Annotated in this window: 200 protein-coding genes, 4 tRNA genes and 1 pseudogene (1 of these 205 cut by a window edge); 108 read left to right on the forward strand and 97 right to left on the reverse strand. The window is 69.7% G+C overall.

What is annotated here, in order from left to right:
- Nucleotides 1-242 (reverse strand): PAS domain-containing protein (locus tag GGQ91_RS00005; RefSeq protein WP_182591109.1); only part of this gene is annotated, 242 nt, incomplete at its 3' end.
- A 211-nt stretch (nt 243-453) separates the two neighbouring features.
- Here GGQ91_RS00005 and GGQ91_RS00010 point away from each other — a divergent pair.
- Together GGQ91_RS00010 and GGQ91_RS00015 are read left to right on the forward strand one after the other, a co-directional pair.
- A complete protein-coding gene (locus tag GGQ91_RS00010) occupies nt 454-1128 on the forward strand; it encodes a sigma-70 family RNA polymerase sigma factor (RefSeq protein ID WP_111473182.1) in 675 nt (224 codons plus the stop codon).
- A gap of 879 nt (nt 1129-2007) precedes the next feature.
- Complete coding sequence (locus GGQ91_RS00015) at nt 2008-2199, forward strand: hypothetical protein (protein WP_182591110.1); 192 nt, start codon at nt 2008-2010, stop codon at nt 2197-2199.
- A 673-nt stretch (nt 2200-2872) separates the two neighbouring features.
- On the opposite strand, the gene GGQ91_RS00020 is transcribed toward GGQ91_RS00015, so the two are convergent.
- Nucleotides 2873-3217, reverse strand: coding sequence for a hypothetical protein (locus GGQ91_RS00020; protein WP_182591111.1), 345 nt, complete (start codon nt 3215-3217; stop codon nt 2873-2875).
- A 181-nt stretch (nt 3218-3398) separates the two neighbouring features.
- Between GGQ91_RS00020 and GGQ91_RS00025 the strand changes: the two genes are divergently transcribed.
- The 3 genes from GGQ91_RS00025 (at nt 3399) to GGQ91_RS00035 (ending at nt 5651) form a co-directional block, all read left to right on the forward strand.
- A complete protein-coding gene (locus tag GGQ91_RS00025; protein ID WP_053610213.1) occupies nt 3399-4010 on the forward strand; it encodes a PAS domain-containing protein in 612 nt (203 codons plus the stop codon).
- 238 nt (nt 4011-4248) lie between these two features.
- A complete protein-coding gene (locus GGQ91_RS00030; RefSeq protein WP_043350233.1) occupies nt 4249-4560 on the forward strand; it encodes a hypothetical protein in 312 nt (103 codons plus the stop codon).
- Between the two features lie 326 nt (nt 4561-4886).
- On the forward strand, nt 4887-5651 hold the full coding sequence (locus GGQ91_RS00035; protein WP_182591112.1) for a BA14K family protein: 765 nt from the start codon (nt 4887-4889) through the stop codon (nt 5649-5651).
- Nucleotides 5652-5862: 211 nt separating this feature from the next.
- On the opposite strand, the pseudogene GGQ91_RS27980 reads toward GGQ91_RS00035, so the two are convergent.
- Both GGQ91_RS27980 and GGQ91_RS00040 read right to left on the reverse strand, forming a co-directional pair.
- A pseudogene (locus GGQ91_RS27980) lies at nt 5863-6144 on the reverse strand (IS3 family transposase); the annotation flags it as partial.
- Between the two features lie 196 nt (nt 6145-6340).
- Nucleotides 6341-6416, reverse strand: a tRNA-Glu gene (locus GGQ91_RS00040).
- Nucleotides 6417-6519: 103 nt separating this feature from the next.
- On the opposite strand from GGQ91_RS00040, the gene GGQ91_RS00045 reads away from it, so the two are divergent.
- Both GGQ91_RS00045 and rpoH read left to right on the forward strand, forming a co-directional pair.
- Nucleotides 6520-7524, forward strand: a complete 1005-nt coding sequence (locus GGQ91_RS00045) for an RluA family pseudouridine synthase (RefSeq protein ID WP_182591113.1) — start codon at nt 6520-6522, stop codon at nt 7522-7524.
- Nucleotides 7525-7759: 235 nt separating this feature from the next.
- Nucleotides 7760-8653, forward strand: coding sequence for an RNA polymerase sigma factor RpoH (gene rpoH / locus GGQ91_RS00050; RefSeq protein WP_043350239.1), 894 nt, complete (start codon nt 7760-7762; stop codon nt 8651-8653).
- A gap of 45 nt (nt 8654-8698) precedes the next feature.
- Here the strand turns inward: rpoH and GGQ91_RS00055 are convergent, their stop codons facing one another.
- The 9 genes from GGQ91_RS00055 to hemB form a co-directional block, all read right to left on the reverse strand.
- Nucleotides 8699-10147: a histidine kinase gene (locus tag GGQ91_RS00055; RefSeq protein WP_182591114.1), complete on the reverse strand. Its 1449-nt coding sequence runs from the start codon at nt 10145-10147 to the stop codon at nt 8699-8701.
- 279 nt (nt 10148-10426) lie between these two features.
- Complete coding sequence (locus GGQ91_RS00060; protein ID WP_043350287.1) at nt 10427-11719, reverse strand: adenylosuccinate synthase; 1293 nt, start codon at nt 11717-11719, stop codon at nt 10427-10429.
- Between the two features lie 154 nt (nt 11720-11873).
- Entirely contained in the window at nt 11874-12164 is a 291-nt protein-coding gene (locus tag GGQ91_RS00065; protein WP_043350288.1) for a hypothetical protein, read from the reverse strand.
- 121 nt (nt 12165-12285) lie between these two features.
- Nucleotides 12286-13143, reverse strand: a complete 858-nt coding sequence (locus GGQ91_RS00070; protein WP_043381611.1) for a D-amino-acid transaminase — start codon at nt 13141-13143, stop codon at nt 12286-12288.
- A 52-nt stretch (nt 13144-13195) separates the two neighbouring features.
- Complete coding sequence (gene purB, locus GGQ91_RS00075; protein WP_043381613.1) at nt 13196-14503, reverse strand: adenylosuccinate lyase; 1308 nt, start codon at nt 14501-14503, stop codon at nt 13196-13198.
- Nucleotides 14504-14622: 119 nt separating this feature from the next.
- Nucleotides 14623-15369 (reverse strand): arginyltransferase, encoded by a 747-nt coding sequence (locus GGQ91_RS00080; RefSeq protein ID WP_043350247.1) that lies wholly within the window; start codon nt 15367-15369, stop codon nt 14623-14625.
- 124 nt (nt 15370-15493) lie between these two features.
- Nucleotides 15494-15985: an RDD family protein gene (locus tag GGQ91_RS00085; RefSeq protein ID WP_075381449.1), complete on the reverse strand. Its 492-nt coding sequence runs from the start codon at nt 15983-15985 to the stop codon at nt 15494-15496.
- A gap of 110 nt (nt 15986-16095) precedes the next feature.
- Nucleotides 16096-16464 carry a hypothetical protein gene (locus GGQ91_RS00090; RefSeq protein ID WP_075381448.1) on the reverse strand — a complete coding sequence of 123 codons (369 nt, stop codon included), beginning with the start codon at nt 16462-16464 and terminating at the stop codon, nt 16096-16098.
- A complete protein-coding gene (hemB, locus tag GGQ91_RS00095; RefSeq protein ID WP_043350254.1) occupies nt 16461-17519 on the reverse strand; it encodes a porphobilinogen synthase in 1059 nt (352 codons plus the stop codon). The genes GGQ91_RS00090 and hemB overlap by 4 nt, the downstream gene beginning before the upstream one ends.
- Nucleotides 17520-17731: 212 nt before the next feature.
- Here hemB and GGQ91_RS00100 point away from each other — a divergent pair, with 212 nt between their 5' ends.
- Together GGQ91_RS00100 and ldtR are read left to right on the forward strand one after the other, a co-directional pair.
- Nucleotides 17732-18190, forward strand: a complete 459-nt coding sequence (locus GGQ91_RS00100) for a DUF6163 family protein (RefSeq protein WP_182591115.1) — start codon at nt 17732-17734, stop codon at nt 18188-18190.
- A 160-nt stretch (nt 18191-18350) separates the two neighbouring features.
- A complete protein-coding gene (ldtR, locus tag GGQ91_RS00105; RefSeq protein WP_043350258.1) occupies nt 18351-18863 on the forward strand; it encodes a transcriptional regulator LdtR in 513 nt (170 codons plus the stop codon).
- 3 nt (nt 18864-18866) lie between these two features.
- On the opposite strand, the gene GGQ91_RS00110 is transcribed toward ldtR, so the two are convergent.
- Nucleotides 18867-19469: an exopolysaccharide biosynthesis protein gene (locus GGQ91_RS00110; RefSeq protein WP_210274666.1), complete on the reverse strand. Its 603-nt coding sequence runs from the start codon at nt 19467-19469 to the stop codon at nt 18867-18869.
- A 365-nt stretch (nt 19470-19834) separates the two neighbouring features.
- Here GGQ91_RS00110 and bcsS point away from each other — a divergent pair, with 365 nt between their 5' ends.
- Nucleotides 19835-20488 carry a cellulose biosynthesis protein BcsS gene (gene bcsS / locus GGQ91_RS00115; protein ID WP_236961701.1) on the forward strand — a complete coding sequence of 218 codons (654 nt, stop codon included), beginning with the start codon at nt 19835-19837 and terminating at the stop codon, nt 20486-20488.
- Here bcsS and GGQ91_RS00120 read toward each other — a convergent pair.
- Together GGQ91_RS00120 and GGQ91_RS00125 are read right to left on the reverse strand one after the other, a co-directional pair.
- The gene (locus GGQ91_RS00120; RefSeq protein ID WP_182591117.1) at nt 20455-22059 is read right to left on the reverse strand and encodes a cryptochrome/photolyase family protein; all 1605 of its coding nucleotides are present in this window, start codon (nt 22057-22059) and stop codon (nt 20455-20457) included. The two genes, bcsS and GGQ91_RS00120, sit on opposite strands and share 34 nt — an antisense overlap.
- A gap of 4 nt (nt 22060-22063) precedes the next feature.
- Nucleotides 22064-22798, reverse strand: coding sequence for an SDR family oxidoreductase (locus tag GGQ91_RS00125; RefSeq protein WP_182591468.1), 735 nt, complete (start codon nt 22796-22798; stop codon nt 22064-22066).
- 109 nt (nt 22799-22907) lie between these two features.
- Between GGQ91_RS00125 and GGQ91_RS00130 the strand changes: the two genes are divergently transcribed.
- Nucleotides 22908-23771, forward strand: coding sequence for a formyltransferase family protein (locus tag GGQ91_RS00130; protein ID WP_182591118.1), 864 nt, complete (start codon nt 22908-22910; stop codon nt 23769-23771).
- A 70-nt stretch (nt 23772-23841) separates the two neighbouring features.
- Nucleotides 23842-24183 (forward strand): hypothetical protein, encoded by a 342-nt coding sequence (locus GGQ91_RS00135; RefSeq protein ID WP_043350294.1) that lies wholly within the window; start codon nt 23842-23844, stop codon nt 24181-24183.
- Nucleotides 24184-24201: 18 nt separating this feature from the next.
- On the opposite strand, the gene GGQ91_RS00140 is transcribed toward GGQ91_RS00135, so the two are convergent.
- Nucleotides 24202-25230 carry a hypothetical protein gene (locus GGQ91_RS00140; protein ID WP_182591119.1) on the reverse strand — a complete coding sequence of 343 codons (1029 nt, stop codon included), beginning with the start codon at nt 25228-25230 and terminating at the stop codon, nt 24202-24204.
- Between the two features lie 448 nt (nt 25231-25678).
- On the opposite strand from GGQ91_RS00140, the gene GGQ91_RS00145 reads away from it, so the two are divergent.
- A complete protein-coding gene (locus GGQ91_RS00145; RefSeq protein ID WP_053610192.1) occupies nt 25679-25969 on the forward strand; it encodes a PilZ domain-containing protein in 291 nt (96 codons plus the stop codon).
- 18 nt (nt 25970-25987) lie between these two features.
- On the opposite strand, the gene GGQ91_RS00150 is transcribed toward GGQ91_RS00145, so the two are convergent.
- Nucleotides 25988-26167, reverse strand: coding sequence for a hypothetical protein (locus tag GGQ91_RS00150; RefSeq protein ID WP_043350277.1), 180 nt, complete (start codon nt 26165-26167; stop codon nt 25988-25990).
- Nucleotides 26168-26485: 318 nt separating this feature from the next.
- Here GGQ91_RS00150 and GGQ91_RS00155 point away from each other — a divergent pair, with 318 nt between their 5' ends.
- Complete coding sequence (locus GGQ91_RS00155) at nt 26486-27424, forward strand: alginate O-acetyltransferase AlgX-related protein (protein WP_343066730.1); 939 nt, start codon at nt 26486-26488, stop codon at nt 27422-27424.
- Nucleotides 27425-27599: 175 nt separating this feature from the next.
- Here GGQ91_RS00155 and GGQ91_RS00160 read toward each other — a convergent pair whose 3' ends face one another.
- From GGQ91_RS00160 to aroA, 4 genes are all read right to left on the reverse strand, one after another.
- Entirely contained in the window at nt 27600-27881 is a 282-nt protein-coding gene (locus GGQ91_RS00160; RefSeq protein WP_043350305.1) for a hypothetical protein, read from the reverse strand.
- 185 nt (nt 27882-28066) lie between these two features.
- Nucleotides 28067-28142: transfer RNA gene (locus GGQ91_RS00165), tRNA-Lys, on the reverse strand.
- 105 nt (nt 28143-28247) lie between these two features.
- The gene (gene cmk / locus GGQ91_RS00170; protein WP_053608909.1) at nt 28248-28886 is read right to left on the reverse strand and encodes a (d)CMP kinase; all 639 of its coding nucleotides are present in this window, start codon (nt 28884-28886) and stop codon (nt 28248-28250) included.
- A gap of 5 nt (nt 28887-28891) precedes the next feature.
- The gene (aroA, locus tag GGQ91_RS00175) at nt 28892-30241 is read right to left on the reverse strand and encodes a 3-phosphoshikimate 1-carboxyvinyltransferase (RefSeq protein ID WP_182591121.1); all 1350 of its coding nucleotides are present in this window, start codon (nt 30239-30241) and stop codon (nt 28892-28894) included.
- 291 nt (nt 30242-30532) lie between these two features.
- Here aroA and GGQ91_RS00180 point away from each other — a divergent pair, with 291 nt between their 5' ends.
- The 3 genes from GGQ91_RS00180 (at nt 30533) to GGQ91_RS00190 (ending at nt 31278) form a co-directional block, all read left to right on the forward strand.
- Nucleotides 30533-30919: a TIGR02300 family protein gene (locus tag GGQ91_RS00180; RefSeq protein ID WP_075381438.1), complete on the forward strand. Its 387-nt coding sequence runs from the start codon at nt 30533-30535 to the stop codon at nt 30917-30919.
- A gap of 152 nt (nt 30920-31071) precedes the next feature.
- Nucleotides 31072-31147, forward strand: a tRNA-Ala gene (locus tag GGQ91_RS00185).
- Nucleotides 31148-31202: 55 nt separating this feature from the next.
- Nucleotides 31203-31278, forward strand: a tRNA-Ala gene (locus GGQ91_RS00190).
- Nucleotides 31279-31397: 119 nt separating this feature from the next.
- Here the strand turns inward: GGQ91_RS00190 and GGQ91_RS00195 are convergent.
- On the reverse strand, nt 31398-31886 hold the full coding sequence (locus tag GGQ91_RS00195; RefSeq protein WP_043354596.1) for an Lrp/AsnC family transcriptional regulator: 489 nt from the start codon (nt 31884-31886) through the stop codon (nt 31398-31400).
- Nucleotides 31887-32093: 207 nt separating this feature from the next.
- Here GGQ91_RS00195 and mdeB point away from each other — a divergent pair, with 207 nt between their 5' ends.
- The 5 genes from mdeB (at nt 32094) to GGQ91_RS00220 (ending at nt 39493) form a co-directional block, all read left to right on the forward strand.
- On the forward strand, nt 32094-34781 hold the full coding sequence (gene mdeB / locus GGQ91_RS00200; protein ID WP_182591122.1) for an alpha-ketoglutarate dehydrogenase: 2688 nt from the start codon (nt 32094-32096) through the stop codon (nt 34779-34781).
- 241 nt (nt 34782-35022) lie between these two features.
- Nucleotides 35023-36399 (forward strand): 2-oxo acid dehydrogenase subunit E2, encoded by a 1377-nt coding sequence (locus tag GGQ91_RS00205; RefSeq protein ID WP_182591123.1) that lies wholly within the window; start codon nt 35023-35025, stop codon nt 36397-36399.
- 11 nt (nt 36400-36410) lie between these two features.
- Complete coding sequence (lpdA, locus tag GGQ91_RS00210) at nt 36411-38120, forward strand: dihydrolipoyl dehydrogenase (protein WP_182591124.1); 1710 nt, start codon at nt 36411-36413, stop codon at nt 38118-38120.
- 338 nt (nt 38121-38458) lie between these two features.
- On the forward strand, nt 38459-39046 hold the full coding sequence (locus tag GGQ91_RS00215) for a hypothetical protein (RefSeq protein ID WP_043381805.1): 588 nt from the start codon (nt 38459-38461) through the stop codon (nt 39044-39046).
- A gap of 36 nt (nt 39047-39082) precedes the next feature.
- Complete coding sequence (locus GGQ91_RS00220; protein WP_043353773.1) at nt 39083-39493, forward strand: DUF2147 domain-containing protein; 411 nt, start codon at nt 39083-39085, stop codon at nt 39491-39493.
- A 432-nt stretch (nt 39494-39925) separates the two neighbouring features.
- On the opposite strand, the gene alaS is transcribed toward GGQ91_RS00220, so the two are convergent.
- Nucleotides 39926-42607: an alanine--tRNA ligase gene (alaS, locus tag GGQ91_RS00225; protein ID WP_182591126.1), complete on the reverse strand. Its 2682-nt coding sequence runs from the start codon at nt 42605-42607 to the stop codon at nt 39926-39928.
- A gap of 229 nt (nt 42608-42836) precedes the next feature.
- Here alaS and GGQ91_RS00230 point away from each other — a divergent pair, with 229 nt between their 5' ends.
- From GGQ91_RS00230 to GGQ91_RS00250, 5 genes are all read left to right on the forward strand, one after another.
- Complete coding sequence (locus GGQ91_RS00230; RefSeq protein ID WP_182591127.1) at nt 42837-44003, forward strand: transglycosylase SLT domain-containing protein; 1167 nt, start codon at nt 42837-42839, stop codon at nt 44001-44003.
- Nucleotides 44004-44179: 176 nt separating this feature from the next.
- Nucleotides 44180-44719, forward strand: coding sequence for a response regulator (locus GGQ91_RS00235; protein WP_043353767.1), 540 nt, complete (start codon nt 44180-44182; stop codon nt 44717-44719).
- A gap of 225 nt (nt 44720-44944) precedes the next feature.
- On the forward strand, nt 44945-45874 hold the full coding sequence (locus GGQ91_RS00240; protein ID WP_053608907.1) for a transglutaminase family protein: 930 nt from the start codon (nt 44945-44947) through the stop codon (nt 45872-45874).
- Nucleotides 45875-45951: 77 nt separating this feature from the next.
- The gene (locus GGQ91_RS00245) at nt 45952-46770 is read left to right on the forward strand and encodes a transglutaminase-like domain-containing protein (protein ID WP_043760498.1); all 819 of its coding nucleotides are present in this window, start codon (nt 45952-45954) and stop codon (nt 46768-46770) included.
- A 153-nt stretch (nt 46771-46923) separates the two neighbouring features.
- Complete coding sequence (locus tag GGQ91_RS00250) at nt 46924-47571, forward strand: L,D-transpeptidase (RefSeq protein WP_043760497.1); 648 nt, start codon at nt 46924-46926, stop codon at nt 47569-47571.
- Between the two features lie 83 nt (nt 47572-47654).
- On the opposite strand, the gene GGQ91_RS00255 is transcribed toward GGQ91_RS00250, so the two are convergent.
- Entirely contained in the window at nt 47655-47990 is a 336-nt protein-coding gene (locus GGQ91_RS00255; RefSeq protein WP_051044905.1) for a hypothetical protein, read from the reverse strand.
- 131 nt (nt 47991-48121) lie between these two features.
- Complete coding sequence (locus GGQ91_RS00260) at nt 48122-48610, reverse strand: phasin (protein ID WP_043353754.1); 489 nt, start codon at nt 48608-48610, stop codon at nt 48122-48124.
- Nucleotides 48611-48879: 269 nt separating this feature from the next.
- Here GGQ91_RS00260 and GGQ91_RS00265 point away from each other — a divergent pair, with 269 nt between their 5' ends.
- From GGQ91_RS00265 to GGQ91_RS00285, 5 genes are all read left to right on the forward strand, one after another.
- Nucleotides 48880-51378: a PAS domain-containing sensor histidine kinase gene (locus GGQ91_RS00265; protein WP_246410524.1), complete on the forward strand. Its 2499-nt coding sequence runs from the start codon at nt 48880-48882 to the stop codon at nt 51376-51378.
- A gap of 301 nt (nt 51379-51679) precedes the next feature.
- Nucleotides 51680-53626, forward strand: coding sequence for an acetate--CoA ligase (acs, locus tag GGQ91_RS00270; RefSeq protein WP_053608884.1), 1947 nt, complete (start codon nt 51680-51682; stop codon nt 53624-53626).
- Between the two features lie 136 nt (nt 53627-53762).
- Nucleotides 53763-54134, forward strand: coding sequence for a DUF485 domain-containing protein (locus tag GGQ91_RS00275; RefSeq protein WP_043353744.1), 372 nt, complete (start codon nt 53763-53765; stop codon nt 54132-54134).
- Entirely contained in the window at nt 54131-55813 is a 1683-nt protein-coding gene (locus GGQ91_RS00280) for a cation acetate symporter (protein ID WP_043353743.1), read from the forward strand. Before GGQ91_RS00275 ends, GGQ91_RS00280 begins: the two co-directional genes overlap by 4 nt.
- A gap of 292 nt (nt 55814-56105) precedes the next feature.
- The gene (locus GGQ91_RS00285) at nt 56106-57740 is read left to right on the forward strand and encodes an MFS transporter (protein WP_052083781.1); all 1635 of its coding nucleotides are present in this window, start codon (nt 56106-56108) and stop codon (nt 57738-57740) included.
- Between the two features lie 661 nt (nt 57741-58401).
- Here GGQ91_RS00285 and GGQ91_RS27985 read toward each other — a convergent pair.
- The 4 genes from GGQ91_RS27985 to GGQ91_RS00305 form a co-directional block, all read right to left on the reverse strand.
- Nucleotides 58402-58854 carry a hypothetical protein gene (locus GGQ91_RS27985; protein WP_244538873.1) on the reverse strand — a complete coding sequence of 151 codons (453 nt, stop codon included), beginning with the start codon at nt 58852-58854 and terminating at the stop codon, nt 58402-58404.
- Nucleotides 58855-59033: 179 nt separating this feature from the next.
- A complete protein-coding gene (purH, locus tag GGQ91_RS00295) occupies nt 59034-60632 on the reverse strand; it encodes a bifunctional phosphoribosylaminoimidazolecarboxamide formyltransferase/IMP cyclohydrolase (protein WP_179697791.1) in 1599 nt (532 codons plus the stop codon).
- Nucleotides 60633-60704: 72 nt separating this feature from the next.
- Nucleotides 60705-62453, reverse strand: coding sequence for a heparinase II/III domain-containing protein (locus GGQ91_RS00300; protein ID WP_182591129.1), 1749 nt, complete (start codon nt 62451-62453; stop codon nt 60705-60707).
- Nucleotides 62454-62779: 326 nt separating this feature from the next.
- The gene (locus GGQ91_RS00305; RefSeq protein WP_083936105.1) at nt 62780-63718 is read right to left on the reverse strand and encodes a metal ABC transporter solute-binding protein, Zn/Mn family; all 939 of its coding nucleotides are present in this window, start codon (nt 63716-63718) and stop codon (nt 62780-62782) included.
- Between the two features lie 164 nt (nt 63719-63882).
- Between GGQ91_RS00305 and GGQ91_RS00310 the strand changes: the two genes are divergently transcribed.
- The 7 genes from GGQ91_RS00310 to GGQ91_RS00340 all read left to right on the forward strand — a co-directional run bounded on the left by GGQ91_RS00310 (nt 63883) and on the right by GGQ91_RS00340 (nt 73809).
- The gene (locus GGQ91_RS00310; protein ID WP_053608906.1) at nt 63883-64404 is read left to right on the forward strand and encodes a Spy/CpxP family protein refolding chaperone; all 522 of its coding nucleotides are present in this window, start codon (nt 63883-63885) and stop codon (nt 64402-64404) included.
- 93 nt (nt 64405-64497) lie between these two features.
- Nucleotides 64498-66258, forward strand: coding sequence for an ABC transporter ATP-binding protein (locus GGQ91_RS00315; RefSeq protein WP_053608878.1), 1761 nt, complete (start codon nt 64498-64500; stop codon nt 66256-66258).
- A gap of 91 nt (nt 66259-66349) precedes the next feature.
- Nucleotides 66350-67438 (forward strand): branched-chain amino acid aminotransferase, encoded by a 1089-nt coding sequence (locus GGQ91_RS00320; RefSeq protein WP_182591130.1) that lies wholly within the window; start codon nt 66350-66352, stop codon nt 67436-67438.
- Nucleotides 67439-67681: 243 nt separating this feature from the next.
- Nucleotides 67682-69490: a DEAD/DEAH box helicase family protein gene (locus tag GGQ91_RS00325; protein WP_182591131.1), complete on the forward strand. Its 1809-nt coding sequence runs from the start codon at nt 67682-67684 to the stop codon at nt 69488-69490.
- Nucleotides 69491-69624: 134 nt separating this feature from the next.
- Nucleotides 69625-70911, forward strand: a complete 1287-nt coding sequence (gene oxlT, locus GGQ91_RS00330) for an oxalate/formate MFS antiporter (RefSeq protein ID WP_053608875.1) — start codon at nt 69625-69627, stop codon at nt 70909-70911.
- A gap of 146 nt (nt 70912-71057) precedes the next feature.
- Nucleotides 71058-72803 (forward strand): oxalyl-CoA decarboxylase, encoded by a 1746-nt coding sequence (oxc, locus tag GGQ91_RS00335; protein WP_075381427.1) that lies wholly within the window; start codon nt 71058-71060, stop codon nt 72801-72803.
- 310 nt (nt 72804-73113) lie between these two features.
- Nucleotides 73114-73809 (forward strand): alpha/beta hydrolase, encoded by a 696-nt coding sequence (locus GGQ91_RS00340; RefSeq protein ID WP_182591132.1) that lies wholly within the window; start codon nt 73114-73116, stop codon nt 73807-73809.
- A 3-nt stretch (nt 73810-73812) separates the two neighbouring features.
- On the opposite strand, the gene GGQ91_RS00345 is transcribed toward GGQ91_RS00340, so the two are convergent.
- The 3 genes from GGQ91_RS00345 to GGQ91_RS00355 all read right to left on the reverse strand — a co-directional run bounded on the left by GGQ91_RS00345 (nt 73813) and on the right by GGQ91_RS00355 (nt 76857).
- Nucleotides 73813-75000 carry an HPP family protein gene (locus GGQ91_RS00345; RefSeq protein WP_182591133.1) on the reverse strand — a complete coding sequence of 396 codons (1188 nt, stop codon included), beginning with the start codon at nt 74998-75000 and terminating at the stop codon, nt 73813-73815.
- Between the two features lie 83 nt (nt 75001-75083).
- Entirely contained in the window at nt 75084-76334 is a 1251-nt protein-coding gene (frc, locus tag GGQ91_RS00350) for a formyl-CoA transferase (RefSeq protein ID WP_043353710.1), read from the reverse strand.
- Between the two features lie 55 nt (nt 76335-76389).
- Nucleotides 76390-76857: a PAS domain-containing protein gene (locus GGQ91_RS00355; protein ID WP_403090579.1), complete on the reverse strand. Its 468-nt coding sequence runs from the start codon at nt 76855-76857 to the stop codon at nt 76390-76392.
- A gap of 907 nt (nt 76858-77764) precedes the next feature.
- Between GGQ91_RS00355 and GGQ91_RS00360 the strand changes: the two genes are divergently transcribed.
- Entirely contained in the window at nt 77765-79006 is a 1242-nt protein-coding gene (locus GGQ91_RS00360; protein ID WP_182591134.1) for a KpsE/RkpR family capsule polysaccharide export protein, read from the forward strand.
- Nucleotides 79007-79054: 48 nt separating this feature from the next.
- On the opposite strand, the gene GGQ91_RS00365 is transcribed toward GGQ91_RS00360, so the two are convergent.
- Nucleotides 79055-79636 carry a hypothetical protein gene (locus GGQ91_RS00365; protein WP_043381681.1) on the reverse strand — a complete coding sequence of 194 codons (582 nt, stop codon included), beginning with the start codon at nt 79634-79636 and terminating at the stop codon, nt 79055-79057.
- 215 nt (nt 79637-79851) lie between these two features.
- Here GGQ91_RS00365 and flhA point away from each other — a divergent pair, with 215 nt between their 5' ends.
- Nucleotides 79852-81999: a flagellar biosynthesis protein FlhA gene (flhA, locus tag GGQ91_RS00370; RefSeq protein ID WP_043350527.1), complete on the forward strand. Its 2148-nt coding sequence runs from the start codon at nt 79852-79854 to the stop codon at nt 81997-81999.
- A gap of 232 nt (nt 82000-82231) precedes the next feature.
- Here the strand turns inward: flhA and GGQ91_RS00375 are convergent, their stop codons facing one another.
- The 3 genes from GGQ91_RS00375 to fliI all read right to left on the reverse strand — a co-directional run bounded on the left by GGQ91_RS00375 (nt 82232) and on the right by fliI (nt 85359).
- A complete protein-coding gene (locus GGQ91_RS00375; RefSeq protein WP_043350518.1) occupies nt 82232-83305 on the reverse strand; it encodes a lysylphosphatidylglycerol synthase domain-containing protein in 1074 nt (357 codons plus the stop codon).
- A gap of 143 nt (nt 83306-83448) precedes the next feature.
- Nucleotides 83449-83856, reverse strand: a complete 408-nt coding sequence (gene fliJ, locus GGQ91_RS00380) for a flagellar export protein FliJ (protein ID WP_012322462.1) — start codon at nt 83854-83856, stop codon at nt 83449-83451.
- Nucleotides 83857-84006: 150 nt separating this feature from the next.
- On the reverse strand, nt 84007-85359 hold the full coding sequence (gene fliI, locus GGQ91_RS00385) for a flagellar protein export ATPase FliI (RefSeq protein WP_182591135.1): 1353 nt from the start codon (nt 85357-85359) through the stop codon (nt 84007-84009).
- Nucleotides 85360-85778: 419 nt separating this feature from the next.
- Here fliI and ctrA point away from each other — a divergent pair, with 419 nt between their 5' ends.
- Nucleotides 85779-86480: a response regulator transcription factor CtrA gene (ctrA, locus tag GGQ91_RS00390; protein ID WP_010683835.1), complete on the forward strand. Its 702-nt coding sequence runs from the start codon at nt 85779-85781 to the stop codon at nt 86478-86480.
- Nucleotides 86481-86656: 176 nt separating this feature from the next.
- Here the strand turns inward: ctrA and GGQ91_RS00395 are convergent, their stop codons facing one another.
- Nucleotides 86657-87424 (reverse strand): trypsin-like serine protease, encoded by a 768-nt coding sequence (locus GGQ91_RS00395; protein WP_051044778.1) that lies wholly within the window; start codon nt 87422-87424, stop codon nt 86657-86659.
- Nucleotides 87425-87543: 119 nt separating this feature from the next.
- Entirely contained in the window at nt 87544-88941 is a 1398-nt protein-coding gene (gene cysS / locus GGQ91_RS00400; protein ID WP_182591136.1) for a cysteine--tRNA ligase, read from the reverse strand.
- A gap of 310 nt (nt 88942-89251) precedes the next feature.
- On the opposite strand from cysS, the gene GGQ91_RS00405 reads away from it, so the two are divergent.
- On the forward strand, nt 89252-89599 hold the full coding sequence (locus GGQ91_RS00405; protein ID WP_043350520.1) for a hypothetical protein: 348 nt from the start codon (nt 89252-89254) through the stop codon (nt 89597-89599).
- A 52-nt stretch (nt 89600-89651) separates the two neighbouring features.
- On the opposite strand, the gene GGQ91_RS00410 is transcribed toward GGQ91_RS00405, so the two are convergent.
- On the reverse strand, nt 89652-90164 hold the full coding sequence (locus GGQ91_RS00410; protein WP_182591137.1) for a CreA family protein: 513 nt from the start codon (nt 90162-90164) through the stop codon (nt 89652-89654).
- Between the two features lie 159 nt (nt 90165-90323).
- Here GGQ91_RS00410 and GGQ91_RS00415 point away from each other — a divergent pair, with 159 nt between their 5' ends.
- The 4 genes from GGQ91_RS00415 (at nt 90324) to GGQ91_RS00430 (ending at nt 95977) form a co-directional block, all read left to right on the forward strand.
- Nucleotides 90324-91376, forward strand: coding sequence for a DUF2865 domain-containing protein (locus GGQ91_RS00415; RefSeq protein WP_182591138.1), 1053 nt, complete (start codon nt 90324-90326; stop codon nt 91374-91376).
- 78 nt (nt 91377-91454) lie between these two features.
- On the forward strand, nt 91455-93614 hold the full coding sequence (locus GGQ91_RS00420) for an OmpA family protein (protein ID WP_182591139.1): 2160 nt from the start codon (nt 91455-91457) through the stop codon (nt 93612-93614).
- Between the two features lie 211 nt (nt 93615-93825).
- Nucleotides 93826-94602, forward strand: a complete 777-nt coding sequence (locus GGQ91_RS00425; protein WP_182591140.1) for a class I SAM-dependent methyltransferase — start codon at nt 93826-93828, stop codon at nt 94600-94602.
- Between the two features lie 88 nt (nt 94603-94690).
- A complete protein-coding gene (locus GGQ91_RS00430; RefSeq protein ID WP_053608866.1) occupies nt 94691-95977 on the forward strand; it encodes a hemolysin family protein in 1287 nt (428 codons plus the stop codon).
- A 1-nt stretch (nt 95978) separates the two neighbouring features.
- Here the strand turns inward: GGQ91_RS00430 and GGQ91_RS00435 are convergent, their stop codons facing one another.
- On the reverse strand, nt 95979-97319 hold the full coding sequence (locus GGQ91_RS00435) for a glutamate--tRNA ligase (RefSeq protein WP_182591141.1): 1341 nt from the start codon (nt 97317-97319) through the stop codon (nt 95979-95981).
- 148 nt (nt 97320-97467) lie between these two features.
- On the opposite strand from GGQ91_RS00435, the gene GGQ91_RS00440 reads away from it, so the two are divergent.
- Nucleotides 97468-98745: an NAD(P)/FAD-dependent oxidoreductase gene (locus GGQ91_RS00440; RefSeq protein WP_182591142.1), complete on the forward strand. Its 1278-nt coding sequence runs from the start codon at nt 97468-97470 to the stop codon at nt 98743-98745.
- Between the two features lie 14 nt (nt 98746-98759).
- Here the strand turns inward: GGQ91_RS00440 and GGQ91_RS00445 are convergent, their stop codons facing one another.
- Both GGQ91_RS00445 and GGQ91_RS27990 read right to left on the reverse strand, forming a co-directional pair.
- Nucleotides 98760-99230, reverse strand: a complete 471-nt coding sequence (locus GGQ91_RS00445; protein WP_182591143.1) for a hypothetical protein — start codon at nt 99228-99230, stop codon at nt 98760-98762.
- Complete coding sequence (locus GGQ91_RS27990; RefSeq protein WP_244538877.1) at nt 99227-99418, reverse strand: hypothetical protein; 192 nt, start codon at nt 99416-99418, stop codon at nt 99227-99229. Before GGQ91_RS27990 ends, GGQ91_RS00445 begins: the two co-directional genes overlap by 4 nt.
- A gap of 412 nt (nt 99419-99830) precedes the next feature.
- Here GGQ91_RS27990 and GGQ91_RS00455 point away from each other — a divergent pair, with 412 nt between their 5' ends.
- Genes GGQ91_RS00455 through GGQ91_RS00465 form a run of 3 tightly spaced genes read left to right on the forward strand, consistent with a single transcriptional unit; the run spans nt 99831 to nt 102803 of the window.
- The gene (locus GGQ91_RS00455) at nt 99831-100478 is read left to right on the forward strand and encodes a TadE/TadG family type IV pilus assembly protein (RefSeq protein ID WP_078947025.1); all 648 of its coding nucleotides are present in this window, start codon (nt 99831-99833) and stop codon (nt 100476-100478) included.
- Nucleotides 100457-101122, forward strand: coding sequence for a TadE/TadG family type IV pilus assembly protein (locus GGQ91_RS00460; protein WP_043760461.1), 666 nt, complete (start codon nt 100457-100459; stop codon nt 101120-101122). Before GGQ91_RS00455 ends, GGQ91_RS00460 begins: the two co-directional genes overlap by 22 nt.
- Complete coding sequence (locus tag GGQ91_RS00465) at nt 101094-102803, forward strand: TadE/TadG family type IV pilus assembly protein (protein ID WP_182591145.1); 1710 nt, start codon at nt 101094-101096, stop codon at nt 102801-102803. Before GGQ91_RS00460 ends, GGQ91_RS00465 begins: the two co-directional genes overlap by 29 nt.
- A 48-nt stretch (nt 102804-102851) precedes the next feature.
- Here the strand turns inward: GGQ91_RS00465 and dksA are convergent, their stop codons facing one another.
- The 4 genes from dksA to GGQ91_RS00485 all read right to left on the reverse strand — a co-directional run bounded on the left by dksA (nt 102852) and on the right by GGQ91_RS00485 (nt 107322).
- Nucleotides 102852-103271 (reverse strand): RNA polymerase-binding protein DksA, encoded by a 420-nt coding sequence (gene dksA / locus GGQ91_RS00470; protein ID WP_012322444.1) that lies wholly within the window; start codon nt 103269-103271, stop codon nt 102852-102854.
- Between the two features lie 182 nt (nt 103272-103453).
- Nucleotides 103454-104461, reverse strand: a complete 1008-nt coding sequence (locus GGQ91_RS00475) for a hypothetical protein (RefSeq protein WP_182591146.1) — start codon at nt 104459-104461, stop codon at nt 103454-103456.
- A 2-nt stretch (nt 104462-104463) separates the two neighbouring features.
- Nucleotides 104464-105837 carry an MBOAT family O-acyltransferase gene (locus GGQ91_RS00480; protein ID WP_182591147.1) on the reverse strand — a complete coding sequence of 458 codons (1374 nt, stop codon included), beginning with the start codon at nt 105835-105837 and terminating at the stop codon, nt 104464-104466.
- A gap of 237 nt (nt 105838-106074) precedes the next feature.
- Complete coding sequence (locus GGQ91_RS00485) at nt 106075-107322, reverse strand: Hsp70 family protein (protein ID WP_182591148.1); 1248 nt, start codon at nt 107320-107322, stop codon at nt 106075-106077.
- A 155-nt stretch (nt 107323-107477) separates the two neighbouring features.
- Between GGQ91_RS00485 and GGQ91_RS00490 the strand changes: the two genes are divergently transcribed.
- Nucleotides 107478-108974, forward strand: a complete 1497-nt coding sequence (locus GGQ91_RS00490) for a helicase HerA domain-containing protein (protein WP_043381719.1) — start codon at nt 107478-107480, stop codon at nt 108972-108974.
- 117 nt (nt 108975-109091) lie between these two features.
- On the opposite strand, the gene GGQ91_RS00495 is transcribed toward GGQ91_RS00490, so the two are convergent.
- Entirely contained in the window at nt 109092-109520 is a 429-nt protein-coding gene (locus GGQ91_RS00495; protein ID WP_043760456.1) for a flagellar assembly protein FliX, read from the reverse strand.
- Between the two features lie 242 nt (nt 109521-109762).
- Between GGQ91_RS00495 and GGQ91_RS00500 the strand changes: the two genes are divergently transcribed.
- Genes GGQ91_RS00500 through GGQ91_RS00510 form a run of 3 tightly spaced genes read left to right on the forward strand, consistent with a single transcriptional unit; the run spans nt 109763 to nt 111741 of the window.
- Complete coding sequence (locus GGQ91_RS00500) at nt 109763-110899, forward strand: flagellar basal body P-ring protein FlgI (protein WP_043352227.1); 1137 nt, start codon at nt 109763-109765, stop codon at nt 110897-110899.
- A 25-nt stretch (nt 110900-110924) separates the two neighbouring features.
- Nucleotides 110925-111281 (forward strand): rod-binding protein, encoded by a 357-nt coding sequence (locus GGQ91_RS00505; RefSeq protein ID WP_043381723.1) that lies wholly within the window; start codon nt 110925-110927, stop codon nt 111279-111281.
- Nucleotides 111268-111741: a hypothetical protein gene (locus GGQ91_RS00510; protein ID WP_053608860.1), complete on the forward strand. Its 474-nt coding sequence runs from the start codon at nt 111268-111270 to the stop codon at nt 111739-111741. Before GGQ91_RS00505 ends, GGQ91_RS00510 begins: the two co-directional genes overlap by 14 nt.
- Before the next feature lie 8 nt (nt 111742-111749).
- On the opposite strand, the gene GGQ91_RS00515 is transcribed toward GGQ91_RS00510, so the two are convergent.
- From GGQ91_RS00515 to GGQ91_RS00535, 5 genes are all read right to left on the reverse strand, one after another.
- Nucleotides 111750-112070, reverse strand: a complete 321-nt coding sequence (locus GGQ91_RS00515; protein WP_246410525.1) for a porin — start codon at nt 112068-112070, stop codon at nt 111750-111752.
- A gap of 19 nt (nt 112071-112089) precedes the next feature.
- Nucleotides 112090-112350, reverse strand: coding sequence for a hypothetical protein (locus GGQ91_RS00520; RefSeq protein WP_043381729.1), 261 nt, complete (start codon nt 112348-112350; stop codon nt 112090-112092).
- A 150-nt stretch (nt 112351-112500) separates the two neighbouring features.
- Nucleotides 112501-114096, reverse strand: a complete 1596-nt coding sequence (locus tag GGQ91_RS00525) for a flagellin (protein ID WP_043352237.1) — start codon at nt 114094-114096, stop codon at nt 112501-112503.
- 2 nt (nt 114097-114098) lie between these two features.
- Complete coding sequence (gene flgK / locus GGQ91_RS00530) at nt 114099-115955, reverse strand: flagellar hook-associated protein FlgK (RefSeq protein WP_043352238.1); 1857 nt, start codon at nt 115953-115955, stop codon at nt 114099-114101.
- Nucleotides 115956-115989: 34 nt separating this feature from the next.
- The gene (locus tag GGQ91_RS00535) at nt 115990-117252 is read right to left on the reverse strand and encodes a flagellar hook protein FlgE (protein ID WP_182591150.1); all 1263 of its coding nucleotides are present in this window, start codon (nt 117250-117252) and stop codon (nt 115990-115992) included.
- 298 nt (nt 117253-117550) lie between these two features.
- Here GGQ91_RS00535 and GGQ91_RS00540 point away from each other — a divergent pair, with 298 nt between their 5' ends.
- Both GGQ91_RS00540 and GGQ91_RS00545 read left to right on the forward strand, forming a co-directional pair.
- Nucleotides 117551-118018 (forward strand): BLUF domain-containing protein, encoded by a 468-nt coding sequence (locus GGQ91_RS00540; RefSeq protein ID WP_043352241.1) that lies wholly within the window; start codon nt 117551-117553, stop codon nt 118016-118018.
- Nucleotides 118019-118027: 9 nt separating this feature from the next.
- Nucleotides 118028-118486 (forward strand): response regulator, encoded by a 459-nt coding sequence (locus GGQ91_RS00545; protein WP_043352244.1) that lies wholly within the window; start codon nt 118028-118030, stop codon nt 118484-118486.
- A 132-nt stretch (nt 118487-118618) separates the two neighbouring features.
- Here the strand turns inward: GGQ91_RS00545 and GGQ91_RS00550 are convergent, their stop codons facing one another.
- On the reverse strand, nt 118619-120232 hold the full coding sequence (locus tag GGQ91_RS00550; protein WP_043381739.1) for a peptide chain release factor 3: 1614 nt from the start codon (nt 120230-120232) through the stop codon (nt 118619-118621).
- Between the two features lie 185 nt (nt 120233-120417).
- Here GGQ91_RS00550 and GGQ91_RS00555 point away from each other — a divergent pair, with 185 nt between their 5' ends.
- Both GGQ91_RS00555 and GGQ91_RS00560 read left to right on the forward strand, forming a co-directional pair.
- Nucleotides 120418-121947, forward strand: a complete 1530-nt coding sequence (locus GGQ91_RS00555; RefSeq protein WP_182591151.1) for a DUF1800 domain-containing protein — start codon at nt 120418-120420, stop codon at nt 121945-121947.
- Complete coding sequence (locus GGQ91_RS00560) at nt 121944-123131, forward strand: DUF1501 domain-containing protein (RefSeq protein ID WP_182591152.1); 1188 nt, start codon at nt 121944-121946, stop codon at nt 123129-123131. The genes GGQ91_RS00555 and GGQ91_RS00560 overlap by 4 nt, the downstream gene beginning before the upstream one ends.
- A 259-nt stretch (nt 123132-123390) precedes the next feature.
- Here GGQ91_RS00560 and GGQ91_RS00565 read toward each other — a convergent pair whose 3' ends face one another.
- A complete protein-coding gene (locus GGQ91_RS00565; RefSeq protein ID WP_043347325.1) occupies nt 123391-124437 on the reverse strand; it encodes a threonine aldolase family protein in 1047 nt (348 codons plus the stop codon).
- Between the two features lie 222 nt (nt 124438-124659).
- Between GGQ91_RS00565 and rpsU the strand changes: the two genes are divergently transcribed.
- Nucleotides 124660-124995, forward strand: coding sequence for a 30S ribosomal protein S21 (rpsU, locus tag GGQ91_RS00570; protein ID WP_043381746.1), 336 nt, complete (start codon nt 124660-124662; stop codon nt 124993-124995).
- 245 nt (nt 124996-125240) lie between these two features.
- Here rpsU and GGQ91_RS00575 read toward each other — a convergent pair whose 3' ends face one another.
- Complete coding sequence (locus GGQ91_RS00575; RefSeq protein ID WP_043381749.1) at nt 125241-125633, reverse strand: response regulator; 393 nt, start codon at nt 125631-125633, stop codon at nt 125241-125243.
- 321 nt (nt 125634-125954) lie between these two features.
- Between GGQ91_RS00575 and GGQ91_RS00580 the strand changes: the two genes are divergently transcribed.
- Nucleotides 125955-126740 (forward strand): class II glutamine amidotransferase, encoded by a 786-nt coding sequence (locus GGQ91_RS00580; protein ID WP_043353480.1) that lies wholly within the window; start codon nt 125955-125957, stop codon nt 126738-126740.
- Between the two features lie 101 nt (nt 126741-126841).
- Nucleotides 126842-128275: an NAD-dependent succinate-semialdehyde dehydrogenase gene (locus GGQ91_RS00585; RefSeq protein ID WP_043353478.1), complete on the forward strand. Its 1434-nt coding sequence runs from the start codon at nt 126842-126844 to the stop codon at nt 128273-128275.
- A 44-nt stretch (nt 128276-128319) separates the two neighbouring features.
- On the opposite strand, the gene GGQ91_RS00590 is transcribed toward GGQ91_RS00585, so the two are convergent.
- A complete protein-coding gene (locus GGQ91_RS00590; protein ID WP_043353476.1) occupies nt 128320-128526 on the reverse strand; it encodes a SlyX family protein in 207 nt (68 codons plus the stop codon).
- Nucleotides 128527-128906: 380 nt separating this feature from the next.
- Between GGQ91_RS00590 and GGQ91_RS00595 the strand changes: the two genes are divergently transcribed.
- The gene (locus tag GGQ91_RS00595; protein ID WP_182591153.1) at nt 128907-130382 is read left to right on the forward strand and encodes a methyl-accepting chemotaxis protein; all 1476 of its coding nucleotides are present in this window, start codon (nt 128907-128909) and stop codon (nt 130380-130382) included.
- Nucleotides 130383-130398: 16 nt separating this feature from the next.
- Here GGQ91_RS00595 and GGQ91_RS00600 read toward each other — a convergent pair whose 3' ends face one another.
- The 3 genes from GGQ91_RS00600 to GGQ91_RS00610 form a co-directional block, all read right to left on the reverse strand.
- Nucleotides 130399-131553 carry a diguanylate cyclase domain-containing protein gene (locus GGQ91_RS00600; RefSeq protein ID WP_182591154.1) on the reverse strand — a complete coding sequence of 385 codons (1155 nt, stop codon included), beginning with the start codon at nt 131551-131553 and terminating at the stop codon, nt 130399-130401.
- A 184-nt stretch (nt 131554-131737) separates the two neighbouring features.
- A complete protein-coding gene (locus GGQ91_RS00605; RefSeq protein ID WP_182591155.1) occupies nt 131738-135805 on the reverse strand; it encodes a Pls/PosA family non-ribosomal peptide synthetase in 4068 nt (1355 codons plus the stop codon).
- Nucleotides 135806-135916: 111 nt separating this feature from the next.
- The gene (locus tag GGQ91_RS00610) at nt 135917-136504 is read right to left on the reverse strand and encodes a histidine phosphatase family protein (protein ID WP_043353469.1); all 588 of its coding nucleotides are present in this window, start codon (nt 136502-136504) and stop codon (nt 135917-135919) included.
- A 96-nt stretch (nt 136505-136600) separates the two neighbouring features.
- Here GGQ91_RS00610 and GGQ91_RS00615 point away from each other — a divergent pair, with 96 nt between their 5' ends.
- Entirely contained in the window at nt 136601-137593 is a 993-nt protein-coding gene (locus GGQ91_RS00615; protein ID WP_182591156.1) for a polyphosphate kinase 2 family protein, read from the forward strand.
- Between the two features lie 16 nt (nt 137594-137609).
- Entirely contained in the window at nt 137610-138764 is a 1155-nt protein-coding gene (locus tag GGQ91_RS00620; RefSeq protein WP_053608850.1) for an AAA family ATPase, read from the forward strand.
- 69 nt (nt 138765-138833) lie between these two features.
- Here the strand turns inward: GGQ91_RS00620 and fabI are convergent, their stop codons facing one another.
- Nucleotides 138834-139658, reverse strand: coding sequence for an enoyl-ACP reductase FabI (gene fabI, locus GGQ91_RS00625; RefSeq protein WP_043381765.1), 825 nt, complete (start codon nt 139656-139658; stop codon nt 138834-138836).
- A gap of 130 nt (nt 139659-139788) precedes the next feature.
- Entirely contained in the window at nt 139789-140718 is a 930-nt protein-coding gene (locus GGQ91_RS00630) for a DnaJ C-terminal domain-containing protein (RefSeq protein WP_043381768.1), read from the reverse strand.
- 240 nt (nt 140719-140958) lie between these two features.
- Between GGQ91_RS00630 and GGQ91_RS00635 the strand changes: the two genes are divergently transcribed.
- The 4 genes from GGQ91_RS00635 to GGQ91_RS00650 are packed head-to-tail and all read left to right on the forward strand — an operon-like array spanning nt 140959 to nt 144234.
- A complete protein-coding gene (locus GGQ91_RS00635; protein WP_043354164.1) occupies nt 140959-141342 on the forward strand; it encodes a VOC family protein in 384 nt (127 codons plus the stop codon).
- Nucleotides 141342-142406 (forward strand): iron ABC transporter substrate-binding protein, encoded by a 1065-nt coding sequence (locus GGQ91_RS00640; RefSeq protein WP_053608849.1) that lies wholly within the window; start codon nt 141342-141344, stop codon nt 142404-142406. The genes GGQ91_RS00635 and GGQ91_RS00640 overlap by 1 nt, the downstream gene beginning before the upstream one ends.
- Nucleotides 142403-143461, forward strand: a complete 1059-nt coding sequence (locus GGQ91_RS00645; protein ID WP_182591157.1) for a FecCD family ABC transporter permease — start codon at nt 142403-142405, stop codon at nt 143459-143461. Before GGQ91_RS00640 ends, GGQ91_RS00645 begins: the two co-directional genes overlap by 4 nt.
- The gene (locus GGQ91_RS00650; RefSeq protein ID WP_043354159.1) at nt 143461-144234 is read left to right on the forward strand and encodes an ABC transporter ATP-binding protein; all 774 of its coding nucleotides are present in this window, start codon (nt 143461-143463) and stop codon (nt 144232-144234) included. The genes GGQ91_RS00645 and GGQ91_RS00650 overlap by 1 nt, the downstream gene beginning before the upstream one ends.
- A 15-nt stretch (nt 144235-144249) precedes the next feature.
- On the opposite strand, the gene GGQ91_RS00655 is transcribed toward GGQ91_RS00650, so the two are convergent.
- Nucleotides 144250-145032 (reverse strand): Crp/Fnr family transcriptional regulator, encoded by a 783-nt coding sequence (locus tag GGQ91_RS00655; RefSeq protein ID WP_182591158.1) that lies wholly within the window; start codon nt 145030-145032, stop codon nt 144250-144252.
- A 133-nt stretch (nt 145033-145165) separates the two neighbouring features.
- Nucleotides 145166-146050, reverse strand: a complete 885-nt coding sequence (locus tag GGQ91_RS00660; protein WP_051044925.1) for a glycoside hydrolase family 25 protein — start codon at nt 146048-146050, stop codon at nt 145166-145168.
- Between the two features lie 202 nt (nt 146051-146252).
- On the opposite strand from GGQ91_RS00660, the gene GGQ91_RS00665 reads away from it, so the two are divergent.
- Nucleotides 146253-146696 (forward strand): DUF488 domain-containing protein, encoded by a 444-nt coding sequence (locus GGQ91_RS00665; RefSeq protein WP_043354156.1) that lies wholly within the window; start codon nt 146253-146255, stop codon nt 146694-146696.
- A 7-nt stretch (nt 146697-146703) separates the two neighbouring features.
- Here the strand turns inward: GGQ91_RS00665 and GGQ91_RS00670 are convergent, their stop codons facing one another.
- The 4 genes from GGQ91_RS00670 to GGQ91_RS00685 all read right to left on the reverse strand — a co-directional run bounded on the left by GGQ91_RS00670 (nt 146704) and on the right by GGQ91_RS00685 (nt 151749).
- Nucleotides 146704-147078 (reverse strand): DUF6894 family protein, encoded by a 375-nt coding sequence (locus GGQ91_RS00670; protein ID WP_043354155.1) that lies wholly within the window; start codon nt 147076-147078, stop codon nt 146704-146706.
- 48 nt (nt 147079-147126) lie between these two features.
- Complete coding sequence (locus tag GGQ91_RS00675) at nt 147127-147351, reverse strand: hypothetical protein (protein ID WP_075381396.1); 225 nt, start codon at nt 147349-147351, stop codon at nt 147127-147129.
- A gap of 113 nt (nt 147352-147464) precedes the next feature.
- Complete coding sequence (locus GGQ91_RS00680) at nt 147465-148382, reverse strand: response regulator transcription factor (RefSeq protein ID WP_075381395.1); 918 nt, start codon at nt 148380-148382, stop codon at nt 147465-147467.
- Nucleotides 148375-151749, reverse strand: coding sequence for a hybrid sensor histidine kinase/response regulator (locus tag GGQ91_RS00685; protein WP_043354168.1), 3375 nt, complete (start codon nt 151747-151749; stop codon nt 148375-148377). Before GGQ91_RS00685 ends, GGQ91_RS00680 begins: the two co-directional genes overlap by 8 nt.
- A gap of 285 nt (nt 151750-152034) precedes the next feature.
- Between GGQ91_RS00685 and urtA the strand changes: the two genes are divergently transcribed.
- The 10 genes from urtA (at nt 152035) to GGQ91_RS00735 (ending at nt 161924) form a co-directional block, all read left to right on the forward strand.
- Nucleotides 152035-153303 (forward strand): urea ABC transporter substrate-binding protein, encoded by a 1269-nt coding sequence (gene urtA, locus GGQ91_RS00690; RefSeq protein ID WP_043760424.1) that lies wholly within the window; start codon nt 152035-152037, stop codon nt 153301-153303.
- Nucleotides 153304-153537: 234 nt separating this feature from the next.
- Entirely contained in the window at nt 153538-154464 is a 927-nt protein-coding gene (gene urtB, locus GGQ91_RS00695; protein ID WP_043353442.1) for an urea ABC transporter permease subunit UrtB, read from the forward strand.
- Between the two features lie 13 nt (nt 154465-154477).
- Entirely contained in the window at nt 154478-155650 is a 1173-nt protein-coding gene (gene urtC, locus GGQ91_RS00700; RefSeq protein ID WP_043353440.1) for an urea ABC transporter permease subunit UrtC, read from the forward strand.
- Nucleotides 155651-155657: 7 nt separating this feature from the next.
- The gene (gene urtD, locus GGQ91_RS00705; protein WP_043353438.1) at nt 155658-156443 is read left to right on the forward strand and encodes an urea ABC transporter ATP-binding protein UrtD; all 786 of its coding nucleotides are present in this window, start codon (nt 155658-155660) and stop codon (nt 156441-156443) included.
- Between the two features lie 2 nt (nt 156444-156445).
- A complete protein-coding gene (gene urtE, locus GGQ91_RS00710) occupies nt 156446-157210 on the forward strand; it encodes an urea ABC transporter ATP-binding subunit UrtE (RefSeq protein ID WP_246410526.1) in 765 nt (254 codons plus the stop codon).
- 10 nt (nt 157211-157220) lie between these two features.
- Nucleotides 157221-158240 carry an alpha/beta fold hydrolase gene (locus GGQ91_RS00715; protein ID WP_043381787.1) on the forward strand — a complete coding sequence of 340 codons (1020 nt, stop codon included), beginning with the start codon at nt 157221-157223 and terminating at the stop codon, nt 158238-158240.
- Between the two features lie 62 nt (nt 158241-158302).
- Nucleotides 158303-159532 (forward strand): formamidase, encoded by a 1230-nt coding sequence (gene fmdA, locus GGQ91_RS00720; protein WP_043353434.1) that lies wholly within the window; start codon nt 158303-158305, stop codon nt 159530-159532.
- A gap of 200 nt (nt 159533-159732) precedes the next feature.
- Entirely contained in the window at nt 159733-160050 is a 318-nt protein-coding gene (locus GGQ91_RS00725; protein ID WP_043353431.1) for an FmdB family zinc ribbon protein, read from the forward strand.
- 222 nt (nt 160051-160272) lie between these two features.
- Nucleotides 160273-161328, forward strand: a complete 1056-nt coding sequence (locus tag GGQ91_RS00730; RefSeq protein ID WP_182591159.1) for an aliphatic amidase — start codon at nt 160273-160275, stop codon at nt 161326-161328.
- Nucleotides 161329-161354: 26 nt separating this feature from the next.
- Nucleotides 161355-161924 (forward strand): ClpP family protease, encoded by a 570-nt coding sequence (locus GGQ91_RS00735; RefSeq protein ID WP_182591160.1) that lies wholly within the window; start codon nt 161355-161357, stop codon nt 161922-161924.
- Nucleotides 161925-162014: 90 nt separating this feature from the next.
- Here the strand turns inward: GGQ91_RS00735 and GGQ91_RS00740 are convergent, their stop codons facing one another.
- Together GGQ91_RS00740 and GGQ91_RS00745 are read right to left on the reverse strand one after the other, a co-directional pair.
- Nucleotides 162015-163976, reverse strand: a complete 1962-nt coding sequence (locus GGQ91_RS00740; protein WP_182591161.1) for a cytochrome C oxidase Cbb3 — start codon at nt 163974-163976, stop codon at nt 162015-162017.
- A 135-nt stretch (nt 163977-164111) separates the two neighbouring features.
- Nucleotides 164112-164864 carry an SDR family NAD(P)-dependent oxidoreductase gene (locus GGQ91_RS00745; RefSeq protein ID WP_043349326.1) on the reverse strand — a complete coding sequence of 251 codons (753 nt, stop codon included), beginning with the start codon at nt 164862-164864 and terminating at the stop codon, nt 164112-164114.
- A gap of 111 nt (nt 164865-164975) precedes the next feature.
- On the opposite strand from GGQ91_RS00745, the gene GGQ91_RS00750 reads away from it, so the two are divergent.
- Entirely contained in the window at nt 164976-165869 is an 894-nt protein-coding gene (locus GGQ91_RS00750) for a LysR substrate-binding domain-containing protein (protein WP_053610493.1), read from the forward strand.
- Nucleotides 165870-166099: 230 nt separating this feature from the next.
- On the opposite strand, the gene GGQ91_RS00755 is transcribed toward GGQ91_RS00750, so the two are convergent.
- Complete coding sequence (locus GGQ91_RS00755) at nt 166100-167041, reverse strand: 2-hydroxyacid dehydrogenase (protein ID WP_182591162.1); 942 nt, start codon at nt 167039-167041, stop codon at nt 166100-166102.
- A gap of 115 nt (nt 167042-167156) precedes the next feature.
- Entirely contained in the window at nt 167157-167441 is a 285-nt protein-coding gene (locus tag GGQ91_RS00760) for a hypothetical protein (protein WP_236961717.1), read from the reverse strand.
- 159 nt (nt 167442-167600) lie between these two features.
- Between GGQ91_RS00760 and GGQ91_RS00765 the strand changes: the two genes are divergently transcribed.
- Complete coding sequence (locus GGQ91_RS00765; protein ID WP_043349334.1) at nt 167601-169073, forward strand: MFS transporter; 1473 nt, start codon at nt 167601-167603, stop codon at nt 169071-169073.
- Between the two features lie 123 nt (nt 169074-169196).
- On the opposite strand, the gene GGQ91_RS00770 is transcribed toward GGQ91_RS00765, so the two are convergent.
- The 3 genes from GGQ91_RS00770 to otsB form a co-directional block, all read right to left on the reverse strand.
- Nucleotides 169197-170198, reverse strand: coding sequence for a glucokinase (locus GGQ91_RS00770; protein ID WP_182591163.1), 1002 nt, complete (start codon nt 170196-170198; stop codon nt 169197-169199).
- A gap of 118 nt (nt 170199-170316) precedes the next feature.
- Nucleotides 170317-170721 carry a DUF4260 domain-containing protein gene (locus GGQ91_RS00775; RefSeq protein ID WP_043386997.1) on the reverse strand — a complete coding sequence of 135 codons (405 nt, stop codon included), beginning with the start codon at nt 170719-170721 and terminating at the stop codon, nt 170317-170319.
- A 78-nt stretch (nt 170722-170799) separates the two neighbouring features.
- A complete protein-coding gene (gene otsB / locus GGQ91_RS00780) occupies nt 170800-171543 on the reverse strand; it encodes a trehalose-phosphatase (protein WP_043349341.1) in 744 nt (247 codons plus the stop codon).
- 114 nt (nt 171544-171657) lie between these two features.
- Here otsB and GGQ91_RS00785 point away from each other — a divergent pair, with 114 nt between their 5' ends.
- Nucleotides 171658-172167 (forward strand): DUF427 domain-containing protein, encoded by a 510-nt coding sequence (locus GGQ91_RS00785; protein WP_182591164.1) that lies wholly within the window; start codon nt 171658-171660, stop codon nt 172165-172167.
- A 51-nt stretch (nt 172168-172218) separates the two neighbouring features.
- Nucleotides 172219-173442, forward strand: a complete 1224-nt coding sequence (locus GGQ91_RS00790) for a serine hydrolase domain-containing protein (protein WP_182591165.1) — start codon at nt 172219-172221, stop codon at nt 173440-173442.
- 13 nt (nt 173443-173455) lie between these two features.
- On the opposite strand, the gene GGQ91_RS00795 is transcribed toward GGQ91_RS00790, so the two are convergent.
- The 4 genes from GGQ91_RS00795 to GGQ91_RS00810 all read right to left on the reverse strand — a co-directional run bounded on the left by GGQ91_RS00795 (nt 173456) and on the right by GGQ91_RS00810 (nt 177002).
- The gene (locus GGQ91_RS00795; protein WP_053610500.1) at nt 173456-174070 is read right to left on the reverse strand and encodes a DUF2147 domain-containing protein; all 615 of its coding nucleotides are present in this window, start codon (nt 174068-174070) and stop codon (nt 173456-173458) included.
- Between the two features lie 899 nt (nt 174071-174969).
- Nucleotides 174970-175179, reverse strand: coding sequence for a hypothetical protein (locus GGQ91_RS00800; protein WP_043386991.1), 210 nt, complete (start codon nt 175177-175179; stop codon nt 174970-174972).
- A 412-nt stretch (nt 175180-175591) separates the two neighbouring features.
- Nucleotides 175592-175792: a glycine zipper 2TM domain containing protein gene (locus GGQ91_RS00805; RefSeq protein WP_043349362.1), complete on the reverse strand. Its 201-nt coding sequence runs from the start codon at nt 175790-175792 to the stop codon at nt 175592-175594.
- 106 nt (nt 175793-175898) lie between these two features.
- Complete coding sequence (locus tag GGQ91_RS00810; protein ID WP_043349349.1) at nt 175899-177002, reverse strand: helix-turn-helix transcriptional regulator; 1104 nt, start codon at nt 177000-177002, stop codon at nt 175899-175901.
- Nucleotides 177003-177449: 447 nt separating this feature from the next.
- On the opposite strand from GGQ91_RS00810, the gene GGQ91_RS00815 reads away from it, so the two are divergent.
- From GGQ91_RS00815 to GGQ91_RS00835, 5 genes are read left to right on the forward strand one after another with little or no spacing between them, the layout of a single operon-like run.
- The gene (locus GGQ91_RS00815; RefSeq protein ID WP_182591166.1) at nt 177450-178604 is read left to right on the forward strand and encodes a polysaccharide biosynthesis/export family protein; all 1155 of its coding nucleotides are present in this window, start codon (nt 177450-177452) and stop codon (nt 178602-178604) included.
- Nucleotides 178601-180133 (forward strand): GumC family protein, encoded by a 1533-nt coding sequence (locus GGQ91_RS00820; protein WP_043349353.1) that lies wholly within the window; start codon nt 178601-178603, stop codon nt 180131-180133. Before GGQ91_RS00815 ends, GGQ91_RS00820 begins: the two co-directional genes overlap by 4 nt.
- Nucleotides 180130-180771, forward strand: coding sequence for a CpsD/CapB family tyrosine-protein kinase (locus GGQ91_RS00825; RefSeq protein WP_053610503.1), 642 nt, complete (start codon nt 180130-180132; stop codon nt 180769-180771). The genes GGQ91_RS00820 and GGQ91_RS00825 overlap by 4 nt, the downstream gene beginning before the upstream one ends.
- Complete coding sequence (locus GGQ91_RS00830; protein WP_286963292.1) at nt 180768-182408, forward strand: O-antigen ligase family protein; 1641 nt, start codon at nt 180768-180770, stop codon at nt 182406-182408. Before GGQ91_RS00825 ends, GGQ91_RS00830 begins: the two co-directional genes overlap by 4 nt.
- Complete coding sequence (locus tag GGQ91_RS00835; protein ID WP_043354821.1) at nt 182405-183337, forward strand: glycosyltransferase family 2 protein; 933 nt, start codon at nt 182405-182407, stop codon at nt 183335-183337. Before GGQ91_RS00830 ends, GGQ91_RS00835 begins: the two co-directional genes overlap by 4 nt.
- 12 nt (nt 183338-183349) lie before the next feature.
- On the opposite strand, the gene GGQ91_RS00840 is transcribed toward GGQ91_RS00835, so the two are convergent.
- Nucleotides 183350-184087, reverse strand: a complete 738-nt coding sequence (locus tag GGQ91_RS00840; RefSeq protein ID WP_043354823.1) for a class I SAM-dependent methyltransferase — start codon at nt 184085-184087, stop codon at nt 183350-183352.
- A 72-nt stretch (nt 184088-184159) separates the two neighbouring features.
- Between GGQ91_RS00840 and GGQ91_RS00845 the strand changes: the two genes are divergently transcribed.
- The gene (locus tag GGQ91_RS00845) at nt 184160-185302 is read left to right on the forward strand and encodes a DUF1972 domain-containing protein (RefSeq protein WP_182591167.1); all 1143 of its coding nucleotides are present in this window, start codon (nt 184160-184162) and stop codon (nt 185300-185302) included.
- A gap of 28 nt (nt 185303-185330) precedes the next feature.
- Here GGQ91_RS00845 and GGQ91_RS00850 read toward each other — a convergent pair whose 3' ends face one another.
- Complete coding sequence (locus GGQ91_RS00850; RefSeq protein ID WP_043386983.1) at nt 185331-185933, reverse strand: serine acetyltransferase; 603 nt, start codon at nt 185931-185933, stop codon at nt 185331-185333.
- A complete protein-coding gene (locus tag GGQ91_RS00855) occupies nt 185930-186451 on the reverse strand; it encodes a serine O-acetyltransferase (RefSeq protein WP_236961721.1) in 522 nt (173 codons plus the stop codon). The genes GGQ91_RS00850 and GGQ91_RS00855 overlap by 4 nt, the downstream gene beginning before the upstream one ends.
- A 211-nt stretch (nt 186452-186662) precedes the next feature.
- Between GGQ91_RS00855 and GGQ91_RS00860 the strand changes: the two genes are divergently transcribed.
- From GGQ91_RS00860 to GGQ91_RS00875, 4 genes are read left to right on the forward strand one after another with little or no spacing between them, the layout of a single operon-like run.
- Nucleotides 186663-188141, forward strand: coding sequence for a lipopolysaccharide biosynthesis protein (locus GGQ91_RS00860; RefSeq protein WP_182591169.1), 1479 nt, complete (start codon nt 186663-186665; stop codon nt 188139-188141).
- On the forward strand, nt 188138-189079 hold the full coding sequence (locus GGQ91_RS00865; protein WP_182591170.1) for a glycosyltransferase family 2 protein: 942 nt from the start codon (nt 188138-188140) through the stop codon (nt 189077-189079). Before GGQ91_RS00860 ends, GGQ91_RS00865 begins: the two co-directional genes overlap by 4 nt.
- On the forward strand, nt 189076-190458 hold the full coding sequence (locus tag GGQ91_RS00870) for a right-handed parallel beta-helix repeat-containing protein (RefSeq protein WP_043350967.1): 1383 nt from the start codon (nt 189076-189078) through the stop codon (nt 190456-190458). Before GGQ91_RS00865 ends, GGQ91_RS00870 begins: the two co-directional genes overlap by 4 nt.
- 1 nt (nt 190459) lies before the next feature.
- The gene (locus GGQ91_RS00875) at nt 190460-191587 is read left to right on the forward strand and encodes a glycosyltransferase family 4 protein (RefSeq protein ID WP_043760383.1); all 1128 of its coding nucleotides are present in this window, start codon (nt 190460-190462) and stop codon (nt 191585-191587) included.
- A 24-nt stretch (nt 191588-191611) separates the two neighbouring features.
- On the opposite strand, the gene GGQ91_RS00880 is transcribed toward GGQ91_RS00875, so the two are convergent.
- The gene (locus GGQ91_RS00880) at nt 191612-192925 is read right to left on the reverse strand and encodes an MFS transporter (RefSeq protein ID WP_043760381.1); all 1314 of its coding nucleotides are present in this window, start codon (nt 192923-192925) and stop codon (nt 191612-191614) included.
- Between the two features lie 180 nt (nt 192926-193105).
- On the opposite strand from GGQ91_RS00880, the gene GGQ91_RS00885 reads away from it, so the two are divergent.
- Nucleotides 193106-194257, forward strand: coding sequence for a dimethylmenaquinone methyltransferase (locus GGQ91_RS00885; RefSeq protein WP_182591171.1), 1152 nt, complete (start codon nt 193106-193108; stop codon nt 194255-194257).
- 53 nt (nt 194258-194310) lie between these two features.
- Here the strand turns inward: GGQ91_RS00885 and lptB are convergent, their stop codons facing one another.
- From lptB to GGQ91_RS00930, 9 genes are all read right to left on the reverse strand, one after another.
- Complete coding sequence (gene lptB, locus GGQ91_RS00890) at nt 194311-195162, reverse strand: LPS export ABC transporter ATP-binding protein (RefSeq protein WP_403090610.1); 852 nt, start codon at nt 195160-195162, stop codon at nt 194311-194313.
- Between the two features lie 8 nt (nt 195163-195170).
- Complete coding sequence (locus GGQ91_RS00895; protein ID WP_075381379.1) at nt 195171-195830, reverse strand: LptA/OstA family protein; 660 nt, start codon at nt 195828-195830, stop codon at nt 195171-195173.
- Nucleotides 195827-196546: an LPS export ABC transporter periplasmic protein LptC gene (gene lptC / locus GGQ91_RS00900; protein WP_043350977.1), complete on the reverse strand. Its 720-nt coding sequence runs from the start codon at nt 196544-196546 to the stop codon at nt 195827-195829. Before lptC ends, GGQ91_RS00895 begins: the two co-directional genes overlap by 4 nt.
- A 229-nt stretch (nt 196547-196775) precedes the next feature.
- The gene (gene htpG, locus GGQ91_RS00905; RefSeq protein WP_043350981.1) at nt 196776-198608 is read right to left on the reverse strand and encodes a molecular chaperone HtpG; all 1833 of its coding nucleotides are present in this window, start codon (nt 198606-198608) and stop codon (nt 196776-196778) included.
- Between the two features lie 164 nt (nt 198609-198772).
- Nucleotides 198773-200761 (reverse strand): potassium transporter Kup, encoded by a 1989-nt coding sequence (locus GGQ91_RS00910; protein ID WP_182591173.1) that lies wholly within the window; start codon nt 200759-200761, stop codon nt 198773-198775.
- Between the two features lie 173 nt (nt 200762-200934).
- Complete coding sequence (gene nadC, locus GGQ91_RS00915; RefSeq protein ID WP_043387526.1) at nt 200935-201807, reverse strand: carboxylating nicotinate-nucleotide diphosphorylase; 873 nt, start codon at nt 201805-201807, stop codon at nt 200935-200937.
- Nucleotides 201804-203327, reverse strand: coding sequence for an L-aspartate oxidase (locus GGQ91_RS00920; RefSeq protein WP_043387524.1), 1524 nt, complete (start codon nt 203325-203327; stop codon nt 201804-201806). Before GGQ91_RS00920 ends, nadC begins: the two co-directional genes overlap by 4 nt.
- Nucleotides 203324-204340 (reverse strand): quinolinate synthase NadA, encoded by a 1017-nt coding sequence (nadA, locus tag GGQ91_RS00925; protein WP_043387528.1) that lies wholly within the window; start codon nt 204338-204340, stop codon nt 203324-203326. Before nadA ends, GGQ91_RS00920 begins: the two co-directional genes overlap by 4 nt.
- Nucleotides 204341-204477: 137 nt before the next feature.
- The gene (locus GGQ91_RS00930) at nt 204478-205302 is read right to left on the reverse strand and encodes an aldo/keto reductase (RefSeq protein ID WP_182591174.1); all 825 of its coding nucleotides are present in this window, start codon (nt 205300-205302) and stop codon (nt 204478-204480) included.
- A 313-nt stretch (nt 205303-205615) separates the two neighbouring features.
- Between GGQ91_RS00930 and paoA the strand changes: the two genes are divergently transcribed.
- The 4 genes from paoA to GGQ91_RS00950 all read left to right on the forward strand — a co-directional run bounded on the left by paoA (nt 205616) and on the right by GGQ91_RS00950 (nt 211128).
- On the forward strand, nt 205616-206266 hold the full coding sequence (paoA, locus tag GGQ91_RS00935) for an aldehyde dehydrogenase iron-sulfur subunit PaoA (protein ID WP_182591175.1): 651 nt from the start codon (nt 205616-205618) through the stop codon (nt 206264-206266).
- A 10-nt stretch (nt 206267-206276) separates the two neighbouring features.
- Nucleotides 206277-207251 (forward strand): FAD binding domain-containing protein, encoded by a 975-nt coding sequence (locus tag GGQ91_RS00940; protein WP_182591176.1) that lies wholly within the window; start codon nt 206277-206279, stop codon nt 207249-207251.
- A gap of 24 nt (nt 207252-207275) precedes the next feature.
- Nucleotides 207276-209498, forward strand: a complete 2223-nt coding sequence (locus tag GGQ91_RS00945; protein ID WP_182591177.1) for a xanthine dehydrogenase family protein molybdopterin-binding subunit — start codon at nt 207276-207278, stop codon at nt 209496-209498.
- 88 nt (nt 209499-209586) lie between these two features.
- A complete protein-coding gene (locus GGQ91_RS00950; RefSeq protein ID WP_182591178.1) occupies nt 209587-211128 on the forward strand; it encodes an AMP-binding protein in 1542 nt (513 codons plus the stop codon).
- 126 nt (nt 211129-211254) lie between these two features.
- Here GGQ91_RS00950 and mgtE read toward each other — a convergent pair whose 3' ends face one another.
- On the reverse strand, nt 211255-212625 hold the full coding sequence (mgtE, locus tag GGQ91_RS00955; protein ID WP_043387512.1) for a magnesium transporter: 1371 nt from the start codon (nt 212623-212625) through the stop codon (nt 211255-211257).
- Between the two features lie 435 nt (nt 212626-213060).
- On the opposite strand from mgtE, the gene pqqA (GGQ91_RS00960) reads away from it, so the two are divergent.
- The 3 genes from pqqA (GGQ91_RS00960) to GGQ91_RS00970 all read left to right on the forward strand — a co-directional run bounded on the left by pqqA (GGQ91_RS00960) (nt 213061) and on the right by GGQ91_RS00970 (nt 214432).
- Nucleotides 213061-213150 (forward strand): pyrroloquinoline quinone precursor peptide PqqA, encoded by a 90-nt coding sequence (pqqA, locus tag GGQ91_RS00960; protein ID WP_007559223.1) that lies wholly within the window; start codon nt 213061-213063, stop codon nt 213148-213150.
- Nucleotides 213151-213230: 80 nt separating this feature from the next.
- On the forward strand, nt 213231-213320 hold the full coding sequence (gene pqqA / locus GGQ91_RS00965; RefSeq protein WP_007559225.1) for a pyrroloquinoline quinone precursor peptide PqqA: 90 nt from the start codon (nt 213231-213233) through the stop codon (nt 213318-213320).
- 158 nt (nt 213321-213478) lie between these two features.
- Nucleotides 213479-214432 carry a class I SAM-dependent methyltransferase gene (locus GGQ91_RS00970; protein ID WP_182591179.1) on the forward strand — a complete coding sequence of 318 codons (954 nt, stop codon included), beginning with the start codon at nt 213479-213481 and terminating at the stop codon, nt 214430-214432.
- Nucleotides 214433-214436: 4 nt separating this feature from the next.
- On the opposite strand, the gene GGQ91_RS00975 is transcribed toward GGQ91_RS00970, so the two are convergent.
- On the reverse strand, nt 214437-215684 hold the full coding sequence (locus GGQ91_RS00975; RefSeq protein WP_182591180.1) for a NupC/NupG family nucleoside CNT transporter: 1248 nt from the start codon (nt 215682-215684) through the stop codon (nt 214437-214439).
- Nucleotides 215685-215741: 57 nt separating this feature from the next.
- Nucleotides 215742-216404: a TetR/AcrR family transcriptional regulator gene (locus GGQ91_RS00980; protein ID WP_182591181.1), complete on the reverse strand. Its 663-nt coding sequence runs from the start codon at nt 216402-216404 to the stop codon at nt 215742-215744.
- Between the two features lie 99 nt (nt 216405-216503).
- Here GGQ91_RS00980 and GGQ91_RS00985 point away from each other — a divergent pair, with 99 nt between their 5' ends.
- From GGQ91_RS00985 to GGQ91_RS00995, 3 genes are read left to right on the forward strand one after another with little or no spacing between them, the layout of a single operon-like run.
- Entirely contained in the window at nt 216504-217349 is an 846-nt protein-coding gene (locus GGQ91_RS00985; RefSeq protein ID WP_053611149.1) for an SDR family NAD(P)-dependent oxidoreductase, read from the forward strand.
- A gap of 1 nt (nt 217350) precedes the next feature.
- A complete protein-coding gene (locus GGQ91_RS00990) occupies nt 217351-218253 on the forward strand; it encodes an alpha/beta hydrolase (protein WP_043387506.1) in 903 nt (300 codons plus the stop codon).
- A complete protein-coding gene (locus GGQ91_RS00995) occupies nt 218250-219728 on the forward strand; it encodes a flavin-containing monooxygenase (RefSeq protein WP_182591182.1) in 1479 nt (492 codons plus the stop codon). The genes GGQ91_RS00990 and GGQ91_RS00995 overlap by 4 nt, the downstream gene beginning before the upstream one ends.
- A gap of 77 nt (nt 219729-219805) precedes the next feature.
- Here the strand turns inward: GGQ91_RS00995 and GGQ91_RS01000 are convergent, their stop codons facing one another.
- On the reverse strand, nt 219806-220459 hold the full coding sequence (locus GGQ91_RS01000) for a protein-L-isoaspartate O-methyltransferase family protein (protein WP_043349657.1): 654 nt from the start codon (nt 220457-220459) through the stop codon (nt 219806-219808).
- 317 nt (nt 220460-220776) lie between these two features.
- On the opposite strand from GGQ91_RS01000, the gene GGQ91_RS01005 reads away from it, so the two are divergent.
- Both GGQ91_RS01005 and GGQ91_RS01010 read left to right on the forward strand, forming a co-directional pair.
- Nucleotides 220777-222051: a PQQ-dependent sugar dehydrogenase gene (locus GGQ91_RS01005; RefSeq protein WP_179697737.1), complete on the forward strand. Its 1275-nt coding sequence runs from the start codon at nt 220777-220779 to the stop codon at nt 222049-222051.
- Nucleotides 222051-222641: a c-type cytochrome gene (locus tag GGQ91_RS01010; protein ID WP_111473206.1), complete on the forward strand. Its 591-nt coding sequence runs from the start codon at nt 222051-222053 to the stop codon at nt 222639-222641. The genes GGQ91_RS01005 and GGQ91_RS01010 overlap by 1 nt, the downstream gene beginning before the upstream one ends.
- A gap of 171 nt (nt 222642-222812) precedes the next feature.
- On the opposite strand, the gene GGQ91_RS01015 is transcribed toward GGQ91_RS01010, so the two are convergent.
- Nucleotides 222813-223583, reverse strand: coding sequence for an MOSC domain-containing protein (locus GGQ91_RS01015; RefSeq protein ID WP_182591183.1), 771 nt, complete (start codon nt 223581-223583; stop codon nt 222813-222815).
- A 199-nt stretch (nt 223584-223782) separates the two neighbouring features.
- On the opposite strand from GGQ91_RS01015, the gene clpB reads away from it, so the two are divergent.
- Nucleotides 223783-225802 carry the 5' portion of an ATP-dependent chaperone ClpB gene (gene clpB / locus GGQ91_RS01020; protein WP_182591184.1) on the forward strand. It continues 617 nt past the right edge of the window, so the window shows 2020 of its 2637 coding nt (coding positions 1-2020); it begins with the start codon at nt 223783-223785; the stop codon falls past the right edge of the window.

Genomic DNA, 225802 nt, shown 5'->3' on the forward strand with positions numbered 1-225802 from the left:
CCGGCGACGACGCGCTCGATCGGATACTGGTTGGGCGCGACGTTGTTGCGGTAGCGCAGGCAGAACCGGTCCCGGTACGCGTCCACGGTCGGCCCGAGCTCGTCGAGGCTCTCGGCGCCGTGCATCGCCAGGGCGGCGGCGTTGGCGTACGCGATGGTCTGGTCGGGCTCGACCAGGATCACGCCCTCGCTCAGGCCGGCGATGATCTGCCGGAGTTCATGCCTGTCGACGCCCGCCGTCACCGCTCTCGCACCCCATGCCGCGCTCGCCGCCCCTCCGGCAGCCGGGCACAAACGGGTTGCGCACAAGCAGGTTCCACTGCGCCCGCGTTTTACACTGGTATACCTGCATCATTGACGCTGTCGTTATCGACCAGAGATAAGTCCGCGCCCTTCCGCCGGACGTGTCGTCCGCTGCGACAATGTTTCCATCCTATCGACACGAGAGCTTCCCGTGCAGCCCGCCGACGAAAAGCGGGATCTGGCCGACGCGTCCGATCCCGTCATCTCGTATGTCCATGCGCAGCTCGGTCATCGGCTGCGGCAATACTACTCAGAGGTCGTGGCGGTTGATGTCGGCTCGCGGCTCGCCGCCGTGCTGGATCGATTGTCCGCGGCCCTCGATGCAGCCGAAGCCGGCGGGCAGGTTCCCGATGCATTCAAGGACGACCTGATCGCGCTGGTGCCGCGTCTGAGGCGGTACGCCCTGTCGCTGACCTTCGATGGAGCCGAAGCGGATGATCTCGTACAGTTCACGCTGCTCAAGGCCTGGGAGCATCGCGAGCGATACGAGCCCGGCACCCGATTGGTCGCTTGGTTATTCACGATCCTGCGCAACGGCTTCATCAACGGGCGGCGCAAGAGGCGCCTCGAGATCGCGGATCCTGACGGCCTCCACGCTGCCACCGTTTCCGAACCGGCCGCACAGGATCACGCCCTCGGACTGAAGGAGGTTCAGGCCGCCATCGACCGCCTCGAGCCGGCCTATCGCGAAGCGCTCCTCCTCGTCGCCATCGACGGCCTCCCCTACGAGGCCGCCGCCGCGGTGATCGGGTGCCCCGCAGGCACGGTGAAGAGCCGCGTCAGCCGCGCGCGCGACAGACTCCTGCGGGATCTCGGAGAAGCGTGATCGGGGCGCGCTGCCCTTGCCCAGCGACGCGTCGGACCTCGCTTATTCTTCCGAAGCCGGGACCTTGGGCCGCGGGAAAGGTCAACGTTCCAGAACAGCCGTGCCGCATGCAATGCCACATGCAATGACGTCGCTCGACGGTCGTGCGGACGCCTGTTCGCGAGGCGTGGCGATAATTCGAGGAGTGCAACAAGCGACAGGAGGCCGCCCGACGATCCGCCGACAGGGGACCGACTGGCCCGGGCGGCGCGCTGCGCAATGGCCGGCGCGGCGGCATAAGGCTGAGCCTGCGCAGGGAATGCGGGGCCAAACTCCGCCACCGTCGTTCCGGAACGTCCCCGATATTCCCGCCAATCGCAGACGGAAGACCCGGCGGTGATCGCGGATGCTTGCGCCGTGCGCAATCCGACACCGGCCACCGCGGCGTCAATCCATCTTTTGATGAGGACGCGGGGGTTTGGTTTTGCTGGTAAGGCGCCTTTGTCGCTGACCGCATCCACCGGACATTCCGTCTTCCGCCCGAGGAACCTCGATGCATGCGATCGGTACGAGGCCCGAACACGCCATCCCCATGGACCAGATCGCTCCCGTCGCGTCCTCTCGCACCCGCAAGAAGCCTCATCCGGCTCTCGTCGTCGCGTCCATTGCTCTGGCTGTCGGGCTCTGGTTCGTCATCTACGCGGTATCCGGCCGCCTCATCTGGTTCTGGTAACGGAGCCGCCGCGGAGCCCGACGTCCATGGTCGCCCGCCCATTCGGAACAAGGCAGCGATAACCGGATCGCCTTCTCCAGCGCCGCAAATTCCGTGATGCCGTTTGAAGACGCGGCGCGGCTGGCTCGGATCGGCCAGTCAATCGGATACCTCGAACGACGCCTTCCTTGGACGGCGGCCTGGTGAGCCCCTTGCTGGGTCAGCCCGGGTTCCTCGATCCGGATGATCGCGATCATCGCTTTTCCGAGGCGGTTGATCCGTTGCTGATGCGGGCGTCTCTGACTGAGTTCGAGGCCTTCCGACCAAAGCTGGCGCGCGACAGCGGCCGACGGATCGTAGGGCAGCTGGCGTTGGCCTGATGGGGGGCTCGGAGGGAACTCTTGGCTCCTCACGACGCCCAACAACGGACACGCCGAGTCCAACAAAGCTGCCGCCGTCCTCCTGTTACCCGATGAATCGATCCGTCATGCAGGTCATCGGAGTATCCGAAAGGCTGCTGAAGCCTGTGGCGCCTACATGATCGATATGAGCCTAGCGCAAAACTTTGAAAGCCGATCTATAATCCCGAATGACCGGGCGACAGAGGTGCGGCACTGTATTCTCTGAAACAGCGCTGCCATGCATCCGGCACGTCCTGGAATCCTCCAATACGACCGCCAAGACATTATGGTCGCCACGAAACCCATCACCGCAGGCAATCGATATTCATACGACTACAAAGTCATTGATTTTACGCCAAAAAACGGTTTTGCGACCACGGAGATGAGATTAATCGGCTCTATACTGCGGACGCAAATCGCATGACAGTCCGCAATACGTTCTAGCGATGCGTCGAGATAGGTTACGCGGCCTCTCGTCCTCATCCTTCCTGTCGCCTTCCCCACACCGGACACCTAGGGCGACCATTGCGCGAGGCTTGTATCTGAGTGGTCCGGTCTCGAGACCGGGACACGCCTCGCATCTCTCGGCGCGTGCCGTCAGTTCAACCTATTCATGCGCAAAAACCGGCCGCTCGGCCCCGCGCGGGTCTGCTCACGAGGCGGAAGAGCGTCCGATCAGAGCCTCGGTCTCCTCAGCCGCATCCTGGACGAGCAGCAGGAACCGAAGGCGTTCCTCGGGATCTCGGATACGCCTGTAGGCGTGCAGCAGCGCCTCGCACTGCTGATCAAGGTCGACGCCATCCGCAGTGCTGTGAGTTCGCACATTGGCTGCGTCGGGAGCGTAAAGGACGTCCGGTTGAACCTGAAGCGCCCCCGCAATGCGGGTCACGAGACGCCTTGCGTCATCGCCGGCCGAGGCTGCGGAGCGGCTGTCGCTGCGATTTTCCCAGGAACCATCCGACCCGGCCTTCGCTTGAAGCGGCATCTTCTGTCCCATCGCTCGCTCCGCGCTGGCGCGAAAAACGCCACTTCGGCCGCTTCTTACCACAATCCGTGCCGTATCCGGCACCAATTACACGCTCCGGTTGATATTGTTCTCGATATCGCTTGAAGCCGGAGTGAGTGCTTTTATACATTCGCAACTGAAGGTTGGTCCCGCAGCAATCGTGAGCGTCTCGGTGCCGAAGCTCAAGCTCGTTGACATCCAGACTCGCCCCACTGCATTGCAGCAGGCGTTGGACGCCGTCGAGGTGGCCGGCACCTGGGACTGGGACATCGTCTCGGACTCGGTGCGTGCAGACACGTTCGTGGCATTGATGTTCAACGTCGATCCGGACGCCGCAGCCACAGGCGTTCCGCTATCGGCGTTTGTGGACGGCATGCATCCGGATGATCAGGAGCATGTCCACGCCTTGATCCGCCGCAGCATCGACGAAGACACCCCTTTCGTTGCCGAGTACAGGGTGCTTTCGGCTGACGGTGTTACGCGATGGGTTCTCGACCGTGGCTACACCGTTCGCGACGCATCGGGGCGTCCGATCCGGGGACGGGGCATCATCATCGATCTGACGCGGTCGCGCACCGGCACGAGAGCGGCGACAGGCGGTGAGTTGCACCCACTCTGCATGCCACCCTTAGAACGAGCAGCCGAACTCCTTCTGGCCGCGCAGCAGTCTCTCGCGCAGTTGCAGGATCCGAATCTGAAAGCACGCGCCGATGCGCTGCTGTTGGAGGTCGGACGCAAGCTCGCTCAGCAGGAGGTTCAGGCTCGGCGCCGGCACATGAATTAAGTGCGCGTCTGATGGCTTGCTTGGGTCAGGATACTTGAACCCACAAGCGGTGAGCCGACAGCAACGCGGCCCGGGCTGGGATCGCAGGGGGTGGTTACGACGGGGCGCCAGCCTCGGGCGCACGGGCGTCCCGAACCGGCAGCGCAGACGCACACCAGCCTCCGCCGGGTGAGCCTTGAAGCGACCAATGGCCCGCTCGCACGTTGTCTATGACAACTGTTGTTTCCCGGATTGCCCCATGCTCGCCCGATCCGCACTGCTCTTCATCGTCATGACGACGGGCGCGCAAGCCGCCGCCTTCGACGACCTGAAAGGCTACCTGGCATCCTGCCTGCGGTTCGAGATGAGCGGCGCCGGCGCACACCGCGGCGGTCCCCTCGCGTCGAAGGTGAGGGATGCGTTGGATCGATGCTCCGACGATGTCGCGCGCCTCGAACGAGCGGATGGGCGTCGTCTGCGTGGCGATGGTGGGATCAGCCCGTCGACCAAGGAGGTGATCCGGAGCGTCGTGGGTGGCGGTGGGGGCGGTATCCGCACCGTCCGGTACTGAGGGAACGGGTCTTGGGGAGAAGATTGCCGACGCACGTGAGAGGCCCGCGCCTGTAAACCGGGCGGGTCTTTCCAGACCCGAAGCTCAGGTGTCGAGAACGCGCGGATCCGCGATCAGAGCTGTAACGCTTTACCGCAAGAGAATGCCCGGCGCGGCCAAGCCTGCGGGGCTTAGGTGGCGAAGGGTAACCGGGCCGGGACAATCGCACGCCCCCGATCATCGGTCGGATCGACCAGCGATCTGGTCGCAGGACAAAAGGAAGCGGGATTGGCCGCCGCTGGCGCGACGTTGATCCAGATAGACTCAACACAGCGAGCGTGGCGACCATGAACCAGACGGTCACAGCGATTGCATCGGCAATCCTCGCCGGCGCCCTCTTGGCGGCACCCACCGGTGCCCGGGCACAGGCCGGTGGCAGTTTCGCCAACCAAGGCTTCGGCAGCCACAACTTCGGGGCCGCAGCCGCCGGTGGCGGCGGCTTCAGCAATCAGGGCTTCGGCAATCACAACTTCGGAGCTGCAGCGGGTGGCGGCGGCTTCGCCAATCGGGGCTTCGGCAACCACAATTTCGGAGCTGCGGCGGGCGGCGGAGGCTTCGTCAACCAGGGCTTCGGCAATCACAATTTCGGAGCCGCGGCGGCCGGTGGTGGTGGGTTTGCCAACCGGGGCTTCGGCAACCCTCATATCGGCAGGCCAGGCGTCGGCCACGGGTTCCCCAATCGCGGGCTCGCCCATGACCTCGGCGCCCACCGCGGTTACGGCCTGCATCGGCATTACGGCGTGAACCGAGGCTTCTACCGACGTCCCTACGGATACGGCTACGGCTACGGACGACGCGGATATGGGCTCGGCGGGCTCGGCCTTGGAGTGCCCGTGGGAGGCCTCTACGGCGGATACGGTTATCCGGGATACGGCTACGGCTATGACGTCGGATATGGCGGCGGCTACGCGCCGGTCACCTATGGATACGACGACGTCGATTCGGATCGCACCATCGGTGATGACCGCTACTGCGCGCGTCGTTTCCGGTCCTACGATCCGCAGACCGGGACCTATCTCGGCCGGGATGGACGGCGCCATCGCTGCCGCTGATCAGGGGATCACGCGCGAGGAACGGAACCGTCTGTGCCGTGCAGACAGGGCACGGTTCCGTTTTCGAGCTTTCATTCGGGGATGACGGGTCGGACGAGCACGTCCGGATCAAGCTCAAGCTGCGACCGAGCGAAAGCCCGGCACAGCCATTCACCGCGGGGTCCACGGTGGTCTGGCACGGGAGTGTTCACCCGGAAGCATTTGCACCGCCCAGCCGCATGCGCAGCGCCGCCTGTGGACCCGAACGCTTACGCTCGCACTGGGACGAATGGCCGAAGCCGCTGGCTAATGCGGCCACGCGCTTGCTGATGCCGCAGGCCACCGGCAGGGAGCCAGCGATCGCGCGGCGAGCGGCGGGCCTTCACCCCTCCCGCTTGCGCACGTCCTGCAACATGGAGCGATCGCGCGTCAGGTCTGCGACCAGCCGCCTGACCCGCCGGATCTCCGGCACATCCCTGACGACGAACTGCGTCTTTCAGCGGTGAAAGGTCGGCACGGCCGCTAGGCCTTAAACAGGCGACCGCGGCCCCCCTCGCCGAGCGAGGCCACACGCGCGAGGCGCAGCGAGCACGGCTTGCTGACAGCGCTTGGAAAGGCTTCGCCGAAGGACAGCGCGGCCCGCTGGAGTTGCGGGCTCGGGCACCCACCATGGGGTGAAATGCTGCCAACATTTATGAAAAATGCACCGGTGGCGCTCCCAAGGGGAATCGAACCCCTGTTTTCGCCGTGAGAGGGCGACGTCCTAGACCGCTAGACGATGGGAGCTTTCCGGCGGCGCGGGGGTGCTATAGCCACGACCCGGCGGCGGAGCAAGAGCCTTCGTCAGGAAATCCGCCTCGGCGGGTCAGATCGGGCGCGGACAAGGATCGTGGTGGACAACGGAGACGTCGAAAAAGCCGGGATCGTGGCCGAGGGAGGCGTGCGGCTCGATCGAGCGCTGGTCACGCTGTTCCCGGATCTGTCCCGGGCCCGATTGCAGGACCTGATCCGCGCAGGCCATGTGAAGCGGGACGGTCTCCCGGCGCGCGATCCGGCCGCCAAAGTTGCCGCCGGCGCGTCCATCATCCTCACCGTGCCGCCTCCGGCACCGGCCGAGCCGGTGGCCGAAGCCGCAGACCTGCCGATCGTCTACGAGGATGACGATCTGATCGTCATCGACAAGCCGGCTGGCCTGGTGGTCCACCCGGCGCCGGGCCACGAGAGCGGGACGCTGGTCAACGCCCTCATCGCCCATTGCGGGGCCAGCCTGTCCGGGATCGGCGGAGTGCGCCGCCCCGGCATCGTCCATCGCCTCGACAAGGACACGAGCGGCCTGATCGTCGTCGCCAAGAACGACGCGGCGCATCAGGGCCTCACCGCGCAATTCGCCGATCACGGCCGGACAGGGCCGCTGGAACGCGCCTACGCCGCATTGGTCTGGGGCCTGCCCCAGCCGCGGGCGGGGACGATCCGGGCCAACCTTGCCCGGTCCCGGTTCCATCGGGAGAAGATCGCCGTCGTCTCCGACGACAGCGGCCGCCATGCGGTCACGCATTACGCCGTCGCCGAGTCCTATCGCGAGGCTACCCTCGTGCGGTGTCGCCTGGAGACGGGTCGCACGCATCAGATCCGCGTGCATCTCGCCCATCGCGGACATCCCCTGCTCGGGGACACGGTCTACGGAGGTGCCTTCCGCACCAAGGCGGCCCGCCTGAGTCTGGAGGCGCGTGCCGCTCTAACGGCCCTGGGACGGCAGGCGCTCCACGCGGAACTGCTCGGCTTCAGTCACCCGCGCACGGGTGAGACGCTGCGCTTCGAGAGTGCGCTGCCGACCGACATGACGGCCCTGATCCAGGCACTCCGGGCCGACGCAGGCGACCCGGCGCGCCTGTAACTGCCCCTTGCGGCGTGCGAAAGAACACCCCGTACCGCGTCACATCGTGACATGGTACGATCAAAATCGCCGGTGGCGCGTTGTTGGCGACGTGGGTGTCATCGACCGTGACCGGCTCCCCGGCGACCCGCATGAGATGGGTGGCCGGCAGGGTCGGCTCAAGAGCGGCCCGAGTGGACGGCACTGTTGTCCGTCGCGTCCGCCCGGCAGGGGGACACAGGTTCAGGAGAAAGCCATGGCCGGTACGCTTCCCGTGCTCGCCAACGAAGGTGGCCTTTCGCGCTACCTCGACGAGATTCGCAAGTTTCCGATGCTGGAGCCGTCGGAGGAATTCACCCTCGCCAAGGCCTGGCGTGATGCCGGTGACCGCGAAGCGGCGCATCGCCTGGTGACGTCGCACCTGCGCCTCGTCGCCAAGATCGCCATGGGCTATCGCGGCTACGGCCTGCCGATCGGCGAGGTCGTGTCGGAAGGCAATGTCGGCCTGATGCAGGCGGTCAAGCGCTTCGATCCCGACAAGGGGTTCCGTCTCGCCACCTATGCCATGTGGTGGATCAAGGCAGCGATCCAAGAATACATCCTGCGGTCGTGGTCTCTGGTGAAGATGGGCACGACGGCCAACCAGAAGAAGCTGTTCTTCAACCTCCGCAAGGCGAAGGGACGGATCTCCGCCCTCGATGAGGGCGATCTGAAACCCGACCAGGTGTCGCAGATCGCCACGCGCCTCGGCGTGCCCGAGCAGGACGTGATCGACATGAACCGGCGTCTGTCCGGTGACACGTCACTCAACGCGCCCCTGCGCGAGGAGGGCGAAGGCGAGTGGCAGGACTGGCTCGTGGACAACAGCCCGAGCCAGGAGACCGTGCTCGCGCGCGAACAGGAGGGCCAGAACCGCCTTTCCGCGCTGAAGGATGCCCTCGGTGTCCTCAATGCCCGCGAGCGGCGCATCTTCGAGGCGCGACGTCTCGCCGAGGATCCAATCACGCTGGAAGATCTTTCGGGCGAGTTCGGCGTCTCCCGCGAACGCGTTCGTCAGATCGAGGTGCGGGCCTTCGAAAAGGTGCAGGAAGCGGTCAAGCGCAACATTGCCAGTCGCGAGCTGCCGCGGACCGGCATTGAAGCCCGCTGACAGCAGGTCCCCGGCGTAACTGAGCGCCGGGGACGATCCCGTTCATCACTGCCAGGCGTCGAAGGCGCTCTGCATGACCTGGGCGCCGGCGGTCCCTTTCTCGAAGGTCAGCACCGCCCGGCGACCGGAGGTGTAGCGTAGCGCGATGTCGAACCAGTTCCGATGCAGGAGCAGGTCGGTGTTGCGCTCCACGTCGTTCTGCAGCGACGACAGGCCGATCAGGAACAGGTTGTCGCGGACACGGACCGGCAGGCCCGAGACTGGCGAACCGCGGGCGCTCTGCTCATCCTTCGCTTGCAGCAATCCGACATCCTGGACCGTCCGCGCGGTGCCGCTGCTGCCGGTCTGGCTGAACGCAAGGCTCACCGTGTGGGAGGCCGGCAACGTCGTGTCGAGGTTGCGCTGGATGGTCATCACCAGCGTCAGCCCGGCCTCCGGAACGGTCACGGTCGCGACGACCGCGTTCTGAACCGGCTGCCCCTGCTCCCCGTTCACCGTCTCCAGGCGCCACGTCACCCGCCCCTGCGTGACGGTCGGCTGGCTGCTTTCTGCGCCGGCCCCTTCCTCGACGAGTTCAGCCCTCTGGGCGACCGAGACGCCCGCCTCGGCGGGTGGCGCGTTGGTCCGAGACGGAACAGCACCGTCCGCGCGCGCGGGCGTCTTCGACACCGGCGCCGCATCGCCGCCGACCCGATCGCCGAACTTGGACTCGGCCTCGGACTGCTGAGAATCCGCAATCTCCGCACCGCTGGATGGCAGGTTCTGTGGGCGGTCGCGCAGCAGGAAGGCCGCGACGGCGATCAAGCCGATCACGACAGCAAGGACGCTTCCGACAAAGACGTTGCGCAGCACGCGCGAGCGCCCGGCTCGGAGCGGCACCACCTCGATCCGCGGGCGCTGACGGCCCGATCCGACGTCTGCGGTGGCCTCGCCGGCGTCCTGCTCCTCGACCGATGGGCGAACCGAAGCCGCCGCCTCAGGGGGTAGCCCTTCGGGCGCAGCAGCGGCGGAGGCGCCCGGGCGCCTCGAGGTGATCGGGATCGGTGCCTCGCGCGGTCCGGACTCCGATGCGGGATCGCTATCCCGACCCGGAACTGCGAACGGCGCCTTGGCGGCAGGAAGCACCGGATCGGGCTTCGACGCGACGCTCGGCTCAGGGGGAGACGGTTCGGGGATCTCCGGCTCCGGCTGCACCGCCGGCGCGACCGCGATGGGCTCGGAGACGACCGGTGCAGGCGCCTGTCCCGGAGTGGCCTGAACCGCATCGTTGGCCGGCGCCGGCAGACCGCCATGGTCGACCTCGAGCCGTTCGATCGCGGCGTCGAGGGCGCGCCGCTCGAGATCGATGTCCGCCTCGGAGAGCGGCGGGTCGAGGGAGCGCAACTGGCTGATGAGCGCGTTGCGCGCACGGTCGTAGACCGCCTTGCGCAGAGCGGGCGTTCGATCCGGTAGCGCATCGAGCGCGCGCGCCAGAAGCGGATAGTAATCGGCCATAATACCCTGGTCCGCCCCTTCGGCCGCCGTCCGGCAACGCCGGTCGAAGGCCGGGGACCGATGGCCGCTCCCGCCGGACAGGTCCGGTCGCGGCCGTCGGCCGGTTTGTCGTATTCCGCCGCACGGATCGGTGCCCGCACGCCGGTTGCGCCGCATACGGCGGATCATTCGCGAGAATGAAGGCCCGACCGCCAGCCCGTTCTAGATCAAGCCTGCGCGGACTGGATACAGGCAGCGCAGCCGGAATCACGCGTCGTCAACGGGATAGCGCGCGACGCGTCAGTCCTCGAACGGGTTGTGCATGAGGATCGTGTCGTCCCGCTCGGGGGAGGTGGACAGCAGGGCGACCGGCGCCCCGATCAACTCCTCGATCCGGCGAACATACTTGATCGCCTGCGCCGGCAGGTCCGCCCAGGATCGAGCGCCTGCGGTCGTCTCCGACCAGCCCGGGATCACCTCATAGACCGGTTCGACCCGCGCCTGAGCGGCTTGGCTCGCCGGCAGATGGTCGATCGGCTGCCCGTCCAGCATGTAGCCCGTGCAGACGCGGATCTCCTCGAAGCCGTCGAGGATGTCGAGCTTGGTCAGCGCGATCCCGTGAATGCCGGAGGTCCGGACCGTCTGGCGCACCAGCACGGCGTCGAACCAGCCGCAGCGGCGCTTGCGCCCGGTGTTGACGCCGAACTCGCGGCCGCGGCTGCCGATGGTCTCGCCGATCTCGTCGAACAGCTCGGTTGGGAACGGCCCCTCGCCGACCCGGGTCGTGTAGGCCTTGGCGATGCCCAGCACGTAGCCGATCGCACCCGGGCCGAGGCCCGAGCCCGTCGCCGCCTGCGCGGCCACGATGTTGGAGGAGGTGACGAACGGATAGGTGCCGTGATCGACGTCGAGCAGCGCGCCCTGCGCGCCCTCGAACAGGATGCGCTTACCGGCCCGCCGCTCCTCGTCGAGCAGCGCCCAGACGGTGTCGGCGAAAGGCAGGATCTTCGGCGCAATGGCCTTCAGCTCCGACAGCAGCGCCTCGGCATTGACCTCGTCGATCCCGAGGCCGCGCCGCAGGGCGTTGTGATGGGTCAGCACGCGCTCGATCTTGGCCGGCAAGGCGTCGGGATCGGCAAGATCGACGACCCGGATCGCCCGGCGCCCGACCTTGTCCTCGTAGGCCGGCCCGATACCGCGCTTGGTGGTGCCGATCTTCAAGCCGGCATTGGCGGTCTCGCGGAAATGATCCAGCTCCCGGTGGAGCGGCAGGATCAGCGTGGCGTTGTCGGCGATCCGCAGGGACGCGGGGGAGACCTCCACACCCTGGGCCTTGATCCGGTCGATCTCGTCCACGAGATGCCAGGGATCGACCACGACGCCGTTGCCGATGACCGAGAGCTTGCCGCCGCGGACCACGCCCGACGGCAGCAGCGCCAGCTTGTAGGTGACGCCGTCGATGACGAGCGTATGGCCGGCATTATGCCCGCCCTGAAACCGGACGACGATGTCGGCCTGCTCGGAGAGCCAGTCGACGATCTTGCCCTTGCCTTCGTCGCCCCACTGGGCGCCCACAACGACGACGTTGGCCATGCCTGCCTGCTTACCCGCGACGGAAACCGGGACGGCGCCGCCCACGGGTGCAGGCGGCGCACGTCGTGTGCCGTTTCCGCGATCCAGCCAGCGAAATCAAGCAAGACACCGCACGGGCGACCCGTTCTGCGGTTCGGCGATAGGCCCGGCGCGACTACTTGGCCTCGGTTCCGGGCGTCCGGCCCGGGAGTTCGTGCGGCTTGATGACCGGCATGGTCCCGGACTGATCGGGCTTCACTACGGTCCCGGTCGTCCCGGAATCCGGTGGCTTGATGACCCCGTCGTTCTTCTGAAGTTTGTCGCTGAGCGACTGATCCTGCGGCGGCGCATCCGCGTTCGGGCGCACGCGCTCGGGCGGCGTCGGAGACGGGCTGGGTGTCTGAGCATAGGCGGGCACCGCCGCCAGGGTCGCCGCGAAGGCGGCGATCAGGATCTTCTTCGGCATGAGAGCCTCCCCGGTTCGGGATACGAATTCGGGGAGGAACAGTCGGAGACGGAATCCGTTCCTGCGGGCCTGGAAGGCCGGAGGGTCCACCTGTGGACGGTATCCGGGCAACCGATGGGCTTCAGCCCCGACGCGCGGCCTCGATGTACAGGTCCCGCAGGCGCCGGGTCAGCGGCCCCGGACGCCCCTCGCCGATGGCGCGGCCGTCGATCTCGATGACCGGCATCACGAAGGCCGAGGCGCTGGTGTAGAAGGCCTCCTGTGCCGCGTAGGCCTCCTCGACCGGAATCAGCCGCTCCTCGATCCGCAGATCCGCCTCCTGGGCGAGGCGCAGGACCGACGCCCGAGTGATGCCCGGCAGGAGCGCCGTGGAGAGCGGCCGGGTGACGAGCACGCGGTCGCGGCTGACGATGAACGCGGTCGAGGACGAGCCTTCGGTCACCGCGCCATCCTCGACCATCCACGCCTCGGCGACGCCGGCCTCGGCCGCCTGCTGCTTGGCGAGCACCTGCGCCAGCAGGGCCACCGATTTGATGTCCCGCCGCTTCCAGCGCAGATCCTCGACAGTGATCACCCGGGCGCCGCTCTCGACAAGCGGGTTGGCGAGCACGGTCTTGGCCTGCGTGAACATCATCACGGTGGGCTCGGTGCCGGCCTTCGGGAAGGCGAAGTCGCGCTCGGCCACGCCCCGGGTCACCTGCATGTAGACCAGCCCCTCGGTGACGCCGTTGCGGGCGACGAGTTCGGTCTGCAGGCGCTCCCAGCTTGCCGCATCGTGCGGATTGCGGATGCCGATCTCACCGAGGGAACGGTCGAGGCGGGCGAGATGCGCGGCGTTGTCGACGAGCTTGCCGTCGATGATCGCCGAGACCTCGTAGATGCCGTCCGCGAACAGGAAGCCGCGATCCATGATCGGCACGCGCGCCTCCTCGTAGGGGAGGAACTGGCCGTTGAGGTAGACGATGCGGGGAGCGGTCACGGAGAGCTGTCCTGTGTTCGTCGCGGGCCCAAGCAGGAATCGTGCGGGATGCTCAGCGGTCGCCGAACACCCGCCCGAAAATCGTGTCCACGTGCTTGAAGTGGTAGTCGAGATCGAAGCACGCCTCGATCTGTTCGGGCGCGAGCGCTGCGGCGACCTCCGGGTCCGCCTTGAGCAGGGCCAGGAAATCGCCCTCGCCGCGCCAGACCGGCATCGCGTTGCGCTGGACCAGCCGGTAGGAATCCTCGCGGGACACGCCGGCCTGGGTGAGCGCGAGAAGCACGCGCTGCGAGTGGATCAGGCCGCCGAGCCGGTCGAGGTTCTTCTGCATGTTGGCCGGGTAGACCAGCAGCTTCTCCATGACCCCGGTCATGCGGGCCAGAGCGAAGTCGAGGGTCACGGTGGCGTCGGGGCCGATCATCCGCTCGACGGAGGAGTGCGAGATGTCGCGCTCATGCCAGAGGGCGACGTTCTCCAGCGCCGGGGTGACGTAGCCGCGCACCATCCGGGCGAGGCCGGTGATGTTCTCGGTGAGGACCGGGTTGCGCTTGTGCGGCATGGCCGAGGAGCCCTTCTGCCCCTCGGAGAAGAACTCTTCCGCCTCCAGAACCTCGGTGCGCTGCAGGTGCCGGATCTCGATCGCCAGGCGCTCCAGGGACGAGGCGACGACGCCGAGGGTGGCAAAGAACATCGCGTGCCGGTCGCGCGGGATCACCTGGGTGGAGACCGGCTCGGCGGTCAGGCCCATCTTCTCGGCAACGTACTGCTCCACCCGCGGGTCGATGTTGGCGAAGGTGCCGACCGCCCCGGAGATGGCGCAGGTGGCGACCTCCTCGCGGGCCGCGACGAGGCGGCGGCGGTTGCGCTCGAACTCGGCATAGGCCTGGGCCAGCTTCAGCCCGAAGGTGACCGGCTCGGCATGGATGCCGTGCGATCGGCCGATGGTGGGGGTCAGCTTGTGCTCGAAGGCCCGGGTCTTGAGGGCGGCGAGGAGCGAATCGACGTCGGCGATCAGGATGTCGGCGGCGCGCACCAACTGGACGTTGAGGCAGGTGTCGAGCACGTCCGACGAGGTCATGCCCTGGTGGACGAAGCGCGCCTCCGGACCGACGATCTCGGCGAGATGGGTGAGGAAGGCGATGACATCGTGCTTCGTCACCGCCTCGATCGCGTCGATGCGGGCGACGTCGAAGACCGCGTCCTTACCCTTGGCCCAGATCGTCTCGGCCGCCTCCTTCGGGACGACGCCGATCTCGGCGAGCGCCGTGGTGGCGTGGGCCTCGATCTCGAACCAGATCCGGAAGCGGCTCTCGGGCGACCAGATCGCCGTCATCGCGGGGCGGCTGTAGCGGGGGATCATGGGGGCCTCGGCACGGTCCGTATTGCGTGCGAGGCCGGTAGCATGCGCCGGCCCGGCCGCTCAATGCGCATCGGCCATGACGGGGCGGCAACGGATGTGGACCGTCGGCGGCAGCGGGATCAGTCGATCCGCACCCAGCCCTGGCCCATCAGGCGCTCCTGCGGGCGGAAACGGGACTTGTAGTCCATCTTCCGCGACCCCTCGACCCAATAGCCGAGATAGAGATACGGCAGGCCGAGCCGTTGGGCCCGGCGGATATGGTCGAGGATCATGAAGGTCCCGGGGGAGCGCGCGGCTTCGGCGGGATCGTAGAACGAGTACACCATCGACAGCCCGTCGGAGAGGACGTCCGTTAGGCAGAAGGCGAGCGGCGGCCCGGAGCCGCGGCCGGTGACCGCCGTGTCCGGCCCGTGCCGCCGGTACGACACCAGATGCGTGTCGACGTGGCTGTCCTCGACCATCATGGCGTAGTCGAGCACGGTCATGTCGACCATGCCGCCGTCGCCGTGGCGGGCGTCGAGGTAGCGGCGGAACAGGGCGTACTGCTCCGAGGCGGGCCGGTTCGGCTCCGGCGTGCCGATCCAGTCGGCGCTCCGCGCCAGGATGCGTCTCTGGCTGGCGCTCGGGACGAATTCATCGACAACGACACGCACCGAGATGCAGGCGCGGCAGGTCTCGCAGGCGGGACGGTAGGCGATCGTCTGCGAGCGACGGAAGCCGCCCTGAGTCAGGATCTCGTTGAGGTCGCGGGCGCGCCGCCCGACCAAGTGGGTGAAGACCTTCCGCTCCTCCTGTCCCGGCAGGTACGGGCACGGCGAGGGGGCCGTGAGGTAGAATTGCGGTGTGTCGCGCGGATGGCTGGTCACGCTTCTCACAGGCCCTGCGCCGGGTTCGTCCTCTCGGCGCCGGCATGTCAATGTACAGGCGACCGGCCGAGGCTCAATGGCCCGACCGGTCGCACCGTCAGATTTTCATCGCCGGGTTCGACGCTCAGCGGGCGTGGACGACGGCGAGGCCGAGCAGCAGGTCGTGACCGAGACGCCGGTCCGACCGCACCAGGCCGAACGCGATGTCGACGCACCAGAGCAGGAAGGTCGAGATCGCCACGTAAAACAAAAGCGCGTGGACCGCGGCCGTGATCACGTCGACCCGCGCGCCGCTCTCGGGTGCGATGGTGCGCAGGCCCATCAACCGCTGGCCGATCGTGCTCTGCTTCGACCCGCCCACCGTGATCGCGCTATAGATGATGCCGCTCGCCGGCAGCACCGCGAACAGGGTCCAGCCGAGGCCGAACGTGACCACGCCGATCACGGTGATCAGCAAAGTCAGCAGGGCCGTGAAGCCGAAGATGAACAGGATATCGAGGAGATAGGCGACCGTCCGGCCGCCGAGACTCGCCCGCACGAACGGAACCGGCAGCGACGCCGCATAGCCGGGTGCCGTGTCGAAGCGCTGCGCGTATCCGGGTTGGGGGTTCTGCATGATATCGCGTCCTGCCAGCGAGGCTGCGGGCGAGAAGGTGGGTGCGCGCCGCTCAGGCCGCAAGAGGATGCGTTTGCCCGGCCTCGGCTTCGCGCTGCTGCAGGACTGCCTTACCGTCCGGCCGGGTCGCCGGCCGCGGCGTCCGGCGTGTCGAGATAGAATCGCCTCAGCATGTAGAGCGCGGGCCCCGACAGGGTCGTCCCCTCGGTGGCGAGGGCCACGAGGGTCGTCCCGGCATCGAACCGGCAGGTCAGCCAGTGCGGCCGGGTCCCGTCGGAATAATCGACCCGCACCGAATTCGCCGTCGGTCCCGGCGCCGCTCGCAAGAGCCGGATCCCAGGTTGCGGCGCCACGGCCGGCAACGCCCGCCGGCAGGTGGCGACGCGATCCCGGCGCAGGGTGTCCTGACAGGCGGCGAGCCCGCCGAGAAAGCCGGCGACGACCGCGGCCCCGAGGAGCCAGCGGTGCCCGCGTGTCACGGATGGCTGCGCAGGCGCTCCGCGACCCGCGGCGCATGGTAGGTGAGGACGCCGTCGGCTCCGGCCCGCTTGAAGGCGAGGAGCGCCTCGACCATCGCGCGGTCGCCGTCGAGCCAGCCGTTCCGGGCGGCCGCCTCGATCATCGCGTACTCGCCGGACACCTGGTAGGCGAAGGTCGGGACCTGGAACTCGTCGCGGACCCGGCGGATGATGTCGAGATAGGGCAGGCCCGGCTTGACCATCACCGAATCGGCGCCCTCGTCGAGGTCGAGGCGGACCTCGCGCAGGGCCTCGGACGAGTTGCCTGGATCCATCTGGTAGGTGCGCTTGTCGCCTACGAGGGCGGCCTTGGTGCCGATCGCGTCGCGGAACGGCCCGTAGAACGCACTGGCATACTTGGCCGCGTAGGCCATGATCTGCACGTCGAGGAACCCTGCCTTGTCGAGGCCGGCGCGGATCGCGCCCACGCGCCCGTCCATCATGTCGGAGGGGGCGATGATGTCGGTGCCGGCCTCGGCCTGGATCAGGCTCTGTTCGACGAGGACCGCGACGGTCTCGTCGTTGAGGACCGCGCCGTCCTTCATGAGGCCGTCATGGCCGTGGCTGGTGTAGGGATCGAGCGCCACGTCGGTCATGATCCCGACCTCGGGCACGGCCCGCTTCACGGCCCGCACCGCCCGGCAGACGAGATTGTTGGCGTTGAGCGCCTCCGAGCCGGTCGGGTCGCGCAGCGCCACATCCGTGTAGGGGAAGAACGAGATGGCCGGAATGCCGAGGCGCGCCGCGCGCTCCGCGTCGCGGACGACCTCGTCCACCGAGAGCCGCTCGACGCCGGGCATGGAGGCGATCGGCTCGCGCCGGCCCTCGCCCTCGATCACGAACATCGGCCAGATCAGATCGTCGACCGTCAGGGTATGCTCGCGGACCAGCCGGCGCGACCATTCCGATTTTCGGTTGCGGCGCGGGCGCTGGGTGATCTTGAGACCCTCCACGCGGGCGCCCTCGCGGGCGGCCTCCACGGCGAGAGGGCGCGGCTCTGGCAGGGTGTCTGACATGCGGCTTCGCTACCGTTCGCGCGGACCACGCCGCGGATCGCGCGGCGCCCCTGCGCCGGAGGCGTTCGACTACCACACCGGACCTGTGCGGCGAAACCCGACCGTTGACGCAGGACGGCGGAACGGCTTCAACCCGGCGCGTTGCGTTCCCGAAGACCAGGATCCTGTTCCCTGTCCATGAGCCGGCCCATCATCTCCGCGAGTCACCGATAGTGCCCGGCTATTTTCCGATCCGGCGCAGGACGCCCCGGCCCGGGGAGATCCCCAGCGACCGGATCGAGCGCGTCCAGGGGCCGGCACCCGGCACGTGGGATACGGTGCTGATCTGGTTCATGCGGCTCACGGCCCTCGTCTGGCTGCTCAAGAGCGTCTTCGCCTGGGCGACCATCCTCGACGTCGTGCCGGGGGTCCGCCCCTTCGAGGCCGAGCCCTTCGGACGCCAATCCGCCATCGTCTACTTCGCGGTGATCGATGCCGCCGCGGCGATCGGCCTGTGGCTGACGAGCGCCTGGGGCGGCGTCATCTGGCTGCTCGCCGTCACGTCGGCGATGACGCTGGCGGTTCTGACACCGCAACTCTTGCCGTTATCGGTGCCGCTGCTCGTATTCGGGGGCTGCGTCGTGACGTTGTACTTCCTGCTGTCCTGGCTGGCGGCGCAGGAAGCACGGTGAACGAACCGTTCTTATCTTCATTCAGTTTGTCTTTACCGCGAAGAGTAAATCGCGAATTCATCCTGTCGCTTAAATCGCCTTTCATTCCCGAGCCCTAGCTTAGCCATCATCAACGGCGCCGCATCGAACGGGTGCCGGATCATCGGATGGCGAGGCAGAGATGAAGACCCAGAACGCCCGAGTCGCGCAGATCGAAGCTCCCGAGGAAGGCTTGGGCGCGAAGGGCTCCTACCTGGAGGCGCTCCACCTCGTGGAACGGCTGCACCGCCGCCTGCTCGACGTGATCAAGGACGAGTTCGAGCGCCGCGGCCGCGAGGACGTCAACAGCGTCCAGGCGCTGCTGCTGTACAACATCGGCGACAAGGAACTGACCGCGAGCGAGCTGCGGACCAAGGGGTACTATCTCGGCTCCAACGTCTCCTACAACGTGAAGAAGCTGGTCGAGGCGGGCTACCTCCACCATGCCCGCTCGAAGACGGACCGGCGCTCCGTGCGGATCAGCCTGACCGACAAGGGCCGTCAGGTCCACGAGATCATCCAGGGGCTGTACGACAAGCATGCCCGGACGATCACGCCGATCGGTGGGATCTCCGAGGACGATTTCGCCCGCCTGAATCAGGCGCTCGGCCGCCTGGAGCGCTTCTGGACCGACCAGATCCGCTACCGCCTCTGAGGCTCAGAGGTTGAGGAGCCCGGCAACCCCGGCGATCACCGCATAGGCGAAGCCGGCATTGATGGCGACGCCGAACACGCCGATGACGAGGCCGCCCAGCACGACGAGACCGTCGCGCTCGACGAGGCCGAGCCCGACCAGGCAGACGGCGAGACCGAGCGGGATCTGCCCGACGATGGGCGCGGCCACGATCAGCGCCAGCGCCAGGGCCAGCAGGACGATCCCCATGCCGCGCATGCCGAGCGCGGTCTCGAATACGCTGACGCGGGGGCGCGACCAGCGCTCCAGGCGGCGCAGGATCGGCACCGCGCGGGTCACAGCGCGCCGGACATCCGTCAAGGCGATGGAGCGGCCCAGCAGCATCCGCGGCAGCCACGGTGCCGACATGCCGGCGGCGATCTGGATCGCCACGAGCAGCAGGAGCAGGCCGCAGATCAGTGGGATCGGCGGCGGCATCGGCAGGCAGTTCGGCAGCCCCAGCAGGACCACGAGCAGCGCGAAGGCGCGATCCCGTAGGACCGCGACGATGTCGCCCACGGTGAGGCGCTCGCCCTCCTGGCTCGCCAGCACGGTGAGGACGTCCGACGTTCGTGCACCGGAGGTCAAGGATCTGCCAACCTTCGCTAACCCGCGGGGGCTCTAGCCGAGAACATCTGGCACGCCAAGCACGGCGGATTCGCGACAGCGCGATGGCGGCCGGCAGGTGGCCGCGCACCGCGCCGCGCCCGGCAGCCCGGCCAAGCATTCCCAAAGTCACAGCGCACGCCGGCGGACATGCGGCACGCTTTTGCCGGGCTTCCGGATCATGGCGCCAACAAATCCGGGGATGCCATCGCGCCAATCGATGCAACACGGTTAATTTTATCCTAATCTGATCCTTCCAGGCCGGAGGATCGACCGTGCAAAGCTATCGCACAGCCCCGAAGATCCACACGCGAAGGCCAACGGCTCTGATTGTTCTGGCAGGCATCGTGGGTTTTTCTTCAACGGCACACGCCAGCGAGATCGACACGCTGCTGTTCGGCAGCCTCGACGCGGGCGGCGACACGTTCCTGACCCTCGGCGCGAAGGTCGGCCTTACTTCTCTCGCGCAGGAGGGTTTCGTCGCGCTGGCGACCGTCGGCGGCGGACGGCGCACGGAAAGCGGCGCGGACGGTCCCCGCGCACGGTACACCGTCGCCGCCGCCGCACTCGCCGGGCATCAATGGTTTTTCGACTGGGGCGTGGTCGCGGCCTATGCCGGCCTCGAGACCACGAGCGAGATGCTGATCGCAGGGCCGACGCGCGACGCCCTGCCGACCCGCTTCGGCCTGCGCCTGCACGGCGAGGTCTGGGCACGTCCGACCGCTGCGACGCTGCTTCAGGCGACCGCCGTCGCGGGATCGGCCCGGGACAGCCTCTGGGCGCGCCTCGCCTGGGGCTATCGCCTCTGGGAGACCTATCTCGGCCCAGAGGCGGCGCTCTACACCGACGCGACCGGCTACGCGAAGTGGAGCCTCGGCCTGCACGGGACCGACTTCGCCCTCGGCCGGTACAGCCTCCGCGCGTCGGTGGGCCTCCAGACCGAGTCGCGCCGGGCCCGGGCTTGTCCCTACGTGACGCTGTCGGTCTGGTCGCCCCTCTGATCGGCACTCGGCCGGGCCTCGAGGGCATCGAGGAAGGCGGCCGCGTCGCGGCGGATCTCGGCGCGGCGCTCGTCGCCGAATCCGCGCAGGGTCCGGTACGGCATCGCCAAGCGCTGATTGCCGGCCAGCCGCTCCTCGTTCTCGATCAGGAAGTTCCAGTAGAGATAGTTGAACGGACAGGCCTCGGGCCCGGACTTGACCTTCACTTTGTAGGCGCAGGACGCGCAGTAATCGGACATCCGGTCGATATAGGCGCCCGAGGCCGCATAGGGCTTGGAGCCCATCACGCCGCCATCGGCCCACAGAACCATGCCGTGAACGTTGGGCAACTCGACCCATTCGTAGGCGTCGGCGAAGACGATCAGGTACCATTCCTCCACCTGCGCCGGGTCGAGGCCGGCGATGAGGGCGAAGTTGCCGGTCACCATCAGGCGCTGGATGTGGTGGGCGTAGGCGTGGGCGCGCGTCTCGGTGACCACCTGCGCGACGCAGTTCAGCGCCGTTTCCCCCGACCAGTAGAACCACGGCAGGTCGCGGCGCGCGCCGAGGGCATTGGTGTCCCGGTAGGCGGGCATCCGCGCCCAGTAGAGGCCGCGCACGTATTCCCGCCAGCCGAGGATCTGCCGGATGAAGCCCTCGACGCAGTGGAGCGGCGCCGCACCGTCGCGGTAGGCGCGCTCGGCCGCCCAGCAGACCTCCTCGGCGGTGAGCAGGCCGGCGTTGAGGGCGGGCGACAGGAGGGCGTGGTACAGGAACGGCGCGCCGGTCTTCATTGCGTCCTGATAGTCGCCGAAGGTCGGAAGGGCCTCGGCCAGGAAGTGCCGGAGCGCCGCGAGGGCGTCGGCCCGGGTCACCGGCCAGGAGAAGCCGGAGAGATCGCCGAAATGGTCGCCGAATTCCGCCTCGACGAGGGCGATGGCCTCGCGCGTCACGGAATCGGGCTGGAAGCCGATCCGGTCCGGCGGACGATGCCCCTTGGGCAGGCGCTTGCGGTTCTCGGGATCGTAATTCCAGCGGCCGCCGGCGGGCTCGCCGCCATCCATCAGAAGGCCGGTCCGACGCCGCATGCCCCGGTAGAAGGTCTCCATCCGCAGGTGATGCCGGCCGTCTGCCCATTTCGCGAAATCCTCACGCGGACACAGGAAGCGGTTGTCGGCGCGGATCTCGAGCGGCATCGGCAGGCTCTCGCGCCAATCCTGCATCATTTCCCAGACGCGCCACTCGCCCGGTTCGGTGACGACGATCCGCTCCGGCCGGTGCCGCGCGACGGCGCGCTCCAGTTCGCCGGTGAAACTACCGGTATTGCCCGCCTCGGTGAGGCGCACGTAGTCGACGGTGATCCCCTCCGCCTCCAATTCGGCCGCGAAGTGGCGCCTGGCGGCGAACAGGAAGGCGATCTTCTGCTTGTGGTGGCGGACATAGGTCGCCTCGTCCCGGACCTCGACCATCAGCACCACGTCGCATTCGGGGTCGAGGTCGACGAGGCTCGAGACCCGGCGCGTCAGCTGATCGCCGAGGACGAAGCGCAGCGTGCCGCGCGGTGCGGCGGCGCCGCGGCGTTTTCCGGCCATCGTCTCAGCCCTTGGTCCGGAGGGCGGAGCGGCCGCCATCCACGCCGATGACTTGGCCGGTGATCCAGGCCGCCTCCTCGGAGACCAGGAAGGCGGCCAGGGCGCCGACATCCTCCGGACGCCCGAGCCGTTGAAGGGCATGCATGGCCGCAATCCCCTGCGCGAGGGTCTCGTTGCCGGTGATCCCCGCAGCGAGCGGCGTGCGCGTCAGCGAGGGCGCCACGACGTTGATGCGGATCTGGGGCGCGAGTTCGGCCGCCAGGGACAGTGCCATGCCCTCGATGGCGCCTTTCGCCATGGCGACGGAGGCATGCGCGGCAAAACCCTGCGCCACCGCCACCGTCGAGAACAGGACGATCCCGGCCCCCGCCGCGCCGGCACCGGCGTTCAGCGCGCCCGCGGCGGCCTGCACCGCCGAGAAGGCGCCGAGCGCATTGATGGCGAAGTCGCCCTCGACATCCGCCCGCGTCAACCGATTCAGCGGCCGCAGATTGATGGTGCCGACCGCGTAGACCAGCCCCGCGAGGTCCGGGCCCGCCGCCTCGGTCACGGCGGACGCGAAGTCCGGATCGGTGACGTCGCCCGCGGTGGTGCGCGTCTCCCCCAGATCCTCGGCGACCTTAGACAGGCGATCCGCGTCCCGGGCCGCGAGATGCAGGGCGTAGCCTCGGGCGCGGAGGGCACGCGCCGTGGCAAGACCGATGCCTCCGGTTCCGCCGTAGATGATCACCCGACGCACGCCGAACCCCTTGCTACCCGCATTGGCACGATCAAGGTAAGGCGAGGGACGCTCCCGGGCAGACGGCGGATCCGCGCCCTCCACGTGCACAAGGTCGCAGGCGGCAAGGATGAAGTTCGCGTTCGCCGGCATCGACTTCCTCGGCGGAGTCTTCGAGGGACTGCTGGATGCCGGCTGGACGCCGGTGAAGCTGTTCACCCGCCCCTGTGACGGGATCTACGACCACAACGAAGTCATCGTCGCCCGCGCCCGGGCGCTGCGGCTGCCGATCCAGCTGTCGCGGATCCGCGAACGGGATATCGAGGCGCTTCAGGCCGAGCACGGCCGGGATTGGGCGCTCGTGGTCGCGGGATATCCCTGGCTCATCAAGGGCTGGAAGGGCCGCGCCGCCTACGGCCTCAACATCCACCCCTCCCCGCTTCCGACGGGCCGCGGCCCCTACCCGCTGTTCCGCGCCGTCCTCGACCGCTACGAGAGCTGGGGCGTCACCGCCCATGTCCTTGCCGACGGCTTCGACACCGGCGACATCCTCGCGCAGGATATCTTCGGCTTAAGTTCGCACGAGAGCCACGAGACCCTGCTGGCCAAGTGCCAGATGGCGGCCCGCCGTCTCGCCGCGGGCCCGCTCGGCCGCGAATTGCCCGCACGATGGCGGAGATCCGAGCCGCAGGGCGACGGCTCCTACTGGCCCCGTGCCACCGATTTCGACCGGACGCTCGATTTCCGGCAGGACGTCGCGACGGTCCTGCGCCGGGTGCGGGCCTTCGGCACGGTCGAGACGATCGCGCGGCTGGGAGATGCCCGGATGTTCGTGGCGGAGGCCCAGGGCTGGCCGGAACGCCACGCGCACACGCCTGGGACGGTGGTGCACCGCCACCGCCGCCACGTCGTGGTCGCGGCCCTCGACGGCTACGTTCAGCTGACCCGCTGGTCGCCGGTGCCCCTCGCAGAAGCCGGGCAGGTCGGCCGCTGACCGACGCCGACCGGGAACCGAAGCGCGAACCCTGATGTTTCCGGCGGCCCAGGACATTACGGAGTCCGACATGTCAACACGCGCCAGCCTCGCCGCAGCCCTCGGGTTTGCCGCGCTGTTCACCGGCTCCGCCTTCGCGCAGGCGGTGATCGTGACCCCCGACGAGTTCGGCCCCGACGACGATGTGGTGGTGCGCGACTACATCGTGCGCCGACCGGTGGGGCCCGGGCCGATCGTCGGATCGATCCCGCTGCGTCCCGGCAGCATCGTGCCGCCCGACGTGCGTCTGGCCCCGTTCACCGAGGCCCCGAATCCGCGCCTGCGGCGCTTCGGCTACTTCGTGGCGCCGGGCGACAAGATCGTGGTCGTCGACCCCGAGACCCGTGCGGTGGTGCGAATCCTCGATCGCTGACGCCCCGCGGCGCGCGGCTCACCAGTCGCTGAGCGCCGCGCGCTTCCAGCGATCGGGCGCGACGCAGCGGTACTCGTAGGCCTCGTCCCAGGCGTGGTCCCCCGGGATGCAGGGTGCGCGGCTGCTCTCGGGCGGCCGCGGCAGCGTCTCGCGGAAAGAGGCGGCCTCGATCTGCCCGGTGTCGCTCACGCGCAGGACCGGTCCGGCTCCCGTGCCATAGACCAGATCGCGCCCGTCGAAGCCGAGGCTGCGGGAGAAGCCGCCGTCGCGGTTGCCGTCGAGCCCGATCGCCTGTCCGGCCGCGAGCAGCATCGGCACGCCGGTAAACCGCGCCGCGGCAGCGTCGATCCCGATGCCGTAGGTCCCCTCCCCCTGGAACGAGATCGCCCGGTCGGTGATGGATCCGGTGAGATTGCCCATGAGGATGCCGTAGCCGGTATGGGCCCCCGGCACGCCGCCGGTGGAGATCTGCAGCCCGACCCGCTGGCGGTTCCGATCCGTCGTCGGCGATTGCGCCGAGACGTCGATCTCGGCGCCGATGCACGAGGCCACGGGGTCGGCCTCGTCGGTCATGTCGACGCAATTGAAGTTGCCGGCCCAGGACGGCCCCACCGGCCCCACCCCGTTCGGTTCCTTGAAGATCGTGCCATTGACGGCGACGTTCTGTGCCCCGGTGCTGGCGAGGGCGCGATTGTGCAGTTCGCCCGTGATCGTCCATTCGTAGCCGGCATTGTGCGGGCCGGTGGAGCCGAGCGCCCAGATCGCCTTGTAGGTGTGGGTGGCCTCACCCGACCCTTCGGGCACGTGCCGGTCGACCCGAAGGGTCGAGACCGGATCGAAGGCCTGCGGCCGGTTCCAGAGGAAGACGTGGCCGCCGTCCAGCCCCGGCACGCCGGTTCCCTGGACGCTCCGGGAGAAGGTCGGCAGCCAAGACTGATCGGGGACAGGCGCGGCTGACGGCGGCCGTCCGGGTGCCTCGGCGGCGCCGGAAAGTGGCAGACCGGCCGCGATGCTGGCCAGCAGGACCAAGCCAGGGCGGATGCGCATGATCGTCTCCGATATCCGTACGGCACGGCCGCGCCCGGAACCGGACGGGCGGCCGCCCCTCGGTGCGAGATAGGCTCTGCCAAGCGTCGCGGCGACATCCGCCCCGATTCGCCGGGCGGGTTGCGGATTCGGTGCCTGGATCCCGATGTGATCTGATGCAGGCCGGATTTCGCCAACGGTTCGGACCCATGAAAGCCCTTCGTTTCCTGCGAATCTGGCTCCTGATATCGATCCCGCTGGGCCTCCTGGTCGGCAGGTTCATCAAGGTCGGCAAGGGACCGCCATCGCCCGGAAAGGGCCCGCGGTGATAATGCGAACTCCCGCCGATAGACGCGCCACGTCTTGTCCTTCTGCCGGACGATCGGGGACCATCAATCATCTATTAGTAAATACCGCGCATTTTTACTGATATCGCGCCCATCAACGGATCCAGGCAGGAACCTCGGCCGTGTCCCGCACCGCACGCCCTTACAGCGCCCTGGCGGAGCGACGGGCGACCGAGCGGAAGCCCACCGCCCTGCTGGCCTTTGCTCAGCAACGGGACGGCGCGCGTTATCCGTGTCAGGTCAGAAACATCTCCGATCGCGGCGCGATGTTGGAGTTCCTCGGCCAGCAGGCGGCGCTGCTCGAGAACGCGTTCGATCTGGTGTTGACGAGTTCAGAAACGCGGCACGCGGTTCGCCTGATCTGGCGGACGGAGCAGACGGTCGGCGTGGCGTTCAGTCCGGATTCCGATTGAGGCACGCGCCGTCCCGGCTCAGGTCGCCAAGGTCGCCATGAGCATCAGTCCGAATGCCGGGAGCGTCAGCGCCAGGATGGCCAGGGCGTCGAGCGGTGCCGGCCGGCTCGCGGCGAGCCAGCGATGCTCGGCGAACTTCTCGGCTGCGAAACCGAACAGAACCAAGCCGCAACCGATGAACGTGACAAGCGCGGACATGACCCGGCCCCTTTGCGGAACGCCGCACGGAAGCGTGCGCCTGCCCGGCAGTACCCGCCGCGGAGGCGTAAAGTTTCACCGCAGGTCCGCCGATCGCGAAAATCACCACCCGGGCGCCTACGGGTCCCTGCACTCCGGACACGACCGCAGGGCGGCGCCGCGCCGGCATCTCCACCGTAGACCCGTGCCGAGCGCGTGCCCTCAGGGTCAGGGGGTTGCAATCCCGCGCAGATCCGTCGAGGCGGAAGCAAGCGGCATCGTTGAGGATTGTCGCAGGCAGCGGGGGGACTTCGACCTGTGAAGGCGAGCGGCAGCGGCGTGGCTGTGGGACATGAGGGCTGGTTGTACTGGGTCGGGCGCGCCGGCGAGGTGGAGGCCTTCTACGGCGACACCGCGACCTCGCGACGGATCCTCAGACGCTGGACCCGGCTGATCGGGCAACGGGCACGCCGCCTGGACGCCCACGGAATCCGCCACGTGCATACCGTCGTCCCCGACAAGCTGGCGATCTATCCCGACCTGCTCGGCCGCCCCTTTCCGGGGCTCGACGACCCACCGGGCGTCCGCCTCGCCCGATCGGTCGCCGCCGACAGCGGAGCTCCGATGGCGGATCTTCAGACGCCTCTCGTGGCCGCGCGGGACGGCGAGCCGGTCTACCTGCGGACGGACACGCACTGGACCTATCGCGGCTATCTCATCGCCTATCGCGCCCTTTGCGAAGCCCTGAACGCACCGGTGGCGGACCATGTCTTTGCCGGCACCAGCACCCGCGAGACCTTCACCTTCGATCTCGGCGAGAAGCTCGTCCCTCCGGTCGACGAAGCGTATGTGGCTTACGATTTCCCGCGCCGTGCCGAACGGATCGACGCGAACGCGCTGGTCGAGGTTCGCGAGTCCGGACGCGCCGTGCGACCGCGCGGTCTGTTCGTCGGGTCGCGGGTCGTGCTGCAGAACAAAACGGCCCCTGATCAGCGGCGCGTGATCCTGTTCGGCGATTCCTACATCTACAGCCCGGGGGCGCGTCTCACCGCCATGCTGGCCGAGACCTTCCACGAGGTGCACGCGATCTGGTCGGCGAATATCGACTGGCGCTATGTCGAGGCGGTTCGGCCGGATGTCGTGATCTTCGAGATCGCGGAGCGTTTCCTGCGTCAGGTCCCCAACGACAGGATCCACATCGATCGCTTCGCAGAGGCCCGAGCGCGCCGTGCCGTCCGCCCGACCCTCCGCGAACAGATCCGGCGCTGGCTGCGGTGAGACGATCACGCGGACGCCGTCGTCGGTTTCGGCCGCCCCTGACGATGGCGCCAAGCCCCGAAACCTTACATCATCGACTCGGCGAAAAAGGCCGGTCCATCGATGCGGCGGTGAAAAACGGCGAAAGCCCCGTCGCGGGGGCGACGGGGCTCTGCGTCAAAATCCGTGGCTCGGCTCAGTAGCCGGAGCCGTAGTAACCCGGACCCCGGCTCAGGGCGCCCGCCGCAACGGCTCCGGCGGCCGCACCGGCGATGCCGAGACCGACCGCAGCCCCGGTCGAGATCCCGCGATGACGACGGTAGCCGTAATCCCGGCGCGGGCCGTATCCGCGATGATATCCGTGGCCGTATCCGTAGCCGTGATGCCGCCCGTAGCCATAGCCCTGCGCGTCCGCGCTGGTGGCGCCGAGAGCTCCGATGGAGAGGCTCAGGGCGGAGATGAGTGCGAGCTTTCGCATCGATGAATCCTTCACGGTTACGTTGGGGCCCCAACCCAATACGCCGCAAAGAGGTTCCACCGCAGGTTCTGCGAGCGCCGGCGCAATCGGCAACGCACCGCCAATCTGAAAGGGAGTGCCCATCAACGACCGCGGGCGCTTCGCCGTTGCCGGTCAGCCGCGTCCGATGGGGATCACCGAGGGTGTGGTGAGCGCGCTGGGACTCGAACCCAGGACCTACAGATTAAAAGTCCGTTGCTCTACCAGCTGAGCTACGCGCTCGCGTCCCGGGCCGATCGCGGTGGCCCGTCGGGGACGGCGCGTCCGCAATAGGTGAGCGGGCCCGGGGGGTCAACATAAGGGACGTGGACAATCCTCAATCCGCCCTCAATCCGCGTCGCCGCGGCTCTGCTCCACGATGCCCCGGGCCTCGGCGAAGGCCGCGTCGGCATCGAGCTCCGTGGTGTCGAGCCGGATCGCGTCGTCGGCCATGCGCAGGGGTGCGGCGCTGCGGGATGCATCCCGGGCGTCGCGGGCCTCGATGTCGGCGAGGATCGTCGCGAAGGTCGCCGACTCGCCGCGGCCGACCAGTTCCCGATGGCGGCGGCGGGCGCGCTCCTCCGAGGACGCCGTGATGAACAGCTTCACCGAGGCCCCGGGGCAGACCACCGTGCCGATGTCGCGCCCGTCGAGCACCGCCCCCTGCGGATCGGCGGCAAAGCGGCGCTGCCAGGTGAGCAGGCCGGCCCGGACTTCCGGCACGGACGAGACGCGCGAGGCCGCCTCGCCCATGGCCCGGTCGCGCAGCCGCGGGTCGTCGAGCTTGCCGGCATCGAGGGCCTGGGCCGCCTGCGCCGCGGCCGCGGCATCCTCCAGCGACAGGCCTGCATCGAGCAGGGCCATAGCCACGGCCCTGTAGAGGAGCCCGGTGTCGAGATGCGGCAGGCCGTAATGATCGGCCAGACGCTTGGCGAGCGTGCCCTTGCCGGATGCGGCCGGTCCGTCGATCGCGATGACGAGCGGCATGCCGGTCACGCCTCGATCCGGCCGCCGAGGGCCTGCATGGTCGGAAGGAAGCTCGGGAAGCTCGTGGCGATCATCGCGCCGTCATCCACCGTGACCGGGTTCCGTGCGGCGAGCCCCATGACGAGGAACGCCATGGCGATGCGGTGGTCGAGATGCGTCGCGACCGTTCCGCCGCCCGGCGCGGCGGCGCCGTCGCCCTCCACCACGAGGTCGTCGTCCTCCACCGCGTGGCGGACGCCGTTGGCGGCCAGCCCCGCCGCCACGGCGGCGAGGCGGTCCGATTCCTTGACCCGCAGCTCGTGCAGGCCGTTCATCCGGGTCCGGCCCTCGGCGAAGCTCGCCGCCACCGCCAGCACCGGGTACTCGTCGATCATCGCGGGCGCCCGCTCGGCCGGGACGTCGACGCCAGTCAGGCGGCTCGCGCGCACGCGCAGGTCGGCCACGGTCTCGCCGCCCTCCTCCCGCTCCGCCACGCGCTCGATCTGCGCGCCCATCTCCAGGAGCGTCGTGATCAGCCCGATGCGCAGCGGGTTCATCATCACGCCTTCGATGACCACGTCGGAGCCGGGGACGATCAGCGCCGCCACCAGGGGGAAGGCCGCCGAAGACGGGTCGGCCGGCACCACGACATCGGTGCCGCGCAGGGTCGGCTGGCCGGTCAGCGCGACCTTGCGGCCGTGGCCGCCGGGACCATGCGGCTCGACGACGACCGTGGCGCCGAACAGGCGCAGCATCCGCTCGGTGTGGTCGCGGGTCGCGGCCGCCTCGATCACGGTGGTGACGCCGGGGGCGTTAAGCCCGGCGAGCAGCACCGCCGACTTGATCTGCGCCGAGGCCGCCGGGGTCTCGTAGGTGATCGGGATCGCCTCCTTGGGGCCCCGCAGGGTCAGGGGCACGCGGCCGCCCTCGGCTTCGGCCAGGACCTGGGTGCCCATCCGGGTGAGCGGGTCGAGGATGCGGCGCATGGGCCGCGAACGCAGGGAGGCGTCGCCGTCGAAGGTCGCGGTCACCGGCTGCCCACCGACCACGCCCATCATGAGGCGGGAGCCGGTGCCGGCATTGCCGAAATCGAGGACGTCGGCGGGATCGCCGAGGCCCCCGATGCCGACGCCCCGGACCCGCCAGCGTCCGGCCCCGAGGCGCTCGACGCCCGCGCCGAGCGCCTTCGCGGCGGCGGCGGTCCGCAGGACGTCGTCGCCCTCCAGCAGCCCTTCGACCCGCGTCTCGCCCTGGCTGAGCAAGCCGAGGATCATCGCCCGATGCGAGATCGACTTGTCGCCGGGCGGCCGAAGGCGTCCGCGCAGCGGGGTGCCCGGCGCGGCGGTGAGGGGCTGTGGAGTCGAATCGTGCGACACGGGACGTCCGTTCGGGCTCTGACGAGTGGGCCTGGATCCGGCGCGTCGCGCGGCTCGGCCGCGGCGCTGCAATCGGACGGTGAAATCGCCGGGCGGTTAACACGGGTACCGGCCGGCGTCATCAATCCGATGTCTTCGTCGATCCTCCGGCCGATCCTCCTGCCGATCCTCCCGCCGATCCTCCATAGGACGCGGCCCGGAACGCCCTCCACGGGCTCGATTGACAGGGGCCGCTACCGCGACTAACGGGGCCCCTCCCCCGAGACAGAACTGACGACGAGGTGTCCGCCCGTGGCCCGACCGGAACTTGGCTTGAAGCGCCAGTGCATGAGCTGCGGCGCGAAGTTCTACGACCTCGCCCGAGATCCCGCCGTCTGCCCGAAATGCGGCGCGGTCTATCAGGCGGTGGCCACCTCGAGCCGTGCAGCGCCTCCGGCGCTGTCGCGGAGCGCGGCCAGCAACGACGATGAGGACGAGACGGACGAGAAGGGTCCGGAGCTGGTTTCCCTCGACGAGGTCGAAGCCGCCGAGGACGATGCGGATCCGACGCCCGAGGACGATTCGGTCGAGGACGGGGATACCGCCGACGACGACACCTTCCTGGAGGAAGAGGACGCCGGCGACGACGATGTCTCCGACCTGATCGACGGCGATATCGAGAACGACGAAGAGGGCTGAGGCGGTCGTCGCCTCCCCGATCAAAAACCCCCGGCGGCAGCGAAAAAGGGGGTTGAGTCCGCGGTGCGAGCCGCCTATAGAACCGGCCTCGCCGGACGCGATTTAGACCGGCGAGACCCCGCGGGACCCAACCCGCGGCGGATGCTAAAAGTGGGGCCTTAGCTCAGCTGGGAGAGCGCTTCCATGGCATGGAAGAGGTCATCGGTTCGATCCCGTTAGGCTCCACCATCCCACTCTCGTGTGACGCGGTCCACTACGGGACGCGAAACGCAGTAAAAATTATGGGGCCTTAGCTCAGCTGGGAGAGCGCTTCCATGGCATGGAAGAGGTCATCGGTTCGATCCCGTTAGGCTCCACCATTCATCTCGTGCGCGATGCGGCCCACCATGGCCTCCGCACCCGAGAACGAGACTTTCCAGATTTCGCCGTCGCGAGCGGACCCCGCTGCCACTGATGCGCCGTGGGCCGCCGCGTCCGGTCAGCGGGTCAGGTGCCCGAGCGGCAGCGCGGTCGCGTACTTCACCTGCCCCAGGGCGAAGCTCGATCGGATGTTGGCCACCCCGGGGATCCGCGTGAGGTGGTCCAGGACGAGCTTCTGGTACTGGCCGAGATCCTCGACCACGACCCGCAGCATGTAGTCGGCCTCGCCGCTCATCAGATAGCACTCCATCACCTCGGGGCGGTTGCGCACCGCCTCGTCGAAGGCCTGGAGCGCGGCCTGGGTCTGTTTCTCGAGCGATACGTGGACGAACACGTTGACCGCGAGCCCGAGGCTCAGCGGGTCGACCACCGCCACGCAGCCGCGGATCACCCCCGCCTCCTTCAGGTCGTTGACGCGGCGCCAGCACGGCGACGTCGACAGGCCCACCCGCTCGGCGAGATCCGCGATGCTGATCTCGCTGTCCTGCTGCAGACATTCGAGAATGCGCAGGCTCGCGGCGTCGAGGGGGGCCGGTCGTGCGGGCATCGGTTCGGTCTCCAATCTGGCCGCCGCGAAGCGCAGCTTCCGACGACAACGAGCGAGGCGCTCCGGCCTCGCGACAGAGGCATATTTTGCCGCCTATCGCCCAAATCGCGGAATATCAATCCGGACACGGCGCGATGGAAGCAAATCTTCGGCATGTCCCGCCGTCCCGATCCCCGTATGATCGGGGGAATAAGGGAGGCCGCGTCGATGAACGCCATACCGCCGAAAGCCACGATCGCGCGGTCCGCCGAGGTCGATCACGACCCGGCCGAGACCCAGGACTGGCTCGCCGCGCTGGAATCCGTCTTCCGCACCGAGGGCGCGGCCCGGGCGCGGTTCATCCTCGACCGCCTGGAGCGGCGCTCGAAGGAGATCGGCATCCTCGACGAGGCCCTGCCCTACTCGCCCTACCGGAACACGGTTCCGCTGGAGAAGCAGCCGCGCTACCCCGGCGATCTCGACATCGAGGAGCGCCTGACCTCGATCATGCGCTGGAACGCGCTCGCCATGGTAGTGCGCGCCAACATGGCCTACGGCGAGCTCGGCGGCCACGTGGCCAGCTACGCCTCGGCGGCGGAGCTGTTCGAGGTCGGCTTCAACCACTTCTTCAAGGGCGGGACGGACGGCGACCTCGTCTATTTCCAGCCGCACTCGGCCCCCGGCGTCTACGCCCGGGCCTTCCTCGAGGGGCGGCTCTCTGAGGAGCAGCTGAAGCACTACCGCCAGGAGATCGCCGGCGACGGTCTGTGCTCCTATCCGCATCCCTGGCTGATGCCGGATTTCTGGCAGGTTCCCACCGGCTCGATGGGCATCGGGCCGATCCACGCGGTCTATCAGGCGCGGTTCATGCGCTACCTCGCCGACCGGGGCCTGGCCGACACGTCCGGCCGCCACGTCTGGGGCGTGTTTGGCGACGGTGAGATGGACGAGCCGGAGTCGATCGGCGGCCTCGCACTGGCGGCGCGCGAGAACCTCGACAACCTGACCTTCGTCATCAACTGCAACCTGCAGCGGCTCGACGGACCGGTGCGCGGCAACGGCCAGATCATCCAGGAGCTGGAGAGCCTGTTCCGGGGCGCGGGCTGGAACGTCATCAAGGTGCTGTGGGGTTCGGAGTGGGACGGGATCTTCGCCCGCGACACCAACCACGCCCTGCTGCGGCGCTTCGCCGACACGGTGGACGGCAAGTACCAGACGCTGGGCGCCAAGGACGGCGCCTACAACCTCGCCCACTTCTTCGGCGAGGATCCGGAGGTCCGCGAGCTCGTCGCCCACATGTCGGACGCCGATGTCGACCGGCTGAAGCGCGGCGGCCACGACTTCCGCAAGCTCTACGCGGCCTTCGCCGCCGCCAAGGCCACCAAGGGCCGGCCGACGGTGATCCTGGCCAAGACCAAGAAGGGCTACGGCATGGGCGGCGCGGGCGAGTCGCGCATGACCGCCCACCAGGCCAAGAAGCTCGACGTGGACGCGCTGCGCGCCTTCCGCGACCGGTTCGCCCTGCCGCTGTCGGATGCCCAGGTGGAGGGTCTGGCCTTCTACAAGCCGGCCGAGGACGGCGCCGAGATGCGCTACCTGCGCGAGCGCCGCGAGACGCTCGGCGGCGTCCTGCCGGCCCGCCGCCGCACGGCGCCGACCGTCTCGGTGCCGGCCCTCTCGACCTACGCGGGCTTCGCGCTCGAAGCGGGCGGCAAGGAGATGTCGACCACCACGGCGGTGGTGCGCCTATTCGGAAACCTCCTGAAGCACAAGGATCTCGGGCCGCGCATCGTCCCGATCGTCGCCGACGAGGCCCGGACCTTCGGCATGGCCAACCTGTTCCGGCAGGTCGGGATCTACGCGCCGCAGGGCCAGCTCTACGAGCCGGAGGATGCCGGCTCGATGCTCTACTACCGCGAGGCCCGGGACGGTCAGCTCCTGGAGGAAGGCATCACCGAGGCCGGGGCGATCTCGTCCTGGACGGCGGCGGCCACGGCCTACAGCGTCCACGGCCTGTCGATGCTGCCGTTCTACATCTACTACTCGATGTTCGGCTTCCAGCGGGTCGGCGACCTGATCTGGGCGGCGGCCGACCAACGGGCCCGCGGCTTCCTGATCGGCGCCACGGCGGGCCGGACCACGCTGGGCGGCGAGGGCCTTCAGCACCAGGACGGGTCGAGCCACATGCAGGCGGCCGCGATCCCGAACTGTCGGGCCTACGATCCGGCCTTCGCGTACGAGATGGCGGTGATCGTCGACCGGGGCGCCCGGGCGATGATGGAGGAGGGCGAGGACGCCTTCTACTACCTCACCGCGATGAACGAGAACTACGCCCAGCCCTCCATGCCGCAGGGGGCGGAGGCCGGGATCCTGAAGGGCATGTACCGGCTGTCGGGGCCGGAGGCCGGGCAAGGGACGGGCGCTGCCGCCGTGCGGCTTCTCGGCTCCGGGGCGATCCTGCCGGAGGTGATCGCGGCGGCGGAGCTGCTCGCGCAGGATTTCGGCGTCGCCGCCGAGGTGTTCAGCGTGACGAGCTTCAGCGAGCTGGCCCGCGACGCCCGCGAGGCCGAGCGGCAGGCGATGCTCAACCCGGAAGCCGAGGCGCCGGTCAGCCACGTGGCGGCGCTGCTGCCGGGCACGGCGCCCATCGTCGCGGCGAGCGACTACGTCCGGGCCTACCCGCAGCTGATCGCCTCCTATGTCGGCGCGCGCTTCGTCGCCCTCGGCACAGACGGGTTCGGGAGGAGCGACACCCGCAATGCGCTCCGCCGGTTCTTCGAGGTCGACCGGCAGCACGTGGTCATCGCGGCCCTGCACGCCCTGGCGGAAGCCGGGACGGTGCCCCGCGCCACGGTGGCGGACGCGATCCGCCGCTACGGCATCGCGGCGGACGCGCCCGCGCCCTGGACGATCTGAGGCCAACCGGCGAACCCACCCGCGACCTCTTCCTTAAGTGCGCGCGCAGCGCGCCTCGAAGGAGCTCTCCAGCCGGCCGTGCGATCCCTGGAGCCCTCCTTCGAGGCCTCCGCTGCGCTCCGGCGCCTCAGGATGAGGGCGTGGCTGGGAGATCCGGCGCGTCGACGACATTGCGCCTCTCTTCCCCTGCCCGCACGCGGACAGGCCGTCACAGCCTTCCAGCAACCGGAATTCCACCCGCATGAGCGCCGCGCTGCAGATCGCCCTTCCGGATATCGGCGACTACCGGGACGTGCCGGTCATCGAGCTTCTGGTGAAGCCCGGCGACCGCCTCGCGGTGGACGACCTGATCCTCAGCATCGAGTCCGACAAGGCCACCATGGAGGTTCCCTCCCCGGTCGCCGGCATCGTCCGCGAGTTGCTGGTCTCCGTGGGGTCGAAGGTGTCGGAAGGAACCCCGATCCTGACGGTGGAGCCCGCGGAGGGCAGCGGGGCCGCACCGGTGCCGGACGCCCCCCCCGCTGCCGCGGCCGCGTCGTCCCCCGAGCGGAGCGCGGGTCCCCTTTCCCGTTCGGGAGAGGGACAGAGTGAGGCATCAGGGTTGTCCGGAGACGGCGCCCCCCTCACCCCAACTCTCTCCCGGACGGGAGAGGGAGCCGGTCGCGCCTCGCCGGAGCCGATACAGGCCGAACCGATCCAGGCGACCCGCGGCGCGGTGCATGCCAGCCCGTCCGTCCGCCAGCTTGCCCGCGAGCTCGGCGTGGGGCTGGACCGCGTCGCCGCCACCGGGCCGAAGGGGCGGATTCTGCGCGAGGACGTGCACGCCTTCGTCAAGGCGGCGCTCGGCGCGCCGATCCCGGCGCCCACCGCCGCGTCCGGCATCGGCGCCGGCCTGCCGCCCTGGCCGGACGTAGACTTCGCCAAATACGGCCCGGTCCGGCGCGAGCCTCTGTCGCGCATCCAGAGCCTCTCGGGGGCCAATCTCAGCCGCAACTGGCTCACGATCCCGCACGTGACCAACTTCGACCGGGCCGACGTCACCGAGATCGAGTCGTTCCGGGTCGGCCTGAACACGGAGACCCGCACGCCGCCCGCGAAGGTCACCATGGTGGCCTTCCTAATCAAGGCGGCGGCCTCGGCGCTGCGCGCCTACCCGCGCTTCAATTCCTCCCTGGCGGGCGGCGAGCTGGTCCTGAAGGACTACGTCCATGTCGGCTTCGCGGTGGACACGCCGAAGGGCCTGATGGTGCCGGTGGTGCGCGACTGCGACCGCAAGGGCCTGATCGAGATTGCCACCGAGATGGCCGCGATGGCCGAGAAGGCCCGGGCAGGAACCCTCCCGGGCTCGGACATGCAGGGCGGCTGCTTCTCGGTCTCGTCGCTCGGCGGAATCGGCGGCGACGGCTTCACGCCGATCATCAATGCCCCCGAGGTCGCGATCCTGGGCGCGGCGCGCTCGCGCACCGAGGCGGTGTGGGACGGCAAAGCCTTCCAGCCGCGCCTGATCCTCCCCTTGAGCCTCTCCTGGGACCACCGCGTCGTGGACGGCGTCGCCGCCGCCCGCTTCCTCGGCCATGTGGCGTCGGTCCTCTCGGACCTCCGCCGCGCCCTCCTGTGACCGCCACCGCCATGCCCGAGACCCTCGATATCCGCGTCCCCGATCTCGGGGATTACGCCGACGTGCCCGTCATCGAGATCCCGGTGGCGCCCGGCCAGCCGGTCGCCAAGGACCAGACCCTGCTGGTGGTCGAATCCGACAAGGCGACGCTGGACATCCCCTCCCCGGCGGCGGGCCGCCTCGTGGAGATGCTGGTCGGCCTCGGAGACAGGGTCTCGGCTGGCACTCTCGTCGCCCGCCTCACGGTGGAGGCGCCCGAGGTGCGCACCGAGCCGGCACCTGTGCCGGCCCCCGCCGCGCCGCCACCGAAGCGGCAGGCGGAGGCGGGCTGCGACCTCCTGGTGATCGGCGGCGGACCGGGCGGCTACTCGGCCGCCTTCCGGGCCGCCGATCTCGGGCAGCGGGTGATCCTGGTGGAGCGTGACGCGACCCTCGGCGGCGTCTGCCTCAACGTGGGCTGCATTCCCTCGAAGGCGCTGCTCCACGTGGCTGCGGTGACCGAGGAGGCCGTCCGGCTGGCCGCGCACGGGATCAGCTTCGGCGCACCGACGGTCGACCTGGAAAAGCTCCGGAGCTTCAAGGCCGGCACCGTCCGGCGCCTCACCGACGGGCTCGCCCAGATGGCGCGCCAGCGCAAGGTCGAGGTGATCCGCGGGACCGCACGCTTCACGGGCCCGAGCGCGGTCTCGGTGGCGCTGCATGGTGGCGACACGCGCGACGTCACCTTCGCCAGCGCCATCGTGGCCGCGGGCTCGTCGCCGGTGGCCCTGGCGATGCTGCCGGACGATCCCCGCATCGTGGATTCCACGGGGGCGCTGGAGCTGCCCTTTGTGCCGCGCCGGTTGCTGGTGATCGGCGGTGGCATCATCGGCCTGGAGATGGCGACCGTCTACAGCGCACTGGGCGCCCGGGTCGACGTGGTCGAACGCCTGCCGAACCTGCTGGAGGGCGTCGACCGAGATCTCGTGGCGGTCTGGACGAAGCGGAACGCGCACCGCTTCGACCGGATCCGCACGGGTACGGAGGTGATGGCGGCAGAGGCGACACCGGAGGGCATCGCCGTATCTATCGCTGGCGAGGCCGAGCCGCAGACCTACGACCTCGTGCTCCAGGCCGCGGGGCGTCGTCCGAACGGCGCGAACCTGGGCCTCGACGCCGCCGGCGTGGTGCTGGATGGCGGCTTCGTGCCCGTGGACGCGCAGATGCGGACCAACGTGCCGCATATTCTCGCCATCGGTGATCTCGTCGGGCAGCCAATGCTCGCCCACAAGGCCGTCCACCAGGGGCACGTGGCCGCCGAGGTGGCCGCCGGCCACAAGGCCGGCTTCGATGCCGCCGTGATCCCCTCGGTGGCCTACACCGATCCCGAGATCGCCTGGGTGGGCCTGACGGAAACGGCGGCCAAGGCCTCGGGGCGGGCCGTGGAGGTCGCCCGCTTCCCCTGGGCGGCCTCGGGCCGGGCCATCGCCAACGGCGCCGATTACGGTCTGACGAAGCTGCTGTTCGATGCGCAGACCAAGCGCGTTGTCGGCGGCGCCATCGTCGGCCCGAGCGCGGGCGACATGATCGGCGAGGTCGCGCTGGGAATCGAGATGGGCGCCGATGCCACCGACATCGCCCGGACCATCCATCCCCATCCGACCCTCGGCGAGACGATCGGCCTCGCGGCCGAAGCCGGCCTCGGGCTCTGCACCGACCTGCCGCCGGTCGGGCGCCGGTAGGGTCATCTTCGCCAGGGGACGGGTCCGCCAGGCGGCGGGCAGCTCGACGGATGGACGCGTCTTGTATAGATCTTGGCCCGCGTCGCCGACTCGGCCAGGAAATAGCCCGGTCAGCACGTTCTGCCGGGCCTCGACGCCGCGGCGATCGGCGAAGACCTGGTATTTCGACTGGGAGGACATGGCTCGAGATGCTGTGGCACACCGGAAAGTCTTTCCGCCATGCCCTCTGTATTTCGCCATACTTGGCACGGGATCGATCGACGCGCGACGGCCATCGAACCCGGCAGCCCGCATTCCGCCGGTGGGCGCTGCGCGTGGCTCTGGCGGCGCTTGTCCCGATGACCGGGTCGCCAAGTTCTGCGCGCGATGGGGCGTCCGTGTCCGGTCCTGCCGCCGCGCCGGCGCCGGCTGAAAGCCCGCAGGCGCTCATCGCCTCGCTGCGGAGCCGCATTCTCGCGGCTCACAGCGCGACCTTCGCCCTCGAGAGCTGGTGTGCCGACCACAAGCTTGCGGGGGATCCTCACCTCGTCGCCGAGCGGATACCGGTGGCAGACAAGCCTCTGACGGCGGTGCAGCGGGCGCGGCTGGCGATCGGGCCGGACGAGCCCGTGCGCTATCGCCGGGTCCGCCTCGCCTGCGGCGACCGCGTCCTGTCGGAAGCGGACAATTGGTATGTGCCCGCACGCCTCACGCCGGAGATGAACGCGACGCTGGACAGCACGCGGACGCCCTTCGGCCGGGTCGTGCGGCCCCTCGCCCCGGTTCGCGACACCGTCGCGGTTCGCGCGCCGGACCAGCGCACGGATCCGGGCCCCGACGATCCGCTCTTCGAGATCGATGCCGTGCTCTCGACTGCCGCCGGCGAGCCGTTCTGCGAGGTGGTCGAGACTTATCTGGGCAGTGCGCTGCCCCGAGCATCGCGCTAAGTACCCATCCGCATTCTGGACAGGAGAGGACCAGGGATGGGTTCGAGGCTTCGTCGCTCGATTCTGACACTGCTCGCGATGGGCACGGCGTGCGGTCCGGTTCTGGCGGCCGACCCGGCTGGCTTCTGGCTCACGGAGACCGGCAGCTCCCGCGTTCGGATCACGCCCTGCGGGAGCGGCTTCTGCGGGACGATTGTCAGCGCACCGGGGAAGGGACTCGACGCGAAGAACCCGGATCCGGCCTTGCGCGGTCGCAGCGTCGTGGGCGTTCAGATCCTCGACGCGCGTCAACCCCAAGGCGGCGGCTACTCGGGTTCCCTCTACAATCCGAACGACGGCAAGACCTATTCCGGTTCGCTGAAGCTCACGGGCCCGGATACGCTCGAAGTCTCAGGTTGCGTGATGAGCGTATTCTGCAAGCAGCAGACCTGGACGCGCGTCAAATAACCGAGGCCCCCGCAGGCCGGCGCCGGCGCTGCAACGATGCAGGATCGGGTCTGCGCCGCTGAGGTCGCGTGGGTCAGAAACCGAAACGGGGGCTTCGTGACCCAGCCCCTCCTCGCCCGCCTCGTTGGCCTGCCCGCCCTCGCGCCGGACCCAGTCCAGGCACAGTCGCGCCCGCGCCTCGGGCGTTGTGAGTAAGCAGAGCGACGCTACCGGTAACGCCGCGACCGGGACCTACTGCCCGACCAATCGTCTGGGCGACAGGATGGCGACCGATCTGGCCGCAGCGGGCAACGCCAATCCCCCGTCGCGGGCGACACCGCAGGGCGGCGGCGTCGGCGGAAACACGTAAGCCGCCGAGGGCGGGACCCCGACCATCCCGCCGCTCGCCTCCACGGCCGCACCGGAGACGGCGCGGTTCCTTGCGGGCGCGTCTCAGGCCGCTTCGGTGAGAGCCTGCGCGATGGCGTCAAGGGCGGCCTCGGCTCCGGCTCCGTTCGGCCCGCCGGCCTGCGCCATGTCGCGCCGGCCGCCGCCTCCCTTGCCGCCGAGCGCGCCCGCTCCAGCCCGCACGAGCCCGACGGCATCGTAGCGACCGGTCAGGTCGTCGGTGACGCCAACGACCAGACCCGCCTTGCCGTCCGGCGCGACGCCGACCACCGCCACGATGCCGGAGCCCAGACGCTTCTTCTCCTCATCGACGATCGGCTTGAGGTCGCGCATGTCGAGCCCTTCCACCACCGAACGGCGGAAGGCCACGCCGCCGATCTCAGTTTGCTGAGCGCCCGAGCCCGGACCACCCTCGCCGCCCATGGCGAGCTTCCGGCGGGTCTCGGCCAGTTCGCGCTCAAGGCGCCGCCGATCCTCCACCAGTGACGTCAGACGATCGGGCGCCTCGGAGACCGGAGCCTTGAGAATGCCGGCCAGCGCCGCCAGGGTCCGGGCCTCCTCGGCCCGATGATGACGCGCCGCGTCGGCCGTAAGAGCCTCGATCCGGCGCACGCCGGCCCCCACCGCGCTCTCGCCCACGATGGTGATCGCTCCGATGTCGCCGGTGCGCCCGGCGTGGGTGCCGCCGCACAGTTCGACCGAGAAGGTCTTCGGCCGGCCCTGCGCGGCCTCCTCGTCGCCGATGGGCATCCCCATCGAGACCACCCGCACCTCGTCGCCGTACTTCTCGCCGAACAGCGCCCTGGCGCCCGACGCGATGGCGTCGTCCACGGCCATCAGCTTGGTCACGACAGGCGCGTTCTGCAGCAGCACGGCGTTGGCGATGTCCTCCACCCGAACGAGTTCATCCGCCTCGATGGGCTTCGGGTGGCTGATGTCGAAACGCAGACGATCGGGGCTCACGAGCGAGCCCTTCTGCGCGACGTGATCGCCCAGCACCTGCCGCAGAGCCTCATGCAGCAGATGGGTCGCCGAGTGGTTGGCCCGGATCGCCTTGCGGCGGACATGGTCGACCTTGAGCTCCACCGGCTGGTCGAGGCCCAAGCTTCCCTCCTCCACGGTCACGTGGTGGACGAAGAGGTCGCCGAGCTTCTTCTGGGTGTCGGTCACCCGCACCCGCACGCCCGGCGCCAGGATCAGGCCGGTATCGCCGACCTGGCCGCCCGATTCCCCGTAGAACGGCGTCTGGTTGACGAGGACGAGGCCGGTCTGGCCGGCGTCGAGGCTCTGTACCTCGGCGCCGTCGCGCAGCAGCGCCGTGACGATGCCCTCGGCCGTCTCGGTCTCATAGCCCAGGAACTCGGTGGCACCGACGCGCTCGCGCAGGCCGAACCACACCGTCTCGGTGGCCGCCTCGCCCGAGCCCTTCCAGGCCTCGCGGGCCGCCTGCTTCTGACGCTGCATCGCCGCCGAGAAGGCGTCGGTATCGACGCCGATGCCACGGGCCTTCAGGGCGTCCTGCGTCAGGTCGAGGGGGAAGCCGTAGGTATCGTAAAGGGTGAACGCGGTCTCGCCGGAGAGCTTGTCGCCCTGCTTGAGATCGCGGCTCTCGGCGTCGAGGATCGACAGGCCCCGCTCGAGGGTGCGGCGGAAGCGGGTCTCCTCCAGCTTCAGGGTCTCGGCGATCAGGCTCTCGGCCCGCATCAACTCCGGATAGGCTTGGCCCATCTCGCGCACCAGCGTCGGGACGAGGCGGAACATGGTGGGCTCGCGGGCGCCCAGGATCTCGGCGTGGCGCATGGCGCGGCGCATGATCCGGCGCAGCACGTAGCCGCGCCCTTCGTTACCGGGCAGCACGCCGTCGGCCACCAGGAAGGAGGCCGCCCGCAGGTGGTCGGCGATCACCCGGTAGGATGCGAGCGTCGCCGGCTCCGGCGCCCGCGACACGGCGTGGGCCACGGCGTCGATGAGGGCGCGGAACAGGTCGGTGTCGTAGTTCGAGTGGACGCCCTGGAGGATCGCCGCCATGCGCTCCAGGCCCATGCCGGTGTCGATCGACGGCCGCGGCAGCGGGTTGCGGACGCCCGGCTCCAGCTGCTCGTACTGCATGAACACGAGGTTCCAGAACTCCAGGAACCGGTCGCCGTCCTCGTCCGGAGAGCCGGGCGGCCCGCCCTGCAGCGCCGGCCCCTGGTCGATGAAGATCTCCGAGCAGGGACCGCAGGGGCCGGTATCGCCCATCTGCCAGAAATTGTCGGAGGTCCCGATCCGGATGATCTTCTCGTCCGGGAAGCCGGCGATCTTCTTCCACAGGCCGGCGGCCTCGTCGTCGTCGGCGTAGACGGTGACGAGGAGCCTGTCGGACTTGAGGCCGAATTCCTTCGTGATCAGGGTCCAGGCCAGCTCGATCGCCCGGTCCTTGAAGTAGTCGCCAAACGAGAAGTTGCCGAGCATCTCGAAGAAGGTGTGGTGACGGGCCGTGTACCCGACATTGTCGAGGTCGTTGTGCTTGCCGCCGGCCCGCACGCATTTCTGCGCCGTCGTCGCCCGGTCGTAGGCGCGCTTCTCCATCCCCGTGAAGACGTTCTTGAACTGCACCATGCCGGCGTTCGTGAACATGAGCGTCGGATCGTTCTTCGGCACGAGGCTCGAGGAGGGCACGACCTCGTGTCCCGCCTTGGCGAAGTAGTCGAGGAAGGTCGACCGGATCTCGTTGACGCCGCTCATCGGGGCTGACTCTGGCAGGACGGACGGGAAAGGGCGGCCGCGCGTCATCCGCCCGGCGCCCGCATGGCGCCCTCTTAAGGAGGGATGCCGCGCGAGTCACGGGCGGCCTGCCCCGAAATCTCCCCGGGACGCCGCAACTCGGCCACAAGCACGGCCGTGTTGTCGCCACATCTGTCAAGCGATGGTGAGTCCGTAGCGCCACAACGGCGTGTGGAGAGTCGGGATAACGATGCAGGGCCGCACGGTCGGATCGCCGAGGACCATCACCGGCAAGCAGAGCCATTTCGGCTCGAACCGCGCCGACGTGATCGCCGCACAGCCCATGCTGGGCCGTGCCCATGGCAGCCGCCCCGCGCTGTTCCGCTCGCTGCTCACCGTGTCGATGATCGCCGGCGGCCTCAGCGCCGCGCTGATCGGATCGGGCGTGGATCTCGCCAAGGTTGGCCTGTCGCCGGCCGTGTCCACGGCGGAAGCCGCTACCGAACTCCCGATGCCGCGCCCGCGCATCCACACAGTCGCCCTCACTACCGAGCTCGACCAGACGCCGCTCCGCGCCGCCTCCAGTTTCGCCCCCGTGCACGATCTCGACACCGATCTCGGCTCCAACACGGTCGACCGCGTGTCGTACGACTTCCTTCTCTCCGAGAGCGCCGCGGGCGACCCCAACGACATTCTCGAATTCGGCCCGATGAAGATCCGGCGCCACTTGGTGCAGACGATCGTGCGGGCGGCCCAGGCCGTTCAGACCGATCCGGTGCTGCTGATGGCAGTTGCCGACAAGGAGTCGAGCTTCGTCACGGCCGTTCAGGCCAAGACTTCCTCGGCGACGGGCCTCTTCCAGTTCATTGAGCGGACCTGGCTCGGTGTGGTCCGCGACTTCGGGCCCAAATACGGGCTGGAGAAGGAGGCCGCGTCGATCACGTCCGACGCCAACGACCGGCCGGTGATCGCCGATCAGGCGGAACGCGCCCGTGTGCTGGAGCTGCGCCGCGACCCGTACCTGTCGGCCCTGATGGCCGGCGAGATGCTGAAGCGCGACGCCGCCCGCATCGCCCTGCGCATCGGCCGCGAGCTGACCCTCGGCGAGGTCTACCTCGCCCACTTCCTCGGGCCGGACGATGCCGGGGAATTCCTCGCCAACGTCGTGAACAAGCCGGCCGCCGCCGCGGCGGCCCTGCTCCCGGGCCCGGCCCGGGCCAACCGCTCGATCTTCTTCGCCGCCGGGCGCTTCGTCGGGCGCGGACGTCACCGCAAGCCGATGAGCCTGTCGGTGGCACAGGTCCATGAGAAGTTCGAGGCGATGATGAGCACCCGCGGCACGCGCTATCAGAACGTCCGCGAAGTGTCCGGGATCATGGCTTACGCCGACGCCGACCTGGGCCTCGCCACGCCGTAACGGGCGGCGGGTGCGATGCGGGATTCCCAACGTCGCGCGCAACCAGGGGCGGATTGCCGACTTTCCTCCTCAAGCGCCGCCTCCTTGAGCGGCACGACGTTCGACTTCGGGGGAAGTCCTTGAAAAAGCACGGAACGAGCGCGCCCCTGCCGCTCAATGATACGCTGTCGCCAGGTATTCCTCTCGACCAGATCGGTCAGACACTGGCGTCGTTCTACGATGATCTGGTGTCCGAGGGCATGCCGGAGCACCTCGCCGCCCTGGTGCGCCGCGTCCGGCAGACCGAGGACGACAGGGTCGCCGCAGCCGGGCCGGTCGCCGTGGCGGCCGAGACCGATCCGCGGCGCGTCGCCCTCGTCGTCGAGGACGATCCCGCGATTCGGGCCTTGGCCGAGACCCTGCTCGAAGAGACGGAACTCGACGTGGTCGGCTGCGACAGCGCCGAGGCTGCGCTGTCGGTCCTTCAGGCACGCGGCGGCGACGTCGCCCTGGTCTTCGCCGATGTCCGGCTGGCCGGCCATATGGACGGCCTCCAGCTCGCCCGCGCGGTGGCGACCTTGTGGCCGCGGGCCCGGCTGGTGATCACCTCCGGGCATGGCCTGCCGCGGCCGGAGATGCCGCCCGAAGCCGTGTTCATCGCCAAGCCCTGGCGCCCCCTGGACGTGCTGGTCGAAGCCGAGCGCGCCACTTCCGATCCGGCTCCTCCGGTCGTTTGAGAGCCGGCGGCCTCCCCCGAGCCCGTTCATCGTCGCTCTCGAACCATCCGGCAGAGCCCGGACGCGTCATCCGCGCCTGACGGCAGGGCCGGGAATCCGGACGGGTCGTGAGCCCGGATCTGTGCGGGCCGTCGGACCCGTATCGTCGCTGCACGATGCGGACCGGGAAGGCCCGGCCCTTGCATGACCGCCGGTCGTGTCGGCACGAGCCGGGAGACTGTGACGTTGCCGATCCTGTCTGTCCGCCACCGCACGACTTACCGGTATCGACGGCCGGTCGCCTTCGGTGAGCACCGCATCATGTTCCGGCCGCGCGACAGCTACGATCAGCGGTTGATCGCGGCGACCCTCGACATCACGCCCGAACCGGCCTCCCAGCGCTGGCTGTTCGACGTGTTCGGAAATTGTGTGGCCGTCACGACCTTCGACATCCGCGCCGAAGTCCTGACCTTCGATTGCGGCATCACCCTCGACCACACGCCGGAACACGCGCCGGTGTTCCCGCTCGCACCGCACGCGACGCACTATCCGTTCGGCTACGGTGCCGAGGACATGCCGGATCTCGCCCGCTCGATCGAGCGGCAATGGCCCGACCCGCGCCACGAGGTCGATGCCTGGGCGCGAAGCTTCCTGCCGCCTCAGGGACGCATCCCCACGCAGGAATTGCTGGCCGCCATGACGCGCAGCGTACGCGCGAACTTCACCTATCTGGCCCGTGCCGAGAAGGGCGTGCAGGATCCGCTGACGACGCTGCGCACGAAGCTCGGATCGTGCCGGGACTTCGCCGTGCTGATGATGGAGGGCGTGCGCGCGCTGGGCATGGCCGCCCGGTTCGTCTCCGGATATCTCTACAATCCCCGGAACGACCGCGCCCGCCACGTGGGCGGCGGCTCCACCCATGCGTGGCTGCAGGTCTACCTGCCCGGCGCGGGCTGGGTCGAGTTCGACCCGACCAACGGCATCGTCGGCAACCGCGACCTGATCCGCGTGGCGGTGGCCCGCGACCCCGCTCAGGCCGTTCCGCTGCACGGCTCCTTCTTCGGCCTCAGCAGCGACGATCTCGGCATGCGCGTCGATGTCAACGTGGTGGAATTGCCCGCCGACGGGACGACGGCCCACAGCCTGCAAGGGCTGCCGCCGCCCCTCGCGCGTTGAGCACGGGTGAGCATCCGGATCCGGGACAGGCATGCGCGGCGAGTGCGCGCGGAAGGCGACAGAGCAAGGTGGCCGCGATGAAGATCAGGACGGGTTTCGAGATTGCGTTCACGCTGTCGCAGCCAACACCGATGATTTTGATGCTCAGCGTCCATCCTTCACGGATGCCGGACGTGACGACCCCGCATGAAATCGGCTTCGATCCGCCGCTCCAGGCTCGCGAATACCGCGACGCCTTCGACAACATCTGCCACCGGATCGTCGCGCCGCCCGGACAGCTGACGATCTCGACGGACCTCATCGTTGACGATACGGGGCTGCCCGATCCGGTCGTGCCGGAGGCCCGCCAGATCCCGGTCCAAGATCTGCCCGACGATGTCCTGATCTTCCTGCTAGGCTCACGCTACTGCGACACCGACAGGCTCTCGCAGACGGCGTGGTCGCTGTTCGGCACCACGCCGGAGGGCTGGGCGCGCGTCCAGGCCATCGTCGACTACACGCACGAGCGGATCCGCTTCGACTACCAACGCGCCGATGCCACGAGGAGTGCGCATGACGCCTTCATGCAGCGCGAGGGCGTGTGCCGGGACTTCGCGCATCTGGCGATCGCCCTGTGCCGGTGCATGAACATCCCGGCGCGCTATGCCACCGGCTATCTGGGCGACATCGGCGTGCCGAAGGATCCGGCGCCGATGGACTTCTCCGCGTGGTTCGAGGTCTACCTCCACGGGCCCGACGGACCGCGCTGGTACACGTTCGACGCCCGCCACAACCGGCCCCGGATCGGTCGCATCGTCATGGCCCGCGGCCGCGACGCCACCGATTGCGCGATCTCGACCAATTTCGGCTACGCCCACCTCGCACGGTTCGACATCCACACCGACGAGGTGACCTGAGCAAGCCGCGGGCCCTGGCCCGAGCCGCGGCGCACCGTACGGTCGAGCGGCCCTGCGTATTCCGCCCAACAGCAAATTCATGGCGGATGTGTGGAACTGCCTGCCTATGCTCACGCTTGTAAAGGCAAAGGTTATCGCACAGGCAGGCCACTCATGAAGACCTCGGTCACCGCACTCGGCGCGCTCCTCGGCGTGGCTGTTCTTGCCGCAACGCCAGCCCTCGCCGCTTCGTCGTACGATCCCTTCGGTACGGACGGCTCCGACGAGTACTACTCGGATCAGGGACAGTACGGTTACCAGGGCACTTACGCCCCGGGCTATGGTCAGGGCGTGCAGGCGGCGCCGCAGGCGCAGGTCCAGCCGATCCCCCGTGAGGTCGTGGCGTTCAACGCGAACTACGCGCCCGGCACCATCGTGGTCTCCACCGCCGAGCGCCGCCTGTACTTCGTTCTGGGCGATGGTCAGGCGATCCGGTACGGCGTCGGCGTCGGTCGCCCGGGCTTCAGCTGGAGCGGCACCAACAAGATCACCGCCAAGCGCGAGTGGCCGTCGTGGACGCCCCCGAAGGCCATGATCGCCCGCCGTCCCGACCTGCCGCGCTACATGGCCGGCGGCATCGAGAACCCGCTCGGCGCCCGTGCCATGTATATCGGCAGCACCGAGTATCGCATCCACGGCTCCAACGAGCCGGACACGATCGGTCAGGCGGTGTCGTCGGGCTGCATCCGGATGACCAATGACGACGTCACCGACCTCTACGAGCGTGTGAAGGTCGGCGCCAAGGTCGTCGTTCTGAACTGAATTCGATCCGGCGGGACCACCCTCGCGGACCCCGCCCCCACGAGACCGGCCGCGCCACCCATCCGGGTGCGCGGCCCTTTCCGTTACGGGACGACGCGCCCGACAGCGGTCTGCGGCGGGCTGAACGAGGCGATCGGCATGTCGCAGAAGCAGCGCACGCCGAGGGGCCGCGGGCCGGGCAGAGGACACGAGAACGGCTTCGGTCCGGTGATGCCCTGCTGGACCGCATCGCAGTTGTAACCGACGGGGGCGCGCTGCGCCCGGCGGGGGACAGGCCGGTATTCGCCGTCGTAACCCGGATCGTCGTAATATTGGGCCCGCGCCGCGCCGGCCGGCAACGCGGCCGCGAGCGCCAGCGCGGCGATCGCGAGCCGGAACGGACCACGCAGGCCGGATCGGCCCGAAACAGTAAGGCGCATCCCTGATTCCTTCGCTCGGCGCGGACTCAACGCGTCCGCCCGCCGGCTCTCGGCGGCAATACCGGCGAAAACGAGACGACCCGCCCCCGGAGCCCGGGAACGGGTCGCAGCCCCGTTGATCGGTGCAGGCCTCAGTGCGTCGCGCGCTCGGCGGCGTCCTGGGCGTCCTGGGCCGTCTGCTTGGCGGCGTCCTGGCCCTGCTCCATGGCCTTGCGGGCCTCGTCGGCCCCCTGCTGCATCGCCGACTTGGCACGCTCGGCGCCCTGCTGCATCGCGCTCTGCGCGAGACCGCTGAACTCCTTGGCCTGCGCCTGGATGGCGGCGAACTGGCTGCGCACGAACTCAGCCTGGTGCTGCATGGCCTCCTGAACGTCCTTGGCGCGAACCAGCTTCTGGGCAAGATCGAAGGCCGCGTTCACGTTCTGCTCGGCATACTCGAAGCCGCGCGAGGAGACGTCCAGCGCGTTGGATCGGGCCATTTCGGCCGAACCCTGCACGGTATCGGCCGTACGGCGGGCCGCGCCGATGAAGCTGTCGAAGGCCTTGCGGGCCTGCTCGACGCTCTTCTCGGCAAAGTCACGCATCTCGGCCGGGACTTCGTAATTCGGGGGGTTGCTCATTCTACGTCTCCTCTCTTGATTGCTCTGTGGATGGCGCTTTGTGCGGTGCACAATATCTGATTCGCCGCCTTATGCCACCCACGCCCATGGCGTTAAGGTTGCCATGACGTAAACGTGTGACGGTTGCGCCCAGAGTCCAGCGTCGCGGCGCAAGGGAGTTTACAATAGGGCTACGGTCACGGGCGTTTCTCGGGCAAAGCGAGCCCATGGAACGTGACGGATCGCGTTAGGGTTCGAGGTCGCGGGCTTTGGAGACGACAGTGACACCGATGGCCGGTGCAGCCCAGCCCGGGCTGGCGACTGCCTTCGCGGCCTGGGCGCGCGTGCCGGCCCTGGCCGCCACGCTCGGCGCTCGGGACACCGTGCATTTCGTGGTCGACCCGTCGGCGGGGCAGATCCTGTACGCGTCCGATGCGGCGGCGCCCTTGGCCGACACCCTGACCGGCTCCGCGCTCGTCGGTTTGATCCGTCAGATTGTTGCCGCGACCGCAGGGGACGCCGCGCCCCGCCTCGCGCGCCTCCGTTTGGATGTCCGCCGCATCGCCCCACCGGCACTGTGCTGGCTGGCGCGCGGTACTCAGGCGGACGGTCGTCCCGCCATCCTCGTGGTACCGACCACGCCCATGACGACCGCCCGCGCCCGGCCGGTCCGCCCCGTCGCGCCCCCGGCGAGCGCAAGCGCGCCGCCGGCGCATCCGCAGGCGACGCCATCCGCGATGGGGCGGGACAACCGCTTCCTGTGGCGCATCGATGCCTCGGGTGTCCTGACCACCCTCACCGGGCCGGAGGCCCTCGCGGGCCTCGTGGGGCAGCGGTGGCAGGACATGGCGGCGACAGGCCTCCTGTCCGAAGCCGACTCCGTGCTGGCGGCCCTGCGCGACCGGCGAACCTTCCGCGGCGAACCGGCGGTGCTCGATGCCGGCACCGGGCCGTTCCGGGTCGATCTCTCCGGCGCCCCTCTGGGGCGGGGTGATGCGGCGTTCTCCGGCTTCGGCGGGTTCGGCCTGATCCGGAGCGCGCCGAACGCGATCAAGGTCGTCGCCGAGCCCGCGGCGCCGACGCCGGAATCTTCGGTTTCGGCGCCCGCGTCGCCTATCCCCGAGCCCGTCGAAGTCGAAAGGCCGGTCGCGCCTGCGCCGGATCTCATCGCAACACCGCTCTCGACTGATGAGCATGCCGCCTTCCGGGAAATCGCCCGGGCGCTGGGCGCACGCTATGCCGGCGACGAGGTCGATCCTGAATCAGGGGCGCCGAAGGCCGAGAGCGGCGCGGTGATGCCGTTCCCCGCGCCGCAGACCAATCCGGCGGATCTGCCCTTGGCCTCCGAGGAGGCCAGCACGGAAACCGACGGGGCCAGTGTCGAGCCGCCCGTGGACGTGGCCGCTCCTCCGCAGGCCGACCTTCTCACGGGTCTGCCGCTGCCGACGCTGATCCACCACAACGGCACCATCGTCGCCGCCAATCGCGGCTTTCTGGATCTGACAGGCCATCCCGACCTGCCGAGCCTCGCCCGCACCGGGCTCTCCGGACTTCTCCCGGGTCTCCCGCCTTCGGACGCGCTTGGCGACGCGCTTGGCGACGCGGCACGCCGGACCACGGTGAAGACGGTCGAGGGCCATACGCGTCCGGTGGAACTTCTGAGCGGCGCCTTCAGCTGGGCAGGCGCCGCTGCGACGTGCCTGATCGCGCGCCCGGTCGATGAGGCCGATGTCGCGGATGCGCTCACCGCCGAGCGCCTCGCCCGCGCCGCCCAGACGGAACGGACGGCCCGTGCCGAGGCGGCCCTGGACGCACTGGAGATCGGGGTCGTCACCGTCGACGGGGCCGGCCGCATCGTCGCGTTGAACCACGCCGCGGCCGATCTGTTCGGATGCGATCCGCGCGAGGTCGTCGGCGGCAGTTTCGTCAGCCTGTTCGACCGTCAGAGCGTCCTGACGATCGCCGATGCCCTGCGCGGCGCGGCCCCGGAGCGGCGCTCCATTGTCCTGGCCGGCAAGCCGATGTCGCTCGCCGTCGCGGGGCCTCTTGGACGACGGGTGGTCACGCTCGACCATGCCGGTCGCGCGGCGCCCGGAGAGGCGGGCGCAGCCAGTCGCCCGGAAACCGTGCCGGGCGGCGGAGAGGCCTTGAGCCGGCTCGACGGCGCCGTGCGCGGCCCCGTCACCGGGATGATCGATCTGGCAAACGCGATGCTGAAGGAGCCCTTCGGGCCCCTCGGCGACACGCGCTACAGGGACTGCCTGGCGGAGATCAAAGCGTCGGGCGAGACGATCCTGGAACGGGTCGGCAAGCTTCTGGATCTTGCCGCAGTCGAGGCCGGTTCGCTGCGCCTCGAACCCCGCGCTCTCGACCTCAACGACGTCGTGGCGGGTTGCGTCGCCCGCCTTCAGGGCGAGGCAGCGCGGGGCCGGGTCGTCATGCGGACGAGCTTCTCCACCGATCTCGGCGACTTGGAAGCCGACGAGCGCTCGGTCAGCCGCGCGGCCAGCCTCGTGATCGAGAACGCGATCCGACGCTCCGCCGCCGGAAGCCAGATCATCGTTTCCACCGGGTCGGCGGAACGGGCGGCCGTTGCCCTGCGGGTGCGCGGTACCGGCGCCGGGCCTGCTCCGCGGGTGGAAGACCCGAAGGAATCCGTCGAGGACGGGCTGGCACTGCCGCGCGCCCTTGTGGAGGCCAACGGCGGCCGCCTCCAGCTCTCCGCACGCCCGGAAGACGGCACGCTCGTGGAAATCATCATGCCGACGCGACGGGTGGCGAACGGATAGGTCCCTGGCCGATCGCGCGCCGACGCGTCCCCGAAAGCGCGCCCCTGTACCGGCCATCGTCCGGGGGCGGAAACAGAGGACGGCGGGTGATCGTTCGCCGGGCTCCCCGCGCTTGACAGCGCAGCATCGAAGCCTCAATCAGCTCTTACATTGTGCCCAATTTATTTACGGGACTTGATCTGAGCGCGCGCGAAACCGCGATCATATCGTCATCGTAAATTGTAGGCTACATTACTTTGGAAGTCCTGGCTGCGCGGCCGCCACCGCGATACGATCGGGCACCAATCAGGGATGGAACGCCATGCAAGGCAAGGTCATCGAGGTGAAGGACGCGTGGCGTGAGGGCGCTCACGTCGACGATTCCAAGTATCGAGAGATGTATGCGGCGTCCGTCGCCGATCCGAATGCGTTCTGGGCCGAGCACGGCAAGCGCATCGACTGGATGACGCCGTTCTCCACCGTGAAGAACACCAGCTTCGAGCCCGGCAAGGTCTCGATCAAGTGGTTCGAAGACGGCAAGACCAACGTCGCCCATAACTGCATCGACCGTCATCTGGAGACCCGCGGCGACCAGACCGCGATCATCTGGGAAGGCGACAATCCCGACGAGTCGAAGCACATCACTTACCGGGAGCTGCACGCGCAGGTCTGCCGGATGGCCAACGTCCTGCGCAATCGCGGCGTCGGCAAGGGCGATCGGGTCACGCTCTACATGCCGATGATCCCGGAGGCCGCCTACGCGATGCTCGCGTGCGCGCGGCTCGGGGCGATCCACGCCATCGTGTTCGGCGGCTTCTCCCCCGACTCGCTGGCGTCGCGCATCCAGGGGTGCGGCTCCAAGCTGGTGATCACCGCCGACGAGGGCCTGCGCGGCGGCCGCAAGGTGCCGCTGAAGGCCAATGTCGACGAAGCGATCAAGCGGCTCGACGCGGATCTCGTCGACCACGTGATCGTCGTGCGCCGCACAGGCGGCAGCGTCTCCATGGAGGCGGGCCGGGACGTCTATTACGACGAGGCCGCCGAGCAGGTGACCGACGAGTGCCCCGCCGTGGCGGTGGAGGCCGAGCATCCGCTCTTCATCCTGTATACCTCGGGCTCGACCGGTCAGCCGAAGGGCGTGGTGCACACCACGGGCGGCTACCTCGTCTACGCGTCGATGACGCATGAGTACGTCTTCGATTACCGCGAGGGCGACGTGTACTGGTGCACCGCCGATGTCGGCTGGGTCACCGGCCACAGCTACATCGTGTACGGACCGCTCGCCAACGGCGCGACGACGCTGATGTTCGAGGGCATCCCGACCTATCCGTCGACGTCCCGCTTCTGGGAAGTGATCGACAAGCACAAGGTCAACATCTTCTACACGGCGCCCACCGCCATCCGCTCGCTGATGGGCGGCGGCGAGGGGCCGGTGAAGAAGACTTCGCGGGCTTCGCTGCGCGTGCTCGGCTCCGTCGGCGAGCCGATCAACCCGGAAGCCTGGGAATGGTACTACAACGTCGTCGGCGACAAGCGCTGTTCGATTGTCGACACGTGGTGGCAGACCGAGACCGGCGGCATCCTGATCACTCCGCTGCCGGGCGCCACCGCGCTCAAGCCCGGCTCGGCAACCCGGCCGTTCTTCGGCGTGACGCCCGAGATGGTCGATGCCGAGGGCAAGGTTCTGGAAGGGGCCTGCGAGGGCAATCTCTGCATCGCCGATTCCTGGCCGGGCCAGATGCGCACGGTCTACGGCGACCACGAGCGGTTCGAGCAGACCTACTTCTCGACCTATCCGGGCAAGTACTTCACCGGCGACGGCGCCCGGCGCGATGCGGATGGCTATTACTGGATCACCGGACGCGTTGACGACGTCATCAACGTCTCGGGCCATCGCATGGGCACCGCAGAGGTCGAATCCTCGCTGGTCGCCCACCCGAAGGTCGCCGAGGCGGCGGTCGTGGGCTACCCGCACAACGTGAAGGGCCAGGGCATCTACGCCTACGTGACCCTCAACGACGGCGAGGAGGGCGACGACGCCCTGCGCAAGGAGCTGGTGACCTGGGTCCGCAAGGATATCGGGCCGATCGCCTCTCCGGACCTGATCCAGTTCGCGCCGGGTTTGCCGAAGACCCGCTCGGGCAAGATCATGCGCCGGATCCTGCGCAAGATTGCCGAGGACGATTTCAGCTCGCTCGGAGACACCTCAACCCTGGCCGAGCCGGCCGTGGTCGACGACCTGATCGAGAACCGGCAGAACCGGGCCTGATCGCATCCGCGCCGCGGCCATAGCGGCGCGGGTTCGGACCGGGACGGGTGCCGGGGCGGCGCCCGTCTCCAACAAGAACCACGAACTTCAACGCGATGAACCGGGGGGCCAGAGTGCCCTCGCGGGAGGAAAAGCCATGAGCGGCACGACACTCGGCCTTCGAGGGCGCACGGCGCCCCCGGGAACACGCGCACTCGGAACGGAGGTCGATCCGCAGGTCGAGCGGATTGTCCGGACACCCGAATTCCAGCAACTCGTCCATGAGCGCACCCGCTTCGCCTGGACGCTGACCATCCTGATGCTGGTGGTCTATTTCGGCTTCATCGGGCTCATCGCCTTCGACAAGTCGCTGCTCGCCGTGAAGGTTGGCGGCACCGCCTCCCTCGGGCTGTTCGCGGGCGTCTTCGTGATCCTGTTCGCTTTCGCGCTGACCGGCGTCTACGTGGCCCGGGCCAACACGCGCTTCGACGCGCTGAGCGCCGCCCTCAAGCGGAGCGTCGCCCGATGAACCGGCTCCTCCTCGGCCTGACGCTCGGCACGATCGCCGCCAGCGCGGCCTATGCCGCCGGCCCGGATCTCGGGGCCGTGCAGCAATCGGTCACGAACTGGCCGGCCATCCTGATGTTCCTGTTCTTCGTGCTGCTGACGCTCGGCATCACCTACAAGGCCGCGAAGGGCACGAAGTCCGCCGCCGACTTCTACGCGGCGGGCGGCGGCATCTCGGCGGGGACCAACTCCCTGGCGATTGCCGGCGATTACATGTCGGCCGCCTCGTTCCTCGGCATCTCCGGCCTCGTCTACACCTCGGGCTTCGACGGGCTGATCTATTCCACGGGCTTCCTGGTCGGCTGGCCGATCGTGCTGTTCCTGATCGCGGAGCGCCTGCGCAACCTCGGCAAGTTCACCTTCGCGGACGTGGCGAGCTTCCGCCTCGACCAGACGTCGATCCGCATCATCTCGGCGGTGGGCACCCTCGTGGTGGTGGCGTTCTACCTGATCGCCCAGATGGTCGGCGCCGGGAAGCTGATCCAGCTCCTGTTCGGCCTGCCCTATCTCTACGCGGTGATCATCGTCGGCGTCCTGATGATCGTCTACGTCGCCTTCGGCGGCATGAAGGCGACCACCTGGGTGCAGGTGATCAAGGCCTGCCTGCTCCTCGGCGGCGCGACCTTCATGGCGGGCGCAGTGCTGTTAAAATACGGCTTCAACCCCGAGATGCTGTTCGCGAACGCCGTGCAGGTTCACCCGAAGGGCGACGCCATCATGGCGCCGGGCGGACTCGTGTCGAACCCGGTGGAGGCGATCTCCCTCGGCGTCGGCCTGATGTTCGGCACCGCCGGCCTGCCGCACATCCTGATGCGGTTCTTCACGGTCTCGGACGCGCAGGCCGCGCGCAAGTCGGTGTTCTACGCCACCGGCCTGATCGGCTACTTCTACATTCTCACCTTCATCATCGGCTTCGGCGGCATCGCCCTGCTGATGTCCGATCCGGTCTACTTCAAGCTCGGCGCGGCCGGGACCTTCGACAAGCTGAAGGACATGATCGGCGGCACCAACATGGTGGCGGTGAACCTCGCCAACGCCGTGGGCGGCCCGTACTTCCTCGGCTTCATCTCCGCCGTGGCCTTCGCGACCATCCTGGCCGTGGTGGCGGGCCTGACGCTCGCCGGCGCCTCGGCGATCAGCCACGACCTCTACGCCCAGGTGATCGCCCGCGGGCGCACCACCGAGAAGCACGAGGTCAACCTGTCGAAGATCTCCGCGGTGGTGATCGGCATCGTGGCGATCTACCTCGGCTACGTGTTCGAGAACCAGAACGTCGCCTTCATGGTGGGCCTGGCCTTCGCGGTGGCGGCGAGCTGCAACTTCCCGGTGCTGGCCATGTCGATCCTGTGGCGCGGCACCACCACCTGGGGTGCGCTGGCCGGCGGCCTCGTCGGCCTGCTCGCCGCGGTGATCATGGTGGTGCTGTCGAAAGCCGTGTGGGTGACGACGCTGGGCAACCCGGCCCCGCTCTTCCCCTACGACAACCCGGCTTTGTTCTCGATGCCGTTGGCCTTCGCGACGATCTGGGTCGTGTCGCTCATGGACAAGTCCCGCCGGGCCCAGCGCGAGCGGGCCGCCTTCGAGGCGCAGTATGTGCGCTCCGAGACGGGCATCGGGGCGTCCGGCGCCCACGCGCACTGACCTCAACCAGACGCGTCGGACAGGCGGAGGGCGCGGCGCGAGCCGCGCCCTTCGTCGTTCCGGTGACAACTCGGCGCGCACCTGTGTTGATGAGGCTCTTCACAATCGCTTTACCGGTTGACCCGCCACGCCCTTGAGATAACGCATAGGTGATCTGCGCTTTGCGCAGGGCCGCCCGGGAGCGGGCCGGGAAAGGGCGATCCCATCGTCGGGCCGCCCATATGCGTTTGGGAGGACGTGTCTTATGGCTGTGGCAACCGCGATCCCGCGGGCCGGAGACGCCGCGAGGCCGATGACTTCGGCCGAGAAGCGGGTGATCTTCGCGTCCTCGCTCGGTACTGTGTTCGAGTGGTACGATTTCTATCTGTACGGCTCTCTGGCGGCGATCATCGGCGCGCAGTTCTTTTCTGCCTATCCACCCGCCACGCGCGACATCTTCGCGTTGCTCGCCTTCGCGGCCGGCTTCATCGTCCGTCCGTTCGGCGCCCTGGTCTTCGGCCGCATCGGTGATCTCGTCGGACGCAAATACACGTTCCTGATCACGATCCTGATCATGGGCCTGTCGACCTTCATCGTCGGCATCCTGCCCAACGCGGCCACCATCGGCATCGCGGCTCCGATCATCCTGATCGTCCTGCGCCTCGCCCAGGGCCTCGCCCTCGGCGGCGAGTATGGCGGCGCCGCCACCTACGTCGCCGAGCACGCGCCCAACGGCCGGCGCGGGTTCTATACGAGCTGGATCCAGACGACCGCGACCCTGGGCCTGTTCCTGTCGCTCCTCGTGATCCTCGCGACCCGGACCTTCACCGGCGAGGCCGCCTTCGCCGAGTGGGGCTGGCGCATCCCGTTCCTGGTCTCGGTGCTGCTGCTCGGCATCTCGGTCTGGATCCGCCTCCAGCTGTCGGAATCTCCGGCCTTTCAGCGGATGAAGGACGAGGGCAAGACCTCGAAGGCACCGCTCACCGAGGCCTTCGGCCAATGGCGCAATGCGAAGTTCGCGATCATCGCCCTGTTCGGCCTCGTCGCCGGTCAGGGTGTGGTCTGGTACACGGGCCAGTTCTACGCGCTGTTCTTCCTGCAATCGATTCTCAAGGTCGACGGCTATACCGCCAACCTGCTGATCGCGTGGTCGCTGCTCCTCGGCACCGGCTTCTTCGTGGTCTTCGGCTGGCTGTCCGACAAGATCGGCCGCAAGGTCATCATCCTGGCGGGCTGCGCCATCGCGGCGGCGACGTTCTTCCCGATCTTCAAGGGCATCACCTCCACGGCCAACCCGAAGCTCGAGGCGGCGATCGAGAACGTGAAGGTGACGGTGACGGCCGATCCGGCCGCCTGCGGAAACCTGTTCAACCCGGTCGGAACCCGGGTGTTCACCGCGCCCTGTGACCTCGCCCGCGACTTCCTGTCGAAGTCGTCGGTGCGCTACACCACTGCTGCCGGGGCGGCCGGACAGCCCACGACCATCCGGGTCAACGATACGGAGATCCCCTATCCGCAGGGGGGCAACGTCGAGGCCAACAAGGCCACGACCGCGGCACTCCAGGCCGCGGGCTACCCGAAGGCGGGTGACCCTGAGATCGTCAAGATGTCGAATCCGTTCGACATCTTCCGGCCGCAGGTCGCGCAGGTGATCGGCCTGCTGTTCATCCTCGTGCTCTTCGTCACGATGGTCTACGGCCCGATCGCCGCCATGCTGGTGGAGTTGTTCCCGACCCGGATCCGGTACACCTCGATGTCGCTGCCCTACCATATCGGCAACGGCTGGTTCGGCGGCCTGCTGCCGGCGACCGCCTTCGCCATGGTGGCCCAGACCGGCGACATCTATTTCGGCCTCTGGTACCCGATCGTCATCGCGGTCGCGACCGTGATCATCGGCATCCTCTTCGTGCCGGAGACCAAGGATCGCGACATCTTCGCGGATACCTGAGCGGCGCAAACCGGCCAAACGAACCACGCGTCGACGACGCCCAGGCAGTTCCCACTGCCTGGGCGTTTCCATTTCCACAGAGATGTCCGCGCCCCTTCGGGCAGAGGGCCGCCGGTCACGGACCCGTGCCGGGTCGTGGCCGCAAGGCGGGCCGGGCCGTCTCGGCTTGTGTCGGACCCGCAACGCGACGGCGGAATCGCAATCCGTGCGGTCTGTCACGGATTGCGTTGCGGCGGATCCTATACAGAGGTCTCAAGTATCGACGGCAGACGGAACCATCACCGTCGAAACGGCGAGCCGACACGGAATGTCCTGATTTCCGACCACCACGCTGCAAGCAGTCAATGACTGCAACTTTCAGTCCGTTTCTCGGCCAATGCCGGTCGTCCAACAACTCCGCCGGCCGCCGGAAACTGTCCGAAATTTAATCTTTCGCCGATCGCCCCGGCGGAACCTTAGCGGCACAAGGCCGTATAAGGTTCCCCTACGATCCAGGGCCCCTGGGAATTCCATCGTGAACGATGTCGTGCCACATTTGCGCCGTCAGCCTCATCGGAAGCTGCATCTTCTACTTCTAATTATCTGGATGGCCGTGGCTCTGGGCTTGTGGGCGCTGATCAACACCCTCGCCGGGCGGCTGGTTTGGTGGTGGTGACGCTGGTTACAGCCCGCGATTGTTCTCGGGATAGTCGGTGAGATAGGCGCCGAGCAGATATCCCGCCTGATGGGCCGTCAGGTATCCCAGCATGATCAGAACGTGCAGCAGGTCGAGGCCGTAAACGGACATGAAAATGGTCATCGCAGTGAACATGACCACCGATGAGGTCATGGCGATGATCATCACCGAATAGGAGCGGCCGATCAGCGCTCCCACGAGAAACAACAGCGCTGCGACCACCATCTCGTCACCCAACCCGGATTCGTTCCAGGAAGTTCTTCTCACGAGCTTCCGGCGCACATCTGGGCAATGATGGCGTGCAGCCGAGAAAATATCAACCCGCTCCGCAGATGCCACCCATATTCGCAAAGATGGGGGTATTTGTTCGGCAATAATGCTCAAAAAATAGCATTCATCGTTACGGGACATCCATTGCTGAGCTTCGGCACAGGCCACGCTTGTTCACGGCAATGCTGAGAGACATCGCAGCCCGAACAAAAATCGCCGTGCCCGCTCCAATCCGTGCGGATCGTTAACGGAAGCGCGGCGGCGCCGCGCGACGGACAGGCCTCTCGGCGGTGCTGGGGCACGGAGGCACGGGAGCGTCACGTCGTGACCCTCCCGACTCCGCCCGATCAATGCCGGAAGTGACGGTGGCCGGTGAGGACCATGGCCAAGCCGGCCGCATCGGCGGCCGCGATGACGTCCGCATCGCGCATCGAACCGCCGGGCTGGATCACCGCCGTCGCGCCCGCTTCGGCGGCCGCCATCAGCCCGTCCGCGAACGGGAAGAACGCGTCCGACGCCACCACCGAGCCGACCGCCAGGCTCTGGGACAGTCCGAGGCGCTTCGCACCCTCGGCAGCCTTCCAGGCGGCGATGCGCGAGGAATCGACCCGGGACATCTGACCCGCGCCGATTCCCACCGTCGCGCCGGCCTTGGCGTACACGATGGCGTTCGACTTCACGTGCTTGGCCACCCGATAGGCAAACCGGAGATCGGCCAGTTCGGCCTCGCTCGGCGCCCGCTTGGTGACGACCTTGAGCGGCATGTCGTCGACGACCACCGCATCCCGGCTCTGGACCAGCAGACCGCCGGCGAGCGTCCGCACGGTCTCGCCGGGGGCTCGCGGGTCAGGCAGTCCGCCGGCCAGAAGCAGGCGCAGGTTCTTCTTGCCCGCGACGATGGCCGCGGCCTCGGGCGTGGCATCCGGGGCGATGATCACTTCGGTGAAAATCTCGACGATCCTGCTGGCCGCCTCGGCGTCGAGCGTCCGGTTGAGGGCGACTATGCCGCCGAAGGCCGAGGTCGGGTCACAGCTCAGAGCCCGCTCGTAGGCTTCGAGCAGGCTGGTGCCTTCCGCGACGCCGCACGGATTGGCATGCTTGATGATCGCCACGGCGGCGGTCCGGGCCGGATCGAACTCGGCCACGCACTCGTAGGCGGCGTCCGTGTCGTTGAAGTTGTTGTAGGACAGCTCCTTGCCCTGGAGCTGCCGGGCGGTGGCCACACCCGAGCGGACCTTGCCGGGCGCGCGGTAGAAGGCGGCCGCCTGATGAGGGTTCTCGCCGTAGCGCAGCGCCTGACCGAGGGTGCCGCCGAAGGCGCGGAACTGGGCCGGCGCATCCGTGCCGAAGCGGCCGGCCATCCAGTTGGCGATGGCGGCATCATAGGCCGCGGTGCGGGCAAAGGCCTTCTGCGCCAGGCTCCGGCGCATTTCCGCGCCCAGGGCGCCGTCATGCGCCTCCAGTGCGGCCAGCACGCCGGCATAATCCGACACGTCGGTGACCACGGCCACATCCGCGTGGTTCTTGGCCGCCGCACGGATCATGGCCGGGCCGCCGACATCGATGTTCTCGATGCAGTCGGCATCCGATCGGTCGGCCGCGATTGTGGCCTCGAACGGGTACAGGTTGACCACCAGCAGATCGATTGCGCCGATCCCGTGGGCGGCGAGCGCGGCCTGATGCTCCGGGTTGTCGCGGATGGCGAGCAATCCACCGTGAACCGCCGGGTGCAGCGTCTTGACCCGGCCGTCCATCATCTCCGGAAAGCCCGTGAGATCGGCCACCTCGGTGACAGGCAGGCCGGCCTCCTGCAGGGCACGATGCGTGCCCCCGGTTGAGACCAGCGCGATGCCGCGGGCGTGGAGCGCCCGGGCAAAGTCGACGAGGCCGGTCTTGTCCGAGACCGAGAGGAGCGCGCGGGAGACCCGCACCTGATCGTGCGCCATAGCTTCGTGCCGAAAGTTCGAGATTTTCCGGCGCGGTAGCATGGAAACGGTGAGCCCGGCCAGCCGGCTCCCTCAGGGTGCCACCCCGCGCAGCGGTGCGGACGCCTGACGCTCGAAGCTCCAGCGGACCTCCACGTCCTCGGAGACGCGCAGGTGCAGCACTATCTGGTCGGTGCGGCGCGGCCCCGTCAGGCCCGAGAAGTAGACGCTCTCCTCGATGGCGATCTCGGCGTTCTCGGCGCGGAACACCCAGACCTCGCCGAGCGCCGAGGCGAGTTCGAGCCCGTCCGGGATGCCGCGCACCGCGATGCCGGGATGGAGATGGAAGCGGATCGCCACATCCTGCGGGCGCAACCGCCGCCCCCGGCTTTGCGCCTTGCCCTGGCGCAGGAAGGCGTCGCGGCCCTCCAGCCGCACCGACGCGTGGAACAGCTGCCAGCGGCGCTCGTGCACGATACCGAAATCGGGCGCGTAGCCGTTGTGCCGGGCCGCGAGGACGACGCTGTCGGCCTCCTCGGCGCGCTCGGCGGCCACCGCCGAGGGCCCGCTCAGCACCACGGGCCCGCGCCGGCGAATCAGCCAATCGGCCAGGAGCCGTTCGCCCCACCACCCGGTACGGGTGAGGAACCGGCACGACGAGCTGTGGGCGACCGAGGCCGTCGAGTGGGCCGGCGTCGAACGGGCGAGGAGGCGCAGATCCGCCCCGCTGGCCGGCAGGCCGCAATTGACCACGATGCGCTGGGGGCCGCTCGACATCTCGAAGGCGAGGCAGCCGGCCCCGGCATTCACCGAGTAGGGCAGCGGCGGGCACGCACCGACATCGGCCACGATCACGACCCGGCCGCCTTCCAGGCGCTCGTAGCCCGAGTTCGGCGCGTGCATCAGCGGCCGGGCGAGCGCGCCGTCGTAGACCAGCAGGGTCGCGAGGTGGTCCGCATCCGTGGCGCCCATGCCGTTGAAGTGGCTCAGCGAGGCGTCCGGGTGGCGCAGGAGTCGCAGCAGCGGCAACATCCGGTCGACGGCCCGCAGCAGCGCCATCGGCGGCTCGACGCTGCGGCTGAGGTAGCTCTGGCGCAGGGGCAGGAGGTCGAGGAGCAGATCCATGGCGAAGCGCGGGTCGCGGGACCGGTGGCCACCATCGGTCAGGATCTGGCGGTCGAGCTCCCGCGTCAGAATCCGGGTCGCTCGACGCAGGATCGGCTGAATGCCGTCGCAGCACAGGCCGGCGTAACAGAGCGCCACGGCGGCGTTCAGGCGCCATTGCGGTGGCACGCCCCGCCGCAGATCGCGCTCAAGTTGCTGCGCGTTGCGTCCGATCGCCTTGAGGAAGTTTTGGTAAAAGCCGTGATCGGCCCCCTCCAGCACGAGGGGCGACTGGCACAGGAACGAGATCAACCGGCGGGCCGCCACCGGCGTCTGCCGGGCGAGCGCCGCGTCCCCCCGGCCCGCGATGAAATCGGCCACGAAGGCGCGGGCATTGGCCCTGGCGAGGGCGGTGTCGGCGGCGCGCAGGTGGCGCAGCCAGCCGAAGCCGTAGAGTTCGTCAGCCCATTCCGGCGACGGCGCCGCGTAGTCGAAGGGTGAGCCGCCGCTCGCCGCGAGCGACCGGCCCGCGAAGACGAACAGCCCGGCATAGATGTCGTCCGCAAAGGTCGCGTCCGAGGTCCGCAGGTCCTGCGGGGCGATCACCAGTCCGGTCACCCGCATCCGGGCGAGGATGTCGGGCGGTGCGGTGACCCTGGCTCCGGCCGCGCGGCCCGCGCGTGCAGCTTCGCGCGCGACGAGCCGATAGAAGCGCCAGCGGTCAGGCCCCCAAGCCACGCGATCTCCGAGCTGCGCGTTTTCACAAGGCCCCAAGGCCTTGAGCCCTCGCGTACGAGGATCGGCTGGCACCCGTTTCGTAAGGCTAGTGGGGGCCTCTTAACCGGCGGTTTACGCTATGTCATGCCCGACGCCGTGAAGGCGACTGAGGACGGCACCGTCAGTCGTGGCGGCTCGTGACCTGGGCCGGATCGGCACAGCCGCGGAGCACGTCGTCAGGATGGAAGCTCGATCCTGTCCTGTCGGAGCCGGCATCCGGCCATGACACGGGCCAGCCCTCGGCGGAGCGGCTGCAGCGCAATCGATCCCGCGCCGGTCGGATCGGGTCACTTCGGCATGAGCGCGGCGTCGAACGCCGCCAGGTTCGACCGCATCAGGTCGAGATAGGTCGCTGCCGGACCGTCCGCCCCGGAGAGCGCGTCGGAATAGACCTTCCCGCCGATGCGGGCGCCGCTCTCGCGGGCGATCTGCTCCATCTGGCGCGGGTCGCTGATGTTCTCCAGAAACACCGCGGGTACGCGCTCGCGGCGAATCTGGCGGATGATCGACGCCACGTCCCGCGGGCTCGCCTCGCTGTCGGTGGAGACGCCCTGCGGCGCGATGAAGCGTAGGCCGTAGGCCGCCGCAAAATAGCCGAAGGCATCGTGGGTCGTGATGATCTGCCGCCGCTCCGGCGGGATTTGGAGGATCGCTGCCCGGACGTCCCGCTCCAGGGCATCGAGCTTGGCGAGGTAGCCGGCCGCGGCCTCCTGATAGGCGGCGGCATGGGCCGGATCGACCTTCACGAGGCCGTTCCGGATGTTCGCCACGTAGATCCGAACGTTGGCGATGCTCTGCCAGGCATGCGGATCGAAGGCGTGCTCACCGTGTCCGTGACCGCCCTCCCCGTGGACATGCTCGTCCTGCGCCGGGATCGGCGACACGCCCGTCGAGACGGTCACCACTGGGGCGCGCGTGCCGGAGGCGCGGATCAGCCGGTCGAGCCAGCCCTCCAGCCCGAGGCCGTTGACGAATACGATATCGGCCTCGGCGAGCTTGCGCGCGTCGGCTGGCGACGGGCTGAAGCCGTGAACGTCGGAATCGGGTCCGACCAGGGTGGTCACCGTCACGGACGCACCGCCGATCTGCCGGACGAGATCGCCCAGGATCGAGAAGCTCGCAACCGCCCGGATCGGGACGGTCTGCGTGGTGGCCACCGCCGGCACCCCAAGTCCGAGCCAGACGGACAGGACCGCGAGCGCCGCGATCCGGAATGTTGTTGCCACGCCCCGCACCGTTCCACCTTCCCGCGCCTTCGGTCGCACCTGCCACTAATGTAACATTGTTACATACACAAGCGGGATACATGCCCGGTCCCCAATGCGCGGCGTCGGACGCGTCGCGCCCCGTGGGTTCCGACGCTGTCCGGAGCGTCAAGATGGAGGATTCCATGTCCCGCCGTTTGAGAGCGAGCATCCTGGTAACAGGGGCCCTCGGCCTGGGTGTCGCCAGCGCGGCCGTTGCGCACGACCATGGACCCGACGGCTTCCGCGGTCACGGGCGCTGGAGTGCGCTCACGCCCGAGGATCGGGCGGCCTTCACGGATGCCCGCATCGCCGCCCTGCATGCCGGCCTGAAGCTCAACCCCGACCAGGAGAAGCTGTGGCCGCCCGTGGAAGCTGCAATCCGCGACATGGCCAAGATGCGCCAGCAGCGCCGCGAGGCGATGCGCGACCGCCCCAAGTTCAGCGACGATGCCCCAGCGGCCCTTCGGGCGATGGCAGATGCCGCGACGGCACGCGGAGAGGCCCTGCGCAAGCTGGCCGACGCGTCCCAGCCGCTCTACGCCAGCCTCGATCAGGACCAGAAGCGGCGCGCAACGATCCTCGCCCGGCCTATGGGCGGGCATGATCACGGCGGCTGGCATCGCGGCCGGGAGGGCGGCCGCGGTCCGGACGGCGACGACCGTTGAGCCAAAGGCCTTGATCCGCGGCGATGGCGGCGGCACACCGCTGCCGCCGCGCATCCTGCCCGAGGCCGGCGCTGATCCGACCTGGTAGGTTTCATGGCGCGCCTCCGCGGCGACACGGCTCCCCTCCTCGCGCGCCTCTGGCGCACCTGGCTGTACCCGCACCGGGCCACCCTTGCCGTGGTGCTGGTGCTGATCGCGCTGGTGGGCGCCTCGACCGGCCTCTACCCGGCGCTGATCAAGGCCGCCTTCGACGCCTTCGACCGGAAGGATGCGGCGGCCATCGCCTATGGGCCGCTGGTGGTGATCGTCGTCACCGCCACGCGCGGCTTCGCGCTCTATGGCCAGACCGTTCTGACGAACAGGGTGGTCACCCGGGTCGAGGCCGACATGCAGGCGGCGCTCTACGGGCACCTGATCGAGTCCGATCTCGCCCAGCTCGGCCGCGAGAGCCCGGCGGCGCTGACCCAGCGCTTCACCACCGATTTCGCCTTCATCAAGGAAGCGCTGACCCGCATCTCGACGGTGCTCCTGCGCGACATCGCCATGCTGATCGGCCTCGTGGCGGCGCTGATCTGGATGGATCCGGTGCTGACTCTGGTGGCCGGCGTCACGGTGCCGTTCGTGGCCGGACCGATCGGGCGGATCGGGAAGAAGCTCAGGCGGGTCTCGACCTCGACGCAGGAGCAGATGGGCGCCACCGCCAGCCTCATTTCCGAAAGCCTCCAGGGGGCACGGGTCGCCAAGACCTACGCCATGGAGGCCTACCTCAAGGGCCGCGCCGCGCAGGCCCTCGACGAGGTGCGCCGCCTCAAGATGAAAGCCGCCAATGCCCGCGGGCGTCTCGACCCGCTGCTGGAGATCGGGGGCGGCATCGCGGTGGCGGGGGTGCTCGTACTGGTCGGGCAACGGGTGCTGGCGGGGGAGAAGACGGTGGGCGACTTCACCGGCTACGTGGCGGCGCTGCTGCTCGCCGCGCAGCCGGCCCGGGCGCTGGGGAACCTCAACGCCATCCTGCAGGAGGCGGCCGCCGCCCTCAGGCGCTACTTCGACGTCATGGACGAGGCGCCGGAGATACGCGAGGCGCCCGACGCGCGGCCGCTCACCGTGTCCGCCGGGACGATCCGCTTCGACGGCGTGCGGTTCCGCTACCGGCCGGATGCGCCGGCCCTGGAGGGGATCGATCTGACGGTCCCGGCGGGCTCGGTCACGGCCCTGGTCGGACGCTCAGGCTCCGGGAAATCCTCGCTGCTCAACCTCGTCCCGCGGCTCTACGACGTGACCGAAGGCCGCGTGACCATCGACGGACAGGACGTCCGCGCGGTGACCCTCGCGTCCCTGCGCGCGGCGGTGGCGGTGGTGTCGCAGGAGGTGGTCCTGTTCGACGACACGATCGCGCGGAATATCGGCTTCGGCCGGCCCGGGGCGTCGCCTGCGGAGATCGAGGCGGCCGCCCGCGCCGCCGCGGCCCACGACTTCGTCGCGGCCCTCCCGGAGGGCTACGACTTCCGTGTCGGGCCCGGCGGCGGCCGACTGTCCGGCGGCGAGCGGCAGCGGGTGGCGCTGGCGCGCGCCTTCCTGAAGGACGCGCCGATCCTGCTCCTCGACGAGGCGACCTCGGCCCTCGATTCCGAATCGGAGCGTCTGGTCCAGGAGGCGCTGACCCGGCTGATGCGGGGCCGCACCACCCTGGTGATCGCCCATCGCCTCTCGACGGTGCGCGACGCCGATCAGATCGCCGTGATGGAATCGGGCCGCGTGATCGAGACCGGACGGCACGACGCCCTGCTCGCGGCCAGCGGCGCCTATGCACGCTTGCACCGGCTCCAGCTGTCGGAGCCCGCGACCGCCGAATAACGCGCGTGTGCGGTGACACCGTCATGCGCCGGCTCCGTAGATTCGCGCGCCGGAGCGCGCCATAAGGGCCTCAGTCGATAAGGACCAGACCGTGAGCGACCTGACGTTCGAGATCCAAAGTCATCCCGCCCCGCGGACCGCCGAGGAGCGGGCCGCGCTGATGGCGAATCCTGGCTTCGGCAAGGTGTTCACCGACCACATGGTGGTGGCGCGCTACACGGCCGGTCGCGGCTGGCACGATGCGCGGATCCAGGCCCGCGAGGCGATTCCCCTCGATCCCGCCTCCGCGGTGCTGCACTACGCGCAGGAGATCTTCGAGGGCCTCAAGGCCTACCGCACTGCCGATGGCGGCGCCGCCCTGTTCCGGCCCGACGCCAATGCGCGTCGCTTCCGGCACTCGGCCGAGCGCCTGGCGATCCCACCGTTTCCGGAGGATGCCTTCGTCGACGCGGTGCGCAAGCTCGTCGAGATCGACCGCGCCTGGATCCCCGACACGCCCGACGGTAGCCTCTATCTCCGGCCATTCATGATCGCCACCGAGGCGTTCCTGGGCGTCCGGCCGGCCTCCGAATACCTGTTCATCACCATCGCGTCGGCGGTGGGCTCGTACTTCAAGGACCCGAACAGCACCGTCACGGTCTGGGTTTCGGAGCATTACACGCGGGCCGCCCCGGGCGGCACCGGCGCGGCCAAGTGCGGGGGCAACTACGCGGCGAGCCTCGCCCCGCAATCCGAGGCCGCGGCCCAGGGGTGCGAGCAGGTCGTCTTCCTCGACGCGGTTGAGCGCCGCTACATCGAGGAACTCGGCGGCATGAACGTGTTCTTCGTCTTCGAGGACGGCACGCTGGTGACGCCGCCGCTCTCGGACAGCATCCTGCACGGCATCACCCGCGACTCGGTCATAACCCTGGCGCGGGAAGCCGGCCTGACCGTGAAGGAGGAGCCCTACACGATCGACGCGTGGCGCACCGACGTGCGAGAGGACCGCCTGACGGAGGCCTTCGCCTGCGGGACCGCCGCGGTGATCACGCCGATCGGCACCGTGAAGGGCCGCGAGGAGAGCTTCACAATCGGGAACGGCAAGGCCGGGCCCGTGGCCCAGCGGCTGCGGAGCCTTCTGGTGGACATCCAGCGGGGCAACACCAATGACGCCCATGGCTGGTTCCAGAAGATCTTTTAAGGCGTCTCGCCAGTTCGAACTCATGGCACGGGGGTCGAGCAGGCTTGGCTCGCACCCTCGGCGCGGCACCCGCACGTGCAACCCATCCCCGCATCGTGAGATGGCGCAGCGCAACGGAGGCCTCGCAGGAGGCCTCCGGACGGCCGCGCGATCCCTGGACCGCGCCTGCGAGGCTGCTGCCCAGCACCTCAGGATAAGAGGGATCGATCGGACAGGCCGCGTCACGCCACGGCGGTTGCGCCCGTGACCGTCGCGGCGGGGCAGGCTTCCGATGCGGCCATCATCGGCCCGTGGAACCCTGGCGTCCGATCCGATCTGCCGTCCGCCTTCCTGCCGCTGGTGACCGTCTACCGGTCCGAGCACGTCGAGACGCCGCTGCGCGACGCCCTGGATCTGAGCGACCTCTGCGGGCTGCCGGCCCGCCAGCTCAGCCGGTTCCGGGCCCGCCGCCTCGTCGTCCACGAGGTGCTGATCCGCGTGATGTCGGACCTGTCCGTGCCGGTCGGTGCGGTCTATGCCGATCTCGGCGTGAACTTCCGGGCCATCGTGTCCACGATCCTGCGCGAGGGCATCGAGCCCCGCCTCAGTGAGATCGAAGCAGCCCTCGCCCAAATCCGCGCCGAGGCCGACGCGCTACTCGATCGTGAAGTCGCCGCCATCCTCGACGAGACGCCGGCCCCGCAGCCGCCCGAGCCGCGCTGGCTCGATAGGCTCCTCGGACGCCGCCCCCCGGCGGTCGTGGCCCCGCGCGAGGATCTCGCGACCCGGTCCCTGCGTCATCTCGAGACTTGGCAGCGGCGCGCCGTCGAATCCGGCGACGGCCTGGAGATCGCCGCCTGCGAGGCCCTGCGCAGCGTGGTGTCCGGCCTCATCGCGCGGCAGAACACCTTGATCCGCGACGGATCCCTCATGCGGACCATCGCCGGTACGCTGGTCTCGAACGGCTACGGCAGCCGCCGCATCGGCGAGCTGATCGAGCCCTGGATCGCCGCAGTGGTGGAGGCGCATGGCTATCGCCGGCTGGCGCCGCAGGACTACCCGGTGGTGATGAACGTGAAAGGGGCCTCGGCCTCCGGCAAGAGCACGATCCGTCCCTACCAGCTCGGCCTCGCCAGACGTCTCGGCATGGCGTGGTCGGACTTCGCGGTGATCACACCCGACGTCTGGCGCAAGTACCTCCTCGACTACGACAGCCTGGGCGAGGCCTCCCGCTATGCCGGGACGCTGACGGGCTACGAGGTCGAGATCATCGACATGAAGCTCGACCGCTACGTCACCCGCAAGGCGGCCGAGCGGCGGATCTCGAACCTGCTCATCGACCGGTTTCGGTTCGACAGCTTCCAGGCCGAGGCCGGCTCTGACGGCGGCGGCCAATTGCTCACCCGGTTCGGCGACCGGGTCTACATGCAGTTCATGGTCACGCCCCCGGCCGACACCGTCGAGCGGGCATGGAAGCGGGGTGAGATGTTCGGCCGCTACAAGGCGGTGGAGGACCTGCTGGCGCACAACGTCGAGGCCTATACCGGCATGCCGCGCCTGTTCTTCAACTGGGCGCTCTCGCGCGACAAGCAGGTGGTCTGCGAGTTCCTCGACAACAGCGTGCCGCTGGGCGAGCGGCCGCGCACCATCGCGTTCTGGGCCGACGGGATCCTCAACATCCTCGACGTGAAAGGGCTGATCGACATCGACCGGTTTCGGAAGGTCGACATCTTCGCCCGCAGTCCCGAGGCGGTGTTCAAGGGCGCCGACCTTTCGGCATCCGCCAACACCACCTTCCTGCGCGAATGCCTGCGCCGGATGGCGATCGTCCGCTTCGTTCAGGCCGAGACCGGCCGTGCCATCCTGCGCCTCGATCGCGGACGGATCACCGCGCTGCATCCGGCCACCCTGGCGGCGGTGAAGGCGGGTCCGGACTGGGAGGCGGCCTGCGCGGTCATCGGATTCCCGGCCGATCCGACCGCGATTCCCACGCTCGATGAAACGCTGCACCTGACCGACGCGCCGACGCTCGGTGCCTGGGGCCCGATTCCTACGCCGGGGGAAACGGAATAATATCGCCGCCCTGACAGTTCATCCCGTCCGTCTCAGGCTGGTATATTGCATACCTAGAACGGATGTGCATGATCGTCGGTGCACGAGAGACGCCGCCACAGCAAGGCCGCGCCGCCCAAGAGAGAGGCTCAGGGATGGAACGCCAGGATTCGCCGTCGGCGAAATGGTGGCAGCTCGCCTTCGGCGTGATCTGCATGGCCATGATCGCCAACCTCCAATACGGTTGGACGTTGTTCGTGGACCCGATCGACCAGCGCTACCACTGGGGACGCGCGGCGATCCAGCTCGCCTTCACGCTGTTCGTCGCCACCGAGACCTGGCTGGTCCCGGTCGAGGCGTGGTTCGTCGACCGCTACGGCCCGAAGATCGTGGTCGCGTTCGGCGGCGTGATGATCGCCCTCGCCTGGACGATCAACGCCTACGCCGACAGCCTGGCGATGCTCTATCTCGGCGCCGTCATCGCCGGCATCGGTGCGGGCTCGGTCTACGGCACCTGCGTGGGCAACGCGCTCAAGTGGTTCCCGCATCGCCGCGGCCTCGCCGCCGGTGCCACCGCGGCCGGCTTCGGCGCGGGTGCCGCCATCACGGTGGTGCCGATCGCCCGCATGATCGCGTCGAGCGGTTACCAGGACGCCTTCCTGTATTTCGGCATCGGTCAGGGCGCCGTGGTCCTCGCGCTCGCCTTCCTGCTGCGCAAGCCGTCGACCAACTCGCCGGTCCAGCGCAAGAGCACCCGCCTGCCGCAGACCAAGGTCGACCGCAGCCCCCGCGAGGCGGTGCGCACCCCGGTCTTCTGGGTGATGTACGCCATGTTCGTGATGGTCGCCTCCGGCGGCCTGATGGCGGCGGCGCAGATCGCCCCGATCGCCCACGACTTCCAGGTGGCGGGCGTGCCGGTGAGCCTGTTCGGCCTCCAGATGGCGGCGCTGACGCTTGCGATCTCGCTCGACCGGATCTTCGACGGGTTCGGGCGGCCGTTCTTCGGCTACGTCTCCGACAACATCGGCCGCGAGAACACGATGTTCATCGCCTTCTCGACGGCGGCGCTGGCGGTGATCGTGCTGCTGACCTACGGTCACATCCCGATGGTCTTCGTGCTGGCCACCGCGGTGTATTTCGGGGTGTTCGGCGAGATCTACTCGCTGTTCCCGGCAACCTGCGGCGACACGTTCGGCTCCAAGTACGCCGCCAGCAATGCCGGCCTGCTCTACACCGCCAAGGGCACCGCGGCGTTCCTCGTGCCCTTCGCCAGCCTCCTGTCGGCGGCCTACGGCTGGTCGGCGGTGTTCACGCTGATCATCGTGCTCAACTTGACGGCGGCAGCGATGGCGATGTTCGTCCTGCGCCCGATGCGGGCCCGCTACCTCGCCGCGGAGGAGCATCCCGCGGCGCTCGGCGCCCACCCGATCCGGGCGGCCTGAGCGGCCCCCGCCCCACGACGTCGCCCGAGCGACGCCCAGCCTTCACGGATCTCCCGCCCTCCCCTCCTCGGGGAGCGTGGGGGATCCCCCGCCAGCCGGCGCCCAGAGCCGCCCGTACCGATACCGATCCTCCGGGAGAAACCGTGATGACCGCACTCGCCAAGATCGTCCACACCGCCCCCGAGGTCGAGGCAGAGCCCGAGCTGACCGACGGCTTCCACCTCGTCATCGACGCGCTCAAGCTCAACGGCATCGAGACGATCTACGGTGTCCCGGGCATCCCGATCACCGATCTCGGCCGCATGGCCCAGGCCGAGGGGATGCGGGTGATCTCGTTCCGCCACGAGCAGCACGCCGGCAACGCCGCGGCGATCGCGGGCTTCCTTACCCAGAAGCCGGGCATCTGCCTCACGGTCTCGGCCCCGGGCTTCCTGAACGGCCTGACCGCCCTCGCCAACGCCACCACCAACTGCTTTCCGATGATCCTGATCTCGGGTTCCTCCGAGCGCGAGATCGTCGACCTGCAGCAGGGCGACTATGAGGAGATGGACCAGCTCGCCATCGCCAAGCCCCTGTGCAAGGCGGCCTTCCGGGTGCTGCATGCGGCCGATATCGGCATCGGCGTCGCCCGCGCCATCCGCGCCGCCTGCTCGGGCCGGCCGGGCGGCGTCTACCTGGACCTGCCCGCCAAGCTGTTCTCCCAGGTGATGGACGCCGAGGCCGGCCAGAAGTCGCTGGTTAAGGTGATCGATCCGGCCCCGGCCCAGCACCCCGCCCCCGAGGCGATCGCCCGGGCGCTCGACGTCCTGAAATCCGCCAAGCGGCCGCTGATCGTGCTCGGCAAGGGCGCCGCCTACGCCCAGGCCGACGCGGCGATCCGCAGCCTCGTCGAGACCAGCGGCATCCCCTACGTGCCGATGAGCATGGCCAAGGGCCTCCTGCCCGACACCCACCCGCTCTCGGCCGGCGCGGCGCGCTCGACGGCGCTGAAGGACTCGGACGTGGTGCTGCTGATCGGCGCCCGGCTGAACTGGCTGCTGTCGCACGGCAAGGGCAAGAGCTGGGGCGAGCCCGGTTCGACCAAGTTCATCCAGATCGACATCGAACCCCGCGAGATGGATTCGAACGTCGAGATCGTCGCGCCGGTGGTCGGCGACATCGCGTCCTGCGTGCAGGCGCTGCTCGACGGCATGGGCCAGGGCTGGCAGCAGCCTCCCTCCGACTGGATCGAGACGCTCAGGACCAAGCGCGAGGCCAACGTCGCCAAGATGGCGCCGAAGCTCATGAGCAACGCCTCGCCGATGAACTTCCACGCGGCACTCGGTGCGCTTCGCACAATCGTCAAGGAGCGGCCGGACGCGATCCTGGTCAACGAGGGCGCCAACACCCTCGACCTCGCCCGGGGCATCATCGACATGTACCAGCCGCGCAAGCGCCTGGATGTCGGCACCTGGGGCATCATGGGCATCGGCATGGGCTTCGCGGTCGCGGCGGCCGTCGAGACCGGCAAGCCGGTCCTGTGCGTCGAAGGCGACAGCGCCTTCGGCTTCTCCGGCATGGAGGTCGAGACCATCTGCCGGTACGGGCTGCCGGTCTGCATCGTCGTGTTCAACAACAACGGCATCTACCGCGGCACCGACACGGATCCGACCGGCCGCGATCCCGCCACGACGGTGTTCGTGCCGGATTCCCGCTACGACAAGATGATGGAAGCCTTCGGTGGCGTCGGCTACCACGTCACCACGCCGGACGAGCTGACCCGCGCGGTCAACGAGGCGATGAACTCGGGCCGCCCGGCCCTGGTCAACGCCGTCATCGACCCGGCGGCCGGCAGCGAGAGCGGCAACATCGGCAGCCTCAACCCGCAGAGCGGCATCAAGAAGAAGAAGTGAGGGCGGCGGGCCCCTGAAGCCCGCAACCGGGATGTCTGCACGCCGGCCGGATCGCTCAGCGGTCCGGCCGTTCATGACTGCGCGGCACGCTTCGAGGCCGAGCCGCGGGTCCCCTCTCCCGTGCGGGAGAGGGACAGGGTGAGGGAACAGGTCCGTCCGGAAAGGGCGCGACCGGGACGCGCCTCAATGACGTGCTCGTCCTGAGAGTTCTCGCCCCTCACCCCGGCCCACTCCCGCACGGGAGAGGGAGTCTGGCGCCGCTGGCAAGCCACACAACGCGAATCCAACACCGATCCGACGAGTTCCTGCGATGATCGATCCCGACCTCGCCGGCCGCCTGCACTTTCGCCACCGACTGCCCGGCCGCGAACCCCTTCCGCCGGGCAGGCATGACCTCGGCCTCTTCGCCGAGCGCGACGCGGTGCTGGTGGTTCCCGAGGGTCTCGATCCGCGCCGGCCCTGCCCGCTCGTGGTTCTGTTCCACGGCGGCGGCGGCAGTGCCGAGCGCATCCTGCCGATGCTGGAGGCGCATGCCCGCGCCGCGCGCTTCCTGCTCCTCGTGCCGCAATCCCTGTTCCCGACCTGGGACATCGTCATCGCCGGCCACGGGCCGGACCGCGAGAGGGTCGCGGCGGCACTGGCGCACGTGGCGGACCGGTTCCTCCTCGATCCGGGGCGGCTCTGCTTCGCCGGCCATTCCGACGGTGGAAGCTACACCCTCTCGCTGGGGCTCGCGAACGGCGATGTGGCGAGCCACCTGATCGTCTCGTCGGCCGGGTTCCTGTCGGTCCATCTGCAGGTCGGCGCACCGCGCATCTTCCTGTCGCACGGGACGCAGGATGAGCAGATCCCGATCGACCGGAGCGCCCGGATCCACGTGCCGACGCTGCGCGAGGCCGGCTATCCGGTCACCTATGTCGAGTATGACGGGCCGCACGCCCATCAGCCGGCCGTGGTGGCCCAGGCAGTGGACTTCTTCTTGAGCGATCCGCCCGACGGCGTGTGAGCGTCAGGCCAGAGCGGTACGGGCCGAGGCGCGGGCGCGGACCTGTGCCTCGGGCGCCTCGGGCGCGTCGGCTTCGGACAACAGCGCCGGGATGAGGTCCGTCTGCGAGACGATCCCGACCAGACGGCCGTCGGCGTCGACCACCGGCAGGTGGTGCAGCCCCGCCTCCGACATCCGCGGCACCAGCACGGCGATGGGTGTGTCGGGGCCGACGGGCTCGACCGCGCTCATGATGTCGGCGGCGCAGCCATGGGGTGCGCGGCCCCGCTCGGCCGTGAGCCGCAGGCGGCGGCCGAGGCCGAGGCGCGGCCCGGACCGGTCCCAGGCGGCCTTGTCGAGAAGATCCGTCTGCGTGACGATGCCGAGGACGCGTGCCCCCTCGTCGGTCACCGGAAGCGCCTTGATCCGGTGCCTGCGCAGCAGCCGCAACGCCTCAGCCAGCGGCGCGTCCGGCGCCACCGCGATCACGTCGCGCGACATGATCGCCGCGCAGGTGATCGGACTCGAGAGGCGGCCGTAGACCCGCATCTGCACGCGCCGCAGGATCTGCTCCAGGTCGCTGCGGTCGACGTCGAGGAGCTGGTCGAAATCCTCCAGCGCGGCGTCGAGGTCCGAGGCCCGGAAGCCCACCCGGGCGCCGGAGGGCGGATCGGCCGTTCTGGGACCCGCCGGGCGCAGATGCGGGTAGGTGCGCCCCGTCAGGTTGTTGAACAGCAGGGCGGTCGTCAGCAGCAGCAGCGAATTGGCCGCGACCGGCCAGAGCACGAAGCCGTAGCCCAGCTCGCGGATCGCCGGGCCGCCGAGAACGGCCGTCAGCGCCACGGCTCCGCTCGGCGGGTGCAGGCAGCGCAGGGCCATCATCAGGGCGATCGCAACCCCGATGGCGCAGGATGCCGCCACGAACGGATCGGCGATCCACGCCCCCGCCGTGACGCCCACGAATGCCGCCACGATGTTGCCGCCGAGGATCGACCAGGGCTGCGCCAGAGGGCTCGCGGGCACGGCGAAGAGCAGCACCGCCGAGGCGCCCATCGGGGCGATCAGGACAGGCAGCGCCTCGGAGCCCAGGGCGGCGCGGCAGACGAGGCCGGTCGCCAGGATGCCCGCCAGGGCACCGGCAGCGGAGCGCAGGCGCTCACGCTTGCTGATCGGGGTCAGCTCCGGCAGGAAACGGCTCAGGAATGCGCGCATCGGATCCGGGGCTCGCACATGAAAAGGACGGCGCTGGGGGAGCGCCGTCCTGTCTCAGGAACGCTGAGGTCGGGCGCTGTCTATCAGACCGCGCGAGCCTCGTGCATCGCCCGGATCTGCTCCGGCGAGTAACCGAGGTCTGCGAGCACCTCATCGGTGTGCTCGCCGAGCAGCGGCGACGCCTTCACCTCGACCTTCATGTCGGAGAACTTGATCGGGCTCCCGACGGTCAGGTACTTGCCGAGCTTCGGGTGCGCCACCTCGACGACGGTGCCGCTCTCGCGCAGGGACTTGTCCTCGGCGATCTCCTTCATCGACAGCACCGGCGCGCAGGGGATGTCGTAGGTGCGCAGGATGTCCACCGCCTCGAACTTGGTCTTGTCGGCGAGCCACTCCTCGATCGTCTTGAAGATGTCGAAGATCTTGTCCTGGCGCGCCCGGGCGGTGTTGTAGCCCGGATCGGTGATCCACTCCTCCTTGCCGAGCGCCTTGCAGATCGGCGCCCAGGCATGACCTTGGATCGTGAAGTAGATGTAGGCGTTCGGGTCGGTCTCCCAGCCCTTGCACTTCAGCACCCAGCCCGGCTGGCCGCCGCCGCCGGCGTTGCCGCCCCGCGGCACCACGTCGGAGAACTCGCCGTGGGGGTACTGCGGGTACTCCTCGAGGTAGCCGAGGGCGTCGAGGCGCTGCTGGTCGCGCAGCTTCACGCGGCAGAGGTTGATCACCGAGTCCTGCATCGACACGGCGACCTTCTGGCCCTTGCCGGTCTTGTTCTTCTGGTGAAGCGCCGTGAGGATGCCGATGGCGAGGTGCATGCCGGTGTTGGAGTCACCCAGTGCGGCTGCGCTGACGGTGGGCGGCCCGTCCCAGAAGCCCGTGGTCGAGGCGGCACCGCCCGCGCACTGGGCGACGTTCTCGTAGACCTTCAGGTCCTCATAGTGGTGGCCGTCCGAGAAGCCCTTCACCGAGGCGAGGATCATGCCCGGGTTCAGCTCCTGGATGCGGGCCCAGGAGAAGCCCATCCGGTCGAGGGCACCGGGGCCGAAATTCTCGACCATGACGTCGGAGTCTTGAATGAGCTTCTCGAGGACTTCCTTGCCGGCCTGGGTCTTGGTGTCGAGGGTGAGCGAGCGCTTGTTGGAGTTCAGCATCGTGAAGTAGAGCGCGTCTGCGTCCTCGACGTGGCGCAGCTGGGTCCGGGTCACGTCGCCGGCGCCGGGACGCTCGACCTTGATCACGTCGGCGCCGAACCAGGCGAGCAGCTGCGTGCAGGCCGGGCCGGCCTGGACGTGCGTGAAGTCGATGATCTTGATGCCTTCCAGCGGCTTGCTCATGGGGCGTTCTCCCTGTGCGGTTTGGTGATCGGGACCTTCGGATCGTCCGGCGGGCTCATGGCGCCCGGCGGGCCGGATCCGAGGAAGCTTCGAGTTCGGCCACGCGTTGGCGCAGGCGCTTCTCTTCGGCCCAGCGCTCGGTCTCGTCGCGGATCACGGCGACGATCCCGGTCACCCGGTCGGAGGCGTCCCGCACCATCCCCACCGTGAAGGCGATGGAGAGCTGGCGGCCGTCCTTGTGGAGCGCCGGCACCCTCAGGGTCTCCGCCCCGTAGCGGGTGACGCCGGTGCGCATGGTCTTGGCATAGCCGTCCCAGTGGCGGCGCCGGTGCCGCTCGGGGGTGATCAGATCGAGACTCCGCCCCAGCGCCTCGGCGGCGCTGAAGCCGAAGATGCGCTCGGCGGCGGCGTTCCAGACAGTGATGGCGCCGTCCGGATCGGACACCACCACGGCGTCTCCGATAGCCCTGACGAAGTCGGCGAGATCGGAACCGTTACGCTCCGCCTGCGCCAAGCCCGTCACCGGCGACATCCGGCCAACGGGCCAGGGATGAGGCGGATTGCAGAAGTCCGAAGCTGCGTCATCCGCGGCCACCCTCCCTGAACGTCGCCCGAAAGAGCGGCGTTAAAATTCCAGTCCGGTCTTGCTAAGGAACCGTGACCAGCCCTTTCGTTGGTATTTGGTATGCCAAATGGGGAATTCCGTCAACGCCTGCGGTGACAGGTGGAACTTTTCTTCAACTCGATGCCGCGAGACGCGGCCCCTGACGGAATGCCGGCGGGCGGTCTCGACACGGGCCGAGCAGCCCGGCATTTCGCCCTGGGCCTTCCGAACGCGATCGCTTTCGACACGCCGATGATCGCCGCTCAGGATTTCGGGCTCCGGGCTCGACGATCAGATATGTCTACGGGCATCGACAGTATTTCCTGAATGAGTGCGCCGCGTCTCACTCTGGTCGCCTCGATTACGATTTTAATCTCGGACCGCAACGATTGATGGATCGTCACGCCGAATGATTTCCGTATCGGCTTTTATCGGAAGCTGATCATAAGTGACGGGATCACCGCCGACGCGTCATAGATCCGGCGCCTTAGCGCAGGTTTTCCGTAGCGAGATCGGCTTGAGCGCGGCTTCGTGTGTCTCCGACAGAACGCGGGCACCACCATGGCCACGCATTCCGCGAGGACGACCGGGCGGCTGGATCCGGCAGACTGCCTCCGGCCCAACAGCGATGTGGTCATCGATGGCACGCACGGATTCCATCGGAGCAGGCCGCGCCGCGACACGCGCGGAGGCGACGCCGAGGCATCCATAACGACATGCTTTTGCCGTCTCCCCGTGCGAGAGGCGATCGGCGTGCGGATTGCGGCGCGGTCATGATCCCGGTGACGGGTCGACCTTCTAGGCCGGGAGGGCCGGGAATCAGACCATGAATATGGAGATCCGGAAGGCAGAGGGACAGCCGGTTACGTCTGCCGACCGTCAACAGGCGGTCACTGAGTCGCTTCGGCAGATCGCGCGCATGTCGCGCTTCGCCGATCGCAAGAAGGGGATCCGATCCTATCAGGTCCAGACCAAGAACGACCCCTGGATCCCGGTCCTGTTCGTGCTCTGTTTCATCCTACCGGCCTTGGCCGGTGCCGTCTATTACGGCTTGATCGCGTCGAATCGCTACGTCACCGAAGCACGCTTCGCGATCCGACCGGCTCTCGGCTCGTCCGACAAGACATCCTCCGAAACCGGGGGAACCGCTTCCGGCACGTCGAACCAGATGGTGGCGCAGGATACACAGATCACGCGCGAGTTCATCCTCAGCCGGCCGATGCTGGAGATCCTCGAGGGGCAGCTGCCGCTGCGCCAGTGGTTCAGCAGCGATTCGATCGATTACTTTTCACGGTTCGATCCTGAAAAGCCGATCGAGAAGTTCGTCCGCTATTGGAAGCGGCGCGTCGGCGTCGAGGTCGAAGGCGGCTCCGGGATCATGTCCGTCACGGTCGAGGCCTTCGATCCGGACGAATCGCTTGCCATTGCCAAGGCCGTCATGAAGGAGGCCGAGCGCAAGGTGAACGACCTCAGCGTCAAGTCGCGCGAGGACGCCGTGGCGGAGAGCGCGCGCGAACTCCGTCTTGCCGAAGAGCGCATGACCAAGATCCGCCTCGCCATGCGCGACCTGCGCAACCGCGAAGGTGTGCTGGACGCCCAAAAGACGAATGACATCAATATCAAGATGATCGCGGAGCTGCGGTCATCCCGCATCAACCTCGCGGTCCAGCTCGCGATCGGCCAGCGCGACCTCGGTCCCGATTCGCGCCGGATCATGGATCTCAAGCAGCAGATCAAGGATATCGACGACAACATCGCCCGGATCGAGCGGCAATCCGCCAGCCAGGATCCCGATCAGAAGCGGCTGCTGTCCGACGCGTTGACGCGGTTCGAGATCCTGGAGAACGACCGGAAGAACGCCGAGAAATACTACCAGCAAGTGCTGACCGCCTACGAGCGCGCCCGCATCATCTCGGCCCGGCAGATCGAGTTCTTCAGCCCGATCGTCGAGCCCGTGAAAGCGGAATCGTCGACCGAACCGCGGCGGCTCCTGATGATCGGCCTGATCATGGCGGGCGCCGGAATCCTGTTCGGAGCCTCGATGTTCGCTCGTAAGATGATGACCTGACCCACGCCCGCCCCGCGGATTTGCCCGGGGCGGATACGTATCCTCGCCTCAGCGGGTGGACCGGGCGGCCGGGCCGATCGTACCGCCGGTCCAGCCCTGTGCCCGCCAATCCTCGGCGCGCTCGTCGATGTCGATCGAACCGGCTTGATCCAGAATGGCGAGGACGCGCTCGCCCCGCGACTCGTCGGCCCGAACGGTGACCAGAGTGCCGCCCCGTCGCACGCCTTCCGCATAGGTCTCGGCTTCGTCGGCGCTGAGACCCGCCGCCGTCAGGCCGCCGATCAGGCCTCCGGCCGCGGCGCCGACCCCGGCGCCCGTGACGGCGGCCACGAGCCAGCCCGCCGCGACCACCGGTCCGAGCCCGGGGATGGCCAGCAGCCCGAGGCCGGCGAGCAGCCCCGCGCCACCGCCCAACACCGTCCCGACCGTCGCCCCGGTGCCCGCCGACTCCGCCGCGTCCGACGGGTGGGGCACGGCGGAACCGGGCGCGTGCGGTTCAGCGGGTGAGTCGGGGCGGTTCGCGACAATGCTGATCTCGGCATGGGGGATGCCGGCAGCTTCCAGCCGGTCCACCGCGTCTGCAGCGGCCTCGTATCGGTCGAACAGGGCGGTCAAGATGCGGACGGCCATCGGATCCTCCCGGACATACCCGGGTCGGAGCCCGGAGACGTGGCGACATCGCGGAAAGCCCGCAAAGGGCTCGGACGGGTCCTCATCAAGCGCTTGCGGCAGCCCCGGTTCCCGGCACTGCCCGCCACATCTTAACGCCGCGCTAACCATCCACCCGGCAGATCTTGCCGAGTGCTCCCCGGCCCGTCCGAGGGGAACGGCGACGGATGGAATCGATGGCAGAAGCGGCGAGCGCGCCGGCACAGGCGGGCGTCACGACGGTCCTCGGCCAGCTCACATTGCCGACGCGCGGCGACCTCCACGCGCTGTCCAAGCGGTCGGACCTGCTGTTCGCCACAGGCGTGCTGGGGATCCTGGCGGTCCTCATCTTCCCGCTGCCGGCAGTCCTGCTCGACCTGCTCCTGGCGGTCTCGATCATCATGTCGGTGCTGATCATGATGACCGGCCTGTCCATCGACAACCCGCTGGAATTTACCGTTTTCCCGACGTTGCTGCTCATCGCCACGATGCTGCGGCTCGCCCTGAATCTCGCCTCGACCCGCCTGATCCTCGGGCACGGACACGAGGGCACCGCCGCCGCGGGTCACGTCATCGAGGCGTTCGGCCATTTCGTCATGGGCGGCAACTTCGTGATCGGGATCATCGTGTTCGCGATCCTGATCATCGTGAACTTCGTGGTGATCACGAAGGGCTCGGGCCGCATCGCCGAGGTCGCGGCCCGCTTCACCCTCGACGCGATGCCCGGAAAGCAGATGGCCATCGACGCCGATCTCTCGGCCGGCCTCATCGACGAGAAGGCCGCGAAGGCCCGGCGGGCGGCGCTGGAAGAGGAATCGTCGTTCTTCGGCGCCATGGACGGTGCCTCGAAATTCGTCCGCGGCGACGCCGTGGCGGCCCTGCTGATCACCTTCATCAATGTCGTCGGCGGCATCATCATCGGGGTGGCGCAGCAGGGCATGAGCTTCGGCGACGCCGCCAAGAGCTACACGCTGCTGACCATCGGCGACGGTCTCGCGAGTCAGGTCCCGGCCCTGATCGTCTCGACGGCGGCGGGCCTGCTGGTCTCCAAGGCCGGTGTGCGGGGCGCGGCCGACAAGGCCCTCGGCAAGCAGCTCGCCCATTACCCCAAGGCGCTGGGCATGTCGGCGGCCGTGATGCTGCTGATCGCGCTCCTGCCCGGCATGCCGATGCTGCCCTTCGTGCTGCTCGGCGGCGGCGCCGGCTACGCCGCGTGGCGCATCAACAAGACCGCCAAGCTGGCCCCGCCCCTCGACGCCCAGGGCGTACCGATGGATGCGGCCGCGGTGGCGGCCGCGGCCGCCCCCAAGGAGGAGACGGTCACCGACCTCCTGAAGCTCGACGACCTCAAGCTGGAGATGGGCTACGCGCTCCTGGCGCTCGTCAACGGCGAAGGTCAGGACCGGCTCACCGACCAGATCAAGGCCCTGCGCCGCCAGCTCGCGGCGGAACTGGGCTTCGTGATGCCGTCGGTGCGCATCCTCGACAACGTCCAGCTCGACGCCAACGCCTACGTGGTGCGGGTGAAGGAGATCGAGGCCGGCACCGGCCGGATCTTCCCCGGTCAGTTCATGGCGATGGATCCGATGGGCGGCCAGGTCCAGCTGCCGGGCCAACACATGCTGGAGCCGACCTTCGGCCTGCCGGCCACCTGGATCGACGCGGCCCTGCGCGACCAAGCCCAATTGAAGGGCTACACCGTGGTGGATGCCGCAACCGTGGTGTCGACCCATCTCACCGAGGTCATCAAGGCCCACGTCTCCGAGCTCCTCAACCACGTCGAGGTCTCGAAGCTGCTGCGCGAGCTGTCCAAGGAGCACGCCGACCTGCTGAAGGAGATCGTCCCCTCGCAGATCTCGACCACCGGCATCCAGCGCGTGCTGCAGTTCCTGCTCGCCGAACGGGTCTCGATCCGCGATCTCGGCGCGATCGTGGAGGCGATCGCCGAAGTGGCGGGCGGGGTGAAGAACCCCCGGGACGTGGTCGAGCACGTCCGCGCCAGACTCGGCCGGCAGATCTGCGCGCAGTACCAGGACCAGAACGGGATGCTGCCGATCATCACCCTCTCGCCGGCCTGGGAGCAGGCGTTCATGGAATCGATCGTGGGCGAGCGCGACGAGCGCTACCTCGCGATGCAGCCCTCGAAGCTCAGCGAGTTCGTCAATGCGGTGCGCGACCGCTTCGAGATGGCGGCGCGCCAGGGCGAGATGCCGGTCCTCGTGACCTCGGCGCAGACGCGGCCGTTCGTCCGCTCGATCATCGAGCGCTTCCGCCGGGAGACACCGGTGATGAGCCAGGCCGAGATCCATCCGCGGGCGCGTCTGCGGACGGTGAATTCGATCTGAGCGCAGACGCTCCCTCGCGACCGGACGGATCGCGGCCCCTGGATGTCGGCGTCGGGCTTCGGAACGCCCGGCGGCTCATCGCCTCAGGCCGAACGCGGGAGCCCGCTGCACCCCGCGCGGAGACCGGCCTCAGAAGGGTGAGGCCCGCACGACAGTGCTTCGTGCGCCGACTTCCCAGACCGGACGCGAGCCGCGACGGCGGACGTCCGCAGAAGTTATCCCACAGGAGGAGTCAGATCGCCTTCTGCTTGAGCTCCCGCTCCATCTCATGGGCGTCGAGGCCAGGGGCAGTGACCGGCGGTTCCGGCACGACGGTCGCTTTCGGTCCGTTCGCTGGGGTGCCGATCGCCGCGGCCAGACGCGAGCGTTCGAATGCGATCACCACGATCACCGAGATCAGCGCCGGAAGCCAGAAATAGAAGACGCGGAACACCAGCAGCGCGGCGACGACGGCGTTCTTACGCGCCTCGTCGGTCTCCGCGATGTTCATGGCGGTGAGGAAGACGATCTCGAACACGCCGAGGCCACCGGGCGCGTGCGAGGCGAGCGCTACTGAAAAGGAGGCCAGGAAGATCGCCAGGACGGGGATGAAGCCCGGATTGACCGCGTCCGGCAGGGCAAAATAGATGATCCCGGCCGCCCCAAGAAGCTCCAGCGGTGCCGCCGCGAGCTGGCGCAGCATGATCCCCGGGCGCGGGTATTCGAGCTTGAATTTCCGCAGGCTGATCGGCGGCAGCCGCAGAAGCGAACCGGCGACGTAGAGGGCGACGAAAGCCAGCATCCCGATGCCGACGGCGACGGCCGTACTCGGATTGGTCAGGATCGCCGGGAGCTTGTCCTGCAGGCGGGCCAGCAGATGCGGATCGTAAACCAGCGTGAAGCCGCCGAGCAGCACCGTCCCGAGGAAGAACGTGAAGGAGCACAGCGCCACCAGAACGGCGACCTGCGCCGCCGACAGGCCCTTGGCCGTGTAGGCGCGATAGCGGACCAGGGCGCCGGAGAAGACCGAGGCGCCGATATTGTGCGAGAGGGCATAGGTCGTGAAGGAGCAGAGCGAGACGAAAAGCCACGAGATGTGGCGCACGCCCAGATGCAGGAGCGCGATCCGGTCGTACCAGGCGAGCGCCGCATAGGCGACCAGGGTCGAGAAGGCCGCCAGCAGGATCCGGTGCGGCGGGATCGCGAGCACCGCGGCCCAGATCGCCGAGAGCGAGGTGGTCTTCAATTCCTGATAGAGGAAGTAGCCCGATACCACGACGGCCGCGAGGCCAATCATGGGCCAGATAAACTCGCTGATCTTCTTCATGAACACCGACGCCCTGGGGAGAGCCCCTGATGCGCCGGCACGCGACGCGCTGCAAGCGGCATGTCACCGCCGCGATCCCCCTTGTCAGGTGATCGTGACGGTTTCGTGCCGCGGGAGCCTGCCGATCGGTCCGTCGGCCGGGCTCAGCCCCGGGCGCGGTTCAGGCCGATCCCGTCCATGGCGGCTTGGTCACGAGCCGATTCGGCCGCGCGCTCGGCGGTCCGCTCGCGGTCGTTCAGGATCTCGACCTTCTTCAGTTCCTCGAAAGCCTCGCCCAGCTCGGCCTTCGCCTCGGCGAGCTGACCCTCAAGTGCCTGGGCGGATTGAATCATGTTGTCCCGGCGCGTCGCCGCCGCGCGGGCATAGGTCGGGTAGGCGAAGTGACCGACATCGGTGATTCCGGCCCGGGCCTCCTCGACGGCGACCTCGCGATCGAGCTCCACCGCCATGCGCTGGAAGTCGGCCATCATCATCTCGATCTGGGTCACGCGCCGGCGCTTCTCATCGACCTGGAAGCGGCGCAGGCGGATCAGCGTGTCACGCGATTTCATTAGGACGCTCACTCCACGCAACGCTTGAGGCCGCGCCCGGGATCACGCCCGGACCGTGCCCATGTGCGAGCCTGCCCACGGCAGCCTCGCCCGGATCCCCCACCTGCACCATGTGGTTCGCCGAAGCGTCGCCGCCCCGAGGCATGGTGCCTAGGCCCCGCCGATGATCTCGGTGAGCCGTGCGTAACCATCGCCGATGGACGTTGCTTCTTCCTTACCCTGCCCCAGAAAAGCCTCAAGATACGGCATGAGCGCCACGGCCTCGTCGACCTCCTGGGAGGAGCCGGCCCGGTAGGCGCCGAGGCGGATCAACTCCTCCATATCGGCATAGGTGGACAGCACCCGCCGCGCCCGCCGGACCACCGGCAGATAGGCCGGATCGCACGAGCGCGGCATGGTCCGCGAGACCGAGCGCAACACGTTGATCGCCGGGTAGCGCCCGCGCTCCGCGATGGCGCGCTCCATGACGATGTGACCGTCGAGGATGCCGCGCACCGCGTCGGCCACGGGCTCGTTGTGGTCGTCGCCCTCGACCAGGACGGTGAACAGGGCCGAGATCGTCCCCTGCCCCACGCCGGGACCGGCCCGCTCGAGCAGGCGCGGCAGCTCCGAGAAGACGGTCGGCGTATAGCCCTTGGCGGTCGGCGGCTCGCCGGCGGCAAGGCCGATGTCGCGCTGAGCCATGGCGAATCGTGTGATCGAGTCGATCATGCACAGGACCTTGGCGCCCCGGTCGCGAAAATACTCGGCCACCGATAGGGTTATGTAGGCCGCGTTCCGGCGCATCAGCGCCGGCTCGTCGGACGTCGCCACCACCACGATCGAGCGGGCGAGGCCGGCGGCTCCGAGGTCGTCCTGAAGAAATTCCTGGACCTCGCGGCCGCGCTCGCCCACGAGGCCGATCACCGCCACGTCGGCGGCGGTGTAGCGGGCCAGCATCGACAGCAGCACCGACTTGCCGACGCCCGACCCGGCGAAGATGCCCATCCGCTGGCCGGCGCACATCGTCAGGAAGGTGTTGATGCACCGGACGCCGAGATCCAGCGGCCCGCCCACCCGCGTGCGGGCGTGGGCGGGCGGCGGGTCCGCGCGCAGGGGATAGACGTCGGGCCCGTGCGCCAGGGGGCCGAGCCCGTCGACCGGCCGCCCGAGGGCGTCGATCACCCGGCCGAGCCATGCGTCGGACGGCCGGATCGCGCCGGCCGATTCGTCGCGGACGTAGGCGGGGCAGCCGCGCCGCACGCCCTCGAGCGAGCCGAACGGCATGGCGAGCGCCCGGTCGCCCTGGAAGCCGATGACTTCGCAGGGCACCAGCCCGTGGCCGTTGGCGCCCTCGACATCGACCCGTCCCCCGAGCCGCATCGCCGCCACCGGCCCGGCGACCTCGACCAGCAGGCCGCGGATCGCCACGACACGGCCGAACGTCTCCAGCACCTCGATCCGCTCCAGGGCGGCCTGCGTCGACGCGAGGGAAGCTACGGATCTTGCCGGATCCTGTGTCATCGGCCTGGCTCTCAACGCTTCGTTTACCGGCCTCCTTAACACTGCGGGTCACGGGCTCGTAGCGGCTCGATCCGGGTGGCGGCTTCGGCCGCGCCCGACGAAGTCGTACCGGTGTGTCCCACGGACAACATCGGGGATCGGATCGTTGCGGAGGAAGTACTTACGCCGAAGGGGGCGAGCGGCCTGGACGCGGGCGGATCGGAATCGGGGTCGGGGCGAGACCGGGGAAACGCTGTTTCTCCTGTCAAGCTCGCGGAACTTCGAACGAGACGCTTGCGGGCAGGAATCAGGTTTTGTTAACGATTAATCCATAGCGTTCCACGTCAAGAGCGACGGAGCGCCCGTCCACAGGCCGGTGGCGGGCGAACGATAGGGACGTGTCTGCGCGCTGATGCGGCCGGCGGGGCTGGGGACCGACGATGCGGGTACTTTTGATCGAGGACGACAGCGCGACCGCGCAGAGCATCGAGCTGATGCTCAAGTCCGAGAATTTCAACACCTACACCACCGACCTCGGGGAAGAAGGTGTCGATCTCGGTAAGCTCTACGACTACGACATCATCCTCCTCGATCTGAACCTGCCCGACATGTCGGGTTACGAGGTGCTGCGCTCGCTGCGCGTGGCGAAGGTGAAGACGCCGATCCTGATCCTCTCCGGCATGGCCGGCATCGAGGACAAGGTGAAGGGTCTGGGCTTCGGCGCCGACGACTACCTCACCAAGCCGTTCCACAAGGACGAGCTGGTGGCGCGCATCCACGCCATCGTGCGCCGCTCGAAGGGCCACGCCCAGTCGGTCATCACCACCGGCGACCTGATCGTGAACCTCGATCAGAAGACCGTCGAGGTCGGCGGCGCCCGGGTGCATCTGACCGGCAAGGAGTACCAGATGCTGGAACTCCTCTCGCTGCGGAAGGGCACGACGCTCACCAAGGAGATGTTCCTCAACCATCTCTACGGCGGCATGGACGAGCCCGAGCTCAAGATCATCGACGTGTTCATCTGCAAGCTGCGCAAGAAGCTCGCCAATGCCAGCCAGGGCAAGAACTACATCGAGACCGTCTGGGGCCGCGGCTACGTGCTGCGCGAGCCGATGGACGGCGAGGAGCGCATGGCGGTCTGATCCGCCCGGCGCCTCGTCTTCCGAAAAACCCCGTGCGGCCAGGCCGCGCGGGGTTTTCGCGTTTCGAAGGGGCCCCTCCGCGACGGCATCGCCGACGCAGCGCAGGGACATCGGGCAGCGCGACCGTGGCGGGCGTGGCGCAGACCGGAGCTTCCGGATCGCGATGGACGCTACGCTCACCGCATCCCGGTCGCGGAGAAGACCTGTGCGGCCGGCGCGATCACAACGTAGCCGCCGCAGGGCGCGGCCCGGCTGATCACCGCACTGGCCACGCCCCAGATGTAGGTGCCGCGACGATCCTGCGCGACGACCGGGCCACCGGAATCACCGAAGCAGACCCGGGCGCCGTTGGCCCGGGCGATGGTGAGCCCGGTATTGCTGGCCGCGATCGGCGTCAGCGTGGCGGTGCGCAGGCGTCCGACGGTGCGGCCGGACAGGCCGGCGCCCGCGATCCGCAGGCTCTTCGGGACCCGCCCGGGATCCGCCGCCAGCGGCACGGGCCGCCGGTCGCGCACCGGCTCGGTCAGGCGGAGCACCGCGAGATCGAGGGAGAGGTCGGAGAGGCTGACGCCCGACGCCTCGTTCGGCAGCATCTCCCCCGGATCGGGACTGTAGCGGGCGGCGACCCGCGCCCCGTAGACCGGCCGCGCCGGCTCGCTGCCGCGGAAGAAGACCACCAGCGCGCCGAGCGGATCGCCGTTCACGCAATGGGCCGCCGTCAGCACGAGATCCGGAGCGATGAGCACACCGCTACAGCGGGTCAGGCGCAGAGCCTCCTCGGGCTGGGTGATCGTGCCGATCGCGACGGTGGCCTGCGCCAGGGCATCCCGCCCCGCGGCCGCCCCGCCGTCGATGGCGAAAGCCGGCCCCGACAGCCCCAATCCGAATGCCAGGGCCGATGCGGCGGCGGCGCAGCGCGCCCCGATGGTCGCGAAGATGGTCACGTGCTGCTCTTCCCCGGCGCGAGCCCCCGGACCACAGATGCCGCGCACGCCGCATCGCGCAAGCGGGCGCGAGGACGCGGCCGCCGTGACATCCGTGTCGTCGCCGGCCGGCTCAGCAATCAGCGCGCCACCGTCCAGGTGGTGGTGCCGTCCTTGTTGTCCTTGACGGCGACGCCCATCGCGGCGAGGGCATCGCGCGCCCGGTCGGAGGCGGCCCAGTCCTTCGCGGCCCGCGCGGCGCGGCGCTCGGCGATCAGCGCCTCGACCGCCGCGACGTCCACGCCGGACGCCGCAACCTGCGCCTGCTCGCGGTCGCTGCGGGTGCTGGCGAGGAAACCGAGGAGGTTCGCACCGGCGCGCAACGCGCCGGGCTGCGTCTCCGCGCTGCTCGCGAGCCGGTGCAGCTCATTGATCGCCGCCGGCGTGTTTAGGTCGTCGCAGAGGGCCTCGACCACCCCGGCGGGGACGTCGGACGCGGCGGGCGCATCGCCGACGGCGTTGTACCAGCGGTCGAGCACGCGGCTCGATTCCTCCAGGCCGCGCAAGGTCCAGTCGATCGGCTGCCGGTACTGGGTCTTGAGCATGGTGAGGCGCACGACCTCGCCCGGCCAGTCGTTCAGCACGTCGCGGATGGTGATGAAGTTGCCGAGCGACTTCGACATCTTCTCCCCCTCCACCTGGAGGAAGCCGTTGTGCAGCCAGACGTTGGCCATGACCGGCGTGCCGAAGCAGCAGCGCGACTGCGCCACCTCGTTCTCGTGATGGGGGAAAATCAGGTCGATGCCGCCCGCGTGGATGTCGAAGGTCCGGCCGAGATGCTTGGCCGACATGGCCGAGCACTCGATGTGCCAGCCCGGCCGCCCCGCCGCCGCGATCCCCGCGGGCGACGGCCAGGACGGCTCGCCGGGCTTGGCGGGCTTCCACAGGACGAAATCGAGGGGCGAGCGCTTGTAGGGGGCGACCTCGACCCGGGCGCCCGCCTCCATCTCGTCGAGGGGCCGCTTCGACAGGCCGCCGTAATCCGGCATCGACGGGACGTCGAACAGCACGTGGTCCTCCGCCACGTAGGCGTGGCCGGCCTGGACCAGCGCCTCGATCATCGTCACCATCTCGGCGATGTGATCGGTGGCGCGGGGCTCGACGAAGCGGGGCCGCTCGCCCGGCACGTTGACGTCCTCCGGCATGAGCACGCCGAGATCGCGCACGTCGCGGTGGAACTGCGCCAGCGTCCCGTCGGTGAGTTCGCGGATGGTGATGCCGCGCTCGGCCGCCCGGGCGTTGATCTTGTCGTCCACGTCGGTGACGTTGCGCGCGTAGGTGACGTGCCCCGGCCCGTAGAGGTGGCGCAGCAGCCGGAACAGCAGGTCGAAGACGATGATCGGCCGGGCATTGCCGATATGGGCGGCGTCGTAGACGGTCGGGCCGCAGGCGTAGAGGCGGACATGCTGCGGATCGATCGCCGCAAAGGCTTCCTTGGCGCCGGTCAGCGTGTTGTAGAGCCGCAACATCGGCGCCATGAAACCCATCCCCATTCCGGCGCCGCGGCCTGATCCCGACGCCGCGCCGGCGCCGGAAAACCGGCCCTGCCGTCAACGACCTGCGGGCCCCGCGCGGCGAAGAACGGCCGAAACGTGGCGGATCCGGAAGGCCCGCCACGGCACCCTGTTGCATCGCGGCGACGGCGCGGCCCGCGCGATGGGGCTAACCCAAAAGCGTGAGGAATTCGAGATGGCCTGCGCGCCCTGCACGTAAGGCTTCCTTAACCGCGCCGTCGGACCGTCCGGGGCACGATCCTCACGCCACAGATCCTGTGCCCAAGGACAATTCATGCGACGCTCGGCCGCCGGTTCCCTCGCCCTCGTCACCGTTCTTGCCTGCGCAGGCCTGACGCATGTCGCGCTGGCCGGCACCGACGGCGAGACGCCTGCGAAGGCGCCCGCCCGTGTCGAGAAGACCTTCCTGATCCCGTCGAGCGACGGCTACGGCGTCGGCGAATGCCTGACCACGCCGGGCAGCGCCTGCGGCCAAGTCGTCGCCAACGCGTGGTGCGAGGCGCAGGGCTACGCGGCCGCCAATTCCTACGGCGTGGCCGCCGCCGACGAATATACCGGCGCGATCAGCCAGCCGGTCCCGACGCCGTCCGAGCGCCCGATCCGGATCACCTGCCAGGACTGAGCCGGCCAGGACTGAGCCGGCCAGGGCCGGCCCAGTCGGCAGGTCGCTCCGCTCACTTCATGAAGTCGGCGCATTTCTGCGCCGGTTCGGTGCCCCAGGGCGCCAGCGGCACGGCCGAGGTCGAGTTCTTCGGCGAGCCCTGGATGACCTTGTCCGAATAGACCATGTAGATCAGCGTATTGCGCTTCGCGTCGCAGCCGCGGACGATCTGCATCGACTTGAAGATCAGCGACCGACGCTCGCTGAACACGACTTCACCCTGGCTGAGCTTGCCCTTAAAGGCGATCGGCCCGGTCTGGCGGCAGGCCAGCGAGATGTCCGAGACGTCCTCGGCGAGGCCCAGCGTGCCCTTGATCCCGCCCTTCTCGGGCTGGGTGTACCAGCAGGCTACCCCCGAGACCGCCGGATCGTCCACGCCGTAGACCACGAGCTTGTCGTTGGGGGTCAGCGGCCGCCAGACCGTCGACTTGTCGAAAATGCGATCCGGCTCCTGCGCCGAGGCCGGACCGGCTGCGGCCAAGCCCACGGCCAACAGCCCGGCATAGGTGAGACTCCGAAACAACATCACTGGCCAATTCCCCCTCACGCTTGCCGGCCGGATGTAGGAGGGGTGTCGCGGTCTTGCGAGGGGGCGTAGAATGGCTCCGCTTCGGTTCCGAAGCGCGGATGCGCGCGGGCCTGGATTCTCCGGATCGCCGCGCACCCGATCAACGCGATGCAGCCTATGCCTCACCGCCCGATCGTCCGTACGTTCGGCCGCCTCGTCCTGAGCGCGGCCATAGCCCTCGGACTGTCCTATCCCCTCGCCACCGCCGCGCGCGCGCAGGACGCGGCTCCCAGCCCGCCGCCGACCGAGGCACGGCCGGCGCCGCAACTGCCGTCGCCCCAGTGCCGGCGGTACCGGGCGGAGCTGGCCTCGCTCCAGACCGGCGCCAGCACGACGCGCGCCCTGAACGACGAGATCGGGCGGCTCGAGGCCTATTTCCGCGGCCTCAACTGCGAGGGCGGCAAGTTCCTGTTCTTCGACACGCGACCGCCGCAATGCGGGGCGGTGGAGCAGCGGATCCGCGCCCTCAAGGCCACCTATGGCGGCGCCGTGATCGACGACAGCGGCGCCCGGAAGCGTGAGCTCCAAGGGCTCGTGGCCTCCACCTGCCCGCCGCGCGAGACCTATGCCGGCTCCGGCGAGGCCTATGCCCGGGGCGGCCCGCAGACGGTCTGCGTGCGGACCTGCGACGGCGGTTTCTTCCCCCTGAAGAACCTGCCCGAGGGACGCGGCGGTGCCGACGAGATGTGCCAGGCCCTGTGCCCGGGGACCGAGGCGCAGGCCTATTCGATGCCGTATGGCGACGATGCCCTGAAGCACGCCGCCACGGTGAAAGGCAGCCGCGCCTATGCGAGCCTCGCCAACGCCTTCAAGTTTCGCAAGGAATTCGTTCCGAACTGCTCGTGCAAGCCGGAGGGCAAGAGCTGGGCCCAGTCCCTGGTGAAGGCCGAGAGCATGCTGGTCCGGCACAAGGGCGACATCTTCGTCACGCCGATGCAGGCCGAGGCGCTGTCCCGGCCGAAGGTGCGCCTCACCTTGGTGGGACGGGCCGACCGGACCGCGGCCGAACTCGCCGCCGATGCGGCCGGTCGCGCCGGGGTCGACACGAAGGCTGGCCTGACACCGGAGGAACCCGGAAAGGCCGAGCCGGCGGCGGCGAAACCCGATCACGTTGCCGTGCGCATCATCGCGCCGGACGTCGTCGCTGTCCCCAAGCGCCTCACGCCCTGAGACCTCCCCCGCCCGCGCGCGGGGGAACCAAATGCCGCGTTCCGGGTTCGGGTCGGCCTGAACCGACATGGGACCGCGATGCGTCTGCTCCGCCTGATCCTCCTCACCGGCACGGTGCTGCCGGCCCTCACGCTCATGCAGCCCGCCGGAGCCGAGCCGGGCCGGTTCCACCTCGCACAAGGTGGACCGGAGGAGCGCGGCCCCCGCGGCGGCGAGCCGCCACATGGCGGACCGCGCCCGGAGCGGCCGCCGCAGGAGCGGCCCGGCCCGCAGCCGGGTCCGCCGGCTGGACGTGAGCGCCCCGAGCCCCGACCGGAGCCCCGACCGGAGCGCGCCGCGCCGCCGCCGCGCGAGCGGCCGGAACCGCCGGCCCAGCGTGCACCGCAGGCTGAGCAGCCTCAGCGGGAGCGCGGGCCCGAGCGCCGTCCCGAGCCGCCGGCATCGCGCCCTCCGGCACAGGAGCGGCAGCAGGAGCGCCAGGATCGGCAGCAGGAGCGCCAAGAACGGCAGCAGGAGCGCCAAGAGCGGCAGCAGGAGCAGCGCCAGCCGGATCAGCGCCAGCAGGAGCGCCGGGAGCAGCAGCCGGATCGTCCGGATCGCGGGCCTCAGGACCGCGCAGCGCCCGGGCGGCCCGGCCCAGAGCGGCAACAGGGGCCGGATCGGGACCAGGGTCCTGCTCCTCAGCCGAAGCCGGAGCGGCCGCCGGCACCGCCGCAGCAGCGTCAGGCACCGGACCGGGATCGCGCGGCCCCGGAGACGCCCCCGAACCGTCCCGCACAGCGCGACGCCACACCCGACCGTGGGCCTCCCGGCCAGCGACCGGCCGGTCAAGGCGGCCCCGATGCGCGCCCGCAGGCGCCCAATGCGACGCCGGACGGGCCCGGCAGACCGTCCCAGCGTCTGGATGCCCAGCCCGAGAACCGTCCGCAGCCGAATGCCGGCCCCGGCGCAGAGCCCGGCCGGCCGGGCTCGCCCAACACGGCTCCGGGGGTCCCGGGGCGGCCGTTCCAGCCTCAGGGAGGCCAACCCGAAGGGCGCGGGCAGCCCCAGCCGAACGGCGCGCCCGGCGCCGAGCCGGGACGACCGCTCCCGCCCAACATGGCCCCGGGCGTCCCGGGCCGCCCGTTCGTGCCGCCGGGACAGGGCGCGGCGCCAGGACAGGCTCCGCCCCCCGGAGGCGTGCCGCCGGGACAGCCGCCGGTGGGTGGCCCCGGCCGGCCGGTAGATCCCGGCCCCGGTGCCTTCAACCGGCCGGGCCAGCCGGGCTACGTCCCCGGCGGCTTCCGGCAGAACGACACGGTGCGCGATTTCGAGCAGGTCCGCAGCGACCGCCGCGAATTCGTCGAGGATGGCCGGACCTACTACCGGGAGCCGGGCCGCATCATCGTGCGGGATCGCGACAGCTACCTGATCCGCCACGACGAGAACGAGCGCTTCCGCGACCTCGACCCGCGCGGCTACCGGTTCGAGCGTCGGGGCGCCGAATTCTACAGCTACGTCGCGTGGTCCGGCGGCGGGCAGATCGTCACCGTCACCGACGATGACGGCCGGCTGCTGCGCCGCTACAGCCGCTACCCCGACGGCCGGGAGGTCGTCCTGATCGACAACAGCTATTCCGGCCCGCTGCGCCCGATCTACGAGGACGTGGTGGCGCTGCCGCCGCCCGACATCCGAATCCCGCGGGACCGCTACATCGTGGACTACGCCCAGGCCGACGAGGCGGAGGTCTACGAGGCGCTGACGGCACCGCCGGTTGTCCCTGTCGAACGCCGCTACACCCTCGATCAGATCCGCTACAGCCCGGACCTCCGCGCCCGTCTGCGCTCGGTCGACATCAACACGATCACCTTCGATACCGGCTCGTTCACCGTGACGCCGGATCAGGCGGCCAAGCTGTCGGTGATCGCCGCGGCCATGAACCGCGCGATCCAGGCCAATCCCCGGGAGGTCTTCCTGATCGAGGGCTTCACCGACGCGGTCGGCTCCGACATCGACAATCTCTCGCTGTCGGATCGGCGTGCCCAATCGGTGGCGACCGTGCTCACGGAGCAATTCCGGGTGCCGCCAGGCAATCTCACCACCCAGGGCTACGGCGAGCAGTATCTCAAGGTGAACACGCAGGGCCCATCGCGGGAGAACCGCCGGGTCGTGGTCCAGCGGATCACGCCGCTGCTGCAGCAGGGTCCGGATCAGGGACAGGCAGAGCCTCCGCCTCCGCCGGCGCAGCCGCCGCGCTGAATCGGTCGCCGCGCAGATTTGCCCTGCGCGGCGCTCCACGGTCCGGGGCGCTGCCCTGCCTCGGGTCAGGTGGCAGAGGTGGACGGGAGGCGACCCGGTCGGATGGAACGGCGTGGTGCTGATCCTGGGCAGCCTGTACGGTCGCCACTGATCGTCGCCCTGCGGCTGTGCCACCGCCCGCCGCGCGCGATCCGAACCAGGAGATCCGCCCATGAGCGCGCGCAGCCACGCCCGACATGTCGTCGACCAGTTCGGCGCGCAGGCCTCCGCCTACGTGACCAGCGCTGTGCACGCGGCGGGCGCCGACCTCGACCGGATCGGCGTTCTGCTGCGCGCGCGGCCGGGTGCCCAGGTCCTCGACCTCGGCTGCGGCGGCGGCCATGTCGCCTTCACGGCCGCCGCCGCCGGCGCCGCCGTCACGGCCTACGATCTGTCGGCCGAGATGCTGGCAGCAGTCTCCGCCGAGGCGTCCCGGCGGGGTCTCGACCGGATCGAAACCCGGCAGGGCGGCGCCGAGACCCTGCCCTTCCCGGACGCGATCTTCGACGCGGTGCTGACCCGCTACAGCGCCCACCACTGGCGCGACGTCCCGGCGGCGCTGGCCGAGGCGCGGCGGGTGCTGCGGGCAGACGGCCTGCTCGTCGTCAGCGATATCGTCGCTCCGGAAGATCCGCTGCTCGACACGCACCTGCAGGCCGTGGAGCTGCTGCGCGACCCCTCGCACGTGCGCGACTACCGGGTTTCGGAATGGCGCGCCCTTTTGGAAGCGGCCGGGTTCGAGCCCGGCGCCGTGATGGCGAGCCGGCCGCGCATGGACTTCGCCAGCTGGATCGCCCGGATGCGCACGCCGGAGATCCATGTCGCGGCGATCCGCGCCCTCCAGGCTGCGGCGCCAGCCGAAGTCACCGCCCATTTCGGCATCGAGGCCGATGGCAGCTTCCTGCTCGACGCCGCACTGATCGAGGCGACCCCGAGGCTTGGCCGTTGAACGGTCGCGGACACATCCCCATGTTGCAGGACCGCGCCACCAGAGGAAGCCGTCCCCGCCCAGCGGGGTCCCGGCTCAATGATCCGGTCTGATCGAGCTCCTCGTCGTCGTCCTGCTGATCGCGCTCAACGGCGTCTTCTCGCTGTCGGAGCTGGCCCTGGTCTCGGCTCGCAAGAGCCGGCTGCGCGCCTTGGCCGAGGAGCGCCGTGCCGGCGCGAAGGCCGCCCTCGCGCTGGCCGAGGAGCCGGGGCGGTTCCTGTCCACCGTTCAGATCGGCATCACGCTGATCGGCATCCTCTCCGGCGTGGTCTCGGGCGCGGCTCTGGGCGACCGCCTCGCCCTGATTCTGATCGATCTGGGCTTGGGCAAGGGCTGGGCCGACACATTGGGCTACACCCTGGTGATCGGCGTGATCACCTACCTGTCGGTGATCATCGGCGAACTGGTCCCCAAGCACCTCGCCTTGCGCAACCCCGAACGGATCGCCTGCATGGTGGCGCCCGGCATGCGGGTGGTCTCGCGCGCGGCTCTGCCGGCCGTGTGGCTCCTCGACGCCTCGACGCGGGCGGTGTTCCGGCTGATCGGCCAGGAGACAGAAAGCGCCAGCGCGGTGACCGAGGAGGAGATCCGTAGTCTCGTGGCCGAGGCCGAGACCGCGGGCGTCATCGAGGGCGACGAGCGGGCGATGATCTCCGGGGTCCTGCGCCTCGGCGACCGTCTGGTGCGCGGCGTCATGACTCCGCGCACCGACGTGACCTGGATCGATCTCACCGATGATCCGGAGACCGTCCGGGCACGCATTTTCGCCAGCCCCTATGCCCGTCTGCCCGTCGCCGATGGCGGCCCCGACGCGATGATCGGCGTGCTTCAGCTGCGCGACCTGATCGGCCCCTTGTCGCGGGGGGAGCCCCTCGACCTGCGCGCGCAGGTCCGCGCGGCGCCGGTGCTTCCGGACACGCTCGATGCCCTCGACGCCCTGGATACGCTGCGCCGGGCCTCGGTGCCCATGGCGCTGGTGCACGACGAGTATGGACATTTCGACGGGCTCGTGACCCCGGCCGACATCCTCGATGCCATCGCCGGGGCGTTCCTGTCGGAGGATACGGAGCCGGACGCGGTACCCCGCCCGGACGGGTCCTGGCTGATCGCGGGTTCGATGCCGGTCGATGAACTGACCGACCGGCTGGGCCTGCGTCTCCCGCCCTCGCGCGACTATGCGACGGTCGCCGGCCTGGTCATCGCGGTGCTCCAGCACCTACCGGAGACGGGCGAGACCTGCGACATCGCCGGCTGGCGGTTCGAGGTCGTGGATCTCGACGGACGGCGCGTCGACAAGTTGCTGGCGAGCCGTCTCGCGGAAACCGAGGCGTCGTAGCTCAAGCGGTCTCGCCGGACAGGCGCCGCGCCGCGCGCGCCCGTCCGATCAGCGGCAGCAGACCCGCGAGGTCCGGGCCGTGCTCCAGCCCGGTCAGCGCGAGGCGGAGCGGCATGAACAGGCCCCTCCCCTTCGCGCCGGTCCGGCTGCGGATCTCCGTCGTCCACGCTTTCCAGGTGTCCGGGCCGTATGGCTCCGGGGGCAGGGTCTCGCGAGCGGCCGAGATCACGGCCGGTTCGGTGAGGACAGGCTCGACCGGGCCGACGACGACGCGCCACCAATCGGCCGCTTCGGGGACACGGCCGAGATTGGCCCGGACCGCCAGCCAGAAGGCTTCGGCCCGATCCGCCGGAATCCCGAGATCGGCGAGGCGCGCGGCCGCCTCCGCGTACGGCATGGCGTGGATCAGTCGGGCGTTGAGGCCGTCGAGTTCCGCCGGATCGAACCGGGCGGGCGCCCGCGAGATCTCGCCGAGGTCGACGAGGCGCGCGAGGGTGTCGAGATCTGGGACGGCCCGCACGGATTCGGCCGAACCGGTGAGCACGGCCAGCGAGCGGACCGCCGCGGGCTCGTAGCCGGCCTCGCGCAGGCCCCGCAGCGACAGGTGGCCGAGGCGCTTCGACAGCCCCTCCCCGTCGGCGGTCGTCAGCAGGTTGTGGTGGCCGAAGACCGGGACGGTAGCGCCCAGGGCCTCGAAGATCTGCACCTGCACGCCGGTGTTGGTGACGTGGTCCTCGCCGCGGATGACGTGGGTGACGCCGAGATCGGCGTCGTCCACCACTGACGGCAGCGTGTAGAGATAGCTGCCATCGGCGCGGATCAGGACCGGGTCCGACAGGGACGCACAGTCGACATGGGCCGGACCGCGGACGAGATCGTCCCAAGTGACGGTCCGCGCCTCCAGGAGGAAGCGCCAATGCGGGCGGCGGCCCTCGGCCTCGAACGCCGCGCGCTCCTCGGCGGTGAGCCGCAGAGCCGCCCGGTCGTAGATCGGCGGCTGGCCGCGTCCGAGCTGGCGTTTGCGGCGGCGCTCCAGCTCCTCCGGCGTCTCGTAGCAGGGATAGAGCCGGCCCGCTGCGCGGAGGCGGTCGGCGGCGGCGTCATGCTGCGCCTTGCGGGCGCTCTGCTTCGCGAACAGATCGGGCACGATGCCGAGCCACGCGAGATCCTCGGCGATCGCCGCGGCGAAGGCTTCCGTGGAGCGCTCCGCGTCGGTGTCGTCGAGCCGCAGCAGGAAGCGCCCCCCGGTCCGGCGGGCGTACAGGGCGTTGAGCAGGGCCGGCCGGGCGTTGCCGATATGGAGGTAGCCGGTCGGCGACGGTGCGAAGCGGACGAGAGTCATGGACCGCTCTGTAGCCGATCTCTGCGGGAATGTGCGCGGGACTTCATGACGGCACCGGACCGATGCACCGCCCTGCGGAGTCCCGCTACCCAGGAGGTGGAAAACCCGTCAGAAGGGCGCGCGTGGTGCGGTGCGGGATATGAGCGGCATGGCGACGGACGGGACGGCCGACATCGTGGTGGTCGGCGGCGGGATGGTCGGCCTCGCCAGCGCCATCGCGCTGAAGGATCGCGGCCTCGACGTGGTCCTGTGCGATCCCGGCGAGGCCCGATCCCGGACCTCCTACGGCAATGCCGGCGTGGTCAGCCGCGGCTCGATCCTGCCGATGTCGAGCCCCGCCCTTTGGGGCAAGCTCCCGGCCTACCTGCGCAACGCCGATTGCGGCCTGCGCCTGCACTACGCGCATCTCCCGCGGATCATCCCCTACACGGCGCATTTCCTGGCGGCCGCCCGCGCCTCCCGGTGGCGCCGCGCGGCAGCGGCGCTGCTCCCCCTGACGACCGCCGCCTATCCGGCCCATGAGCGGCTGGCCGCCCGGGCGGGGACCGGCGACCGGCTCCAGCGGACCGGCTGGATCAAGGCCTATCGCACGGAAACGGCCTTCGCGGCCGCGGCCCTGGAGCGGGAGATCCTGGCGAGCCACGGCGTCGCCTTCGAGATCCTCGACACGGCGGCCCTGCGCGCCCTCGAGCCGGCCCTGGTGCGGCCCTACGCGCGGGGGATGCTGCTGACCGAGACCGGCTCGGTGCGCGAGCCCGGCCGTCTCATCGAGGCCTGCGAAGCCCTGTTCGACGCTCTCGGCGGTCGCCGCCTGCGCAGCCACGTCGCCCGCTTGGCGCCCGAGGCGGGCGGGTGGCGCATCGATCACGACAGCGGCACGGTGCAGGCCCGCCAGGTCGTCCTGGCGGCCGGCGCCGCCTCGGGAGCGATCGCCCGATCCCTCGGCTATCGCTTCGCGGTGGCGGCCGAGCGCGGCTACCATCGCCACTACGCCCTGCATCCGGACAGCCCGCCGCTGACCCGGCCAGTCCTCGACACGGGGGCCGGCTCCATCCTGTCGCCGATGGGCGACCACCGGGTGCGGGTCCTGTCCGGCGTGGAACTCAACGCCCGCCGCGCCGCACCCGATCACACCCAGATCGAGGCGGCATCCCGGGAAGCGGCCGGAACGCTCCGGCTCGGCGGGCCCCTGGACAACGCGCCGTGGCTCGGCTCCCGCCCATCGACGCCCGACGGGATGCCGGTCATCGGCCGGGCACCGCGTCACACCGGCCTGCTGTTCGCCTTCGGCCACGGCCATATCGGGCTGTCCACCGGGCCGATCACCGGCGAGATCGTCGCCGATCTCGCCACCGGCCGCACGCCCGCGGTGCCGGTGGCCGCCTTCGCGCCGGAGCGGCTTCTGCGCTGGCCGCGCCTGCTCTGACGGCGCTCCCGCCCTCAGCGCCAGTCGTAGGGGTTGTAGGGCTCGAGCGCAGCCTGGACCTTCCGCAGGACGTCCGGCTGCCGCTGGAGATCGGCCTCCCGGGCCAAAGCCCGGAGGAACGCCTGCGGGCCATGCTCCAGATCCCGCGCCAAGCCGTTGTAGCGGTCGGCGGGCTCGACATGGGGGGGATTCACCGCGACGCGGTACGCGAGGCCGCAATTCGGCAGGTCGATCCCGAGCCGATAGCAGATCCGCACCCGGGCGAAGGGCACGTCAGGGCGATAATCGACCCGGTACCCGCCGAACCGGAAGGCACCTCCGGTCACGCGCTCGGCATAGGCCAGCGTCCGCGCCACCGTGGTGAAGCCGGCGGTGCGCCGGTCACGCACGAGGTCGATCGCCGCGCGCTCCGTCGGGACGAAGGGCTGTGCACAGGCGGTACCGGACACCAGCGCGGCCAGGAGAGCAGGAACGACGAATCTCATGGCTTCTTCATGCAGACCGCGACGGGCTCGGCATCCTTGGCCGCCTTGGCGGTCATGTCGAGGCAGCCGACGGTGGATATACCGTCCGTCTGTGTCACGGACGGCAAAACCGCCATGCCCCGGCAATAGGCACCGATCAATTCCTCGTCACGACGACAGGCCACATCCAGGCGCACTTGGCTGTTCATCGACGGCCCCGGCGGACCGGGCGGCCCGGCCGGACCCGTCTCGCCCGTGGGACCGCGTGCCCCGGTCGCTCCGTTCAGGCCCGCAGGCCCCGGAGGCCCCCGGTCACCCGTCGCACCGGGAGGTCCTGCCGGCCCCGGCTTCGGCGCGTCACAGGCGCCGAGCGCGAGCGCCATCGCGCCGAGCAGGAGCGCGATCGGTGGGCCTCTCATGCGGGTCTCCGGTGGGGCTTGCGCAGAGGGAACTTGGTGCGCAACCCAATCGGGTCAACGGCGCCTCATCGATCGCCCGCATCGATACAACCAAAAGTAGTAGTCCCTGGATAAACCAGCTCTCGCCGATCGAATTAAGAGTTTTGCAAAATCTTGGCCTCACATCGACTTGTATGGCCATGTCTGACTGATCTGCTTGCTCATGAACGCCCGAAGACACTTCAGCGCGCGGAGCAAAGCGACGTCAGGTTGTCTGCTGAAGAGCCTGGGGCGTGACGCCAGCGGCGCGGCCGCGGTGGAATTCGCCCTCGTGGCGCTGCCCTTTCTCGCGCTGTGCGGCGCGGTCATCCAGATCGCCTTCCAGATCTGGGCGACGCAGAACTTCGATCGCGCCCTGCAGAACGCGGTCCGGACGATCTTCACCGGCCAGTTCCAGCTCGACACGGCGGGTCAGACCGATCCGGCGATCCTGCTCGCGGCCCTGAAGACCCGGATGTGCGGTCCGGCCAGCACGCCCGTCGCCACGGTCTTCAATTGCCAGAACGTCAAGATCGACGTCGCGACGGCGAGCAGCTTCGCGAATGCCACCGCCGCCAAGCCGATCGATACCGCGACGGGTACGTGGAACACCAGCTTCGGCAGCAACTACAAATGCGCTTCGCCGGGGACGATCGTGATCGTCACCGCGGCGGTGCCGTTCCCGACCTTCTTCAACCTGATGGGTCTGAACACGCGGCAATTCACCAGCGGCTCCGCAGCGGGATCGAGCCTTCTGACCTCCACCGCGGTGTTCCGGACCGAGCCCTACCAGATCGTCGGAGGGAGCCCATGCCCGTCGTCTCCGTCCTAGCCCGCCAGGCAGCGCGGCTGCGGCGCGACGGGCGTGGCGGCGCGATGGTCGAATTCGCCGTCATCCTGCCGCTCCTGCTCGCGATCTGGGCCGGCATGACCGAGGTGGCGCACGCCATCGACGAGTGGCGCAAGCTCACGCAGCTCGCCCGCACCGTGGCGGATCTGACGGCGCAGGGCGACACGCAGAACCCGATCAGCCCCACCTTGATGAACGACATCATCGCCTCCGCCACGGCGGTGATGCGCCCGTTCGATACGTCGAAGGTCACGATCGTGGTCAGCGCCATGGGCGTCGACCTGAAGAACCCGAGCCCGGTTCCGCTGGTCTGCTCCAGCGTCGCCAACGCCAACGCCACCGCGCGCAGCCCCGGATCCGCGGCCGACCTCACCGTCCCGGACGGCTACCTGACGCCGGGGATGCGCTACGTTCAGGCGGAAGTCACCATCAGCTACGCGCCGATGATCGGCAGCACCCTGGTCAAGCTCGCCAAGGGCGTCAGCGGCACGATCACATTCAAGAGCAGTGCGCCTTGGCCGACCCGCGGCGGAAAGGCCTACGGCGCCAACACGTACACCGAGGTCGTCCTTCCGGACACCAAACACGCGAATTGCGATGGCACAGTGGTCAATCGTGCGTCCTGACAGCGCCCCCAAGCCGCGGCGACCCCGGTTCTTCCACGATCGCGGCGGCAACGTCGCGCTGCTGTTCGCGTTCCTCAGCGTGCCGATGCTGATGCTCGGCGGCGCGGCGATCGATTACGGGTTCGCCACACGGCTGGAGACGAAGCTGCAGGCCGCGACCGATGCCACCGCCCTGCTCCTCTGCCAGACGCCGCTCGCCACGCCGCAGGCCGACCTCAACACCCTCGCCGTGACGACCATGACCGGCGCCATGGGGACCGCGAACCTCGTGGTCGATCCTCTGGCCATCACTAACAACCCCCGCAAGATCACCCTGACCACGCACAAGCTGTCGACAACCTTCTTCGGCGCGCTCACCGGCACCAAGCGGATCAATCCGGGCGCCGTGGCGCAATGCGCCACCCCGCTTCCGAAGACCTTCGAGATCGCGCTGGTGCTGGACAATACCGGTTCGATGGCGGAATCGAGCGGCGGCCAGTCGAAGCTCAAGGCCGTGCAGTCGGCTGCGGCGAACTTCGTGGACTACGTCTACACCAGCGCGGCCTTCTCCAGCGCGACCAAGATCGCGATCGTGCCCTTCGCCGGCGCCGTGGCGGTCGATCCGACGGCCTACCGCTACGCCTCCTGGATCGATCTGAACGGCATATCGAGCTACCACTGGACCAATATTGTCCAGTCGCCCCCCGCGCCGTTCAAGAGCCGCTTCGACGTCTTCGCCAAACTGCAGGCCGTCAACCGCGCCTGGGGCTGGGCCGGGTGCCTCGAAACGCTGTCGTACCCGCTCAACGTGCAGGACGGCGCGCCAACCGCCTCGAACAAGGATTCCTACTACGTGCCCCTCCTGGCACCGGACGAGCCGGGGGATGCCAGTGCGCAGGTCGCTCCCTTCCCCGTCGGGAGCCAGAATCCGACGGCCTACAGCTACAACAGCTACCTCGACGACCGCACCGGCGGCAGCTGCCAGAACAGCAATTCCTACACGACGGCGCTCGGACAGGCGTGCAAGTACGTCAACCCGACGGACGCCGTGTCCGCCTCTCCCCTCGGCATCCCGAACGGTCCGAATTTCGGCTGCACGACTCAACCGCTTCAACGGCTGACCAACAACACATCGACCCTGAAGACCCTCATCAGCAACATGGCGCCGCTGGGATCGACCAATATCCATGAAGGGTTCATGTGGGGCTGGCGCACGCTCTCGCCCAACAGCGTCTTCGCCGACGGCCAGCCCTACGCGTCGAGCGCGAACAGCTCGAACGCGTCGACGATCAACAAGGTCATCATCCTGATGACGGACGGCACCAACAGCTGGAGCGCCAATCCGTACGCGCCCACCGGATCGCTCTATTTTGCGGCCGCCTACTTCAAGAACGCCAACGGCACGACACCCAATCCGCGCATGCCGCCGAAATACCAGAACATCGCGGATGCGAACACGGCCCGCTCCGCCCTCGACGCCCTGACGGCGGAGGCGTGCAGCAACGCCAAGGCGGTGAACATCTCGATCTACACGATCGGATTCAGCATTCCGTCCGACCCGATCGACGCGGCGGGTCAGACCCTGCTGAAGAACTGCGCCTCGTCGGCCGACCAATACTTCCTCGCCAACACGTCGGACGACCTGATCAAGGCCTTCCAGACGATCCAGGCGAGCATCGGCGCGCTGCGCCTGACGCAGTAGACCACGCGATCGGAAAAAGCGGCGCCCCGGCGTTGAGCCGGACCGCGCTCAGTCGTCGCGGTAGACCCGCTCGCGGCGCTCGTGACGCTCCTGGGCCTCGAGCGACAGGGTGGCGATCGGCCGCGCGTCGAGCCGGCGCAGGGAGATCGGCTCGCCGGTCTCCTCGCAGAAGCCGTAGGACCCGTCCTCGATCCGGGCGAGAGCCGCGTCGATCTTGCCGGTGAGCTTCCGCTGCCGATCCCGCGCCCGGAGCTCGATCGCCCGGTCCGTCTCGGACGAGGCGCGATCGGCGAGGTCGGGATGGTTCTCGTTCTCGCTCTGGAGCGCCACCAGCGTATCCTGCGCCTCGCGCAGGATGTCGTTCTTCCAGCTCAGCAGCTTGCGCCGAAAGTATTCGCGCTGCCGGTCATTCATGAAGGGCTCGTCGTCGGACGGGACGTAGCCGTCCTCCAGCTGCACCTTCGCCATGCGTCACCCTCGCTGGATGGTAAACCGCCCACCAGGGGATGGCCGGTGTGCGGCGATAACGTGAGGTGCCGTATAGTCGAGGTGCCTCAGCGCTACAACGCACACAGATGCAGGGGTTGTAACCGGCTGTCACTGCATCGCCGCGTGCGGCAAACAGGCCACGGTACAGATCTTTTACGCTGTCATCGGGTCCGCAGCCGTACGATCGCGGCGGCGATTTCAGCGGTGAGGCTTCGGGCGAGCGGCAGCCTGTAATGGGTCTGATCGAAGAACTGGTCCGGATCCGCCGCCGCGGACCGGCCGTCGCGCCAGTCGACCACGGTGCTCAGGGCGTGCTGCGCGAGCACCGCGCGCACTTCGGCCCGGCAGGCGGCCTCGGCCCGCGCCCGAGGGCTGCCGGGCGGCGGCTCGGCCCGCGCGTAGACCGGGGGAAAGACCACCACGACCGGCGTCGCCGCCGGGATACGGGCCAGCTCGGCGCGCAGCCGCGCTGCGATCGGGAACGGGCCGCCATGATGCGGTTCCGGCTCGGGTCCGACCGGCTTTTCCAGGGCCGCCTTCTTGGCCGGATCGATGCCGAAGCCCTGGCTCAGGTAGTTGCGCTCGTAATCCCACCAGCCGTCGGCCGCGGCGGTCTTGTGGCGCGGATTTAGGAGCCAGCCGAGGCGGTTGACCGTCTCCTGCGCGGCCGAGAAGCGGATGAGCCCCCTCAGATAGGCGGGCCAGTCGCCCACGAGCCAGTAGGGGAATCCATGCTCGCTCGGAAAGGCGGGGTCGTCCGCGCACCAGAATGCGTCGGCCGAGAGCACGATCGCGTCGGGCCTCGCATGGTGCTTCAGATACCAGCCGAGCAGGGCGAACTGCTCGGACGGACCGGTGGCCGGCACCGAGAGCTGCAGGAACGGAATGCCGGTGAGCTGCGTCAGGGCTGCCGGCTCGATCAGCTGGATATGCGAATTGCCGATCACCACGCCTGAATAGGCCGGATCGCGCCCGCGCATGGCCGAGGCGGTGCGGGGTCCCTGCGGCCGCACGGCGCCCCGGGACAGCAGCGTCGAGCGTCCGGTATCGTAGGGATCGACCACGACCGCGAGGGCCAGATAGCCCGCGAACAGGCCGACCATCGACAGGGCCAGGATGCGGACGAAGGCACGCCAGTCCCGATCGGTGGTGGGGGGAGCGGGCGCCATCCTCAGAACTGGAAGTAGATGAACTCGTAGTTCGCATCGTCGCCGATCTTCAGCAGGACGAGCACGAACAGCAGCGCGAAGCCGCAGGCGAGGAGCCGCCGCGGCGGCAGGCGGTGCACCGCAGTCCAGGCGGTGGGCCCGACCGTGGCGACCAGGGCGGCGATGGCGATGGTGCGCCACTTGAAGCCCGAGCCTCTGGGCGCCAGCCCGAACAGGCCCTTGAAGATCACGAGGGCCGCCTCGAAGCTCGTCGCCCGGAACAGCACCCAGGTGAGCACCACGAATAGGCTGGTGAGCGCCCAGCCGAGGGGCGCGGGGATCGCGATCCGGGCGCGGCGCGCCAGCACCCCGGCCCCGAGGCCGATCCCGTGGAGCGCCCCCCAGGCGAGGAAGGTCAGGCCCGCCCCGTGCCAGAGGCCGCCCAGCGTCATGGTTACGGCGAGCGCCCCGACCTGCCGCGGCAGCCCGCGGCGGTTCCCGCCCATCGGCACGTAGAGGTAGTCGCGCAGGAAGCGCGACAGGGTCATGTGCCACCGCCGCCAGAAGTCGCGCAGGGAGGTGGCGCGGTAGGGCACGTCGAAATTCTGGGGCAGGACGAGGCCGAACAGCAGCGCGATGCCCAGCGCCATGTCGGTGTAGCCGGAGAAGTCGAAATAGATCTGGAAGGTGAAGCCCAGCGTCGCCTGCCACGCCTCCACCACCGTGACGGCCTTGCCGGCGGCGGCGGCCTGAAAGACCGGATTCACGTATTCCGCGAGCGGATCGCCGAGGAACACCTTCTTGGCCAGCCCCACCGTGAGCAGCATCAGCCCGCGGGCGAAGCGCTCGGCGGCGTCGGGCCGCGCGTAGGGCTGCTCGTCGAACTGGTGCATGATCTCGCTCCAGCGCACGAGCGGGCCGGCGAGAACCTGCGGGAAGAAGGCGATGTAGAGGGCGTATTTCACGAGCCCGAAGCTCGGCGCCCGGCCGGCCCGCAGGTCGGCGAGATACATGATGTGGTGGAAGGTGAAGAACGAGATGCCGAGCGGCAGGGCGAGGCCGAGCCGCTGCGTCTCCAGGCCGGGGATCAGGTTGGCGAGATCGGCCGCGAAATCGAGGTACTTGAACACCCCCAGGAGGGCGAGGTTGGCGGCGATGGCGACCGGGATCAGCCATCGGCCGGGCCTGTGCCGATAGAGACGGGCCACGCACCAGTTCGCCAGGATCGAGCCGGCGAGCAGCGGCACGAAGCGGACATCCCACCAGCCGTAGAACACGAAGGACAGGCCGACGAGGAGCGGCAGCCGCCACGCGGGCGCGGCGCGCGCCACCAGCCCGTGCAGGATCAGCGCGGTCGGCAGGAAGGCGAGGAGGAAGACGAAGGAGTTGAACAGCATCGGGCGAGGCGGCGCGGAGGAGCCCGGATGGGCCGCCGTTGTCTCCGAGCGGAAGGGATCGCCTTGTCGGGGATCGGGGCCGGCCCGTCAATCGCAGCCGCGCGATCGCGGCCATTCGGCAGCGCGGCGCTGCAGCGACCCCGTCTCAGGTACAAGCGTCCCGGGTGATGCAGCCCTCTAGGTCATCCGGGCGACGCCGAGTGCCCGAGGGCCGGGCGACGTCACCCGGGTGCGGCTTCACGCTCCGCGACGGGCCGCCTCGATGGTCAGGCCCAGCCCCACCGAACCGAACGTGTCCCCCTCCACCACCCGGGCGGCGGGCAGCGCGGCCGTGAGCGCGGCGCGCAGATGCGGCAGGCCGGTGGACCCGCCGGTCAGGAACAGGGCGTCGACCCGGTCGGCCGGCAATTCCGCCTGCGCGAGGCAGCGCGCGATCCGGGCCGCCACGGCCCGCGCGAGGTCACCGGTCTGGGCCGACAGGGTCGCGCTATCCACCGGCACGGAGAGGCCGCGCTCCAGAAGGCCGAGATCGAGCACCGTCGCATCCTGCTCGGAGGCCGCGATCTTGGCGCCTTCCACCGCCCCGGCCAGGGCGTGTCCGCGCTCCCCCTCCACCGCCTCGCGCAGCCGCGCGAGCAGGTCGGGCCGGGCGCCGTCGCGGATCACCTCGTCGATCTCCCGCAGGGTCTTCTGATTGTAGAGACGGTTGATCGCCGACCACGTGGCGAGGTCGTGGTAATAGGCGTTCGGCACCGCGAGGTCGCCCCGGCGCATCGGGCTTCCGAGGCCGAGGAGCGGCATCACCGTGCCGAGGCTGAGCTGACGGTCGAAATCGGTGCCGCCGATCCGCACGCCGTCATTGGCCAGGATGTCGCCGGCCCGGTCCGGCCGGCCCCGGCGCTCCGGCGCGAGGCGCACGATGGAGAAATCCGAGGTGCCGCCGCCGATATCGGCGACCAGCGCGATCTCCTCGGACCGGACCTGCCGCTCGTAGTCGAGGGCGGCCGCGATCGGCTCGTACTGGAACGAGACCTCCCGGAAGCCGACGTCGCGGGCGATGTCCCGCAGCGTGTCTTCGGCCCGGCGGTCCGCCTCCGGATCGCCATCGACGAAGTGGACCGGGCGGCCATGGACCACGCTGTCGAGGCTCTGGCCGCAGGCGGCCTCGGCGCGCTCCTTCACGGCCGTGAGATAGCGGGCGATGACGTCGCGCAGGCGCAGCCGCTGGCGGCCGACCGGTGTGGCCTCATCCATGAGCGGGGTGCCGAGGACGGATTTCAGGCCGCGCATCATCCGGCCGGACCGGCCCTCGACATAGGCCGCCGTCGCGGCCCGGCCGATGATGGGCTCCCGGCCGAGTTCGAAGAAGATCGCGCTGGGGATCGTCCGGTGCGCGCCTTCCAGGGGCAGCAGCGTCGGTCCGTCCGGGCCGTTATGCCCGAGGGTGGTGTTCGACGTGCCGAAGTCGAGGCCGCAGGCCGCCATCGTGTCGTAGATCCGGGTTCGTTCTGGGAGGCCGGTGGCCGTACAGGGCCGCGGCGTCCGGGTCCAGGCCGGGCGCGGCACGGCTGGTATGGCGGGAAGCGTGGACAGCGCGACGGCGGCGCACCCGGATCCGTCGGGCCGTGCTATGAGGCCTTATGCGTTCCGACATCGATCTCGGCCTGACCGGCGAGCGCCCCGCGCTCCTCGACCTCACCGAACTGCTCGCCACGCGGCTTCTGGTCCAGGGCAATTCGGGTTCCGGCAAATCGCATTTGCTGCGGCGGCTGCTGGAGCAGAGCGCCGGCCTCGTGCAGCAGGCGATCATCGACCCCGAAGGCGATTTCGCCAGCCTCGCCGACCGCTACGGTCACGTGGTGGTCGAGGCGGACGGCGACGACGTCGCCCTTCAGCGCATCGCTGCCCGGGTGCGGACGCACCGGGTCTCGGTGGTGCTGTCGTTGGAAAATCTCGACGCCGACGGGCAGATGCGGGCCGCTGCGGCCTTCCTGGGCGGCCTGTTCGATGCCGACCGCGACCATTGGTACCCGATGCTGGTGGCCGTGGACGAGGCGCAGCTCTTCGCCCCAGCGGCGGCCGGCGAGGTCTCGGACGAGGCCCGGCGCCTCTCGCTCGGCGCGATGACCAACCTCATGTGCCGCGGCCGCAAGCGCGGCCTCGCCGGCATCATCGCGACGCAGCGCCTCGCCAAGCTCGCCAAGAACGTCGCGGCCGAGGCCTCGAACTTCCTGATGGGCCGGACCTTCCTCGACATCGACATGGCCCGCGCCGCCGACCTGCTCGGCCTGGAGCGCCGGCAGGCCGAGACGTTCCGCGATCTACCGCGCGGCCATTTCGTGGCCCTTGGCCCGGCCCTGTCGCGGCGCCCGCTGACCATCGCGGTCGGACCGACCCAGACCGTGAGCCGGAGCTCCTCGCCGGTCCTCGTCCCCCTGCCCGACGCCCTGGAAGACGCCCGCGCGCTGATCCTCACGGCAAGCCCGGAGGAGATCGTGGCGCCGTTGGCCCCGCGCCCGAAGCCGCGCCCCACCCCGGCGCCGGACGTGCTCGTCCAGCTCGCCAATTACCGGCCGCCGGTGCCCGCCGAGGAGCCGGAAGAGGAGCCCATGGACCCGGAGGCTCGCGAGGCGGCCCTCGCCGAGGTTCTGGCCTCCGTGCTGGCAGATGCCGACGCCGCCGCCTGCACGCCCGCGACGCTCTATCAGGACTTCACCGTCCGCTGCCGCATCCGCCGACTGCGGGGCGACACGATGGGCCTGCCCGAGTTCAAGCGGCGACTCGCCGTGGCGCGGGCCGAGGCCGGGGGCGCGGTGGCGGACAATTCCGGCTGGGAGCAGGCCCAGGCGATCGCGGCGAGCCTGCCGGACGATCTCGCCGGCCTGTTCCTGGTGGTCGCCCGGGCCGCCATCGAGGGTGCCCCCTGCCCGACCGACACCATGCTGGCCGAGGCCTACGGCACCAGTTCGGGCGGCCGGGCGCGGCGGATGCTGGCCTATCTCGAGGAGCGCGGCGCCATCGTCACCCGCAAGGACCTGCGCGGCGCGCCGATCATCGCGGTGCCGGATCTCGGCGTCGAGACCGGACCGGGCGAGCCGCAGATGCTGCCGGCGGGACCGAAGCGGCGGGTGGTTTAGCCGGGCCGGGCTCGCGTCCGACGCAAAAGCTATCGCGCACGCCGCGACGGGGCGAAACGGCGCGCGGTGCCGCCGGACGGTGTGCCTCTGCTCGCGCCGACCGTCGCGGACGCCCGGTCAGACGCCCCGGGCCATCTCCAGCTTGGCGAGTTCCACCGCGGCCCGCAGCTCGATCTCGGCCATCAGGCCGTCCAGCCGCGGATCTCCCGACAGGCCCGCACGCTCGTTCAGCCGGCCGGCGATGGCGCGCAGCTCCTGCGGTGCGACGCGGCCACCGAGAAGCGCCGCCTTCAGTCGGTCGAGACCATCGAGAAGGTCGTGGCCGCGCTGGGCCGAGCGCCGCCGCCGCTCCTGGGGTGTATCGGCCTCGGACTGGAGAAGCAGGACCGCGTCCAGCCCGGCCAAAGTCGCGGCGGCTGCCGGCGCACCGGCCCCCGTCCCGGGAGCCGGGGCCGCACCGAGGCTGAAGCCGGCGCCCCCCTCGGGCTTCCGGGGAGCCGCGACGCCGCCGGCACTCTGGATCGGCTGGCGAGTCTCGACACGCATGATCCGGTTCGCGTTGCTCCAAGCGCCCCCGCGCAGGACCCGAAACTCGGCCCCTAGGGTTAAGCGCGGGTAAACGAGGCGGCAGAAGCTGCCGGGTCGGCAGGTTCGGTCCCGGTGCGCCGGAACGCGCCGCCGGGGACCCGGAGCGAAAAATACCATTCCTTCAAAGCCTTGCCGCACCGGCTCGACTGGCACGGCCCTGGCAGGATGGCGGCAGGTCCGTTCTTGGTCGAAAATCCGACATGCGCCCGCGTCACGCGTTCTGTCCCCTCCGGTTTCTGCTCGGTGTCGTCGCGGGCGCCCTGCTGCTCGCCGCCCTGCCCGGGCCGGCGCTGGCCCTGTCGCGCGTCAAGGACCTCGCCTCCATCGAGGGCGTCCGCCAGAACCAGCTCGTCGGCTACGGAATCGTGGTCGGCCTCAACGGCACCGGCGACACGCTCAACAATATCCCGTTCACCAAGCAGTCGCTGCAGGCGATGCTGGAGCGCCTCGGCGTCAACACCCGCGGCGCCACGATGCGGACGCAGAACCTCGCCGCCGTGATGGTGACGGCGAGCCTGCCGCCCTTCGCCGCGCAGGGCACGCGGATCGACGTGACGGTCTCGTCTCTGGGCGACGCCAAGTCCCTCCAGGGCGGCACCCTGCTGGTTACGCCGCTCCTCGGCGCCGACGGCGAGGTCTACGCCCTGGCGCAGGGATCGGTGGCGATCGCGGGATTCTCGGCCGAGGGCGATGCCGCCAAGATCACCCGGGGCGTGCCGACGAATGGCAGGATCTCCAACGGCGCCAATATCGAGCGCGAGATCGCCTTCAAGCTGAACGACGCACGCGCGCTGCGGCTCTCCCTGCGCAATCCCGACTTCACGACCTCGAAGCGGATCGCCGCCGCGATCAACGACTTCATGGGCGCCGACACCGCCGAGCCCACCGATCCGGCAACCGTCACGATCCAGATCCCGACCCGCTACAACGGCAACATGATCCGGCTGATCACCGAGGTGGAGCAGTTGAAGGTCGAACCGGACCAGACCGCCCGGGTCGTCGTCGACGAGCGCTCCGGCATCATCGTCATGGGCCGGGACGTGCGCGTCTCCACGGTGGCGATCGCGCAGGGCAATCTCACCGTGACCATCACGGAACAGCCGCAGGTGAGCCAGCCGGCGCCGCTGTCCAATGGCCGCACCGTGGTGGTGCCGCGCACCGGCGTGAAGGTCGATACCGGCGACGGCAACAAGCTCGCCCTGGTCAAGGAGGGTGTCAGCCTGCGCGAGCTGGTCGATGGCCTCAACGCGCTGGGTGTCGGCCCGCGGGATCTGATCTCGATCCTGCAGGCGATCAAGGCCGCCGGCGCACTTCAGGCCGACATCGAGCTGATGTGATCAACCGGACCTGGAGGGTCGAACCATGCTGCAACTCGCCAGTCTCGCGGCCAATGCCGCCGGCATCGGGACCTCGGTCGCCGGGAGCGCCGTCGACGGGGTCATCAAGTCGGCCAGCAAGGCCAAGGCTTGGAAGACCGCCACCGAGTTCGAATCGATGTTCTTGGAGAACAGCCTGGATCGGCTGACCCAATCGGACGGCACCGAGGGACCGTTGGGCGAGAACGGCACCGGCGGCGGTGTCTACCGCTCGATGCTGACCAAGGAATACGCGACCCAGATCGTGAAGAGCGGCGGCGTCGGCATCGCCGATTCGATTTTCCGTGAGATCATGAAGATGCAGGGTGCGGCGAGCGATGGAGCGACCAATGCAAAGGGCTGAACCGCTGCGCGTCGCGGACCGGGTCACCGCCGAGGCCCTGGTGGCCGGCGTGCTCGGCAACATGGCCGCCCTGGAGGCCGTGCTCGCCGAGGAGGCTGCCTTCGTCCGGGAGGGCCGCCTGCAGGAGGGCGTCGCCGCGGCCGAGCCGAAGGCCGCGCTGGCCGCCGCCTATATGCAGGGCCTCGAGGTCGCGAAGGCGAACGCCGTCGCGCTGAAGCGCTTCCATCCCGACGGGGTCGAGGCCCTGCGCACGGCCCATCGCCGTTTCACCGCGGCCGTGGAGGCCAACCAGACGGTGCTCGCCAGCGCCAAGACCGTATCGGAAGGGCTGATCAAGACCCTGGCGGAGGAGATCGGCCGGGCTCAGCTGCCGTCCGGCTACGGCCGGCAGGTTCCGGCCCCCTCCCCGTACGGCCGTGGCGTGCGCAGCGGACCGCTGGTCCTCTCGCGCAACCTCTGAGCCGCGCCTCAACGGCGGCCGGTGCCGATCCGAAGGTAGGTCCGCACCTCGCCGAGATCCGTGTCCGCGCGGTTGTCGATCGCGAGGCGGCCGGCGACGGCCGGCGCCGCCGCCGCCACGCCATGCCCCGCGCCCAGATCCGCTCCCGCCGTGACGCGGCCCGAGATGCGGATGCAGCCGCCGCTCCCCGGCAGGCGCACGAAGCCGGGCCCCTTGGAGGGGCACGGCACAGGTCCGGGCGTCTTGGGCAGGTCCCGGAGATCGAGGGCGGCGGCCGTCCCGGCGCCGGACAGGCCCGCCGCGATGAGAGCCGCCATAACCGCCAGCATGCGGAGCCGCCCGCGCATCTCAGGCGGCCTGGCGCGCGAGATTCCGGTGAAGCTGGTCGATGTACTGCTCGACCTCGCCGATGAACGGATCGAGATCCGGCTCGTGGATGCGCAGACGGGCGAGGTCGCGCAACAGGATGTCGAGGGCGATGGCGCGCTCGCCGGGATGGGCATAGCCCGCAAGATACGCCTCGACGGCCTGTTCCACCATCCCGATCGCGCCGATCCGCGGCGCGATCCCGAGGCGAAGGACGAGTTCGATGGGTCCGGGCAGCGACATGCCGACCTCTCCTCGATCGAATCACGGCGCGTGGGCGCGTCCGCACGCCGCGGTTCAATCCCGGAAAACGGCAGGACTATGGTCGCTCGGGCCGAGACGGATCTTTCGGATACCGGCCGCGCTCGGTCGGGGACCAATCCCCGTGAACGATCAGCTGATGTAGTTCACCAGTGACAGCTTGGAGAGCGTCGAGGTGACCTGATAGCTGGCCTGGAGCCGGTTCTGCACGTCGAGCAGCTTGGTGATCACCTCTTCGGGGGAGGCCTGCTCGATTCCGTCCAGGGTGTTCTGGACGGTGTTCTGGGTGGCCTTGTTGGTCGTACTGGCGTTCGAGAGGCGCGCCGACGCGATGGTCAGTTGCGTGACCGTGTCCTGGACGCTGGGGGTCTGGCTGGCGGAAGCCAGCAGCCCGCCGGCCTTGGTCGCGACGGCCTGATAGGTGTTGTAGGTGCTGGCATCGTTCGTGGTCGGCAGGGCGTAGGCCATGGTCGCCAAGCCCGCCAGCACGTTCTGGATCTCGGGCGTGTTGGCCCGCGCTCCCGTGCCGACGGTGCCGGTCGCGCTGACCTGGACCGACTGGGTATCGATCGCAGAGGTCGGCTCCGGCGGCGTCTTGGACGTGTCGTAGGTGTTCTCGCCCTGGTACCAGAGCACCGTCGTGTTCGGGTCGGGGCTTGCATATCCGACCGGGTTGGTTCCGGAATAGACGACCCGCTGGGGGATCACGCCGTTTCCGCCCGGCCCCCCGTTCACGGACCCGCTGAAGAACTGCGTCGCCGCGTCGGCTGTAGCCTTCACCGCCAGCGTGCTGCTCGCCGCGCCCGTCAGCGCCTTCGTGAGGGTATCGGAGAGGTTCTTCATCGTTTCGGCGGAGTTGGCGCCGATCGCGAAGGTGGAGTTCGAGCCCGCAACCACGCTGGTCGCTGCGGTCAGCGTGATGGTCGTGGACGTCCCCTCGGGTGTCACCAGCGAGAAGCTGATGCTGTCGCCGGGGGCCGGCTGAGCGCTCGCGCTCGTCAGATTGACGGTCAGGGTCGCCGGGACCGTGCTCGAGACGGAGGCGGTCAGAGCCCCCGTGGCCGTCGCGGTGCTGCCGAGGGTGAAGCCGAAATTGCCGCGCGTCCCGGGGTTCGATTCCTCCGTGACCTGGATTGGGATCGCCGTCGACGCGCTCTGCGTCAGCCGGCCGTTCCCCTGGGTGCCCAGCTGTGCGCTGACCCGCTCGTTGATGACATCCGTGAGGCCGTCGAGCGTTTGGCCGGTCGAGTCGGTCGATCCGTTGAGGATCGTGTTCGCATCGAGCACCGGCTGGGTCTCGGTGTTGGTCCCACCGAACAGGTAATTGCCCGCCGCCGACTGATTGAGCGTGTCGAGCACCGTCTGGAGGTTGGCCAGCGCCGTCGCGCGGCCGGACACGGAGTTCGCCGCCACGCTCTGCAGGCCGTTCTGCAAGGTCGACGCGGTGCTCGTCCCGATACTCGCCACCTGTGACAGGCTCGTCACCGCCAGGTTGGTCCGGGTCTGGGCCGCGGTGATGCCGCTGGCATAGCCGTTGAGGGCGCTCAAGGTGGCCTGAGCCGCCAGCGCTGTGGAGCGACCGGAGCCGAGCCCGCCATAGGTCTGCGAGACCTGACCGCTGGAGAGCTGGTTCGACAGGTCGTTGAGCTGGTTCTTCAGCGTCAGGAGCTGCGAGGCGTTGCGATTCGTGATGTACGAGCCGGCCGCGAAGGGGGTGATCGTCGTCATGATCAGATCTGCAGCAGCTGGTTGAGCATGTCGCGGGCCGCCGTCAGCACCCGGGCGTTGGCGCCGTAGGCGGTCTGCAAAGCGATCAGATTCGACATCTCCTGGTCGATATTGACGCCCGCCCCGGCGGAGAACCGGCTTTGGGCGGTGGAGAGCGCCGTCTGCTGGGTGTCGTCGATCGCCGACGCGTTCGCGGAGGCCGCCCCCTGGGTCGAGACGATGTCCTGCGCGAAGCCGATCACGGTGGCATTGTAGGGCGCCGAGACACCGCCGATGCCACTGGACGACGAGAAGGTCTGCTGGGTGGAGGTCAGCGCCGAGAACAGCTTCTGGGCGCGTGACCCGGAGGCGCTGGGATCGGTGGCGCTCGTCTGGGTGAGCGCCGCCGTGTTTCCGGACAGGGCGGCATTGACCGTGATGCGCTGGGCGAATCCGGTGAGCTGCGAGCCATTGTCGAGCGAGCCGGTGTAGAGCTTGTTGGGCGTACCGTCGACGAACAGGGCGAGCGACGGGTTGCCCGAGGTCAGGTCACTGACCGACGACATCGGGGTGATGTTGGCCGTCGCCGACGTCACCGTGTCGGAACTCCCGGCCGCCGGCCCGATCACCAGAGCGGCGCCGGTCCCCGAAGCCGCAACTTTGGCGGAGAGACCGAGATTCCCGAGGGCCGTGTTGATCGCGCCGGCGTAGTCCGATCCGCTGCTCGGAATCTTGAACGTCTGGACGAGGGCCGTGGAATCCTTGGTCTGGCTCGCGGGGACTGACGTGGCGTCATCGTTGGACGCGACCAGGATGACGTTGCGCACCGTGCCGTTCACCGTCACCGGGAAGGTCAGGGTGTTGCCCGGCTGGATGCCGGTCAGGTCGATGGACGTCTGCGTGCCGTTGGACGTGCCGGTGACGGTCTTGTCGCTGAGCGCGCTGGCCAGGCCGGCCGCGAGGTCGTCCAGCTGACGTTGCGCCTGCGGCAGGGTCTGGTCGCGCAGTTCGATCCCGGCGGCCAAGCTCCCGGAGCGCAGCACGCCGGGGGCGCCGAGATCGATCTTGCCGCCGCCCGGCAGCGTGGCCGTGATGGTGCCGACCGTGCGCTGCGTCGGATCGGTGGAATAGGCGGAATTGGCGTCGAGGATCCCGCGTCCGTCGAAGCTGAGCGTCGCCGCGTTTCCGTGATCCACCAGTGTGACCCCCGACCGGGTCATCACCGAGACCGTTCCGTCCCTCTGATCGGACGTCTGGACATCCATGTAACTGGACAGGCTGTTGATCGCCTGGTCGCGCTGGTCCTGAAGGGCGGTCAGCGTGGTGCTGTCGGTGTTGTTCTGAATCTTGCCGTTCAGGGTCGCGATGTTGGCCAGCAGCGTGCTGGCGGCGCTCGTATCGCTGCCCAGTTGCGATTCGATGCCGGTACGCAGGTTCTGAACCGTGCCGGCGGAGCTGTTGATCAGGCTCGCGAGCGCGGAGGCGTTGCCCAGCACCGTCGTGCGGGCGGCCGCCGAGGTCGGATTCGCCGCGAGTTCCTGAAGCGACTGCGTGAAGGTGTTCAGCGTGCCGTCGAGGGAGGTCGAACTGCCCGGCGTCCCGTAGAGGGCATCGAGCTGGGTGGCGATGCCGGCCTTGGTGCTGGTGTAGGCAGCCCCCGATGTCTCCAGCCGCAGCTGGTTCAGGGCCGCAGCGTCGAAGCTGCGGGTGATCGTCCCGACGGCGACACCCGAATTGTTGGTGCCGGTGGCGACCGTCGAGACCGTGCGCTTGACGTAGCCCGCAGTCCCCGCATTGGCGACGTTCTGCGAGACGATGTTGATGGCCGCCTGCGTGGCGGCCAAACCCGCGGTCGCGGTCGAAATCGCGTTCAGCGACATATCACGGCCTCCGCGTCGCGAGCCCCGGCCTCAATCAGCGAATCACGTTCAGCAGGTCAGACATCATCGTCTGCGCCGTCGACATGACCCGCGTGTTCGCAGAGTACGCCTGCTGGGTTACGATCATCTTAGAAAATTCGCTGGCAATGTCGGTATTGGATTGCTCGATGCTGGCACCATTGATCGTGCTGCCGTTGAGACCGGTGAGCGGCGGCCCGGAATCGGCCGTCTGCAGATAATTCCCCTTCCCGTCGGCCTTCAGCCCGTCGGGATCGGCGAATTGCGAGATGCCCACGGTCGCGACGGGAATCACCGAACCGTTCGAGAATGTGCCGTTGATCTTGCCGTCCTCACCCACGGCGACGCTCATCAGGGTGCCGGCACTGTTGCCGCTCTGGCTCAGCGTCTTGGTGGTCACGGCACCGCTGGCATCCGCGTATTGGGTCAGGCCGCCGCTGATATCCAGGCTGAGCGACGAGAAGGTATAGTCGCCGATCTGCACGCCGGTCAGCGGTACCGGCGTGGTAGAAGCCGGGCTCGTGAGCTTACCGGTTGAGTCGAACGTGAAGGCCGGCCCGGTCTGCGTCCAAGACGGCGTGTCGGTGGTGCTGCTGTTGTAGTACAAGTCCCACGACGAGGGCGAGGTGCCGGCCGTCGTCGTCTGAACCCAGCGCATGCTGATCGTCACCGGTGCCCCGGTCGTGGTGTAGCCCGTGATCGAGGGACCGGCGATGCTGTTGGGTGGCTGAGCCGAGGCGCTCACCGTGGGCGTGGCCGGCAGGTTGGCCGAATACGTGATCGTCTTCGTCTCTTGCGCCGGAAGAGTCAGGTTGCCGATGTTGACGGGGCCCGTGCTGGTGACCTGACCGGTCGTGGGATCGAGGTTGGTCCCGGTCAGGTACCCACCCGCGCCGTTGACCAGATAACCGTCCTTGTCCTGCGAGAAGTCGCCGCGACGCGTGTAGACATTCGCGCCGCTGAAGGTTGGCGAATTGTTCGCGTCACCGGTCTTCTGCACCACGGTGAAGAAACCGGTGCCGCTGATCGACATGTTGGTCGGTACGCTGGACGAGACCACGTTGCCGGCAATCGTGTTCGTCAGCTGCGACTGGGCCAGGACGGATCCGGCGACCTCGCGTTTCGGCGTCGTCTCGGCCATCAGATCGACGAAGCTGGTGTCGATGCGCTTGTAGCCGGTCGTCTGCGAGTTCGCGATGTTCCCGGAGATGTTGCTGATGGCATAGGACTGCGCCTGGAGACCGGAGACCGAGGTCTGCAGGGCGGAAAAAAGATCCATGGCGAACGATCCCAATACGCGCCGCTCTGGCCCGCAGGCTCGATGCGCCGCAACCGGCATGCCAGGGCTAAGTCTTTGAAATTTCAGAGTCGCGGCGTTCCGGACCCGGCAGGGTTCGCCGGGCGCGGCGGCGGTCCCGGCAGATCCTGCCGGGTGGGATCCACGCCCGGTCAGACGCGATCCGGCCGCGTTTACGCGGTGTTATTCCACACGCGCGAAGATACGGCCGGGCCAGGGCCACGCGCGGTGCGTCCTGACCGGAAGCGTCGAACGGATACGGATTTCGGATCTCGGGATCATGCGGGCGAAACGGACGAGCCTCGTCCACATCATCTACTTCTCACGCCTGAACCTGTCGTCCGAACCGGCGAAGAGGTCCGAGCAGATCAATGAAATCGGCCGGACCGCCCAGAAGAAGAACGAGTTTGCGGTGATCACAAGCTTCCTGGTCATCGAGGGAAATTTCGCCTGCCAGGTGATCGAAGGCGAGCGCTCGTCGGTGCACGAGACCTTCGACCGGGTGAGCGCGGACAGCCGCCACCGGGATGTCCAGATCAGCGAGTGGCGCGAAATCGCCAAGCGCGAGTTCGTCCACTCGTTCAAGAGCGCGCAGCGTACCGCCGGCAACGACACGCTGTTTGCGAAGGCCAACCTTCTGCCGATGCTCCAGCGCGGCACGCCGAAGGCATCCGCGATCCACGGGCTTTGCCTGTCGCTCCAATCCGACGCGATGTCCCGGCAGGGCATCGACCATCTTTTCATCTGAGCCGCGCCGATGTCCGAGAGCGATACGCCCCCGATCCTCATCGTCGACGATCAGGAGAAGCTTCTCCGGCTGATCGTGATGCTGATGACACGCATCGGCTTCCCGGATGTCGAGGGCGTCACCAGCGCGACGGAGGCCCTGGAGCGGATGCGGCAGCGCCGCTACGCTCTGGTGATCTCCGACCTCGACATGGAGCCGATGGACGGGCTCAGCCTGCTGCGCGAGATCCGGGCCGACGACGCGCTGATGAACACGCCCTTCATGCTCACCGAATCGTCCTTCGACTTCGAGGACATCAACCTCGCCCACCAGGCGGGCGCGGACGCCTTCATCCTCAAGCCGTTCGACATGGCGGTGTTGAAGTCGAAGCTGAAGCAGGTGCTCAACCGCAAGCCGCGCAAACGTGAAATGCCGATCGCCTCGGAGTCGAGTCTGAGCGTCGAATTCCCGATGCTCGGCAAGTTCTGACGCGGCCCTGGCGTCGCGGGGGCGGCACTGCGGTCCGGGCAGCGCCGCCGCGATGAGCGTGGCGCCGCCGAATTGTCACGCCGCGCGCGCCGACGCGCGGCGCCCGCTGTCGGAGCGGGGCTCCGGACCGGCTCACACCGCCCGCTTCTGATAGTCCTTCACATCGGTGAAGCGCACCGCCGGGTAGCGCTCCTCTTCGTAGCGGAGCGAGAACGCCGTGGTCGCCATGAAGACCGGGGCCCCGTCGAGGTCCTTGGCCATGGCCGAGCCGTGCGAATCGACGAACTTGTCGAGTTCCGCCTCCGAGTCGGACGACACCCAGCGGCAGACCGAGAACCGCGAGGTCTCGTAATCCACCGGCAGGCCGTACTCGGCCTGGAGCCGTTCCTTGAGCACGTCGAGCTGGAGCGCGCCGACCACGCCGACGATCGCCTGGCTGCCGTCCTGCGGCACGAAGACCTGAACGACGCCTTCCTCGCCCATCTGCTGCAGCGCCTCGCGGAGCTTCTTGGCCTTCATGGCGTCGGTGAGCTTGATCCGGCGCAGGATCTCGGGCGCGAAGCTCGGCACGCCGCGGAACACGAGGTCCTCGCCCTCGGTGAGCGTGTCGCCGATCCGCAGCGTGCCGTGGTTCGGGATGCCGACCACGTCGCCGGCATAGGCCTCGTCGGCGATGGCCCGGTCCTGGGCGAAGAAGAATTGCGGCGCCGAGAGCGAGATCGGCTTGCCGGTGCGCACCAGCCGGGCCTTCATGCCCCGGTTGAGCTTGCCCGAGCAGACCCGCATGAAGGCGATCCGGTCCCGGTGGTTCGGGTCCATGTTCGCCTGGATCTTGAACACGAAGCCGGTCATCCGCGGCTCGGTCGGCTCGACGAGGCGCTTGTCGGCATCCTGGCCGCGGGGCGGCGGGGCCACCTTGGCGAGACCGTCGATGAGGTCGCGCACGCCGAAATTGCGCAGCGCCGAGCCGAAGAACACCGGCGTCAGGTGTCCCTCGCGGAACGCGTCGAGGTCGAAGGGCTTCAGGCCGCCCTCGGCCAGCTCCACCTCCTCGCGCCACGCGTCCGCCGCGCCGTCCTCGGTGAGCAGCTCGTCGAACAGCGGGTCGTCCGGGCCGGACACCGCCACCATCCCGGCATCCTCGGCGGCGTCGAGCCGGCGCACGCGGTTGCCGCCGAGTTCGTAAGTTCCCGAGAAGTTGCGGCCGGTGCCGATCGGCCACGTCACCGGGGCGACGTCCAGCGCCAGCGTCTTCTCGATCTCGTCGAGCAGCTCGAACGGGTCGCGGGCCTCGCGGTCGAGCTTGTTGATGAAGGTGACGATCGGGATGTCGCGGAGGCGGCAGACCTCGAACAGCTTGCGGGTGCGCGCCTCGATGCCCTTCGCCGCATCGATCACCATGACGGCCGAATCGACCGCCGTCAGCGTCCGGTAGGTGTCCTCCGAGAAGTCCTCGTGGCCGGGCGTATCGAGGAGGTTGAAGACGCAATCGCCGTACTCGAAGGTCATCACCGAGGTGACCACCGAGATGCCGCGCTCCTTCTCGATCCCCATCCAGTCGGACCGGGTCGAGACGCGGTTGCGCTTCGCCTTCACCTCGCCGGCGAGCTGGATCGCACCCCCGAACAGGAGCAGCTTCTCGGTGAGCGTGGTCTTGCCCGCGTCCGGGTGGGAGATGATCGCGAAGGTGCGCCGCCGCGACACCGGATCGGCCGGCCTCGCCTCGGTCTTGGTCTGCATCAGCATGGAGCGAACGCTCTGGATCGGCGGAACGTGGTGGTGCGCGGCGCGGCATTCGCGCGGTCTCGGGATCGTGTAGCGGCAAGCCCCGATATTGGCAAAGACGCCGGCATGATGGGGCCGCCTTTCAGGCACGGTACAGGGACACGACACCACGCTGCCCCGACCGATCCACGCACCGCGAGGCTGCGATGTCGCGCGCCGCAACACGCTGTTGTCTGGTTGCTGGTCTGTTGGTGGCCTGGGCGGGCCCGGGGCCCCGTGCGGCCGACGCGCCGCCGCAGGCCGCCGCGGCCGATGCCGCCTTCCTCGATGCCCTGACCTGGGGCGCCACCCCGTCTGCCTTCGCGCAGCTCACCGCGGAGGGGCGGGCACGGTGGCTGCAGGCCCAGCTCCATCCGCCGGCCGAATCGCGCCTGCCGCCCGCCGCCCAGGCGCAGGTCGACGCGCTGACCCCGCCGGGCAGCCTGTTCGAACGGGCCCAGGCGCTGGATGCGCAGGCCAAGGCGTTCAAGGACATCCAGGACCCCGACGCCAAGAAGGCCGCCCAGCAGGCCTTCCAGGCCGCGCTGAACATGGCCGCGCGGAACGCCGCCTCCGTCTGGGTGCTGCGGGCGCTCTACAGCCCCGATCAGCTGCGCGAGCGGCTGACGTGGTTCTGGTTCAACCGGTTCAACGTGCATCAGGGCAAGTCCACCCTGCGCGCCGCGGTGGGCGACTACCTCGACACCGCGATCCGCCCGCACGTGCTCGGGCGCTTCCGCGACCTGCTGATGGCGAGCCTGCGCCACCCGGCGATGCTGCGCTACCTCGACAACGACGCCAACGCGGCCGGCCGGCCGAACGAGAACTACGCCCGCGAGATCATGGAGCTGCACACGATGGGTGTCGGCTCCGGCTACACGCAGGGCGATGTCGAGGCGCTGGCCCGGATCCTGAGCGGGGTCGGCATCAACATGAAGCCCGAGACCCCGAAGCTTCGCCCCGAGCATGCCGCCGATTTCCGCCGGGACGGCCTGTTCGCGTTCAACCCCAACCGGCACGATTACGGCGACAAGGTCTTCCTCGGGACCCGCATCCAGGGACGCGGCTGGCCGGAGATCGAGGAGGCGGTGGATCTGATCGCCCGCCATCCCGCCACCGCCACCAACGTCTCCCGGGCGCTCGCCACCTACTTCCTCGGGCAGCCGCCCGACGACGCCCTGGTGGCGCGGCTCGCCGCCGTCTTCACTCGCAGCGACGGCGACATCGCCGCGGTGATGGAGGCGCTGGTGCGCGAGCCGGCCTTCACGGCCGAGCGCGGCGGCGCCTTCAAGGACCCGGTGCGCTACGTCTTCTCCGCCCTGCGCATGGCCTACGACACAAGGGTGATCCGCAACGCCGGCCCGGTGCTCGGCTGGCTGAACCGCCTCGGCGAGGGCCTGTTCAACCGGTCGACGCCGGACGGCTACCCCCTCGACGCCGCCGCCTGGAGCGGCCCCGGGCAGCTCGCGACGCGGTTCGAGATCGCCCGGCAGATCGGGTCGGGCTCGGCCGGCCTGTTCAAGCCGACGCTGCCCGATCAGGTTGAGGAGCCGGCCTTCCCGGTGCTCGCCAACGGGCTCTACTTCTCGACGCTGTCCGGCACCCTGTCGGCGGCGACGCGGGCGGCGCTCGCCCAGGCGGTGTCGCCCCAGGACTGGAACACCCTCTACCTCGCCTCGCCGGAGTTCATGCGATGAACCGTCGCGACCTGATCCGCGCCGCCGCGGCTTTCGGCCTGTCCACGGTGGCCGGCCGCGTCTGGGCGGCCCCCAAGACCGATGCGCGCCTCCTCGTGGTGTTCCTGCGCGGCGCCTACGATGCCGCCAACGTGGTGATCCCCACCGGCAGCGACTTCTACTACCGGTCGCGGCCGAACCTCGCGATCGGCAAGCCGGACGCCGCCGACCCGAAGGCCGCCCTGGCGCTCGACGCCGACTGGAGCCTGCACCCGGCGTTGCGCGAGACGCTCCTGCCGCTCTACGCCAAGGGTCAGGCCGCCTTCGTGCCCTTCGCCGGCACCGACGACATGACCCGGAGCCATTTCGAGACCCAGGACACGATCGAGATGGGCCAGACGGTCGGGTCCGGCCGCGACTACAATTCCGGCTTCATGGCCCGGCTGGCCGCGGAGCTGACCCGGGTCCGGCCGATCGCCTTCACGGATCAGATGCCGCTGATCTTCCGGGGCGGCGAGACGGTGCCCAACATCGCCATCAACGGCGTCGGCAAGCCCGGCATCGACGACCGGCAGGCGCGCCTCATCGCCGCCATGTACAGCGACACCAAGCTGGCCGCCGCCGTGACCGAGGGGTTCCGGGTGCGCGACGCGGTCTACCAGACGATTTCCGACCATGCCGGTCAGGCCGACCGCGGAGCGGTCTCGCCCAAGGGCTTCGAGCTGTCGGCGCGGCGGATCGGCCGCCTGATGCGCGAGAACTTCAATCTCGGCTTCGTGGATGTCGGCGGCTGGGACACGCACGTGAACCAGGGTGCCGGCACCGGCTACCTCGCCGACCGGCTCGGCGAGCTGGGGCGGGGCCTGTCCGGCTTCGTCGAGGAGATCGGGCCCGGCTGGTCCGACACGGTGGTGGTCGTGCTGTCGGAGTTCGGGCGCACCTTCCGGGAGAACGGCAGCCGCGGCACCGACCATGGCCATGGCAGCGTCTACTGGATCCTGGGCGGCGGCGTCCGGGGTGGGCGGATCGCCGGACCGCAGGTGCGCGCCGACGAGGCGCACCTGTTCCAGAACCGGGACTATCCGGTGCTCACCGATTACCGGGGGCTGCTCGGCGGGCTGTTCCGGCGCCTCTACGGGCTCGATCAGGCGAGTCTGCGCCGGATCTTCCCGAGCGCGGAGCCGGCGGATCTCGCGCTGCTGTAGGGGGCAAGCAGAAGACTGAGGCGTCGCACCCGGCCCACTGGAGTCTGGGTATTCGGGGCCGCCGTCATCGCGAGCGCAGCGAAGCGACCCAGGGCTGCACGACATCGGCAGGCGTCGCGCGAGACGGGGTTGCTTCGCTGCGCTCGCGAGGACGACCGTGCGCGGGCCGCGCCAGCGTCTTGACGCTCCTCAGGAAAACCAGACACCAGCGCGCGAAACACCTTCGGTGGGGCGGCTCTGCACCCCCATGTCCACCCCGTCAGGCCGCCGCAGCCGCCAGCGTGCGCAGGTCCCGGACCAGCTCGTCCACCCGCTCGGGGCGGGCATCCCAGGCGAACATGAAGCGCGCCCCGCCGCCGATGAAGGTGTAGAACCGCCAGCCCCGGGCGCGCAGGCCCTCCATCGTGGCGGCCGGCATCGTCAGGAAGACGGCGTTCGCCTCCACGGGAAACAGCGCCCGCACCCCCGGCAGCCCGGCGACGGAGTCGGCGAAGTGCCGGGCGCAGGCATTGCCGTGGGCCGCATTCCTCAGCCACGCGCCGCTCTCCAGCATGCCGACCCAGGGGGCGGCGAGGAAGCGCATCTTCGACGCGAGTTGGCCGGCCTGCTTACACCGGTAGCCGAAATCCTCGGCGAGCTTGCGGTCGAAGAACACCACCGCCTCGCCGGCATGCATGCCGTTCTTGGTCCCGCCGAAGCACAGGACATCGACACCCGACCGCCACGTCATGTCGGCGGGGCTGCAGCCCAGACTCGCGCAGGCATTGGCGAAGCGAGACCCATCCATGTGCAGGGCGAGCCCCAGCTCGCGGCAGGTCGCCGACAGCGCCCGCAGCTCGGCGAGGCTGTAGACCTGTCCCGTCTCGGTGGGCTGCGTGATCGTCACCACCCGAGGCCGCGGAAAGTGGATGTCGCTGCGGTTCTGGGCGAGCCCGCGGATCGCCTCCGGCGTGAGCTTGCCGCCCTCGGTCCGGACGGTGAGCAGCTTGGAGCCGTTGGAGAAGAATTCCGGCGCGCCGCACTCGTCGGTCTCCACATGGGCCGAATCGGCGCAGATCACGCTGTGGTAGGATTGGCATAGCGCGGCCAGGGCCAAGGCGTTGGCGGCGGTGCCGTTGAAGGCGAAGAACACCTCGCATTCGGTCTCGAACAGGTCCCGGAACGCGTCCGCCGCCTTGGCCGTCCAGGCATCCTCGCCATAGGCCGGGGCGTGGCCGCGATTGGCCGCCTCCATGGCTCCCCAGGCTTCCGGGCAGATGCCGGAATAGTTGTCGCTGGCGAATTGCTGCGAGTCGTCGTGTCTCATCCGCGCAACCTAGCACGACGCAGACGCAGATGGATCGCGCGGGCAGGTTGGAACTGGTGCGCGCTTGGTGTAATAGCCCCGTCAAGGCGTGAGCTCCACGCCGATTCGGAAACCGACGTTCCCGTCCCCCTCGGGTTCATCCCGGGCGAGGGACGTTGCCGGTTTCCAGATCGGCGGCGGGCCGCGTGAACCCAGAACTTCAGGTCCAGAGGATCAAGTCCGTTGCAGGTACTCGTTCGCGACAACAACGTCGATCAAGCGCTCCGCGTCCTCAAGAAGAAGATGCAGCGCGAGGGCATCTTCCGCGAGATGAAGCAGCGCAAGGCTTATGAGAAGCCGTCCGTGCGCAAGGCCCGCGAGAAGGCGGAGGCCGTGCGCCGCGCCCGCAAGCAGGCTCGCAAGACCGCTATCCGCGAGGGCCTGATCGCCGCGCCGAAGCCGAAGCCCCGTTTCCCCGCCGGCAGCCGTCGTCCCGGCTTCCCGTCGCCGTCCGCTGCGCCGGCTCAGGGCGGCAACGCCTCGGGTCAGACCCCGGTCAGCCCGGCTCCCGCCGCCTGAGCGACGTCACATCGGTTGTGAAAGAGCCCGGCCCGCGCGAGCGGCCGGGCTTTTTCTTTGCGGCGCGCAGCAGCCGGGCGAGACAGCAGTTCAACGAAAACGTCGGACGGGCACGTTCCGGCGATGCCGCCGTCCTTGCGTGCGCCACGAGAACCGGGGCTGCGCCACGTCAGGAGACGTCACGCAGCCCTGGTCGCGTCGCTGAACGCGCGAAGACGTGAAGGGATCGCGTCGGCGCGCCGGGCTCAGGCAGCCTTGGCGGCCATGGTCGCGTGCTCGGCCTGGACCAGCACGTCGAGGGCCCGCCACGGCTTCTGCATGTAGACCGCCTGGTCGGGGAGCCGCGCATCCCGGCCCGCGCCGGAGGTCACGACCACGCGCACGTCCGGCCAGCGCCGCTTGACGGCCTGGGCCAGGGTCACCCCGTCCATCGCACCGGGCAACCGCACGTCGGCGAAGAGCAACGCCACCGTCACGTCGGAGCGCTCCAGCACGGACAGGGCCGCCTCCGCGCTTTCGCAGGCGATGACTCCGAGGTCGGTTTCTTCAAGCACCGCGGTGGCGAGATCGCGCACGGCCGCATCGTCCTCCACGACGAGAGCCACGGGGGCGGATCCGTCGGGCACTGCGCAATCCATAAAAGTCTCCTGCTGTTGGTGCCTTGCCCCGCTTCGGGCGACCGCCTCCTGGGCGGCGTTCTGATTCCCCGATTTGGCCATGCTGACCCTTCATGAGACGGCTCACAAGAGTCGCGTCGCCGCGCCGGCGAATGCCTGCCCTGCGATCAAGCGGCACCGATTTCATGCGGAACGCACGAAAATGGCGCAGTTTCCGACCGGTTAAGAAACTGTTCACCGGAGTGGACCGACTGTTAACGTCCTGCGGCGGAACGTCTCCACCCTCCGAGGGGCGTTGCGCGGGATCGTACGTGGACCTGAGCTGAAGGATCATCGTCCGTCATGTGCCGTTTCCTCGCCTATAGCGGTGAGCCGGTTTTCCTCTCCGACCTCGTCTGCGCGCCGACCCACTCGCTGGTGCATCAGTCCCTGCACGCCGACGAGGGGAAGACCGAAACCAACGGCGACGGCTTCGGCATCGGCTGGTACGCCGAGCGGCCCGAGCCGGGGGTCTATCGCGACATTTCCCCGGCCTGGTCGGACGAAAATCTGGTGAACCTGTGTGGACAGGTGCGGGCACGCACGTTCTTCGCGCATGTGCGTGCGTCGACCGGGACCGCCACGGCCCGGGCGAATTGCCACCCGTTCGTCTACGGCCGGCATCTGTTCATGCATAACGGTCAGATCGGCGGCTACCACCGGATCAAGCGGCGGCTCGAAGCGCTGATCCCGGATACCTATTACGACCACCGTCGGGGCAGCACGGATTCGGAGGCGATTTTCCTGCTGGCACTCGCCAACGGCCTCGAGGAGGATCCCGTCGGCGCGATGGCGCGGACGCTCAAGACCGTGCGCGAGCTGATGGAAGCCGCCAGCGTCAGCGAGCCGCTGCGCTTCACCGCGCTGCTTACGGATGGCGAGACGCTCACCGCCTACCGCTGGGCCTGCGATGGCCGGCCGCCGAGCCTGTATTTCCGCGAGGGGCCGGGGGGCATCGTGGTGGTGTCGGAGCCGATCGATGGCTGTCGCGAGGGATGGCAGGTGGTCCCGAAAGGCGCGACCCTCCGCGCCCGCCACGGGACCGCGACCCTTGTCCAGGCACCGGAGCCCGCCCGCGCCGCCGCCTGAATACAGACGGTTCCAGCTATGCCGCCGCGGGGATTGCCCGGGCGCGCCACATCGGCACAGTCCGCCTGCGGCCGATGGTGCGGCCGAGCGGGAATCGACCGATGTATCCGGATACCGAGCTTCACATCGCCGGGCGCTGGCGCGCGGGTGCCGACCGGGAGACCCTGGGAGTCCTGAACCCGGCTTCGGGTGAGACGATCGGCCGGTGCGCCGTCGCCACCACGGCGGATCTCGACGAGGCCCTGGCGGCCGCGTCCCGCGCTTTCCCGGCCTGGCGCAGCGTCGCGCCCTTCGAGCGCGCCAAGGTGATGCGGAAAGCCGCCGACCTCCTGCGCGCGCGGGTCGACGAGATCGCCCGGACCATGACCCTGGAGCAGGGCAAGCCGCTCGCCGAGTCGCGGGTCGAGACCCTGGCGGCGGCCGACATCATCGATTGGTTCGCCGAGGAGGGTAAGCGCGCCTACGGCCGCGTCATCCCGGCCCGCGCCGACGGCGTGCTGCAGGTGGCGGTGCGCGAGCCGGTCGGCCCGGTGGCCTGCTTCACCCCCTGGAACTTCCCGATCAACCAGGCGGTCCGCAAGATCTCGGCGGCGCTCTGCACCGGCTGCACGGTGATCCTCAAAGGTCCCGAGGACACGCCGGCGAGCTGCGCCGCCCTGGTTCGCGCCTTCCTGGATGCCGGCATCCCGGGGGACGCGCTCTCGCTGGTCTACGGCGACCCGGAGACCATTTCGGCCTACCTGATCCCGCATCCCGTGATCCGGAAGATCTCGTTCACCGGCTCGACCGTGGTCGGCAAGAAGCTCGCGGCACTCGCCGGCGCGCACATGAAGCGGGCCACGATGGAGCTCGGCGGCCACGCCCCCGCGATCGTGTTCGGCGACGCCGACGTGGAGAAGGCGGTCGCCGTCCTGGCCCCCTCGAAGTTCCGCAACGCCGGCCAGGTGTGCGTCTCGCCGACCCGCTTCCTCGTGCACGATTCGGTCTTCGACCGCTTCGTCGAGGGCTTCACCAATTTCGCCAAGGCCGTGAAGGTCGGCGACGGGCTCGATCCCGAGACCAAGATGGGACCGCTGGTCCACGGGCGGCGCCTCGACGCCGTCACGGCGCTGGCGGCGGACGCCGAGTCGAGCGGCGCGACGCTGCGCGCCGGCGGCAAGCGCATCGGCAACCAGGGTAACTTCTTCGAGCCGACGGTCTTTACCGAGGTGCCGCTGACCGCCCGGATCATGAACGAGGAGCCCTTCGGGCCCCTGGCGATGATCAACCGGTTCTCCGACGACGGCGAGGCGCTCGCCGAGGCCAACCGTCTGCCCTACGGGCTCGCGGCCTACGCCTATACCCGCTCCGCCGAGCGGGCGGCGCGGGTGTCGAACGCGGTCGAGAGCGGCATGATCTCCATCAACCACCACGGCCTCGCCCTGCCGGAGACGCCGTTCGGCGGCGTCAAGGATTCGGGCTACGGCAGCGAGGGCGGCCCGGAGGCGCTCGACGCCTACCTGGTCACCAAGTTCGTCACGCAGGCGAACTTCTGACGCGCGGGTCGGCGCGTCGTACCCCGGCGCGCCGGCTCCCTCCGTCAGTAATGAGGCGGCGGCGGCTCCAGCCCCCGCGGCGCCGCCCGGGCGGCCGCCTCCTCGACCTGCTCCCGCAGCATGTCCAGCTGCCGCACCAACCGGTCGATGACGCGCCATTGCTCGGTCACGGTGCGGTTCAGGTCCTCGATCGTCGCGTCCTGCTCGGTCAAACGGATCTCCAGGCGATCGATCCGGGTGTCCTCGTCCATGTCCGACCTCCAGTCAGTGCCGTGCCGACAGTCGCCTCGACCGACTTGGATCGGCCCGTCGACGTTCGCCCCGTCCTAGCGCAGACCGCGAGCCGCGCCATCCGGCTGAGTACCTCAGCGCACGATGGCCCGAAATCCGATCGAATGAGCCATTTGCGGCATTTCTCGATCCGAATACACATGAATAACGACCGAAACAAATAAAATTACCAAATGATCCGCCATCTTTAAGGCGCCGACAAGCCGATTGACCAATGCGAAACAGATTTGCAATACTCTAAGCTAGGCTTTAAAACAGATGAAACGGCGCGCCTGCGATCAAATGTATCGCTGTGAGATCAATATAATTCATAAATAAAAACAGACAGGGACGTTTTCAAATGGCGATATTTGGTTCTCGCGACAACGCCCTGCTCGCGGCCATCGATCGGACGATGGCCCGCGTGGAATTCGATCTCGACGGCATGGTCACCGATGCCAACGCGATCTTCCTCGCGCTCGTCGATTACACCCTCGAAGAGGTTCGGGGCCGGCATCACAGCCTGTTCGTGCCGGAATCCGAGCGGTCGGGTTCGGACTATGCCGCCTTCTGGGACGGGCTGCGCGCCGGCCGGCACGAGACCCGCGCCTTCCCCCGCCTGACCAAGTCCGGCCGGATTGTCTGGATCCAGGGGTCTTACAATCCGATCCTCGATCGACGCGGCAAACCGATCAAGGTGGTCAAGCTCGCCACCGACATCACCGCGGAGCGCGCACGCAACGCGCTCTACGCCGGCCAGATCGCGGCCCTCGACCGCTCGCAGGCGACGATCAGCTTTGCCCTCGACGGCACGATCGTGGACGCCAACGCGAACTTCCTGGCCACCCTGGGCTACACCCTGGAGGAAATCCGCGGGCGGCATCACCGGATGTTCCTGCCGCCGGCCGAGGCGGCGAGCGCGGATTATGCCGCGTTCTGGACCGCCCTCGGCAACGGCGAGTATCAGGCCGGGGAGTTTCGGCGGATCGGAAAGGGCGGCCGCACGGTCTGGATCTTCGGTGCCTACAACCCGATCCTCGACACCGACGGCAAGCCCTGCGCGGTGGTCAAGTTCGCCACCGACGTGACCCGGCAGGTCGAGGATCGGCAGCGCCGGGCCGAGAGCCAGCGCGCCATCGATGCCGATATCGCGGCGATCCGCGAGTCCATGAGCCGGGTCGTCCGGCAGGCCGACGACACAGCGGAAGCGTCGAGCCAGACCACCCAGAATGTCGAAGCGGTCGCGGCCGGTTCGGAGGAATTCGCCGCTTCCATCGAGGAATTGAGCCGTCACGCGCTGCAGGCGAAATCGTCCGTCGACCTGGTCGTCTCCCGCGCCGAGGAGGCGGCCGCGATCGTCGTGGGCCTCACCGGCGCCGCCGACCGGATCGGAGCGGCGGTGAGCCTGATCCGTTCCATCGCCGACCAGACGAATCTGCTGGCGCTGAATGCCACCATCGAGGCGGCCCGGGCCGGGGCGGCCGGCAGGGGCTTCGCCGTGGTGGCCGCCGAGGTGAAGGCCCTCGCCGGGCAGACCGCAAAGGCGACCGGAGAGATCGGCACCCAGATCGCCGCCGTGCAGGCCGAGACCGCGCGGGCGGTCGCGGCGATCGACGGGATCGGCGGGACGATCGGACAGCTGAGTGCGCTCTCGCTGAGCGTGTCGTCAGCCGTGACCGAACAGGCGACGGTGACCCGCGACATGACCGAGAACATGCAGGCCGCCGCGCAGAGCGTCGCGGCCGTGCACGCCGCCATGGCGGAGATCGCGGCCTCGGCGGCCGTCGTCGACACGTCGGTGCGGAAGGTCTCCGAGGCGGCCCGCGCCCTGGCGTGAGCGACCCGGCCGCGCGTCAGGCGGCGCGGACCGCGACCGATTCCGCCACGGCGACCCGGTCGCGCCCCCCCTCCTTGGCGGCGTAGAGCGCCGCATCGGCCCGCTGCATCAGCGCATCGAACGCGACCCCGGGCCGGGCCTGCGCGATCCCGATGCTGACGCTGACGCTGAGGCCCGGCAATTCGGGGACGTGAAGCTGCGCGAAGGTCCGGCGCAGTTCCTCGGCCCGACCCAGGGCCTCGGCGGGCGAGACGTCCGGCAGCAGGCAGGCGAATTCCTCGCCGCCCAGGCGGCCCAGCAGCGCCTCCTTGGGCAAGAGCGACGTCGCCATGGCGCAGAAGCCCATCAGGACCGCATCGCCGACCCCATGACCGTAACGGTCGTTCACCGCCTTGAACCGGTCGAGATCGAACAGCAGCAGGGCGACGTCGGGATACTCGGCCATCGCCCGCTCGGCGGCCCTGGTGAAGGACCGGCGATTACGCACCCCGGTGAGGGCGTCCGTGGAGGCGGCGATTCGCTGCTCGCGCTCGGCCCGCTCCTTGACCAGCGCCATGAAGGTGAAGGCCGAGGCGATGGAGAACATCAGAGTGACGAAGCACAGGATCGCTACCCAGGGAGAGGCGAGCGGGCTCAGGCCCGGCTGCGGCGGCGCCATGACGGTCGCGGGGATCCGCACGACGTAGAAGGCGCTGTGCAGGCCGAGAATGGTCGCGGCCGCGATCCGGGAGGCGAGTTGCTCGGCGCGACCGCGCCAGATCTCCGCGGTCGCAGCGCCGCAATAGAGGGCCGCCACGGCCGAGGCGTAGAGGATGCGGGCCTCGATCGCGGCATAGAAGGCCGGGATCAGACACAGGACGCACCATCCGAGGGCACCCGCCATCGCGACGCCCGTCCGTGGCTCGCGATGCTCGAAGGTACGGACTCCGCTCCAGATGAGGCCGTAGGCAGCCAGCACCACCGCGTTGGCCAAGCCCACCGAGATCAGATCGGGGATCTGATTGCGCAACGCGAGGCCGGCCGACCCGGCCGCCCCGACGAGGTGCGCCGTGCCCCAGAGGGCGAGCGTCCGGGATCCGGGAGCCTGCCGCCATGAGGCCATGAACAACACGCCGACCAGAAAGGTCGTCGCCGCGCTGACGACCAGCAGAGTCGCGGGATCGAGTTGCACGGACGACTGTCGATCCTCGGCTCGAACGATGGCGCCGTCCCATCCCGGAATTGCTGGGGGAACGGCTCGGCATCTCAATCTATACTAATATCGCAGGCTAGACATTACAATAAGTTAGCTTGGCGGCATCACTGGCTCGTAGACGAGCTAGTACACCGCCAAGATCCGTTGACCGGGGCCACCGTCAGGCGCGGTGGATCACCGGCACCGCGGGCGCCCCCTCCCACTCGGTGTTGGCGGGGATCGACTCGCCCTTCATGACGATGGTGAGCGGACGCAGGCGGGCGAAATCGCCGACCTTCGTATCGTACAGCACGGTCGAGAACGCGCCCACCGAGACGCCCCGGCCGACGACGACGCGGCCGATCTTCATGATCCGGTCCTCGTACAGGTGCGTCTGCAGCGCCGAGACCCGGTTGATGGTGGCGTAGTCGCCGATGGTGACGCAGTCGAACTCGGTGATGTCGGTGGTGAGCATGCACACCCCCTTGCCGACCTTCACCCCGAACAGCCGCAGCACCCAGGGCAGGAAGGGCGTGCCCTGGAGATGCTCGAGCAGCACCTTGCCGGCGAGTCCCCAATAGGCCACGGCGATCGCCTCGGTGCGCATCGCCCACCACGACCACATCGGCTGCATGCCGGGCTTGTAGACGCCCATCAGCAGCCATTTCATCGCGATGACGGCGGACGACTGGATCAGCGCGATGGCGACGCTCGCCGCGACGAAGCTGAAGGCCAGTCCCCACCAGTCCTGCTCCAGGATGGCCGGGTAGAAGTACCAGTCGATCACCGTGATCGCGAGGGTGATATAGAGCATCGGCGAGAACGAAGTCGCGAAGGCCTCGAACACGCCGCGCCGGATCTTCGGCCAGGCGCCGGGCTCGTAGGTCTGGGCGGTCGAGCCGAGATCGACCTTCTGGCGGGCCGGCAGCCGGATCGGCGGGGAGCCGAACCACGTCTCGCCGGGGCTCATGGCGGCATTCTCGGGCGGCTTCGACTTGATGCCGATGAGCACGTCGTCGGGGATGACGGCGCCCGGCGGCACCACGGCATCGTTGCCGACGAAGACCCGCGCCCCGGTGCGGGTCGGCTCCAGGTGCATCCAGCCGCGCCGGATCTCCTCCTCGCCGTACACCACCTCGTCGGCGACGAAGTTCTTCGCGCCGACCTCGGCGAGATCGTAGCGGCCCGCGAGGTTGGTCGAGATCTCGGCGCCGTGGCCCATATTGGCGCCCATCAGCCGGTACCAGGCCCGCATGTAGACGGTCGCGAACAGCGACGAGAGCGTCTCCAGGGTCACCTCGACGGCGAGCGCCAGCGACCATTTCCGCAGGTAGAACAGGGAATGGACCGAGTAGGTGCCCGAGCGCGTCCGCGGCAGCACGATCCAGCGGATGCCGGCGATCAGCAGCACCGTGCCGGCGGTCATCAGCATGGCCGTGGGCCAGGTGAGGATCGGCAGGTACCAGTGGTAGTCGACGTCGGTGATGTCGGAGAACGAATCCGAGATCTGGTCGAAGATGAAGAAGGCCGGGAAGATCGGCAGCAGGCCGACCGCGGGGATCGCGCCGAGCAGGACGACATAGGCCGCCATGAAGGCGCTGCGGCGCGCGAAGGAGGCCTCGGCGGGCGCGGGCAGGTCCGAGGGGTCCGCCATCCCGACCTTGCGGCCGGGTGAACCGTCCCAGCGCTCGGCCGCCCCGACCCGCGAGCCCACGGGGATCGTGGTCAGGTCGGCGATCTCCGCCTGCGGCCCGATCACCGTGTCGTGGCTGATGACGCAGGAGGTTCCCACCGCCGCATCCGCGCCGATCTCGACCCGGCCGATGACAAGCTCGTTGCCGACGATCTCGGCGTTGGCGATGACGAGGCGACCGCCGAGCGACGCGCCGTCTCCGATGGTCAGGAGGTCGGGCGCGCCGATCTCGATGTCCGAGATCAGGGTGTCACGCCCGATCCGGGCGCCCATCAGCCGCAGGTAGATGGCGATGGCCGGCGAACCCTGGAGCCACTTCACGTGGACCAGCGGGGCCAGCCGCTGCGCGAGCCACCAGCGGTAATAGTAGGCGCCCCAGAGCGGATAGCGGCCCTGCTTGGTCCGGCCGAGGATGAGCCACTTGCCGGCCACCGCGGCCACTGCGGTCACGCCGTTGATCGCCACATAGACGAGGAGCAGCACCCCGAGTTCGGCGAAGAAGCTGAGACCGCCGCCGGTGAGCAGCAGGTAGGTCACGAACATGCCGAGCCATTGCGCAGTGGCCAGGGCGATGACGAAGGGCAGCGCGACGAGTTGCGCGAGGCCGCACAGCGCCCGGCGCAGCAGCGGCGGCGGTTCGAAGCTCAGGTCACGGGTCGCGGCCCCGGCGCCCATCCCGCCCGTGCGGGCGATCAGCGCGTCCGCCATGGCCCGCATCGTGCGCAGGGCATAGACGTCCGGCAGGGTGATGCCGGCGAGCGGCGGGTTCTCGCGCACCGCCGAGACGAAGCGGGCGGCGAGCAGGGAATGCCCGCCGAGATCGGCGAAGAAATCGCCCTCGAGGGCGATCGGCTGGTTGCCGAAGACCTGCTTGGCAGCCGCGACGAGGGCCGCCTCGGTCTCGTTGGCGGGGGGCTCCTGCTCGCCGTCGGCGGCCACCACCGTCAGCGGGGCGATCTTCAGCGCCTTGCGGTCGACCTTGCCGGAGGTCAGGCGCGGGAGCGACTCGGCCACCTCGAAATGGCCGGGCACCATGTAGGGCGGCATCTGCCCGGCAAGCGTCCGGCGCAGGGCCGCGGCGTCGATGGCGCGGCCGCGCTCCGGGATCAGGAAGGCGACGAGGCGGTCGACGCCGTCGTCCTGCCGGAGCACGACGGCGGCCTGGTTGATGTCGGGCACCGCCCGGATCCGGGACTCGATCTCGCCCAGCTCCACGCGGAAGCCGCGGATCTTCACCTGGTCGTCGATCCGGCCGTGGAACACGATCCGGCCCTCGGCATCGAGGGAGACCGCGTCGCCCGAGCGGTAGAGCACCGGATCGGTCCCGTCCGACGCGAAGGGGTTGGCGATGAACTTCTCCGCCGTCAGCTCCGGACGGGCGAGGTAGCCCCGCGCCACGCCGGGGCCGCCGATCAGCAGCTCGCCCTGCTGGTCGCGGCCGAGCAGGGCGAGGTCCTCGCCGGCGACATAGACGGAATAGTTCGGGATCGGGCCGCCGATGGTCACCGGCTCGCCGGGCCGCATCTCGGCGGCGGTCGCCACCACGGTGGCCTCCGTGGGCCCGTAGGTGTTGAACAGCTGGCGCCCGCCCGTCGCCCAGCGGGCGATCAGCGGCTCGGGCAGCGCCTCGCCGCCGAGCAGGACGAGGCGGACCCGCGGCAGGTCGCCGGAGATCATCGCCAGCAGCGTCGGCACGGTGTCGAGCACCGTGATCCCCTCCGCCTCCAGGATGCCCGGCAGCGATTCCAGGTCGCCCATCATGGCCGGGCTCGCCACGAACAGGGTCGCGCCCACGAGGTAGGGGACCCAGATCTCCTCCATCGAGAGATCGAAGGCCACCGAGGCCCCCTGGAACACCACGTCGTCGGCGCGCATCCCGTAGAGGGCGTTCCCCGACCGGAGGAAGTGGCAGATGTTGGCGTGGCTGATGACGATGCCCTTGGGCACGCCGGTCGAGCCCGAGGTGTAGATCAGGTAGGCGGGATGCTCGGGCGTCAGTCCGGCGGCGCGCGGGTCCGGCTCGGGCGCATCGGCGGGCGTCCCCGCGTCGAGATCGGCGGGCGTCAGGGCGGGCGTCCCGTCGGGCGCCGCGGCCGCCAGCGCCGGCGAGACCAGCAGCGCCTTCGCGCTCGCATCGGTGAGGCACACGCCGACCCGATCGGCCGGCGCCTCGGCGTCGAAGGGCAGCCACGCCGCCCCCGACATCGTGATGCCGATCTGCGCCACGAGGAGGTCCGGGCCGCGGGCCATCCACAGGCCGACGACGTCGCCGGGGCCGATGCCGCGATGGGCGAGGCCGGCGGCGATCCGGCCGGCCCGGGCGGCGACCTCCGCGTAGGTCAGGTGCGGGTGGACGCCGCCGGCCGCCACGCGGGCGCCGTCGACGAGGCAGGGATGGTCGGGCCGGGTCTCGGCGGCGTGCAGGAAGATCTCGGCCAGGACCTCGTCGCGGATCAGGTCGGGCCGGTGGTCGCCGCGCAGGATCGCCGCGTCCCCGGGACGGTCGCGCTCCCCGGCCACCGGGCCGGGCCGGGTCTTTTCGGCGACGTCGCTCATCCGCTGCTCCGCTGGCCGGCCGCTCGAGCCGGCGCCTGTCCTGGCCGCCGCCCTATAGCCTGCCGATCATGCCGTTATCGAGGCGGCCTTGCACTGCGCAGGCGCACGGGATCAAGCCCAGCGCCAGCCACCGGGCTCGAGGATCAGGACCTCGCCCTGCCGGATTCCGAGGCGGGGCGCGGCGTAGATGTCGAGATGACCGAGGGCGACGAGGGCCGCCCGTGCCACGCCGCCATGGGCGACGACCACCGTATCCCGCTCCAGGGCCGCGATCATCGGGCCGACGCGCTCGACCAGGGCGGCGTAGCTCTCGGCGCCGAGGCCGGGCGGACGGTAATGCCAGCGGTCCCGGTCGCGGCCGGCCGCCCCCGCCGGGTCGCGGCGGCGGATCTCCGCCCAGGTGGAGCCCTCCCAGCTGCCGAAACCGATCTCGCGCAGGCGCGGATCGGTCCGGTACGCCGCCGGCGGCAGGCCGAGGGCCGTCCGGAGGATCTCCATGGTGCGCCGGGTGCGCTTGAGCGGGCTCGCGACGAAATCGGCCTCCGCCAGCGTCGCCCCCGCCGCCGCGGCGAGGCGTTCCGCGACGGCCGCCGCCTGCGCCTCGCCCTGGGCGTTGAGGTCCGTGTCGCGCCCGCCCTGGAGGCGTCCCTCGGCGTTCCAGGCGGTCTGGCCGTGCCGGATGAAGTAGATCGTACCCAACCGTCTCAACCCCGTCCTGCGCAGGAATCCGGAACGGCCTGGATCGCCGGCCGTTCTCGCCGTCGGTCGGCAATATCCGGATACAGGTCCTGCCCCATGTCCAAGAAGCACGGCAAGCATCATCGCGGCCACAAACGTCCCGATGACATGACAGGTGAGGCAGACCTGCATGGATCGCCCCGGCCGCCCCGCCCGTCGACGGCCCGCTGGGCGGGTTCCGCGGACACGATCGCCGGGACAATCCCGGTCGCCCTGGACGGCCACCGCCAGATCCCCATCCTGGCCGCCCCGGGCATCGTCACGGTGGAGCCGGGCGCGGCCTTCGACCTCTCCGCGGTGGAGGCCGACGCCGATGGCGGCCTGGATAAGGCCTGGGCGAAGGAGGCCCTGGCCGGGGAGCGGGCGCGCATCGTCGCCCTCCAGGAGCGCCTCTATGCCGAACGCGCCCGCAGCCTGCTGCTGGTGTTCCAGGCGATCGATACCGGCGGCAAGGACGGGACGATCCGCTCGGTCCTGCAGGGCGTGAACCCCCAGGGCTGCACCGTGGCCTCGTTCAAGGTGCCCTCAAGCGAGGAACTCGATCACGACTTCTTGTGGCGCTACCACGCCCGCGTGCCGGGACGCGGCATGATCGGGGTGTTCAACCGCAGCCACTACGAGGACGTGCTGGTGGTGCGGGTGAAGGGCCTCGTGCCGGATGCGGTCTGGCAGAGCCGCTACGGCCGCATCAACGACTTCGAGCGCCTGCTCACCGAGTCCGGCACAACCGTGATCAAGTTCTTCCTGCACATCTCCCGGGCCGAGCAGAAGAAGCGCCTGGAGGCCCGGATCGCCGATCCGGAGAAGCGCTGGAAATTCGATCCCGCCGATCTGGTCGAGCGGAAGTCCTGGGACGCCTACCAGCAGGCCTTCGCGGACGCCCTCGGCCGCTGCTCGACGCCCCATGCGCCCTGGCTGGTGGTGCCGGCCAACCACAAGTGGTTCCGCAACTACGTGATTGCCCGGACCGTGGCCGATACACTGGAGGCCATGGATCCGCGATTCCCGGAGGCCTCGAAGGGCATCGCGGATCTCACGGTGCCCGACTGACGGGGGGAGGCCCGACATGCTGGTGGTTCGGGAAATCGCGGTCTCGGGCTACCGCTCGCTGCGGCGGATCAGCTTCCCGGTCGATCAGCTGTCGGTCTTCGTCGGGGGCAACGGCACGGGCAAGACCAACCTGTACCGCTCGCTCGAGCTCCTGCAGGCGGCGGCCCGGGGTACGCTCACCCGCGATCTCGCCGCGGAGGGCGGGATGGACTCGGCCCTGTGGGCGGGTCGCCGTCGGCAGGGCGAGGCCGCGCGGATCTGCCTGTCGGCCACCCTGCGCCACGACGGCACCGGCCAGGACTTCCACTACGCCGTGGAGGTCGGGCTGGTGCAGCAGGCCGGCGACTCGATTTTCGGCGCGGCCTTTCGGAAGGAACCGCAGGTGAAGGCCGAGCGCCTGACGGTCCGCACCCGCGGTCGCACGGCCGTACTCCTCGATCGCGACGGGCGCAGCGGCTTCGTCCGCGACGAGGCGGGCGCCAAACGCTCCCTTGGCGGGGATCTGCTGGCGACCGAGACCGCGCTGGGCAGCCTCCTCGACGCCACAGGGCTTCCCGAGATCGCCCTGGTCCGCCTCGCCTTGGCGGGATGGCGCTTCCACCACGATTTCCGGACGGATGCCGATTCGCCCCTACGCCGGCCCTGCCTCGCGGTGACCACGCCGACGCTGGCCTCGGACGGCTCGGACCTCGCCGCCGTCTTCGCCACCCTGGCGCATATCCGGCAGGACACCGCCGAGATCGACGAGGCCGTCGACGCCGCCTTCCCGGGTGCGGGACTCGTCATCCCCGAGCCGGGCCGTCACGCCAGCTTCGGCCTGCGCTTTCCCGACTTCCCCGTCCGGATCTTCGATCCGCCGGAACTGTCGGACGGCACCCTGCGCTACCTCGCCCTCGCGGGCGCCCTGCTCGGATACCGCTTGCCGCCGTTCATCGCCCTGAACGAGCCCGAGACCAGCCTGCATCCCGATCTCATGGATCCGCTGGCGCGGCTGATCGCGCGGGCCGCAGAACGCACCCAGGTCTGGCTCGTGACCCATTCGGAGCGGCTGGCGGCAGGGATCGCGGAGCACGGGCGCGTCCGGCCGCGCACCGTCATCAAGCGTGACGGCGAGACCTGGATCGACGGGCTCAAGCTCTCGGGGGACTTCGCCGACGCGGATGAGGATTGACCCCGATCCGATCGGATCGTGCGAAAAGCCGTCTGGCCGCGCGCGGCGCGTGCGGTGACGGAGCGCGCCTCAATCCTTGTCGAGGGTGAGGTCCGGGGCCTCGGGATTCTTCATGCCGACGACGTGGTAGCCGGCATCCACGTGGAGGATCTCGCCGGTCATGCCCGCCGCCATGTCGGAGACGAGGTAGGACGCGGTCTCGCCGACCTCCCCGATCGTCACGGTCCGGCGCAGGGGCGCGTTGTACTCGTTCCACTTCAGGATGTAGCGGAAATCGCCGATCCCGGAGGCAGCGAGAGTCTTGATCGGGCCCGCCGAGATCGCGTTGACCCGGATGTTCTTCGGGCCGAGATCGGCCGCGAGGTAGCGCACCGACGCCTCCAGGGCCGCCTTGGCCACGCCCATCACGTTGTAATGCGGCATCCACTTCTCGGCGCCGTAATAGGTCAGCGTCACGAGGGAGCCGCCCGGGCGCATGATCTTCTCGGCACGCTGGGCCACGGCGGTGAACGAGTAGCACGAGACCAGGAGCGACTTGGTGAAGTTGTCCTCGGAGGTCTCGATATAGCGGCCGGTCAGCTCGTCCTTGTCGGAGAAAGCGACGCAGTGGACGACGAAATCGATGCCGTCGGGGAAGACCTTCGCGGCTTCCGCGAAGACCGCGTCGATCGTGGCCGCCTCGGTGACGTCGCAATGCCCGATGACGTGGGCGTCGAGCTCCTTGGCGAGGGGCTCGACCCGCTTGCGCAGGGCATCGCCCTGATAGGTGAAGGCGAGTTCGGCGCCGTGGGCGCGGGCGCTGCGGGCGATGCCCCAGGCGATCGAGCGGTTGTTGGCGACCCCGAGGACGATGCCCCGCTTGCCCGCCAGAAGGCCCTGCCCGTGTTCCGCCATGATCGATCCCGAAGCCGCGCGACCCCTTTCGGGGCCGGGGGGCCTCCTTAGCGGAGGCGGCCCGGCGACGGAAGTCCGGGGCGACACCGAGCGCCGTCAAGCCGGCCTCGGTGTCCGGTTCGCGAGGCCGTCAGGCCGCCTTGGCGGCGCGCCGGCTGCGGGCGAAGTCCGCCAGGGCCGCATCCTCGCCCTCCGGCAGGACGATCGCCGTGGTGGCGAACAGGTCCCCAGGGGTGCCGTCCTTCTTCGGCAGGCCCTTGCCGCGCAGGCGGAAGGTGCGGCCGGAACTCGTCATCGCCGGGATCTTCATCTCGACGACGCCGGTGAGCGTCGGCACGCGGATCGTGCCGCCGAGCACGGCATCCTCCAGGGGAACGTCGACGGTGGTGCGCAGGTCGGCCCCCTCGACGGTGAAGCGCGGATGCGGGCGGATCCGGATCGTCAGCAGGGCGTCGCCCGGCTCACCCCGGAGGCCGCCGCTCTGGCCGAGACCGCGCAGCCGGATGGTCTGGCCGTCGATCACGCCACGGGGGATCATCACGTCGACCTCCCGGCCGGTGGGCAAGGCGAGGCGCAGCTTCTCCTCGCTGGCGACCTGCTCCAGGGTCACCGACAGCTCCGCGGCGACGTCTTCGCCCTTGGCGGGCTGGCGCTGACCGCCCGGTCCGGCCCCGCCGGCGCGGAAGGCCTCGCCGAAAATGTGCGAGAAGATGTCCTCGCCCATCCCGCCGCCGCCCATGCCGCCGCCGCGCTGGGCGCGGGCCATGTGCTCGAAGTCGAAATTGCCCCCGCGGCCGCCGCCGAAGCCGCCGAACCCCTCGAAGCCGGTCGCGCGCGGCTTGCCCTCGGCATCGATCTCGCCGCGGTCGAACTGCTTGCGCTTCTCGGCGTCGCCCAGGATCTCGTAGGCCGAGTTCGCCTCGGCGAAACGGTCCTTGGCCTTCACGTCGTTCTTGTTGCGGTCGGGGTGGAAGTCCTTGGCGAGCTTGCGATAGGCCTTCTTGATCTCGGCCTCGCTCGCCCCCTTGGCCACGCCCAGCACGTCGTAGGGATTGCGCATGGATCTCTTGGCTGTGCGGTTGGCTGTGCGATATCGCTTCGCCAGCCGGATGTGGGATGGATGTTGCATCCCTGCAACGGTCCTGTCGGCGAAAGTCTGCGGGTTCGTGCCGAACGTCAAGCGGCCGATCTCGCCGCGGCTGCGGGCCGGCCCTATCGTCGGAGGCAGCGCCGACCGGCGCCTCCGGCGGGATCGGGCCGGAGGCCGCTCGCGCCGGAATCACCCGAGGCCGGAGAGCCGATGCACTACGCCTGCGACCACCTCCACCTGCGCAGCCGCGACGCCGTCGCGGCCGCATCCTTCTACATCGCGACGTTCGGAGCCCGCGAGGTCAAGCGCGTCGGCACGGATCCGGTGCAGCGTGTCGTGCTCGACCTCGGCGGCCTCGCCGTCTTCATCGAGCAGGCCCCGGCCGAGATCGCGCCCGCGGCGACCACGCCCTGCCTCGGGATCGAGCATGTCGGATTGCGCGTCGCCGACATCGAGGCGGCGATGGCCGATCTCACCGCCCGGGGCGTGACGGTGCGGACCGGCATCACCGAGCGCGGGCCCGGCCTGCGGATCGCCTTCGTGGAGGGACCGGACGGCGCGCTGATCGAGATCCTCGAGCGGACATCCGTCTGATGCCATCGAGCCCCGGTCGCCGGGCATCCCTGGCCGCGGCGCTGATCCTGCTGCTGGTGGCATCCGGGGCGGCCGCGGCGCGTCCGTTCACGGATGCGGCCGGCCGCACGGTCGAACTTCCCGAAAGGATCGGGCGGGTGCTCGCCGCGGGGCCGCCGGCCGTCGTGCTGCTCTACACCCTGGCGCCGGACCTGATGGCCGGCTGGGTGACCGCACCGCATCCCGAGGCGCTGCCCTTCCTCGAGCCCCGGACCCGAACGCTGCCCGCCTATGGCCGCCTGACCGGTCGGGGCGGCACGGCCAATGTCGAGGCGGTCCTGGCCGCCAAGCCCGACCTGATCGTCGATTCGGGGAGCCTCGGGCCGACCTACGCGTCCCTCGCCGACCGGATCCAGGCGCAGACCGGGATTCCCTACATCCTGCTCGACGGCAGCTTCGCGAAGAGTCCGGAAGCCTACCGGCAGCTCGGCGCCGCGCTGGGCCGGCAATCCGCGGCGGATGCCCTGGCGGCCGAGGCCAAGGCTCTCGCCGACAGGGTGGACCGCGCCGTGGCGACGCTCCCCGAGGACCGGCGGCCCCGGGTCTATTACGCGCGCGGCCCGCGTGGCCTGGAGACGGGCTTCGCCGGATCGATCAACACCGAGCTGGTGGAGGCCGCGGGCGGCCGCAACGTCGCGCAGGACGGCGGCGGTCGCCTCGGCAACGTCTCGCCCGAGCAGGTCCTCGCCTGGAACCCGGACGTGATCGTCACCCTCGACCCGGCCTTCGCGGCCGGGCTGCGCACCGACCCGCTGTGGCGGACCATCCGGGCTGTCCAGACGGGGCGGATCTACGTGGCGCCGCTTCAGCCGTTCCCGTGGTTCGACGCGCCTCCGGGGGTCAACCGCCTGATCGGCCTGCGCTGGCTGGCGGCCCGGCTCCACCCGGACCTGTTCCCGGAACCGATGCCCGACGTGGTGCGCGCCTTCTACCGGGATTTCTACCACGTCGATCTCGACGGCGATCAGGTCGCCGCCCTCCTCGGACCGAGGCCCCCGGGCGCGGAACCGGACGCGCCGAAATGAGCGACATCCCGGCTGCGGCCGAGGCGATCGAGCTTCGCACCCGCAGACGCCTGCGGATTTCCGCGGCGCTTTTCTCCGGATTGGCTCTGCTGGCGCTGGCCGTGCTCGCCTTGGCGGTCGGCCAGTATCCGGTCGCGCCCGCGGACCTTGCCGCAATCCTCGGGCACCATCTGCTCGGCCTGCCCTCGCGCGCGCCGGCGGCGGCGGAGACCGTGGTGATGCAGGTGCGGCTGCCCCGGGTGATCGCCGCTCTGGTGGTCGGGGCAGCATTGTCGGCGGCCGGGGCGACCTACCAGGGCCTGTTCCGCAACCCGCTGGTCTCCCCCGACATCCTCGGCGTGTCGGCCGGCGCAGGGCTCGGCGCCGTGCTCGGGATCTATCTCGGCCTGCCCGTGGCGCCGATCCAGCTCCTGGCCTTCCTGGGCGGGCTCGGCGCCGTCGCCGCGGTCTACGGCGTCGGCCTCGCCGTGCGGCGGCACGATCCGGTCCTGACCCTGGTCCTGGCGGGGGTGGCGGTGGGCGCGGTGCTCGGGGCGGGCATCTCGCTCCTGAAGGTGCTGGCCGACCCCTACAACCAGCTGCCGGCGATCACCTTCTGGCTGCTGGGGAGCCTGTCCTCGGTCACCCTGGGCGACGTCGCCGCCACCCTGCCGATGATGCTGATCGGCCTCGTGCCCCTCGTCCTGCTGCGCTGGCGCATGAACCTGATGAGCCTCGGCGACGCGGAGGCGCGGACCCTCGGCGTGGAGACGCGGGTGCTGCGCCCGGTCCTGATCGCCGGCGCGACCCTGATCACGGCGGCGGCCGTCGCGATGACCGGGGTCATCGGCTGGATCGGGCTGATCGTGCCGCACATCGCCCGGCTGCTGGTCGGGCCGGATTACCGCCGGCTGCTGCCGGCCTCGCTGGCGCTCGGAGCGGGCTACCTCGTGCTGGTCGACCTGATCGCGCGGAATATGGGAACCGTCGAGGTGCCGCTGGGCATCCTGACGGCCCTGGTCGGGGCCCCGTTCTTCCTCTGGCTGCTGGCGTCCGGGCGCCGGGGCTTCGCGTGATGCTGCTCCACGTGCGGGACCTCGCCTTCGGCTACGGCGGCCGCAGCGTCGGAAGCGGCGTGTCGTTCGACCTCGCCGCGGGCGAGGTGCTGTGTCTCATCGGGCCGAACGGCGGCGGCAAGACCACCCTGTTCAAGACGCTGCTCGGGCTGCTGCCCGCCCGGGGCGGTCGCGTCGTCCTCGGCGGCACCGACCTGTCCCGGCTGTCGCGCAGCGCCATCGCCCGCATGGTCGCCGCCGTCCCCCAGGCGCATGCGGCCTTCTTCCCGTTCACCGTCCGGGAGGTCGTCGTGATGGGCCGGGCGAGCCGGATCGGCCCGTTCGCCGCGCCCGGCCCGTCCGACGCGGCGGCGGCCGAAAAGGCCCTCGACGCCCTGGGGATCGGGCACTTGGCCGACACGGTCTACACCGAGATCAGCGGCGGCGAGCGGCAGCTCGCCCTGATCGCCCGGGCGCTGAGCGGGGAGCCGCGGCTGCTGATCATGGACGAGCCGACCGCGAGCCTCGATTTCGGCAATCAGGCCCGCGTCCTCGGGCAGATCCGCCGCCTCGCCCAGGCCGGCATCGCCGTACTGTTCTCGACGCACGATCCCGGCCACGCCCTGCTCTGCGCCGACCGCCTCGTCGCCCTGCACGGGGGCCGCCTCGTCGCCGACGGGCCGTCCGCCGCCACGGTCACCCCGGCGCTCCTGCGTCTGATCTACGGGATCGACGTGGTGGTGGCGCCGGTCCCGGGCCTCGCAGCGCCGGTCTGCGTGCCCGTCGTCGACTGACCGCGCTCCGGCCCCTCAGGCCGTTCGCGACACCGGCCCGGCATCCGCGTCCGGTGCGGCCCGGCGCGGACCATCGGGCCCGTAAACGGCGCCGAGCACCGCCTCGCAATGGAGCCGGACGCGGGCGTGGCAGGCGCAGGCCGCGGCCGAGACCGCCCGGCGATCGACGATCGTGATGCGGCCGCGCTCCGCCCGGAGAAGGCCCTGCTCCTGCAGCACACGCAGGATCCGGGTGAGGTAGGTCCGCTGGACGCCGAGCATCGCGGCCATCAGCTCGTGGGTGACCGGAAGGGTGTCGCCGCCGGTCCGGTCCTGCAACGTCAGCAGCCAGCGGAGGCAGCGCTGCTCGATCGGGTGCACGGCGTTGCAGGCCCCGATCAGGAGCAGCTGAGCCAGGAAACAATCGGCATAGCGGGCGAACAGATCGCGGAACGTGGCGGATCGGCGCTCGGCCTCCCGCAGGCGGTCCGCGTCGAGGCGCAGAACCCGCCCGCCCACCTGCACCAGCCCGCTGACGGCGTTCGGCAGCCGGCCCTGGCCGATGATCCCGCCGACCGCCCCGTCGTGACCCACGCTCGCGGTCTCCGCCATCCGGCCGTCGTGGGTGGCGACGACCAGAGCGACAACGGCCTGGTCACAGGGGAAGATCACAGGGCTCGCGCCGGACTCAGCCGTAAGGATCGTGTCCCCCCTGGCGACGGTCACCGGTTCCAGATCGCGTTCGATCAGCGCGCGGTCCGAACCCGAAAGCGCGTCGAGGAGCAGGTTGCCGGTGGAGGCGGCAGGTTCGATCGGCATGGGGCGGCGAGATGCGGCAGAGAGGGGCCCGTCGGGACCCTCACGGATTTGCGCCCGTCAGCGTGCGGACTCGCCAGCCATAGCCCGCAGGCTGCGCCCTCGAACTAACTTAGGTTTCGTTGCAGCCGTCCATCTACTTGTCCGTGCATAGACCCTGCTCCGAGAGTCTCCTGTGCTCGCGCGGATCGCAGTCGGTGGCCAGGAACGAGGCCCAGTCGGACGGGGTCCCGTAGAAGGCATTGCGATCGACGTCACCCCGCACGCCCGGGACCCGACCCGTCGAGGTGAACTGCCACAGCATCCACTTACGGTTGACGAACCGCTGCTCCGGCTCGGCCGCGGTGGAGCGCAGCCAGTGCGGATAGTCCGGGAGTTCGCCCTCCAGCACGTCCTTGTGGAAGGTGATGTCGGTGTAGATGATCGGGCGCTTGCCGGTGTAGCGCTCCATCTCCTCCAGCATCTCGGTGACCATCGCCAGGGCCTGGGCCTTGGGCAGCTTCTTCGGGCAGGTCTGCGAGTGGCCGTTCCACTCGACGTCGAGGACCGGCGGCAGAGCGGTGGGGTCGTTCGGAACGTTCCGCTTGAACCAGTCCATCTGCTCCCTGGCGGAGCGGCACCAGAACACGAAGTGGTACGCGCCCCGCGGCACGCCGGCCCGCGCCGCGCCGTCCCAGTTGGTCCGGAAGCGCTCGTCGACGTGGTCGCCGCCCTCGGTGGCCTTGATGAAGGCGAACTGCGTGCCGGCGGCCCGGACCGAGGCCCAGTCGACGTTGCCCTGCCACTTCGAGATGTCGATGCCCTGGATCGGGTGGAGCTTGGCCTTGGCCACGCCCGGATGGGGCTTGGCGTCACCCTTCGTCGGGTAGAAGTCGTTGTTGGAGGCACAGGCCGCGAGGCCGGCCAGGATGGCGGCGGCGGCGAAGCGCCCGGCGAGGCGCCGGGCCGGCTTCAGACGGTCGGTCAGACTCCGAGCGACTTCCCCGAACGGCGACCGCGAAAGTTTTGAAATCCGCGACATCAGTGTTTAGCCCGCCACCGAAGAAGCGCCACAGACAGGCGTATTCGATGGCCCCGGCGCGGTTAACGGAGCTTTGCGATCATTGCGGCGGAATTCCGGGACGCGTTGCCTGCCCGCGACATACGGCGCCCATCCCCGGTTGGTTCACAGGGCGCGATCCGGCTAAGTCGCGGTCCCGCAACGCGAGTCCGGACACGGCGCCGTGAGTAAGCAACTCTTTACCATAGGCTACGAAGGCCTCGATTCGGAGCGCCTCGTTGGGGTCCTGCGCTCGGCGGGGGTCGCAACGCTGGCGGATGTCCGGGCGGTGGCGAACTCACGCAAGCGCGGCTTCTCGAAGGGTGCGCTGGGCACATCCCTGCGCGAGGCCGGCCTGGGCTACGCGCATCTGCGCAGCCTCGGGACACCGAAATCCGGCCGGCAGGCGGCCCGGGCCGGGGACGCGGCGCTGATGCGCCGGATCTACTGCGAGGAGGTGCTGGACACGGCCGCAGGCCTCGCGGCCCTCGACGAGCTCGCCGCGCTGGCCGAGGGGGCCCCGATCTGCCTGCTGTGCTTCGAGCGCGATCCGGCCGGCTGCCATCGGCGCGTGCTGGCCGAGCGCCTCGCACCGCGCGGCTTCGTGGTCAGCGACCTCTTCGGCTGAGCCGGTCTCAGCGGCCCGACAGGGAAGGCGCGCGCATGCCCAGCGCGCCCGCAAGACGCCGGACGGGGCCGAGGGCGGCCGTCAGACCCAGCGGCGCGGCCCTGCGCGGCGCACGCGGCCGGCGACGGTCGGCATCCGCGACCGGCTCGACCGGCAGGTACAGCGCGTCGAAGAAGGACATCTCCAGGAGCGTGGCGCCGTCGTCGTCGGTGATCACCATCGCCGCCTCCATCAGCCGCGGGTCGCCGCCGTGCTGGCGCATCAGCCCCTGCACGATCGTGCGCGCGGTGGACCGGGCGGCCTCGACATCCTCGACCCACTGGGCCGCCGAGGCCGGGAGCGAAGCGTTGCCGAGGCGGATGGTGAAGTGGGCGCGGACCATGAAGCGCTCCTGGGAGGGGACCGGCGGGGACACCGCCGGCAACGGGTGTCAGGCGGCCTGGGCGTCGTCGACGGCTTCGGCGACGGGTTCGGACTTCTCAGCCGCGGATTTCGGATCGAAGGCGTCCGCGAGCAGGACGAGGCGCCGCGCCATGTCCCGCACCTCGTTGAGCGCGATCGACTTCTGGCCTTCCTTCACCGCGCGGGTGATGTCGCTGACCTGCGTGGTGGCGATCCGCTTCAGTTCGTCGGCGAGCTGCTGGCTGGTCATCATCGCATCCGGACTCGGCTTGTCAGGCTGAGCCGGGACCGTGAGGGAACGGGGCTTACCAAGGCGTTTCGCCGGGCCGCGCAGCCTGTGGACAAGAGCGGGATGCGCCCTTCGGCTCACCCCTCCAGATGGCGTGCGGCGATGATCGAGGCCGCCGTGCGGTTCTCCACGCCGAGCTTGGCGTAGATGCCCTCGAGGTGCTTGGTCACGGTCCGGTGGCTGAGCCCGAGGATCTCGCCGATGTCGCGGCTCGACTTGCCGCGGGACAGCCAGAGCAGAACCTCCGCCTCGCGGCCGGTGACCGGGAGGCGCGCCCGGAGCCGCTCGACCCCCGCCGAGAGCGCGTCCCGCGACAGGCGGAGCAGGATCTCGTCCGGCGTGCGGCCGATGAAGCTCAGGGCGTAGGCGAGACCGTCGCGATCGGTCAGCGTCAGGGGCTGCGCGGCGCCGGCGAGGCATCCGCGCAGCCAGTCGCGCGCCTTGGCGGGCAGTTCGACGGCGTCGGAGCGATCGGCGCCGAGGCCGGCCAGCAGCCGGCCGGCCTGAGGCGTCGACCACAGCACATGCCCGTCCTCCGAGACGGCGAACAGGGTCCGCCCGGCCGTGTCGAGGGCAGCCCGGGCGCTCTGCGCGGCGCGGGCGCTGGCGAGGTGCACGCGGATCCGGGCCAGGATCTCGTCCGGCGCGATGGGCTTCGTGACGTAGTCGATGCCGCCGGCGGAGAGGCCCTTCACGATGTGCTCGGTCTCGCTCAAGCCGGTCATGAAGATCACCGGCACGCCGGCGAGATGCGGCTTGGCCTTGAGCCGCCGGCAGGTCTCGAAGCCGTCGAGCCCCGGCATCACCGCGTCGAGCAGGATCACGTCGGGCGTGATCTCGTCCACGAGGGCCAGGGCGAGGTCGCCGCCGACCGCGACCAGCACGGTGGCCCCGGAGCGCTCGATCGCCTCGGTGAGGAAGCTCAGCGTGTCGGGCGAATCATCGATCACCAGGACGATGTCCCGGTTCGGCTGGAGCTTCGGCGCCTCAGCCATGACGGGCGAGCTCCTGCAGGACCGAGAGATAGCGGCGCAGGTCGTACCCTTCGACCAGCCCGCGCATCCGGGCGACGAAAGCGGGCGGCACGGTCGCGTCCTCCTCCATCTGGATCAGCTTGGCCTCGATGGCCCGGATATGCCCGATCCGGCCGAGGCGCAGGAGCTCGCCGATATGCTCGGGCCCGGGCCCCGGCCCGTCCGCGAAGGCCGGAACAGGCTCGGGCTGCGTCGGCGCGGGGCTCTCGGTCCATTCGAGGTGCAGGAGCTTGCCGATCCGCTCCATCACGTCGCGCAGGTCGAAGGGCTTGGCGAAGATGGCGTCGTGGGGCGCGTCGTCGCCGCGAACCGGGCTGATCTCGTGGACATTGGCGGACATCATGGCGATGGGGCCGGTATGTCCGGCCTGCCGCAGGGCCGCGGCCGCCGCCCAGCCGGTCATCCCGGGCATCGCGATGTCGAGCAGGATCAGGTCGACCCCGCCCCGCGCGACGATGGCCAGGCACTCCGGCCCCGAGCCGGCCTCCAGGACGGAGATGCCCTGCGGCTCCAGGATCGCCCGCATCAGCGCGCGGTGGGCGCTGTCGTCGTCGGCGACCAGGACGGTGCGTCGCGCGCCCGCATAGACCCTCTCCGGGGCCGCCGCCGGCGCGGGCGGGACAATCGGTGCCGGCTGGGCCACGGAGGCCAGCATCAGCCGCAGACGCGCCTGCGTGCCGCCGCCCGGCGCCGCCGTCACGGTAATCTCGCCGCCCAGCAATTGGGCCAGCAGGTTGGCGATGGTGAGCCCGAGCCCGGTCCCCGGCGTGCTGCGGGCGGCCGGCGTCGAGCCGCGCTCGAACGGCTCGAAGATCCGCGCGAGATCCGCCTCCGGGATGCCGGGACCGGTGTCGCGGATCGTGAAGATCGCGATCTGGCTCCGGTAGCTCAGGTCCAGCGAGACGGTGCCGGTTTCCGTGAACTTGATGGCGTTCGACAAAAGGTTGAGCAGCACTTGGCGCAGCCGCTTCTCGTCGGTGGCGACCACGGCCGGCAGGATCTCCGGCCGCGAAAAGCGGAACTCCAGCCCCGCCTCGCGCGCCTGGAGCCGGACCATGTCGACCAGCTGGTCGAGAAAATCGGCGAGGCGCACCTCGTCGCGGTGAATCTGAAGGCGTCCGGCCTCCATGCGCGAGATGTCGAGGAGGCCGTCGATCAGCCCGGACAGGTGCTGGGCGCTGCGGCGGATCACCCGGAGACCGTTGAGGCGGTGCGCCGGGATCGCCGGATCCGATTCCAGGAGCTGCGCGTAGCCGAGCACCGTGGAGAGCGGCGTGCGCAGCTCGTGGCTGATCCCGACCACGTAGCGGCTCTTGGCCTGGTTGGCGGCCTCGGCCCGCTCCTTGGCCTCCTGCAGCTTGGCGTCGGTGATCTTATGGGCGGCGATCTCCGCCTGGTAGAGCGCGGTCTGGCGCATCGTCTCGGCCTGGGCGACGCGCCGGCTCTCCTGGGCGAGCACGAACAGCCACGCCACCACGCCGAGGATCACCACCAGGGTGAAGAACACGCTGGTCAGCGCCGTGCGCAGGAACTCGCGATTCTCCGGGTGGGCAATCGTCGCGCCCGCATGCACGATGCCGAGGATCAGGCCGATCACCGCGCAGAGCGTCAGCATCACCGCGAGGTAGCGGCCGAGCGGCGCGCCGATCCAGGCTGCGGTCCGGCCCGGCAGGATCCGGGCGGCCACGGCTTGCGCCTGCACTTCCAGCCTTCCGTGCGGCTTGCACAGGTCGCCGCAGCGGGCGTCGAGCGAGCAGCAGAGCGAGCAGATCGGCGCGTCGTAGGCCGGGCAATGGGCCATGTCCTCGCCCTCGAAGGGCAACTCGCAGACCCGGCAGGTGACCTCGGCGGTGCCCCAATCCTGCTTGGGCGTCCGGGCGAGATACCAGCGCCCCCCCGTCGCCCAGGCGATCGCCGGCGCGGCGCCGAAGGCGACGGCGAGGGTGAGCAGCGGCGCGAAGGGCTGCAGGATCGGGCCGAGCCAGCCGAGATAGGCCGCGCCGCCGGCCGTCAGCGCCAGCGCCATGGCGCCGGTCCCCACCGGGTTCACGGCGTAGAGATGGGCGCGCTTGAACTCGATCCCCGGAGGCGAGAGGCCCAGCGGCTTGTTCACCGCGAGGTCCGCGGCGAGCGCCCCGACCCAGGCCGAGACCACGGCTCCGTAGAGCGGCAGCGTGCTCTCGATGGTCTTGTCGATGCCGAGCTCCATCAGGAGCACCGCGATGGCGACGTTGAACACGAGCCAGACCACCCGTCCCGGATGGCTGTGGGTCAGCCGGGAGAAGAAGTTCGACCACGCGATCGAGCCGGCATAGGCGTTGGTGAGGTTGATCTTGAGCTGCGACACGATGACGAACAGCCCGGTGAGCAGCAGTGCTGCCCGGCTGCCCTCCCCCGTCAGGTAGCCGAAGGCCACCGCGTACATGCGGGTCGGCTCGGCGGCGTGCTCGGGCGGGACGCCGTGCCCCAGGGCCAGGACCGCGAGGGCGGCGCCGAGCAGGATCTTCAGCATGCCGGGCAGGATCCAGCCCGCGCCGCCCGCCAGGACCGCCAGCCACCAGCGGCGGTCGCGCGGACCTGCCGGCTCCGGCACGAAGCGCAGGAAGTCGACCTGCTCGCCGACCTGCGCCAGCAGCGCCAGCAGGACGCCCGTGGCGAGCCCGAATCGGGCGAGATCGAAGCCGGCGCCGCCGCCGTCGAGGCCCGGGAAGACGGTGAGCGCGCGCAGCGGCCCCGCGCCCTGTGCCGCCACGAAGATCAGCGGGAGCAGGCTCAGCCCGATCCAGATCGGCTGCGTCCAGATCTGGAACCGGCTGATCAGACGGATCCCGTAGACGACGAGCGGGATCACCGCCCCGGCGCAGAGCAGGTAGCCGACGCCCAGCGGCAGCCCGAAGCAGAGCTGCAGCGCCAGCGCCATGATCGCCGCCTCGATGGCGAAGAACAGGAACGTGAAGCTCGCGTAGATCAGCGACGTGACGGTCGAGCCGAGATAGCCGAACCCGGCGCCGCGGGTGAGGAGATCCATGTCGACGCCGTGACGGGCGGCGTACACCGTGATCGGTGCCGCCGTGGCGAAGATGATCAGGCCGACGACCAGGACGGCCGCCACCGTGTTGGGGAGCCCGGCCGTCAGCGCCAGCGTCCCGCCGATCGCCTCGAGCGCCAGGAACGAGATCGACCCGAGCGCGGTCTGCGCCACTTCGAGACTGGACCAGCGCCGCGCCTTCTTGGCGGTGAAGCGGAGGGCGTAATCCTCCAGGGTCTCATCGGCGACGAAGCGGTTGTAGTCCCGGCGGATCGGGATGATGCGCTGCGGCCCGCTCATGGCGCCGGAGACCGGACGACCCGGCCGCCGCCCATGGCCGGCGCGGCGCATGCGGCGCCGACGGGCGCGGGCGCGCGCGAAACATCGAGCACCCGAACGGTGCTCACGCTCTTCGCGCTCCCCGTCACCCCAACCTCAAAGTATTCCGCGGCGATGGTGCACCGCATGCAAGAGTACGGCCATACGCAAAATCGCGTATAGGCCGCACCGCAACCCAGGACCTAGCCTGCGCTCGTCGATCCGCGGCCGCCTCTCAAGGCCCCGGACGCGAACAGGGTCAGGCACATGGCAGACGACACCGAGACCGGCGCCGATCACGGCTTGCGCTCCCCGCTGCGGCGCAGGCTGCTCATGGGACTGGCCGGCGCCCCGGCGCTGGCGCTGATGCCGCGGAAGGCCTGGGCGGCGCCGCCGACCGCGGCGGTGAACACCACCGGCCTCGCGGTGACCGACACCGAGGTGACGGTCGGCATCCTGCACTCGATCACCGGCACGATGGCGATCTCCGAGACCGGCGCCCAGGAAGCGGAAAAACTCGCGATCCAGCAGATCAACGATGCCGGCGGCGTGCTCGGCCGCAAGATCAAGATCATCCAGGAGGACGGTGCCTCCGACTGGCCGACCTTCGCCGAGAAGGCCAAGAAGCTCCTCGTCAACGACCATTGCGCCGCCGTGATGGGCTGCTGGACCTCGGCCTCGCGCAAGGCGGTGCTGCCGGTCTTCGAGCAGTATAACGGCCTTCTCTACTACCCGACCTTCTACGAGGGCCTGGAGCAGTCGAAGAACGTCTTCTACACCGGCCAGGAGGCCACGCAGCAGATCCTCGCCGGCCTCGACTGGGTGCACAAGGAGAAGGGCGGCGACAGCTTCTACTTCATCGGCTCCGATTACATCTGGCCGCGCACCTCCAACAAGATCGCCCGCAAGCACGTCGAGAACGTGCTCAAGGGCAAGGTCGTCGGCGAGGAGTACTTCCCCCTCGGCCACACGCAGTTCAATTCGGTCATCAACAAGATCAAGCTCACCAAGCCGAAGGTGATCTTCGCCGACGTGGTCGGCGGCTCGAACGTGGCGTTCTACAAGCAGCTCAAGGCGGCGGGCATCGACCTGTCGAAGCAGGTGCTGATGACGATCTCGGTCACCGAGGACGAGATCGACGGCATCGGCGGCGAGAACATCGCCGGGGCCTATGCCTGCATGAAGTACTTCCAGTCGATCGACAACGAGAACAACAAGGCGTTCGTCGCCGCCTTCAAGAAGATGTGGGGCGAGAAGACCGTCATCGGCGACGTGACGCAGGCGGCCTATCTCGGACCGTTCCTGTGGAAGATGGCCTGCGAGAAGGCCGGCTCCTTCGACGTCGACAAGGTGGTGGCGGCCTCGCCGGGCATCGAGTTCAAGGGCGCGCCGGAAGGCTACGTCAAGATCGACGAGAACCATCACCTCTGGTCGAAGACGCGGGTCGGCAAGGCCAAGACCGATGGCCAGTTCGAGATCGTCTACACCAGCCCCGAGCTGATCAAGCCCGATCCGTTCCCGAAGGGCTACCAATAGCCCCAGGCCCGCACACAGTCCGCGCCGCCGCTCACCGGATGGAACGCGGGTCCCCTCTCCCGTGTGGGAGAGGGACAGGGTGAGGGACGAGGTCCTTCCGGAGAAGGCACATCCCTCACCCCAATTCTCTCCCGAACGGGAGAGGGAGTCCGTCTCGGACTTCAGAACCGGCACCGAACAATCCGCTCGGAGGACGCTCGCCCTCCGCCCCGATCTGCAGCGGAAGACCAAGACATGCTCGGCGACTATTCCCTCGGCGACCTCGGCGCGATCTTCGCCATGCAGGGCTTCGCCGGCCTGATCCTGTTCTCCGTCTACCTCCTGATGGCGCTGGGGCTCGCGATCATTTTCGGCCAGATGGGCGTGATCAACATGGCCCACGGGGAGTTCATGATCCTCGGCGCCTACGTCACCTACCTCTGCTCGACCTTCTGCCAGACCTATCTGCCGGCGCTGTTCCCGATCTACTTCTTCATCGCCATGGGCCTGGCGTTCCTCGCCTCCGGGGCTTTGGGCATGCTGGTGGAATGGGGCCTGATCCGGTTCCTCTACAAGCGTCCCCTCGACACGCTCCTCGCCACATGGGGCCTCTCGCTGATCCTCCAGCAGGCCTACCGGTCGATCTTCGGTGCCCGCGAGGTCGGCGTCGAGCTGCCGTCCTGGCTGATCGGCTCGGTGCAGGTCACCGACACGATCGAGATCCCGATCAATGGCCTGTTCGTCATGGCCGTGACCATCCTGATCACCGTCTGCGTCGCGCTGCTGATCTTCCGCTCGCGCTTCGGCCAGCAGGTCCGCGCCGTGATGTCGAACCGCGCCATGGCGGGGGCGGTCGGCATCGATACCGAGAAGGTCGACCGCTACACGTTCGGCCTCGGCTGCGGCATCGCGGGCATCGCCGGCTCGGCCTTCACGATGATCGGCTCCACCGGGCCGACCTCGGGCCAGCTCTACATCGTCGACACCTTCCTGATCGTCGTGTTCGGCGGCGCCGCGAGCCTGCTCGGCACCATCGCGTCGGCCTTCTCGATCTCCCAGACGCAGTCGACCCTGGAGTTCTTCCTCTCCGGCTCGATGGCCAAGGTGATCACCCTGCTCGCGGTGGTCGGCATCCTGATGCTGAGGCCCCAGGGCCTCTTCACCCTCAAGGTCCGGCGCTGAGGATGTTTTCCCGATGACGAACCCGGTCCAGACCCTCACCAAATCCGTCACCGTCAACGACAACCCGTTCATGAAGCCGGTGGAGTGGCTGAGCCTCTTCCTCCTGGCCGGGGTGATCCTGGTCGTCCTGCCGCTGATGCTCGACGGCTTCCGCCTCAACCTCGTCGGCAAGTACCTCACCTACGCGTTCGTGGCCCTCGGGCTGGTGATCTGCTGGGGCTATGCGGGGATCCTGTCGCTCGGCCAGGGCGTGTTCTTCGGCCTCGGCGGCTACGGCATGGCGATGTACTTGAAGCTCGAGGCTTCGAGCATCGAGAACACCAAGATCCAGTCCACGCCAGGCATTCCGGACTTCATGGACTGGAACCAGATCACGGCGCTCCCCTGGTTCTGGCAGCCGTTCAAGAGCCTGCCGCTCACCATCGTGCTGGCGGTCGCCGTGCCGGTCCTGTTCGCGATGCTGATCTCCTTCGCGATGTTCAAGCGCCGGGTCGGCGGCACCTATTTCGCCATCATCACCCAGGCCATCGCGGCGATCCTGACGATCCTGATCGTCGGCCAGCAGGGCTATACCGGCGGCATCAACGGCATCACCGATCTGCGCACCCTCCACGGCTGGGACATCCGCACCGACTCGGCGAAATTCATCCTGTACTTCGTCAATGGCGGCCTGCTGATCGCCTGCATCCTGGCGGCGCAATACGTGAAGAAGTCGAAGCTCGGCCGCATCCTCGTCGCCATGCGCGACAAGGAGGACCGGGTCCGCTTCTCCGGCTACTCGGTGGCGGGGTTCAAGGTCTTCGCCTTCTGCTTCGCCGCCGGACTGGCGGCGATCGGCGGCGCGATGTTCACCCTGCAGGTCGGGTTCATGTCGCCCTCCTTCGTGGGCATCGTCCCCTCCATCGAGATGGTGATCTACGCCGCGGTCGGCGGGCGCCTGTCCCTGTTCGGCGCCGTCTGGGGCACGCTGCTGGTCAACTGGGCCAAGACCAGCTTCTCCGAGAGCTTCCCGGACCTCTGGCTGTTCGGCCTCGGCGCCCTGTTCATCGCGGTGGTGCTGGCCTTCCCGAACGGCCTCGCGGGGATCTGGCGCGAGCATATCGAGCCGCGCCTGACCCGCCGCGCCAAGAGCCTGCAGGCTCCCGAACCCGCCATCGTCCCGCCCCACGGCGCCCCGGCCGAGTGAGCACGCCATGAACGCCGCGATCCTCCCCTCCCCCGTGGTCGGCGCCGAGGCGGCCCCGCCCGACTACCTCCTCGCCGTCGAGGCGCTCACCGTCTCGTTCGACGGGTTCAAGGCGGTGAACGACGTGTCGTTCTACGTCGATCCCGACGAGATCCGGGTGATCATCGGCCCGAACGGGGCCGGCAAGACCACGGTGCTCGACCTGATCTGCGGGCGCACCAAGGCCAGCGCCGGCTCGATCAAGTACAAGGGCCAGGAACTCACCAAGCTCTCCGAGAGCGCGATCGTGCAGGCCGGCGTCGGCCGCAAGTTCCAGACGCCGTCGATCTACGACGACCTGACGGTGTTCGAGAACCTCGAGATCTCGTTCCCCCGCGGCCGCTCGGTCTTCGGCGCCCTGACCTTCAAGCGCGACGCCGAGGTCCGCGACCGCATCCACGCCATCGCCGAGACGATCTTCCTGAAGGACCAGCTCAAGGAGCGGGCCGAGTTCCTGAGCCACGGCCAGAAGCAGTGGCTGGAGATCGGCATGCTGCTGATCCAGGACCCGGAGCTGCTGATGCTCGATGAGCCGGTGGCCGGGATGAGCGTCGGCGAGCGGATCAAGACCGCGGAGCTGCTCAACCAGATCATCAAGGGCCGCTCGGTGCTGGTGATCGAGCACGACATGAAGTTCGTCGAGGACATCGCCCACCGGGTGACCGTCCTGCACCAGGGCAAGGTGCTTTCCGAAGGGTCGATGGACCGGGTCAAGAACGACCCGAAGGTCATCGAAGTGTATTTGGGACATTGACGATGGCGTCGCTCCAGACCGCGCACTCGGCCCCCGTCCAGGCGCCCCCGCTCGCCACGATCCCATCCGCCACGCCGGCGCTCGCCGTCCAGGACCTGCACGCCGCCTACGGCCAGAGCGAGGTCCTGCACGGGCTCACCTTCTCGGTGGCCCCCGGTGAGATCGTCGCCGTGATGGGCCGCAACGGCATGGGCAAGACCACCCTGATGAAGACCCTGATGGGGCTCGTTCCCGTCAAGGCCGGGTCGATCCGGGTCGAGGGGGCGGATGTTGGTGCCCTTAAGAGCCATGCCCGGGTCGCCAAGGGCCTCGCCTACGTGCCGCAGGGCCGGATGATCTTCTCGACCATGACGGTCCAGGAGAACATCGAGACCGGGCTCACGGTCACCGGCACCCGCAAGGTGCCGCAGGACCTCTACGACATGTTCCCGGTGCTCCTGGAGATGAAGGGAAGGCGCGGCGGCAACCTGTCGGGCGGGCAGCAGCAGCAGCTCGCCATCGCCCGGGCGCTCGCGAGCCGCCCGAAGGTCCTGCTTCTGGACGAGCCCACCGAGGGCATCCAGCCCTCGATCATCCGGGAGATGGGCCGGACCCTGAAGAAGATCCGCGACGCGCGCGGCCTGTCCATCGTCGTGTCCGAGCAGGTCCTGAGCTTCGCCCTGGACGTGGCCGACCGGGTGATCGTGCTGGAGAACGGCGCCATCGTCCACGAGGCCCCGCGCGACGGCATCGACGAGGCCGCCGTCGCCCGGTTCCTGTCGGTCTGAGGAGCGCGGAATGGCCGATTACGAGATCTTTGAACTCGGCGACTTCGTCCTTCAGTGCGGCAAGACGCTGCGCGCGGCCAAGCTCGCCTACAAGACCTTCGGGACCCTGAGCCCCGCCAAGGACAACGCCATCGTCTACCCGACCTGGTACTCGGGCCAGCACACCGAGAACGAATGGCTGATCGGCCCCGGCAAGGCGCTCGACCCGGACAAGTACTTCATCATCATCCCGAACATGTTCGGCAACGGGCTCTCGTCCTCGCCGAGCAACACGCCCGCGCCCTGGAACGGGCCGCGCTTCCCCAACGTCACCGCCTACGACAACGTCCGCGCCCAGCACCGCCTCGTCACCGAGCATTTCGGCATCGAGAAGTTGGTTCTGGTCACCGGCTGGTCGATGGGGGCGCTCCAGACCTACCACTGGGCGTCGATGTACCCCGACATGGTGCCGAAGATCCTGCCGTTTCAGGGCTCGGCCAAGTGCTCGCGGCACAACTACGTCTTCCTGGAGGGCGCCAAGGCGGCGCTCCAGGCCGACGCCGCCTGGGCGGAGGGCTGGTACACGAGCCCGCCGACGCGGGGGCTGCGCGCCTTCGGCCGGGTCTATGCCGGCTGGGGCCTGTCGCAGACCTTCTACCGGCTCGAGGCCGACATCACCCACATGGGCTACGCCTCGCTGGAGGACTTCCTGATCGGGTTCTGGGAAGGCCTGTTCTACGAACGCGACGCCAACAACCTGCTCGCCATGCTGTGGACGTGGCAGCACGGCGACATCAGCGCCAACGACACCTTCAAGGGCGACTTCAAGGCCGCGCTCGGCGCCATCCGCGCCAAGGCGATCCTGATGCCCGCCTCCACGGATCTGTATTTCCCGCCCGAGGACAACGCCATCGAGGCGGCTGCCATGCCGAACGCGGAGCTGCGCGTGATCGACACGTGGTGGGGCCATTTCGCGGGCGGGCCCGGCACCAGCCCGGACGACATCAAGGTCCTCGACGACGCGCTGAACGAGCTGCTCGCGAGCGGGTGAGATTCGCGCACCGGCGCGCGGATGGGGTCCGCCCCAAGGTTCTAGGGAGCTGGAGACAGAACATGCCCGAGACGCTGATCAAGGTCGATCTCACGCAATCGGCCTACGACAACGACATGGTGCACAACCGCTGGCACCCGGACATCCCGATGGTCGCCTATGTGAAGCCGGGCGCCGACTTCATCGTCGAGACCTACGACTGGACCGGCGGCTTCATCAAGAACAACGATTCCGCCGACGACGTGCGCGACATCGACCTGTCGATCGTCCACTTCCTCTCGGGTCCGATCGGCGTCGAGGGCGCCGAGCCCGGCGACCTCCTGGTGGTCGATCTCCTCGACATCGGCGCAAAGCCCGAGAGCCAGTGGGGCTTCAACGGCTTCTTCTCGAAGAAGAACGGCGGCGGCTTCCTCACCGAGCACTTCCCGCAGGCCCAGAAGTCGATCTGGGACTTCGAGGGCATGTTCACCAAGTCCCGCCACGTGCCGGGCGTGCGCTTCCCGGGCCTGATCCATCCCGGCCTGATCGGCTGCCTGCCCGATCCGAAGATGCTGGAGACCTGGAACACCCGCGAGAAGGCGCTCTACGACACCGATCCGGAGCGCGTGCCGGCGCTGGCCACCCTCCCCTTCGGGCCGACCGCCCATATGGGCCGCCTGAAGGGCGACGCGAAGGACAAGGCTGCCGCCACGGGCGCCCGCACGGTCCCGCCCCGCGAGCACGGCGGCAATTGCGACATCAAGGACCTGTCGCGCGGCTCGAAGATCTACTTCCCGGTCTACGTTCCCGGCGCCGGCCTCTCGATGGGCGACCTCCATTTCAGCCAGGGCGACGGCGAGATCACCTTCTGCGGCGCCATCGAGATGGCCGGCTGGGTCCATCTCAAGGTCGAGCTGATCAAGGACGGCATGGCGAAGTACGGGATCAAGAACCCGATCTTCAAGCCGTCGCCGATCACGCCGAAATACGACGATCACCTGATCTTCGAGGGCATCTCGGTCGACGAGAGCGGCGGCCAGCATTACCTCGACGTCCACATCGCCTACCGGCAGGCCTGCCTGAACGCGATCGAGTACCTCAAGAAGTTCGGCTATTCGGGCGCCCAGGCCTACTCGATCCTCGGCACGGCGCCGGTCCAGGGGCACATCTCGGGCGTGGTCGACATCCCGAACGCGTGCGCGACGCTCTGGATACCGACCAAGATCTTCGAGTTCGACATCAACCCGGGCGCCGACGGACCGACCCAGTTCCTCGACGGCTCGATCCAGATGCCGCTCTCGCCGGATCTGTGATCAGGCCGTCTGCTGCGTGTCGCGCCCGCTTTCATCGGACGCGACCTGCCCCCTCCCCCGTGCGGGAGAGGGTTGGGGTGAGGGACCCGGTCTTTCCGGAGAGGTCGCATCCCTCACCCTGTCCCTCTCCCGCACGGGAGAGGGAACCCGCGTTTCGCCCGACAGCGGTCTGATCCGGCAGCCTTTCTGAAAGCGTCGCCATGCCCGTCTATGATTACGCCTGCGAGGCCTGCGGGCCCTTCACGGTGATGCGGCCGATGGCCGAGTTCCGCGATCCGCATGCCTGCCCGGACTGCGGCAGCTCGAGCCAGCGCGCCTTCCTCACCGCGCCGCGCATCGCCGGCATGGATGCGGGGCTGCGGGCCGCCCACGCCACCAACGAGCGCAGCCGCCACGCGCCCCGTCGCTCGGGGAGCCACGGGGCCGGCTGCGGCTGCTGCACCCCCAAGAAGGCGACCGCGGCCCCGGCCGCCGCCAAGAGCTTCCCGAAGGCGCGGCCCTGGATGATCAGCCACTAAGTCGGACGCGCATAGCCCTCCCCCCTCTGCGGGGAAGGGTGGCCCTCGCGTCAGCGAGGGTCGGGAGAGAGGAGCGCCGCATCCGGATCTGTCGCGACGGACGCGCGATCCTGCCGCGTCGCGCTGCCCCTCTCCCCTCTGCTGCGCAGGGTGCCCTCCCCCGCAGAGGGGGGAGGGTCACGGCGCGCCTCGGCGCAACAATCCTCAGGAGGACATCACGCCATGATGCACGGAGACATCTCGTCCAGCCAGGACAGCGTCGGCGTCGCCGTCGTGAACTACAAGATGCCGCGCCTGCACACCCGCGCGGAGGTGCTGGAGAACGCCAAGGCGATCGGCAAGATGATCGTCGGCATGAAGAGCGGCCTGCCCGGCCTCGACCTCGTGATCTTCCCCGAATACTCGACCCACGGCATCATGTACGACGCCGCCGAGATGTACGAGACCGCCTCCACGGTCCCGGGCGCCGAGACCGAGGTGTTCGCCGCCGCCTGCCGGGAGGCCAAGGTCTGGGGCGTGTTCTCGCTCACCGGCGAGCGCCACGAGGAGCACCCCAACAAGGCGCCCTACAACACCCTGATCCTGATGAACGACCAGGGCGAGATCGTCCAGAAATACCGCAAGATCATGCCCTGGACCCCGATCGAGGGCTGGTATCCGGGCGACCGCACCTACGTGTCGGACGGTCCGAAGGGACTGAAGATCAGCCTGATCATCTGCGACGACGGCAACTACCCGGAGATCTGGCGCGACTGCGCCATGCGGGGCGCCGAGCTGATCATCCGCTGCCAGGGCTACATGTACCCGGCGAAAGAGCAGCAGGTCGTCATCTCGAAGGCGATGGCCTTCGCCAACAACGTCTACGTTGCGGTCTCGAACGCCGCCGGCTTCGACGGCGTCTACACCTATTTCGGCCACTCGGCGATCATCGGCTTCGACGGTCGGACGCTCGGCGAGTGCGGCGAGGAGGAGATGGGCATCCAGTACGCGGCCCTGTCGAAGTTCCTGATCCGGGATTTCCGCGCCCACGGCCAGTCGGAGAACCACCTCTTCAAGCTCCTGCACCGCGGCTACACGGGCATGATCAACTCGAAGGAGAACCGGCACGGGATGTCGGAATGCCCCTACGACTTCTACCGGCGCTGGATCGAGGATCCCGACGGAACCCGCGACGCGGTGCGGGCCATTACCCGTCAGAGCGTCGGCACGGAGGAATGCCCGATCGCGGGCATCCCCTTCGTGGGCAAGGGCGAGGGTCCCCCCGACCCGGCACGCTGAACGCCGGTCATTCGATCAGGAGAACCATGGACACGACGCCCCTCGGCCCCACCGCGTTCCGGGCCCCCGCCGTCCTGCTGTCGGGCGCGGTGGACTACGACATGTACCGCGACTTCCACCGCCAGCTCGGGGCGGCGGCCGACCGCGAGATCGTCGTCGTCGAGCTGACGACGCTCGGCGGCGATCCGGAGGTGGCCCGGATGATGGGCGAGGACATCCGCTTCAACAGCGCCATGGACCCGGATCGGCGGTTCGTCTTCCTCGGCAAGGCGGCGATCTACTCGGCCGGCACCACCTTCATGAGCTTCTTCGCCCGGCCGAACCGATACCTGACCTGCGGCACGCGGCTGATGATCCACGAGCGCAAGATGAACAAGCAGTTCCAGATCGAGGGGCCGCTCACCACCTGCATCGCCTCCGTGACGGCGACGCTCAATGAGATCCAGTGCTCGATCGCGATCCAGAACGAGGGGTTTTCGAACCTGATCCAGGGCTCGGACGTGACCCTCGACGAAGTGCTCGAGAAGGCGCCGTCGAACTGGTACCTCGAGGCCGAGGAGGCCAAGCGGCGGGGCCTGATCGAGGCGGTCATCTGAACCGCGCGGGATGCGCTGCGCCCGGCCATGCAGTGGGGCGGCGAGGGCTCCCCGATGCAGTGACCCGGACCACCGGTGGCACCGCCCGGATCAGGGCGTCGCGGCCGGCTCGGTCAGACGATCGACCGACAGCAGATAGGCGATCAGCGCCCGCTGCTCCTCGGGCGAGACGCCCGAACCGGCATCCGCCCAGAAGGCGTGCCCCTTGCCGGTGACGCGGGCGATCCGCGCCGTATCCGAGGCCGCGTTGGCGGCGATCACCTTGGCCCGGAGATCCCGGTCCACCAGGGCGCGCAGGCTGTTGGCGGGATCGGGGGCGACGCCCCTGTAGAGCGTGCCCGGGACGCCCAGCTGGCCCTCGGCATCGGGCCCGACCGCCACGCCGGAATCGTGCAGGTACGGCGCCGTCCAGGCGAGGCCCACGAGGTTCGGCACCTTGTAGCCCCCCTCCGTGCCCCCCTGCCCCCAGGCGAGTTGCACCTGCGCCAGCGCGTCGCCCGCGAGCGGCACCGGGACGATCACCGGATCGGCCGGGACCGGGAACGGCGTGTCGGTGGCGAACATCGTCGGCGGCGACAGGCGCGCCTCCATCTTGGCGCCCGCCCGGGCCCGGGTCGGCTCGGTGCCGATCTCGGCCTCCGGGACGATCCGGTGGTTGGTGAGCGCCGGCCCGGCATGGCAGGTCCCGCAGCCGGCCTTCTCGAACACCGCGCGGCCGGCGCGCACCGTTTCGGGATCCTGTCCGGCGGCGGGCGGGTGCAGCAGGTTCTGGAACGCCGACATGGCGTTGTTGGCGTGGTTGACCGGCTCCCCGGGCACCGAGGTGAACAGGCCGTTGTCGGTGACGTAGTTGGTCGCCGGATAGGTCGGCAGGACCGCGTAGCTGTTCAGGCCCGGCGAGGCCGGGGTCGGATCGACGCTGCGCAGCACCTCGGACGGGCTCCGGCCAACCTCCGGCTTGAAGCGGAACGCCTCCGTGGCCGCGCCGCGCAGCACGATGCCGAGATACGTCTCGGGATCCATGCCGAACAGCCAGGGCGCGGCGGCGGCGAGCTGGGTCGTGTCGGAATTGGCCGCGTGGACGTTGTTGTTCAGCGAGGACAGGCCCGCGAAGGGCCCGATCGCCTCGCGGCCGCTCCAGCTGTAGGGCTCGCCGTGGGCGGAGAAGCTCGACGGGATCGAGGTCGGGTTGGTGACCCGGTCGGCGGAGGAGTCGAAGCTGCCCGGCGGCCAGCTCGCCACCTGCACCTTCGTGGCCGCCTCGACGGAAGCGGCGTCCGGCAGCGCCGGCCCCGTCCCGGTCGCGCCGGTATGCTGCGGGTCGGCGGAAGGCCGGGCATCGGCCTCCGGCACGCTGGCGTGCATGAAGTAGGCCGACGAGTTCTTCGCGAGCGCCATCAGCAGCCCGGCATTGAGGTCGGTATTGGGCGCGCCCTCCACGACCTTGCCGGTGCCGGGATCGACCGCCGCGTGGCACAGGGCGCAGGTGATGCCCATGCGCAGGTGGCCGCGGTCGGAGAAGGTCTTGATCCCGATGATGAAGGCCCCGCCCTTCGGCACGTCGAGCCCGGTCGGGACCAGCTCGCCGGCCCGGTAGACGCGGTCGCCGATGCGCACGTCCTTGGCCATGGCGACCTGGAGGTTTGTGGTTCCCTGACCGCCGAGCTTCGCCACCGCCAGGGCGACCGCGGTTGGTGTGAGCCCGCCGTCGAGCATGCCCATGACGTCGGTGAGGAAGACCTCGTTGCCGAACGTCTCCTGGTAGAAGGCCTGCCGCCCGCGCTCGACCATGGCAGGATCGATGGCGACCGCGCCGTTCCCCGGCGCGAGGTCCTTCCGTCCGGCCTCGGTCCCGTTGAGCCGGTCCGCCTCCGCGCGCGAGATGCGCCGTCCCAGCACGTCGAAGGCGGTCTGGATCGGGTAGCGGTCCGGGTTGAGCAGGTCCGCCCGGTCGGGCATCGGCGCGTAGCTGAAGCGGCCCACGCTCAGCGTGACACCCGCCGCGACGGTCACGAGTCCGGCGGTGATCAAGATGCGGCGCGGCCAACCCATGAAATCCGAGCGTCCTTCCAGGCCCCCGCCCGCGGAGATGCGGATCCGGACGGCCGGGCCATCAACCCCCGGATAAAGCCAGGGTTCATCCCGACGGCCGGGACGGGGTGTCGCGTCCCGGCCGGCGCCGCATCCTCAGATCTGGACCTGCCCGCCATCGGCGAACAGCTCGACACCGTTGACGAAGCTCGCCGCGTCGGAGGCGAGGAACAGCACCGCCTGGGCGATCTCCTCGGGCCGGCCGACGCGCCCGGCCGGGATCTGGCCGGCGAGGTAATCCTTGGTGGCCGCCGCCTGATCGCCGCCGCCGAACAGCGCATCGAGACCCGCAGTCTCGGTGACGCCGGGGCTGATCGTATTGACCCGGATGCGCCGGTCCTTCAGGTCGAGGATCCAGTTCCGCGCGAAGTTGCGCACCGCCGCCTTGGTGGCCGAGTAGACGCTGAAGGCCGGCGTGCCCGCGCTGCCCGTTGTCGATCCGGTGAGCACGATCGCCGCCCCGTCCCGCAGCAGCGGCAGCGCCTTCTGGACGGTGAAGAGCACGCCCTTCACGTTGGTGTCGAAGATGCTCTGGTAGTGCTCCTCGGTGATCGCCCCCAGCGGGGCGAAGGTGCCGCCGCCGGCATTGGCGAAGACCACGTCGATCTGCGCGTGCTTCTGCTGGACGGCATCATAGAGGCGGTCGATGTCGGCGAGGTTCGCCATGTCGCCGCGTACGCCGGTGATCCGGCCGCCGATCTGCTTCACCGCGGCGTCGAGGGCCTCCTGGCGGCGGCCGGTGATGAACACCGCGGCCCCCTCGTCCACGAAGGCCTGGGCGGCGGCGAGCCCGATGCCGCTGGTCCCGCCCGTTACAACCACAACCTTGTCCTGAAACCTGCCGGCCATCGTCGTTCTCCATCGTTCGGCTTCGTGTGCGCCGCTGGTTGGAGAGATGCCGACGGAACGATGATGCCGGTAGTCGCCAGATATGGCACTCAGCGTTCCCCTGGAGGAACGATGAGCCGCGCCGACCTGAACGACTACGTCTACTTCGCCGAGGTGGTGGCGCATGGCGGCTTCGCCGCGGCGGGCCGGGCGCTGCACCAGCCGAAATCGAAGCTCAGCCGCCGGGTCGCGGCTCTGGAGACGCGCCTGGGCGTCCGCCTGATCGAGCGGTCGAGCCGACGCTTCCGCGTGACCGAGGTCGGCCAGGGCTTCTACGAGCGCTGCAGGGCGATGATGCTGGAGGCCGAACGGGCCGAGGCTCTGGTCGCAGAGGCGCAGACCGAGCCGCACGGGCGGATCCGCATGAGCTGCCCGACGGGCCTCATCGATATCGTCGGCGCGATCGTGCGCGTGTTCCTCTCCCGGCATCCGAAGGTCAGGCTGCAGCTGGTGGCGACCGACCGGCCCGTCGACCTGATCGAGGAGCGGATCGATGTGGCCCTGCGGGTCCGGCGGGATCTGACCAGCGACGCGTCGCTGACCATGCGCTCGCTCGGGCTCTCGCGCTGGATCCTGGTGGCCGCACCGGAAGTCGCGCGCGGCCTGGGCCCCGATATCGCCAGCCTCGGCGCGGCCCCGACCCTCGGGACCCGCGACGATCCGGGCGAGGCGGATTGGCGGCTGGAGCGGGCGGATGGCCGGGTTTTCACCCTGCGTCACGAGCCGCGCCTGACCTGCGGCGACTTCGCCGCGCTCTGCGACGCGGCGGCCGCCGGCCTCGGGGTCGCGTTCCTGCCCGACCATGCCTGCACCGACGCCATCGCGGCGGGCCGGCTTGTTCCCGTCTATCCGGAGTGGCAGGGGCAGCCTGGGATCGTGCACCTCGTCTTCACGACCCGGCGCGGGCTGCCGCCGGCCGTGCGGGTGCTGATCGACCACCTCGCGGCGACATTCCCGACGCTGTGAGGCCACGCGTCGTCCCCGCGAATCCGAAGGGCAAAGGTCACGCGGCGCGCCCGTCCACCTGCGCCGTCATTCCGGGCACCGCAGGGCGGGCTCGGACCGGGAGAGGCACGCCGGAGTCGGGCGATCCGGAGCCGCCGCCGGAGCAGGATCCTGGCGCGTCGGCGTGTCAGGATCCCGGGCACCGCTGCGCGGTCCCGGGACGACGGGGCGAAGCGGCCGCGACGCGCGGCCTAATAACCCCGAGCCGCGTCGACCCCGTCCGGCACCTGACCGGTCCGGCGATAGGCCCGCAGGTTCTCCGCCACCGTGGCGGCGGCCGAGTCCATGTCGGTGGGCCCCGAGATGTGCGGCAGCACCGTCACCCCGGGATGTGACCACAGCGGGGAGTCCGCCGGCAGGGGTTCGACCCCGAAGACGTCGAGCACCGCATGCGCGAGGTGGCCGGAATCCAGGGCGGCGATCAGATCCTCGGTGACGACGATCGGCCCGCGGGCGAAATTGATCAGCGCGGCGCCCGGCTTCAGGGCCGCGAGGCGTCGAGCATCCACCAGGCCCCGCGTCTCGGGCGTCAGCGGCACGAGGCAGACGAGGATGTCGCACCGGCCGAGCATCGCCGGGAGGCTGTCGGTGCCGTGAAACGTCTCGAGGCCCGGCACGGCCTTCGGGCCGCGGCTCCAGCCGACGACACGGAAGCCCGCGCCGGTGAGCCGCTCCGCCGCCGCGGTGCCGAGCGCCCCGAGGCCGAGCAGTCCCACCGTGGTGTCGGACGGCTTGCGGTAGGCGTGCGGGCGCCAGACCCGATCCCGCTGCTGGCGGGCGTAGGCCGGCATGTCGCGCTGGAGATAATAGGTCCAGGCCAGCACGGCCTCGGCCATGGTGCGGGCCATTTCCCGGTCGACCAGGCGGACGATCGGCAGCGGCCGGTCGAAGGCGCCGACGAGCTTCTCGACCCCGGCCCAGAGGCTCTGCACCCAGACGAGTCCCGGCAGCGCCGCCACCTCGGCCGGATCGGGATTGGCCACGACGGCGACCCGCGCCGCCGCCCGAGCCGCATCATCCATCGTCCGGAACGGGATCAGCCGCTCCTCCGGCATGGCCGCCGACAGGATCCGCAGATACTCCGCCTCCTGGCCCGGCCCCTTGCACCCGACCAGGGCGATTGCCTCCGCCATCCGCGCCTCCGCACCGTCCCGACGAACCCGTCCACATGCGGACGAAGCAGGCGCTGTGCCTGACGGGATCCGGATCGTCGAGATGGAGTGGGCGAGAGATCGATTGCAGGCGCGGTCAGCGCGCCTCGACCAGCGCCGGGTAGACGAGGCGGACGTTCCGGCGATCTTCGGGGATCGCGGTCTCGGGCCGCCTGCGGACGCTGCCGGTCACCGTCACCACGGGCTCCGTCGGCCGCAGCCGCCAGCGCTCGGCCGCCTGCAGGGCGACGCGCGGCTTGGGCCGTTCGAGATGCCGGTCCGCCCCCTCGGTGGGGACGGTGGCGAGCCCCGCGAGGGTCAGGACGGTCAGCAGGACGAGCCGAGCCCGGGGGCGGCGGGAAAGGGCAGGACGGGAGGACATGGGAAGGGCACCGCGTGGACCTCCCTGTTCTGCGCCGCGCATGTGAAGACGAAATCGAACCGAATCGATTTCCAACCCGTTCCCAACACCTGCCTACAGTCGCGGTAAATGCGCACTGTCCAGGCACAGTAAACGCTTGAGACGGGAGGACACGCGGACATGGCGAGCAAGGTCGAGGGGGGATCCGGGACGCCGGAGCGCGCGGAGATCGGCCGCGTGATCGATACCGACATCTCGGCGCGTCTGGACCGGCTGCCCTGGGGCCGCTTCCACGTGCTCGTCATCGTGGCCCTGGGCATCACCTGGGTGCTGGACGGGCTCGAGGTCACCCTCGCCGGCTCCCTGGTGGGCGCCCTGCGCCAGCCGCCGATGTCCTTCTCCGAGTTCGACGTCGGGCTGGCTGCCTCCTGCTACCTCGTGGGCGCCGTGACCGGTGCCATCGGCTTCGGCTGGCTCACGGACCGGATCGGCCGCAAGAAGCTGTTCTTCATCACGCTGGCCCTCTACCTCGTCGCCACGGCGGCCACCGGCCTGTCGTGGAACATCTGGAGCTTCTGCTTCTTCCGCTTCCTCACGGGGGCCGGGATCGGCGGCGAGTACACGGCGATCAACTCGACCATCCAGGAGCTTGTCCCGGCCCGGGTCCGCGGCTGGACCAACCTCGTCATCAACGGCTCGTTCTGGATCGGCGCGGCGCTGGGCTCGTTCATGTCGATCGTGCTCCTGAAGCCCGAGGTGATCGACCCGGCCTGGGGCTGGCGCGTCGCCTTCTTCACCGGCGGCGCCATCGGCCTCGTGATCCTGCTCCTGCGCACCTGGATCCCCGAGAGCCCGCGCTGGCTCGCGACCCACGGCTACGCGGCGGAAGCCGACCGGGTGGTCACCGGCATCGAGAAGCGCTTCACCGACGAGGGCGTGACCCTGCCGCCGGTGGACGAGAGCAAGCGCATGAAGGTCCGCACCCGCGACCACACCCCCCTTTCGGAGGTGTTCAAGGCTTTGTTCGTGACGAGCCGCAAGGAGACCATGGTCGGCCTCGCGCTGATGATTGCCCAGGCCTTCTTCTACAACGCCCTGTTCTTCACCTACGCGCTGGTGCTGGAACGCTTCTATCAGGTGCCCGGCAACCATGTCGGCTGGTACCTGCTGCCCTTCGCGCTCGGCTCCTTCCTGGGCCCGCTGCTGCTCGGGCGGCTGTTCGACACGATCGGACGGCGCAAGATGATCGCCTTCACCTACGGCATCTCGGCCCTGCTGCTGGCCGGCGTCGGCCTGCTGTTCCGCCTCGACGTGCTCGGGCCGGTCGGCCAGACCGGGGCCTGGATGGTGGTGTTCTTCTTCGCCTCGGCGGCGGCGAGCTCGGCCTATCTCACGGTCTCCGAGACCTTCCCGCTGGAGATCCGGGCGCTCGCCATCGCGGCCTTCTACGCGGTCGGCACCGGTATCGGCGGCGTGTCGGGGCCGCTCCTGTTCGGCAGCCTGGTGGAGACCGGCTCGCGGGACTGGGTCCTGTTCGGCTACGGCCTCGGCGCGGTGCTGATGCTCATCGCGGCAATCGTCGGCGGGATCTGGGGCACGGCCGCGGAGGGCAAGTCCCTGGAGGAGGTCTCGAAGCCGCTGGCGGCGGCCTGAGCGCCGGCCTTCACGGGCCGTCGCCGCCGCGACCGGGGCGCTGCCGTCCGGGCGGCGCCCCGTCCATTGACGGGGCGCCGTCGCCGGTCGCCTCGCCCCGTTGGCGGCGACGGCGCCCGTCCGTCACGCCTCCTTGCGCCACACCTGCCCGTGGTAGACGAACTTGGCGCCCTCGTTCGCCAGCGCCGCCAGGCCCCGGAAGGCCGGATCGTGGACGGTGATCACGCTGGTCGGGATCTGGCGCATCATGGCGGCGAAGGGTGCCTTCTTCTCGAAGGCGGCGCGGAAGCCGCTTTCCGCGAGCACCTTGAGGATCCGGGGCGCGATGCCGCCGCCGATATAGATGCCGCTGGTCGCCAGGAAGGTCAGCGCGAGATCCCCGCAGACTCGGCCGAGCACCCGGCCGAAAAGCTCGAGCGTCTCGGCTGCATGCGGATCGGTGGCGTTGAGCCCCGCCTCGGTGACGGCGGCCGGCTCGATCTTCCCGTGCGGCTGCCCGGTCCGGACATGGGCGATCGCCGCGTGCAGCCGCGACAGCCCCGGACCCGACAGCACCGTCTCCACGGTGACGCGGTCCTCGACCCGCTCCAAGACGCGCCAGACCTTCTCCTCGAACGCGTCGACCGGGCCGAGATCGGTGTGGCCGGCCTCGGTGGACACGATGGCGAGATGCGCCGCGTAGGGCACCAGCGCCGCCGCGCCGAAGCCCGTTCCGGGGCCCAGCACAACCCGCGCGCCGCCGGGCACGGGCGGACAGGGCCCCACGGGGGTGAGGTCGTGGGGCTCGATATCGGCGGCGCCGGCCGCCACCGGGACATAGTCGTTGACCACCACCGCGGCGGAGAGATCGAAATCCGCCGCGATGCGCTGGCCGGCGATCTTCCAATGCGCGTTCGTCAGCTGGATCTCCGGCCCGTCGACCCGGCCGGCGATCGCCAGGATGGCCGAGCGCGGCGAAGGCCCGCCCCCCTTCGCCAGCGACGCCCTGATGGCGCTCGACGGATCGGGATGGTCGGCGGTGGCCTCGTGGGAAAGCAGGCGGGGCTGTTGGCCGGCCGTCTCGATCAGGCCGAACCGCGCGTTCGTGCCGCCGATGTCGCCGACCAGAACCGGAAACTCGAACATCGCAACAAGCCCCTGCTACCTGTCCCGCCGCCGACGGGATCCGCACCCGACGCGGCTTCGGCGCTACATCGGCCCCGCGCCCCGGCGCGGGCAAGTCCCATTCGGCACCGGCCGCCTCTCAATGCGGCGCGATCGTGGTGTCACGCGGCCGGCCGATGACGCCAAGATGCGTATCGCCAAATCCGCTCGCGTATTTGAGACCATAGCCCAGCGCACGATCGAGGCCGATATGGGCGAGCCAGATCAGGGCTAATCCCACGAGATCGGGGTGGCCGAGGCCAGCCGCCAGACACAGGCCGACCAGCGGCAGGGCCAGGAAGTGAGCAAGGTTGTAGAGCACGGCACCGGCCACCGGGCCGGCCGCGTAGCCCAGCATGCTCACGTCGGGGACGAACAGCAGCGCGGCGAAGATCCACCACGATTGCCCGAGCCAGCCATAGGCCGACACGGCGCCGGCCAGGATGCAGGCGCCCTCGAGCCGCAGCAGCATCCGCGGCCAGCCGTCGACGGAACGGTTCGACATCGCGGCTCCCCATGATCGGCGCGCAGGACGACGGCCCGGGCCGCGGGCCGCGGGCCGCGGGCCGTCTGGCGAGACGGCTCAAGCCCGCGGAAGCGCGTCGGGATCGATCGCCCCCCCGGCGGCCCAGTCGCGCAGCAGCGCGCGGACGGCGGCGGGGTCGGGCAGGCGGCGGCGGGCGACGGTCTCGCCCTCGCCCACGCGTACCGCGATGCCGCCATCCTCGTTGATCGACGCGAAGGCAATCTCGTCGGTGCGGTCGTCCCCGAAGAAGACGGGTGTCCGGCCGGCATAGGGCGCCTCCGCCATGAAGGCGCGGATCGCGTGCGCCTTCGTCGCCTGCGCCGGGACGATCTCGCCGACCGCCTTGCCGAGTTGCAGGCGGTACGCGAGGCCGAGCGCGTCCGCCGCGTCCTTCACGAGCGTTTCGGCCCGAGCGGCATCGTCGGGATCCGCGAGGCGCCAATGCACCGCCACCGACGCGCCCTTGTCTTCGATCAGGACCCGCGCCAGCGCCGCGGTCTCGGCCTGGAGACGCGCGACCTGCCGGCGCAGATCCGGGTGATCCTCCATCTGGCCCCCCGTGATCGCACCGCCGACCCGGCGCTCGACGCCGTGAAGGCCGGCCGCGTCCAGGCGGGACGGCGTCAGAAAGCCGTCGATCACCGTCACCGGCCGGCCGGTCACGATCGCCAGCGCCCCGTCGAGGCGCGCCCGGAGCCGCTCCAGATCCTCCACCAGCCCCGGCTCGACCTGCACGGCGTCCGGCCGCGGCGCGATCTCGGTGAGCGTGCCGTCGAAGTCGAGGAAGAGGGCGATGTCCATCGCGGGCGATCCCGGGCTCGAGTGTCGGCGACGGGCTAGCACGGGCGAGGCCGACGACAAACGCCGGCCGCGCCGCCCTATCTGTATCCCCACAGGCACGTCACGAGGTTTCCCATGAGAGGATCGCCCTTCCGGCCCGTTCCGGATCCGGTCAGGCCCGGCGAGGAGAGCGTCTGGGACTATCCGCGGCCGCCGCGGCTGGAGCCCGTCCGGGAGCGACTGCGCGTGGTGCTGGGCGGCGATACGATCGCCGAGACCGTCTCCGGCTTCCGGGTGCTCGAGACCTCGCACCCGCCGACCTACTACCTGCCGCCCGCCGACATCGCGGAGGGAACGCTCGTGAATCCGCGGCGCGGCGGGATCTGCGAGTGGAAGGGCCAGGCGGTACTGTTCGACGTGCGGGGCGGCGACCGTCTCGTCCCCGGGGCCGCCTGGGCCTACCCTGACCCGACCCCGGATTTCCGCGCGATCGCCGGCTATGTCGCGTTCTACGCCGGCCCGATGGATGCCTGCTTCGTCGGCGCGGCCCAGGCGACGTCGCAGCCCGGAACCTTCTACGGCGGGTGGATCACGCCCGGCATCGTCGGACCGTTCAAGGGCGGTCCCGGAACGATGGGCTGGTGATTTTCCAGCCCTCCCCTTCTACCTTCCGGACCGCCACGACGAGGAGACCGCATGAGCGCGCTGACCGAGACCGATCCGACCGGCGCCGGGTTCAGCCCGGAAGGTCTCGCCCGGATCGCGCCATGGATGGACCGCCTCGTCGACGAGGGCCGGCTCGCCGGCCTGTCGGTCACCTTGGCGCGGCGCGGCCGTGTCGCCTTCGCGCGCGCCTGCGGGCAGGCCGACCTCGCCCGGGCGACGCCCTTCACCCTCGATACGGTGACGCGGATCTACTCGATGACCAAGCCGCTCACCTCGGTGGCGGTGATGCAGCTCTACGAGCAGGGCTTGTTCCAGCTCGACGATCCGATCTCCCGGGTCCTGCCCGAATTCGCCGAGATGCGGGTCGCCGTGGGCGGCAACCGGGTGAAGCTGGAGACCGAGCCGGCCCGCCGGGCGATCACCGTGCGGGACCTGCTGACTCACACGGCCGGGCTGACCTACGGCTTCATGGAGGCGACCCTCGTCGATGCGCAGTATCGCGAGCACGGCGTCGACTACCTGGCGCGCGAGGGCACGCTCGCCGAGATGACAGCCCGGGTGGCGAAGCTGCCGCTCCTCGCCCAGCCGGGCAGCGCCTGGAACTACAGCGTCGCCACCGACGTGCTCGGCCAGTTCGTGGCCGCCCTGAGCGGTCGTCCGTTCGCCGACTATCTCCGTGAGGCGGTGATCGGGCCGCTGGGCATGATCGATACCGACTTCTTCGTCCGGCCGGAGCTGATGCCGCGCTTCTGCGCCACCTACGCGTATGACCGCGCAAGGCAGCTGCGCCTGTTCGACGATTCCGTGGAGACGGCCTTCGCGAAGCCGCCCGCCATCGCGTCGGGTGGCGGCGGCCTTGTCTCCACGGCCGCCGATTACCAGCGCTTCTGCCGGATGATCCTCAACCGCGGCACCCTCGACGGCACGCGCCTCCTGGGCCGCAAGACCGTGGAGTTGATGCTGTCGAACCACCTGCCGGGCGATCTGGCCGCGATGGGCACGCCGCGCTTCGCCGAGACTTCATACACCGGCATCGGCTTCGGTCTGGGCTTCTCGGTGATGCTCGATCCGGCCCGCGCCCAGATCCTCGGCACGCCCGGCGAGGTCGCCTGGGGCGGCCTCGCCTCGACGGCGTTCTGGATCGATCCCGCCGAGGATCTCTCGGTGGTGCTCATGACGCAGCTCGTGCCGTCTTCGGCTCTGCCGATCCGGCGCGAACTGCGCGTCCTGACCTACGCGGCCCTGGCCGATTGAAGGCCGGTGCCCCTCACTCCGCGGGGGGCGCCTCGGTGGCGGGGGGCTTCTGGGCCGGTTTGGCACCGGCCTTGGCGGTCGGCTTGGGGGCGGCGCTGGCGTACTCCGGATCGGTGCGCGGACCGTTCGGACCATTGGTCGGGCCCGGGAGCTGACCGGGCGCGAGATCGGTTACCTTGGTCCAGGTCTGCGACTTGCACAGGAACGCGATCAGGCAGCCGCGCACCGTCAACTCGCCGGGCGTGTCGGTCCAGATGGTGACGTCGTAGGATTTGCCGTCCTCGGAATTGTAGATCTTGCCCTCGAAATGGGCGTCCGCGTTCGGCTTCAGGCCCAGGATCAGCTGGTGACCGAGCGACGGCCGCGCCTGCTTCTTGGGATCGGGGTTCTTGAAGTCGATCCGCGGCTCGCCCTTGTCGTTGAGCGGAACCTTCAGCCAAACCACGTAGCCACAGAGCCGGTCGCCCGCGGTCCCGCACTTCTCGAGACGCACGCGCGCCCGGCCGTCCTCGGTGAGGTAGGTGCCGCTGGGATCAGTGGGCGTCTTGGCCTGGGCCGTGCTCGCCAATGCCGAGAGCGCCAGGATTGCGAGCGGCGCAACCCGGCGACCGATCGATGTAAACCGCATACCTGAACTCCCATCCCTCGCGAGTCGTGATGGAGCCTTGACCGCCCGCCCTCGCGTAAACCGCTTTCGCGCGCGGAAAGACCGCTCTCTCCGCGCCATCGCGCCCGCGCCGAGCCGAGAACCGGACGACGTGCGCATCATGCCCGCCCTGTCCCGCGCGAAGTTGTCCGCATCATGACAACCCAACCGCAGTGTTGGGGCGTAATCGGCCCTGCGAAACGGGGGCTCGCGGTCCGATCCGCGTCGGCGGCAGGCTTCGGTCGGGTCAGAGCGCGCCCTGCATGAGCATCACGGCGCGCGAGCGCCCAGGCTTGCGGCCGCCACGCCAGCAAGGATGCGACAGGCGTGAAGCCGAGGCTTTCATGCAATGCAATCGAGGCGGGAGAGCCGCTGTCGGCGATGATGGCGACCAGAGTTCGACGGTCGATCTGCTCGCTACCCGCGACCGGGGTCGCAAGCGGGCAACGCCCGCCGCGGCCCGACCGGGCCCCGTGGATCAAATCCTCGCGGGTCGAGCGGCAGGCGGCGCGCTGGCGCTAGGGACCGGCATCGGCATAGCCCGCAACCGTGTCGGCTCAATCGGCCACGACACGGGATAGCCGCCTCCGCGCAGGACTTCGTAGCCGCGCCTCATTTCCGAGAGCGTCGGCGGCTCCCTCTCGACGCTGGCCGTGCTCGCAGTGACGGCGTCACCGTAGATCGCCGCGATGGCAGAACGATCGGCCCCGGTGGTCGAACGTATCACGTCTGTCACGGCGGCCCGTTAAGCGAAGTCGCCAACCACCGGCAATGGCACGGAGCTATCTCGGGCGGGCACGGCCACCGCAGGCGGGCAACCGTGACGCTGCGGCGGGATGGTCGCTTGGCGACTGATCCCGCAGGCTCGGAGAGCCGGTGGATTACTCGGCGGCGGACATCTCGGCAGTGAAGTGGCCGCACCAGTCTTTGGAGGCGACGACCGGCCAGAGGCCCTTCGACTCCGGGGCGGGCTGGCTGACCGGCGGATTGAAGCGGCAGAGGCCTTCGTCACCCTTTGCCTGGGCGCCGTTGAGCTTGTGATCGTCGAAGAAGCGGCAGCTCTCGCAAGCGGCGTTCGCGGTACCGGCCATCGGGTCTCTCCATCGGCTGACTGGGGGGTGGTGGAACCGTTTCGGGATCGTTCCCCCGACAGTTCTTAATTAGAATAGCTCGAAAGAACGGTCAACGGGCAGGCTTGCGCGGAGCTTGCGTCGGGCCACGCAAGCTGGTGGTGGCCGAAGGCGAACGGGGCAGACGCTGCGACGACGGCTGAGCGGCGGTGTTTCGAGATTCCGGCTGTACCCGCGGAGGTTGCAGCCAGGATTTGGGCTGGCCCCGAGGACGCCCGCGCAACCGGCATCGACTCAGTGCGACCGGGTGAGGTTCGAGAATGCAAAGAGGCCGGATTCTCAGGGAGAATCCGGCCTCGGCAATAGACACTTGTCGAACTAGCGTCGTCGCTACGCGATCCCGTCGCCTACGACGGCGTCGCGTGCAGACAGGCTAGCCCTGCTTGGCCTTCTTGTTGGCGTTGTGGTGACCGATGGCGCAGCCAGCGGCAGCGCCCATCTTGCCGTGGCCCGCCATATGTCCGGCAACGCCGCCGACCACGGCACCCTTGAGGCAGCCCTTTGCCTCGGCCGGCGCGCCGGTGAGCAGGGCCGCGATGGCCAGGGCAGAAGCGAAGGCGATCCGGTTCGTCATCGACATGTCTCCTTGCAGTCGACCGGAAACGGCTGCGCGGTCCGACCCGTTCCATTGGGGGCCGGGACCGGGACGCACCTGTTCCGGTTCACCGCGATGGGCGCGGTCAGCGCGCGAGACTCGCCACCAGTCGCACGAGGTCGGACTGGCGTGTCGCGCCGGTCTTGGCGAAAATCGCCTTCAGCTGCGAGCGGGCGGTTGCCGCAGTGATCGCAAACCGCGCTGCGCTCTCCGCGAGCGAGGTGCCAGTCGACAAGGCCAGGGCGAGACGTGCCTCCGCGGGAGTCAGCCGATAGACCGCCTGGAGAATGGTGGAGGTCGGCACCGTCATGGTCCCGGGAACGCTGCAGAGGAGGAGCGTGCTCGCTCCCCCGAACAGGCCGCGGGTCGGTCCGACCAACGGCACGACGTGGATCACGATGGGCGGCGCGTCCTGTCGCGGGACCACCACGGAGGAGATGGGCGGGCGGCCGAAGGGCCGCGCCAGGGCTTCCAGCTGCCGGGTTGCCTCCGGATTGTCCGCAGTGAGGCGACCGCCCGTGAGCTTCAGGTCGCGACCGAGGAGCGCGCCGAAGGCGTCGTTCCAGCGGAGCGCGCGCCCCTCGAAATCGAGGATCAGGGCGGGCCGGTCGATCAGCTCGAAGGCCTGCGTCAGCCCCGCCAGGCGGGCCTGCTCCACCATCGACGTCAGCAGAGCCGCGCGCTGCAGAAGCGGCGACAGGGTGGCGAGGCGCCGTTGCTCGTGTGCCTCGTACGGCCCCTGCTCCACCGTCCGCTGCAGGGACAGGCACCAGAGACGGCCCTTTACTGCGAAGCCGATGCCGGCGAACCAGCGCAGGCCGCGGGAGGCGAGCAGATCCTGGTAGAAGGGCAGGCGTGCGACTTCCTCAGGGGTGGTGAAGTCCTGATCGACCGCGATCCCGCGCGTCCGCATGAACGGGATTCCGCGCAGGCGGTGGTCGTCGCGGTGCCAGCCTTCGTCGAAGTAGCGGCGCGATGCGTCGGCAAGCGAGGCGGTGCAGAGCGATTCAAGGCTTCTTCGATCGGACCGGAGGAGCAGGGCTCCCTCGCTGCCGGACGCCCGTACGGTGCGCTCGGCCAGATCAGGCCAGCGCGCAGGATCGACGACCGCCTCCTCGAGATCTTCCCGGAACCCTGTCTCGAGGTCGTCGCGCAGGCGAGCGAAGAGATCCGGCCTCACGCCCGCCATGCGGCACGCCCTCCTCGCAACGAACAATGCCGTCCGGCACCGCGCCGCAGAGTTTCGACCCGCAGCTCGGACCGGCTTTCACCAGCGAACTATAAATCACGTCGTTAAATCCGAGCAAGCGTCCGGATGTATACAGCTTTCGATCGAGAGTACCGAAGTCTGAGGTGTCGGGATCTCGACGGGACCGCCTCGTCCAGCGGCTCGAACGTCAGGCCTTTTCATTTCGCGCTATCTCGAAGGTCGCGCCCGCAGGCGAGCCCGACTTCCCACACGGGCGGGAGTCCGCCTCCGCAGTTTGCCACGGCTTGCGATTTACAACCTCTGATAGAATTGGGAAAAGCCGGGTTCAAGCCTCGTTAACCAAGCTTTGCGATTGTATCGCGGTGCGCGGCTCGATCATGGGTTGTCTTCGAGCGAGCGCAGTCGAGCAGGATGCGGCTGAGGTCGATGGCGTTTTCCCTGTCTGGATTCCGCGGCGCGCCGTCCCGGCACGCCCGTCGCCCGGCCGGCGTCCTGGGGGTCGCCGTTGCGCTGCTCGGCTGCGCCCCGCTGCTCGCGGGCTGCATGTCGAGCCGTCCGCAGAGCGCGACGCGCGCGGGAACCGACGTGACCCAAACCGGCACCATCTCGGAGGGCCTGCCGCCCGCGTTGGTCGCCGCGGCGCAGGAGGAGGTCGGACGCACCATGCGCCTCGGGCTGGCGAACTACCGGCTCAATGTCGGCGACAATGTCGAAGTCTCGTTCCTGATCGATTCCAGCGTCGTCCAGCCGACCTACCGGCTGAATCCGAACGACGAGTTCGACGTCGATTTCCGCACCCATCCGGAGTACAATCGGACCGTGATCGTCCGGCCGGACGGCCGGATCTCGCTGCCCGGCAAGAACGGCATCAAGGTCGCGGGGCTGTCGCCGGAAGCCGCGGCCGGGCTGATCAAAAGCACCTACGACGACGTGCTGATCGACCCCGTCGTCACGGTGATGCTGCGCCGGTTCCGCACCGTGACGGACGATTTCCGCGACCTCACCCAGCGGGCCGATATGGGCCGCGTGAAGGTCCTGGCGATCGAGCCGGACGGCAAGATCAACCTGCCGATGGTGCCAGCCGTCCAGGCGGCGGGCCGGACCGTGCACGAGGTCGCCGGCAGCCTGAACGCCGCCTACAAGCACCAGCTCGCCTCGGTCACGACCAGCGTGCGGCTCGCGAGCCTCGTCCCGGCCAACACCATGGTGTTCGGCGAGGTGCGCGCCCCGGGCCCGGTCAGCCTTCAGGGGCCGCGGACCCTGGCTCAGGTCCTGGGCTCGGCCGGCGGCGTCCTGCCGACGGCAGCCGGCGAGGCCGTGCGCATCATCCGCTTCGACGCGGAGGCGGCCGGCAGCGTCCGCATCGTCGATATCAGCCAGCCGGGGCTCGCGGACTCGATCGTCGTGCCGCCCAACGCCACCGTCTACGTGCCGCCGTCGCTGCTCGCGAAGACCGCCCGCGCGGTGGATCTCGTGGTGCGCCAGATCCTGCTCTTCAACGGGACCGGCTTCGGCGTGAACTACATCACCGGGCCGTCCGCCAGCACCTCCAACACCGCCACCGTGAGGTCCGGCACGTGAGCCAGACCGACCTGACCGCCGCCGACGCGGGCGAAGGCCCGGCCTTCGACCTCCGCGACGCCCTCGCGGCCCTGTTCCGGCACATCCGGCCGGCCCTGCTGATCCTGGTCGCGGCCATCGTCGGCGCCGGGATCTACCTTCTGCTGACCCCGGCCGAATACACGGCGGACGCCAAGCTGATCATCCGTCTCGGACGCGAGAAGGCGGGCGCCCCGCTCCAGGGCGGCGCCAACCAGAACTACATGTTCTCCGAGCGCGCGCAGAACGTGAACAACGAGATCGAGATCCTGCGCGACCCCAGCATCGTGCGCGACGAGTTCGCGGCGCTGAAGCAGATGACGCCCACCGGCGATCCCGGCCCGCCCCCCGCGGACTGGATCGACTGGTTCATCTACCAGGGGCGCCAGGTCCTGCGCAGCGCCAAGGCGGTCAAGACCTGGATCGTCGAGACGGTGCGGGTGCCCTTCGAGGCGGTGGGCCTGCTGCGACACCTCACGCCGGACGAGAAGCTCTACGAGGCCTATCTCGCGGCCTTCAAGGTGGCGTTCGTCAAGGAGACGGACGTGATCGTGACCGGCTTCACCTGGACGGATCCGCACTTCGCCGCGCAGGCGCTCAACCGGCTGCTCGACGCCTACAAGCGCCGGCACGTGGAGGTCTACGCCGACGAGACGCCGGCCTCGTTCTACCAGAGCAAGCTGGAGCGCGCCCGGGCCGACCTCGCCGCCATCGACGCGCAGCTCGCGACCTACCTCAAGGGCAACAACACCGCGAGCTTCGAGATCGAGCAGCAGAACGACCTCGGCACGCTGGCCGATCTCGCCAAGCAGAAATCGGCGGCGCAGATCGAGCGCGAGGTGGTCGAGACCCGTCTCAAGCGCACCCGCGAGGCCGGACCCGACCGCTGGCAGCCGACGCCCTCCGACGCCGACCCGACGGTCACCGCTTTCGACCAGCGCTGGGCGGACCTGAAGACGAAGCGTGCCGAACTCGCGGTCCGGTTCCGGCCGACCGCGCCCGAATACGTGAGCCTCGACCGCGATCTCGCCGCCCTGGCGCGGCAGAAGTATCAGTCGCTCCTCGCCGCCGACACGGCGAAGCTCGCCGTGCTGGCCGAGAAGATCCAGAGCATCACGGCGATTGAGCAGACGCGCCGCAAGGCCGCCATCGGCCAGAGCGACGCGGCGCTGGCCTATGGCCGGCTGACCCAGCAGAAGGGCCTGCTCACCGACGAGATCACCGAGACGCAGAAGCGGATCGACGCGCTGAAGACCGGCACCGGCCTCGACGCGCAGGCCGTCACCTCCTCGGCCCTGGTGGCGCGCGCCGTGCCGCCGCGGCTGCCCTCCGGCCCGAACCGGCCGCTGATCCTCGGCCTCGCGGCCGGTCTCGGTCTGCTCGCCGCGCTGGCCTACGTCGCTCTCGCGGAGATCCTGGCCCAGACCTACCGCAGCGCGTCGGAGGTCGCCCGCTCGCTGCGGGTGCCCGTTCTGGCCGCGGTGCCGCTGCAGACAGGAACCGCCGGATGATCGCCGCCGCAGCCGCCCCCCGCATCGATCCGGCGATCCTCGAACCGGCGCTCGTCCAGCTCACCCGGAATGAGGCGCGCGTGCGCCGGGTCGGCATCACCGCGGTCCAGACCGGCGAGGGCGTGAGCACGCTCGCCCGCGAACTCGCCGGCGCCTACGCCCGGCGCGGCCGCAGCGCCGTGCTGATCGAAGCCAACTGGTCCCGCCCGTCCCTCGCCGAGGCCTACGGACTGATCGGACGGCCGGGCTTCGCCGACATCGTCGCCGGGGCGGTAGCGCCGAGCCGCGGCGTCCACGCGGTCGCCGACGGCCTCAGCGTCGTGCCCGCGGGAACCCCGGCGGCGATCCGGAAGGCGACCTTGGACGACGGGCGCGTCGAGGATTTCCTGGCGCTGGTCGACGAGCGCTTCGATCTCGCCCTCGTGGATTGCGAGCCGATCACCGAGATCGGCGACGCCGCGGCGCTCTCACCCTTCGTGGACGGATTCATCGTGGTGATCGGCGCCGAGCGCACCCGCCGAGCCGTGGCGCAGCAGGCCCTGGCCGACCTGAGGGCCGCCGGGGGTGCCCCGCTGGGCGTGGTTCTCAATCGCACCCGCAGACCGATCCCGAAATGGCTCTACCGGTGGCTCGGGTGAGCGCGGCGCACACTCGCACGCTGCGGGCCCTGCCCATCGCGGGAATCGGGTTCGCGGCGGCGGCTGGCGCGGTCGCACTGAGCGCGGCGCCCCTGAAGTTCGCCGTCGTCGGGTTGGCGGCGGCATTCGGCGGCGTCGGCGCCCTGATCGTCGGGCGGCTCTATCGCCTGACGCCGGTCCTCCTCGTGGCCCTCGCGGTCGGGCTGACGGTCAAGCTCGACGTGAGCTTCTTCCAGCATTTCGAGGCCGTCGGGCAGTACCTGCCGAGCATCGGCGGCGGGGCCGGCCTGACGGTGAGCGTCGCCCTTCTCGTGGCCGTGGCGCTGATCACCGCCAAGCTCACGGGCCTCTGGGAGAATGCGCCCGGCCTGCGGCTCGACCGCCCCCTCGTCCTGACGCAGGTCGGCTTCCTGATCGCGGGCCTGCTGTCGCTCACCAACGCCACCGACCCGGCCTATCTCTGGTTCGACACGTGGCGCTTCGTCGGCCTGCTCCTGGTCTCGGTCGCGGTCTCGAACCTGTCGGAATCCGACATCCGGACCCTGGCGCTGGCGATCTGCGCCCTCTGCCTCGTCCAGACCGCGGTGGCGGGGCTGCAATACGTCTCGGGCTCGGAACTCGGCCTCTCGGTGCTGGGCGAGGAACAGATCGTCGAGGAGAACATCAACTTCTCGGCGCAACGCCGCGCCGGTGGCCTGAAGGTCCACCCGAACATCCTGGGCTATTATTACGAGTTCGTCTGGCCCCTCGCCCTGGCGCTGGCCCTCTCCCGCGGCCCGCTGATCCTCCGCCTCGTCGGGGCAGCGGGCGCCGCGTCGGCACTGGTCGGGGTGGTACTGACCCTGTCGCGCGCATCCTGGCTCACCTTCCCGGTCTCCGCCGCGCTCCTGATCCTGCTGGTTTATCGGGACCGTCTGTTCTCCCGGGCGAGTCTGATCGTCTTCGGTCTTCTGGCAATCGTCGGCAGCGTCGCGGCCCTCTATGCCGGTCCGCTGATCTGGGAGCGGCTCACCGCCGACGATGGCGGCTCGGCCGCCCAGCGCGGCCCGCTGAACGCGGCGGCCCTCGCCCTCTTCGAGCAGTTTCCGGTCTTCGGCGTCGGCCTGAACAACTTCGGCAATCAGTTCGCGGTCCTCGACAAGACCGGCCTGTCCCGGCTCGCCGGGCTCTTCGACCGGTCGAACCACGTGGTGCACAACCTGCACATCCTGATCCTCACCGAGGTCGGGATCGTCGGCTACGCGGCCTTCGCGCTGGTCTTCGGGATCGGGATCTTCCGGGGGTTCCGCGCGGCCCGCCGCGCGCCGGTGGGCGATCCCCTCGCGGCGATCGCGGCGGCCTGCGCGGTCGGGCTGATCGCGCATCTGCTGCACGGCCTGGTCGATCCGGGCTTCCGCCTGAATCTCGGCATCGCCGAGCTGCTCTACACCGGCCTCGGACTGATCGCCGGGGTGCGTGCCGCCCAGCGGCAAAGGGCCGTTCAGGCGCGCCGGCCGGTCGGGCCGATGGAACCGAGAGGCGCGACACGCGCCCTCCCCGCCCAACGGAAAGGAACCGCGTCCCCCCTCGCCAGCGCCCCGGGAGCGCCCGCGTCCAGGACCGGCCATACCCCCTTCACACGTGGAGACCGATCATGAGCGCCGTCAGCCTCAGCGTCCTGATCGTCACCTACAACGCCGGTCGGGACATCGCGACCTGCCTGGAACTGCTGGCCTCGAGCCGGATCGACCGCCCCTACGAGGTGATCCTCGTCGACAACGCCTCGACCGACGGCACGCCGGAGCGCGTCGCGAAGGCTTTCCCCTGGGTGCGGGTGATCGCCGAGCGCACCAACCACGGCTTCGCGGGCGGCAACGCCGTCGCCCTGGAGCACGCGCGCGGCGAGGCGATCCTGCTCCTCAACCCCGACGCGTTCCTGCGCGACCCGGAGGCCCTGACCGGTCTCCTGGCCCATCTCGACGCGCATCCGGACGTCGGCGCCGTCGGCCCGCGGCTGACCTTTCCGGACGGGACGCATCAGGTCGGCGATGCCGGCTACGAGCCGCGCCCGCTCTCGATCCTGGTGCACGCCGCCGGCCTGTCGGGCCGCCTCGGCCGGCGTGGCCTCTATCTCGCCAGCCGGCAGGCCCGCGGCACCGGAGCCCTCGACGTGGACTGGATCTGCGGCGCCTGCCTGCTCCTGCGCCGGTCGGCGATCGCCGCCATCGGCGGTCTGCACAGCCCGATGTTCCTCTACGGCGAGGACGTGGATTGGGGATGCCGCCTGCGCGATGCCGGCTGGCGCGTCGCCTACCTTCCGGGGATTGCCGTTCTCCATCTCCAAGGGGGCTCGGGAGGTACCCGCTCGCCCCGCTGGCTCGACGGGCTGGCGACCATCTACAGCCTGCGCAACGCCGGCCGGCGCCTCTCGTCGCCGGCCTTCTTCTCGGCCCCGCTGCGGCTCGGCTTCACCCTGCGCGCCCTGGCCTACGGATTCGCGGCCCGGCTGCGCGGGCAGCCGGACCTCGCCCGCAAGGCCGAGGACATGCGCAGATTTGCCAGCCATCTGCGCAGTCTTCGCCTCTGACCGGACCGTCCCTCACGGTCGTTTACGAATGAACACCATGTGGTAGCCCTTGAACGGGCCCGGCGTGAGCCGGAACAGCAGCTCCCAGAACTTGCCCAGGACGATGTTCTCGCCATGATAGAACGGCTGCCCGTCGAAACTGTAGGTGAAGTGCTCGAACCGATCAGTTGGGAAAAGCCGCTTCCGCGCCGCCTCCGTGTTCATCGTGTAGAGCGGCACGAACGAGTCGATCTCGACCCGCCGGGGCTCGACGAGGCGCAGCACCCGGGCGTGCAGCCGCTTCGGGATGAGCCGTGCCCCGATCCCGACATAGCCCCAGCGGTTGGGCGTCCAGGCGCAGAGCCAGCCGCCCGGGGCGAGAACCCGGCCGAGTTCCGCCGCGGTGGGCTCGGGATGCTCGATGTGTTCGAGGACCGAGAAGGCCGAGATCAGGTCGAAGCTCCCGTCCGGGAATGGCAGCATCCCGTCGTGCCCGATCAGCCGGACCTCGTCGGCCGACTTGTTGCCGAGAACCGCCTCGTCGACGTCGCAGGCGACCACGTGGGCGCAGCGCCCGCGGAAGTCGCCGAGGTGTCGGCGCAATGGGACCGGATCATCGCTCCACTTGCCGCGTCCCGCGCCGAACTCCATCACCCGCATGTCCGGGCGGAGCAGCGCGTTGACGCGCACGATGTACTCCATCCGGTGGTCGTGCCGGGAGTAGCCTCCGGCTCCCATCTCCCGGAACAGACGCTGTTCGACCGTGACCATGCCTCAGACTCCTCTGAACGTGTCGCGCCCACGGCGCATGTGAAGGCGGGGGAGCCGGGCGGGCGCCCGGCGGTGGCGATCCTCGGCACACGCGGGGTGCCGGCGGCGCATGGGGGGTTCGAGACCCTGGCGGAGCGGCTCGCGCTCGAACTCGTGGCCCGGGGCTGGCGGGTCGAGGTCTACTGCCAGGTGCGCGAGCCGGCCCCGCCAACGGTGTGGCGTGGGATCCTGCTGATCCCGGTCGCGGTCCGGGGCGACGGTGCCGTCTCGACGATCGTGTTCGACCTGAAATGCACCCTGCGGGCGGCCTTCCGGCCCGCCCTGCCCCTCGTGCTCGGCTACAACACCGCGGCGTTCTCGCTGCTCTACCGGCTGACGGCCAAGCGCAGCGTCATGAACATGGACGGCATCGAGTGGAAGCGCGACCGCTGGTCGAAGCCCGCCAAGGCCTGGTTCTGGCTGAACGAGCGCCTCGGCAGCCTGTTCTCGACGCACCTCGTGGCGGACCACCCGGAGATCGCCACGCACCTCGCCCGCGGGACCTCGGCCGCCCGGATCACCACCATCGCGTATGGCGCCGACCCGGTTCTGGAAGCCTCGACCGAGCCGCTGGCGAAGTTCGGCCTGCGCCCCCGCGATTACGGACTGCTGATCGCCCGGGTGGTGCCGGAGAACCTCGTGCTCCAGGTCGTCCGGGCCTGGAGCGAGGTGCGCCCGGGCCTGCCGCTGCTCGTGCTGGGCAAGCTCGCGGAGTCCGACCCGTATCACCGCGCCGTCCGGGCGGCGGGCGGACCGGACGTGATCTTCGCCGGCGCGATCTACGAGGCCGAGCGCGTGGCCGCGCTCCGCTTTCACGCCCGCTTCCACATCCACGGCCACACGGTGGGCGGGACGAACCCCTCGCTGGTCGAGGCCCTGGGGGCGGGCTCGCCGATCCTCGCCCACGACAACCCATTCAACCGGTGGGTGGCGGGGCCGCAGGCGCTCTATTTCGGCGACGAGACCGAGTTGCGGCGGGGCATCCTGAGCCTGGTGCAGGCCGGGCCGGGCCGCCTCGACGTCATGGGCGCCGCCTCCCGTCGCCGGCACGCCGAGGCCTTCACGTGGCGCGTCATCTTCGACGCCTACGAGCGCGTCCTGCGCCGCCAGATCGCGCCCGCACGAGCCGGCCGCGGCGCGCTGCGGGCGGTCCGCGGGGAGCACGGGCGCGCGTGACAGGCGCCGCGGCCCTGCGCGGCCGGGTCTAGCGCCCATGAATCGTCCCCTGGGGGCGCCGCGGACTGCGAACCTGCCGCTGGGCGATCATCGTCACGGTGCCCGCCGGCACATCCCGAAGACTGCAGACCGCGATGCCGACCGTCGCGCCCGCGCCGATGGCGACCGATCCCTGGATGGCGGCGTGCGCGCCGACGATCGCGCCGTCCCCGAGATCAGGACCGTCGGCGGGAAACGGCTGGTCCGGAAGGACCCAGTCCCGCGGTCCGACCAATGTCCCGGGCAGCAGCGTCAGGTCGGCCCCGGCCGTCGCGCAGAAGGCGACCCGCGCCGGATGCGGCACGAACAGGCCCGGCCCCACGCGCGAGCCCGGATGCAGGCTGGCCCCCGTGAGACGCAGCGACAGGTCCGCCACGAGGGCGGCCGAGCGGCGCCAGCCCCTGCCGTGCAGCAGATGCGCGGTTCGATGCAGGATCGCCACCTGCATGGCCGGAAGCAGGAGGTGCATCAGGCGTCGGAGCCGGGCGGTCGGCTTCCCCCCCGTGGTCTGATGCAGGATGCGGGCGAAGTCGGCCGCCAGGAGGCGCCGCATCCCCGACAGGGTGCCATGGTCCGACATCGCGTTCCTCATGGCGCGACGTTCCGGCCGGGGAGCGGGCGCCAGGGTTGCGGCATGATCTCCTCGTCGGCCTCGACGGACTTCAGGGTGATGGTCCGCGGCCCGATCCGGGCGCGGTCCCCGACATGCACGGCGCCGAGGACGATGGCGCCCGCCTCCAGCATCACGTCGTCGCCCAGCACCGGAAGGCCCGGGCCGCCGCCGATATCCTGGTCCGGCTCCTTCAGCAGGCCGCCGATGGAGGCCTGGATGCCGAAGGCGGCGTCGCGGCCCACGGCGCCGGCGATCACGGTCCCATAGGGCTGCGGCAGGAACAGGCCGCCGGCGATCCGGCTGGAGGGCGGGATGTCGGCGCCGGTCCACCAGCCGTTCACGAGCCACAGCAGCCACGCCGCCATCCGCCAGCCGCGCTCATGGGCATAGCGGGACAGGCGGTAGAGCCAGATCGCGTGGTAGCCCCGGCGAAAGGCCGCCGGCCCGCAACCGCGGCGGCGCCAATGATCCCGATCGGCGGCCAGGGCGGCCCGCACCTCCCCCCATCGGAGGCGCCGTCCCGGCTCCGCTTCTGATCGGCGCGCGAGACACAGGTCCGACCCAGCGGCTGTCTCGGACATACGCAGTCCTCCGGTTTTGCCAACGCGATAACTCTGCAACCATAAATTGAGACACCGGTTGCAAGCCATACGCAGCATGCCACGATGCAATCGTAGGTCGCAGTTTTCAGTCAGACGTCACCGAGAGATGATCCGCTTGGTAAACCGATTGTCGGGGCGCGGACGGGCCGGCGGGCTCCGTTATGGTGCGAATCTGCTCGGGCAGGCTGCCGGCCGCGGCGTCTACCTTGCGGCAGGCCTCGCAGCCTTCGTGATGGTCGGGCACATGGCCGGGCCGGCGGCCCTCGGTCGCTACGGCCTCGCCCTGGCGATCCTGGCGGTGGCGCTGATCGCGGCGGATTTCGGCACGACCCTGACCTTCGGGGCGCGCCTCGGTGCGATCGAACCCGAGATGCGGGCGGCCGAGTTCGGCCGAATGCTGTCGGCGCGGCTCGTCCTCGGCCTCGGGACCGGCGCGGCGCTGCTCTGCATTCTGCCGATGCTGCCGGACGCCATCCAGCCCGCGCTGGCGCTGGCCGCCCTGCTGATGCCCCTCGCGGCCGCCCGCTTCCTCGACGCCCTGTTCCAGGTCTGCGGGCGGCCCGGCTGGTCCGTCTGGCCGGCGCTCGCCAACGCCGTCATTCTGATCGGCGGGACCGCTCTCGCGCTCCGGTTGCAGCTTCCGGAGGCGGCCCTGAGCCTTGTGGCGGTCGGCGCCGGCATCGCCTACGGCGCCGTGGGACTGGCGCTCGCGCTGCGCCTCGTGCCCGCCCGCCTCGCTCCCCTGCCGCAGGCCCTGGCGACCATCCGGGCCGCGGCGGGCGTGGGCGTCGCGAATGCCCTCGGTTCGCTCAACGGCCGGATCAGCCTCATGATGCTGGCTGCCTTCGCGGGCGCGGCCGAGCTCGGCCAGTTCACGGCCGGCTTCCGGTTCTTCGAGCTCGGGGCCGCGGTGGCGATCACCCTGTGTGCGCCGCTCGTGCCGGTCTTCGGACGGGCCGTCGGCCCCCTGGTGGACGGACGGCCGCGGACCGGGACGGCAGCGCTGCGGACCCGGGTTCGCACCGCGCTGGTCCCGATCCTGGCCGCCTCCTGCGCGGGAGCGGTGGCGGCCTGCGCCCTCGCGGAGCCGCTCGTGCGCCTCGCCTTCGGGCCGGACTTCCCCGGCGCCGTCCCGGTGCTGCGCATCGCTACCGGGATGAGCGTCCTGCTGATCGCGGCCACGATCCTGTTCGCGGGCCTCGTGCCGCTGGGGCGGACCGGCTTCGCGGTGCGCGGGAGCGCGGCGGCCTGCGCCACCAACCTCATCGCCTGCACGCTGCTGATCCCCTGGAACTCCCTGCTCGGCGCGGCGCTCGCGGCGCTGCTCGCGGAGGCCGCGATGCTCCTCGTGCTGGCCCATGCCTTCTGGCGGCAGGCTGGACCGCCCCTGGCGCTGGCGGACATCCCGATCCTGGCTGCGCCGGGCCTCCTCACCGCCCTCGCCTGGGCGGCCGGCCCCGCCGCGCTGGCGCCCGGGACGGTCCCCGCCGTCGCGGCCGTCTCGGCCGCCCTGGTCGGGTGGCTGTGCCTGCGCCGCCCCCCGACCGATCCCCTCCCCCTCCCGCTTCCGGAAGCCTCGTCATGAGCGATGATCCCGTGCTCTCGGTCATCATCCCGACCTACAACCGCGCCGACACGCTGCGCCTGTGCCTCTGGGCCTTCGATCGGCAAGAGACGGACGCGCCCTTTGAGATCGTGGTCTGCGACGACGGCTCGACGGACGGCACCGGAGCGGTCATCGACCGCGCCGTCGCCGCGGCCCGGATCCCGGTGGTCCATCTGCGCCAGGAGAATGCCGGCGCCAACGCCGCCCGCAACCGCGCCATTGCGGCGGCCCGGGGCGAGCGCCTCCTGATCGTCAACGACGACACCATCCCGGTGCCGGGCCTCGTCGAGGCGCACCGGCGCGCCCATGCGCGGCGGGGGGGACGGAGGACCGCGATCCTCGGGCGCATGACCATCGACCCGGCCCTGCCGTTCTCGCCGTTCTCGGCGCTTCACCACGACGCCTCCTACGATGCGCTCGCGGGCCGCGACGAGGTCGGCTGGGACGCGTTCCTGACCTGCAACGTCAGCGTCGACCGGGGCTTCCTGGAGGAGGCCGGGGGCTTCGACCCGAAGCTGTTCTGGCACGAGGATATCGAGCTCGGCGAGCGGCTGGTACGGCGCGGCATGCGCCTGTTCTACGCCCCCGAGGCGCTCGGCTATCACCATCACCTCCTGGACGAGGCGGCCTATCTGCGCATCGCAGAGCGCGAGGGCGCAGCCCTGGTGCTGTGGTACCGCAAGCGCCCGGACCTCGTCGCGGATCTCGGCCGGCTCGGCCTGGTCGGGCCGCCGCCGCTCGGCGCGGCGGCACGCCACCGGGTTGCCGACCTCGCGATGCCGCAGGCCCTGCTGCCCGGCTGGCAGATGGCGGCCCGCGCGCTGACGCGGATCAGCCCGAAGGCCGGCCGCAGCGTGTGGCGCCGGCTGTTCCAGCGGCGCAAGCGGCTCGCCATCGCCCGGGCGCTCGCGGCATGAGACAGCCCCGCACGATCCTCGGCAGCGCCCTCGCGGCGCTGGTCCTGCCGGTCCTGGCCGCCTGCGGCCCGGCCGGTGCGCAGGTGCAGCAGAACATCCTGGTCGATCCCGCCGGCGGCACGAAGCCCGGCTACACCACGGTGGCGCGCCTCGCCGACGTGTCCTTCGCCACCCTCGGCCCCGGCTCGACCGTGCTGGTCCGCGGCGGCAGCTATGGCGACGTCGTCTTCATCGGATCCCGCGGGACCGAGGCCGCGCCGGTCACGGTGGCGGCCGAAACCGGCACGCAACCGCGCCTGTCCAACTCGGTGGTGTTCGAGAACGCCGCCTACGTGACGGTCACCGGCCTGACCGTGCAGGGCGCGGTGAATTCCGGCTTCATCATCCGCCGGGGGTCGAGCCACGTGACGGTCGCGGGCTCGACCGTGTCCCGGTCCGGCCTCGGCATCTGGATCGGCGACGGCGCGGGCGCCGGGCACCGGATCACCGGCAACACCCTCTCCGGCAACCAGACCCACGGCGTCGCCGTCGACGTCATCAACGCGCCCCCCGAGGACCCGAGCTACATCCTCGACAACACCGTGACCGGCAACGGCATCCACGGGATGGAGATCAACGGCTCCGGCTACGTGGTGGAGGGCAACCGGGTCTCGGGCAACGGCGTCGGGATGTCGGGCACCTCCGGCATCCACGTCTACGCCAAGGACGCCGCCCAGGACGCGGGCGACCGCAACACCATCCGGTACAACATCGTCACCGGCCAGAAGGAGACCACCGGCCAGGACGGCAACGGCATCCAGATCGACCAGTGGTGTGACGACAACATCGTCGCGTTCAACGTCGCGGCCGACAATGACGGCGCCGGGATCAACCTGTTCGACGCCGGCTCCAACACGGTGGTGAACAATACGACCACCGGCAACATGCGCGATTCCGGCGGCAAGCACGTCTATCGCGGCGAGATCGTGCTCGCCTCCGACTACACCAAGCAGGTCGACCGCACGTCGAACAACCGGGTGATCAACAACATCGCCTACGCGACCCGGCCGAACGTGGCCGCGATCGTGGTCGAGGCGACCACCACCGACAACAACAACGCGATCGGCCCGAACTTCCTCGGCAGCGCCGTCGGCGCCCCGCTCTACCGCTGGGGCAATCAGGCCACCGGCGACGGGACGAGCCTGCCGCTCAACGGCCAGGGTCCCGACCTCACCGGCACGCCCGCCTTCCGCGATCCTGCAAGCCCGATGACCGGCGGCCTCGCCCTGACCGCCGCCCCCGCCCGCGCCGGCATCCCGCTCGGCGCCACCCGCGACATCGCCGGCCGGGCCTACGCCCCCGGGGAGGCCCCGACCTTCGGCGCCTACAGGAGCCCTTGATATGCTTCGCATCGGCGTCGACGCGCACGTGCTCACCGGCAAGCCGCAGGGCAGCCGGACCTGGCTCGTGAACATCATCGGCCGGGCCGCCGCCCAGCACCCCGACGCCACCTACGTGGTCTATTCGGGCGATCCGGAGGCCTGCGCCCGCATCGTCTCGGGGGACAACATCGAGCACCGGCGGCTGCCGCGGGTCCCCGCGACCGTGCGGCTGACCCTGGTCTGGCCGTGGCTGTTCCTGCGGGATCGCCTGGACACGCTGCTCACCACCTACATCGCCCCGCCGCTGGTGCCGGGCGACCGGCAGGTGGTGGTGGTCCACGACATCCTGTTCGAGACCCATCCCGAATTCTTTCCCTGGTCGATGCGCTGGCGGAACAAGATCCTGACTCGGCTCTCGGCCCGGCGCGCCAAGCTGGTTCTGACCATCTCCGACTACAGCCGCGACTCCATCGCCAAGGTCTACGGCATCGAACGCCACCGCATCGCCGAGGTGCGCTGCGGCTCGACCCCGCCGCAGGCGGTCTCGGAGCGGACCCCGCTTGCGGACGGGCGGCCGTACCTGCTCATGGTCGGCCGGCTGGAGCCGAGGAAGAATCTCGGTCTCGTCCTCGATGCCTTCGCGCGGCTGCCGGAGGGCGCGGCGCGGCTCATCGTGGTGGGCAAGGGTGACGGCGAGCGGCCCGAGACCCTGGACCGCCTCGCCCGGACGCCGGACGCGGTGCACATCGCCGGCATCGACGACCGGGGGCTCTCCGACCTCTACGCCCGGGCCGCCGCCCTGGTCTTCCCGAGCCGCGGCGAGGGCTGGGGCATCCCGGTCCTCGACAGCCTCGCCCGGGGGACGCCGGTCATCGCCTCGAGCCTGACGGCCATCCCGGAGGCCGGCGGCAGCGCGGCGAGCTACTTCGACCCCGACGCCCCCGACCGGGTGGATCGGCTCGCCGAGCTGATGGGCGCGGCGATCGAGGGGCGGCTGCCCTTCGACGCGACCGCCGCCCGGGCCCATGCCGCGCGCCACGACTGGGACGGACCGGCCGCCACCTTCGTGGACCTGATGCGCGGCAGCTTCACGGCCCGCACGCATCTCCGGGACCTGATCCTGGCTGCCCCGAACCTGCGGGGGTGACGCCAGCGGAGACCGTCCGCCTGCTCATCGCGCGGCCCTCAATTGACCGACCACCGGACCCTCCGGCGCCTCGTCGGCGATGGGATCCCTGATCAGCGTCCAGTAGCCGAGCGCCGCCACCAGGGCGATCACCGCCCCGGTGATGAAGGCCATCGAGAAATGGCCCGTGCCGCCGACGATGAAGCCCGTCACGGTCGGCGCCAGGGCGCCGCCGATATAGCCGCCGAAATTCTGCATCGCGCCGAGCGACGCCGTGCAGCTGGCCGGCGCCGCCACGGAGGCCATCGCCCAGGCCGACGACGAGCTCACGTAGACGAGGAAGAGCGAGGCCGAGATGCAGGCGATGGCGAGGGTGTCGCTCGGCGTCAGGGCCGCCACGACCGTGCAGGCGGCGGTCGCCACCAGGGATCCGACCATCGGGATCTTGCGGCTGCGGATCGGGTCGACGCCCCGGCGGACCAGCATGTCGACCACGCGGCCGCCCAGGATCCCGCCCAGCACGCCGAAGGCGAAGGGGATCGAGCCGACGAGGCCGGTCTTCTGCAGGGTGAAGTGCCGCTCGATCTCAAGGTAGCTCGGCAGCCACGCGGTGTAGAGCCACGTCATGTAGATGCAGCCGAAATAGCCGACGATCATCCCCCAGCTGGTTCGGAACCCGAAGAGCCGGCGCCACGCGCTCCAGGTGACCGGGCGGCTGGCATTCGGGGCATCGCCCTCTTCCAGGAAGGCGCGCTCCCCCGGCGTCAGGTCGGTCTCGCGCGGGTTGCGGAAGACCCCGTAGACGATCGCGGCGAGCACGAGGCCGACCGCCCCCATGATCACGAACATCGCCCGCCAGCCGAAGCTCACCATGAGGAAGGTCAGCAGCGGCAGGGCCAGGAAGGTCCCGAGCGAGGAGGCGCAGTTCCAGATCCCCGTGGCGGTGCCGCGCTGGCGGATGTTGAACCAGTCGCGGGAGACCCGGGCGCAGGTCGGGAAATGCGGCGCCTCGCCGATCCCGAGCACGATCCGCGCGCTCACGAACTGCCAGAACGACGTCACCGCGCCGCCGAGCATCTGGCCGAACGACCAGCAGGTCAGGCCGAGCGTCAGCGTCAGGCGCGGTCCGAACCGGTCGGCGAGCACACCGGCCGGCAGCTGTGCGAAGGCGTAGGCCCAGAGGAAGGCCGAGAGCAGCAAGCCCATCTCGGGGATCGAGAGGCCGAGATCCTCCCGGATCAGCGGGTTGGCCACCGCCAGGGTGGCCCGGTCGACGTAGTTGACGACGCCCGCCGTCACGAGAAGGGCAAGCGAGATCGTCTGGATGCGGCGCACGCGCGGCGTTGCGGCCAAGGCCATCGTATCCTCCCGGAATGGCGGGCCCCTTGAGGGTCTCCGTGGCCGGCCGGTCCTGTGCGACTCGTGGCGGCCCGGCACCATTCTGCACCGAACGCGGCCGGACGGAAGGTCCGCTACCCCTCGCCTCGCGGCGCCGGGCGTCGTAGACCGGCCGCTCCGTCATCCTTCGAGTCCGGACCGTTGCGCCTGATCCAGATCACCCACCACGACCTCGACGGCTACGGCGCCTCCACGGTCGCCGCCGCCTGCGCCACGGTCGAGCGCGTCGTCCACGTGCCCCGCTACAGCGATGTCGGCCCGGTCTTCGAGGACGAGATCAAGCGTCTCGGCCGCGCGGCGGAGCGCGAGATCCTGCTGATGACGGATCTCGGCCTGGAGGAGCAGACCATCGCGGGCCTGAGGAAGTTCGCCGCGATGAACCGGCGCCGGGAGGACGGGCAGAAGCACCGCCTCGTGGTCCTCGACCACCACGCCTCGTCCCTCGACCAGATGCGCCGGCTGGGCCTGGAGGCGACCGCCGATGCAGCGCGCCCGACGCTCCACCGGATCGATCTGGGCGATCCCGAGATCGCCGTGCTGATCGAGGACGACATCTGCGCTACGCGGATGACCTTCGAACACCGGGCCCTGTTCGCCACGCACGAACCCGCGACCGACCTGTCGAGCCTGCTCTCCGCGGTCGATGCCGTCGACCTCTGGCGCAAGGAGAGCCCGGCCTTCCGCGGCGGGCTCGCCCTGGACGAGTTGTTCTGGGAAGTCGTGTCGAGCTACGTGCCGGTCGGTCATCCCTGGCACGACCGGTTCGTGTCCGACATCCTGCTCGCGGCCGCCGCCTCCCTGCGGGACGGCGCCAACCCGGCCGAACTCGAGCGGCGCGCCTCGGAGATCCGCACCGGCGTGGTCGACGCCCTGCTGCGCGAGGCGCCCGACGACGATCCGACGCTGACCACGCGCATGCGCCTCGCCCGGGCCCTCGCCCGCTCGGACGCCCTGTTCCGCCCGCTGAAGGACGGCACCCTCCTGTCCTTCGCCCTCGACTCGGGCACCTTCCAGCGGGTCTCCGACCTGATCATGGATGCGGGCCGCGCCAAGCGCGTGGTCAACGTCCAGCGGATGGGCACGCTGTCGTTCCGCTCCAACGACGGCACGGCGCTCGACGGCGCCCGCCTGTTCCGCGGCGGCGGCCACCGCGACGCGGCGGGCGGCCGGCTCCAGAGCGGCTCGGCCTTCTCGATGGCGGACGCGATCGCGCAGGTGGAGCCGGTGCTGAACCCGGAGAAGCCCGCGGGTTCCGACAGCCCGTTCGCGGCGCTCAAGAACTGGAAGGGGTGAGGCGCGGCCGCCTCCGCCCCGTCTTCGCTCCCCTCGTAATGGCGAAGTCCGGCCTAAAGCCTAAAATCCTCGCCGAGATACAGGCGCCGCGCATCCGGGTTCGCCACGATCTCCTCCGGCGTGCCCTCGGTGAGGATGCGGCCGGAATGGGCGATGTAGGCCCGGTCAATCAGGCCCAGCGTCTCGCGGACGTTGTGGTCGGTGATCAGCACGCCGATGCCGCGCTGCTTCAGGTGCTTCACCAGATCCTGGATGTCGCCCACCGCGATCGGGTCGATGCCCGCGAAGGGCTCGTCCAGCAGCATGAAGGTCGGCGAGGAGGCGAGCGCCCGGGCGATCTCGCAGCGTCGCCGCTCGCCGCCCGAGAGCGCGATCGAGGGCGACTTGCGCAGGCGCGCGATGTCGAACTCCTCCAATAGGGAATCGAGCTTGCGGGCGCGCGCCTTGCGGTCGGGCTCGGCCACCTCCAGCACCGCGCGGATGTTGTCCTCGACGGTGAGCCCGCGGAAGATCGAGGCCTCCTGCGGCAGATAGCCGATCCCGAGCCGCGCCCGCTGGTACATGGGCAGGTGCGTGATCGGCAGGCCGTCCAGGGTGATGTGGCCGCGATCGGCCGCCACCAGCCCTGTGATCATGTAGAAGATCGTGGTCTTGCCGGCGCCGTTCGGGCCCAGCAGTCCCACGGCCTCGCCGGTGCGGACGGTGAGCCCGGCCTCGTGGACCACCGTGCGGGCGCCGTAGCTCTTACGCAGGCCGCTCACGCTGAGGATGCCGAGCCCGCCCGCCTCGGCCGCGGACCAGCCCTCGGCCTCGGACGCGTCCGGCTGCCGCGCGCGCCGGCCGAACAGGCGGCCGAGCCAGCTCGTTCGGCCCGCCGGGTCCTGCGGGCCAGCCTGGAACGCCACGGCGCCGCTCAATCGACCTGCGCCTTCGGCCTGGGCGGCGGCTGCGTGCAGCCCTTCGCCTTGCCGTCCTTGGCGTCGGACTTCTCGCCGGGCACGAACAGGGCCGAGACGCGGCCGCCCGCCACCGGGTCCATGTTCGCGCGCCCGGTGTTCATGTCGTAGACGAGCCGCTGGCCGCGGGTGACGTTCTGGCACTGGCTCAGGACGACATTGCCGGTCAGCACGATCCGCTTGGCGTCCTGATCGAACACCGCATGGTCGCCGGTGGCGACCTGATCCTTCTGCACCACCGTCACCGGACCGGCGCAATCGACCTTCTGGATCCCGTTCTCGGCGGGATTCCGGGGTGCCGCTTCGGCCCCCTCCTCCTTCGCCTCGCCCTTGGCAGCCTTGCCGGGCGCGTCCTTGCCGCGCTTGTAGGTGACCGTCATGGTCGAGCACCGGATGGTGCTGTCGCCCTGCACGGCCACGACGTTGCCGGCGAAGATCGCCTTGTTCTCCCGGTCGAACACGTCGAGCCGGTCGGCGTCGATCTTGATCGGGTCCTTGCCTCCGCCCCCGATATTCCCGAAGGGCGAATCTTTCCGCGCGGACTTCTCGGCGAAAGCCGGGCCGGCGAGAACCAGCCCCGCCGCCAGGGCGGCCCAGACGAGGCGGGCGGCGCTCATCGCGCACCGTCCGCGGCTTGGGCGTCCGACGTCAGGATGCGGGCCTGCGGCTTCTCGGCCTGATCCTCGTTGAGGATCACCACCTGGACCTTGCCCACGAAGGAGATCCGCTTACCGTTCTCGACGACGTCGAGGGTGTCGGCCTTCACGGTGGCCCGCGGGCTCGAAACGGTGACAGGCTCCTGCGAGCTGATGGCGCCGGTCTTGAACGCCACGGCGGCCGAGCGCAGGCGCACCTCCTCGCCCTTGTCGGTCCAGATCCGGATGTCGTCCTTCAGGTCGAGCGCCTCGCGGGCCGTGTCGAACAGGCCCGACACCGCCGAGAGCCGGGCGATGCCGCCCTGATCGTCGGTGGCGATGTGGCCGCGCATCTGCTGCAGCTCGATCTGGCTCGGCTTGCGGACGTCCTGCAGGGCGGCGTCCGCCGTCACCTCGTAGCCGCGCGTTCCCTGGCGGAAGCCCGAGAGCCGCGGATTCTCCATGCGGACCTTCGAGCCCGCCAGCGTCACCGGACCGACCGAGACGCCCGGCAGCTGGGCCGCGAAAGGATTGAACAGGTACCCCAGCAGCAGCGCCACCGAGCCCCCGGCGACCACCGGAATCATGCGGCGCATGGTGCGCACGCGTCCGCTGTGGCGATACGCCCGGGCATGGGCCCGGGTCCGCGCCGCCGCGACCGCCTGTCCGTTGCCGGCTTCAGCCTCGACCGGGTTCATGCAGCGTCCGTGAGGCGCGCCTGACGCGCGCGAGAGGGTTCGGCTCAGACGCCTGCGGCCCCCACCGCGCCCGCGCCATCGGCCGGGCAATGATCCCGACCGGTGGCGAAGTTATGGCTCGACCGTTTCCGAATGATCAACCGAACCGACAATCGTCCGGCGCGGATGTGTGTGGAGACACACGCCGCGCGCGGCTTTCCGCCTGCGCCCGGCGCGTGTCTCCGTAGTCCTACGCGCTGCGCGCCGCCGCCAGGGCCGCCGCCACAGTCCGGGCGAAGGCCGCCGGGTCGCGGGGGCTGTCGCCATCCTGGATGCGGGCGAGGTCGAGGAGCGTGCCGGCCGCCTGCGGCACCTCCGACTCGGGTGCCGCGGCCAGCGCCCGAATCAGCGGATGGCGCGGGTTGATCTCCAGGACCGGCTGCCCGGCCCCGGCCCGCCCTGCCCGCCGCATGAGCCGCTGCATCTGCAGGTCTGGGCCTCCGGTCCCGGCGGACAGGACCACCGCCGAGTCGACCAGCCGGTCGGTGGTGCGCACGTCCGAGACCTCGCTGCCCAGCGCGGTCTTCACGGCGGCCACGAACGCATCGATGCCCTCGGGCGCCTCCGGCTGCTCGCCCTCGAGGGCGAACTTCGACAGGTCGAGCCCACCCTTGGTGATCGAGCGGAGCGGCTTCTCCTCGAAGCTGCCGAGCTGGTCGGGCCAGAAGGCGTCGACGTGATCGGAGAGCAGCAGCACCTCGAGGCCGCGCGCCTTGAAGCCCTCGAGCTGGGGCGACGACTTCAGCGCCTCGGCATCGTCGGCGACGAGGTAGTAGATCGCCTCCTGGCCATCCTTCATGCGGGATACGTAATCCGGCAGGGAGGTCCAGCCCTCCACCGCCGAGGAGCGGAAGCGCAGGAGCGGGGCGATCTCACCCCGGCGCTCGAAATCCTCGTAGATGCCCTCCTTAAGGACGGGGCCGAAATTCTCCCAGAAGGCTTGGTAGCCCTCGGCGTCCTTGGCGCGGGTTGCGAGTTCGGACACGACGCGGCCGGTCACGGCGCGGCGGATCCGCGCCAGGGCCGGGGTCGATTGCAGCATCTCGCGGGACACGTTGAGGGGCAGGTCTTCGGTATCGACCACGCCCTGGACGAAGCGCAGCCAGGGCGGCAGCAGTTCGGCCTCGTCGGTGATGAACATCCGCCGCACGTGGAGCCGGACCTTGCTCTGCCGCTCGTTCTCGAGCGCCTGGAAGGGCTTCGAACCGGGGATGAACAGCAGCGCGGCGAATTCGAGTTGCCCCTCGGCGCGCCAGTGGAGCGTCGCCCAGGGCTTGTCGAAGTTCATGCCGATGGAGTGGTAGAACGCCTCGTACTGCTCCTCGGTGACCTCGGACTTCGCCTTGCGCCAGAGCGCGGTGCCCTGATTGGCCGATTCGTCCTTGCCGTCGCGCACGACCGCGATCGGCACGGTGATGAAGTCGGCCCATTTCCGCACGAGATGGTCGAGCCGGTAAGGCTCCAGGTACTCGTCGGCGTCGCCCTTGAGATGGAGCACGATGTCGGTGCCGGGTTCCGCCCGGGTGGCAGGCTCCAGGGTGTAGTTGCCCTGGCCTTCGGAGGCCCAGGTCCAGGCCTCGTCGCTGCCGGCGCGGCGCGACGTGACCGTCACCCGGTCGGCGACCATGAAGGCCGAGTAGAAGCCGACGCCGAACTGGCCGATCAGGCTCGGCCGGTCCTCGGCCTTGGCGGATTCCAGCGTCTGCGAGAACGCCCGCGTGCCGGAGCGCGCGATGGTGCCGAGGTTGGTGGCGAGATCCTCCTTGGTCATGCCGATGCCGGCATCCGACACGGTCAGGGTCCGCGCCTCCTTGTCGGGGGCGATGCGGACCTTGGCGTCCGCCGGCAGGGCGCTCGCCGCCGAGGTCAGGGCCTCGAACCGCCGCCGGTCCATGGCGTCGGCGGCGTTGGCCACGAGTTCGCGCAGGAAGATCTCGCGGTCGGAATAGAGCGCGTGCACGACGAGGTCGAGGAGCCGGCCTACCTCCGCCCCGAACTCGTGCCGCTCAATCGTCTCGCTCACGGGTCATGCCTCCGCTGTGGGAAAATCGCGGTGGCGATATGCTGGCGAACGCGGCCGTTTTCAATGCGCCGCGCGGGCTCGGCATCGCCGTCATGGCGGTCCGCCGCCTGTGGAGGCCCTGCCCTTCGGGCGTGCCGCGGCGCGGCCCTGTTCAGGGCCCCGGTTCAAATCTCGATCTCGGTTCCCACCTCGACGATCTGACGGGTCGGCAGGCCGAAATGGGCGCCGGTGCGCTCGGCATTGCGCTTCATGAAGCTGAACATCGCCTCCCGCCAGGGCGCCATGCCGGGATGGGTGGGCGACGGGATGACCACCTCGTGGCCCACGAAGTAGGTGATGTCCTCGAGGTATTCCGGAGGCAGGAGGCCGCTCGCCACGGCGCATCGCAGCCCCTCGGGGATCGAGGCGGTCTGCATGAAGCCGTACCGCAGGACGACCCGTTCCATGCCGGGCGTATACTTCGAGATCGCCTTGCGGATGCCCTGCGCAACCAGCGTCACCTGCGCCCGCTCGGCGGCGCAAATGACCGGCTCCTCCTCGTAGACGACGGTGATCAGGAGGATCCGCTCGTGGAGGCACCGGCTGCGCTCCAGCAGACGGCCGAGGGCCATCGGGATGCCATCGGTGGCGGCGGTCAGGAAGGCCGCGGTGCCCGGGAGCGTCACCGGCGGGTGCGAGGTCAGGCGGGCGAGGAAGGTCGCCTCGGACATCCGCATGGTCTGGCGGACGGATTCGAGAACGCGGTTGCCCGTCATCCATGTCAGCATCAGGAAGGCGACCGCGGCGGCCAGCAGCAGCGGAAACCAGCCGCCCTCGAAGAGCTTCACGCTGTTGGCGGCGAAGAACACGGCGTCGAGGGTGAGGAAGGCGCCGTTGACCGCGAAGACCAAGATCGGATTGTAGCCCCAGCGCAGCGCGATGAGCGCGGCGAGCAGCGTGGTGATGCCCATCAGGGCCGAGACCGCGATGCCGTAGGCGCCGGCGAGGGCGTCGGAGGAGCCGAACACGACCACCGCCGTGAGGGTCGCTGCGGCCAGGAGCCAGTTCACCGCCGGCACATAGATCTGGCCGCGCTCGTCCCGGTCTGTGTGGACGACCCGCATCATCGGCATGAAGCCGAGCTGGATCGATTGCTGGGTCAACGAATAGACGCCCGAGATCACCGCCTGCGAGGCGATGACGGTCGCCATCGTGGCCAGGGCGACCAGGGGATAATGGGCCCAGTCGGGGGCGAGCCGATAGAACGGATTCTCGACCGCACCGGGATCGGCGATGATCAGGGCGCCCTGCCCGCAATAGTGGATCAATAGCGCCGGCAGCACGAGACCGAACCACGCGAAGCGGATCGCGGGGGCGCCGAAATGGCCGAGATCGGCATACATCGCCTCGCCGCCGGTCACCGCCAGGAAGGCCGCGCCCAGCATCAGGAAGCTGACATGCCAGCCGGCATGGACGAGGAAGTCCACCGCCCGCAACGGGTTGGCCGCCGCCAGGATTTCCGGCGTGCGCAGGATGCTGGGGATCGCGAGCAGGACGAGGACGACGAACCAGACGAGCATCACGGGCCCGAACACGCGGCCGATGGCGGCCACGCCCTTGTGCTGGACCAGGAACAGCCCGACGAGGATGACGAGCGTGATCGGCACCACGTACGGGCCGAGCGCCGGCGCATCGACCTTCACGCCCTCGATCGCCGACAGGACCGAGATCGCCGGGGTGATCGCGCCGTCGCCGTAGAGCAGCGCCGCCCCCACCAGACCGACCACCAGAAGCAGCGCCTTCCCCGTGCCCGGCCGGGCCTGCCGGGCGCCGAGCAGCGCCAGCATGGCGACGATGCCGCCCTCGCCGCGGTTGTCGGCGCGCAGGATCAGCACCGCGTATTTCAGCGACACGATCAGGATCAGCGACCACAGGATCAGCGACACCGCCCCCGTGGCCGCCGCCGGCACCGACGCCCCGCCGGCGGTCGCCGCCTTCACGGCCTCCTTGAACGCGTAGAGCGGGCTCGTGCCGATGTCGCCGTACACGACGCCCAGCGCGCCCAGCATCAGCGCGGCGCCGGGCCCATGTCGGACGGCACCGGGTTTGCGCGCCACCGGCGCCGCCGGAAGATCGACCGCCGGGGCAGCCGCGGAGGGCAGGGCTTGGCTCACGGTCACGTCCGGTCGATGGCGTCGCGGTTGGGCGAAACCTTAGCGAGTCGGTCGCGCGGCGATAGACTTCGGGTGTCTCAGCCGCGCTGATGACGAAGACTTGTCACCCGAACGTGATGATCTTCGAGCCCTGCCCGACGGCGGATCTCCGTTGCGCCCCGGAGGTCGCCCATTCAGGCCGCGTCGAGGCCCAGGTCGATGATCGCCGCCGAGTGGGTGATCCAGCCGCAGGAGATCAGGTCGACGCCCGAGGCCGCGACCGCCCCCACCGTCTCGCGGGTGATCCGGCCCGACGCCTCGGAGAGCGCGCGTCCGTCGATCATCGCCACCGCGCGGGTGAGCTGGTCGGGCCCCATATTGTCGAGGAGCACCGCGTCGACCCCGACCGAAAGGGCCTCCTCCAGTTGCTCCAGGCTGTCGACCTCGCACTCGATCTTCACGAGATGGCCGGCCCGGGCGCGGGCGCGCTCGATGGCCGGCACGATGCCGCCCGCCACCGCCACGTGGTTGTCCTTGATCAGCACGGCATCGTCGAGGCCGAAGCGGTGGTTCGACCCCCCACCCGCGCGCACGGCGTGCTTCTCCAGGGCGCGCAGGCCCGGCGTGGTCTTGCGGGTGCAGACGATCGAGGCCTTGCCGTGCGGGCGGGCCGCCTCGACGAGGCCGTGGGTGGCCGTGGCGACGCCCGACATCCGGCAGAGCAGGTTCAGGGCGACGCGCTCGGCGGTGAGGATGGCGCGGGCCGGCCCCTCGAGGTGCAGCACCACGTCGCCCGGTGCGACGCGGGCCCCGTCGCCGCGCTCGACCGTGACGGTGACGGCCGGATCGACCAGCGCGAACGCGATGGCGGCGGCATCGGTGCCGGAGATCACGCCGTCCTGGCGGGAGGCGATCACGCCGCGCATCCGCTCGCCGGGGGGCACGATGGCGTCGGTTGTGATGTCGCCGGCCCGGCCGAGATCCTCCAGCAGGGCGGCGCGCACCACCGGCTCCACCAGGAGCCGCGGCAGGGGCAGGATCGCGTCGGAGAAGACCGATCGGGTCATGGCGTCAGGGCCTCCTCGGCGACCGTCCGGCCGCTCTGCGCCGCCCGGAGATCGGCCAGCGTGGTCTCGGTATGGGTCGCGGCTGCGAGATGCGGATGATCGCTGCGCCAATGGGCGCCGCGGCTCTCCTGGCGGTCCAACGCGCCGCGGGCGATCAGCAGCGCCACCAGCGCGGCGTCGCAGGATTCCGCCTCCGGCGTCAGGGCGGCGACCGCCCCCCCGAGGCCGGCGGCGTCGCGCACGACCCCGACCTGGCGCTCCATCAGGCCACGGATCGCCGTCAGGTCACCGGAGGTGCGGGCGGTCACGGCCTGGGGCACGATGGCCGCCGGCGGCGGCGCGTCGAGCCCGTCGGCGATGAAGCGGGCATAGGCCAGCCCTTCCAGCAGGGAGTTGCTGGCGAGGCGGTTGGCGCCGTGCAGGCCCGTGGAGGAGACCTCGCCGCAGGCATAGAGGCCCGGCACCGATGTGGCGCCGTGCGCGTCCACCTTCACGCCGCCCATATGGTAGTGCGCCGCCGGGCGGACCGGGATCGGCTGCACGGCCGGGTCGATGCCGGCGGCGGCGCAGAGTCCCGCCACGGTCGGGAAGCGCGTCGGCATCGCGGCGCCTAGCGCACCGCGGGCGTCGAGATAGACCGTGCGGCCGCGCTGCAGCGCCTGGAAGATGCCGCGGGCGACGACGTCGCGGGGGGCGAGATCGCCGCCGGCGATACCGGCCATGACGGGTGCGCCGGTCTCGTCGATGAGTCGGGCGCCCTCCCCGCGCAGGGCCTCGGTGGCGAGCGGCATCGGGTCGGCGCCGGCCGCGATGGCGGTCGGGTGGAACTGCACGAACTCCATATCGCGCATGACGGCACCGGCCCGGGCGGCGAGCGCCAGACCGCGGCCGACGGCGCCGGGCGGGTTCGTGGTGGCCGCGTAGAGGGCGCCGACGCCGCCGGTGGCCAGCACCACGGCGCGGGCCGGGATGCGGAACAGGGCGCCGTCGCGCTCGGCGACGATGCCGGCCACGGCCCCGCCCGCGTCCCGGAGCAGGTCGCAGGCCCGCGCCGTGACGATCTCGACGGACGGCGCAGCGAGAACGGCCCGCACCAGCCCTTCGAGCACGCGCGCCCCGGTCGCGTCGCCGCCGGAGCGGACGATGCGGCGGCGGCCATGCGCGGCCTCAAGCCCGAGCGCGAGCGCGGCATCGTCGGTCCGGTCGAACGGGACGCCGATCCGCACCAGCCAATCGATCAGGCCCGGCCCTTCCTGAGCCACGCGGAGCGCGACGTCGGACTCGGTCAGCCCGGCGCCGGCCGCTTCCGTATCGGCGGCGTGCAGTTCCGCCGCGTCATCGGCGCCGACCGCGGCGGCGATGCCGCCCTGCGCCCAGCCGGTGGCGGTGCCGAGGCCCAGGGCCGACGCGGTGACCAGCGTCACCGGCCGGGGCGCGAGACGCAGCGCGACGCTGAGCCCCGCGACGCCGCCGCCGACCACGACGACGCGGTCGGCGGTGCTGGGCGAGACGGCGTTCATCGCGTGCGCACCTGGAGCATGCGCTCCACGGCCGCCCGGGCCCGGTCGGCCAAAGCCGGATCGACCGTGACCTCGTGGGTCATCGTCTCCAGCGCGCGGCGGATGTTCGCCAAGCTCATCCGCTTCATGTGCGGGCACATGTTGCAGGGCTTGATGAACTCGATATCCGGGTTCTGCGCCGCGATGTTGTCGGCCATCGAGCACTCGGTGACGAGCACCACCTGCTTCGGCCGCTTCTCCACGACGAAGTCCATCATCATCGCGGTGGAGCCGGAGAAGTCGGACTCGGCCACCACGTCGGGCGGGCATTCCGGATGCGCGATCACCGTCACGCCGGGATAGCTGTCGCGGACCTCGCGGATGTCGGCCGGGGTGAAGCGCTCGTGCACCTCGCAGTGGCCGGCCCAGGTCAGGATCTCGACCTCGGGAATCTCGGCCTGGACGTTCTGCGCCAGGAACTCGTCCGGGATCATCAGCACGCGGGGCGCGTTCAGCGACTTCACCACCGCGACGGCGTTGCCGGAGGTGCAGCACAAATCCGACTCGGCCTTCACGGCCGCCGAGGTGTTCACGTAGGTCACGATCGGCACGCCCGGATACTTCGCCCGCAGGCCGCGCACGTCCGCGGCCGTGATCGAATCGGCCAGCGAGCAGCCCGCGCCCATGTCGGGGATCAGCACGGTCTTGGCCGGGTTCAGGAGCTTGGCGGTCTCGGCCATGAAGTGGACGCCCGCCAGCACGATCACGTCCGCGTCGACATTCACCGCCTCGCGGGCGAGCGCGAGGCTGTCGCCGACGATGTCGGCCACCGTGTGGAAGATCTCGGGCGCCTGATAATTGTGCGCCAGGATCACGGCGTTGCGCTCCCGCTTCAGGCGCAGGATCGCCTCGATGTCGGGGGCGAGCGCCGGCCACTCGATCGCCGGAACGTGCCGGCTGACGCGGGCGTAGAGATCCGGAAGCGGCAGGCCCGGGATGGGCGTGCGGGAGACGGGTGCAACGGTCGCCGCCATGGCGTCCTCCATTATGCTCAGTTTGAGCATTGTGCCGTCTAACTTATGGGCGCCGGACGCGCCTGTCCAGATATGCTAGCTGTGAGCATAAATCTTTTGCGGCGCGATGTTACGCTGCGCCGCCGAAGGGATGCCGGTCAGCAGAAGGACGCCGGGTCGGGGCCGATGCGGCCATCGGGGCGGTCGAGGGCCGCGATCTCCTCCATCTCGCCGGCACCGAGTTCGAAATCGAACAGCGCGATGTTCTCGAGGATGCGCTCGGGCCGGGCGGTCTTCGGGATCGCCACGCAGCCGATCTGCACCTGCCAGCGCAGCACCACCTGGGCGGGCGTCTTCCCATGGGCCTTCGCAATCGCGAGGATGACCGGGTCGTTCAGCTCCCTGCCTTGGCCGAGGGGGCTCCAGGACTCGGTCACGATGCTGTGACGCGCGTCGTCCGCGCGCGGCGCCTTGCGCTGGAAATGCGGGTGCAGCTCGATCTGGTTCACGGCAGGCGCCACGCCGGTCTCGCCGATCAACGTGGCGATGTGCTCGGCTGTGAAGTTCGAGACGCCGATCGACTTTGCCCGCCCCTCTTCGCGGAGCTGGATCAGCGTTTTCCAGGTCTCGACGAACAGGCGCCGCTGCGGACACGGCCAATGGATCAGGTAGAGATCGACATACGGAAGGCCGAGCCGCTCCAGGCTCTCGTCGAAGGCACGCCGCGCCTCGTCGCGTCCCTGGCGGTCGTTCCAGAGCTTGGTGGTGAGGAAGACCTCCGCGCGCGGCACCTGCGCATCGCGGATGCCACGTCCGACGCCCGCCTCGTTGCCGTAGGCGGCGGCGGTGTCGATCAGGCGGTAGCCGGCCCGAAGCGCCCGGCCGACGAGGTCCGGCGCCTGAGCGTCGGAGAGTTGCCAGCAGCCGTAGCCGATCTGCGGGATGCGACGCCCGTCGTTCAGGGCCAAAGTCGGGACGGCCATGGGGTGAGCCTCTGGAAACGCTTTCCGATCTACCCAAACGCCGGCGGTGCGACGCGTTCCGATGATCGCGTCCTTTGCAAGCGGAGCGCGGCGGCCCGGAGGCGCCACGCCCGGCCCTGCCGCGCGGCTGCGGGCCGATTCTCTGCGCCCGTATCGGGGATCGGATAGGGCGGCCGATGGACCAGCGGACCACCTCGGCCCGCGGTGAACGGGCGCAGTCTGGACTGGATCTAATCGGCACGACCGCACGTTGGCGCACCGGATTCCAGGTTGCGCCGCGCCGTCGAGCGCGGCGCACGGACGGGATGGCAGCATGACAGACGCGACTCCGAAGAAGCCGTTCGCCCTGACGCGGCGGGCCGTGGTGGAAGGCTGCGCGGCGGCCGGGGCGCTCGGCGCCCTCGGCTTCCGACCGGCCCCCGCAGCGGCGGCGCCGGGAGATCCCGCCCCGCAGACGATGCCGGTACGGCTCACCATCAATGGGCAGCCGCACGATCTCGTCCTCGACACGCGCACCACGCTCCTCGATGCGCTGCGCGAGCATCTGGCTCTCACCGGCACCAAGAAGGGCTGCGACCACGGCCAGTGCGGCGCCTGTACGGTGCTGGTGGACGGGCGTCGGATCAATGCGTGCCTGACGCTCGCGGCGATGCACGAGGGCGATCAGGTCACCACGATCGAGGGCCTCGCGGACGGCGAGAAGCTTCACCCGATGCAGGCCGCCTTCCTGGAACATGACGGCTTCCAATGCGGCTACTGCACGCCGGGCCAGATCTGCTCCTCGGTCGGCATGCTGAACGAGGCCAAGGCCGGTTGGCCGAGCCACGTCACCGAGGATCTCGCCTCGACCCCGGCGCTCAGTGACGCCGAGATTCGCGAGCGGATGAGCGGCAACATCTGCCGCTGCAGCGCCTACCCGAACATCGTCGCGGCGATCCGCGACACCGCCGCCAGCAACCTCTGAGGGGGCGGACATGAAGGCTTTCACCTACGAGCGTCCCGCCACGGTTCAGGACGCGGCCAAGCTCGCGGCCGAGCGGCCGAACGCCAAGTTCATCGCGGGCGGCACCAACCTGCTCGACCTCATGAAGCTGCAGATCGAGACGCCGGCCACGCTGATCGACGTGAACCGGCTGCCACTCGACAAGGTTGAGGCCACGCAGGAGGGCGGCCTGCGTATCGGTGCGCTGGTGCGCAACTCCGACCTTGCCGCGGAGCCGCGGGTCCGGAAGGACTACGCCGTCCTGGCGAAGGCTCTGCTGGCTGGCGCCTCGGGGCAGCTGCGCAACAAGGCGACCACCGCCGGCAACCTGCTTCAGCGGACCCGCTGCTACTATTTCTACGACACGGCCATGCCCTGCAATAAGCGCGAGCCGGGTTCGGGCTGCGCGGCGATCGGCGGGTTCAACCGGATCATGGCGGTGGTGGGCGCCAGCGAATCCTGCATCGCCACCAACCCGTCCGACATGGCGGTCGCCATGCGCGCCCTCGACGCCACCGTCGAGACGATGGATCCGGCAGGTCAGACCCGACGGATCCCGATCGCCGATTTCCACCGGCTCCCCGGAGACACCCCGCAGATCGAGACCGACCTGCGCCAGGGCGAGATCATCACGGCCGTGACCCTGCCGAAGCCGGTGGCCGGCATGCACATCTACCGCAAGGTCCGCGACCGGGCGTCCTACGCTTTCGCGACCGTCTCGGTGGCGGCGGTGATCGCGGGCGTCGAGGGCGGCAAGCCGAGCGCGGCGCGGCTTGCCTTCGGCGGCCTGGCGCACAAGCCCTGGCGGGTGGCCGAAGCCGAAGAAGCCCTGGTCCGGACCGGCTCAGCGGATGAGGCCGCCGACGCGGTGCTGAAGGGTGCCCGCGGCTACGGCAGCAACGACTTCAAGATTCCGCTGACCCGGCGGACCCTGCGCGCCGTGGTGGCGCAGGCGACCCGCGCTTAAGCCCCCCGATCAAGGACCGTCCCCATGGAGATGAACCAGCCGATCGGCCGGACGCCCCTCGACGACCGCGCCGACGGGCTCGTCGGGAAGCCGCTCGACCGCGTCGAAGGCAAGCTCAAGGTCACGGGCCACGCCCCCTACGCGTACGAGACCCGGGCGCTGAAGAACCCCGCCTACGGCTTCATCGTGCCGGCGACGATCGCGGCCGGAACCATCACGTCGATCGACGCCGAGACCGCCCGCCGGGCGCCCGGCACGATCCTGGTCATGACCCACGAGAACGTCCCCGAGCAGGGCGAGAAGAAGGAGCAGGTCTGGCCGCAACTCCAGGGGACGAAGGTCACGTTCTATGGGCAACCCGTCGCCTTCGTGGTTGCCGAGACCTTCGAGCAGGCCCGCGCCGCCGCGATGCTGGTGAAGGTCCGCTACGACGCGGCCAAGCCCAAGGGGCTGCTTAAGGACAACCTGGCGGCGGCCTACGAGCCGAAGCCCGTCAATTCGCCGCCGGATTCGAAGCTCGGCGACTTCGACGCCGCCTTCGCGGCCGCGCCGGTGAAGCTCGACGTGGAATACGTCACGCCCAACCAGATCCACGCGCAGATGGAGCCGCACGCCACGATCGCGTCGTGGGAGGGCGACGGCGTTGTGCTCTACACCGCCAACCAGATGCTGAACCGCGGTCAGAAGGCGCTCGGCTCGGTGCTCAAGCTGCCGCCCGAAAAGGTGCGGATCGTGAGCCCCTATATCGGCGGCGGCTTCGGCTCGAAGCTCCAGGCTCAGCCGGAGGCGACGCTCGCCGTGTTGGCCTCGAAGCTGATCCAGCGCCCCGTGAAGGTCGCGCTCACGCGGCAGCAGGAGTTCCACGTCGGGACCCACCGGACCGACACGATCCAGCGGATCAGGCTCGGTGCCGATCAGGACGGGCGGCTCTCGGCGATCAGCCATGAATCCTGGTCCGACACGGCCGAGGGCGACGGGTTCTTCGAGACGTCGGCCAATGTCACCCGGTCGCTCTACGCGGCACAGAACCGGATCACGCGCCATCGGCTCGTGAACCTCAACATGCCCATCGCCTCGTCGATGCGCGCCCCTGGCGAGGCCGTGGGCCAGCTCGCCTTCGAGTGCGCCATGGATGAGCTGGCCGAGCATCTGAAGGTCGATCCGATCGAGCTGCGGGTGCGCAACGAGCCGGCCGAGGATCCCGAGAAGAAAGTCCCGTTCTCCACCCGCCAGCTCGTGCCCTGCATGCGCGAGGGGGCGCGCCTGTTCGGCTGGGACAAGCGGCAGGCGGCGGGCAGCCGCCGCGACGGCAACTGGCTCGTGGGTATGGGCATGTCGGCCGCCGCCCGCCTCAACCCGCTGATGCCCTCCGCCGCCAAGGTCCGTCTCGGGCCGGACGGCGTGCTGGTGGTGCGCATGGCCATGACCGATCCCGGGACCGGCACCTATACGATCCTCACCCAGATCGCCGGCGAGATGCTGGGCCTGCCGCCCGAGCGGGTCCGCGTCGAGATGGGCGACACCGACTTTCCCTTCGCCTCGGGTTCCGGCGGCTCGTTCGGCGCTGCGTCGGCGGGCTCTGCCCTCTACGTCGCCTGCGACAACCTCCGGCAGGCCCTGCTCAAGGCCGGCGACCTTAACCCGGACGGGGCGGTGTTCCGCGACGGCGCGGTGACCTCGGGCAACCGGACGGAGTCGCTGACCGATCTCGCCCGGTCGGGCATGGAGGCCGCCGGTGAGATCAAGCCCGGCGAGATGAAGCAGAAGTTCTCGCAATACTCCTACGGTGCGCACTTCGCCGAGGTCGGGGTCGATGTCGATACCGGTGAGATCCGGTTGCGGCGGATGCTCGGCGTCTTCACCGGGGGGCGCATCCTCAACGCCAAGACGGCGCGCAGTCAGGCGATCGGCGGCATGACCTTCGGGGTCGGGGCGGCTCTGATGGAAGATGCGGTGGTCGATCCGCGCTACAGCTACTTCGTCAACCACGACATGGCCGAGTACCATGTGCCGGTCCACGCCGACCTCCCGGCGATCGACGCGGTGTTCCTGCCCGAACTCGACGACAAGGCGAACCCGCTGAAGAGCAAGGGGCTCGGCGAGCTCGGCATCTGCGGTGCCGGCGCCTCGCTCGCCAACGCGATCTACAACGCCACCGGGATCCGCGTGCGGGACTATCCGCTCACCCTCGACAAGATGCTCAAGGGCTTCGAAGAGCAGGAGGGCCAGGCGCAGCGGCGGACCTGACCGGAGGCAAAGGCCTGGGCGGCCGCGGTTGACGGCCGCCCGCGCAGGCGGGACACCCGGCCGAAAGCCCGAATACGGGGAGCGCCCGGTGCCCGACAGCCTTGCCAACGACCGTCATCCGCCCGCGCGGTTCAACGCCGCGCGGTACTGCCTGGCCGAGAATGCGCGCCTGCGCCCCGACAAGACGGCGCTCGTGATGGTCGGGGACGGCACCGCGGAGCGGCTGAGTTTCGGCGACGTCGAGCGGGCGGTGCGCGGCATCGCGGCGGGCCTGCTGGATCTCGGCCTGGAACCCGGCGACCGGGTGATGATCCGCATGGGCAACGAGGCCGACTACGTCCTCGTCTATTTCGGGGCCCTGGCGGCGGGCCTCGTCGCCCTGCCCTCCTCGCCGCAGCTCACCGCGGGCGAGGCGGCGTTCCTCATGGAGAATTCCGTTGCCGCCGCGGTGGTGATCGGAGGCGGCTGCACGGTTGCGCCCGAGGCCCTGGGCGGACGCCTCCTGCTCGACGCCGCCGCCATCGCGCGGATGAAGGCGGGGCCGCCCCTGCCGGCCTACGCCGACACCGCCGCGGACGACCCGGCGATGCTGATCTACACCTCCGGCACGACGAGCCGGCCAAAGGGCGTGCTCCACGCCCACCGCGCCACCTACGGCCGCCGGCCGATGCGCGACCACTGGCTCGGCCTCGCCGAATCCGACGTGATGCTGCATGCCGGCACCATGAACTGGACCTACACGCTGGGCGTCGGCTTGAGCGATCCCTGGTCGGTGGGCGCGACGGCGGTGCTCTACAACGGTCCACGCGACCCCGCCGTCTGGCCGCGCCTGATCGCCCGGTACGGCGCGACCCTGTTCGCCGCCGTCCCGACGCTCTACCGCCAGATCCTCAAATACGGCGACCTCGGCGCCCAGGACCTGTCGAGCCTGCGCCACGGCTGCACGGCGGGCGAGCCCCTCTCGGTGGAGTTGCTCGATGCCTGGCGGCAGGCCACCGGCAAGCCCCTCTACGAGGCGCTCGGGATGAGCGAGATCTCGACCTACATCTCCAGCGGCCCGACGATTCCCGTGCGTCCCGGCTCGCCGGGCAAGCCGCAGCCCGGTCGGCGGGTGGCGATCCTGCCCGTCGAGGGCGAGCCGGTCCCGCTGCCGGCCGGCGAGAGCGGGCTCCTCGCCGTCCATCGGACCGAGCCGGCGCTGATGCTCGGCTACTGGAACCGCCCCGAGGAAGAGGCCGAGGTGATGCGGGGCGACTGGTTCGTCGGCGGCGATCTCGCCCGGTTCGATGCGGACGGCTACCTCTGGTTCGAAGGCCGCAACAACGACCTGATGAAGGCGATGGGCTACCGGGTCTCGCCCAACGAGGTCGAGGCGGTGCTGTCCGACCACCCGTCCGTGGCGGAGGTCGGCGTGGCCGAACTGCCTGTGCGGGCAGACGTCTCGGTCATCTGCGGTTTCGTGGTGCTCCAGCCGGACGCCGAGCCCGACGCGGAGGGCCTGCTGGCCTGGTGCGCCGAGCGGCTCGCCGCCTACAAGCGGCCGCGGGAAATCCGCTTCCTCGACGCCCTGCCGCGCACGCCCAATGGCAAGGTCCAGCGCAAGCGACTCGCCGCGGCTGCGGCCGGTTGACCGGCGCCGCCGCCCGCTGGTTCGCCCCGGCGTTTCGAGGGCGCCGCAACAGGCCCCCTCTCCCGTCCGGGAGAGGGTCGGGGGGAGGGATCGGGTGTTGCCGAGGCTTGCCGGACCGGACGCCCCCTATAGCAGCGTCCCGCGCAGGATCAGCAGGGCCACTGAGAAATAGATGACGAGCCCGGTGACATCGACCAGCGTCGCCACGAACGGCGCCGAGGCGGTGGCCGGATCGAAGCCGATCCGCTGCAGCAGGAAGGGCAGCATCGAGCCGGCGAGCGATCCGAAGGTCACGATCCCGACGAGCGCCGCGCCCACCGTTGCGGCCACCAGCGGCCAGTGCTCGCCGTAATCGTAGAGGCCGAACTTCTGCCACGCGACGATGCGGATGACCGCGATCACCCCGAGGATCGCCCCGAGCACGATCCCGGTGGGCAGCTCCCGCAGGGCCACCCGCCACCAGTCCCGCAGCCGGATCTGGTGCAGGGCCAGCGCCCGGATCAGCAGCGAGGTCGCCTGAGATCCGGAATTGCCCCCCGAACTCATGATCAGCGGGATGAACAGCGTCAGGACGATCGCCTTCTCCAGTTCCCCCTCGAAGCCCTGCATGGCCGAGGCGGTGAGCATCTCCGACAGGAACAGCGCGCACAGCCAGCCGGCGCGCTTCCGGATCATCGTGAAGAAGCCGATGTCCATGTAGGGCTCGGGCAGCGCCTCCATGCCGCCGAAGCGCTGCACGTCCTGCGTCTGCTTCTCGATCATCGCGTCGATCATGTCGTCGACCGTGACGATGCCGATCACGTGCCCGACCGCGTCGACCACCGGCAGCGCGAGAAGATCGTATTTCGAGATCAGTCGGGCCGCCTCCTCGCGGCTGGCCGTCGGCGAGACGGCGAGGGGCCGGCGTCCCGGCGCGACGCTGAGGACATTGTCGCTCGGATCGCCCGAGATCAGCCGCCGCAGGGGCACCGCCTTGGTCAACGCGCGGGTGCGCGGGTCGAGCACGAAGATCGCGTAGATCGTCTCGCGGGTCTTCTCCACGTGGCGGATGTGCTCCAGGGTCTGGCCCACCGTCCAGGTGCCCGGCACGGTGACGAACTCCGTGGTCATCAGAGAGCCCACGGTCTCCTCGCCGTAGGCCGAGAGCCGGTCCACGGCGCCGCGTGTCTCGGCGTCGAGGCGCGCGCGCAGGTCGGAGCGGCCGGGCTCCTCGATCTCGCGGAACACGTCCGTGACCCGGTCGGCCGACATGCCCGACAGGTAGCCGGCCACCCGGTCCCGGGGCAGCATCTCGATGATGTCGGCGGCGCAGTCGAGTTCCGGCTGGTCCAGCACCTCGATCGCCCGCTCGGTCGGCAGACCGAGCAGGATGGCGGCGGCAACCTCCGGAGCCTCGTCGTTCAGCGCTTCGACGATGTCGGGCGCCCGTTCGTCCGAAAGACGTGCGGCCAAGACGGAGGGATCGACTCGCGTGTCGAAGGGCGCGATCTCGTTCATGGCCTCGCCTCGTGGGTTACGAGGCGACGCGTCGCCGGTCATCCTAGATCAGGGCCGTGGCCGGCCGCCGCGTCGATCGCCCCGCGGCCAGGCCTCTCAGCGGCTCAGGCGGGATGACGACACGGGGCCGGGCACGGCAGGCACGATCGGTCGGGCACGTCGCTTCGCTGGTCGCTGCTGGAAAGGGAACGCGGCACCGTCGAAGACGCCGTCGCGCGGGTGCGTCGTGCGCCCGAGCAAGAGGCCCGTCAAGCCGAAACAGCGCCCATCCGCAGCCGATGCCGAACGACGCTCCGTCGGGTGGCCGCGCGGCCACGGAAGGGTGGGCCCCGCCGGCCAGCAACCCAGCCTATGAGAAATATAAGTGTTGTGCTCACTTGTATTGCGTCCAAGATATTGCCTATATGGATCTCACCAACAGCGAGGAGAAACGCCATGGCCTGGTCCGCCCCGATCGTGTCCGAGATCTGCGTCGGCATGGAAGTCACCAGCTACGAGTCGGCTGAGATCGATACGTTCAACTAAGTCGCTCACGGTTCGGAGCGCCCGACGCTCCGGCCTTTGCGGCTTCTTCATCCATCGCATCAATTCACTTGGAGGAAATCATGGCTTGGTCCGCCCCCGTCGTGTCTGAGATCTGCGTCGGCATGGAAGTCACCAGCTACGAGTCGGCTGAGATCGACACGTTCAACTGAGACGTCGACATCACGTTCTGGGGCGCCGCTTCATCCGAAGCGGCGCTTTTCTTTTGTGCGCGCATGACATGCTGCGCCTCGGCTTGACCTGCCACACCAAACTGTGCCGCTGAACCGCCACCGGGCCATGTGAGCCTGCAGAGCGAGCGAGGACGGGTTTGGCGGACACTGCGTATTCGGCCGATCAAGCGATCCCACCCTGCCCGATCACCGGTGCCCCCGCCCTGCGCTGCGTCGAGCGCCTGGACGCCGCCTTCCTGACGCTGCTCTGGCACTATTCCGGCCGCGTCGATGTCGGGCCGCTGCTGCGCCCCGCCGGGACGTTCCGGCTCTGGGAATCACCGACCGGGCTGATCTTCTTCGATCCGCCGGTGGCAGGCGATGCGGCCTTCTACCGGGCGTTCTACGGCCGGATCGCCGCGCACGATAAGCTCGCCGGGCCGGAGACGGAGCGCCTGGAGTTCCGCCAGGCCGCCACGCATGTGCCGTCGGGTGCCCGGGTGCTCGACGTGGGCTGCGGCCACGGCGGTTTCCGCGCCTATGTGCCGGAGGCCACCTATACCGGCCTCGACCCGAATTTTTCCGCCGAGGACCCGACCGGGACGATCCTCGCCGAGACCGTGGAGGCGCACGCGGCGCGCCTCGGTCCGGTCTACGACGTGGCCTGCGCCTTCCAGGTCATCGAGCATGTGGCGGACCCGCTGGGATTCGCCCGGGCGCTGGCGGCCTGCGTCAAGCCGGGCGGCCTGATTCTGATCGGGACGCCGCTCTGGCCCTCGCCCAACACCACGATCCCGAACTTCGTCATCAACGCGCCGCCCCACCATCTGACGTGGTGGACGCCCGCCGCTCTCGAGGCACTGGCCGGAACCTTGGGCTGCACCGCCGAGGCGGTCCATGCCATCGGCATGGACCGGCACGATTCGCTGATTCACTGGATGGCCAAGGTCAGCCCCGTCCGCTGCCGCGACCGCTTCTTCCGGCGGACGTGGTCCTGGGCGCTGGCGCTCGCCTTCGCCTACGGCGTCGGGTCGGTCCTCGACCGCTGCCTGCCGGTGCCGAAACGGACGCGCCCGAACGCGCTGCTGCTCGTGGCGCGGACGGGCACCTGATCCCTCACGCCACGAACAGCCCCGCGATCGCCGCGCTCGTGAGATTCGACAGCGTCCCCGCCAGGATCGCCCGCAGGCCGTACCGGGCGACCTCGGCGCGGCGCTCCGGGACGAGGCTGGAGAAGCTCGCGAGCTGGATCGCGATCGAGGCGAAGTTGGCGAAGCCGCACAGGGCGAAGCAGACGATCGCCTGCGCGCGCGGGTCGAGGGTGCCGGCCTTCAGGACCGGCGACAGGTTGGCGTAGGCCAGGAACTCGTTGAAGGCGAGCTTCTGGCCGATCGCCCCGCCCACCAGGGTCGCCTGCTCCCAGGGCACGCCGAGGAGCCAGGCCAGCGGGGCGAGGGCCCAGCCGAGCACGCCCTCGAACGAGGCGGCGGGATACCCGACCCATCCGCCCAGCATGCCGAAGAGGCCGTCCGCCAGGGCGATCAGCCCGACGAAGGCGATCAGCATGGCCCCTACCGAGACCGCCACCGCGAGCCCCTTCTGGGTCCCGTCGGCCGCCGCCTCGATGATGTTGGCCGCCCGCGTCTCGCCGAACTCGACCCGGGTGGTGGTGATCCGGGTCGGCTCCGTCGATGGCATCAGGATCTTGGCGTAGACGAGGCCCCCCGGGATCGCCATCACCGAGGCGGCGAGCAGGTAGGTCATGGGCACGCCGAGGGCCGCGTAGCCCGCCAGGATCGATCCTGCCGTGGACGCGGCGCCGCTCGACATGACGGCGAACAACTCGGCCCCGGTGAGCAGGGCGAGGAACGGGCGCAGCGCGACGGCAATCTCGCTCTGGCCGATGGCGATGGTGATCACCGCCGAGAACGACTCGATGGGGGACGTGCCCAGAATGCGCCGGAGCGCCGCGCCGAGCAGGCGAGCCAGCGCCTGCATCACGCCGAGATGGTAGAGCACGCCGATGAGCGCGGAGACATAGAGGATCTGCGGCAGGACCCGCAGCGCCAGGATGAAGCCCGAGCCGCCGAACAGCTCGAACATCCTCGGCTCGACGAGACCGCCGAACAGGAAGGCGGTGCCGCGATCGCCGTAGGACAGCACGGTCACGACCGCGTCGGCGACAGCCCGCAGCGCGGCCTGCCCGGCGGGAAGAAACAGGACCAGAGCACCGAGCCCCACCTGCAGGGCCAGCCCGGCGAGCACCACGCGGAGACGGATCGCCCGCCGATTGGTCGAGAACAGGATGGCGACGGCGAGCAGCACCAGAAGGCTGAGGCCGGCATGGATCAGGCGGTCGAGCATCGTGTCCTTCGGCTCCGAGCTTGGCCGGAGCGTATGGAAGGTTCAGGCCAGACGCCGTCAATCCGGGCTGTCCGGTGCGAGATAGGGGGCGAACAGGTCGCGGAGCTGCGCGAAGCCCCAGTCCAGATCGGCCTCCGTCAGGGTGGTGCCCCCCTGGAGGCGATGGTTCATCCAGTGGCTGGACACGATCCAGGCATTGTCGATGAGCCGCCCGAGGGCCTCCGGTGCGATCCGCAGCCGTCCCGCCCGCACGGCCGCCTCGAAGACACCGCGGGCCAGCGCCTGGGTCTCGGCCCGCAGGGCATGGATCCGCGGGCGCAGTGCCGGGGCGATGTCCACCATGGCGATCCCGTCGCGGTAGATGCAGCGGTAGCGCCAGATCAGGTCGAACCACGCCCGCTGGTAGCAGAGCAGCGCTTCCGGAGCGGCAGGGTCGGCGGGCATGCGGCCGGCCACCGCCAGGGCCTCCGCCTCGAAGGCGGCGAACACGGCTTCGATCAAACCGCTCTTGCGCGGAAAGTGATACTGCAGATTGCCCTCGCGGATCCCCGCCGCGGCCGCGATCTCCGCCGTCGTGACACGGCCGAGCCCGCGGGCGTTGAACAGCGCGAGGCTGACTGCGAGGATTCGCGTGCGCGTATCCGGGATCGGCACGGCAGGACCGGCCTCCGGGCTGGCCTCCACATCGAAGTCGAACCTGCGGCCCTCGCCCCGCGGCATGATCCCATCCTCGTCTAGGGTGTTCACCCTAGACAATCAGGTCGGCCGGGCCTATCCCCCTGAAGACCGATCCAGGTCGACGGTACGGGGAGGCGCGGTTTGGCACAGCGGTTCCAACTCGCGGGCGCGGTGGCCCTGATCACCGGCGCGGCGAGCGGCATCGGTGCGGCCCTGGCCGAAGGCCTCGCCGCGAAGGGCTGCAATCTTCTCCTCGTGGACCGGGACGCGACCGGGCTGGCGGCCACCGCCGGCAAGATCCGCGGCGTCTCGGTCGAGACCCGCGTCCTCGATCTCACGGATGCCGAAGGGATCCGCGCGCTGCCGGACTGGGTCGCAGAACGGTCCGGGCATCTCGACATTCTGATCAACAATGCCGGTGTCGCCCTCGGCGGCCGGTTCGACGAGACGCATCTCGACGATTTCGAGTGGCTGCTCGACATCAACCTGCGCGCCGTCGTGCGGATGTGCCACGCCTTCCTGCCGATGCTGCGTGCCCGGCCGGCGGCGCAGATCGTCAACCTGTCGAGCCTGTTCGGGCTGATCGCGCCGCCGGGTCAGGTCGCCTACAGCACCAGCAAGTTCGGGGTGCGCGGCTTCTCGGAGGCCCTGCGGCACGAATATGCCGGCACCGGACTCGGGGTGACGGTGGTCCATCCGGGCGGCGTCGCCACCGCCATCTCGCGCAACGCCCGCGGCCGGCGACCGCCGACCGATCCGGAGGCGGCGAAGCGCGCGTCCGTGGAGGACGAGAAGGCGCGAGAGGCGTTCGGCAAGCTTCTGACCCTGGCGCCCGCCGACGCGGCCGCCGCGATCATCCGCGGCATCGAGGCCCGGGCGCCCCGGATCGTCGTCGGCAAGGACGCCAAGAATGCCGCGCTGATCCAGCGGCTGATGCCTGTGGGCTACTGGAAGACGATCGTGCGTCTGTCCGGAGGGGCGCTCTGAGATGGCGAGCCTGCGTGCGTATCTCGGGGCCTACATGGTCCGAAGCCGGGTCCGGGGGCCTCTGGCACGGGCGCGGGACGTGGCCGCGTTCCGCCGCATCTTCGAGGCGCCGGCCTTCCCCGACCCCAAGGGCGTGACCTACGAGCCGGGCATCGTCGGCGGCGTCAAAGGCGAGTGGATCCGGCCGAAGGCGGGTCCCGGCCGGCGGATGCTCTACATCCATGGCGGCGGCTTCATCGCCTGCTCGCCCCGGACGCACCGTCCCGTCACGGGCGCCCTCGCGAACCGGGGCTTCACGATCTTCGCCCCCGATTACCGCCTCGCCCCCGAGCATCCGTTCCCCGCGGCGGTCGACGACGTGACGGCGGTCTGGGCGGCGTTCAGCGCCGAGGGCGCCGCCTGCGTGGCGGGGGAATCGGCCGGCGGAAACCTCGCCCTCGTGCTGATGGGCGAAGCCCGCGCCAGGGGTCTGCCGATGCCCTGGGCGGCGGCGCTCTTCTCCCCGGCCACGGATTTCGTCTCCGAGGACGGGTCACGGGTTTCCAATGCATGGCGCGATGCCATGTTCGACCCGCAGGCCCTCGCGGCGATCCGGCCGATGTATCTGGGCGGCGCCGATCCGGCCGATCCGCGAATCTCGCCGATCTACGGCGACCCGACCGGCTTCCCGCCGCTGCTGTTCCATGTCGGCGCGCGCGAGGTCCTGCGCGACGATTCCGTCCGCATGGCCGAGCGGGCCCGCGCGGCCGGCGTCGAGACCGAACTCAAGCTCTTCCCGGTCGTGTCCCACGCCTGGCAATTCGCCGCCGGCATGCTGCCGGAGGCGCGGGCCTCCCTCGACGAGGCCGCGGCCTTCCTGAAGGCGCACGCGCCCCACGCCCCCTCCGGGAGCCCTCTGCCATGACAGAGACCGCGTCCGAGACCGCGTCCGAGACCCTGGCCGTCCTGATCGTCGGCGCGGGCTTCTCGGGGCTCGCGATGGCGATCCGGTGCCGGCAGGCGGGCATCGGCCCGCTGCGGGTGATCGAGAAGGCCGACGGCATCGGCGGCACGTGGCACGACAACACCTATCCGGGGGCGGCCTGCGATATCCCCTCGCACCTCTACTCCCTGTCCTTCGCCCCGAAGGCCGACTGGAGCCGGATGTATGCGCCGCAGCCGGAGATCCTGGCCTACCTGACGGACACCGCCGAGCGGAACGGGCTGATGCCCCTGATCCAGCTGGGCACGACCTTCACCGGGGCCACGTGGGACGCGGCGCGCGCCCTGTGGCACGTGGAGACCGACCGGGGGCCGATCATGGCGCGCGCGATCGTCTCCGGGATGGGCGGCCTGCATCATCCCGCCTATCCCGACATCCCGGGTCGCGAGGCGTTCGCCGGGCCTGCCTTCCACACGGCGGCCTGGGACCATGCCGTGGCGCTCAAGGGCAAGCGCGTCGGGGTGATCGGCACGGGCGCCAGCGCGATCCAGGTGGTGCCGGAGCTCGCCGCCATCGCGTCCCACCTGACTCTGTTCCAGCGCACGCCGCCCTGGATCATGCCGAAGAACGACCACGCCATCGCGGAGGGCACCAAGAGCCGCTACCGGCGCGTGCCGTTCAGCCGGCGGCTCGAACGGGCGCGGCTCTTCTGGCTGCACGAGGTGCGTGCGCTCCTCGGCTTCACCAAGGTCTCGAAGCTCACCGGTCAGGCCGAGGCTCTGGCCCGGCGCCATCTCGCCAAGGCGGTCCCCGACAAGACCCTGAGGGCGAAGCTGACGCCGAGCTACCGGCTCGGCTGCAAGCGGGTGCTGATCTCCGACGACTATTACCCCGCGCTCCAGCGCCCGAACGTCACCCTGGAGACGGACGGCATCGCCCGGCTCACCGAGACCGGCGTGACCACCGAGGCCGGACGGCACCACGACCTCGACGTGATCGTCTACGCCACGGGCTTCGACGTGACCGCGACCTTCGCGCGGATGAAGCTCGTCGGCCGCGGCGGCCGGACTCTGACCGAGGCCTGGGCCGACGGCATGGGCGCCTACCAGGGCATCACGGTCGCGGGGTTTCCCAACTACTTTATGCTGCTCGGGCCCAACACCGGGCTCGGCCACAACTCGGTCGTCTCGATGATCGAGATCCAGGTGCAGCACGTCCTCGACTGTCTCAAAGCCCTGCGTCGCGGGACGAAGACCATCGAGGTCCGGCCGGAGGCCCAGGCCCGGTTCGTCGACCGGATCCACAGCCGCATGGCCGACAGCATCTGGCAGGCCGGGGGCTGCCGGAGCTGGTACCTCGACGCGAGTGGGCGCAACAACACCCTCTGGCCCGACTCGGTCATGGCGTATCGCCGGAGCGCCCGCCGGGCCCGGCTGGGGGATTACAGGCTCGGCTGATCGCGGCCTGCGCGCGCCGTCCCGGATCCACCCGTTCCGCCCGCAAGGACGGAGCGGGGGTGATCCGGCGCGCGGTGTCAGAATGCGAAGCCGGCTTCCGCCGCGAAGGCCTCGAGACCGGGCAGCGACGCGTCGAACAGCGGACGGGCCCCGAACGCGTCGCCGGCACGCACGAAGAGCGTGACCTTGGCGTTGCGGTGCGGGCCGAACACGCAGACCAGGCGGCCGTCATCCTTGAGCTGGTTCAGCAGCGCCTGCGGCCGGACCTCGACGCGGCCGTTGATCAGGATGACGTCGAAGGGCCCCTGCTTGGGCGCGCCGGCGGCAATCGGGCCTTCGATAACCTGTGCGGAGGCGCCGAGCCGGGTGCGCGCCGCCTCGGCGAGGTCGGGCACCGATTCCAGCGCCGTGACCTGCGCGCCGAGCTGCGCCATGACCGCCGCCGCGTAGCCGGTGCCGGTGGCGACGTCGAGGGCGGCGACGCCCGGCCGGATCCGCAGGGCCTGGATCATCCGGGCCACGACCATCGGGGCCGGCATGCAGCGGGTCTCGCCGCCGGCCTCACCGAGGCTCAGGGTCTGGTCGATATACGCGAAGGGCTCGCGGCCCTTCGGCACGAAGTCCTCACGCGGCACGGTGTCGAACGCGTCGAGCACCGTGTTGTCGTTCACGTCGAAGGTCCGCAACTGGCAGTCGACCATCATCCGCCGCGCCTGCGCGTAATCGATCATCGATACGTGTCCTCGAACCGGATCGGAACGCCGCGTCGGCCGGGCTCCGGCGGACGGCCGGCAGCCCCGGCCAAGCCTAAGCTTCCCGGACGGGGGGCGTTTTCGGAGATCATTGCCCAAAACGCAAGGTGAGCCGACACGGCAGCCGACGTCGGTCGCGGAGGACACGGCAGCGCGCGTAATCCCGGGCCGCGTTACGGCGGCCGCGGAGTGTCGCCTCGGCGCCCCCAATCCCGGTCGCGCTCTCCAGCCGACCGTTGAATAAAGAGTGCAGAGCGAGCGGGCGGTCCGTGAGACCGTCCCCACCGGGAGACACCATGACGCCGATCCGCCAGCCGATTCTGATCCGCAGCCTCACCGCGGCCCTCGCCGGCCTGAGTTTCGGCCTGATGGACCACGGCCGCGCCGCGGCACAGGAGACGGCCGCCACCGCGGCCCCGCCGCCCAGCGTCCAGGTCGACCGCGGTTCGGCGCTCTACGGCCGCCCCGAGGGCGGCGCCGCAGCCAAGCTCGCGCCGGTGGCGGGGCCGCCGTTGGCGGTCGCGGCCGCCAAGCTGCCGCTCGACAAGCTGAAGGTGCCGGAGGGCTTCAAGATCGAGGTCTATGCCAGCGGCCTCGCCAACGCCCGTGAGATGACCCAGGCGCCGGACGGCACGCTGTACGTGGGCACCCGGACGGTGGGGAAGGTCTACGCGGTGCTTCCGAAGGCGGATGGGGACGGCAAGCGCGAGGTGAAGACCATCGCGTCGGGCCTGCATCGGCCGAACGGCGTCGCCTACCACGACGGCGCGCTGTACGTCGCCGAGCTCTCGAAGATCTGGCGCTACGACGACATCGCGAACCACCTCGACGGCGCGGCGAAGCCGACCCTGGTCTATGACGACCTGCCGAAGGACGAGGCCCATGGCTGGAAGTTCATCGCCATCGGCCCGGACAACAAGCTCTACGTGCCGGTCGGTGCCCCGGGCAACATCGTGATGCCGCCGGACACCCACGCGCAGATCCGGCGCATGGACCTCGACGGCAAGAACGCCGAGGTGATCGCCCGCGGCGTGCGCAACACCGTCGGGTTCGACTGGAACCCGAAGACCAAGCAGCTCTGGTTCACCGATAACGGCCGCGACTGGGTCTCGGAGGACATCCCGAACGACGAGCTGAACGTGCTCACGGAGCCGGGCAAGCAGCATTTCGGCTATCCGTACTGCCACCAGGGCACGTTCACGGATCCGGAATACGGCTGGGGTCATTCCTGCTCGGAATTCACCGCGCCGGCGGCGCTCCTCGGCCCGCACACGGCTTCCCTCGGCCTGCGGTTCTACACCGGCACGCAGTTCCCGGAGGCCTACCGGGACGCGATGTTCGTCGCCCGGCACGGCTCGTGGAACCGCACCGCCAAGCTCGGTGGCGACGTGGTCGTGGCCAAGCCCGGACCGGACGGCAAGACCGCAGCAACGGAGCCGTTCCTGACCGGCTTCCTCCAGGACAACAAGTATGTCGGCCGCCCGGTGGACGTGCTGGTCGCCAAGGACGGATCGCTGCTCGTGTCCGACGACTACAACGGCGCGATCTACCGCGTCAGCTACGGCCGGTGATGCGCCGCCACCTCCGGTCGATCTGCGGGCTGGCCCCTGCCCTCGGCGGGCTGCTCTCGGCGGGTGCGGCGCTTGCCGCCCCGGACGCGGCGCTGCAGGAGCGCCTCGCCCCCTGTATCGGCTGCCACGGTGCGGGCATGTCTGCGACGGAGGGCGTGCCCTCGCTCGGGGGGCAGCTTCCGGACTACGTGGTGACGCAGCTCTTCCAGTTCCGGGAGAAGCAGCGGGAGGCGCCGCCGATGAACGAGGTGGCTGCCGGATTCTCCGACGACGACCTGCGCAGCTACGCCGACGCGGTGGCGACGCTGCCGCCGCCCGCCTGGTCCGGTCCGCCGGCCGATGCGGCTCTGACAGCACGGGCCCAGGCACTGGTCGCCAAGCACCAGTGCAATTCCTGCCATGGACCGGATCTCGCGGGTCGGGACGCGATCCCGCGGATCCGGGCACAGCGCGAGGACTACCTCGCCAAGGCGCTCGCCGGCTACAAGTCGAACGCCCGGCCCGGCTACGATCCCGCCATGAACGAGGCGGCGCAGGGCCTGAGCGAGGCCGACATCAAGGATCTGGCGGCCTACGTGTCGCGGCTCTGAGGGCGGGCTCGGGCGCTTCCCCGCCTCCTCTCATCCTGAGGTGAGCGCGAAGCGGGCCTCCAAGGCGTAATCCAGGGATCGCGCGGCCGGCTGAAGCCCCAATCCGAGGCTTGCGCCGCGCTCCGGCCCCTCAGGATGACGGGGGCTTATGGGACCGCTCTTCCGGTCCCGTCACCGCACGACCCGCAGTGAGTCGCCTTTCGCGAGCGCCCCGCCGGCGATCACCTCCGCGTAGACGCCGAGGTCGCGGTGGCCGAGGCGGGCGTCGAGCGTCCAGGGGATGTCGCAGTCGCGGATGCCGCTGGTCGGCTCGACGTTTGTCGCCGCGCACCGCACCGTCCGTTTGGTGATCTTGAGCCGCAGCCCGCTCGGCGCCTCGACCACCTGGCCGACCATCTCCAGTTCGGCGAAGGGGTCGAGCCCCTCGACGAGCAGGTTGCCGCGGAAGCGCAGCGGGTCCACGGGCACGCCGAGATAATCCTCCACCGCCGCCACGCTCGCACGGTTGATGAGCGACACGTAGCCGGTTGGGGAATCCGTGAACCGGTATTGCGGCGGGGCGGCGAGCACCTTCGGTTCGCCCCGCAGGCTCCCGGGGATGAACCGCCGCATCAGATCCGCAAGCCCCTCTCGCCCGGCCTCGGTGTCGAGGTTGAAGGCCTGCGGCTCGCCATGGCCCTCGACGGTGAGAGTCGTCGTAGCATCCTCGTAGCGGGTGCGCAGGCGGGCGAGCGCCTCGTCACGCATGAGCATCAGGTACTTCGTCTTCGGCTGATGGCGGGGCGCCACCGCGTTGAAGCCCGAGGGCCCGTTCTCGATGGCGTAGAGCCGGTCGCCCGGGAAGAAGCCGCTGGTCTCGAGGTCCGCCCGCTCGACGGGTTCGGGACTCAAGCCCTTCACCGGATAGCGGTAGAGAGCGCTGACATGAATCAATGCGGTCATGCGCGAAGCGTGGCCCTGAAATGATCCGTCACGCAAGAGCCTCATCGCCCCTTGTGGTGCCCAATTGCAACACCACATCGGGATCACCGGCGGCCGCCAATGGCGCCGGGGCCCTCGCGCGGCGGATAGCCGGAGGGCGACGTTTCGGTGGCGCCGCGCCTCTCATCGGGCGGCGGATGCCGGTACGGGAGGGTTGTGCATGAACTTCGAAAAGTACACCGAGCGCGCCCGCGGCTTCGTGCAGGCGGCTCAGAACCTCGCGATGCGCGAGGGACATCCCCAGCTTCAGCCGGGTCACCTGCTCAAGGTGCTGCTCGACGATCCGGAAGGCCTCTGCGCCGGCCTGATCGACCGCGCGGGCGGGCAGTCGCGGGTGGCGCTGGCTCAGACCGAGCAGTGGCTCGCCAAGCAGCCGAAGGTCTCCGGCAACGCGGCCGCCCCGCAGGCGACGCGCGAGCTGATGCGCCTGTTCGACACCGCCGAGAAGGCCGCCGAGAAGGCGGGCGATTCCTACGTCACGGTGGAGCGGCTGCTCCTCGCCCTGGCGGTGGAGAAGGATTCCGAGGCCGGCCGCGCGCTCCAGGCGGCGGGTGTGACCCCCGCCTCGCTGAATGCGGCGATCAACGCGCTGCGCAAGGGCCGCACCGCCGACAACGCCTCAGCCGAGAACGCCTACGACGCCCTGAAGAAGTATGCCCGCGACCTCACCGAGGCCGCCCGGGACGGCAAGCTCGACCCGGTGATCGGCCGCGACGAGGAGATCCGGCGGACCATCCAGGTCCTGTCCCGGCGCACCAAGAACAATCCGGTGCTGATCGGTGAGCCCGGCGTCGGCAAGACCGCCATCGTCGAGGGTCTGGCCCTGCGCATCGTCGACGGCGACGTGCCGGAGAGTCTCCGGGACAAGAGCCTGCTCGCCCTCGACATGGGCGCGCTGATCGCGGGCGCGAAGTATCGGGGCGAGTTCGAGGAGCGGCTGAAGGGCGTGCTCTCCGAGGTCACCGCGGCAGAGGGCAGCATCATCCTGTTCATCGACGAGATGCACACGCTGGTCGGCGCCGGGAAGGCGGACGGGGCGATGGACGCCTCGAACCTGCTGAAGCCGGCGCTCGCCCGCGGCGAGCTGCACTGCGTCGGCGCGACCACGCTCGACGAGTACCGCAAGCACGTCGAGAAGGACGCGGCGCTCGCCCGGCGATTCCAGCCGGTCTTCGTGTCAGAGCCGACCGTGGAGGACACGGTCTCGATCCTGCGCGGCCTGAAGGAGAAGTACGAGCAGCACCACGGCGTGCGCATCCAGGATTCGGCCCTGGTGGCGGCGGCGACGCTCTCGAACCGCTACATCACCGACCGGTTCCTGCCCGACAAGGCCATCGACCTCATGGACGAGGCCGGCTCGCGCCTGCGCATGCAGGTCGATTCGAAGCCCGAGGAGCTCGACAACATCGACCGGGAGATCGTCCGGCTGAAGATCGAGGCCGAGGCGCTCAAGAAGGAGACCGATTCCGCCTCCCGCGACCGGCTGGTCCGGCTGGAGAAGGAACTCGGCGACCTGGAGGAGCGCTCGGCGGCGATCACCGCCCGCTGGAAGGCCGAGAAGGACAAGCTCGGCACCGCGGCCGCCTTGAAAAAGAAGCTCGACGAGGCCCGCAACGAGCTCGCCGCGGCGCAGCGCCAGGGTCAGTATCAGCGCGCGGGCGAGCTCGCCTACGGGGTCATCCCGGGCCTGGAGAAGCAGCTCGCCGAGATCGAGGCCAAGGCCGATGCCAAGTCGGAGAACGGCCGCGACGCGATGATGGAGGAGGCCGTCACCCCCGCCCACATCGCCGGGGTCGTCTCCCGCTGGACCGGCGTGCCGGTGGACAAGATGCTGGAGGGCGAGCGCGAGAAGCTGCTGGCCATGGAGGAGGCGCTCGCCAAGCGCGTCGTCGGCCAGCGCGAGGCGGTGGAGGCGGTCTCGACCGCGGTCCGGCGCGCCCGCGCCGGGCTTCAGGATCCGAACCGGCCGATCGGCTCGTTCATGTTCCTCGGCCCCACGGGCGTCGGCAAGACCGAGCTGACCAAGGCGCTCGCCGGCTTCCTCTTCGACGACGATACGGCGCTCGTGCGCATCGACATGTCCGAGTACATGGAGAAGCACGCGGTCGCCCGGCTGATCGGCGCGCCTCCCGGTTATGTCGGCTACGAGGAGGGCGGTGCGCTGACCGAGGCCGTGCGGC

The sequence above is a fragment of the Methylobacterium fujisawaense genome, from assembly GCF_014138435.1.
In the GTDB taxonomy this organism is placed as follows: domain Bacteria; phylum Pseudomonadota; class Alphaproteobacteria; order Rhizobiales; family Beijerinckiaceae; genus Methylobacterium; species Methylobacterium fujisawaense.

Bases quoted from the DNA above. Each gene is read 5' to 3' on its own strand.
- GGQ91_RS00020 (WP_182591111.1), bottom strand. From the start codon at position 3,217: ATGGGACAGAAGATGCCGCTTCAAGCGAAGGCCGGGTCGGATGGTTCC.
- GGQ91_RS00030 (WP_043350233.1), top strand. From the start codon at position 4,249: ATGCTCGCCCGATCCGCACTGCTCTTCATCGTCATGACGACGGGCGCG.
- GGQ91_RS00035 (WP_182591112.1), top strand. From the start codon at position 4,887: ATGAACCAGACGGTCACAGCGATTGCATCGGCAATCCTCGCCGGCGCC.
- rpoH (WP_043350239.1), top strand. From the start codon at position 7,760: ATGGCCGGTACGCTTCCCGTGCTCGCCAACGAAGGTGGCCTTTCGCGC.
- GGQ91_RS00055 (WP_182591114.1), bottom strand. From the start codon at position 10,147: ATGGCCGATTACTATCCGCTTCTGGCGCGCGCGCTCGATGCGCTACCG.
- GGQ91_RS00060 (WP_043350287.1), bottom strand. From the start codon at position 11,719: ATGGCCAACGTCGTCGTTGTGGGCGCCCAGTGGGGCGACGAAGGCAAG.
- GGQ91_RS00065 (WP_043350288.1), bottom strand. From the start codon at position 12,164: ATGCCGAAGAAGATCCTGATCGCCGCCTTCGCGGCGACCCTGGCGGCG.
- purB (WP_043381613.1), bottom strand. From the start codon at position 14,503: ATGATCCCCCGCTACAGCCGCCCCGCGATGACGGCGATCTGGTCGCCC.
- GGQ91_RS00085 (WP_075381449.1), bottom strand. From the start codon at position 15,985: ATGCAGAACCCCCAACCCGGATACGCGCAGCGCTTCGACACGGCACCC.
- hemB (WP_043350254.1), bottom strand. From the start codon at position 17,519: ATGTCAGACACCCTGCCAGAGCCGCGCCCTCTCGCCGTGGAGGCCGCC.
- ldtR (WP_043350258.1), top strand. From the start codon at position 18,351: ATGAAGACCCAGAACGCCCGAGTCGCGCAGATCGAAGCTCCCGAGGAA.
- GGQ91_RS00120 (WP_182591117.1), bottom strand. From the start codon at position 22,059: ATGGCCGGAAAACGCCGCGGCGCCGCCGCACCGCGCGGCACGCTGCGC.
- GGQ91_RS00130 (WP_182591118.1), top strand. From the start codon at position 22,908: ATGAAGTTCGCGTTCGCCGGCATCGACTTCCTCGGCGGAGTCTTCGAG.
- GGQ91_RS00135 (WP_043350294.1), top strand. From the start codon at position 23,842: ATGTCAACACGCGCCAGCCTCGCCGCAGCCCTCGGGTTTGCCGCGCTG.
- GGQ91_RS00140 (WP_182591119.1), bottom strand. From the start codon at position 25,230: ATGCGCATCCGCCCTGGCTTGGTCCTGCTGGCCAGCATCGCGGCCGGT.
- GGQ91_RS00150 (WP_043350277.1), bottom strand. From the start codon at position 26,167: ATGTCCGCGCTTGTCACGTTCATCGGTTGCGGCTTGGTTCTGTTCGGT.
- GGQ91_RS00160 (WP_043350305.1), bottom strand. From the start codon at position 27,881: ATGCGAAAGCTCGCACTCATCTCCGCCCTGAGCCTCTCCATCGGAGCT.
- cmk (WP_053608909.1), bottom strand. From the start codon at position 28,886: ATGCCGCTCGTCATCGCGATCGACGGACCGGCCGCATCCGGCAAGGGC.
- GGQ91_RS00195 (WP_043354596.1), bottom strand. From the start codon at position 31,886: ATGCCCGCACGACCGGCCCCCCTCGACGCCGCGAGCCTGCGCATTCTC.
- mdeB (WP_182591122.1), top strand. From the start codon at position 32,094: ATGAACGCCATACCGCCGAAAGCCACGATCGCGCGGTCCGCCGAGGTC.
- GGQ91_RS00205 (WP_182591123.1), top strand. From the start codon at position 35,023: ATGAGCGCCGCGCTGCAGATCGCCCTTCCGGATATCGGCGACTACCGG.
- lpdA (WP_182591124.1), top strand. From the start codon at position 36,411: ATGCCCGAGACCCTCGATATCCGCGTCCCCGATCTCGGGGATTACGCC.
- GGQ91_RS00215 (WP_043381805.1), top strand. From the start codon at position 38,459: ATGACCGGGTCGCCAAGTTCTGCGCGCGATGGGGCGTCCGTGTCCGGT.
- GGQ91_RS00220 (WP_043353773.1), top strand. From the start codon at position 39,083: ATGGGTTCGAGGCTTCGTCGCTCGATTCTGACACTGCTCGCGATGGGC.
- alaS (WP_182591126.1), bottom strand. From the start codon at position 42,607: ATGAGCGGCGTCAACGAGATCCGGTCGACCTTCCTCGACTACTTCGCC.
- GGQ91_RS00230 (WP_182591127.1), top strand. From the start codon at position 42,837: ATGCAGGGCCGCACGGTCGGATCGCCGAGGACCATCACCGGCAAGCAG.
- GGQ91_RS00245 (WP_043760498.1), top strand. From the start codon at position 45,952: ATGAAGATCAGGACGGGTTTCGAGATTGCGTTCACGCTGTCGCAGCCA.
- GGQ91_RS00250 (WP_043760497.1), top strand. From the start codon at position 46,924: ATGAAGACCTCGGTCACCGCACTCGGCGCGCTCCTCGGCGTGGCTGTT.
- GGQ91_RS00255 (WP_051044905.1), bottom strand. From the start codon at position 47,990: ATGCGCCTTACTGTTTCGGGCCGATCCGGCCTGCGTGGTCCGTTCCGG.
- GGQ91_RS00260 (WP_043353754.1), bottom strand. From the start codon at position 48,610: ATGAGCAACCCCCCGAATTACGAAGTCCCGGCCGAGATGCGTGACTTT.
- GGQ91_RS00265 (WP_246410524.1), top strand. From the start codon at position 48,880: ATGGCCGGTGCAGCCCAGCCCGGGCTGGCGACTGCCTTCGCGGCCTGG.
- acs (WP_053608884.1), top strand. From the start codon at position 51,680: ATGCAAGGCAAGGTCATCGAGGTGAAGGACGCGTGGCGTGAGGGCGCT.
- GGQ91_RS00275 (WP_043353744.1), top strand. From the start codon at position 53,763: ATGAGCGGCACGACACTCGGCCTTCGAGGGCGCACGGCGCCCCCGGGA.
- GGQ91_RS00280 (WP_043353743.1), top strand. From the start codon at position 54,131: ATGAACCGGCTCCTCCTCGGCCTGACGCTCGGCACGATCGCCGCCAGC.
- GGQ91_RS00285 (WP_052083781.1), top strand. From the start codon at position 56,106: ATGACTTCGGCCGAGAAGCGGGTGATCTTCGCGTCCTCGCTCGGTACT.
- purH (WP_179697791.1), bottom strand. From the start codon at position 60,632: ATGGCGCACGATCAGGTGCGGGTCTCCCGCGCGCTCCTCTCGGTCTCG.
- GGQ91_RS00310 (WP_053608906.1), top strand. From the start codon at position 63,883: ATGTCCCGCCGTTTGAGAGCGAGCATCCTGGTAACAGGGGCCCTCGGC.
- GGQ91_RS00315 (WP_053608878.1), top strand. From the start codon at position 64,498: ATGGCGCGCCTCCGCGGCGACACGGCTCCCCTCCTCGCGCGCCTCTGG.
- oxlT (WP_053608875.1), top strand. From the start codon at position 69,625: ATGGAACGCCAGGATTCGCCGTCGGCGAAATGGTGGCAGCTCGCCTTC.
- oxc (WP_075381427.1), top strand. From the start codon at position 71,058: ATGACCGCACTCGCCAAGATCGTCCACACCGCCCCCGAGGTCGAGGCA.
- GGQ91_RS00340 (WP_182591132.1), top strand. From the start codon at position 73,114: ATGATCGATCCCGACCTCGCCGGCCGCCTGCACTTTCGCCACCGACTG.
- GGQ91_RS00345 (WP_182591133.1), bottom strand. From the start codon at position 75,000: ATGCGCGCATTCCTGAGCCGTTTCCTGCCGGAGCTGACCCCGATCAGC.
- frc (WP_043353710.1), bottom strand. From the start codon at position 76,334: ATGAGCAAGCCGCTGGAAGGCATCAAGATCATCGACTTCACGCACGTC.
- GGQ91_RS00360 (WP_182591134.1), top strand. From the start codon at position 77,765: ATGAATATGGAGATCCGGAAGGCAGAGGGACAGCCGGTTACGTCTGCC.
- GGQ91_RS00365 (WP_043381681.1), bottom strand. From the start codon at position 79,636: ATGGCCGTCCGCATCTTGACCGCCCTGTTCGACCGATACGAGGCCGCT.
- flhA (WP_043350527.1), top strand. From the start codon at position 79,852: ATGGCAGAAGCGGCGAGCGCGCCGGCACAGGCGGGCGTCACGACGGTC.
- GGQ91_RS00375 (WP_043350518.1), bottom strand. From the start codon at position 83,305: ATGAAGAAGATCAGCGAGTTTATCTGGCCCATGATTGGCCTCGCGGCC.
- fliJ (WP_012322462.1), bottom strand. From the start codon at position 83,856: ATGAAATCGCGTGACACGCTGATCCGCCTGCGCCGCTTCCAGGTCGAT.
- fliI (WP_182591135.1), bottom strand. From the start codon at position 85,359: ATGACACAGGATCCGGCAAGATCCGTAGCTTCCCTCGCGTCGACGCAG.
- ctrA (WP_010683835.1), top strand. From the start codon at position 85,779: ATGCGGGTACTTTTGATCGAGGACGACAGCGCGACCGCGCAGAGCATC.
- cysS (WP_182591136.1), bottom strand. From the start codon at position 88,941: ATGGCGCCGATGTTGCGGCTCTACAACACGCTGACCGGCGCCAAGGAA.
- GGQ91_RS00405 (WP_043350520.1), top strand. From the start codon at position 89,252: ATGCGACGCTCGGCCGCCGGTTCCCTCGCCCTCGTCACCGTTCTTGCC.
- GGQ91_RS00410 (WP_182591137.1), bottom strand. From the start codon at position 90,164: ATGTTGTTTCGGAGTCTCACCTATGCCGGGCTGTTGGCCGTGGGCTTG.
- GGQ91_RS00415 (WP_182591138.1), top strand. From the start codon at position 90,324: ATGCCTCACCGCCCGATCGTCCGTACGTTCGGCCGCCTCGTCCTGAGC.
- GGQ91_RS00420 (WP_182591139.1), top strand. From the start codon at position 91,455: ATGCGTCTGCTCCGCCTGATCCTCCTCACCGGCACGGTGCTGCCGGCC.
- GGQ91_RS00425 (WP_182591140.1), top strand. From the start codon at position 93,826: ATGAGCGCGCGCAGCCACGCCCGACATGTCGTCGACCAGTTCGGCGCG.
- GGQ91_RS00435 (WP_182591141.1), bottom strand. From the start codon at position 97,319: ATGACTCTCGTCCGCTTCGCACCGTCGCCGACCGGCTACCTCCATATC.
- GGQ91_RS00440 (WP_182591142.1), top strand. From the start codon at position 97,468: ATGGCGACGGACGGGACGGCCGACATCGTGGTGGTCGGCGGCGGGATG.
- GGQ91_RS00445 (WP_182591143.1), bottom strand. From the start codon at position 99,230: ATGAGATTCGTCGTTCCTGCTCTCCTGGCCGCGCTGGTGTCCGGTACC.
- GGQ91_RS27990 (WP_244538877.1), bottom strand. From the start codon at position 99,418: ATGAACAGCCAAGTGCGCCTGGATGTGGCCTGTCGTCGTGACGAGGAA.
- GGQ91_RS00455 (WP_078947025.1), top strand. From the start codon at position 99,831: ATGAACGCCCGAAGACACTTCAGCGCGCGGAGCAAAGCGACGTCAGGT.
- GGQ91_RS00460 (WP_043760461.1), top strand. From the start codon at position 100,457: ATGCCCGTCGTCTCCGTCCTAGCCCGCCAGGCAGCGCGGCTGCGGCGC.
- GGQ91_RS00465 (WP_182591145.1), top strand. From the start codon at position 101,094: ATGGCACAGTGGTCAATCGTGCGTCCTGACAGCGCCCCCAAGCCGCGG.
- dksA (WP_012322444.1), bottom strand. From the start codon at position 103,271: ATGGCGAAGGTGCAGCTGGAGGACGGCTACGTCCCGTCCGACGACGAG.
- GGQ91_RS00475 (WP_182591146.1), bottom strand. From the start codon at position 104,461: ATGGCGCCCGCTCCCCCCACCACCGATCGGGACTGGCGTGCCTTCGTC.
- GGQ91_RS00480 (WP_182591147.1), bottom strand. From the start codon at position 105,837: ATGCTGTTCAACTCCTTCGTCTTCCTCCTCGCCTTCCTGCCGACCGCG.
- GGQ91_RS00485 (WP_182591148.1), bottom strand. From the start codon at position 107,322: ATGGCGGCCTGCGGCCTCGACTTCGGCACGTCGAACACCACCCTCGGG.
- GGQ91_RS00490 (WP_043381719.1), top strand. From the start codon at position 107,478: ATGCGTTCCGACATCGATCTCGGCCTGACCGGCGAGCGCCCCGCGCTC.
- GGQ91_RS00495 (WP_043760456.1), bottom strand. From the start codon at position 109,520: ATGCGTGTCGAGACTCGCCAGCCGATCCAGAGTGCCGGCGGCGTCGCG.
- GGQ91_RS00500 (WP_043352227.1), top strand. From the start codon at position 109,763: ATGCGCCCGCGTCACGCGTTCTGTCCCCTCCGGTTTCTGCTCGGTGTC.
- GGQ91_RS00505 (WP_043381723.1), top strand. From the start codon at position 110,925: ATGCTGCAACTCGCCAGTCTCGCGGCCAATGCCGCCGGCATCGGGACC.
- GGQ91_RS00510 (WP_053608860.1), top strand. From the start codon at position 111,268: ATGCAAAGGGCTGAACCGCTGCGCGTCGCGGACCGGGTCACCGCCGAG.
- GGQ91_RS00515 (WP_246410525.1), bottom strand. From the start codon at position 112,070: ATGCTGGCGGTTATGGCGGCTCTCATCGCGGCGGGCCTGTCCGGCGCC.
- GGQ91_RS00520 (WP_043381729.1), bottom strand. From the start codon at position 112,350: ATGTCGCTGCCCGGACCCATCGAACTCGTCCTTCGCCTCGGGATCGCG.
- GGQ91_RS00525 (WP_043352237.1), bottom strand. From the start codon at position 114,096: ATGACGACGATCACCCCCTTCGCGGCCGGCTCGTACATCACGAATCGC.
- flgK (WP_043352238.1), bottom strand. From the start codon at position 115,955: ATGTCGCTGAACGCGATTTCGACCGCGACCGCGGGTTTGGCCGCCACG.
- GGQ91_RS00535 (WP_182591150.1), bottom strand. From the start codon at position 117,252: ATGGATCTTTTTTCCGCCCTGCAGACCTCGGTCTCCGGTCTCCAGGCG.
- GGQ91_RS00540 (WP_043352241.1), top strand. From the start codon at position 117,551: ATGCGGGCGAAACGGACGAGCCTCGTCCACATCATCTACTTCTCACGC.
- GGQ91_RS00545 (WP_043352244.1), top strand. From the start codon at position 118,028: ATGTCCGAGAGCGATACGCCCCCGATCCTCATCGTCGACGATCAGGAG.
- GGQ91_RS00550 (WP_043381739.1), bottom strand. From the start codon at position 120,232: ATGCTGATGCAGACCAAGACCGAGGCGAGGCCGGCCGATCCGGTGTCG.
- GGQ91_RS00555 (WP_182591151.1), top strand. From the start codon at position 120,418: ATGTCGCGCGCCGCAACACGCTGTTGTCTGGTTGCTGGTCTGTTGGTG.
- GGQ91_RS00560 (WP_182591152.1), top strand. From the start codon at position 121,944: ATGAACCGTCGCGACCTGATCCGCGCCGCCGCGGCTTTCGGCCTGTCC.
- GGQ91_RS00565 (WP_043347325.1), bottom strand. From the start codon at position 124,437: ATGAGACACGACGACTCGCAGCAATTCGCCAGCGACAACTATTCCGGC.
- GGQ91_RS00575 (WP_043381749.1), bottom strand. From the start codon at position 125,633: ATGGATTGCGCAGTGCCCGACGGATCCGCCCCCGTGGCTCTCGTCGTG.
- GGQ91_RS00580 (WP_043353480.1), top strand. From the start codon at position 125,955: ATGTGCCGTTTCCTCGCCTATAGCGGTGAGCCGGTTTTCCTCTCCGAC.
- GGQ91_RS00585 (WP_043353478.1), top strand. From the start codon at position 126,842: ATGTATCCGGATACCGAGCTTCACATCGCCGGGCGCTGGCGCGCGGGT.
- GGQ91_RS00590 (WP_043353476.1), bottom strand. From the start codon at position 128,526: ATGGACGAGGACACCCGGATCGATCGCCTGGAGATCCGTTTGACCGAG.
- GGQ91_RS00595 (WP_182591153.1), top strand. From the start codon at position 128,907: ATGGCGATATTTGGTTCTCGCGACAACGCCCTGCTCGCGGCCATCGAT.
- GGQ91_RS00605 (WP_182591155.1), bottom strand. From the start codon at position 135,805: ATGAGCGACGTCGCCGAAAAGACCCGGCCCGGCCCGGTGGCCGGGGAG.
- GGQ91_RS00615 (WP_182591156.1), top strand. From the start codon at position 136,601: ATGTCCAAGAAGCACGGCAAGCATCATCGCGGCCACAAACGTCCCGAT.
- GGQ91_RS00620 (WP_053608850.1), top strand. From the start codon at position 137,610: ATGCTGGTGGTTCGGGAAATCGCGGTCTCGGGCTACCGCTCGCTGCGG.
- fabI (WP_043381765.1), bottom strand. From the start codon at position 139,658: ATGGCGGAACACGGGCAGGGCCTTCTGGCGGGCAAGCGGGGCATCGTC.
- GGQ91_RS00630 (WP_043381768.1), bottom strand. From the start codon at position 140,718: ATGCGCAATCCCTACGACGTGCTGGGCGTGGCCAAGGGGGCGAGCGAG.
- GGQ91_RS00635 (WP_043354164.1), top strand. From the start codon at position 140,959: ATGCACTACGCCTGCGACCACCTCCACCTGCGCAGCCGCGACGCCGTC.
- GGQ91_RS00640 (WP_053608849.1), top strand. From the start codon at position 141,342: ATGCCATCGAGCCCCGGTCGCCGGGCATCCCTGGCCGCGGCGCTGATC.
- GGQ91_RS00645 (WP_182591157.1), top strand. From the start codon at position 142,403: ATGAGCGACATCCCGGCTGCGGCCGAGGCGATCGAGCTTCGCACCCGC.
- GGQ91_RS00650 (WP_043354159.1), top strand. From the start codon at position 143,461: ATGCTGCTCCACGTGCGGGACCTCGCCTTCGGCTACGGCGGCCGCAGC.
- GGQ91_RS00655 (WP_182591158.1), bottom strand. From the start codon at position 145,032: ATGCCGATCGAACCTGCCGCCTCCACCGGCAACCTGCTCCTCGACGCG.
- GGQ91_RS00660 (WP_051044925.1), bottom strand. From the start codon at position 146,050: ATGTCGCGGATTTCAAAACTTTCGCGGTCGCCGTTCGGGGAAGTCGCT.
- GGQ91_RS00670 (WP_043354155.1), bottom strand. From the start codon at position 147,078: ATGGTCCGCGCCCACTTCACCATCCGCCTCGGCAACGCTTCGCTCCCG.
- GGQ91_RS00675 (WP_075381396.1), bottom strand. From the start codon at position 147,351: ATGATGACCAGCCAGCAGCTCGCCGACGAACTGAAGCGGATCGCCACC.
- GGQ91_RS00680 (WP_075381395.1), bottom strand. From the start codon at position 148,382: ATGGCTGAGGCGCCGAAGCTCCAGCCGAACCGGGACATCGTCCTGGTG.
- GGQ91_RS00685 (WP_043354168.1), bottom strand. From the start codon at position 151,749: ATGAGCGGGCCGCAGCGCATCATCCCGATCCGCCGGGACTACAACCGC.
- urtA (WP_043760424.1), top strand. From the start codon at position 152,035: ATGGCAGACGACACCGAGACCGGCGCCGATCACGGCTTGCGCTCCCCG.
- urtB (WP_043353442.1), top strand. From the start codon at position 153,538: ATGCTCGGCGACTATTCCCTCGGCGACCTCGGCGCGATCTTCGCCATG.
- urtC (WP_043353440.1), top strand. From the start codon at position 154,478: ATGACGAACCCGGTCCAGACCCTCACCAAATCCGTCACCGTCAACGAC.
- urtD (WP_043353438.1), top strand. From the start codon at position 155,658: ATGAACGCCGCGATCCTCCCCTCCCCCGTGGTCGGCGCCGAGGCGGCC.
- urtE (WP_246410526.1), top strand. From the start codon at position 156,446: ATGGCGTCGCTCCAGACCGCGCACTCGGCCCCCGTCCAGGCGCCCCCG.
- GGQ91_RS00715 (WP_043381787.1), top strand. From the start codon at position 157,221: ATGGCCGATTACGAGATCTTTGAACTCGGCGACTTCGTCCTTCAGTGC.
- fmdA (WP_043353434.1), top strand. From the start codon at position 158,303: ATGCCCGAGACGCTGATCAAGGTCGATCTCACGCAATCGGCCTACGAC.
- GGQ91_RS00725 (WP_043353431.1), top strand. From the start codon at position 159,733: ATGCCCGTCTATGATTACGCCTGCGAGGCCTGCGGGCCCTTCACGGTG.
- GGQ91_RS00730 (WP_182591159.1), top strand. From the start codon at position 160,273: ATGATGCACGGAGACATCTCGTCCAGCCAGGACAGCGTCGGCGTCGCC.
- GGQ91_RS00735 (WP_182591160.1), top strand. From the start codon at position 161,355: ATGGACACGACGCCCCTCGGCCCCACCGCGTTCCGGGCCCCCGCCGTC.
- GGQ91_RS00740 (WP_182591161.1), bottom strand. From the start codon at position 163,976: ATGGGTTGGCCGCGCCGCATCTTGATCACCGCCGGACTCGTGACCGTC.
- GGQ91_RS00745 (WP_043349326.1), bottom strand. From the start codon at position 164,864: ATGGCCGGCAGGTTTCAGGACAAGGTTGTGGTTGTAACGGGCGGGACC.
- GGQ91_RS00750 (WP_053610493.1), top strand. From the start codon at position 164,976: ATGAGCCGCGCCGACCTGAACGACTACGTCTACTTCGCCGAGGTGGTG.
- GGQ91_RS00755 (WP_182591162.1), bottom strand. From the start codon at position 167,041: ATGGCGGAGGCAATCGCCCTGGTCGGGTGCAAGGGGCCGGGCCAGGAG.
- GGQ91_RS00760 (WP_236961717.1), bottom strand. From the start codon at position 167,441: ATGTCCTCCCGTCCTGCCCTTTCCCGCCGCCCCCGGGCTCGGCTCGTC.
- GGQ91_RS00765 (WP_043349334.1), top strand. From the start codon at position 167,601: ATGGCGAGCAAGGTCGAGGGGGGATCCGGGACGCCGGAGCGCGCGGAG.
- GGQ91_RS00770 (WP_182591163.1), bottom strand. From the start codon at position 170,198: ATGTTCGAGTTTCCGGTTCTGGTCGGCGACATCGGCGGCACGAACGCG.
- GGQ91_RS00775 (WP_043386997.1), bottom strand. From the start codon at position 170,721: ATGTCGAACCGTTCCGTCGACGGCTGGCCGCGGATGCTGCTGCGGCTC.
- otsB (WP_043349341.1), bottom strand. From the start codon at position 171,543: ATGGACATCGCCCTCTTCCTCGACTTCGACGGCACGCTCACCGAGATC.
- GGQ91_RS00785 (WP_182591164.1), top strand. From the start codon at position 171,658: ATGAGAGGATCGCCCTTCCGGCCCGTTCCGGATCCGGTCAGGCCCGGC.
- GGQ91_RS00790 (WP_182591165.1), top strand. From the start codon at position 172,219: ATGAGCGCGCTGACCGAGACCGATCCGACCGGCGCCGGGTTCAGCCCG.
- GGQ91_RS00795 (WP_053610500.1), bottom strand. From the start codon at position 174,070: ATGCGGTTTACATCGATCGGTCGCCGGGTTGCGCCGCTCGCAATCCTG.
- GGQ91_RS00800 (WP_043386991.1), bottom strand. From the start codon at position 175,179: ATGGCCGGTACCGCGAACGCCGCTTGCGAGAGCTGCCGCTTCTTCGAC.
- GGQ91_RS00805 (WP_043349362.1), bottom strand. From the start codon at position 175,792: ATGACGAACCGGATCGCCTTCGCTTCTGCCCTGGCCATCGCGGCCCTG.
- GGQ91_RS00810 (WP_043349349.1), bottom strand. From the start codon at position 177,002: ATGGCGGGCGTGAGGCCGGATCTCTTCGCTCGCCTGCGCGACGACCTC.
- GGQ91_RS00815 (WP_182591166.1), top strand. From the start codon at position 177,450: ATGGCGTTTTCCCTGTCTGGATTCCGCGGCGCGCCGTCCCGGCACGCC.
- GGQ91_RS00825 (WP_053610503.1), top strand. From the start codon at position 180,130: ATGATCGCCGCCGCAGCCGCCCCCCGCATCGATCCGGCGATCCTCGAA.
- GGQ91_RS00835 (WP_043354821.1), top strand. From the start codon at position 182,405: ATGAGCGCCGTCAGCCTCAGCGTCCTGATCGTCACCTACAACGCCGGT.
- GGQ91_RS00840 (WP_043354823.1), bottom strand. From the start codon at position 184,087: ATGGTCACGGTCGAACAGCGTCTGTTCCGGGAGATGGGAGCCGGAGGC.
- GGQ91_RS00850 (WP_043386983.1), bottom strand. From the start codon at position 185,933: ATGAGGAACGCGATGTCGGACCATGGCACCCTGTCGGGGATGCGGCGC.
- GGQ91_RS00860 (WP_182591169.1), top strand. From the start codon at position 186,663: ATGATCCGCTTGGTAAACCGATTGTCGGGGCGCGGACGGGCCGGCGGG.
- GGQ91_RS00865 (WP_182591170.1), top strand. From the start codon at position 188,138: ATGAGCGATGATCCCGTGCTCTCGGTCATCATCCCGACCTACAACCGC.
- GGQ91_RS00870 (WP_043350967.1), top strand. From the start codon at position 189,076: ATGAGACAGCCCCGCACGATCCTCGGCAGCGCCCTCGCGGCGCTGGTC.
- GGQ91_RS00875 (WP_043760383.1), top strand. From the start codon at position 190,460: ATGCTTCGCATCGGCGTCGACGCGCACGTGCTCACCGGCAAGCCGCAG.
- GGQ91_RS00880 (WP_043760381.1), bottom strand. From the start codon at position 192,925: ATGGCCTTGGCCGCAACGCCGCGCGTGCGCCGCATCCAGACGATCTCG.
- GGQ91_RS00895 (WP_075381379.1), bottom strand. From the start codon at position 195,830: ATGAGCGCCGCCCGCCTCGTCTGGGCCGCCCTGGCGGCGGGGCTGGTT.
- lptC (WP_043350977.1), bottom strand. From the start codon at position 196,546: ATGAACCCGGTCGAGGCTGAAGCCGGCAACGGACAGGCGGTCGCGGCG.
- nadC (WP_043387526.1), bottom strand. From the start codon at position 201,807: ATGACCCGATCGGTCTTCTCCGACGCGATCCTGCCCCTGCCGCGGCTC.
- GGQ91_RS00920 (WP_043387524.1), bottom strand. From the start codon at position 203,327: ATGAACGCCGTCTCGCCCAGCACCGCCGACCGCGTCGTCGTGGTCGGC.
- nadA (WP_043387528.1), bottom strand. From the start codon at position 204,340: ATGGCGGCGACCGTTGCACCCGTCTCCCGCACGCCCATCCCGGGCCTG.
- GGQ91_RS00930 (WP_182591174.1), bottom strand. From the start codon at position 205,302: ATGGCCGTCCCGACTTTGGCCCTGAACGACGGGCGTCGCATCCCGCAG.
- paoA (WP_182591175.1), top strand. From the start codon at position 205,616: ATGACAGACGCGACTCCGAAGAAGCCGTTCGCCCTGACGCGGCGGGCC.
- GGQ91_RS00940 (WP_182591176.1), top strand. From the start codon at position 206,277: ATGAAGGCTTTCACCTACGAGCGTCCCGCCACGGTTCAGGACGCGGCC.
- GGQ91_RS00945 (WP_182591177.1), top strand. From the start codon at position 207,276: ATGGAGATGAACCAGCCGATCGGCCGGACGCCCCTCGACGACCGCGCC.
- mgtE (WP_043387512.1), bottom strand. From the start codon at position 212,625: ATGAACGAGATCGCGCCCTTCGACACGCGAGTCGATCCCTCCGTCTTG.
- pqqA (WP_007559223.1), top strand. From the start codon at position 213,061: ATGGCCTGGTCCGCCCCGATCGTGTCCGAGATCTGCGTCGGCATGGAA.
- pqqA (WP_007559225.1), top strand. From the start codon at position 213,231: ATGGCTTGGTCCGCCCCCGTCGTGTCTGAGATCTGCGTCGGCATGGAA.
- GGQ91_RS00975 (WP_182591180.1), bottom strand. From the start codon at position 215,684: ATGCTCGACCGCCTGATCCATGCCGGCCTCAGCCTTCTGGTGCTGCTC.
- GGQ91_RS00980 (WP_182591181.1), bottom strand. From the start codon at position 216,404: ATGCCGCGGGGCGAGGGCCGCAGGTTCGACTTCGATGTGGAGGCCAGC.
- GGQ91_RS00990 (WP_043387506.1), top strand. From the start codon at position 217,351: ATGGCGAGCCTGCGTGCGTATCTCGGGGCCTACATGGTCCGAAGCCGG.
- GGQ91_RS00995 (WP_182591182.1), top strand. From the start codon at position 218,250: ATGACAGAGACCGCGTCCGAGACCGCGTCCGAGACCCTGGCCGTCCTG.
- GGQ91_RS01000 (WP_043349657.1), bottom strand. From the start codon at position 220,459: ATGATCGATTACGCGCAGGCGCGGCGGATGATGGTCGACTGCCAGTTG.
- GGQ91_RS01005 (WP_179697737.1), top strand. From the start codon at position 220,777: ATGACGCCGATCCGCCAGCCGATTCTGATCCGCAGCCTCACCGCGGCC.
- GGQ91_RS01010 (WP_111473206.1), top strand. From the start codon at position 222,051: ATGCGCCGCCACCTCCGGTCGATCTGCGGGCTGGCCCCTGCCCTCGGC.
- GGQ91_RS01015 (WP_182591183.1), bottom strand. From the start codon at position 223,583: ATGACCGCATTGATTCATGTCAGCGCTCTCTACCGCTATCCGGTGAAG.